Genomic DNA, 230,686 nt, shown 5'->3' on the forward strand with positions numbered 1-230,686 from the left:
GTAAAAGAAGGTGGCGTCTTGCAACAAGCGCTACATGAGATTACCGTTACCGGTACACCTGGCAATATCCCGCAATCAATTGATGTGGATATTTCTAAATTAGAGATAAACGATGTGGTCACTATTGAAGATTTAAAAGGTGCCTCCTCGTATGAAATTGAACATGATGCCGAAGAGACGATTCTTTCTATCCTCCCTCCTCGTGTGGAAGAAGAACCTCAAGAAGAGGAAGTTGTGGAAGAGCCGGAAGTTATAAACGAAAAAGAATAATACCAAACTAAGGTGGGGACTGACCAGAGCACCAACGGGTCAGTCCTTATTTGAGGTAAGGGGGAAAGTGCTTAGTGAAACTATTTGTAGGGTTAGGTAATCCAGGTAAGCCCTATGATCGTACAAGACATAATATTGGATTTGATGTGATCGATGAATTATCTAAAAAGTGGGACATTCCACTTGATCAATCAAAGTTTAAAGGATTGTATGGTGCTGGATTTGTAAAAGGAGAAAAAGTTTTTTTATTAAAACCACTTACATATATGAATTTATCAGGTGAATCCATTAGACCACTGATGGATTATTTTCAAATTGAGATAGAGGATATTGTAGTTATTTATGATGATTTAGATTTACCGGTTGGAAAGATTCGCTTGCGACAAAAAGGAAGTGCTGGTGGACATAACGGGATTAAATCAACGATTGCTCATATCGGTACGCAAGAATTCAACCGCATCCGAGTGGGGATAGATCGACCGCCTCAAGGAATGAAAGTCCCTGATTATGTACTTGGTAAGTTTACTGAAGAAGAAATGAACGAAATGAAAGCCGTCATTAATAAATGTACTGATGCGTGTCAAGAATGGTTAAATATACCTTTCCTTCAAGTCATGAATGTATATAATCAATCATGATATAATGATTTGTGCATATCCTTCCAACAAACCGTCAATAATAATGACAATTGATGGATAAAGGGAAGTGTTATTGTTGGCTATTCATTACTCATGCCGCCATTGCGGGGTATCTTTAGGGACTGTTGATAAACAAACGGTTCAAGCAGAGCAATTAGGCTTTCATAAATTAAATGAAGAAGAAAGACATGAAATGATCCAGTATGATAATTCGGGAAACGTTTACGTGAAGGCGATTTGTGAGGATTGCCATGAATCACTAGAGCGTAATCCCGACTACTATCAGCAAGACTTTCTTATTCATTAAAGCTTTGGAGTACTTTCCAAAGCATTTTTCTGTTTCTTTATACTTCTTTTCGATAGATAGGAAAAAAGTTTAGTACGATAATAGAGGGACTTTACTTATAAAAATCGAATAATATATAAAGTTAACAACCATTGTTTGAAAAAACACGCATGATTTATATGCTTTGTGAGTATAAACATGTAAGTAAGAAAAAAATTTGGCTTCCTAACCTATACGAGGTTTAGGGAGCTTAAAGTGCTTTAAAAATGTATTTAAAAAGAAGAGCAAATAGGGGAGTAGTAGCTTTCTCAGGTTGAGGGAGAGATGTTGCTTTTTGTAATAGGAGGATTACTGCATGTTAGGGCTTAAAAAAGTATTTTCACAACAGGATGAGGTCTTGTCTGTATTATCAGGCATAGATGAAGGGTTAAATGAACAAATGGTGGCAGGTTTAACGGGTTCAGCTAGAACGCTTTTTCTGGCGGCAGTATATGAACAGTCTAAACGTCCCTTACTTGTGACAACCCACAATTTATTGCAAGCGCAAAAATTATATGATGATTTAACACAACTTCTCGGAGAAGAGCAAGTATTCTTGTATCCTGCAAATGAGTTAATTGCAGCCGAATTAAGTATATCTAGCCCAGAATTAAAAGGGCAAAGAATTGAAACACTCAACCATATGATGTCAGCAAATGATGGTGTCATGATTGTACCTATGGCAGGGTTAAAGAAGGTCCTTCCACCTAAAGAGTTGTGGAGTAAACTTCAGTTGACGTTAAAAGTTGGCGATGAGCTAACCGAACAACAATTAAATCAGTTTATTCAAATGGGCTACAGTCGAGTGGAGATGGTGTCCTCTCCTGGTGAATTTAGTGTTCGTGGTGGTATTATTGATATTTATCCGTTAACAGAGTCAGACCCTATTAGAATTGAATTATTCGATACAGAGGTTGATTCTATCCGGTTCTTTTCTTTAGAAGATCAGCGCTCAAAGTCAAAGGTTGAGCGTGTGTTAATTGGGCCAGCTACGGAAACACCAATGGAAGGTGAACATTTTGAGCGGCTTATTCATACTTTAGAGTCAGGATTGGGTAAAAGCTTAAAAAAATTAAAAAATGACCAAGCCAAACAAAGCCTTACACAAAATATCAGTTATGAATTAGAACAATTAAAGACTGGTACTAAACCAGAGCAATTATATAAATATTTATCCCTTGCTTATGAGGGAGGCAGTAGTTTAATAGACTATCTTCCTGCGAATGGATTGATTTTTGTAGACGAAGTCAGTCGCGTACAAGAAATGAATGATTCCCTTGATAAAGAAGAAGCAGAATGGTACACGAACCTACTTGAAGAAGGACAAATTATTCACGACGTTGTGACTTCCCATTCTTTAAAAGAATTAATGTATAGTAAGAAAAATCCGATTGTTTATATGTCCTTATTTTTACGACATGTACCGAATACAAATCCGCAAAATATTATTAATATCTCCTGTAAGCCGATGCAAAATTTTCATGGTCAAATGCATGTGCTTAAAACAGAGGTTGATCGCTGGAAAAAAGGAAATTATGCTATTGTTTTTCTTGCTGTAGATGAAGAGCGGGTTCACAAATTGCAAAATGTGTTAGAGGATTATGATATTGAATCCGCTATCATCAAGCAGGACTCTCTCCTTGCACAAGGAAGAATTCAGATTTTAGAAGGGGCCATTCAAACAGGTTTTGAGCTAAATAATCAACGGATTGCCGTGATTACAGAAGAAGAGCTATTTAATCATAAAACAAGAAAGAAACAGAGGAGACAAAAACTTTCCAATGCAGAAAGAATTAAGAGCTATTCGGAATTAAAGATTGGTGATTACGTTGTTCATGTCAACCATGGTATTGGGAAGTATTTAGGGATTGAAACTTTAGAGATTAATGGTGTCCATAAAGATTATTTGAATATTCGTTATCAAGGTAGTGATCAACTTTATGTTCCTGTTGAACAAATTGACCTTGTACAAAAATATGTAGGGTCTGAATCAAAAGAACCGAAGATTTATAAACTTGGCGGTAACGATTGGAAGAAGGTAAAGAAAAAAGTCCAATCCTCTGTTGAAGATATCGCCGATGACCTTATTAAATTATATGCCGAAAGAGAAGCATCGAAAGGATACGCTTTTAACCCTGATAGTGATATGCAGCGAGAGTTTGAATCTGCTTTCCCATATCAAGAAACAGAAGATCAAATTCGTTCCATTAATGAGATTAAAAAAGATATGGAAAGAGAAAGACCAATGGACCGTTTGCTTTGTGGAGACGTGGGTTATGGAAAAACAGAAGTGGCTATACGAGCGATATTCAAAGCAGTGGCAGATGGTAAACAAGTTGCATTTCTTGTGCCAACAACGATCCTTGCACAACAGCATTATGAAACGATGCTTGAGCGGTTCCAAGACTATCCTGTAAAAATCGGTATGTTGAGTCGATTCCGTACGAAGAAACAACAAACTGAAACAATTAAAGGATTAAAAGCGGGGACGGTTGATGTTGTCGTTGGTACACACCGTATCCTTTCTAAAGATTTGACTTATCGAGATCTCGGTTTGTTGATTATAGACGAAGAACAAAGGTTTGGTGTTACTCATAAAGAGAAAATCAAGAAATTAAAAACCAATGTCGATGTTTTAACATTAACAGCGACACCAATTCCGCGTACATTGCATATGTCCATGCTGGGCGTTCGGGATTTATCCGTTATTGAGACACCACCTGAAAATCGTTTTCCAGTACAAACATATGTGATGGAATATAACGGTGTATTGGTGAGGGAAGCAATCGAGCGAGAATTAGCACGTGGTGGTCAGGTCTATTTCCTGTATAATCGCGTGGAGGATATTGAGCGTAAAGCAGAGGAAATCTCTATGATTGTTCCTGATGCAAGGGTCGCTTATGCACATGGTCAGATGACGGAGAATGAATTAGAGAGCGTCATGCTTGGTTTCTATGACGGTGAATATGATGTCTTAGTAAGTACAACGATAATTGAGACTGGTGTAGATATACCAAATGTAAATACATTAATTGTTCATGATGCTGATCGCATGGGCTTATCTCAGTTGTATCAATTGCGAGGAAGGGTAGGTAGGTCTAACCGTGTGGCTTATGCGTACTTTACCTATCGTAAAGATAAAGTCCTTACAGAAGTGGCAGAGAAACGTTTGCAGGCGATTAAAGAATTTACGGAGCTTGGCTCTGGATTTAAAATTGCCATGCGTGATTTAACGATTCGAGGTGCAGGTAATTTACTTGGAGCGGAGCAACATGGCTTTATTGATTCTGTTGGGTTTGATCTATATTCACAAATGCTAAAAGAAGCAATTGAAGAGAGGAAAGAATCCATGGGCGGTGAGCCGAGAAAAGAGCCAATGGAAATTGATTTAGAAATTGATGCTTATATTCCAGATGCATTTATTTCTGATGGACATCAGAAAATTGAAATGTATAAACGCTTCCGTGGGATTACGAGCCTAGAGGATATTGATGAATTGAAAGATGAGATGGTTGACCGCTTTGGTGATTATCCGGAAGAAGTCGCGTATTTATTTAAAATTGCTGAAATGAAAGTATATGGAGAAGTGGCTGGAGTCGAACTAGTGAAGCAATCAAAAGATGAAGTGCTTGTCCTATTATCTGAGCAAGGTAGTGTGGAAGCTGATGGGCAAAAAGTATTCAAGCTCAGCAATCAATTTGGTCGCATGATTGGGCTTGGTATGGATGGAAAAAAACTGAAAGCAGTTCTCCATATAAAAGGAATTGCCACGAAAGAATGGTTAGAAAATGCGTTTACCTTTATGAAGGGATTACAAGATACAAAGAAGGTTCCTGAAAAAACAGCCAAGTAACTGTTGAAAAATATTGGTAATTTCATTGTAAGAATTGCAATGTTTGATTGAGAAAGGACAAGGGTATTTCAAGGATAGAGCACATAAATGGAATGTTTATCCCTTTCTGGAATGAATCACACCTAAAAGAAAAAATAGTTGGACGTGTATATAACTTTCCTTATGAAAGATACTAAGTTCAAACATGGCGATGCATTCATGATATCTTCCTTATGAATCATAGCTATTTTGAAAAGTAAAAGCTGTAGTTTAAGTTAGATTTAACCGAAAATCATCTGTAAAGGGAAATATTTATCATTAGCGAAGGAATAAATGGGAAGAATTCTCGTTGTATCGTCCTAATGGCCATGGATCGGTTAGAGTTAAGCGGCTTTTTCTTTTCAGTAATTTAATCATCAGATGAAAGTGAGGCAACGTTGAATGAAAGCAACAGGTATTGTTCGTCGTATTGATGATTTGGGTCGTGTCGTCATTCCTAAAGAAATCCGGAGAACTTTAAGAATCCGTGAAGGAGATCCACTTGAGATTTTTGTAGACCGCGATGGAGAGGTAATTTTAAAGAAATACTCACCTATCTCTGAGCTTAGTGACTTCGCAAAAGAATATGCAGAAGCATTATATGATAGCTTAGGAAATCCGGTCTTAATTTGCGATAGAGATACATATATCGCTGTTGCAGGAGGCTCTAAGAAGGATTACTTAAATAAGAGTATTAGTGATCTAGTAGAGAAGACAATGGAGGATCGTAGCTCTGTTCTTGTGACCCAATCAAGCGAAATTTCAATTGTAGATAATCATACAGAATCCGTCGCATCTTACACAATAGGACCCATAGTAGCCAATGGCGATCCAATTGGCGCAGTCGTAATCATTGCGAAAGATGACACCATTGGTGCAGTTGAACAAAAATCCGTCGAAACCGCAGCTGGATTTTTAGCGAGACAAATGGAATCATAGTATATAGGTAATATGAGCTGGAACTTTTCTAGCGTCATCTAGTGCGAACAATCATATTCTTAATGATGATTGTTCGCTTTATTTTTGTGTAGACATTGACTTTCGGGAGCTGAATGCTGCTAAAGTTAGATGAAAATGATCTGGCGTAAGATGCCATTAGAAACGAATCAGCCCCTTAACTGAAGTCGACAGGAAATGCTTAATCGGGTAAAAAAGTGCCGCGTTCTGAAAAGACAGATTAAGATGGTAACGAGTCTAAAAACCAGCATCTCAATGAAATTTTCGGTAAGAAGCACTCAAGGGAATTTGTCTGGAAAAGATGGGAGATGTAAATCAAAGAAACCCAAGCGTGAAGAAATCATAATTAGGCCAGAGCTAATATCAAATAATCGCTTCAAAAATTGATAGTTTCAAGTAGGATTTACTTAAACATAAGGAGAAATCATAGCTAAGCATCCTTTTACCGAAAAACTACAAATGCCTCCCTCAGGCAAGGAGCGAGAGACAAATATCAATAAATGAATATGCTATAATACATTTCGAAGTTCATAGTTAAGCGGTATCGTCGTGCTTATAGGGGGAGATATCTTCTGGATACCAATCAAACTTCTACGAGTATAATGAAAGGTGCGGTTATTTTGACTGCGGCAGGAATCATTGTCAAATTGTTGAGCGCGGTTTATCGCATTCCTTTCCAAAACATAGTAGGAGATATCGGGTTTTATATTTATCAACAAGTGTACCCTTTTTATGGGATCTTTCTTGTATTAGCCACAACAGGTTTTCCTGTTGTGATTTCAAAACTATATATTGAGCAAAGAACGAGGAATGGTGAGGAAGGTGGACGGCGATTATTAAAAGTTGCCGGATTATTGTTATCAATGATTGCTGTTTTATGTTGTTTAACGATGTATTTTAGTGCCGATGCCTTAGCTTACTATATGAACGATCCTCAATTGGCTGATTCCTTGCGCATTGTTGCTATTAGTTTTTTAATATTACCACTTGTATCAGTGTTAAGAGGTTTTTTTCAAGGAAAAGGAAATATGATGCCAACAGCTGTTTCCCAAGTGAGTGAACAACTTATACGAGTGCTGTTTATCTTGCTTTATGCTTATATACTAACTAAAATGGGTGCTTCCATTTATTCTGTTAGCGGTGGAGTCTACTATGGTGTCATTTTAGCCTCTTTGGCAGCTTTTGCAATCTTGCTATTCTATTTTATAAAAGAAATGAAAAGTGCACCAAGAATAAGGCAGAAGCACAGGGGTGTTAGCTCGTATTTACAACTGTCTAAAGAGATTATTGTCCAAAGCTTTGCTATTTGTGTGAGTAGTTTATTACTCATTTTTATCCAGTTAGCAGATGCCCTCAATCTTTATGCATTATTGACGACATCGGGTTTTTCTGAGATTGAAGCAAAGACATTAAAGGGTGTATATGACAGAGGCCAGCCACTTATTCAATTAGGTTCTATTGTTGCCACTTCGATGAGTTTATCACTCGTACCAATTCTTACATACGTAAAAATAAAGCAACCTCATCTACTCAATGAAAAAATCCAATTGGTCATAAGAGTGAGCCTTCTATTTGGCGTTGGCGCTTCAGTGGGGCTTTGGGCGATAGTGAGACAAACAAATGTCATGCTATTCGAAAATGATAAAGGTTCAGCCGTTCTAGGTCTAATGTCTATTGTTATTTTACTAAGCTCTCTTGTGATTACTTTGGCAGCCGTACACCAAGGCCTAGGAAATAGCTTTTTTCCAGCGTGGACGATTTTAATCGGAGTGGGCATTAAGTACTTTCTGAATACCTCATTTGTACCGCATTATGGAATATATGGGGCTGTGTACGCCACATACATTGCGTTAGCGTTGATGGTAATTGCTTTGCTGTTTCGGTTAAAATGGAACCAAAGTGTCACACTTGTTTCAGTACGTGTGTTATTGACAATTCTTAGTTCTGCTATTCTGATGACGATTTTTTTAAATTTGTATCTCTCTGTTACTGCACTTTCATTCATGAGTGGACGAGTACTTGCTACCTTTCAATCGTTAACCGGCGCCGCTCTTGGTGCGATTCTTTATTTATTTCTTACGATTCGCAGCAACATATTTACAGAAGCAGAGCTACGTCAGTTACCTTTTGGAGAAAAGCTTCTCCATTTTATGAAAAGAAGATAAAAACAAACCGACACAAAAAGTAAAATAAAGGAGAATTATTTATAATGAAGGTAACAGTTATTGGCCTTGGGGCAGGAGATCTTAATCAACTGCCACTAGGAGTATATAAGCTATTAACCAGTGTTAATAAAGTCTATTTAAGAACAAAAGAACACCCTGTGGTATCAGCCTTAACCGCCGAAGGAGTGCTATTTGAATCCTTTGACACAATCTATGAATCACATGATCAATTTGCAGAGGTGTACGAAGAAATAAGCACCCTTTTGTTAGAAAAAGGAAAAGTAGAAAACATTGTTTATGCTGTGCCGGGTCACCCGCTTGTAGCAGAAAAAACGGTACAATTACTCATTGAAAGGGCTGATGAGTATGGAGTTAATTTAGACTTTAAGGGTGGCCAAAGTTTTCTAGATAGCATGTTCCAAGCGTTAAGGGTTGATCCAGTTGAAGGTTTTACACTATTAGATGGTACGGACTTAAAGGGAAGTGAACTTGTTCTTACACAACATATGATTATCGGACAAGTGTATGATGCATTTATTGCATCTGAAGTAAAGTTGACGTTAATGGACTATTTACCGGATGATTATTTAGTAAAGATTGTAACAGCAGCCGGAAGTAGTGAAGAAGTGATTAAGGAAGTTCCGCTTTATGAACTAGATCATGATTTAGCTTTAACTAATTTAACATCTGTATATGTCCCTCCCGTTATGAATGAAGAGATTCTTTACCCAACGTTCCCTAAACTGAAAGAAATCATTGCTACCTTAAGAGGTCCAAATGGATGTCCGTGGGATAAGAAACAAACACATCAATCTTTGAAGAAGTATTTAATCGAGGAAGCGTATGAATTAATCGAAGCGATTGAAGAAGATGATATTGTTCATATAATTGAAGAGCTAGGGGATGTGTTGTTACAAGTTATGCTTCATGCCCAGATAGGAGAAGATGAAGGGTACTTCTCTATTCATGATGTAATAGAAGGTCTTTCTAAAAAAATGGTTTTTAGACATCCGCATGTGTTTGGAGAGAGAGCAGCAGAAGATGTAAATGAAGCGTTACGTAACTGGGATGAAATGAAAAAACAAGAAAAAGGCGAAAAAACATCGTCACTATTGGATGGTGTTCCAAAATCATATCCAGCCATGTTGCGTGCAGAAGAGTTACAAAAACGTGCTGCAAAGGTCGGTTTCGATTGGGAAAACATCCAACCAATGTGGGATAAGGTGTTTGAAGAAATTAAAGAATTTCAATTGGAAGCCGAGAATAATAATGACAATCGCATAATAGAATTTGGTGATATATTATTTGCATTTATCAATATTGCTCGGTATTATCAAATCAACCCAGAAGAAGCATTACATCGAACCAATACGAAATTTACGAATCGGTTTTCATATATAGAGAAAAAACTAGATAAGAATCTAGAAGAGGCGAGCCTGGAGGAAATGGATCGTTTTTGGGAAGAAGCGAAGAAAAAAGGTTACTAAATGAACTTTTTAGGGTAAAGGGGAGTGAAAGTATGCGCTTAGATAAATTTCTAAAGGTATCTCGATTAATAAAAAGACGTACATTGGCAAAGGAAGTCTCTGACCAAGGGCGTATTGCTATTAATGGATTAGAAGCGAAGGCAAGTACCAATGTAAAAGTTGGTGATGAATTATCGATTCGATTTGGGCAGAAAGTGACAAAGGTGCGAATAGATAAAATACAGGAAACAACAAGAAAAGATGATGCAGCGGAAATGTACACGATAGTAAGTGAAGAAAGAATGAATCAAGAATAAATAAATAGCGCTTGTTCTAATCCCTGAGCAATCTTCATACATATGTATTAAAGGATTGTACTATGGATTGTGAGGGATAAAGATGAGCCAATACCATGAGAACTCGAGTAAACAAACTGCTCCTGATCATGATGTGATCATGCGTGGCAGAAGGCTGCTAGATATTACGGGAGTGAAGCAGGTAGAAAGCTTTGATAATGAAGAGTTTTTATTAGAAACTGTCATGGGTTTTTTAGCTATCAAAGGGCAAAATCTACAAATGAAGAATTTAGATGTGGACAAAGGAATTGTCTCCATAAAAGGGAAAATTTTCGACCTTGTTTATTTAGATGATCAACATGGAGAAAAAGCTAAAGGGCTCTTTAGCAAGTTATTCCGATGACGTTATCGGTCCAATTTTTGACGATGCTCTCTATGATAGGGATGGGTTCCCTTTTTGGAGCGAGCTTAGATACGTATCAGCGCTTTCTCAAACGGCCACTAAGAAAGAGTTGGGTTGTCTTTATAAATGACATCCTTTTTTGGCTATTACAAGGACTAGCTATTTTTTATATTTTGTTCCTTGTCAATGAAGGAGAGTTAAGATTCTACATCTTTTTAGCTTTACTTTGCGGTTTTGCAGCCTATCAAGCGTTAATGAAGAATATTTACCTAAAGCTATTAGAGATAGTTATTTCTACGATTATTTCTATTTATTATTTTATTGTGAAGGTCATTCGCCTATTAATTATTCGACCTGTTCAGTTTTTTTTCACTACCTTAATAGGGCTATTGGTATTAGTGGGCAAACTTCTTCTACTACTGATAAAATGGACAAGTAATGTGCTAATGTTCATCTTAAAAGTACTATTATCACCAGTAAGATGGATATTTCGACTTCTTATTCGTATATTACCAGACCCTTTTAAAAAATCAGTCGATAAGTTCTATGATAAATTAAAAGGATATTTCCAAAAAGGGAAAGAATATGTTAAAAAACTGGCGAAAAAGTGGAAGAAGAAAGAATAACTTAGAAGGGAGAGATAGTTGTATGAGTACCAACAAGAATAAAAATGTAGCCAAGATCCATTCAAGCTATATCGAACAACAGGAAGCCAATAAAATCAGTTCTCAACGGAGAAAGAAGCTTCTCTATCGTAGACTGACTGTCTTTTTTGTATTTGTTGCTGTGGTTTCAGTATTTATGATTACGACTATCGTATCCCAATCTGCTGCCCTAGGTGAAAAGAAAGAAGAAAAGGTAAAACTTGCTCATCAATTGAAAGAACTAGAACAGTCAGAAAAGGCCTTGAATGAAGAGATTGTTAGGTTACATGATGAAGAGTATTTAGAGAAACTTGCTAGAAGGGATTATTATCTTTCTGAACAAGGTGAAATCATCTTCAAAATGCCGGATGAAACCGATGAAAAGGAAAAAAAAGAAAATGAGTCAGCTCAATGAGAAGTTGACACCTATTTTTATCTTTCGGTATAATATAGTATAAGTATGAATACATTTGGGTTTACTTTATATCTTTAAGGAGGAAATATCTTTTTATGTCAATCGAAGTAGGCAGCAAGTTACAAGGAAAGGTTACAGGCATCACTAATTTCGGAGCGTTTGTAGAGCTGCCGGAAGGATCAACAGGCCTTGTGCATATTAGTGAAGTTGCAGACAATTATGTGAAGGACATTAATGATCACCTCAAAGTAGGCGATACTGTTGAAGTGAAAGTTATTAATGTGGAGAAAGACGGTAAAATTGGTTTATCAATTAAGAAAGCTGTTGATCGTCCTGAGAGAACGGAAAGGCCTGAAAGAAGAGAGTCTAGAGGCTATTCTGGGCGCCCACGTCAAGGTAGAACAAACGATAATCACCGTCCTTCAAAGGAGACATTCGAATCTAAAATGGCTCGCTTTTTGAAAGACAGTGAAGACCGTTTATCTTCTCTTAAGAGAAATACAGAATCAAAACGTGGTGGCAGAGGAGCTAAACGAGGTTAACTTGCTGCTGAATTAATATATACGAGCAAGGGAATCACGACGATTCCTGCAAAAGCAATCCTTATTGGGATTGCTTTTTTATTATTCTTCCGCATCTTTTGTGATGAATGGCGATGATTGTAACTTATAACGGTTAGGTGTGGTGTTAGGTAGGTATAAGAGACTTTGGGTATAAGCCTGGAAAAGAATTGTGCATATGTGCGGATAGGGTGCGGAAGATTGATTGAAGGATTAGGCGAGGAACGGATCAGAAATTAGGCCAGAGAGAAAAGTTTGATAGGATTAGACGAGAAACGGATCAGAAATTAGGCCAGAGAGAAAAGTTTGATTGGATTAGGTGAGAAACGGATCAGAAATTAGGCCAGAGAGAAAAGTTTGATTGGATTAGGCAAGAAGCGAATCAGAAATTAGGCCAGAGAGAAAAATTTGATTGGATTAGGCAAGAAGCGAATCAGAAATTAGGCCAGAGAGAAAAATTTGATAGGATTAGGCAAGAAACGGGTCAAAAATAAGACCAGAGAGAAAAATTTGATAGGATTAGACGAGAAACGAATCAGAAATCAGGTCAGAGTGAAAATCTTGGTTAAATTAGGCGAAAACAAACCAGAAATCAAACAAAAAGGAAATACATGCTGGGTCTGCTGTTATTATAATTAAAAATGAGTAAAAAACAAACCTGAACAGTTGAAGCTGCCCAGGTTTGTTTTTTAGCTAATATAAGTGATGACCCGTACGGGATTCGAACCCGTGTTACCGCCGTGAAAGGGCGGTGTCTTAACCGCTTGACCAACGGGCCACTATAAAAAATGGTAGCGGCGGAGGGGATCGAACCCCCGACCTCACGGGTATGAACCGTACGCTCTAGCCAGCTGAGCTACACCGCCATTTGAAGTGGCTTTCTTTTAAAAGCACAAGATATATAATACAAAGATTCTACAAGTCTGTCAATATTATTTCCCCGGAAAATTTTTGTCGGAATAGTTGATGAGGTTTCGTCATTTTTTGGAAGCATGTGATGTCTAGTTTTTTAGACAACAGGAGAACGTATGGTCCAATTCCAATCCTTTAATTGTTGCTGCTTTTGTACTCTTTTTGCACTTTATAAAGAAATCAGTCGAACGAAAAAGAGGTATTTGTCCATTATTTTGACAAACTTTTAAGACATAGCCCTTTATAATAGCGAAAAAGAAACAAATAGGGAGTGGGAATGATGGAAAAACTCGAACGAACAATTGCAGAACCGATAGGGGAAGTGGATCTTCGTCGTCCCAAGATGGAGCTCTCAAAAATAGGTGGGAAAATACAGACGGGCTTAGAAACTTTCTTTATTAAGAAGGGGTACTTGTTTTTAATTATTGGTTTTTTACTTGGACGAGCCCTTATATTGTCCCAGTTAACACCATTCACTCTGCCCTTTTTTGCTGCGATGTATTTAGTAAGAAAGGATAAAGCACCGCTTGCTTTAATTGGATTGATTGGAGGAGCTTCGACTTTATCATTTACTCATGGTGTGACCACGTTTTTAACATCTTTCTTTTTTCTGTTTGTTTTTCGGATAAGTAAAAAGTGGGTTACCAATGAATTAAAAGTAATGCCTATATATGTGGCTGTGACATTATTAATCAGTTCGATTATCCAATCTTATATTATAACGGGACATGTGGCGATGTATGATTTCATGATGGCTGGTGTAGAGGCTAGTTTAGGATTTATCCTATGTTTAATATTCCTACAGAGCCTGCCGTTACTATTTTTTAATCGGAGGAGGCAATCATTAAAAACAGAGGAAATCGTCTGCCTCATTATTATGCTAGCCTCAGTAATGACAGGAACAATCGGATGGACAGTGTATGACCTATCAGTCGAACATGTGATGTCTCGTTATTTGGTGCTTGTGTTTTCATTTGTCGCAGGTGCCACGGTAGGCTCAACGGTTGGTGTCGTGACAGGGCTAATATTTAGTTTGGCTAATATTTCAAGCTTTTTCCATATGAGTTTATTAGCATTCTCTGGTTTGTTAGGTGGGTTATTAAAAGAAGGGAAGAAAATAGGTGTGGCATTTGGTTTGCTTATTGCTACCCTACTCATGGGAATGTATGGTGACAATCAGTCAAACTTATTAATTGGTTTATACGAAACTGGAGTAGCAATATTTCTATTTCTATTAACGCCTCAAAGTTTTACGTCAAAGCTAGCGAAACATATCCCTGGGACTGCGGAATATGCGGCAGAGCAACAGCAGTATATGAGAAAAATGCGGGATGTAACTGCGCACAGAGTTTCTCAGTTTTCTAATGTTTTTCAAGCGTTATCGCAAAGCTTTGCCATGCAACATCAAGCTCCTGTGGTGGAAAATGATGAGACAGATCGAGAATTGGATTATTTCCTAAGTAATGTCACAGAGAAGACATGCCAAACTTGCTTTAAAAAGGATCACTGCTGGGCTAGGAACTTTGATACAACATATGATTATATGAAAAATATTATGCATGATTTAGATGAAAAAGATGGACAAATTTCTTCACGACTAGAAAGGGAGTGGGAAAAACACTGTACAAGATCGAAGAAAACAACAGAAGTGATTCAACAGGAGCTTACTTTTTATAAAGCAAATCAACGGTTGAAAAAACAAGTGCAAGAAAGTAGGAAGCTTGTGGCAGATCAATTATTAGGTGTATCTGCAGTGATGGGGGATTTTGCTAAAGAAATTCAAAGAGAGCGAGAGAATCATCATAAACAGGAAGAACTGATATTAGAGGCCATCCAAGAATTTGGGGTAGAGGTAGAACAGGTAGAAATTTATAGCTTGGAGCAAGGTGATGTTGATATAGAGATGACGATCCCATACTGTAATGGACACGGGGAATGTGAGAAATTAATTGCGCCAATGCTTTCAGATATATTAGGAGAAACAATCTTAGTTAAATCTGAGGAATGTGCGAGTTATGCCAACGATTATTGCCATGTTACTTTTCGCTCAGCAAAGGCATATGTCATTGATACGGCAGTGGCACATGCGGCTAAGGACGGTGGCTTAATATCAGGAGATAGTTATTCAACAATTGAATTAGGTAGCGGTAAGTATGCAATTGCCATTAGTGATGGGATGGGAAATGGAGAACGAGCACATATAGAAAGCAAAGAAACGTTAGAATTACTACAGAAAATATTGCAATCAGGTATAGAAGAGCAAGTGGCCATAAAATCGGTCAATTCTGTTCTGTCATTAAGGACAACAGATGAAATTTTCTCCACATTAGATTTGGCGATGATTGATTTACAAAATGCTGATGCTAAATTTTTGAAAATAGGCTCTACACCGAGTTTTATTAAAAGAGGGAGCCAAGTGATGAAAGTGCAGGCAAGTAATTTACCCATAGGCATGATTGAAGAATTCGATGTCGATGTTGTTAGTAAGCAATTAAAAGCAGAGGATTTACTCATTATGATGAGCGATGGTGTATTTGAAGGGCCGAAACATGTGGAGAACTTTGATCTTTGGATGAAGAGGAAAATAACCGAGTTAAAAACGAACGACCCACAAGAAGTGGCAGATTTAATTATGGAAGAGGTGATTCGATCAAGAGCTGGACGTATTGATGATGATATGACGGTGATGGTGGCAAAAGTAAAGCACAATATCCCGAAATGGTCGAGTATACCGTTCCATAAACAAGCGAATTAATGTTAAATAGAATAGAATCTCCAATAGATGTCATTTTTATGTATATTTCCTTTCTAATCCGTTGAAAATGGTTAGTAATCACTAAGTAACTTCTATCAGATTAGGAGGGAAAAAGATGAAAACAGGTACCCTAAAACAAATTTTACTTATTACAGACGGGTGTTCAAACGTTGGAGAAGACCCTATAGCGATGTCGGCTCTAGCAAAAGAGCAGGGAGTTTCCGTAAATGTGATAGGTGTAATGGAGAATGACGTTATTGATGAGAAGGGAATGCAGGAAATTGAGAGTATTGCCCTTTCCGGGGGTGGGGTAAGTCAAGTCGTATATGCTAGACAGCTATCACATACTGTACAGATGGTAACAAGGCAGGCGATGACACAAACATTACAAGGAGTAGTCAATCGTGAACTCACGCAAATCTTAGGAAATAAACAAACGATTGAGGATTTGCCTCCAGAACAAAGAGGCGAGGTAATGGAGGTTGTGGATGAGCTAGGGGAAACGGTTGAAATGGAAGTGTTGATTCTTGTCGATACGAGTGCAAGTATGAAACATAAGCTACCTACAGTCAAAGAAGCCTTATTTGATCTATCTTTAAGCTTAAATGCACGCACGGGAAAAAATAAATTTTCTCTGTTTGTATTTCCCGGGAAAAAGAATGATGTCGAAAAATTGCTAGATTGGACACCTAAGCTCGAATCGTTAACTTCTGTGTTCGCTAAACTCTCAACAGGTGGTATTACACCCACTGGACCAGCTTTAAGAGAGGCGATTACCTATTTTGAGAAGAAACGATCATTACGCAATTTAATTTCTAGAAATGACGATGAGTACTATGAAGAGTCAATTTAATCTACAAAAAGGTGCGATTATTAACGGGAAATGGCATCACAAGCAATACCGTATCGAAAAAGAACTAGGTGCAGGGGCTAATGGTGTAGTTTATCTCGCCACATACCTTGGGCAACTCGTTGCTTTAAAAATAAGTGAAAATGGGTATACAGTAACTTCTGAAGTGAATGTGCTAAAATCCTTTACGAAGGTCCAAGGGTCTACCCTAGGACCTTCTTTGCTTGATGTTGATGATTGGCAATTTTCCTCATCCACTATGTATTCTTTTTATGTGATGGAATATATCCATGGTCCTGATCTCCACTCTTTTATTAAACAGAAAGGAGAGGCGTGGATACCTGTGCTCATGCTGCAATTACTTTCTGATCTAGAGGAGCTGCACAAAGCGGGATGGGTATTTGGAGATTTAAAACCAGAGAATCTGATTGTCACAGGAAGAGCTCCGCGCATTCGGTGTATAGATGTAGGAGGAACAACATTAAAAGGTAGAGCCATTAAGGAGTTTACAGAGTTTTACGACCGAGGATATTGGGGGCTTGGTAGTAGAAAAGCTGAACCTACTTATGATTTATTCTCAACAGCTATGGTTTTTATTCACTGTGCCTATCCAAGCCGTTTCTCTAAAGACGGAAGGGGTTTAGAACAATTAATGGATAGGGTAAAGAAACATAAAATCTTAAAAACTTATGAAGGAGTTGTCATACCAGCACTTCAAGGCAGGTTTAAAACTGCTGAAGATATGAGACAAGCCTTGCTTGCCTGTTCATATAAGCAAACTCATGTGTCCCCACCAGCTAGGCAAACATCCCGAAAGACTAAAGGAAAGCCCAATGGAAAAACTGGAGCGTTCGTTTTAATCTTGTTTATTGGTTGTATTTACTTTTTCTATTTATATAGTCAAATGGTGTGAGAGGGTTTAGGCATAAATAATCGTTTCTTTGGAAATAAACATTAAAAAAGTGATATCCTTTTAGTAGAAGTAATAGTTTAACATAAGGGAAGAATGTTATGTTTTATGCAAAGGTAAAAGCATTTTTATCACAAAAGGGCATTGAATTGGAGAATAAGCGTGTGGGAATTGCTGTCTCAGGAGGACCTGACTCCTTAAGCTTACTTCACTTTATGCAGCAATTAAGTAAACAAGAGTGTTTTCAATTAGTAGTAATCCATGTGGATCATATGTTTAGGGGCGAAGAATCTTTTGAAGACGCTAAGTTTGTAGAACGCTATTGTCAGAAGTCAGGCATTCCTTTTCATATGCAACGAATGGATGTTTCTGCACATATGAAGGAAACGGGGAAAAGCTCGCAAATTGCTGCAAGGGACTGTCGCTATCGTTTCTTTGAGCAAGTGATGCAAAGAGAAGCGCTTGATTACATTGCATTAGGTCATCATGGTGATGATCAAATTGAAACAATGTTAATGAGAATGACAAGAGGGAGTAGTGGTCTTGCTAGAGCGGGTATGCCAGTTATACGACCTTTTAGTAGAGGGGCAATTATACGGCCGTTCCTTTGCTTAAGTCGAAATGAAATTGATTCCTATGTAGAGACTCATCATTTAGAACCTAGAATAGATCCTAGTAATGTAAAGGAAATCTATAGCAGAAATCGTTTTAGGAAAAATATCTTGCCTTTTTTAAAAAGGGAAAATCCTCAAGTGCATAACCATTTCCAACGCCTTAGTGAGGATTTGAGCGAAGATGAGGTATTTATGCAGGAATTAGCAGAAGCACAATTGAATAGTGTAACAGAGAGGAAAAGTGCTAGTGAAATTCTTCTTTATATTGACAGATTTACAGATGTCGCAAAACCTTTACAAAGAAGAGTGATTCAACTAATATTAAATTATCTATATCAGGAAAGGCCATCTTCTTTATCCGCTACACATATTGAAAATGTTTTTTCCTTAATTTCTCATCCTCATCCGTCTGGAACCTTACATTTCCCAAATGGTTTAACAGTTGTACGTTCATATGATTGTTGTTTCTTCTCCACTAGTAAAAAAACAACCGTACAGCCGTATTTATTTCAAATACAAGAGCCAGGAAACTATGTTATTCCTGAAGTAGGCGAGATCAGCATGCATTATGTCGGTCACCCATTACAGGAATATCAACAAATGGATTATCTTTTGGTTAAAGCGGATATCGCCTTTCCATTAACGATCCGTACAAGGAAAAATGGAGATAGGATGAAGTTAAAAGGAATAAATGGTAGCAAAAAGTTAAAGGATATCTTTATCGATCAGAAAATTCCGCGGCAAAAACGGGATTTATGGCCTGTTGTTACGGATGCAAATGGTAACATTATATGGCTACCAGGATTAAAAAAGTCTGATCAAGCAGCTGAATATTCACCTGATACAAGCTATATTTTTCTGAAATACATAAAGCAATGATCTTCTAGGGGGCACAGGAATAAGATGCGAAACGAAATTGAAAAAATCTTAATTACTGAAGAAGAGCTTCAGCAAAAAGTGAGAGAGTTGGGCGGCTTATTAACAGAGGAGTATGATGGACGTTTTCCTCTTGTTATAGGTGTCTTAAAAGGCGCAATGCCATTTATGAGCGATCTAATTAAACGAATTGATACTCATCTTGAAATGGATTTCATGGATGTATCCAGTTATGGGAATTCCATGGTCTCTTCAGGAGAGGTAAAGATTTTGAAAGATCTTGATACTTCTGTTGAGGGACGTGATGTCCTCATCATAGAAGATATCATAGATAGTGGATTAACTTTGAGCTATTTAGTAGAGTTATTCCGTTATCGTAAAGCGAAATCGATAAAAATTGTTACTCTGCTTGATAAACCAACTGGCAGAAAAGCAGCAATTAAAGCGGATATCGTAGGATTTAATGTACCAGATGAGTTTGTTGTAGGATATGGATTAGATTATGCTGAGAAATACCGAAACTTACCATATATTGGTATCTTAAAACCTGAGGTGTATAGCAATAATAATTAAGTGAAATGCGATGTGTGAAATACTTTACAAAACCCAGTCTGACCAAGTGTAATTCCTTGTATATGCACAATTTTGTATGATACGATACTATGTAGTTTGTTTACCGTGGGAGGAGGTAAGGGATGAATCGGATTTTCCGTAACACCATCTTTTATTTATTAATATTTTTAGTCATTATAGGGGTTGTCAGTTTCTTTAATGGCAATAACGAACCGACAGAGGCAATGACTTATGACCAATTTGTTGAGAATTTAGAGTCTGGTCAAGTTGAAAGCCTTAGTTTACAGCCTGTAAGGGGCGTTTATGAAGTACGTGGTCAATTAGAAGGCTATGAAGAAGGTAAATATTTTATCACATATATTGCTAATAGTGACTCTGTAATAGACCGAGTGGAAGAGTTAGCAAGTGATTCGAAATTAGAGATCCTACCAGCAGAAGAAGCAAATGGCTGGGTAACGTTCTTTACAACGATGATTCCATTCATCATCATTTTCATTTTATTCTTCTTCTTATTGAACCAAGCTCAAGGCGGCGGTGGCCGTGTAATGAACTTCGGTAAAAGTAAGGCGAAGTTGTATGATGAAAGCAAGAAGAAGGTCCGTTTTAAAGATGTAGCAGGTGCGGACGAAGAGAAGCAAGAATTAGTGGAAGTTGTTGAATTCTTGAAGGACCCACGAAAATTCTCAGAACTTGGTGCGAGAATCCCTAAAGGTGTTCTATTAGTGGGACCTCCAGGTACTGGTAAAACGTTATTAGCGAGAGCAGCTGCGGGAGAAGCAGGCGTACCTTTCTTCTCTATTAGTGGTTCTGACTTTGTTGAGATGTTTGTCGGTGTTGGTGCTTCTCGTGTACGTGACTTATTCGAGAATGCGAAGAAAAACGCACCATGTATCATCTTTATTGATGAAATTGATGCGGTTGGTCGTCAGCGTGGCGCCGGTGTCGGTGGTGGGCATGATGAACGTGAACAAACACTTAACCAATTGCTTGTAGAAATGGATGGCTTCGGTGCAAATGAAGGAATTATTATCATTGCTGCAACAAACCGTCCAGATATCCTTGACCCTGCGTTATTACGTCCAGGTCGTTTTGACCGTCAAATTACAGTTGATCGTCCGGATGTAACAGGTCGTGAAGCGGTATTAAAAGTTCATGCAAAAAATAAACCGTTAGATGAGTCGGTAAACTTAAAAACGATTGCTCAACGTACACCAGGGTTCTCTGGTGCAGACCTTGAAAACTTATTGAATGAAGCAGCACTTGTTGCCGCTCGTCAGAATAAGAAGAAGGTGGATATGACCGATGTGGATGAAGCGACTGACCGTGTAATTGCAGGGCCTTCTAAGAAGAGTCGTGTTATATCTGAAAAAGAAAGAAATATTGTGGCCTTCCATGAGGCAGGTCATACTGTAATCGGCTTAATCTTAGATGAAGCTGATATGGTTCATAAAGTAACAATTGTACCTCGTGGGCAAGCAGGCGGATATGCTGTTATGCTGCCGAGAGAAGATCGTTACTTCCAAACGAAGCCAGAATTACTTGATAAAATTGTTGGTTTACTTGGAGGACGTGTAGCAGAGGAAATCGTGTTTGGTGAGGTTTCTACTGGTGCCCATAATGACTTCCAACGTGCAACAGGTATTGCACGCCGAATGGTAACTGAATTTGGAATGAGTGACAAACTCGGACCTCTACAATTTGGTCAATCACAAGGTGGTCAAGTATTCTTAGGTAGAGATTTTAATAACGAGCGTAATTACTCAGATGCGATTGCATATGAGATTGATCTAGAAATTCAAAGCATGATTAAAGAATGTTACCAACGCTGTAAGCAAATCCTTACAGAGAACCGTGACAAACTAGATATCATTGCAAAAACACTTTTAGAAGTGGAAACGCTAGATGCAGAGCAAATTAAACATCTATCTGATCATGGTACACTACCTGAACGCCCAGCTTCTAAAACAAGTGAAACAATAGAAGATTCAAATATTAAGGTTAATATTCGAAAAGATGACGATCGTAAAGATAATGAAGGTGAAATCACTGAAACAAGGGAAAAACAATCCCCTGCTGAAGAAGAAGAGCCTCCAGCAATTGATGAAGATCGTAAATCTTAATCAAAAAAGAAAAAGCGCCTCACTATTGAGGGGCTTTTTTTCTGTCTATAAGTGGGGGTTGAAACGTATAACAGGAAATTTCTTCGTGCAATAAGAGGAAACTTATAGAAGATATTGGAATAAAATGGTTTTGCGCGTGTAACAAGAGGAAATTCATCAAAGGTAGCAGAACAAATGTTGGTATACCAAGTCAGGTTTATACAATTATACAACCACCTATGGTTAATTATTAACGGAGCAAGAACTACATAACTTGACCGATTTTATTTCTTTTTAATGAAGTAAGGGGAAAGCTACTATTGATTAGAGATATGCACTAAAGGAAATTATTTAGTAAGTTGTCCTATTAAATAGAAATGATGAATCTTCATTCATTCAGCGTTGAGGCAATAGGGTTGGAGTTTTATAATTTGGATAATCTGAACAGAGGTGTGATATGATGTTCTCAGTATTAAAGTGTAATTATTTTATGGTAAGTGTGGTGAGGGTGCTTGATCTTTGTTTTTGATGTAGGGAATTCGAATATGATGATGGGTGTTTATCAACGAGATGAGTTAAAGTATCATTGGCGAATAGAGACTGATCGTCATAAGACAGAGGACGAATATGCAATGATTGTGAAATCGTTGTTTGAGCATGAGCAATTATCTTTTGCTGATATAGATGGTATTATTATTTCCTCCGTTGTTCCTCCGATTATGTTTGCTTTGGAGCGAATGTGTGAAAAATACTTTCATATCAAACCATTAATTGTGGGTCCAGGGGTCAAAACAGGTTTGAATATTAAGTATGATAATCCAAAAGAAGTGGGAGCCGACAGAATTGTTAATGCGGTGGCAGGTATTCATGAATATGGCGGTCCGCTCGTAATTGTTGATTTTGGCACAGCAACTACGTATTGTTATATTAATGAGCATAAACAGTATATGGGTGGTGCGATTGCACCTGGTATTGGTATCTCTACTGAAGCGCTTTACTCTAGGGCAGCGAAATTACCGCGAATAGAGATTGTCAGGCCTGATGGGATTATTGGAAAGAATACCGTCTCAGCTATGCAATCAGGCATTCTCTTTGGCTATGTTGGCCAAGTAGAGGGGATTGTAAGTAGGATGAAGTTACAAGCAAAAGAGGAACCGCTTGTTATAGGTACAGGTGGGTTGGCCTCATTGATCGCAAAAGAATCAAAGGTTATAGATATTATTGATCCATTTTTAACTTTAAAAGGTTTACAGCTTATTTATAAACGGAATATGGACACGATAAAAAAGTAGAATAACGTCTGTATTCGTTATGGAAGGAGTATTAAAATGAGTGATTATTTAGTAAAAGCTTTAGCTTATGAAGGACAAGTGAGGGCATTTGCCGTTCGTTCAACAGAAACAGTAGGAGAAGCGCAAAGAAGGCATCATACATGGCCAGTTGCTTCAGCAGCACTCGGGAGAGCAATGTCCGCTGGTGTAATGATGGGGGCGATGGTAAAGGGAGAAGACAAAATCACTATTAAAATCGAAGGTAATGGCCCACTTGGCCCACTCCTGGTTGATAGTAATGCAAAAGGGGAAGTGCGTGGTTATGTGACTCATCCTCAAGTGCATTTTGAATCCAATGCACAAGGCAAACTTGATGTCCGTCGTGGGGTTGGAACAGAAGGTACTTTGACAGTGGTAAAAGACATTGGAATGAGAGAAAACTTTTCTGGACAAGTACCGATTGTATCAGGAGAGCTAGGGGAAGATTTTACTTACTACTTTGTCACATCTGAACAAACACCTTCATCCGTTGGTGTGGGTGTATTAGTCAATGATGACAATAGTATATTAGCTGCAGGTGGTTTTATTATCCAGTTAATGCCTGGAACCGATGAAGAAACAATTGCAGCAATTGAAGAGAGGCTATCACATATTGAACCTGTTTCAACAATGATTGAAAAGGGGCTAACACCAGAAGAAATCTTACAAAGTGTTCTTGGTAAAGATCAAGTGAATTTCTTAGAAAAGATGGATGTTAGTTTTACTTGTACATGTTCAAAAGAACGGTTTGGGAATGCGATTATTAGTTTAGGAAAAGAGGAAATTGCAGATATGATAGAGAAAGAAGGTAGTGCAGAGGCACAATGTCATTTCTGTAATGAAGCTTATCACTATAATAAAGAAGAACTTGAAGCATTTAAACAAGAAGCAAAATAAATGTGAGGGCTTGGGCGTATCTTGATTCTTAAGAACAATAGGGAATAGAAGGTGCGCCTAAGCCTTTTTTTATACAGAAATATATGAAAAGTAGTAGGGGGAGGAGCTTTGAAAAGACAACATTTATGGTTAATCATATTAATACTCATTGTGATTAACTTTATGAGCGTTGCTTATTTTCTTGGGAAGGGCGAACCGAGTCAATCTGAAGTTGTGGCACAGATTGGAAAAGATGAAATTACAAGGCAAGATTGGTTAAATGAAATGGAGGGTCGCTACGGGAAAGAAGTGTTAGACGAAATGATTGATGGGAAGGTCATCGAGGCTGCTGGAGATAAATACGATGTTGAAATAGATAAAGAAGAAATTGACCGTGAAATCAAAATGTTAAAATCAGCGTATGGCACGTCTGCCGCTGCTTTATCAATCAATGAAGAACAATGGAGAAAGCAAATTAAAGATAGTTTAATGCTTGAGGAGCTTTTAACAAAAGAAGTCAGTATTTCTGAGGAAAAACTGCAACAATACTTCGAAGATAACCAAGCTCAATATGAAATTAAGGATACATATCATCTATCACAAATTGTACTGGCAAATAAAGAAGAAGCAGAACAAACAGTGAAAGAATTAGACAATGGCTCAAGCTTTACAGCTATGGCATTGGAAAAATCAACAGATACTTTAACAGCTGCCCAGGGTGGCGACCTTGGTTATGTGACAGTTGATGACGAAAATTATGAAACCATCATTAAAGCGGCGCAAGATTTAAAAGCTGGAGAATGGTCTGACCCAGTAAAGACCGATGAGGGGTATGCTATAGTTCTGTTACAAGAGTTTGTTGAGGGAGAAACCTATTCCTTTAAGGATGTTAAATCCCAAATACGGAGACAAATGGCTTTAGAACAAATGGATCTTCCTGTTTCTACTGAACCTTTTAAGGATGAAGTGGACATTGAAACTTTTTATGATGGTGCATTGTAGTTTTTTGTTATTTATAGGTATCATATAGCATAAGCTAACATAAATTGTTCAGGTATAAAGTTTTAAATTTTCTAATAATTAAAGGGCTTTATGCCTGCATATTCGTTGACAATTGGTTGTGTGATTGATAAATTAAAATAAAACCAATAATAATACTCGGAATAAGGAGTGGAGAAGATGGTACGTATTGCAAATTCAATTACTGAACTCATCGGACAAACACCAATAGTGAAGCTTAATCGTATTGTAGAAGATGGAAGTGCGGATATTTATTTGAAGTTGGAGTATATGAATCCTGGAAGCAGTGTAAAAGATCGTATTGCCAATGCAATGATAGAAGCCGCAGAAAAAAGTGGTGATTTAAAAGAAGGCGACACAATTATTGAACCAACTAGTGGGAATACCGGTATTGGTCTGGCTATGGTTGCTGCAGCAAAAGGGTATCAAACGATTTTAGTGATGCCTGAGACCATGAGTATGGAGAGAAGAAATCTTCTTCGTGCATATGGAGCAGAATTAGTGTTAACGCCAGGACCAGATGGTATGGGTGGAGCAATAAGAAAAGCGCAAGAATTGGCGAAAGAGCATGGATACTTCATGCCGCAACAATTCGAAAACTTATCAAATCCTGAAGTACATCGTGAGACAACAGGAAAAGAGATTGTTGAGCAAATGGGCGATCAATTAGATGCATTTATTGCTGGTATTGGTACAGGTGGCACGATTACAGGTGCTGGTCAAGTACTGAAGGAAAAATACAAGGATATTAAGATTTATGCAGTTGAGCCTGCTGATTCTCCTGTTCTTTCAGGTGGAAAGCCTGGACCGCATAAAATTCAAGGTATTGGCGCAGGATTTGTACCTGAGATATTAGATACAAAGGTATATGATGAAATTATCGCTGTTGCCAATGAAGATGCGTTTGCTCAAGCCCGTCGAGCGGCTAAAGAGGAAGGGATTCTAGGTGGTATCTCTTCAGGTGCAGCTATTCACGCGGCTTTAAAGGTAGCCAAAGAGCTTGGAGAAGGCAAAAAAGTATTGGCGATTATTCCAAGTAATGGAGAACGTTACTTAAGTACACCACTTTATCAATTTGATTAAAACGATAAAGAAAACGGCAGTGATGAGCACTGCTGTTTTTTTATTCAAAAATGAAGGCTGGCGCCATCGTACTTGGTGACTAGCCTTCTTTTTTGATTAACAATTATTACAATGAGAAAATGACTAGTAATTTGTAAGCATTTCGGTATGATGAGTATGAGGTGAGATTCAATGAAAAAGATGATACATACAAAAAAGTTAAGCTATTCGAAGGAATGGTTTTTTCCATTATACAAAAAGATAGCTAAGGACTATGATATACATATTTTATTAGAGAGCGGTAGAAGTGGCCGTTATAGTATGGCTGGCTTTTGTCCAGTCGTAGAGTTTACGGGGAAAGATAATAAGTTATACATAAAAACAAGTGAAGGGGTGCAAGTGGCACATGGCAACCCATTACATGAAATGAAAAAGTGGTTAAAGCAATATGAAATCGAAGAGCCTTTAGGGAGTTTACCAGATTTTCATGGAGGTGTATTGGGATTTGTAAGTTATGATTACGGACGTTATATTGAAAACCTACCAGACATGACTGAAGATGATTTGGAAATGCCTGATACGCACTTCTTCTTATTTGAAGAATGGTTCGTTTTTGATCATGATACAGAAGAATTATGGTTGATATTTGCCCATGATAAAGAAGAGGGTGTCACCTCGAGGGAAACAGCATGGGTGAATCGTTGGACAGAGGAAGTGGAACAAGGAGAGGTACAATTAGCTGGAGAAAAGGAACCTACTTTAAAAGACGTTTCCATCAGTGAAGAAACGTTTGTTCAAGCAGTGGAAAAAGTACAATCATATATTGCGAGTGGTGATGTGTTCCAAGTCAACCTTTCTGTAAGAGGAAGCCAAAAGTTGAACGTTCCTCCCATCGAAGTGTACAGTCAATTACGTGAACTGAATCCATCTCCTTATATGGGTTATTTAAATACCCCTGATTACCAGCTTGTCAGTGGTTCGCCAGAATTATTAGTAAAGAAAAAAGGCGATGAAGTGAGTACAAGGCCAATTGCGGGTACTCGTTCACGTGGTAAGGATGAAAGAGAGGATCTTAAATTAGCCAATGAATTGATTGAAAATGAAAAGGAACGGGCTGAGCATGTCATGCTTGTTGATTTAGAACGGAATGACTTAGGACGTGTGTGCCAATATGGAACGGTTGAAGTTAATGAGTTTATGGTGATTGAAAAATACTCCCACGTCATGCATATTGTGTCGAATGTAAGGGGGCAAATAGCTAACGGTAGAGATGGGTACGATTTAATCGATGCCTCATTTCCAGGCGGCACAATCACAGGTGCACCGAAAATTAGAACGATGGAAATAATTGATGAGTTAGAACCAGTAAGAAGAGGTATTTATACAGGGTCGCTTGGTTGGATCGGCTTTAATGGTGATTTAGAGTTGAATATTATGATTCGAACAATGCTAGTCAAAGAGGAAGTGGCATATGTACAAGCAGGAGCGGGGATCGTTATTGATTCTGAAGCGCATTTAGAATATAAAGAATCGTTAAAGAAGGCCAAGGCGTTATGGCGTGCAAAGGAGTTAGCTGAAGAGAAGGGGGATTGGAAAAAGTGATATTAATGATTGATAACTTTGATTCTTTTACGTTTAATTTGGTGCAATATTTAGGGGAATTAGGTGCAGATGTGTTAATTAAGCGTAATGATGAAATCACAATCGCTGATATAGAAGCACTTTCCCCCTCGTGCTTAATGATTTCACCAGGACCCTGTAGTCCGGATGAAGCGGGTATTAGCTTAGCGGCGATAGAAGCTTTTGCTGGGAAACTCCCTATCTTCGGTGTATGTTTAGGGCATCAATCAATTGCACAAGTATTTGGAGGCAAGGTTGTGCGAGCAGATAGATTGATGCATGGGAAAACTTCACCCGTTTTTCATAACCAACAAACGATCTATAGGGGAATTGAAGTGCCGTTTTTAGCTACACGCTATCATTCTTTAATTGTGGAGAGAGAGACCCTTCCAGATTGCTTCGAAGTCTCTTCGTGGACGGAGGAAGGTGAAATTATGGGTATTAAACATCGCCTTTTACCAATAGAAGGAGTGCAGTTTCACCCTGAATCCATTATGACTTCAGCAGGAAAAGGTTTGCTCTTAAACTTCCTTAATCAGCATGACCTCATTCAACAAGGGGGCAAACACTTTGTATATTAGTGTCAATGGCAAGCTGGTGCGAAAAGAAGAAGCGAGTATTTCTCCATTTGATCATGGGTATTTATATGGTTTAGGCTTATTTGAAACCTTTCGTATATACAATGGACATCCGTTTTTATTGGATGACCATTTAGCGCGGTTGAAACAAGGGTTAGATGCTGTATGTATTCGTAGTCCATTTAATGGGCGAGAAGAGTTACAATTTCGTTTAGCTGAATTATTAGAAATGAATCAGTTAAGAAATGCTAGAATAAGAGTAAATGTTTCTGCGGGAATAGGTGAAGTAGGTTTAAGGGCTGACCATTATATAGAACCTACCGTTATTATTTTTGCCAATGAATTACCTGAAGCCCCCCTACCGGTTGAAAAAAACGGAAAAATCCTTTCAATTAGAAGAAATACACCAGAAGGGGTTGAACGTTTAAAATCACACCACTTTTTAAACAATATTTTAGCCAAACAGGAATTAGGTGCAGATAATACGTTAGAGGGAATTTTTTTAACAAAGGAAGGTTTTTTGGCTGAAGGCATTTCTTCTAATGTTTTTTGGACTAAAGGAAATGTGTTATACACACCAGCGATTGATACAGGTATTTTAAACGGTATTACGAGGCAATTTATTATAAAGATAGCTAAAAAGTTAAGGTTGGAGATTGAAGAAGGTGTGTTCCACCGTGCTGAAATCGTTGATGCAGATGAGATATTTATTACCAACTCTATTCAGGAAATTGTTCCGCTTAAAACAATGGAAGGTCGAAAGCTCCCTGGTCTAAATGGACCGATAGTAACCTTGTTGCAGGGGGTATACAAACAACAAAGAGAGAATTTATGGAGTAGAGATTCATTTTAGGAGGAATAGCATGACAAACAGTGTATTACATTGTGGTTCTTATACCTTAGATTATAGTAGGAAGACATTAATTATGGGCATACTTAATATCACGCCTGATTCTTTCTCTGATGGTGGTAAATACAACCAATTAGAGAATGTGGTAAAGAGAGCGAAGGAATTAGTGGAGGCTGGAGCAGATATTATCGATATTGGTGGCGAATCTACGAGGCCAGGATATGAAGAGATTTCTGTTGAGGAAGAAATTGCACGAGTTGTTCCCGCGATAGAAGCGATTGTAAAGGAAGTTCGAATTCCTCTTTCTATTGATACTTATAAAGCAGAAGTGGCGAAGCACGCCCTAGAAGCAGGTGCGCACATTATTAATGATATATGGGGTGCGAAGAGAGATAAAGAAATGGCATCATTAGCCGCTGAAAAAGATGTCCCCATTATCTTAATGCATAATAGAGATAATGAAAAATATGGTTCATTCTTTAGAGATTGTATGAATGACTTATATGAAAGTATCGCAATTGTTAAGGCAGCGGGGGTTAGGGATGACAATATCATCTTAGATCCAGGTATAGGATTTGCGAAAAGCCATGAAGATAACATAGAAATGATGCGTCATCTTGATCAGCTTGTGGCGTTTGGTTATCCAGTATTGCTAGGTACATCAAAGAAACGAATGATAGCCAATGTGCTTAACCTACCTGTTGATGACAGAATGGAAGGGACAGGGGCGACAGTCTGTTATGGTATTCAAAAGGGCTGTCAGATTATGCGTGTACATGATGTAAAGGAAATGAGCCGTATGGCTAAAATGATGGATGCGCTTATTGGGAAGGATGTTAATCTTGGATAAAATCTATTTAAATCGCATGGCGTTTTATGGATATCACGGGGTATTTACTGAAGAGAATCGCCTAGGACAACGTTTTTATGTAGATTTAACAATTGAGTTAGATTTAAGTGAAGCGGGGAAAAGTGATGATTTAAATCACACGATAAATTATGCAGATCTATATGAGTTGTGTAAGACAATAGTAGAGGGCAAACCATTCAAGTTAGTAGAGGCATTAACAGAGAAAATTGCCTCAGAAGCATTAGCCACCTTTAAACAAATATCTCAAATAACTGTAAAAGTAGTGAAGCCGGATCCCCCTATTCCGGGTCATTATGATTCTGTAGCGATAGAAATGACAAGGAGTAGGAAATAGTGACAAATATAGCTTTTATCGGCTTGGGCTCAAATATGCCAGATCGAGAAGTAAACTTATATGAAGCAATAAGTGAGCTAGCAAAGAGTAAAGATATAGAAATAGTAAATTATTCCTCCATATATGAGACGGACCCTGTTGGATTTGAAGACCAAGCTCAATTTTTGAACATGGTTATACAAGTTAGCACGACATTATCTTCTTCGCAACTATTAAAAGCTTTATTAAGAGTTGAGCAAGATCTTGGTAGAAAAAGGGTTATTCGTTGGGGGCCAAGAAATATAGACCTTGACATTTTACTGTATAATCAAGAAAATATTGAGACAGAGACGTTAATCGTTCCACACCCACGTATGCATGAGAGAGCTTTCGTGCTCATTCCACTTCTAGAGATTCAACCAACCATTTGCTTACCGGATGAGGAACAGCCTTTACATGAGAAATTAGAGGCGATCCCAGACAAAAAAGGAGTTCGGATATGGAAGCGGAAAAATGGGGGAGACGTATTCGCGCTTTTCGAAAGCTCAAAGGATACACCCAAGAAGGTTTTGCGAAAAAGTTAGGTATATCAGTTTCTATTATTGGTGAGATTGAAAGAGGTAATCGTATGCCTACGGAACAATTACTAGAAAAAATTACAACATTACTACATGTGACAATGGAGGATTTAGCTCCACCTGAAGAGCAGGAAATTCATAAATAGAAGGAGGTCTCTCGGATATGTTTCAAATTGGTGATGTTAACATCAAGAACCGAGTGGTCCTTGCACCGATGGCTGGTGTGTGTAACTCTGCATTCCGATTAACAGTAAAAGAATTCGGAGCAGGACTTGTATGTGCCGAAATGGTGAGCGATAAGGGCATTATTTTAAAAAATGAAAGAACAATGAATATGCTGTATATAGATGAGCGTGAAAAGCCGTTAAGTCTACAAATTTTCGGTGGGGAAAAAGAAACCTTGGTTGAGGCAGCGAAATTTGTTGACCAAAATACCAATGCAGATATTATCGATATTAATATGGGATGCCCTGTGCCGAAAATCACCAAATGTGATGCGGGTGCCAAATGGCTTTTAGACCCAAATAAAATCTACGAAATGGTTTCAGCGGTTGTGTCGGAGGTAGAAAAGCCCGTAACAGTCAAAATGCGTATGGGTTGGGATGAAGACCATATATACGCCGTGGAAAACGCCCAAGCAGTAGAACGTGCTGGAGGTAAAGCGGTCTCGTTGCACGGTCGTACGAGAGTGCAAATGTATGAAGGTACAGCTAACTGGGACATCATTCGAGAAGTAAAACAAAACATTCAAATCCCGTTAATCGGTAATGGAGATGTACAGACTCCCCAAGATGCCCAAAGAATGTTAGATGAAACAGGTGTCGATGGGGTGATGATTGGACGCGCAGCTTTAGGGAACCCGTGGATGATCTATCGGACTGTCAAATATCTAGAAACTGGAGAGCTCATGGGAGAACCGTCCGTTCGTGAGAAAATGGATGTCTGTACATTGCATATGGATCGATTGATTGAACTGAAAAATGAACATATTGCTGTGCGGGAAATGCGTAAACATGCGGCTTGGTATTTAAAAGGAATCAAAGGAAATGCAAAAGCTCGTGCAGCTATTAATGAATGTAATACTAGAGAAGATGTTGTAAACGTCCTTTCTGAGTTAGTAGTGGAAATGGAAGAAAAAGAAAGACAAGCTTCAAAAGCAGTCTAATTAACTACAACTAGTGGCAACTAGCGTTTAATAGCGGGTTTGACATCATTTTTATATTTAACTATAATATTTCTGTGAAACAATGAACGACTGCCAGTCACTTGCTGGCAGTTTTTATTCTATTTCTTTACTTAATAGATGTCTGTCGTTGTTGTATTGTGTACAATAATAGAGATATAAAATACTAAATCTTCGTAAACCGCCCTTAGGCGTCTACATAAAAGATTTAAGATGGAGATGGTATCTGTGAGTCAAAATCATGAAGAATTAAATGACCAATTAGTGGTTAGACGTGAAAAGATGAACAGTCTTCGTGAACAAGGCGTAGATCCTTTCGGAAAAAGATTTGATCGCACACATCAATCACAGCAATTGGTTGAGGAATACTCTCAATTTGAAAAAGAAGAATTAGAGGAAAAAGAAATTCCTGTAACCATTGCAGGTAGAATTATGACAAAACGCGGTAAAGGTAAAGCGGGTTTTGCTCATATTCAAGATTTATCTGGACAAATCCAATTATACGTTCGTAAGGATGCTGTTGGTGAAGAAGCATATGAAGTTTTTACATCTGCTGATTTAGGTGATATTGTCGGTGTTTCGGGTGTTCTTTTCAAAACAAAAGTAGGGGAACTTTCTGTTAAAGCAAAACAATTTGAATTATTAACAAAAGCCCTACGTCCTTTACCTGATAAATTCCATGGTTTAAAAGATGTGGAGCAAAGATATCGCCAGCGTTACCTAGATTTGATTATGAGCGAAGAAAGTAAACATACCTTCATTACTCGTAGTCGTATTATACAATCTATGAGACGTTATCTAGATGATCAAGGTTATCTTGAAGTAGAAACACCAATGATGCATGCTATTGCTGGTGGGGCTTCAGCAAAACCTTTTATTACACATCATAATGCGTTGGATATGGAATTATATATGCGTATTGCCATTGAACTACACTTAAAACGCCTGATTGTTGGTGGGATGGAGAAAGTGTATGAAATCGGCCGTGTATTCCGTAATGAGGGAGTGTCTACAAGACATAATCCTGAGTTTACGATGATTGAACTATATGAGGCTTATGCTGATTATCGTGATATTATGAGTTTGACAGAGAACCTTATTGCGCATATTGCAGAAGAAGTTCTAGGTTCAACGACTGTTCAGTATGGTGAATACGAAATTAATCTGAAACCAGAGTGGAAAAGACTTCATATGGTAGATGCGGTTAAAGAATATACTGGTGTAGACTTCTGGAAAGAAACATCAGTTGATGAAGCGCGTGCGCTTGCAAAAGAGCATGGTGTGGAAATTACCGAGCATATGCAATATGGTCACATCGTCAATGAATTCTTTGAACAAAAAGTAGAAGAGAAGCTGATTCAACCTACCTTTATTTTCGGACACCCGGTAGAAATCTCTCCACTTGCGAAAAAGAATGAAAACGATCCACGTTTTACTGACCGTTTTGAGTTATTTATAGTCGCTAGAGAACACGCTAATGCATTCACGGAACTTAATGATCCAATTGATCAAAAAGAACGCTTTGAAGCGCAGTTAAAAGAGCGTGAGCAAGGAAACGATGAAGCACATATGATGGATAACGACTTTATTGAGGCGTTAGAATACGGAATGCCGCCAACTGGTGGACTAGGTATTGGTGTGGACCGTTTAGTTATGTTACTAACAAACGCAGCTTCTATTAGAGATGTGTTATTGTTCCCGCATATGCGTCAAAAATAAATATTAATGGATGAAAAAAGCCAGTAGAAGTTTACAAAAGTAAACTTCTATTGGCTTTAATTGTATTTAAACAAATGAAGCGGTGTACTATGATTAGTAAAAATTGATAATTTATTAGAAGCTATACTATTTTAAATTAGTTAGTTTTTTAGTTATGTTACTTTAAACTTTACTGCTTCACTTTGACTATTTGCTAATTGCCATGGGTTTATTAATTGTGTTCCTTGCTTTCAATTGAATTGTTAGAGAAGGAGAGTGATCCATATAGGAAAAGGTAAAGGTGGGTGCATCAGTATTAAATCCATTATCAAACAATTGATATTCAAGTCTTTTTTTCACTATACGTAGAGCTGGCAACCGTTTGTTCTAATGAAAACGAAGCTAATAAGGTAGAAAAGCAATTTATTAATCACTTTGGTCAGGCTGTCGTTCGTTCTAGAAATAGGTGGTTTTTGACGCAGCAGTGTTAAGAGGAAAAACAGAAAGGTTTAAGTGCTATTTGTTGTTTGCGTTTCTGCTTGGATGTAGATTATGTGACGAGTAAAGGTACAAAGGTATATTTTCCTGTAAGTATTCAATTTAGAAGATAAAAGAAAAGCTGTTTAATGATAAAGATTCTACTTGTTTAATTAAAGTAATAGTACAATAGAAAAAACTTATTAAAAGATTAGTTGGGAAGTTGAAATTACAGATTTGAAGTTTGTTTTCAAAAAAAAGAAGTTTCTTAATAAAAACTTTAAAAATTATATTGCAAACACTTTTTAATCGTGATATAGTAGTTTTTGTTCCCAAGAGAGAGCAAGTTTACTCAACTAATCATCAAAAATTATTTTAAAAAAATAGTTGACATGGTGTTGGTGGGATGATAAGATTATAAAGTCGCTTCTGAAGCGAACGAGATTGTTCTTTGAAAACTGAACGAACGTAAAACGTCAAGCGTAATTCTAAAAAAGCTGATTTATCAGCAACAAAGCACCATAGGTGCAAATGAGCTAATCAAACACTTTATTGGAGAGTTTGATCCTGGCTCAGGACGAACGCTGGCGGCGTGCCTAATACATGCAAGTCGAGCGAATCTGAGGGAGCTTGCTCCCAAAGATTAGCGGCGGACGGGTGAGTAACACGTGGGCAACCTGCCTGTAAGACTGGGATAACTCCGGGAAACCGGGGCTAATACCGGATAATATCTATTTATACATATAATTAGATTGAAAGATGGTTCTGCTATCACTTACAGATGGGCCCGCGGCGCATTAGCTAGTTGGTGAGGTAACGGCTCACCAAGGCGACGATGCGTAGCCGACCTGAGAGGGTGATCGGCCACACTGGGACTGAGACACGGCCCAGACTCCTACGGGAGGCAGCAGTAGGGAATCTTCCGCAATGGACGAAAGTCTGACGGAGCAACGCCGCGTGAGTGATGAAGGTTTTCGGATCGTAAAACTCTGTTGTTAGGGAAGAACAAGTATCGGAGTAACTGCCGGTACCTTGACGGTACCTAACCAGAAAGCCACGGCTAACTACGTGCCAGCAGCCGCGGTAATACGTAGGTGGCAAGCGTTGTCCGGAATTATTGGGCGTAAAGCGCGCGCAGGCGGTTCCTTAAGTCTGATGTGAAAGCCCACGGCTCAACCGTGGAGGGTCATTGGAAACTGGGGAACTTGAGTGCAGAAGAGGAAAGTGGAATTCCAAGTGTAGCGGTGAAATGCGTAGAGATTTGGAGGAACACCAGTGGCGAAGGCGACTTTCTGGTCTGTAACTGACGCTGAGGCGCGAAAGCGTGGGGAGCAAACAGGATTAGATACCCTGGTAGTCCACGCCGTAAACGATGAGTGCTAAGTGTTAGAGGGTTTCCGCCCTTTAGTGCTGCAGCAAACGCATTAAGCACTCCGCCTGGGGAGTACGACCGCAAGGTTGAAACTCAAAGGAATTGACGGGGGCCCGCACAAGCGGTGGAGCATGTGGTTTAATTCGAAGCAACGCGAAGAACCTTACCAGGTCTTGACATCCTCTGACAATCCTAGAGATAGGACTTTCCCCTTCGGGGGACAGAGTGACAGGTGGTGCATGGTTGTCGTCAGCTCGTGTCGTGAGATGTTGGGTTAAGTCCCGCAACGAGCGCAACCCTTGATCTTAGTTGCCAGCATTTAGTTGGGCACTCTAAGGTGACTGCCGGTGACAAACCGGAGGAAGGTGGGGATGACGTCAAATCATCATGCCCCTTATGACCTGGGCTACACACGTGCTACAATGGATGGTACAAAGGGCTGCAAGACCGCGAGGTTTAGCCAATCCCATAAAACCATTCTCAGTTCGGATTGTAGGCTGCAACTCGCCTACATGAAGCCGGAATCGCTAGTAATCGCGGATCAGCATGCCGCGGTGAATACGTTCCCGGGCCTTGTACACACCGCCCGTCACACCACGAGAGTTTGTAACACCCGAAGTCGGTGGGGTAACCTTTTGGAGCCAGCCGCCTAAGGTGGGACAGATGATTGGGGTGAAGTCGTAACAAGGTAGCCGTATCGGAAGGTGCGGCTGGATCACCTCCTTTCTAAGGAATATACGGAATTGACTTGATGTTAGACTGTTCGTTCAGTTTTGAGAGTATAATCTCTCATTTCAATCGTTCTTTGAAAACTAGATAATGTAATGAAGAAGATTACCGAGTAATCGCCACCTTAGTTATTTTTTCTCTCTCTATATATTATAGATTGATTTAAGATACTAAACTTTTTTTAATAAACACAACCGAGAGGGTTGTGAGAAGCAAGCAGTTCAAGGAAGCGAGCGAGGAAACACCGGAGTGTGCGTCTTGTGCACATGAGGATGTTGACGAGTGAGCTGACGCCGAAATGCGTAGCTTATCGCAAGCCGAACAATGGTTAAGTTAATAAGGGCGCACGGTGAATGCCTTGGCACTAGGAGCCGATGAAGGACGGGACTAACACCGATATGCTTCGGGGAGCTGTAAGTAAGCTTTGATCCGGAGATTTCCGAATGGGGAAACCCCCTATCCGTTATGGGATAGGATCCATACCTGAATACATAGGGTATGGAAGGCAGACCCGGGGAACTGAAACATCTAAGTACCCGGAGGAAGAGAAAGCAAACGCGATTCCCTGAGTAGCGGCGAGCGAAACGGGATTAGCCCAAACCAAGAGGCTTGCCTCTTGGGGTTGTAGGACATTCTATACGGAGTTACAAAGGAACGAGATAGACGAAGAGGTCTGGAAAGGCCCGCCATAGGAGGTAAAAGCCCTGTAGTTGAAACTTCGTTCCCTCCAGAGTGGATCCTGAGTACGGCGGGACACGAGAAATCCCGTCGGAAGCAGGGAGGACCATCTCCCAAGGCTAAATACTCCCTAGTGACCGATAGTGAACCAGTACCGTGAGGGAAAGGTGAAAAGCACCCCGGAAGGGGAGTGAAAGAGATCCTGAAACCGTGTGCCTACAAGTAGTTAGAGCCCGTTAATGGGTGATAGCGTGCCTTTTGTAGAATGAACCGGCGAGTTACGATTACATGCGAGGTTAAGTTGGACAGACGGAGCCGTAGCGAAAGCGAGTCTGAATAGGGCGAATGAGTATGTGGTCGTAGACCCGAAACCAGGTGATCTACCCATGTCCAGGGTGAAGTCCAGGTAACACTGGATGGAGGCCCGAACCCACGTACGTTGAAAAGTGCGGGGATGAGGTGTGGGTAGCGGAGAAATTCCAATCGAACTTGGAGATAGCTGGTTCTCTCCGAAATAGCTTTAGGGCTAGCCTCATGCGTAAGAATCTTGGAGGTAGAGCACTGTTTGGACTAGGGGCCCTCATCGGGTTACCGAATTCAGACAAACTCCGAATGCCAAAGATTTATCCATGGGAGTCAGACTGCGAGTGATAAGATCCGTAGTCAAGAGGGAAACAGCCCAGACCACCAGCTAAGGTCCCAAAGTATACGTTAAGTGGAAAAGGATGTGGAGTTGCTTAGACAACCAGGATGTTGGCTTAGAAGCAGCCACCATTTAAAGAGTGCGTAATAGCTCACTGGTCGAGTGACTCCGCGCCGAAAATGTACCGGGGCTAAACGTATCACCGAAGCTGTGGATTGAACATCGTTGATGTTCAGTGGTAGGAGAGCGTTCTAAGGGCGTTGAAGCTAGACCGTAAGGACTGGTGGAGCGCTTAGAAGTGAGAATGCCGGTATGAGTAGCGAAAGATGGGTGAGAATCCCATCCACCGAATGCCTAAGGTTTCCTGAGGAAGGCTCGTCCGCTCAGGGTTAGTCGGGACCTAAGCCGAGGCTGAAAAGCGTAGGCGATGGACAACAGGTTGATATTCCTGTACCACCGTATTCTGTTTGAGTGATGGGGGGACGCAGGAGGATAGGGTAAGCGCACTATTGGATGTGCGTCTAAGCAGTTAGAGGGACCATGAGGCAAATCCCATGGTCATATACCTTGAGCTGTGATAGCGAGGGAAATTTAGTACCGAAGTTCTTGATTCCACACTGCCAAGAAAAGCCTCTAGCGAGGAATAAGGTGCCCGTACCGCAAACCGACACAGGTAGGCGAGGAGAGAATCCTAAGGTGAGCGAGAGAACTCTCGTTAAGGAACTCGGCAAAATGACCCCGTAACTTCGGGAGAAGGGGTGCTCATTAGGGTGTTAAAGCCTTGATGAGCCGCAGTGAATAGGCCCAGGCGACTGTTTAGCAAAAACACAGGTCTCTGCGAAGCCGCAAGGCGAAGTATAGGGGCTGACGCCTGCCCGGTGCTGGAAGGTTAAGAGGAGAGGTTAGCTCACGCGAAGCTTTGAATCGAAGCCCCAGTAAACGGCGGCCGTAACTATAACGGTCCTAAGGTAGCGAAATTCCTTGTCGGGTAAGTTCCGACCCGCACGAAAGGCGTAACGATCTGGGCACTGTCTCAACGAGAGACTCGGTGAAATTATAGTACCTGTGAAGATGCAGGTTACCCGCGACAGGACGGAAAGACCCCGTGGAGCTTTACTGTAGCCTGATATTGAATTTTGGTACAGCTTGTACAGGATAGGTAGGAGCCTTAGAAGCCGGAGCGCTAGCTTCGGTGGAGGCGTCGGTGGGATACTACCCTGGCTGTATTGAAATTCTAACCCACATCCCTTATCGGGATGGGAGACAGTGTCAGGTGGGCAGTTTGACTGGGGCGGTCGCCTCCTAAAGAGTAACGGAGGCGCCCAAAGGTTCCCTCAGAATGGTTGGAAATCATTCGTAGAGTGTAAAGGCACAAGGGAGCTTGACTGCGAGACCTACAAGTCGAGCAGGGACGAAAGTCGGGCTTAGTGATCCGGTGGTTCCGCATGGAAGGGCCATCGCTCAACGGATAAAAGCTACCCCGGGGATAACAGGCTTATCTCCCCCAAGAGTCCACATCGACGGGGAGGTTTGGCACCTCGATGTCGGCTCATCGCATCCTGGGGCTGTAGTCGGTCCCAAGGGTTGGGCTGTTCGCCCATTAAAGCGGTACGCGAGCTGGGTTCAGAACGTCGTGAGACAGTTCGGTCCCTATCCGTCGTGGGCGCAGGAAATTTGAGAGGAGCTGTCCTTAGTACGAGAGGACCGGGATGGACGCACCGCTGGTGTACCAGTTGTCTTGCCAAAGGCATCGCTGGGTAGCTATGTGCGGAAGGGATAAGTGCTGAAAGCATCTAAGCATGAAGCCCCCCTCGAGATGAGATTTCCCATAGCGCAAGCTAGTAAGATCCCTGAAAGATGATCAGGTTGATAGGTTAGAGGTGGAAGTGTGGCGACACATGTAGCTGACTAATACTAATCGATCGAGGACTTAACCAATTCGAAATGCGGAGGCGCCTTGCCCAGGTGCGACAAGCATAAGACGAATTTGACAGGAGGTTGTTCTTTAACCTCATGACAAATTTGGCTTATGACCTCGAGCACCTAGGCGCCGCAGCTAGACAGCACTACGTAAGTAGTCGCGTCAGCAACGCATAGGCGATTACTCAATAAATATCTTCTTCAACATTACCTAGTTTTGAGGGAACGATTCCCTTACAATTTCATAGTCCGGTGGCGATAGCGAGAAGGTCACACCCGTTCCCATACCGAACACGGAAGTTAAGCTTCTCAGCGCCGATGGTAGTTAGGGGCTGTCCCCTTGTGAGAGTAGGACGTTGCCGGGCATACATATTGGAGGATTAGCTCAGCTGGGAGAGCATCTGCCTTACAAGCAGAGGGTCGGCGGTTCGATCCCGTCATCCTCCACCATTTTTTTGTGTTTATTTGCCGGCCTAGCTCAATTGGTAGAGCAACTGACTTGTAATCAGTAGGTTGGGGGTTCAAGTCCTCTGGCCGGCACCACTTGTACGAGCCATTAGCTCAGTTGGTAGAGCATCTGACTTTTAATCAGAGGGTCGAAGGTTCGAGTCCTTCATGGCTCACCATTTATATATGCGGGTGTGGCGGAATTGGCAGACGCACCAGACTTAGGATCTGGCGCCGCAAGGCGTGGGGGTTCGACTCCCTTCACCCGCACCATTTTTATTTTGAATATTTGCGGAAGTAGTTCAGTGGTAGAACATCACCTTGCCAAGGTGAGGGTCGCGGGTTCGAATCCCGTCTTCCGCTCCAATAAGTGCCGGGGTGGCGGAACTGGCAGACGCACAGGACTTAAAATCCTGCGGTAGGTGACTACCGTACCGGTTCGATTCCGGTCCTCGGCACCACTTATTGATGCGCCCGTAGCTCAATTGGATAGAGCGTTTGACTACGGATCAAAAGGTTAGGGGTTCGACTCCTCTCGGGCGCGCCATAAACGGGAAGTAGCTCAGCTTGGTAGAGCACTTGGTTTGGGACCAAGGGGTCGCAGGTTCGAATCCTGTCTTCCCGACCATTTTTATTACTCTTTTTGGGGCCTTAGCTCAGCTGGGAGAGCGCCTGCTTTGCACGCAGGAGGTCAGCGGTTCGATCCCGCTAGGCTCCACCAAAAACATTTTAAAAAAGTTATTGACATAACAAGTTAAGATGTTGTATGATTATAAAGTCGCTTCTGAAGCGAATGAGATTGTTCTTTGAAAACTGAACGAACGTAAAACGTCAAGCGTAATTCTAAAAAAGCTGATTTATCAGCAACAAAGCACCATAGGTGCAAATGAGCTAATCAAACACTTTATTGGAGAGTTTGATCCTGGCTCAGGACGAACGCTGGCGGCGTGCCTAATACATGCAAGTCGAGCGAATCTGAGGGAGCTTGCTCCCAAAGATTAGCGGCGGACGGGTGAGTAACACGTGGGCAACCTGCCTGTAAGACTGGGATAACTCCGGGAAACCGGGGCTAATACCGGATAATATCTATTTATACATATAATTAGATTGAAAGATGGTTCTGCTATCACTTACAGATGGGCCCGCGGCGCATTAGCTAGTTGGTGAGGTAACGGCTCACCAAGGCGACGATGCGTAGCCGACCTGAGAGGGTGATCGGCCACACTGGGACTGAGACACGGCCCAGACTCCTACGGGAGGCAGCAGTAGGGAATCTTCCGCAATGGACGAAAGTCTGACGGAGCAACGCCGCGTGAGTGATGAAGGTTTTCGGATCGTAAAACTCTGTTGTTAGGGAAGAACAAGTATCGGAGTAACTGCCGGTACCTTGACGGTACCTAACCAGAAAGCCACGGCTAACTACGTGCCAGCAGCCGCGGTAATACGTAGGTGGCAAGCGTTGTCCGGAATTATTGGGCGTAAAGCGCGCGCAGGCGGTTCCTTAAGTCTGATGTGAAAGCCCACGGCTCAACCGTGGAGGGTCATTGGAAACTGGGGAACTTGAGTGCAGAAGAGGAAAGTGGAATTCCAAGTGTAGCGGTGAAATGCGTAGAGATTTGGAGGAACACCAGTGGCGAAGGCGACTTTCTGGTCTGTAACTGACGCTGAGGCGCGAAAGCGTGGGGAGCAAACAGGATTAGATACCCTGGTAGTCCACGCCGTAAACGATGAGTGCTAAGTGTTAGAGGGTTTCCGCCCTTTAGTGCTGCAGCAAACGCATTAAGCACTCCGCCTGGGGAGTACGACCGCAAGGTTGAAACTCAAAGGAATTGACGGGGGCCCGCACAAGCGGTGGAGCATGTGGTTTAATTCGAAGCAACGCGAAGAACCTTACCAGGTCTTGACATCCTCTGACAATCCTAGAGATAGGACTTTCCCCTTCGGGGGACAGAGTGACAGGTGGTGCATGGTTGTCGTCAGCTCGTGTCGTGAGATGTTGGGTTAAGTCCCGCAACGAGCGCAACCCTTGATCTTAGTTGCCAGCATTTAGTTGGGCACTCTAAGGTGACTGCCGGTGACAAACCGGAGGAAGGTGGGGATGACGTCAAATCATCATGCCCCTTATGACCTGGGCTACACACGTGCTACAATGGATGGTACAAAGGGCTGCAAGACCGCGAGGTTTAGCCAATCCCATAAAACCATTCTCAGTTCGGATTGTAGGCTGCAACTCGCCTACATGAAGCCGGAATCGCTAGTAATCGCGGATCAGCATGCCGCGGTGAATACGTTCCCGGGCCTTGTACACACCGCCCGTCACACCACGAGAGTTTGTAACACCCGAAGTCGGTGGGGTAACCTTTTGGAGCCAGCCGCCTAAGGTGGGACAGATGATTGGGGTGAAGTCGTAACAAGGTAGCCGTATCGGAAGGTGCGGCTGGATCACCTCCTTTCTAAGGAATATACGGAATTGACTTGATGTTAGACTGTTCGTTCAGTTTTGAGAGTGCAATCTCTTTGATATGATTAAATACTTTACCGTGAAGTTATGTGGGCCTATAGCTCAGCTGGTTAGAGCGCACGCCTGATAAGCGTGAGGTCGATGGTTCGAGTCCATTTAGGCCCACCATTTTAACTTTAATACGGGGCCTTAGCTCAGCTGGGAGAGCGCCTGCTTTGCACGCAGGAGGTCAGCGGTTCGATCCCGCTAGGCTCCACCAACAAATCGTTCTTTGAAAACTAGATAATGTAATGAAGAAGATTACCGAGTAATCGCCACCTTAGTTATTTTTTCTCTCTCTATATATTATAGATTGATTTAAGATACTAAACTTTTTTAATAAACACAACCGAGAGGGTTGTGAGAAGCAAGCAGTTCAAGGAAGCGAGCGAGGAAACACCGGAGTGTGCGTCTTGTGCACATGAGGATGTTGACGAGTGAGCTGACGCCGAAATGCGTAGCTTATCGCAAGCCGAACAATGGTTAAGTTAATAAGGGCGCACGGTGAATGCCTTGGCACTAGGAGCCGATGAAGGACGGGACTAACACCGATATGCTTCGGGGAGCTGTAAGTAAGCTTTGATCCGGAGATTTCCGAATGGGGAAACCCCCTATCCGTTATGGGATAGGATCCATACCTGAATACATAGGGTATGGAAGGCAGACCCGGGGAACTGAAACATCTAAGTACCCGGAGGAAGAGAAAGCAAACGCGATTCCCTGAGTAGCGGCGAGCGAAACGGGATTAGCCCAAACCAAGAGGCTTGCCTCTTGGGGTTGTAGGACATTCTATACGGAGTTACAAAGGAACGAGATAGACGAAGAGGTCTGGAAAGGCCCGCCATAGGAGGTAAAAGCCCTGTAGTTGAAACTTCGTTCCCTCCAGAGTGGATCCTGAGTACGGCGGGACACGAGAAATCCCGTCGGAAGCAGGGAGGACCATCTCCCAAGGCTAAATACTCCCTAGTGACCGATAGTGAACCAGTACCGTGAGGGAAAGGTGAAAAGCACCCCGGAAGGGGAGTGAAAGAGATCCTGAAACCGTGTGCCTACAAGTAGTTAGAGCCCGTTAATGGGTGATAGCGTGCCTTTTGTAGAATGAACCGGCGAGTTACGATTACATGCGAGGTTAAGTTGGACAGACGGAGCCGTAGCGAAAGCGAGTCTGAATAGGGCGAATGAGTATGTGGTCGTAGACCCGAAACCAGGTGATCTACCCATGTCCAGGGTGAAGTCCAGGTAACACTGGATGGAGGCCCGAACCCACGTACGTTGAAAAGTGCGGGGATGAGGTGTGGGTAGCGGAGAAATTCCAATCGAACTTGGAGATAGCTGGTTCTCTCCGAAATAGCTTTAGGGCTAGCCTCATGCGTAAGAATCTTGGAGGTAGAGCACTGTTTGGACTAGGGGCCCTCATCGGGTTACCGAATTCAGACAAACTCCGAATGCCAAAGATTTATCCATGGGAGTCAGACTGCGAGTGATAAGATCCGTAGTCAAGAGGGAAACAGCCCAGACCACCAGCTAAGGTCCCAAAGTATACGTTAAGTGGAAAAGGATGTGGAGTTGCTTAGACAACCAGGATGTTGGCTTAGAAGCAGCCACCATTTAAAGAGTGCGTAATAGCTCACTGGTCGAGTGACTCCGCGCCGAAAATGTACCGGGGCTAAACGTATCACCGAAGCTGTGGATTGAACATCGTTGATGTTCAGTGGTAGGAGAGCGTTCTAAGGGCGTTGAAGCTAGACCGTAAGGACTGGTGGAGCGCTTAGAAGTGAGAATGCCGGTATGAGTAGCGAAAGATGGGTGAGAATCCCATCCACCGAATGCCTAAGGTTTCCTGAGGAAGGCTCGTCCGCTCAGGGTTAGTCGGGACCTAAGCCGAGGCTGAAAAGCGTAGGCGATGGACAACAGGTTGATATTCCTGTACCACCGTATTCTGTTTGAGTGATGGGGGGACGCAGGAGGATAGGGTAAGCGCACTATTGGATGTGCGTCTAAGCAGTTAGAGGGACCATGAGGCAAATCCCATGGTCATATACCTTGAGCTGTGATAGCGAGGGAAATTTAGTACCGAAGTTCTTGATTCCACACTGCCAAGAAAAGCCTCTAGCGAGGAATAAGGTGCCCGTACCGCAAACCGACACAGGTAGGCGAGGAGAGAATCCTAAGGTGAGCGAGAGAACTCTCGTTAAGGAACTCGGCAAAATGACCCCGTAACTTCGGGAGAAGGGGTGCTCATTAGGGTGTTAAAGCCTTGATGAGCCGCAGTGAATAGGCCCAGGCGACTGTTTAGCAAAAACACAGGTCTCTGCGAAGCCGCAAGGCGAAGTATAGGGGCTGACGCCTGCCCGGTGCTGGAAGGTTAAGAGGAGAGGTTAGCTCACGCGAAGCTTTGAATCGAAGCCCCAGTAAACGGCGGCCGTAACTATAACGGTCCTAAGGTAGCGAAATTCCTTGTCGGGTAAGTTCCGACCCGCACGAAAGGCGTAACGATCTGGGCACTGTCTCAACGAGAGACTCGGTGAAATTATAGTACCTGTGAAGATGCAGGTTACCCGCGACAGGACGGAAAGACCCCGTGGAGCTTTACTGTAGCCTGATATTGAATTTTGGTACAGCTTGTACAGGATAGGTAGGAGCCTTAGAAGCCGGAGCGCTAGCTTCGGTGGAGGCGTCGGTGGGATACTACCCTGGCTGTATTGAAATTCTAACCCACATCCCTTATCGGGATGGGAGACAGTGTCAGGTGGGCAGTTTGACTGGGGCGGTCGCCTCCTAAAGAGTAACGGAGGCGCCCAAAGGTTCCCTCAGAATGGTTGGAAATCATTCGTAGAGTGTAAAGGCACAAGGGAGCTTGACTGCGAGACCTACAAGTCGAGCAGGGACGAAAGTCGGGCTTAGTGATCCGGTGGTTCCGCATGGAAGGGCCATCGCTCAACGGATAAAAGCTACCCCGGGGATAACAGGCTTATCTCCCCCAAGAGTCCACATCGACGGGGAGGTTTGGCACCTCGATGTCGGCTCATCGCATCCTGGGGCTGTAGTCGGTCCCAAGGGTTGGGCTGTTCGCCCATTAAAGCGGTACGCGAGCTGGGTTCAGAACGTCGTGAGACAGTTCGGTCCCTATCCGTCGTGGGCGCAGGAAATTTGAGAGGAGCTGTCCTTAGTACGAGAGGACCGGGATGGACGCACCGCTGGTGTACCAGTTGTCTTGCCAAAGGCATCGCTGGGTAGCTATGTGCGGAAGGGATAAGTGCTGAAAGCATCTAAGCATGAAGCCCCCCTCGAGATGAGATTTCCCATAGCGCAAGCTAGTAAGATCCCTGAAAGATGATCAGGTTGATAGGTTAGAGGTGGAAGTGTGGCGACACATGTAGCTGACTAATACTAATCGATCGAGGACTTAACCAATTCGAAATGCGGAGGCGCCTTGCCCAGGTGCGACAAGCATAAGACGAATTTGACAGGAGGTTGTTCTTTAACCTCATGACAAATTTGGCTTATGACCTCGAGCACCTAGGCGCCGCAGCTAGACAGCACTACGTAAGTAGTCGCGTCAGCAACGCATAGGCGATTACTCAATAAATATCTTCTTCAACATTACCTAGTTTTGAGGGAACGATTCCCTTACAATTTCATAGTCCGGTGGCGATAGCGAGAAGGTCACACCCGTTCCCATACCGAACACGGAAGTTAAGCTTCTCAGCGCCGATGGTAGTTAGGGGCTGTCCCCTTGTGAGAGTAGGACGTTGCCGGGCAAGATAAAAGAGCACATCATTTGTATGTGCTCTTTTTTGTCGTGCTATAATGAATTCGTTTATTTAAATGGACAAATAACATCTACACAATCTAAACATATTATAAATTTAATGAATGAACCTATATTTCATACGTTTGAGATTTAGAAAAAAAGGGGAAAATTAATAATACTACTTCGTTGCAACATTTCACACAAATCATGTATAATTTATGTCAAATATAGTCAAAGTCAGATAGGGGGAGGCCGGGTGAAAAATATATCAGATATTATTGAAAAATATCTTAAAGAAGTCTTGGAACTTAGCGAAAGGGAAATTGTTGAAATTAAGCGGAGCGAGATCGCTGATAAATTTCAATGTGTCCCATCTCAAATAAATTACGTCATAAATACTCGGTTTACAGTTGAAAAAGGCTATGCTGTCGAAAGTAAACGTGGCGGTGGTGGTTATATAAGAATCACCAAAGTGCAAGCTTATGATTATGTTGATTTAATTAATCAATTGATTAGGATTGTACGTGATCGTATTTCACAAAATAGTGCTGAAAATATTATAAACAGATTAGTTGAAGAAGAGATTATTACTACTCGAGAAGCGAAGATTATGTTAAGTGTCATTGACCGTTCAGTTCTTTACTTAGAGTTACCCTATAGGGATGAGTTAAGAGCAAGGATGCTTGTTGCGATGCTAAATACATTGAAATATAAGTAGGCTGTAAAGTATGGAGGGGTGAAACAGATGATATGCCAAGAATGTAATCAGAGACCTGCGACTCTACATTTTACAAAAATTATGAATGGCGAAAAGACTGAGTTCCATTTATGTGAAAAATGTGCCCAAGAACATGGGGATATGTTTATGTTAAATAATGGATCTGGATTTTCTATTAATAATCTATTGAGCGGATTATTTAATATAGATACAAGTTATGCAAATAACCAAGCTCAGTTAAATAAACAAGCGCAGGTAGTACAGTGTGAGCAATGCTCGATGACCTTTCCTCAATTTGTTAAAGTCGGGAAATTCGGATGTGCCCACTGTTATGAATCTTTCCGAGCACAGTTAAAGCCAATTATTAAAAGGCTTCATAGTGGTAATTGGAATCATAATGGAAAAATCCCTACAAGAATGGGTGGAGATATCCATTTGAAAAAGCAAATTGAGGATTTAAAAATAAACTTGAAAGAACTTATAACTAAAGAGGAATTTGAGAAAGCAGCAGAGACAAGAGATGCAATACGTCAATTGGAAAAAGAAATGAAAAACCATCTAGAGGGAGGGGAATGAACTTGTCTTTAGAAAGGTTTATCAATCAGGCTGTCAGCTCTTGGATGAGTGCAGAAGGTCCTGATTCTGATATCGTACTTAGTTCTAGAATTCGTTTAGCTCGCAATATTAAACAGGTTAATTTTCCAACAATCTTTTCCCATGATGAAGCTAAACGTGTGATAGAGATCATTAAAGCAAGAATGGAAAAATCGACTTTTGATACTTATGGTGACTTTTCGTTATTGCAAATGGATGATTTACAACCATTGCAAAAAAGGGTGCTGATGGAAAAACATTTGATTAGTCCTCATTTAGCAGAAAACGCTAGTCATGGTGCCTGCCTACTTACTGAAAATGAAGAGGTTAGCATTATGTTGAATGAAGAAGATCATATACGTATACAGTGTTTATTTCCAGGCTTCCAATTATCAGAAGCATTAGAAGTTGCAAACCAAATTGATGATTGGTTAGAAACTGAGATTGATTATGCATATGATGAACAGGTAGGGTATTTAACTAGTTGCCCAACGAATGTCGGTACAGGTCTCAGAGCATCTGTCATGATGCATTTACCAGGATTAGTATTAACTCATCAAATGAATAGAATCATTCCAGCAATTAACCAACTTGGATTAGTTGTTAGAGGAATTTATGGAGAAGGTAGCGAAGCATTAGGTAATATCTTTCAAGTTTCTAACCAAATCACATTAGGGAAATCAGAAGAAGATATTGCTGAGGATTTAAAAAGTGTTGTGGAGCAATTAATTTCGCAGGAAAGGTCAGCAAGAGAAGCATTAGCGAAAACCTCTAACATACAATTAGAAGATAGAGTCTTCAGATCCTATGGTATTTTATCTAATAGCCGAATCATTGAATCAAAAGAAGCGGCTAGATGTTTATCGGATGTTCGCCTTGGAATAGACATGGACTATATACAAGGCATATCAAAAAATATATTAAATGAATTAATGGTTTTAACGCAACCAGGATTTTTACAGCAATATGCTGGAGGCCCATTACGACCGTTTGAACGGGATATTCGTAGAGCTTCTCTTATTCGAGAAAGATTAAAAATGGAAGATCAAGAGTTGGGAGGATGATGATAGATGATGTTTGGACGTTTTACTGAGAGAGCACAAAAAGTATTAGCATTAGCACAGGAAGAAGCCATTCGCTTAGGACATAACAATATTGGGACTGAGCATATACTTCTAGGGTTAGTAAGTGAAGGTGAAGGAATTGCCGCTAAAGCACTTTATGCCTTAGGTCTAGGTTCAGAAAAAATTCAAACGGAAGTTGAAAATCTAATAGGTAGAGGGCAAGAGGCCTCCCAAACACCGCATTATACACCAAGAGCAAAAAAAGTAATTGAATTATCAATGGATGAAGCAAGAAAATTGGGCCATTCCTATGTGGGAACTGAGCACATTTTACTTGGTTTAATTAGAGAAGGTGAGGGTGTAGCTGCAAGAGTACTTAATAACCTTGGCGTAAGTTTAAATAAGGCAAGACAGCAAGTACTACAATTACTTGGTAGTAGCGAGTCTAACGGGCATCAAGGCAGCTCTTCAGCCAATGCAAATACACCAACACTAGATGGTTTAGCGAGAGATTTAACTGCCATTGCACGTGAAGGAAGCTTAGATCCAGTTATTGGACGTAGTAAAGAGATTCAACGTGTAATTGAAGTATTAAGCAGAAGAACAAAAAATAACCCCGTATTAATTGGAGAACCTGGTGTGGGTAAGACTGCGATAGCAGAAGGCCTAGCTCAACAGATCATAAATAATGAAGTGCCGGAGACGCTACGTGATAAACGTGTAATGACTTTAGATATGGGTACGGTAGTTGCAGGTACTAAATACCGTGGTGAATTTGAGGATCGCTTGAAGAAAGTGATGGACGAAATTCGTCAGGCGGGCAACATTATTTTGTTCATCGATGAATTGCATACATTAATTGGTGCTGGTGGAGCAGAAGGTGCGATTGATGCATCAAATATTCTAAAGCCATCACTTGCGCGTGGAGAGCTACAGTGTATTGGAGCGACGACGCTAGATGAGTATCGCAAATATATTGAGAAGGATGCAGCGCTTGAGCGTAGGTTCCAACCAATTACGGTTGATGAGCCGACTGCAGATGAGTCCGTACAAATTTTAAAAGGACTACGTGACCGTTATGAAGCCCATCACCGTGTGACAATTACGGATCAAGCCATCGATGCGGCAGTTAAATTATCAGATCGTTATATCTCTGATCGTTTCTTACCAGATAAAGCGATTGATTTAATTGATGAAGCAGGCTCAAAAGTTCGCCTACGTTCTTATACAACGCCTCCGAATCTCAAGGAGTTAGAAGTTAAATTAGAAGATGTAAGAAAAGAAAAGGATGCAGCTGTTCAAAGTCAAGAGTTTGAGAAAGCAGCATCTTTAAGAGACAATGAACAAAGATTAAGAGAAAAGTTAGAAGAAACTAAGAAAACATGGAAAGAAAAGCAAGGGAAAGAAAATAGTGAAGTGACGGTAGAGGATATTGCCAATGTCGTTTCTAACTGGACAGGAATTCCAGTTACTAAATTGGCACAAACTGAGACCGACAAACTATTGAATTTAGAAGAAATCTTACATTCGCGCGTAATTGGCCAAGAGGAAGCAGTAAAGGCGATCTCTAAAGCAGTTAGACGGGCAAGAGCCGGTCTTAAAGATCCGAAGAGACCAATTGGTTCTTTCGTTTTCCTAGGGCCAACAGGTGTGGGTAAGACAGAACTTGCTCGTGCCTTAGCTGAAGCGATGTTCGGTGATGAGGAAGCGATGATTCGCATCGATATGTCTGAGTATATGGAGAAACACTCCACATCTAGATTAGTTGGTTCACCTCCAGGTTATGTTGGATTTGAAGAAGGAGGCCAATTAACTGAGAAAGTACGTAGAAAACCGTATTCAGTTGTTTTATTAGATGAAATTGAGAAAGCCCATCCGGATGTATTTAACATTCTTCTGCAAGTCTTGGAAGATGGACGGTTAACAGATTCTAAAGGACGTACAGTCGATTTCCGAAACACGGTGCTTATCATGACGTCAAATGTTGGTGCCGAAGCACTTAAGCGTAATAAATATGTAGGCTTCAATATTCAAGATGATGAGCATGATTACAAAGATATGAAAGGTAAGGTTATGGAGGAATTGAAAAAGGCCTTCAGACCTGAATTCTTAAACCGTATCGATGAGATTATTGTCTTCCATGCATTAGAAAGAAAGCATCTGCAAGAGATTGTTACACTCATGTCCGATGCCTTAACGAACCGTTTAAAAGAACAGGATATTACATTATCCCTATCTGAATCTGCTAAGGTAAAAATCTCAGAAGAAGGCTACGATCCAGAGTATGGTGCAAGACCGCTTAGAAGAGCGATCCAAAAGCATATTGAAGATCGCTTATCTGAGGAATTATTAAGAGGAAAAGTGCTTACTGGTCAAGAAGTAGTAATCGATGTTGAGGAAGGCGAATTTGTCGTAAAAACAGCCGAACCAACTGGCACTGCCCAAAAATAATGAAATGTTAGAGAGAAGGTACACGCTAATCAATAGTGTGTACCTTTTTTGATAACAACAAATTTTCTTCCAATTATATGTTAACCTTTGAATACAAACGATTCCATTGATATAGTAAGAAATATAAATGTGTTGTACGAAAGAGAAGGAGAATGAAGATTGGCGAAAAGAAAATCAAAATTCATATGTCAAGAATGTGGTTATGAATCGGCAAAGTGGATGGGGAAATGTCCCGGATGCGGTGTATGGAATAAAATGACGGAAGAGATAGAGAAACCTGCTAACTCGAGAAGAGGGGCTTTTGCACATACACAAGAGACAACGATTAGAGCAAAAGCGACTCCGATTCCAAAAATTGAAACAGTCAATGAGCCACGTATTTATACGGAAATGAAAGAGTTAAATCGAGTCCTTGGTGGTGGGGTTGTTAGAGGATCTCTCGTTTTAATAGGTGGAGATCCTGGGATTGGAAAATCAACACTACTGTTGCAAGTTTCTTCACAATTATCTAATAAACAGCATTCTGTACTTTATATTTCTGGAGAAGAGTCGATAAGACAAACGAAGCTACGAGCTGACAGATTAAATATTTCATCAGAACATCTACTTGTTTATGCAGAGACAAGCTTAGAAGAGATTAGTCAAACGATTGATGAGGTGAAGCCGGAGTTTGTTATTATTGACTCCATTCAAACTATTTATCACCCGGAAGTGACCTCGGCCCCTGGTAGTGTTTCACAGGTAAGAGAGTGTACGGCTGAGCTTATGAGAATCGGGAAAACGAAAGGGATTGCGATCTTTATTGTTGGACATGTAACGAAAGAAGGATCGATCGCCGGTCCTAGGTTGCTGGAACATATGGTGGATACGGTGCTTTATTTTGAAGGGGAAAGGCATCACACGTATCGAATTTTAAGAGCAGTCAAAAACCGATTTGGTTCTACGAATGAAATGGGTATATTTGAAATGAAAGAATTAGGTTTAGAAGAAGTGGCAAACCCTTCAGAGATTTTTTTAGAAGAACGATCACAAGGAGCAGCGGGTTCAACTGTTGTGGCTTCAATGGAAGGAACTCGGCCCGTTCTTGTAGAAATACAAGCATTAATATCCCCTACGAGTTTTGGTAACCCAAGAAGGATGGCAACAGGGATTGATCATAACCGTGTGCCGCTATTAATGGCGGTATTAGAGAAACGGGTCGGTATGTTGTTACAAAATCAAGATGCGTATTTGAAGGTTGCTGGAGGGGTAAAACTAGATGAGCCAGCAATTGATTTGGCGGTTGCAGTTAGTATCGCATCAAGCTTTCGAGATAAGCCAACAAGAGCAACAGATTGCATTATCGGTGAGGTGGGCCTCACTGGAGAAATAAGAAGAGTTTCAAGAATTGAACAGCGAGTCCAGGAGGCTGCGAAACTAGGATTTGAGCGTATTATTTTACCAGCGAATAATTTGAGCGGCTGGACAGGTCCTAAAAATGTTCAATTGATTGGCGTTCACTCGGTTAGTGAAGCACTTGAAGCTGCATTAGGAGGGTAAGCATATGGATTCAAAGAAACAAAGTGAAATTACAATCAGCGAATTATTGAAATTTTTAGCACCAGGGACACCCCTACGTGCAGGTATAGATAATGTATTAAGAGCAAACACGGGTGGGCTAATTGTTCTTTGTTCTAAGGAGCAGATTGCCAGTTTAGTGGATGGGGGCTTCCAAATTAATTGCCCTTTTTCGCCAAACTATTTATATGAGCTAGCGAAGATGGATGGGGCGATTATTCTCAATCAAGAAGGAAATAAAATCCTTATTGCCAACGCCCAACTCGCACCAGATTCGAGTATTCCTTCCTCTGAGACAGGGATGCGACATCGGACAGCAGAACGGGTGGCGAAACAAACAGGTGCGCTTGTTATTGCTGTTTCACAACGCCGTAATGTCATTACTTTATATAAAGGGGCTTCTCGTTATTCACTAAAGGATATTGGCGTTATATTAACAAAGGCTAATGTGGCAGTCACAACATTAGAGAAATATAAAGTTGTTCTTGAGCAAAGTATATCGAATTTAGGTATTCTCGAATTTGAAGAACAGGTGACCTATAATGATGTGTTAAATGTTATGCATAATATAGAAATGCTGTTAAGAATTAAAAATGAGTTACTAACTTATTTAAGCGAGTTAGGGACAGAAGGACGTCTCATTCGTTTACAAATGAATGAGTTATTGATTGAAATGGAAAGAGAATCAGAATTCGTTATTATGGATTATGCTAATGATCGTGATATTAGGGCAAAGGAAGCGCTTCAAAAGCTTCAAGAGTTATCAAAAGGTGAGACTTTAGAAGACTCAGTTATCATGAAATTACTAGGCTTTCATGGCTATATTCATACCGAAGAAGTCATTCATCCTAGAGGGATTCGGGTGCTGCATAAGGTGCCGCGATTACCACCTATTATTATTGATAACCTCGTTGATCGCTTTGAGGAACTGAGGTATATAGCGGCAGCTTCTATTGAAGAATTAGATGAGGTAGAAGGTATAGGAGAGGTACGGGCTAGGAAGATTGACGAAGGCCTCAAGCTTATACAAGACCAATTTTTTTCTGACCGACATTTATAAATACCATTGAACTACTATTCACCTCATGATAGAATAGGTAGTTTATCATTTGACATTCCCTTACTTACGGTGCTAGTCTAAGAGTATTCATAACCGTTTGATCTATCCTTTTATTTAGTTTACTGCAATAATTTTTTGTTTATAATATAAAATTTTCCAATATTGTGCGTTTTTTATTTTTGGAATTTGTTAATAATGAATAAAAGGAGGTGAGGGAATGTTAAAGAGAATTGTACAAGTCTGTTTCCTTATATTTGGGATCACATTAGGAATCTTTGTGATACCAGAATTACTAATTTTAGTCAGTTTAGATGACATTCCATTATTAAATAATCCTTATGTTTCCGCCATTTTAGGAGCTATTATTTTCTATCTTTTAACATTTTGGGCGGTTGACCATGTTGTCAATTTCATTAAATGGACAGAAGAATCGATTGTAAAGGTGCCAATTACCGATATTATATTTGGTAGTGTTGGACTGGTGTTTGGTCTTGTTGTCGCGTTTTTACTTGGTTATGGATTGTCGACACTCGAGATACCGGTATTAAATACTGTTGCTCCTATCGTCTTAACACTGTTATTTGGATATTTAGGTTTTCAAGTTGGATTTAAAAAACGAGATGAATTACTCAATCTTTTTACAAACAAAAAGAAAAAGTTAACTGAAGAAGAAGATAGTCAATCTGATGTGAATAAGCTTAAAATATTGGATACAAGTGTTATTATCGATGGTCGAGTAGCTGATATTTGTCAAACAGGGTTTTTAGAAGGAACAATTGTTATTCCTCGTTTTGTCTTAGAAGAATTACAGCATATTGCCGATTCTTCTGATGTGTTAAAAAGAAATCGGGGCCGCCGCGGTTTAGACATTCTCAACCGTATTCAAAGTGAGCTATCTATAAAGGTAGAAATTTACGAAGGTAATTTTGAAGAAATACAAGAAGTGGATAGTAAGCTAGTGAAATTAGCGAAATTAACTAACGGTGTGGTTGTAACCAATGATTTCAACCTGAATAAGGTATGCGAGCTACAGAAAGTCGCAGTTCTAAATATTAATGATCTGGCGAATGCTGTGAAGCCGGTTGTGCTTCCGGGAGAAGAAATGAAAGTTCAGGTCATTAAGGACGGAAAAGAACAAAATCAAGGGATTGCCTACTTAGACGATGGCACAATGATTGTCGTAGAAGAAGGTAGAAATTATATTGGCAAGCATATTGATGTAGTAGTGACAAGTGTATTGCAAACATCTGCGGGTAGAATGATTTTCGCTAAACCAAAACTTTTAGAAAAAGCATTATAATTATAGTATAGAAGAAGCAGAAGAGGGGGCCGTAAATTGGCTCTTTTCTTCCGCTTTTTATGCTGATTAAGGGAGTTAAAAGAAAATATGGGGTATAGAGTCGTCATCCCTGCAGCGGGGCAAGGGAAGAGAATGGGTGCTTCAAAAAATAAACTGTTGCTAGAACTAAGAGGGATACCTATTTTTATACATACATTGCGCGTTTTCCAACGAGACTCCGCGTGTGAAGGGATTTATTTAGCTATTAATCCTGCTGAGGAAAAAGAGATACGTGCGTTAATTGCTAAGCATGGGGTGGATAAGGTAAGGGCGTATATCGGTGGTGGACAGGAAAGGCAGCATAGCATTAGTCATGTGATTCGTGCGTTAACAGGTGAAGGGATTGTGTTGGTACATGATGCCGCTCGACCTTTTGTTGAACAAGAGCATATCGATCAACTTGTATCTCAAGCTCAGTTCAATGATGGCGCCATTTTAGCCGTTCCCGTGAAAGATACGATAAAAAAGGGACGTGATGGATTAGTCGAGGGAACAATTGATCGAACGAGTCTATGGTCTGTGCAAACCCCTCAAGCTTTTAAGCTTAGTATTTTACAAGCGGCATATGAGAAAGCGCAAAAGGACCAATTTGTAGGGACTGATGATGCAAGCTTGGTGGAGAGAGTACATAATAAGATTGCTTTTGTACAAGGGAATTACGATAATATAAAACTAACAACGCCTGAGGACCTATATTTTGCTGAGGCGATTTTAAATAAAAGAGATGACTTTATCTAAAGGAGAAGATAATATGTTTCGCATTGGTCAAGGATTTGATGTACATCAATTAGTTGAAGGACGACCACTGATTATGGGTGGGGTTACGATTCCATATGAATTAGGATTACTTGGACATTCAGATGCGGATGTTTTATTACATACAGTGTCAGATGCCTGTTTAGGTGCAATTGGTGAAGGTGATATTGGTAAGCACTTCCCTGATACAGACCCAGACTTTAAAGATGCGGATTCAGCTAAACTGATGCAACATGTGTGGCAATTGGTAAAAGAAAAGGGTTATGAACTTGTGAATGCTGACTGTACTATTATTGCTCAAAAACCAAAAATGGCTCCTTATATTCCTGCTATAAGAGAAAGAATAGCGGAATTGTTAGAATCAGAAGTAGAGAACATTAACGTGAAAGCCACGACAACGGAAAAACTAGGATTTACAGGCAGAGGCGAAGGAATTGCTGCTCAAGTGGTTGTGTTGTTGAAGAAAAGTGCCTAGTCGGTTATTTCCGGACTTTGACAACTTACAGTAGGATGATAAAATAAAGGGTGCTATTCATATTCAATTTTTGATAAAAAAGATGGATCGTCAGGTGGCTTATATAGCAATCAGCGGTTTTTCGAAATAGAACTGATTTTGAAGGAGGATCATCATGTCAAGTGATATTCGTGTACGCTATGCACCAAGTCCAACGGGACATTTACATATTGGTAATGCGCGTACAGCTTTGTTTAATTATTTATTTGCTCGTAGTAAAAATGGTAAATTCATCATTCGTATAGAAGATACAGATAAAAAACGTAATATTGAGGGCGGAGAAGAGAGTCAATTAAAATACTTACAATGGCTTGGCATAGACTGGGATGAAAGTATCGATAAAGATGGTGGATACGGCCCGTACCGTCAATCAGAAAGAAACGAAATTTACAAAAAGTATTATCAACAGTTACTTGATAGCGGACAAGCTTATAAGTGTTATTGTACGGAAGAAGAGTTAGAAGCTGAACGTGAGGCGCAAATGGCTAAAGGTGAAATGCCGATATACTCAGGAAAGTGCAGACATTTATCAGATGATGATCGCCAACAACTCGAAGCTGAAGGAAGAAAACCAAGTATTCGTTTTCTTGTCCCACAAGGAAAAGTGTATGCATTCAATGATATGGTTAAAGGAGAAGTGTCATTTGAGTCAGATGGCATTGGTGATCATGTAATTGTTAAAAAAGACGGGACACCGACATATAATTTTGCTGTAGCCATAGATGATTATTTAATGAAAATCTCTCATGTATTACGTGGAGATGATCATATTTCAAATACACCTAAACAAATTATGATTTATGAGGCACTTGGCTTCCAAGTACCTGTATTTGGTCATATGACGCTAATAGTGAATGAAAGTCGTAAAAAATTAAGTAAACGTGATGAGTCAATCATTCAATTCATTGAACAATACGAAGAGCTAGGTTACTTGCCTGAAGCCTTGTTTAACTTTATCGCTTTACTTGGTTGGTCTCCGAGTGGAGAGGAAGAATTATTCTCCAAAGAAGAGCTAATTGAAATCTTTGATGAGTCAAGGTTATCTAAGTCACCTGCTTTATTTGATATGCAGAAGCTTGCTCATATTAATGCGCAGTACATGAAAAAGTTAGATGGTGACCAGTTACTTGATTTAACGTTACCTCATTTTAAAAAAGCAGGCAAAGTAGGAGATAATCCTTCTGGCGATGAGTTACAATGGTTAAAGAAATTAGTGTTGTTGCTACAAGAGAAAATGAGTTATGGTGCGCAAGTAATTGAACTAAGTGAATTATTCTTTGTTCAGGATATCGAAGTTGAACCAGAAGCAAGCGAAGTTTTAGCTGAAGAGCAAGTACCGGAAGTGTTGACTGCTTTCTTACATGAAGTAGAGGCGCTTGAGGTATTTGAAGCTGATCAAATAAAGGCGGCAATGAAGTCAGTACAGAAAGCGACAGGACATAAAGGGAAAAAATTATTTATGCCGATTCGCTCAGCAACAACGGGGCAGACACATGGCCCAGACCTACCGAAAGCAATGGAGTTATTAGGTAGGGAAACTGTAAAAATTCGCCTACAGCGTATTTTAGGTTAACATATCGGTAAAAATATAATATAGTATAGAATATTAACGTATAAATCTTTAGAAAATCATTATAGATGCTAAATCATTGAAGAGGAAAAGTAAGAGTAATGACTGTTTATTAGAGAGAACCATCATCGGCTGAAAGTGGTTTAAACCTCTCATTCTCTGAAGTGCCCCTCTGAGTCCTGTTTCGAACCTTTATAGTAGAAATAGGCGGTTACCTTCCCGTTAACGAGGCAGAGTTGGAGCTTTTATTATATGAAAGCTTAAACAGAGTGGAACCGCGTGTAAACGTCTCTGTCTATTTTAGACAGGGGCGTTTTTTATTTATAGATATGTTATTTGTTTTCTGGTGATAAGGACCCACCCAAAGAGAGAGTGTAATCACTGTTACTTTTGTTGTTTTTATTATACGAGAAAAATGCTATTTAAAGACTGGAGGGAGAGAGCATGTTTAAAAGAATGAAGGAAGATATAGATGTTGTGTTTGAACAGGATCCTGCCGCAAGAAGTGTTTTTGAAGTAGTGTTAACCTACTCAGGATTACATGCGATTTGGAATCATCGCATTGCACACAGTCTTTATAAAAATAAATTTTTCTTCCTTGCAAGGTTGGTTTCACAAATTAGTCGTTTTTTTACTGGGATAGAAATACACCCTGGGGCGAAAATAGGCCGTCGATTTTTTATTGATCACGGGATGGGTGTTGTTATTGGCGAGACATGCGAGATTGGAGATAATGTTACTGTCTATCAAGGTGTAACACTTGGGGGGACAGGGAAAGAAAAAGGCAAGAGACATCCAACGATTAAGGATAATGCTCTTATTGCTACAGGGGCAAAAGTGCTTGGATCCATTACAATTGGGGAAAACTCAAAAATAGGTGCCGGCTCAGTTGTTTTACATGAAGTGCCACCTAATTCAACGGTTGTTGGTATACCTGGTAAGGTAAAAATCCAAGATGGCGTCAAAGTAACGAAAGATTTAAATCATACAGACTTACCAGATCCCATTTCTGATCGCTTTAAAGAGCTAGAAAATGAGTTAGAGCGTGTGAAAAAAGAGTTTGAACAACTGAAAGCTGAAAGGAGCCACTCATAAATGGCGATTCAATTATATAATACGTTAACAAGAAAAAAAGAGCCGTTTATCCCGTTAGAAGAGGGTAAAGTAAAGATGTATGTTTGCGGACCTACTGTATACAATTATATTCATATAGGAAATGCTCGCCCTGCAATTGTGTTCGATACAGTGAGGAGATATTTGGAGTATCGCGGATATGATGTGAATTTTGTGTCAAATTTCACAGATGTCGATGATAAATTAATCCGCACGGCCAAAGAACTAGGTGAAGACGTGCCGGAAATTGCGGAGAGATTTATTGAAGCGTATTTTGAAGATGTATCGGCATTAGGTTGCAAAAAAGCAGACACACACCCGAGAGTAACGGAAAATATGGATACGATTATTGATTTTATCCAAGCGCTGATTGATAAAGGTTTTGCCTATGAATCAGAAGGAGATGTGTACTACCATACACGAAAGTTTGAAGAGTATGGAAAGCTTTCTCATCAATCGATTGATGAGTTAAAGTTAGGCAATCGAATTGCTGTTGGTGAGAAGAAGAAAGACGCACTTGATTTCGTCCTTTGGAAAGCGGCGAAGGAAGGTGAGATTAAATGGGATAGTCCTTGGGGGGCAGGTCGCCCAGGGTGGCATATTGAATGCTCCGCTATGGCTCGTAAATATCTAGGTGACACGATTGATATTCATGCTGGAGGACAAGATTTATCATTTCCTCACCATGAGAATGAAATAGCACAGTCAGAGGCAGTGACAGGTAAAACTTTCGCTCGTTACTGGATGCATAATGGCTATATTAATATTGATAACGAAAAAATGTCTAAATCACTCGGTAATTTCGTCTTGGTACACGATATTATTAAGAAGCACAATCCGCAAGTGTTAAGGTTCTTCATGTTAGCAGTGCATTATCGTAATCAAATTAACTATAATGAAGGATTGCTGGAAAATACAAAAGCGGGTTATGAGCGTATTAAAGCATCGTATGAGAATTTAAAGCATCGTAAAGAGGCGAGTAGTGAGTTAACAGAAAATAACCAAGAATGGTTAGAGAAAATTGGTGATTTACAAAAGCAATTCATCACAGATATGGATGATGATTTTAACACGGCGAATGCCATCTCTGTTGTATTTGAATTATCAAAACAAGCGAATTATTATTTGATGGAAAAGAATACGTCCACTGCTGTAATCGATGCATTTATGACTCAATTCGAGGATTTCTTCGGTGTGCTTGGACTATCATTAGAGGATGAGCTACAGCTGTTAGATGAGGAAGTGGATCAATTGATAGCCGATCGGATTCAAGCAAGAAAAGATCGCAATTTCCAATTAGCTGATCAAATTCGTGATCAATTAAAAGAAATGAATATTATTCTTGAGGATACAGCTCAAGGAACAAGATGGAAAAGAGGATAAGAGTGATGCTTTCATACGAAGAAAATCTTAATCCTAAACAATTAAACAGTCTCGCCCTTGCTTATATGGGCGATGCTGTTTATGAACAATACGTACGTCAGGACTTATTACAAAAAGGTAATATAAGGCCACATCAGTTGCATAAGGCAGCAACGAAATATGTATCTGCTAAAGCACAATCAAAAGTGATTCATGCATTTTTGGACGAGGGCGTTTTATCAGAAGAAGAAGAGGCGGTAGTAAGACGGGGGAGAAATGCTAAATCTGGCACCATTCCGAAAAACACCGATGTACAAACTTATCGTTATAGTACTGCATTCGAAGCATTGATAGGTTTCTTATATTTATCTAAACGAGTAGAGCGGTTAGAAGAGTTAGTAGTAAAAGCATTTAAGTGGACTGAGGATAGGAAGGAGGAGAGCAAGAAATGAGTCATGATTTCATTATTGGTAAAAACGCTGTAATCGAGGCACTTAAGTCAGAGCGTGATATGAATAAAATTATGGTTGCGGAAGGCTCTCAAAAAGGGCAAATGCAGCAAGTGGTTGGAATGGCGAAGGAAGCGGGTGTGCTGGTTCAATTTGTTCCGAAAAAGAAATTGGATCAAATGGAGCTAGGGAATCATCAAGGTGTGGTTGCTCAAGTGGCTGCCTATCAATATGCCGAGTTAGATGACCTATTTAAAAAAGCAGAAAACAGTGGACAAGCTCCATTCTTTCTTCTATTGGACGAGATTGAAGATCCTCATAATCTAGGCTCGATTATGAGAACAGCTGATGCTGTAGGTGCGCATGGGATTATTATTCCAAAGAGGCGTGCGGTTGGTTTAACAGCAACAGTTGCTAAAGCTTCAACGGGAGCGATTGAACATATCCCTGTTGCTCGTGTAACGAACTTAGCAAGAACGATTGATGAATTAAAAGAACGAGGCGTTTGGATTGCGGGTACAGATGCAAGCGGTAAACAGGATTATCGCCAATTGGATGGAGTGATGCCCATCGGATTAGTCATTGGTAGTGAAGGGAAAGGAATGGGAAGACTGATTAGAGATAAATGTGATTTTCTTATCAGCTTACCAATGGCTGGAAAAGTAACATCTTTAAATGCTTCAGTCGCTGCTGCTTTGTTGATGTATGAAGTCTACCGCAAACGCTCTCCGATTGAGCGATAATGATGAATATCCTTCTTGTTGACGGATACAATATCATCGGTGCCTGGCCAGAGCTTCAGCTTCTAAAAAATAAGGATTTAGAAGCAGCCAGGGACCTGCTGGTAGAAAAGATGGCTGAATATCAAGGGTATTCCGGTTACCGAGTCATAGTTGTCTTTGATGCCCATTACGTAAAAGGGACAGAAAGAAAATTTAAGAATTATAATGTTGAAGTTATTTTTACACGTACAAACGAAACCGCAGATGAACGTATTGAAAAGCTAGCGATTGCGTTAAATAATATTAAAACACAAATCTATGTAGCTACTTCAGATTTTACAGAGCAGAGAGTCATCTTTGCTCAAGGTGCGTTAAGAAAGTCAGCCCGAGAATTACACAATGAAATGAATCATATTGAAAAACAAATTAACAAAAAAGTAAAGAAAAGCCAGGAAAATAAGCCAGTGTCTAAAATCCCATTAAGTGATGAAATCGTTGAAATTTTCGAAAAATGGCGCAGAGAACGTTAAATGATTGGTTGACGCTGGAAAATACCCTACTGTATAATATTTCTAACCATGCTTGTACGGTCGGAGGGATCAGGATGAGTATCGACTTCAGGACAAAAGCTGAAAAGCATTCTTTATACGTGCAACTCGAAGATGAAGAAGTAATTGAATTAGTGCATAAAGGTGAAAGTGAAGCGCTAGATTATTTGATCCATAAGTATCGAAACTTCGTGCGTGCAAAGGCGAGGTCTTATTTCCTCATTGGTGCCGACAAGGAAGATATTGTGCAGGAGGGAATGATTGGTCTTTATAAGGCCATTCGAGATTTTAAGGAGGACAAGTTGTCTTCCTTCAAAGCATTTGCAGAATTATGTATCACAAGACAAATTATCACTGCAATTAAAACAGCAACAAGACAGAAGCATATCCCGTTGAATTCTTATGTATCGCTTGATAAGCCTATTTATGATGAGGAGTCAGATCGTACGTTAATGGATGTCATTTCTGGAGCGAAAGTGATGAACCCAGAAGAGTTAATTATTAATCAGGAAGAGTTTGACCACATCGAAGTAAAAATGTCTGAACTTTTGAGCGATTTGGAAAGAAAGGTGCTTGCCCTTTATTTAGATGGGCAATCATATCAAGAAATATCAGAAGAATTGAATCGACATGTGAAGTCAATTGATAATGCTTTGCAAAGAGTGAAAAGAAAACTAGAGAGATATTTAGAAATAAGAGAATTCTCTTTATAACTACTATATGTTAATATATTATTTATGGGCATATGAGAACCATTTTCGATTGATAACAGTGGAGGTTTTCCTATTTTTGCTGTTATTGACATGGATTATTGGCCATGGTAGAGTTTTAATGGCATAAATGTCGAAGAGGTGTGAAAAATGCCGAAAAAAGTGATACTAGCTTGTGCCGATTGTGGGACAAGAAATTACACTACCAATAGTAACAAAGGTAATGAGAGATTGGAATTAAAGAAATTTTGCAGTAAATGCAGTGCACATACAGTTCATCGCGAAACAAAATAATAGAGTAAAGAAGAGACAAAAAAGTAATAGAATGGCATTCAGGGGGATGTATTCTTAATCAACGCTTTTTTGTTAAAGGATATATCTCTTTAAAAGTTGGGGGTTAAGAAATGGGACGCATCGTGAAGTTTTTCCGTGAAGTTGGACGTGAGATGAAAAAGGTTAGCTGGCCTACAAAGAAAGAGCTAACGAAATATACGATCACAGTTATTGTCGTTGTTTTATTCTTTACGTTATTCTTTACTGTTGTTGATTTAGGTATTTCTGAATTGATTCGTTTAATTCTTGAATAACCCCTGAGCTTCCATGGTATAATGGATGATAACACAGGAACATTTGCAGGAGCCCGGTAACGGGTTTTTTCATTTGGTCAAGAAAGGCCTAGTCCATTTGCTTAGGATTCGATTGGTTTCGTAATCCGTCACTTTAGACAAACAAGAGATGTCAGTCTTTCAAAAATAAAAATAGATTGCAGGGAGGGAAGGACGTTAAGTCCCCTTTGATATGGAAAAGAATTGGTATGTAGTACATACGTACTCAGGGTATGAGAATAAAGTAAAAGCAAACCTTGAAAAACGTGTGGAATCGATGGGCATGCAGGATAAAATTTTTAGAGTGGTTGTCCCTGAAGAAGAAGAAACAGATATTAAGAATGGTAAGAAGAAAGTTGTAAAACGAAAGGTGTTCCCAGGTTATGTGTTGGTGGAGATTGTTATGACAGATGACTCTTGGTATGTAGTGCGTAACACACCTGGTGTAACGGGATTTGTTGGTTCAGCGGGTTCTGGCTCAAAACCGACTCCATTGTTGCCTGAAGAAGTGCAGGTCATTCTTAAACGTATGGGTGTTGAAGAAAAACGAATGGATGTAAACTTCGAAGTTGGGGAAACGGTTCAAGTAAACGAAGGTCCATTTGCTAACTTTACTGGATCTATTGAAGAAATCGATAAAGATAAAGCGAAAATCAAGGTGCTTGTAAATATGTTTGGAAGAGATACGCCAGTTGAATTAGATTTTTCGCAAATCGAAAAAATTTAACGGTCTTTCTCCCTTATATTTAACTAGAGAAAGTTGATTTTTGTATGATTTCGCCGTATCTAGCCATTGTCTTTCGCTTATGAGCTCTCCTATATTTTTGAAAAGAACTTGAAATCGTCTTTGAAAAATGATAATATTTCATAGGTCAGTATGTCTCAGAAGACGAGACCGGACATTGGACATTATTCTTTATGTTAATATAAAGAATTAACAGTTGAGTGGGAGGGGGAAAACCCCTATTACCACATCACGGACTTTAAGGAGGTGTGTCTCGTGGCTAAAAAAGTAATCAAACTTGTTAAATTGCAAATTCCTGCAGGTAAAGCAAATCCAGCACCACCAGTTGGTCCTGCACTAGGTCAAGCCGGTGTTAATATCATGGGATTCTGTAAGGAATTTAATGCACGCACAGCTGAACAAGCTGGTCTAATTATTCCTGTTGAAATCACGGTATTTGAGGACCGTTCATTTACATTTATTACGAAAACTCCACCTGCTGCTGTATTGCTTAAGAAAGCGGCTGGTATTGAGTCTGGTTCTGGTGAACCAAACCGTAATAAAGTAGCAACAGTCAAGCGTGACAAGGTACGCGAGATTGCTGAAACAAAAATGCCTGATCTAAACGCTGCTAGTGTAGAAGCTGCTATGCGTATGGTTGAAGGTACTGCACGCAGCATGGGTATTGTCATCGAAGACTAATACTATTTGCTATGTATGTATGATGATTGTTTCTAAAAAGGTTGCGATGCTGAATTAGTTTCACTCGCAACCTTTATAATGTTCGGACCTTGAGAAATTCTCGAGGGACCGACGTTTTTGAGATGAGAGGCAAACGTGCTTTTCGTCGGTGGGAGGTTATTCCGCTAAAACCACATTCAAGGAGGAAATTAAAATGGCTAAAAAAGGTAAGAAGTATGTAGAAGCTGCTAAACTTGTAGATAGCACAAAAGCTTACCCAGTTGCAGAAGCAATTGCTCTTGCGAAGAAAACAAACTTTGCTAAATTTGATGCAACAGTTGAAGTAGCTTTTCGTTTAGGTGTAGATCCTAAGAAAGCTGACCAACAAATTCGTGGAGCTGTCGTGCTTCCGAACGGTACTGGTAAAACTCAACGCGTGCTTGTATTTGCAAAAGGTGAAAAAGCGAAAGAAGCAGAAGCTGCGGGTGCAGACTATGTTGGAGATGCAGAATTCATCAACAAAATCAACCAAGGTTGGTTTGAGTTTGACGTAATCGTTGCTACTCCAGACATGATGGGTGAAGTTGGTAAACTTGGTCGTGTACTTGGACCAAAAGGTTTAATGCCAAACCCTAAAACAGGTACAGTTACATTTGATGTAGAAAAAGCTGTTAATGAAATCAAAGCAGGTAAAGTTGAATACCGTGTAGAAAAAGCTGGTAACATTCACGTGCCTATCGGAAAAGTATCATTTGAAGATGACGAGCTTGTTGAAAACTTCAACACAATCTTCGATACAATGATGAAAGCAAAACCTGCTGCAGCAAAAGGTACTTACATGAAAAACGTTTCTGTAACTACTACTATGGGACCTGGTGTGAAAATCGACCCTTCTACAGCGGCAACAAAATAATTAACCATTATTTGGTTTTTAAATAAAGTTGACATAGCAAAGTCCATTCTGTAGAATGAATCTTGTTATTATCATAACTTAATCATTTATACCGTAGACAGCAGGAGCCGATTGGGGCTTAATAACCTGCCGAGGTAATACGATAGATTTTAATTGCTTGAACGAGCTATTGTATACTTCCTCCATGTCTACCTTTGATATGGAGGTTTTTTAATGAGATGGTGAGCCTCACCTATCTGATTGAACGGTATGAATGCATAATTCAATAGGAGGTGTAAAGATGAGCAGCATTATCGAACAAAAGAAACAAATCGTAGAAGAAATTGCAGACAAATTCAAATCAGCTCAAACAGCAGTTGTTGTTGATTACCGCGGATTAACTGTTGCAGAAGTAACAGAACTTCGTAAACAACTACGTGAAGCGAATGTTGAATTCAAAGTTTACAAAAACTCTATGAGTCGTCGTGCAGCAGAAGCTGCTGAACTTGCAGGCTTAAACGAACATCTTACTGGTCCTAATGCAATTGCATTCAGTACAGAGGATGTTGTCGCACCAGCGAAAATTTTAAACGAGTTTGCTAAAAAGCATGAAGCTCTTGAAATTAAAGCGGGTGTAATTGAAGGTAATATCGCTTCACAAGAAGAAGTGAAAGCTCTTGCTGAACTTCCATCTCGCGAAGGTTTACTTTCTATGCTACTCAGCGTACTTCAAGCTCCAGTTCGCAACCTTGCTCTTGCAACAAAAGCTGTTGCAGATCAAAAAGAAGAACAAGGCGCTTAATTATCGGTTTTAACCAATATAATCTAACAAAAATTAAGGAGGAAATTATATCATGACTAAAGAACAAATCATTGAAGCAGTTAAAAGTATGACTGTTTTAGAACTTAACGATCTAGTAAAAGCAATTGAAGAAGAATTCGGAGTAACTGCTGCAGCTCCTGTAGCTGTTGCTGGTGGCGCTGCTGGTGGAGACGCTGCTGCTGAGAAAACAGAATTTGACGTAATTCTTAATTCTGCTGGCGATCAAAAAATTAAAGTTATCAAAGTTGTTCGTGAAATCACAGGTCTTGGCCTTAAAGAAGCGAAAGAAGTTGTTGATAACACTCCTAAAGCTATTAAAGAAGGCGCTTCTAAAGAAGAAGCTGAAGAAATCAAAGCTAAACTTGAAGAAGTTGGAGCTGGCGTAGAAGTTAAGTAATATAGTTTGTTTAAAAGCCCGCTTGTATGAGCGGGCTTTTTTAATATCAGTTATGTGGACTGTTTAGGTAAGTGAATTTAAGGAGAACGTTACAGCAACTAACGAAGCGTTTGCTTAATTTTACCCTCTACCAAAAAAATCCTCGCACATGCAGCTCTAATATCTGGAGGTGACCACTATGTCAGACCATTATTATTCTAAAACGCCTAATGTCGAAAGTAATCCACGTGTTTGGAGTTACAAACTAAGAGACAAAACATTTCAATTTAAAACCGATCATGGTGTATTTTCAAAAAGTGAAGTTGACTTTGGATCAAGGTTATTAATAGAGACGTTTATCCCTCCTGAAATATCTGGTGATGTATTAGATGTTGGTTGTGGGTACGGCCCAATTGGTTTATCAATGGCGTCGATTATGCAAGATCGTCAAGTCGTCATGCTCGACGTGAACGAAAGAGCGCTTGAACTGGCACAAACGAACGGCGAGCTAAATGGTATCAACAATATCACTGTAAAAGAAAGTGACAAGTTGGCAGTTGTTAAAGACCAACAATTTGCAGCTATTTTAACGAATCCACCAATAAGAGCTGGGAAACAAACTGTTCATAGTATTTTTGAAGAGAGTTTTGAATGTTTATTGCCTGGTGGAGAACTATGGGTAGTCATTCAAAAGAAGCAAGGTGCACCATCTGCAATTGAAAAGCTCTCGGAATTATTTGCTGAAGTAGATACTGTTGTGAAGAAAAAAGGCTATTTTATATTAAGAGCAAAAAAAGATTGACTTGACATTTTCGCTATGTTAGTATTGTAAAATGCCAACATAATATACTACCAATAGGGATAAAAATTTATGCGTTATTGTATAAATTTATCCAGATGTGGGAAGTAATGAAAAGAATAGTCTAATGATGGAATTGTGGTTTTTGCTTGAAAAACCCTTTTTCTTTTTGTCTGATTGAGTTTATGTTTACGGAGGAAACTCGTGCTTTGGGGCTTCCGACGCTCTAGTTTTGGCAAAAATAGAGCGAAATGTGACTCGAGTTTAAGATATGTCAAGCTACCTGGATAATATTTCTCATGTAAAGAGTTTATCTCACTTGTGGGCTGGAATCCACAGGTAAAAAGATAGATTCTATTATTTACATGTGAGATTCACAGGTTGCTTTTCAAATAATAACGCTTGATTTGAGGGGTGAATCAGTTGACAGGTCAACTAGTTCAGTATGGACGACACCGCCAACGTAGAAGTTACGCACGAATCAGTGAAGTTTTAGAATTACCAAATCTAATCGAAATCCAAACCTCTTCTTATCAATGGTTTCTTGATGAGGGTTTAAGAGAGATGTTTCACGACATTTCTCCGATTGAAGACTTTACTGGTAATTTATCGCTTGAATTTATTGATTACAGCCTTGGCGATCCAAAATATTCGGTTGAGGAATCGAAGGAACGAGATGTTACATATTCTGCACCTTTGCGTGTGAAAGTGCGTCTTGTGAACAAAGAAACAGGCGAAGTCAAAGATCAGGATGTCTTTATGGGTGACTTCCCGCTTATGACAGAAACAGGAACATTTGTAATTAATGGCGCAGAACGTGTCATTGTTTCGCAATTGGTGCGTTCTCCGAGCGTATACTTTAGCGGAAAACTCGATAAAAACGGGAAAAAAGGCTTTACTGCCACTGTTATCCCGAACCGCGGCGCTTGGCTTGAGTATGAAACTGATGCCAAAGATGTCGTATACGTTAGAATAGATCGTACGAGGAAACTACCCGTTACGGTTCTTTTGCGTGCACTAGGGTTCGGATCTGATCAAGAAATCATCGAATTAATTGGTGACAATGAATATATCCGTAATACGCTTGAAAAAGATAACACAGAAGGTACGGACAAAGCATTGCTCGAAATCTATGAGCGTCTTCGTCCTGGTGAACCACCGACTGTTGAGAATGCAAAAAGCTTACTTGTATCAAGATTCTTTGATCCAAAACGCTATGATTTAGCAAATGTTGGACGTTACAAGATTAATAAAAAGCTTCATATAAAAAATAGATTATTTGGCCAAAGATTAGCTGAGAATTTGGTTGATCCTGAAACAGGGGAAATCATTGCTGAAAAAGGTGTTGTACTTGATCGTAGAACGCTTGATCGAATTCTTCCTTATCTTGAGAAGAATGTTGGCTTTAAGAAAGTGGACCTTGTCGGTGGCGTTATAGATGAAGAAGTCGATGTTCAATCGATTAAAATTTATGCACCGAATGAAGATGGCGAGAAAGTCATCAATGTAATCGGTAATGCGTATGTAGAAGAAGCTGTGAAGAATATTTCACCGGCTGATATTATTGCTTCTATTAGCTATTTCTTTGATTTATTACATGGTGTCGGCGATACAGATGATATTGACCACCTTGGTAATAGAAGATTACGTTCTGTTGGTGAGCTATTGCAAAACCAATTCCGTATCGGTTTATCAAGAATGGAGCGTGTAGTTCGTGAGAGAATGTCCATTCAAGATACGAACACAATTACGCCACAACAATTAATCAACATTCGTCCTGTTATTGCATCTATTAAAGAATTCTTTGGTAGCTCTCAATTGTCTCAGTTCATGGACCAAACAAATCCATTAGCTGAGTTAACACATAAGCGACGTCTGTCAGCCTTAGGACCTGGTGGATTAACACGTGAGCGTGCAGGCTTTGAAGTGCGTGACGTTCACTATTCCCACTATGGTCGTATGTGTCCAATTGAAACGCCAGAGGGACCGAATATCGGATTAATTAACTCTTTATCATCCTTTGCGAAAGTGAATCGTTTCGGATTTATTGAAACACCTTATCGTCGTATTGATCACGAAACAGGTACAGTATCTTCAAGAATCGATTACTTAACAGCTGATGAGGAAGATAATTATGTTGTAGCCCAAGCGAATGCAAGACTAGGTGAAGATGGTTCATTTATTGACGAGGAAGTTGTTGCTCGTTTTAGAGGGGAAAATACTGTTGTTAAACGTGACCGTGTTGATTACATGGATGTATCACCTAAGCAGGTTGTATCTGCTGCGACTGCATGTATCCCGTTCTTAGAGAATGATGACTCTAACCGTGCCTTAATGGGTGCCAACATGCAACGACAAGCTGTGCCTCTTATGCAGCCTGAAGCACCACGCGTTGGAACAGGAATGGAATATGTTTCTGGTAAAGATTCTGGTGCTGCGGTGATTTGTAAGCACGAAGGTATTGTTGAGCATGTTGAAGCGAAAGAAGTTTGGGTAAGACGTGTGAAAGAAGTAGATGGCCAAGAAGTAAAAGGCGATCTTGATAAATATAGAATGCTTAAGTTCATTCGTTCCAACCAAGGTACTTGTTACAACCAAAGACCAATTGTTGCAGTTGGTAACCGTGTAACGAAAGGTGAAATCCTTGCTGACGGACCATCAATGGAACTTGGTGAACTTGCGCTTGGACGTAATGTTCTCGTTGCTTTCATGACATGGGACGGTTATAACTACGAGGATGCGATCATCATGAGTGAGCGCCTTGTAAAAGATGATGTATACACTTCGATTCATATTGAAGAGTATGAGTCAGAGTCTCGTGATACGAAGCTTGGACCTGAAGAAATTACTCGTGACATCCCGAATGTAGGGGAAGATGCCCTACGTAATTTAGATGAGCGCGGTATTATTCGCACAGGTGCTGAAGTGAAAGATGGGGACTTGTTAGTTGGTAAAGTAACGCCTAAAGGTGTAACAGAACTAACTGCAGAGGAAAGACTACTTCATGCTATCTTCGGTGAAAAAGCACGTGAAGTACGTGATACATCCTTGCGTGTACCACATGGTGGAGGCGGTATCGTACTAGATGTCAAAGTCTTCAACCGTGAAGATGGCGATGAACTACCTCCAGGTGTAAACCAACTTGTACGTGTTTATATTGTTCAAAAGCGTAAGATTTCTGAAGGGGACAAAATGGCCGGCCGACATGGTAACAAAGGGGTTATCTCTCGTATTCTACCGGAAGAAGATATGCCGTATTTACCAGATGGCACACCGGTTGATATCATGTTGAACCCATTAGGGGTACCTTCTCGTATGAACATCGGTCAGGTACTTGAACTACACCTTGGAATGGCGGCAAGATCACTAGGCATTCATGTTGCTTCACCAGTATTTGATGGTGCAAACGAGGAAGATGTTTGGGAAACAATCGAAGAAGCTGGTATGGCTCGTGATGCGAAAACAGTTCTTTATGATGGACGTTCAGGAGAGCCGTTTGATAACCGTGTATCTGTTGGTGTCATGTATATGATCAAACTAGCACACATGGTTGATGATAAACTTCACGCTCGTTCTACTGGACCTTACTCACTTGTTACGCAACAACCGCTTGGTGGTAAAGCACAATTCGGTGGACAGCGTTTTGGTGAGATGGAGGTTTGGGCACTTGAAGCCTATGGTGCTGCTTATACACTTCAAGAGATCTTAACAGTTAAATCGGATGATGTCGTTGGACGTGTGAAAACATATGAATCCATCGTTAAGGGTGAAAATGTACCGGAACCTGGTGTCCCTGAATCATTCAAAGTATTAATTAAAGAACTTCAAAGCTTAGGTATGGATGTAAAAATCCTTTCAGGCGATGAAAAAGAGATAGAAATGCGTGATACGGATGATGATGAGGATATGCAACAGGCTGAATCCTTAACAATCGCTCCAGATACGCAAGAAACAGAAGTAGCAGAAACAGTAGCAACAAAAGAATAAATTTGAACAAGGAGGGCGATCACTGCCCTCCATTCGAGCTAAGTGGAATAGATGACTGGGACCCAAACTTATTGATAAGTTAATGGGAAAAACCTGTAGATCGAAAGGGAGGTAGGCCCCTTGCTAGATGTTAATAATTTCGAGTATATGAAAATAGGTCTCGCTTCACCAGATAAAATCCGCTCATGGTCTCATGGTGAAGTAAAGAAACCTGAAACAATCAATTATCGTACATTAAAACCTGAAAAAGATGGTTTGTTTTGTGAACGTATTTTCGGTCCAACAAAGGACTGGGAGTGTCATTGCGGTAAATACAAACGCGTTCGTTATAAAGGTGTTGTTTGTGATCGTTGTGGTGTTGAAGTTACACGTGCTAAAGTTCGTCGTGAAAGAATGGGGCATATTGAGCTAGCAGCGCCAGTATCACATATTTGGTACTTTAAAGGTATTCCAAGCCGTATGGGTCTTGTTCTTGATATGTCTCCTCGTGCATTGGAAGAAGTAATTTATTTTGCATCTTATGTTGTAACCGAATCCGGAGATACAGCATTAGAGAAAAAACAATTGCTCTCTGAAAAAGAATACCGTGCTTACCGTGAAAAATACGGTAATAAGTTCCAAGCGTCTATGGGTGCGGAGTCAATTAGAAAATTACTTTCAGATATTGACCTTGATAAAGAAGTAGATACTTTAAAAGAAGAATTAAAAACTGCACAAGGACAACGCCGTACACGTGCAATTAAACGATTAGAAGTGCTTGAAGCATTCCGTGGTTCAGGAAATGAACCGAGCTGGATGATTCTTGATGTGCTACCAGTTATTCCTCCAGAGCTTCGTCCAATGGTTCAACTAGACGGTGGTCGCTTTGCTACATCAGATTTGAATGACCTTTATCGCCGTGTAATTAACCGTAATAACCGTTTGAAACGTTTATTAGACCTTGGTGCTCCAAGCATCATCGTTCAAAATGAAAAGCGTATGCTTCAAGAAGCTGTTGACGCTTTAATTGATAACGGTCGTCGTGGACGTCCTGTTACAGGTCCTGGTAATAGACCACTTAAATCACTATCTCATATGTTAAAAGGTAAACAAGGACGTTTCCGTCAAAACTTGCTCGGTAAACGTGTTGACTACTCTGGGCGTTCTGTAATTGTCGTTGGTCCAAACTTGAAAATGTATCAATGTGGACTACCTAAAGAAATGGCATTGGAGTTATTTAAACCATTTGTCATGAAAGAGTTAGTTGAAAAGGGCCTAGCACATAACATTAAATCAGCTAAACGTAAAATCGAAAAAGTTCACCCTGAAGTTTGGGATGTACTTGAGAGTGTCATTAAGGAGCATCCGGTATTATTAAACCGTGCCCCTACACTTCATAGATTAGGGATTCAAGCATTTGAACCTACGTTGGTTGAAGGACGTGCCATTCGCCTGCATCCACTTGTTTGTACAGCATATAATGCTGACTTTGATGGTGACCAAATGGCGGTTCACGTACCTTTATCAGCAGAAGCGCAAGCTGAAGCTAGATTGCTTATGTTGGCAGCACAAAACATCCTGAATCCTAAGGATGGTAAACCAGTTGTTACGCCTTCACAAGATATGGTGTTAGGTAACTATTACTTAACTTTAGAAAGAGAAAATGCTGTTGGTGAAGGAATGGTCTTTAACGACACAAGCGAGGCGTTACTTGCTTACCAAAACGGATATGTTCACTTGCACACAAGAGTAGCTGTCCATGCTGGTTCGTTAAAAAATGAAACTTTCACTGAAGAACAAAACAAGCAACTATTAATGACAACAGTTGGTAAATTGGTATTCAATGAAATTTTACCGAAAACATTCCCGTATATTAACGAACCAACAAAAGAGAATCTTGAAATTGAAACACCGAAGAAATACTTTATTGATAAAGCTATTGATATTCCTGAAGCGATTCGTACAATGCCGATTGTCGATCCGTTTAAGAAGAAAATTCTTGGAAATATCATTGCTGAAGTATTTAAACGCTTCAAGATTACTGAAACATCAAAAATGCTAGACCGCATGAAGAATTTAGGTTTCAAATATTCAACTAAGGCTGGTATTACCGTTGGTGTGGCAGACATCGTTGTATTAGGTGAAAAAGAAGAAATTCTTCATGAAGCTCAAAATAAAGTTGATAATGTATTAAAACAATTTAGACGTGGTCTTATTACTGAAGAGGAACGTTATGACAGAGTTATCTCTATCTGGAGTGCGGCGAAAGATAATATCCAATCGAAACTAATGAAATCATTGGATAAATCCAACCCAATCTTCATGATGAGTGATTCAGGTGCTCGTGGTAACGCATCTAACTTTACGCAGTTAGCTGGTATGCGTGGTCTAATGGCCAACCCGGCTGGTCGTATTATTGAATTACCGATTAAATCAAGTTTCCGTGAAGGATTAACTGTATTAGAGTACTTTATCTCTACTCACGGTGCGCGTAAAGGTCTTGCTGATACAGCCCTTAAAACAGCTGACTCTGGTTACCTTACTCGTCGTCTTGTTGATGTTGCACAGGACGTAATTGTACGTGAAGATGATTGCGGTACAGATCGTGGCTTATTGATTTCTTCCTTGAAGGAAGGAACAGAAGTGATCGAAAGCTTAGAGGAACGTTTAATCGGTCGTCATGTAAGAAAAGCGATTAGACATCCGGAAACAAATGAAATCATTGCACGTGAAAATGAACTGATTACTGAAGATTTATCTGCAGAAATCATCGCTGCAGGCGTTGAAGAAGCATGGATTCGCTCTGCGTTCACATGTAATACTCGCCACGGTGTATGTAAAAAATGTTACGGACGTAACTTGGCTACTGGTCAAGAAGTTGAAGTCGGTGAAGCAGTTGGTATTATTGCCGCTCAATCAATTGGTGAACCTGGTACACAGTTAACGATGCGTACATTCCATACTGGTGGGGTTGCAGGAGACGATATTACACAAGGTCTTCCTCGTATCCAAGAGATTTTTGAAGCACGTAACCCTAAAGGTCAAGCGGTTATTTCAGAAATCAAAGGTACAGTGGTTGGCATTAATGAAGGTCGCGATCGTCAACATGAAATCGTTATTCAAGGTGAAGTTGAATCACGCACTTATACTGCACCGTATACTGCGCGCTTAAAAGTAGCAATTAACGATGAAGTGGAACGCGGCCAAGAGCTAACAGAAGGTTCTATCGATCCGAAAGAATTAATTAAGGTGAGAGATGTTACAGCTGTTCAAGAATACTTGCTACGAGAAGTACAAAAAGTTTATCGTATGCAAGGGGTTGAAATCGGTGATAAACACGTCGAAGTAATGGTACGTCAAATGCTTCGTAAAGTACGTGTTATCGATGCAGCTGAGACAGATGTACTTCCAGGCACATTGCTTGATATCCATCAATTTACTGATGCGAATAGAAAAGCACTGATGGAAGGTAAAATGCCAGCTACTGGACGTCCGGTATTACTTGGTATTACAAAAGCATCTCTTGAAACTGATTCCTTCTTATCCGCTGCCTCATTCCAAGAAACAACTAGAGTTCTTACAGATGCAGCGATTAAAGGAAAACGTGATGAGTTACTCGGCTTGAAAGAAAATGTTATCATTGGTAAACTTGTTCCAGCTGGTACAGGTATGCAACGTTATCGTCAAGCAGAGCCTTATACAAAAGAGACAGTTGAAGAAACAATCACGGTAGAATAATGATAGAAGTAAGGGTGTCGTTCTTTTTAAGAACGGCACCGACCTTCTATATTAAAAAAATATGAATGATTGTTGACATCATTTTCAAATGGTGGTAATATAGCAAAGGTGCTCCTATTACTGGATACTTTGGAGGATGAATTTATGTCTTATGAAAAAGTATTGCAGGCGAAAGAAATTATAGTAGGAACTAAACAAACAGTGAAAGCTCTTAAATCTGGAATTGTATCTGAAGTAGTCATCGCTAGCGATACAAATTTTCAAGTCAAATCTATGATAGAAGAAGCTGCTAAAGATCATAACGTTCCAATCACATATGTTGATTCGATGAAAAAGCTTGGTAAAGCATGTGGGATAGATGTAGGTGCTGCAGCTGTTGCATTAACTATTTAAAAACTGTTTTTGTAGATAGAAATCTGCAAGGACTTTGTTTTTGCCTTTAAATGAACCACCTGGATGTGTGGGCTTACATGAAAAGATGAAGGGAGGAAAAATACATGCCTACTATTAATCAATTAGTACGCAAGCCTCGTAAAACAAAGGAAGAGAAATCAACTTCTCCTGCGTTGAACAAAGGTTATAACAGCTTCAAAAAAGTACAAACGAACATATCTTCACCACAAAAACGCGGTGTATGTACTCGTGTTGGTACAATGACTCCAAAAAAACCAAACTCAGCGTTGCGTAAATATGCACGTGTACGTTTAACTAACGGAATCGAAGTAAATGCTTATATTCCTGGTATTGGTCATAACCTACAAGAGCACAGTGTGGTACTTATCCGTGGCGGTCGTGTAAAAGACTTACCGGGTGTACGTTACCATATCGTTCGTGGTGCACTTGATACTGCTGGTGTTAACAACCGTATGCAAGGTCGTTCTAAATACGGTGCTAAACGTCCTAAAGCAGCTAAGAAATAATTCACAAATAAAAATAACCCTTTCTTGAAAGGAGGAAAAATTACATGCCACGTAAAGGTCCTGTAGCAAAAAGAGACGTATTGCCTGATCCGATTTACAACTCAAAGCTTGTTAGCCGTCTAATCAATAAAATGATGGTAGATGGTAAGAGAGGTAAATCTCAAGCAATTCTATATAATTCATTTGATATCATTAGTGAGCGTACTGGCAAAGAGCCAATGGAAGTATTCGATCAAGCGCTTAAAAACATCATGCCTGTACTTGAAGTAAGAGCACGCCGTGTAGGTGGAGCTAACTACCAAGTACCAGTTGAGGTGCGCCCTGATCGCCGTACAACTCTTGGTCTTCGTTGGTTAGTAAACTACGCTCGCCTTCGCGGTGAGAAAACAATGGAAGAGCGTCTTGCAAACGAAATTCTTGATGCAGCTAACAACACTGGTGCATCAGTGAAGAAACGTGAAGACACTCATAAAATGGCTGAAGCAAACAAAGCATTTGCTCACTATCGTTGGTAAGATTCATTTTTATAATATAAAAATAATTCCCATACTAGGAAGGAGAAAGACACAATGGCAAGAGAGTTCTCCTTAGATAATACGCGTAATATTGGTATCATGGCTCACATTGATGCTGGTAAAACAACAACAACTGAGCGTGTTCTTTATTACACTGGTCGTATCCATAAAATTGGTGAAACACATGAAGGTGCTTCACAAATGGACTGGATGGAGCAAGAGCAAGAACGTGGTATTACAATCACTTCTGCCGCTACTACAGCTCAATGGAAAGGCCACCGTGTTAATATCATTGACACGCCAGGACACGTAGACTTCACAGTTGAAGTTGAGCGTTCATTGCGTGTACTTGATGGAGCAGTTGCTGTACTAGATGCTCAATCTGGTGTTGAACCACAGACTGAGACTGTATGGCGTCAAGCGACAACTTACGGCGTACCACGTGTGGTATTCGTAAACAAAATGGATAAAATCGGTGCAGACTTCTTGTACTCTTTAGGTACAATTCATGATCGTCTGCAAGCAAATGCAGCAGCTATCCAATTACCAATTGGTGCTGAAGACGAATTCGAAGGTATCATTGACCTTATCGAAATGAAAGCTACTTTCTACGGTAACGATCTTGGTACTGATATCGAAACTCGTGAAATTCCTGAAGAATATATGGATCAAGCCCAAGAGTATCGTGAAAAATTAATCGAAGCTCTTGCTGAACTTGATGAAGAATTAATGGAGAAATATCTTGGTGGAGAAGAAATCTCTAATGAAGAGATTAAAGCTGCAATCCGTCAAGGTACAGTAAACGTTGAGTTCTATCCAGTTATTTGTGGATCTGCATTCAAAAACAAAGGTGTTCAAAAAATGCTTGATGCAGTAATCGACTATCTTCCATCTCCATTGGATGTACATGCCATTAAAGGTATTAATCCAGACACAGAAGAAGAAGTTACTCGTCCATCAAGTGATGAAGAGCCTTTCTCTGCATTAGCATTTAAAGTTATGACTGACCCTTATGTTGGTAAATTAACTTTCTTCCGCGTTTACTCTGGTACGTTAGATTCAGGTTCTTATGTTAAGAACTCTACAAAAGATAAACGTGAACGTGTAGGTCGTATCCTACAAATGCATGCAAACTCTCGTGAAGAGATCTCTACAGTTTATGCAGGGGATATTGCTGCTGCTGTTGGTTTGAAAGATACTTCTACTGGAGATACACTATGTGATGAAAAGAGTCTTGTAATTCTTGAATCTATGGAGTTCCCAGAGCCAGTTATCTCTCTTTCTATCGAACCGAAGTCTAAAGCAGACCAAGATAAGATGACTACAGCACTTCAAAAACTTCAAGAAGAAGATCCAACATTCCGCGCGCATACTGACCAAGAAACTGGTCAAGTAATCATCGCTGGTATGGGTGAGCTTCACCTTGATATCCTTGTAGACCGTATGAAACGTGAATTTAAAGTAGAAGCAAATGTTGGTGCACCACAAGTTGCTTATCGTGAAACTTTCCGTGCATCTGCAAACATCGAAGGTAAATTCGCGCGTCAATCCGGTGGTCGTGGTCAATTTGGTCACGTTTGGATTGAGTTCTCTCCAAATGAAGAAGGTGCAGGATTTGAATTCGTAAACGGCATCGTTGGTGGTGTTGTTCCACGTGAATATATCCCTGCAGTACAATCTGGTCTTGAAGATGCTATGGAGCGTGGTGTATTAGCCGGCTATCCAATGGTTGATATTAAAGCTAGATTATTTGATGGATCATACCATGATGTTGACTCATCTGAAATGGCGTTTAAAATTGCCGCTTCTATGGCACTGAAAAACGCTGCATCAAAATGTAACCCAGTTATCCTTGAACCGGTAATGAAAGTTGAAGTAGTTATTCCGGAAGAGTATATGGGAGACATTATGGGTGATGTTACTTCTCGTCGTGGACGTGTTGAAGGTATGGAAGCACGCGGTAACGCACAAGTAGTTCGTGCTATGGTTCCACTTTCTGAAATGTTTGGTTATGCTACTTCATTGCGTTCTAATACGCAAGGTCGCGGTACATTCTCAATGCACTTTGATCATTATGAAGAAGTTCCAAAATCAATTTCTGAAGAAATCATCAAAAAAAATAAAGGTGAATAATTGATTTTACCTTTTTAATCAAGTATAACTATCATTGTAAGTAACCTGACATTGGAAGGTAGCCACCGACCAATGTCAATCAAATACTTAATTTATTTAAAATTAAAGGAGGATTTTCCTAATGGCTAAAGAAAAATTTGACCGTTCAAAACCCCATGTTAACATCGGAACTATCGGACACGTTGACCATGGTAAAACTACATTAACAGCAGCAATCACAACTGTACTTGCGAAAGCAGGCGGCGGTGAAGCTCGTGGATATGACCAAATCGATGCTGCTCCAGAAGAAAGAGAGCGTGGTATCACAATCTCTACTGCACACGTTGAGTACGAAACTGAAAACCGTCACTATGCACACGTTGACTGCCCAGGTCACGCTGACTATGTTAAAAACATGATCACTGGTGCTGCACAAATGGACGGCGGTATCCTAGTAGTATCTGCTGCTGATGGCCCAATGCCACAAACTCGTGAGCACATCCTTCTTTCTCGTCAAGTAGGTGTACCTTACCTTGTTGTATTCATGAACAAATGTGACATGGTAGACGACGAAGAATTACTTGAATTAGTAGAAATGGAAGTTCGTGACCTTCTTTCTGAATATGAATTCCCTGGTGACGATATTCCTGTAATCAAAGGTTCTGCGCTTAAAGCTCTTGAAGGAGATGCTGCGTGGGAAGAAAAAATCATTGAATTAATGGCTGCAGTTGATGAGTATATCCCAACTCCAACTCGTGACACTGAAAAACCATTCATGATGCCAGTTGAGGATGTATTCTCAATCACTGGTCGTGGTACTGTTGCTACAGGTCGTGTTGAGCGTGGACAAGTTAAAGTCGGTGATACTATTGAAATCATCGGTCTTGCTGAAGAACCAAAATCAACTACTGTAACAGGTGTTGAAATGTTCCGTAAGCTTCTTGATTATGCTGAAGCAGGAGATAACATTGGTGCTCTTCTTCGTGGTGTTGCACGTGAAGATATCCAACGTGGTCAAGTATTAGCTAAACCAGCTTCAATTACTCCACACGTAAAATTCAAAGCTGAAGTTTACGTTTTATCTAAAGAAGAAGGTGGACGTCACACTCCATTCTTCACAAACTACCGTCCTCAGTTCTACTTCCGTACAACTGATGTAACTGGTATTTGTAACCTTCCTGAAGGTGTAGAAATGGTTATGCCTGGAGATAACATCGAAATGAACGTTGAACTTATCTCTCCAATCGCTATCGAAGAAGGTACTAAATTCTCTATCCGTGAGGGTGGACGTACTGTAGGCGCTGGCGTAGTTGCTACAATCGTTGAGTAATAAATTTTGATTTACGATATTTGAAGGGGACGCCTTTCATAGAAAAAGCAGTCGGGACGCCGGCTGCTTTTTCTTTATGCTTTTTTACATTAATTATGAAGAAGAGTGTACATTAAAGTATCTTGCTTCGGGATGTGAAAACACCATAGCCGTAACAGAAGCTTCAGGTTCCATCATATAACCTTCTGTTAATTCGATATCAATATCCTCTGGTTGGATAAGACGAAATAACTTTGCTTGATCTTCTAAATTTGGACAGGCTGGGTAACCGAACGAAAATCGTTGTCCTTGATATTTAGCCGCAAAACGCTCATCCATCGTCATTGTTGGGTGATCTGGGAATCCCCATTTATCCCTAATCTGTCTATGAATATACTCAGCCAGACCTTCAGCTGTTTCTAACGCAATTGCTTGCAATGCGTGACTTTCTAGAAATCTGCCTTCCTCTTTTAATTGTGTAGCTGCCTTTCGTATTCCCTTTCCAGCTGTTACAGCAAAAAAACATACGTAGTCTGTTTGCTTTTCTCTTAGATAATCAGCAAGACAAAGGTTTTTTCCTTTTTCTTGTCTAGGGAATGCAAACTCTTCAATAGGAAGTTCGTCTTTATTCATTATTATGACATCATTTCCATTGGCCTTTGCTTTGAAGAATTGGTAAGTAGCCTTTGGTTGTATCCAGTTATTTTTAATTATTTCATGGATCAGTGAGTCTAATAGGTTATTCACCTTATCCAGTTTTTCATTAGTGAGCTCCCTTTTTTGATTTTTAACCCCAAGATGATATAGCAGCATTTTACGGTTAATATATGGTTCAATATGGTGAAAAGAGAGATTTGTAATTAAATGTCTCTTTAAATCTTGCGTTTGAAAAATAGGAGCTTGTTGAACGGTTTTCACGTCAACGGCTGGTTCGGAATATTTTTTTATCAATTGGGTTTCTTCTTTGGTAGTTTGTGCTGTTCTCGAGATTTGTGCTTGAAATAATTCACTATAGCGACTTGGTTCTCGGATTTCATTTGCTAAACTCAGACCGGTCATTGCATCTTTTGCATATAAGACGAGTCCTTTGTAGTTAGGGGCGATTTTATTATTCGTAAATTTTCGAGATAAGGCAGCTCCCCCCACCATAATGGGGGTTTGTATATGGGCATCCTGTAAGTCCTTTGCTGTTAATGCCATTTGTTGTGCTGACTTTACGAGTAAGCCAGAGAGTCCAATGATGTCGGGTTTTTCCTCTCTAATGGCTGCGATAAGTTCAGCAGAAGAGACTTTAATTCCAAGATCAATGGTTTCAAATCCATTGTTAGAGAGAATAATATCGACAAGATTCTTACCGATATCATGGACATCACCTTTGACGGTTGCGAGTAAAACTTTCCCCTTACTTGTAGATGTTTGTTTATCATTCTCCATATAAGGTTCTAAAAACGCGACTGATGCTTTCATCACTTCTGCACTTTGTAAGACTTCTGCAACAATTAATTGATTATCATTAAATAATCTACCTACTTCTGCCATACCATTCATTAATGGTCCGTTGATAATATCTAATGGATTTGGGTATTTCGCTAATGCTCTTTCTAAATCTGGGAGAAGGCCTTCTTTTGTTCCTTCTATTATATAGCTTGATAAACGTTCTTCTAATGATAGTAAATGGGTTTCTATCCTTTTTTCCTTCTTCTTATCACGATAAAAGTCAGTAAAATCAGCTAAAATGCTATCGCTGGTTTGAAAAAGAAGCTTTTCTGCTAATTCGACTTCATTTTTAGGGATGCTTGGGAAACGCTCTAGCTTTTCTGTATTGACGATTGCATAGTCTAGCCCGGCTTTCGTGCAATGAAAGAGGAAGACGGAATTTAAAATTTCTCTCCCCACACTCGGAAGACCAAAGGACACATTACTAATGCCTAAAATCGTTTTCGCCTCCGGTAGAGCTTCTTTAATAAGTTTAATACCAAGTACAGTTTCTTTAGCAGAACCAATATATTGTTCATCTCCAGTGCCGACAGGAAAAACCAGGGGGTCGAAGATAATATCCTCTGGAGGTACTTGATACTGCTCAACGAGGATGTGATAGGCCCGTTTAGCTATAGCTAGCTTGTTTTCAGCTGTGATGGCCATGCCTTCCTCATCAATGGTACCGACAACAATGGCTGCTCCGTACTGATGGATAAGCTTTGCAGCAAAGGCGAATCGATCCTCACCATCTTCTAAGTTAATCGAATTGATTATAGCTTTGCCTTGAGAGTAGGTAAGAGCTTTGGCGATTACTTCATCATCAGTTGAATCAATGACTAGGGGAACTTTGATTTTTTTCGTTACTTCAGCTAAAAAATGGTCCATATCTTCTATCTCATTACGATCAGGGTCAGCAAGGCATATATCAATGACGCTTGCTCCTTTTTTAACTTGGGCTCTAGCAATTTCGGATGCTTCCTCATACTTTCCTTCATTAATCAACCGTTTGAATTTTTTTGAGCCAATGACATTTGTTCGCTCACCAACCATAATCGGTCTAATAGATTCATCATAGGTAAGGGGTTCAATACCCGATAGTTTATGCTGTCTCTTTTTAGTAATGGGACGGGGTGGTACATGGGCTAATGCTTGACTGATTGCTGTGATGTGCGCTGGTGTGGTACCGCAACAACCACCAACGATATTCACCCAGCCCTGTGTGGCAAAATCCAAAAGCTTTGTAGATAGAGATTCTGCTGTTTCGTGATAACAACCGTCTTCATCTGGTAAGCCTGCATTAGGATAACAGCTAACCCCAGTTGAAGAGAGTTGTGCTAGAGAGCGAATATGCTCTTGCATAAATTCCGGTCCAGTTGCGCAGTTGAGTCCAACAGCTATTGGTTTCATGTGCTCTATTGAAATGTAAAACGCTTCGATGTTTTGCCCTGCCAAAGTGGTGCCCATCGGTTCTATTGTCCCTGATACCATAATAGGGAGTTCTTTCTTTGTATGATGAAAGGCTTCTTTAATCCCTAGGAAAGCAGCTTTTACATTAAGGAGATCTTGGCTTGTTTCTATTAATAATAAATCTACACCACCGTCAATGAGTCCTATGGCTTGTGTACGATAATCCATGACTAATTGTTTAAAAGTTGTTCCACCGGTAACGCTTAATGTCTTAGTAGTTGGTCCCATAGATCCTGCTACATATCGCGGATGATTAGGCTTGTTGTATTTATGCGCTGCTTTTATAGCGATTTCAGCCGCTCTGCGGTTTAATAATTCACTTAAATGCCCAATATTATATTCTTCTAAAACGATACGCGTCGCTCCGAATGTATTTGTTTCAATTATATCTGCCCCTGCCAAAAGATAAGCTTCATGAATTGATTGAATCAATTCAGGTCGCGTAAGTGTGAGGTGCTCATTACAACCTTCTAAGTCCTCACCACCAAAGTCATCTGCAGTTAGGTGGGCTTCTTGTAGCATGGTACCCATTGCTCCATCCATGATTAAAATCTTTTCCGTCATTTGTTTAGTGATGGCTACTTTTGACATAATGATGCTCCTTCATCTGTTGATCTTTTCTTCTAATATGATTGGTCAGCTCGGTTGTGAGTTGATATCTAAGGAAGGGGGTAACAAGGTAGATGCCTTGAAAGAGTTCTAAGGCTGCATCGATCAACTCTTTTGTAATTAATAAGCCTTCTTTCTCAGCTAGAACAGGGTTAACCGCTTTAGCCATTCTGTCGCGGGTCGTTTGAGTAATCTTGATACCAGGCACTTCGTTATGAAGATACTCTGCATTTTTGCTGCTAATCAGTGGCATCATTCCGATGAAAATAGGTGCGGACAGATGCTTTGTTGCCTCATGAATCTCTAATAGTTGTGTTACTGAAAACACTGGCTGTGACACGAAATAATCAGCGCCTGCTTTTATCTTCCTTTCAAGTCGGGCAACAGCTTTGTCTAAGGATTTGACATGAGGATTAAATGCTGCCCCGACCGAAAAGACGGCATTTTCACCAAGTTCAGAACCTGAAGGGGAAATTCCTTCATTAAATTGTTTAATCATTTCTATTAATTCAAAGGAAGATAAATCAAATACAGATGAAGCGCCTGGGAAATTACCAACTCTTGCCGGATCCCCTGTAATGGCTAAAATATCATGCAACCCCAATGTATGAAGACCCATGAGATGTGATTGTAAGCCGATTAAGTTTCGATCTCTACAGGAGAGATGGACAAGTGGTCGAACGTTTGTATCCCTTTGGATGATATGTGCTAGGGCTTCATTTGCGATTCGTGGTGTCGCAAGAGAGTTATCTGCGAGTGTGATTGCATCAACCCCAGCATCTTTTAAGGCTCTGGCGCCTTCAAAAAATTTAGCAGTTGATAGCTTCTTAGGTGGGTCTAGTTCGACGATGATGGTGCGTTTTTCTTGTACAAGTGTCTCTAACGGGGTATTGGTGCGTTCGATTATAATTCTCTCTATTTTAGGTTTCCTTTTATTTGTTACTTGTTTTTCAATAATCGGTACAGCATGCCTAACTTCGTCTGCAAATGCTTTAATATGGCCAGGTGTCGTTCCGCAGCAACCACCAAGCAGTCGAACACCTTGCTTAAGGAAGGACTTCGCTGATTTTCTAAAATAGTCTTCACCCTCCTTATATTGAATCGTACCATCGATATAGGCCGGTAGACTCGCGTTAGGATATGCAGATAGAAACGCGTGCTGAGGTAATTCAACGGAGGAGAGTGTCTCTAACATATGATGTGGACCTAAACGGCAGTTTACCCCGACAACATCTGCCCTTTTAGCTTCTAACCTTTTTAAGGCGTCATTAATTAACGTCCCATTTTGTAATATAGCGATTTCTTGTAAAGACACTTGGGCAATTATAGGTATATCCGTTTCTTTCCGGGCAATAGAGAGAACCGTTTCTAATTCTTCTAAATCATAATACGTTTCAAGAAGGAGCCCATCTACGCCTTCTATCAATAAGCAGTATAGCTGTTCACGAAAGTTACGTTTAATTTCATCTAGAGGAATAGAGAGGGGGTTTAATCCTCGTACACCTCCAATTGTGCCAAGCACATATGCCTGGTGCTGTTGAATACTAGATCGTGCCAGTTTTACAGCCGCACTATTAATCTCTTTGACTGAATCCTCTAGGCCATACCGTTTCAATTTTAAATCATTCGCAGCATAGGAATTTGTTTGAATTAAATCAGCACCTGCATGGAGATAGGCTTGATGAATGTGCTGAATTTGTTCCGGTGCTGAGAGGTTCAACTCTTCAAAACATGTATCCGTACCATAAGAATAAAGAAGTGTTCCTATCGCACCGTCAGCAATTAATACTTGGTTCTTCATTTTTTCAAGGAAGTTCAAAGGTCTCACTCCTTCAATTCATATTTTGTTGAATTCAATGGATGAGAAGCCAAAGAGAAAATAAAAAAGGCCCTCAAGAAGAAGGCCTATTATTATCATAGTCATCTTCTCATCTTTCAAGCGTATAGCTTGTAGGAATTAGCACCTTTTCAATAGTGTTCACTATTGATGGTTGCTGAGGTGTCATCGGGCCTATCCCTCAACCTCTCATGATAAGAAATAAAAAATATTTTATTGACTAAAATTTACATGAATGAGTCTATGTTTGTCAAATAAAAATTTAGAAAATTTAAAAATAAGTAATTAAATAAGCGTTTTTTTAGAAAATGATGTAAAGAGGAGGATATACTTGAAAACACTATTAACAGCAGTTATAATGTTAAAAGTGTGCAGAACAGAGAGAAACGCAATCAATAGTTGCATTTGTTATGTCTTTTCTGTATAATAGACAATGTTGGTCTTTGACTGCGATGAAGTGAAAGGTTGCTGACACACCCGGCCGCTTTGCCATGGCGAGTGTGTGGGAAATTTTCACGGAGAATGTCTATATGAAAATAGGCGAAAAGGAGGGAAAATAATGGCAAAACAAAAAATTCGTATTCGTTTAAAAGCTTATGATCACAGAATTCTTGATCAATCTGCTGAAAAAATCGTTGAAACTGCAAAACGCTCTGGTGCGGCTGTATCTGGTCCAATCCCATTGCCAACTGAAAAGTCAGTTTACACAATTCTTCGTGCGGTGCATAAATATAAAGATTCTCGTGAGCAATTCGAAATGCGTACACACAAACGTTTAATCGACATCATTAATCCAACACCACAAACAGTCGATTCATTAATGCGTTTAGACTTACCATCTGGTGTTGATATCGAAATTAAACTTTAATTAATACATTAAAACAATCTAGGAGGTGTGACTGAAATGACCAAAGGAATCTTAGGAAGAAAGATTGGTATGACTCAAGTATTTGCTGAAAACGGTGATCTTATCCCGGTAACAGTGGTTGAAGCTACTCCAAACGTTGTTCTTCAAAAGAAATCAGTTGATACTGATGGATACGAAGCAATCCAAATCGGTTTTGAAGATAAACGCGAAAAGCTTTCAAACAAACCGGAAAAAGGACACGCTGCTAAAGCTGATACTACTCCTAAGCGCTTCGTTCGCGAATTACGCGGAGCTGACTTAGCTGAGTATGAAGTTGGTCAGGAAGTCAAAGTTGATATTTTCGCTGAAGGTGAAAAAATTGATGTAACAGGAATTTCAAAAGGTAAAGGTTTCCAAGGTGCAATTAAACGCCACGGACAATCTCGCGGACCAATGGCACACGGTTCACGTTACCACCGTCGCCCAGGTTCAATGGGTCCTGTTGCTCCAAACCGCGTATTCAAAGGTAAATTATTACCTGGTCGCATGGGCGGAGAACAAATCACAGTACAAAACCTTGAAATCGTAAAAGTAGATGCAGAACGCAATCTTCTATTAGTAAAAGGTAATGTACCTGGCTCTAAAAAAGCGCTTCTAAAACTAGTAAGTGCGGTTAAAGCAAAGTAATAACCCGGAAAGGAGGAAGTAAGAATGCCTAAAGTTGCATTATTAAACCAAAGTGGTTCACAAGTTGGCGATATTGAGCTGAACGACTCAATCTTTGGTATCGAGCCAAACAACCACGTGATGTTTGAAGCTGTTATTATGCAAAGAGCTTCTCTACGTCAAGGAACTCATAAAACTAAAATTCGTTCTGAAGTAGCTGGCGGAGGACGTAAACCATGGCGTCAAAAAGGCACAGGTCGTGCTCGTCAAGGTTCAATCCGTTCACCACAATGGCGCGGAGGCGGTACTGTATTTGGTCCTGTACCACGCAGCTATAGCTACAAATTACCTAAAAAAGTTCGTCGCTTAGCTATCAAATCAGCGTTATCTACTAAAGTTGCGGAAGAGAACATTCTAGTATTAGAAACTCTATCTTTCGAAGCTCCAAAAACAAAAGACTTTAAAGGTGTACTTAAAGGTCTTTCTGTAGATTCTAAAGCATTAATCGTAACTGCAGACATCGATGAAAACGTAGCATTATCTGCTCGTAACATCCCTGGAGTAACAGTTGTTACTGCTAACGGAATCAGCGTATTAGACGTTTTAAATCATGATAAATTGATCATGACGAAGCAAGCGGTCGAAAAAGTAGAGGAGGTGCTTGCATAATGGATGCACGCGATATCATTAAGCGCCCCGTTATCACTGAACGTTCTACTGACATCATGGCTGACAAAAAATATACTTTTGAAGTTGATGTAAGAGCTAATAAAACTCAAGTTAAAGATGCTGTTCAAGAAATCTTTGATGTAAAAGTTGAAAAAGTGAACATCATGAACTACAAAGGTAAATTCAAGCGCATGGGTAAATTCGGTGGTTATACAAACAAACGCCGTAAAGCGATTGTTAAACTAACTGCTGACAGCAAAGAAATCGAAATCTTTGAAGCTTAATTTCTAACAAGAAGAGGAGGGAAATGAAATGGCGATTAAAAAATACAAACCTACCTCTAATGGTCGTCGCGGCATGACGGTATCTGATTTCGCAGAAATCACTACAGACAAACCAGAAAAATCTTTGCTTGCTCCAGTAAAGCGCAAAGGTGGCCGTAACAACCAAGGTAAGTTGACAGTTCGTCATCAAGGCGGCGGTCATAAACGTCAATATCGTATCATCGACTTTAAACGTGACAAAGATGGAATACCAGGTCGCGTTGCTACAGTCGAGTATGATCCAAACCGCTCAGCTAACATTGCACTAATTAATTATGTAGATGGAGAAAAGCGTTACATCCTAGCTCCTAAGACTCTTAAAGTAGGCGCAGAAGTAATGTCTGGTCCTGAAGCAGATATCAAAGTAGGTAATGCATTACCACTTACAAACATTCCTGTGGGTACTGTAATCCACAACATCGAACTTAAACCTGGTAAAGGTGGACAGTTAGTACGTTCTGCTGGAACAAGTGCACAAGTACTTGGTAAAGAAGGTAAATACGTATTAGTACGCTTAAACTCTGGCGAAGTTCGTATGATTCTTGCTACTTGCCGCGCTACTGTAGGTCAAGTTGGTAACGAACAACACGAATTGATTAACATCGGTAAAGCCGGTCGTTCTCGTTGGTTAGGTAAACGCCCAACTGTACGTGGATCTGTTATGAACCCTAACGATCACCCACACGGTGGTGGTGAAGGTAAAGCTCCTATCGGTCGTAAATCACCTATGTCTCCTTGGGGTAAACCAACTCTTGGATACAAAACACGTAAGAAAAACAATCAATCTGATAAATTTATCGTACGTCGTCGTAAAAAATAACGGGATTGAACTACGGTTCCAAAGACGGGCCGTAGAACAATCACGAAGGGAGGTTCAATCATGGGTCGCAGCTTAAAAAAAGGACCTTTTGTTGACGAACATTTAATGACAAAGATCGAAAAGTTAAATGAAACTGATGGCAAGCAAGTAGTGAAGACTTGGTCTCGCCGTTCTACGATCTTCCCACAATTCATCGGACACACTATCGCAGTGTATGATGGTCGCAAACATGTGCCTGTTTATGTTACTGAAGATATGGTAGGCCACAAGCTTGGAGAATTTGCTCCAACACGTGCATACAAAGGCCATGGTAATGATGATAAGAAAACAAGACGTTAATGAGAGGAGGGCATTATAATGCAAGCTAAAGCTGTTGCAAGAACAGTTCGTATTGCTCCTCGTAAAGCTCGTTTAGTCGTAGATTTAATTCGAGGTAAGCAAGTAGGTGAAGCGGTAGCGATTTTAAATTTAACTCCAAAAGCTGCTTCTCCAATCGTAGAAAAAGTATTAAAATCTGCACTAGCTAACGCAGAGCACAACTACGAAATGGATGTTAATAATTTAGTAGTTGAGCAAGCATTTGTTGACGAAGGACCAACTTTAAAACGTTTCCGTCCACGCGCACAAGGTCGTGCTAGCGCAATCAACAAACGCACAAGTCACATCACAATCGTTGTATCAGAAAAGAAGGAGGGATAATCTGTGGGTCAAAAAGTAAATCCAGTCGGTTTGCGTATCGGTGTCATCCGTGATTGGGAGTCAAAATGGTACGCAGGTAAAGACTACGCTGATCTTTTACACGAAGACCTGAAAGTTCGTGAGTACATCACAAAACGCTTAAGCGATGCATCTGTTTCTAAAGTAGAAATCGAACGTGCAGCTAATCGCTTAAATATCACAGTCCATACTGCAAAACCAGGAATGGTTATCGGTAAAGGTGGTACTGAGGTAGAGGCGTTGCGTAAAGCACTTAACGCACTTACTGGCAAACGTGTTCACATCAATATTCTTGAAATCAAAAAAGCTGACATCGACGCGAAATTAGTAGCGGAAAACATTGCTCGTCAATTGGAAAACCGTGTATCATTCCGTCGTGCTCAAAAACAAACTATTCAACGTGCTATGCGCGCAGGAGCTAAAGGTATCAAAACAATGGTATCTGGACGTCTTGGCGGTGCTGATATCGCTCGTTCTGAATCTTATAGCGAAGGAACTGTACCACTTCATACTCTTCGTGCTGACATTGATTATGCTACAGCAGAAGCAGATACGACTTACGGTAAGTTAGGCGTAAAAGTATGGATCTATCGTGGAGAGGTGCTTCCTACAAAGAAGAATAATGGGGAAGGAGGCAAATAATATGCTATTGCCAAAACGCGTAAAATATCGTCGTGTACACCGTGGAAAAATGCGCGGTCAAGCAAAAGGTGGTACTGAAGTAACATTCGGTGAATATGGTCTACAAGCTCAAGATGCTTCTTGGATCACTAACCGTCAAATCGAATCTGCCCGTATTGCAATGACTCGTTACATGAAACGTGGCGGTAAAGTTTGGATTAAAATATTCCCGCATAAGCCATACACTGCTAAGCCTCTTGAAGTCCGAATGGGTTCTGGTAAGGGTGCTCCTGAAGGATGGGTTGCAGTTGTTAAGCCTGGTAAAGTAATGTTCGAAATTGCAGGTGTATCTGAAGAGATCGCTCGTGAAGCTCTACGTCTTGCAGCACACAAACTTCCAGTTAAATGTAAGTTTGTAAAACGAGAAGAAATTGGTGGTGAATCAAATGAAAGCTAATGAAATTCGTGACCTTACCACTGCCGAAATAGAACAAAAAGTTAAATCATTAAAAGAAGAGCTTTTTAATCTACGCTTTCAATTGGCGACTGGACAACTGGAAAACACAGCTCGCATCCGTGAAGTGCGTAAAGCAATTGCTCGTATGAAAACTGTTATCCGTGAAAGAGAAATTGGTTTTAGCAAGTGATATTGAGAGGAGGTTCGCACAATGAGTGAACGTAACCAACGCAAAGTATACTCTGGACGCGTTGTTTCAGACAAAATGGATAAAACTGTTACTGTTTTAGTCGAAACATACAAAAAGCATCCATTATACGGCAAACGCGTAAAGTACTCTAAAAAGTTTAAAGCTCATGATGAGCAAAATGAAGCAAAAATCGGCGATATCGTTCGTATCATGGAAACTCGCCCATTATCTGCGACTAAACGCTTCCGTCTAGTTGAAGTTGTTGAGAAAGCAGTTATTATCTAATTGTTCGGAAATATGTTTGATCCCGAAGGGAGGTTACACAGATGATTCAACAAGAATCACGTTTAAAAGTTGCTGATAACTCTGGTGCTCGTGAAGTACTTACAATTAAAGTTTTAGGTGGTTCAGGCCGTAAAACTGCCAACATCGGTGATGTAATTGTTTGCACAGTGAAACAAGCAACACCAGGTGGCGTTGTTAAAAAAGGTGATGTTGTTAAAGCTGTTGTCGTTCGTACAAAGAGCGGCGTTCGTCGTAAAGATGGCACATACATCCGTTTTGATGAAAACGCATGTGTAATTATTCGTGACGATAAAGGTCCTCGTGGTACACGTATCTTTGGACCAGTTGCTCGTGAACTACGCGAGAACAACTTCATGAAAATCGTATCATTAGCTCCAGAAGTACTATAAAAATTAAACAAAATGCCTTTAAGGAGGTGCACACAGATGCATGTAAAAAAAGGTGATAAAGTAATGGTCATCTCTGGTAAGGATAAAGGCAAATCAGGCGTTATTCTTGCTGCTTACCCAAAACAAGAACGCGTTCTTGTAGAAGGTGTTAATATCGTAAAGAAACACGCTAAACCATCTAACTTGAATCCTCAAGGTGGAATCCTTAGCCAAGAAGCACCTATTCATGTATCAAACGTTATGCCGGTTGACCCTAAATCTGGTGAACCAACTCGCGTAGGCTATCAAACGGTTGATGGGAAAAAAGTGCGTGTAGCAAAAAAATCAGGTGAATCTTTAGATAAATAGATCAATGAAGAAGGGAGGTACAATCGATGAACCGCCTAAAAGAAAAACATGTAAAAGAAATTACTCCTGCTCTTGTGAGCAAGTTTAACTATAAATCAGTAATGCAAGTACCAAAACTTGAAAAAATCGTTATCAACATGGGTGTGGGTGATGCTGTGCAAAACTCTAAAGCATTAGATAATGCTGTTGAGGAATTAACACAAATCGCAGGTCAAAAACCTGTTATCACTCGCGCGAAAAAATCAATCGCTGGCTTCCGTTTACGTGAAGGTATGCCAATCGGAGCGAAAGTTACTTTACGTGGAGAACGCATGTACGAATTCTTCGATAAATTAGTATCTGTTTCTCTTCCACGTGTACGTGACTTCCGTGGTATTTCTAAAAAGTCTTTCGACGGACGCGGAAACTACACACTTGGTATTAAAGAGCAATTGATCTTCCCTGAGATCGATTACGATAAAGTAAGCAAAGTTCGTGGTATGGATATCGTTATCGTAACAACTGCCAATACTGATGAAGAAGCTCGTGAACTTTTAACACAATTTGGAATGCCATTCCAAAAGTAATCGTTAATTAGAGGGAGGCGAAAACGTGGCTAAAAAGTCAATGATTGCGAAACAAAAACGCACGCCTAAATACAAGGTACAAGAATATACACGTTGCGAACGTTGTGGACGTCCACATTCTGTATACCGTAAATTTAAGCTTTGCCGTATTTGTTTCCGTGAATTAGCATATAAAGGACAAATTCCTGGCGTTAAAAAAGCTAGCTGGTAAACCCAAAGTTAGGGAAGGAGGTAAAAACAATGGTCATGACAGATCCAATTGCAGATTTGCTAACTCGCATCCGTAATGCGAACATGGTTCGTCACGAAAAATTAGAAGTTCCTGCTTCTAATATTAAAAAAGAAGTTGCTGAAATCCTTAAGCGTGAAGGCTTCGTACGTGATGTAGAGTTTATCGAAGATAACAAGCAAGGCATTATCCGCATTTTCTTAAAATACGGTGCAAAAAATGAACGTGTAATCACAGGCTTAAAACGTATCAGTAAACCTGGTCTTCGTGTTTATGCTAAAGCTGATGAGGTACCACGCGTTCTTAACGGTCTTGGTATCGCACTCGTTTCTACTTCTCAAGGCGTTCTTACAGACAAAGAAGCTCGCGCGAAACAAGTAGGCGGAGAAGTACTAGCGTACGTTTGGTAATATAGTTTCAGAAAGAATGGAGGTGCAATAAATGTCCCGTATAGGTAAAAAACCAATTGAAATCCCTAGTGGAGTAACAGTAACGCTTGATGAAAATCATCACGTTATCGTAAAGGGTCCTAAAGGTGAGCTTTCTCACACTTTTAATAAAGATATCGCAATTAACATCGAAGAGAACGTAATCAACATCGTGCGTCCTTCTGATCAAAAAGAGCACCGTGCGCTTCATGGTACAACTCGTGCATTGATCGCTAACATGGTTGAAGGTGTATCTAAAGGCTTCGAAAAAGGCTTAGAACTTATCGGTGTCGGTTACCGTGCCCAAAAACAAGGTAAAAAGCTTGTATTGAACGTTGGATACTCTCACCCAGTTGAAATCGAACCTGAAGAAGGTATCGAAATCGAAGTACCAGCTAATACGAAAGTAGTAGTAAAAGGTGCAAGTAAAGAACGTGTAGGCGCTTTAGCGGCTAACATTCGTGACGTTCGTCCTCCAGAACCTTACAAAGGAAAAGGTATTAGGTATGAAGGAGAATATGTTCGTCGTAAAGAAGGTAAAACAGGTAAGTAATGCTGCATAGCTAAACGAAAGGAGTGACCGAAATGATTACGAAGGCTGATAAAAATGCAGTGCGTAAGAAAAGACACGCTCGCGTAAGATCTAAACTTTCTGGCACTGCGGCTCGTCCTCGTCTAAATGTGTATCGCTCAAATAAACACATTTATGCACAATTAATTGACGATGTGAACGGAGTAACTCTTGCTAGCGCGTCTACACAAGACAAAGAAGCTAGTATTGAAGCTACAGGCAACGTTGATGCGGCTGTTAAAGTCGGCGAATTAATCGCTAAACGTGCGGAAGCAAAAGGATTGAAATCAATCGTATTTGACCGTGGAGGATACTTATATCATGGTCGTGTTAAAGCGTTAGCAGATGCTGCTCGCGAAAACGGGTTAGAATTTTAATAGACAAAGGAGGGACATATAGAATGCGTCGTATTGATCCAAACAAACTTGAACTTGAAGAGCGCGTAGTTACGGTAAACCGTGTAGCTAAGGTTGTTAAAGGTGGACGTCGTTTCAGATTCTCTGCTCTTGTAGTAGTTGGAGATAAAAACGGTAACGTTGGCTTTGGTACAGGTAAAGCTCAAGAGGTACCAGAAGCTATTCGCAAAGCAATTGAAGATGCGAAGAAAAACTTAATTGAAGTTCCTATGGTTGGAACAACAATTCCTCACGAAGTAATCGGTCACTTCGGAGCTGGCGAAATTCTTCTAAAACCTGCATATGAAGGTACAGGAGTTATCGCTGGTGGACCAGTTCGTGCGGTACTAGAGTTAGCGGGTGTAGGCGATATCCTTTCTAAATCATTGGGTACAAACACACCAATTAACATGGTTCGCGCAACACTAGATGGTCTACAACAATTAAAACGTGCTGAAGACGTAGCTAAGTTACGTGGTTTATCAGTAGAAGAACTGTTAGGATAAGGAGGGAAATCAAATGGCGAATAAACTAGAAGTTACCCTCACTCGCAGTGTGATTGGTCGCCCTGAGGACCAACGCCAAACAGTAACAGCTCTTGGATTACGCAAAATGCACCAAACAGTTGAGCACCAAGACAATCCTGCCATCCGTGGTATGATTAATAAAGTTGCTCATCTTGTAACGGTAACTGAAAAATAATTTTCGATCTTCTACAAAATAAGGAGGTGCCAACATGAAACTTCATGAATTAAAACCTGCAGAAGGTTCACGTCAAGAACGTAAACGCAAAGGTCGCGGTATTGGTTCAGGTAACGGTAAAACTGCTGGTAAGGGACATAAAGGTCAAAATGCTCGTTCTGGCGGCGGCGTACGTCCTGGATTCGAAGGTGGTCAAACACCTTTATTCAGACGCTTACCAAAACGCGGATTCACTAACATTAACCGTAAAGAATATGCGGTAGTTAATCTTGACGCACTTAATCGTTTTGAAGATGGAGCGGAAGTTACTCCAGAGCTTCTTATTGAAACGGGTGTTGTAAGTAACGAAAAAGCAGGAATTAAAGTTCTTGCTAAAGGCAACGTAGAGAAAAAGCTTACAGTTAAAGCTCATAAATTCTCTGCTGCGGCTAAAGAAGCAATCGAAGCTGCCGGCGGTAAAGCCGAGGTGATCTAATGCTTCAGACAATCTCCAATTTTATGCGCGTGGGTGACATAAGAAGAAAGATCATTTTCACCCTATTAATGTTAATTGTATTTCGCATCGGCACATTTATCCCCGTTCCAGGGGTGAATGCACAAATTTTACAATCACAGGATCAAATGAGTGTATTTGGTGTCTTGAATGTATTTGGTGGCGGTGCGTTATTAAACTTCTCAATTCTTGCGATGGGAATCATGCCGTATATTACAGCATCAATCATTGTTCAGTTACTACAAATGGACGTTGTGCCGAAATTTACGGAATGGGCTAAGCAAGGTGAGGCAGGTCGTCGTAAACTAGCTCAGTTTACACGATACTTTACTATCGTGCTTGGTTTTATCCAAGCTCTTGGTATGTCTTATGGGTTTAATAATCTTGCTGGTGGCATGTTAATTGAAAATACGGGTATTGGCTCTTATTTATTAATTGCTACAGTATTAACTGCAGGAACTGCTTTTTTAATGTGGTTAGGGGAGCAAATTACGGAAAAAGGTGTTGGTAATGGTATTTCTATTATTATCTTCGCTGGAATCGTTGCCGGTATTCCTTCCATCGCTAACCAAATTTATGCGCAGCAAATTGAAGGTGCTGGAGATCAATTATTCCTACGTATCGTAACCCTTGTACTTATCGTGCTTGCGGTTATTGCTATTGTAGTTGGAACAATCTTTATCCAACAGGCATTAAGAAAAATTCCAGTACAATATGCAAAACGTGCATCAGCAGGTAAGACGCCAGTAGGTGTTCAAAACACTCATTTACCTTTAAAAGTAAATGCTGCAGGTGTTATCCCTGTTATCTTTGCGATTTCATTTATCATTACACCACGAACGATTGCAGGCTTTTTTGAATCGAATAGTGTAACGAGTTGGATCCAGAAGATATTTGATTATACTGAGCCAATTGGTATGGTCATCTATGCTGCATTAATAATTGCTTTCACATATTTCTATGCATTCATTCAAGTAAACCCAGAGAAAGTCTCTGAGAACTTTAAGAATCAAGGTGGTTATGTACCGGGCATCCGTCCTGGTAAAAACACGCAGGAATATTTAACTAAAGTCTTATATCGTTTAACTTTTGTTGGTGCTCTTTTCTTAACAGCGATTGCAATCATTCCAATGTTCTTCATTAATGTTGCAGGGCTACCAGAAACTGCTCAAATCGGTGGAACGAGCTTACTAATCGTGATTGGTGTTGCTCTTGATACTTACAAACAGTTAGAGTCTCAGCTAGTTAAACGTCATTATAAAGGTTTTATCAAATAGAAAGGTTTAAGGGGACGATTGTTCCCTCAAACCTAATAGAATAGGGGGGAATTCACTTGAATCTTGTATTAATGGGGCTCCCTGGTGCCGGTAAAGGTACACAAGCAGAAAGAATTGTTGAAAAGTACGGTATTCCGCATATCTCTACTGGAGACATGTTCCGTGCAGCGATCAAAGAAGAAACTGCTCTAGGTTTAGAAGCAAAGTCTTTTATGGATAAAGGTGAACTTGTGCCAGACGAAGTAACAATTGGTATTGTTAGAGAACGTCTTGGTAAACCCGATTGCGAAAAAGGTTTTCTTTTAGATGGTTTCCCTAGAACCGTTGCTCAAGCGGATGCTTTAGAAAATATTCTTTCTGATCTATCAAGAAAAATTGATTACGTTATTAACATTGATGTAGATCAAGAGATTTTGATGGAAAGGCTAACTGGCCGCAGAATATGTAAATCTTGTGGGGCAACATATCATCTTGTATTTAATCCTCCAACTAAAGAGGGCGAATGTGACCGTTGTGGTGGAGAATTATATCAACGTGAAGATGATAATGAAGCAACTGTTAAAAATAGACTTGACGTAAACATTAAGCAAACAAAACCTTTGCTTGATTTCTATGAAAATAAAGGCTATTTACGTAACATTAACGGTCAACAAGAAATTGGTAAAGTATTTACTGATCTAGATAGTCTTTTAAGAGGCTTACAATAATGATCATAAGCAAAACTCAACGTGAAATCGATATTATGCGAGAAGCTGGTAGAATTGTCGCTTTAACACATGAGGAATTACAAAAGCATATCACTCCGGGAATAACGACAAGAGAATTAGATCGTCTTGCTGAGGCTTTTATTCTCAAATGTGGGGCCGTCCCATCTTTTAAAGGATATAACGGTTTTCCAGGTAGTATATGTACATCTGTGAACGAAAAGCTAGTTCACGGGATTCCTGATGATAACAGCTTAAACGATGGTGATATCATCAGTATTGATATAGGTGCAAAATATAACGGTTATCACGGTGATTCTGCCTGGACCTACGCAGTAGGGGCAATTGATGAACAATCAAAAGCATTGCTTGAAGTTACTGAGCAGTCATTATATGAAGGCTTAAAACAAGCAAAGCCAGGTGTACGCTTATCGAACATCTCTCATGCAATCCAAACATATGCGGAAAGCAAAGGTTTTTCCATTGTACGAGAATATGTCGGACATGGGGTAGGGCAAGACTTACATGAGGAACCACAGATTCCACATTTTGGTCCCCCGAATAAAGGGCCTCTATTAAAACCAGGTATGGTATTAGCTATCGAACCGATGGTAAATATCGGTAGTAGATATGTATCAACGCTATCCGATCAATGGACAGTCGTAACAGTCGATGGTAAGCGTTGTGCCCATTTCGAACATACAATAGCCATTACTGAAACTGGTTATGAAATACTTACTGTAAAATAACAGTAGGCTTTTCTAAAATACTCCGTTTCTAACTCATTTTTCTTTTTACTATAAGGAGACGTCAAACTCTTTTTATGTTATAATCAGAAGGTTGTTGTGTATATGTTTAAAATCATTTGTTTTGAGTAAGATGATTATTAGCTCATAAAGCTTGCATTGATTACGCGACCTATGAGATTATGTATCGGAATGTCCGAATGTGTTATTCTGCGAACCTTTTAGCAAAGAATATCTACATGCTTGGGAAAGCATTTGATATATTTCGTATATGATTTTATGGAAGGGAGACTTGTTTAGTGGCGAAAGATGATGTAATTGAAGTAGAAGGCACAGTCATAGACACTTTGCCAAATGCAATGTTTAAGGTAGAATTAGAAAACGGTCATACAGTTTTAGCTCATGTTTCCGGTAAAATCCGCATGCACTTCATTCGTATTTTACCAGGGGATAAAGTAACAGTTGAGCTTTCTCCTTATGACTTAACTCGCGGAAGAATCACTTATCGTTTTAAATAATCATTGCACTCCGTACTACTAAGGAGGTTAGGATAATGAAAGTAAGACCATCAGTTAAACCGATCTGCGAAAAGTGCAAAGTCATCCGCAGAAAAGGTAAAGTAATGGTTATCTGTGAAAACCCTAAACATAAACAAAAACAAGGCTAATTTGAAGGAGGTGCGCATATAGTGGCACGTATTGCAGGTGTAGATGTACCACGTGAAAAACGTGTAGTAATCTCATTAACTTATATCTATGGTATTGGTAAAACAACTGCTCAAAAAGTTCTAGCAGAAGCTGGTGTAAACGAGAATACTCGTGTACGCGATCTTACTGAAGATGAATTAAACAAAATTCGTGAGCAAATCGATTCATTAAAAGTTGAAGGTGACCTTCGTCGTGAAGTATCACTTAACATCAAACGTCTAATGGAAATCGGATCCTACCGCGGTCTTCGTCACCGTCGTGGCTTACCTGTTCGCGGACAAAATACTAAAAACAATGCTCGTACACGTAAAGGTCCTCGTAAGACTGTAGCGAACAAAAAGAAATAATCGGTAAAGGAGGGTTCTTAAAATGGCTCGTAAAACTAATACACGTAAACGTCGTGTCAAAAAGAATATTGAAAGCGGAATTGCACATATTCGTTCAACATTCAATAATACAATCGTAACTATCACTGATTCTCATGGTAATGCTCTTTCTTGGTCAAGTGCTGGTGCGCTAGGATTCAGAGGTTCTCGTAAATCGACTCCTTTCGCTGCGCAAATGGCTGCTGAAACAGCTGCGAAAGCATCTATGGAACATGGTATGAAAACTTTAGAAGTAACAGTTAAAGGACCTGGTGCAGGTCGTGAAGCTGCTATTCGTGCATTACAAGCTGCTGGTCTAGAAGTTACTGCTATCAGAGACGTTACTCCAGTACCACATAACGGATGTCGTCCACCAAAACGCCGCCGTGTATAATTAATCTGTATAAACTTTTGAATCCCTGTCTATAATGGGATATGATACAAAGTAAATGAATTATACAGTATTTATTATTCCAGTTGTTGTGCACAAAACGGGAACGTATACATGGGGGAATTTCGGTTAATAAACCGGGGTTTCGACGTTTTGAAGGAGGGTGTATTTTGATGATCGAAATAGAAAAACCAAAAATCGAAACGGTTGAGATCAGCGATGATGCTAAGTATGGTAAGTTCGTCGTAGAACCACTTGAGCGTGGATATGGAACAACTTTGGGTAACTCCTTACGTCGTATCCTATTATCCTCACTCCCAGGTGCCGCTGTCACTTCGATCCAAATTGATGGGGTACTTCATGAGTTCTCAACAATTGAAGGCGTCGTAGAAGATGTAACATCTATCATTTTAAACATTAAAAAGCTCGCATTGAAAATCTATTCTGATGAAGAAAAAACATTAGAAATTGACGTTCAAAGCGAAGGTGTAGTTACTGCTGCAGATGTAACACATGATAGTGATGTAGAGATTCTTAATCCGGATCTTCATATTGCTACTCTTGGTTCAAATGGTCATTTGCATATGCGTCTAACTGCTAAACGTGGTCGTGGTTATACACCAGCTGTTCAAAACAAAAAAGAAGATCAACCAATCGGTGTAATTCCTATTGATTCTATTTATACGCCAGTTTCACGCGTACAATATCAAGTTGAGAATACTCGTGTTGGTCAATTGAGTAATTTTGATAAATTGACTTTTGATGTTTGGACTGACGGAAGTACTGGCCCTCAAGATGCAGTTGCACTTGGAGCGAAGATCTTAACTGAGCATTTGAATATCTTTGTTGGTTTAACTGATGAAGCTCAAAATGCTGAAATTATGGTTGAAAAAGAAGAAGACCAAAAAGAAAAAGTCCTTGAAATGACAATTGAAGAACTAGATTTATCTGTTCGTTCATACAACTGCTTAAAACGTGCAGGCATTAACACTGTTCAGGAGTTAGCTAATAAAACTGAAGAGGATATGATGAAAGTACGTAACTTAGGTAGGAAGTCTCTAGAGGAAGTAAAACATAAACTAGAAGAGCTTGGATTAGGTTTGCGTAAAGACGACTGATTGTCTTTTGAAATCTAGCCTTTAATGACTTCAACAAAGGAGGGAAACTTTCATGGGATACAGAAAGTTAGGACGCACTAGCGCTCAACGTAAAGCGATGCTACGTGACTTATCAACAGATTTAATCATCAATGAGCGTATTGAAACAACTGAAGCTCGTGCTAAAGAACTTCGTTCAGTAGTTGAAAAATTGATCACTCTTGGTAAACGTGGAGATCTTCACGCTCGTCGCCAAGCAGCTGCATATGTTCGTCATGAAGTAGCTGATGCTGAGAAAAACCAAGATGCTGTTCAAAAATTGTTCAGTGATATTGCTCCTCGTTATGAAGAGCGTCAAGGTGGTTACACTCGTATTATGAAAATCGGTCCTCGTCGTGGCGACGCAGCACCAATGGTAATCATCGAATTAGTATAATAAACGTATCTTCTTAGATTAGGATAACCTAACCTTTGGGATTCATGTGCAGATTGAGGGCGCCTGAATGGTTTCATTGGAACTTATTCAATGCCCTCTTTCTTTAAATAGGGATACCCCTAAAGCCAATGAGCAAAACCATTTTGAGTGTTACGATGGACATCCGTAATATTGAGGTGTTACGTCTAGCTCTTTGCATCTTCATCCATTTGCTTTACTCGTCCATACAGGAATGCCTGTATTACTAGGATGAGGATGCAGGCTTTTTTAAAAACAACCATTGCCAAGGCAATTATTATCGAGCCTTTGTTATGGAGATAGTTGCAGATAGGATAGAACTCCATATACATAGTAGCTCGCCATCAATAGTGGCGGCTTTTTTATTATATAAAGAGAAATGTTTGTTTCGCCCCTAAGTTTTAGTTAATAGAATTTTTGTAACTCCTTATTCAATAGCATAATTAGTGGCAGAGTACGTGGGTATGTATTGTCGGTGCATCATACAGGTTAGGGAAAAAAGAAGAATTACTTATATACGTGAAGACGCGTAAAAGATATGGGGTAAAGTGAAGAACTGCATGCAAAGGTTGAAAGCGCGTAAAAGGTAGGAAAGAAAGGCAAAGTATTGAGCGTAAAAGGTGGAATCGCGCAAAAGGTAGCAAAGAAAACAAAAGAATTGCGGGTAAAGGGTGAAAGCGCGCAAAAAGTAGTAAAGAAAGCTAAGGAATTGCGCGTAAAGGGTGGAATCACGCAAAAAGTAGTAAAGAAAGACAAAGAACTGCGCGCAAAAGGTGGAAACGCGCAAAAGGTAGTAAAGAAAACAAAAGAATTGCGCGTAAAGGGTGAAAGCGCGCAAAAAGTAGTAAAGAAAGACAAAGAACTGCGCGTAAACGATGGAAACGCGCAAAAAGTAGTAAAGAAAGCTAAGGAATTGCGCGTAAAGGGTGAAAGCGCGCAAAAAGTAGTAAAGAAAGCTAAGGAATTGCGCGTAAACGATGGAAACGCGCAAAAGGTAGTAAAGAAAACAAAAGAATTGCGCGTAAATGATGGAAACGCGCAAAAGGTAGTAAAGAAAACCAAGGAATTGCGCGTAAAGGGTGAAAGCGCGCAAAAGGTAGGAAAGAAAGCTAAGGAATTGCGCGTAAACGATGGAAGCGCGCAAAAAGTAGGAAAGAAAGCTAAGGAACTGCGCGTAAACGATGGAAACGCGCAGAAGGTAGTAAAGAAAGCTAAAGAATTGCGCGTAAATGATGGAATCACGCAAAAGGTAGTAAAGAAAACCAAGGGATTGCGCGTAAAGGGTGGAATCGCGCAAAAGGTAGCAAAGAAAATCAACGAATTGCGTGTAAACATTGGAATTGCGTTAAAACTAGTAAAGAAGCAAGACTTGTGCATAAAGAATCATTAAACGCATGAACCATTCTGAATGCAAGCCAGTGATATTAGTACGATTAAGAATTGGTTTTCTATCACTTCAGAGCCGTGACCTATTGATAGCATTAAAGAATAGCGATGAAGTGAGTCAGAAGAAAGAGTGAAGTATAAGAGCAATTAAGACTCTGTCATCGTCTTAACGGGCTTGCCAATTGCTCAGGTTTCAATCACTTCAGAGCAATTATCTTTTGACAAGCAGAGAAGAATAATAGCTATGAGGCCTGTCAAAAGAAAGAACGAAGTATAAGAGCAACTAGGTCTCTGTCGTCGCCTTAAAGGCTTGCCAATCGCACAGTTTTCTAATAAAATTTAGACGTTAGATTTTTAGGTTTGTTTTTAGTAGAGTTGAGAGCAGCAGAGGTTGGAGAGGAGTAGATGAGTATGAAGAATTCCCTCGTACAGATAAGGAATCTTTCTTTTAAATATGATGAGAATGCGGATTATGCGTTGAAAGATGTGACGTTTGATATATATGAAGGGGAATGGTTGGCGATTGTTGGTCATAATGGATCAGGCAAGTCAACGATGGCTAAGCTTTTAAATGGCTTAAATTTCCCAAAGGAAGGCAGTATTACGGTAGATGGTTTGCTGCTATCAGAAGAAACGGTTTGGGACATACGAGATAAAATTGGGATGGTTTTTCAAAATCCCGATAACCAGTTTGTTGGTACGACTGTACAGGATGATGTGGCTTTTGGTTTAGAAAATCACGGCATCGAGAGAGAGGAAATGATTAAGCGTGTCCATGACGCGCTGGAGAGTGTGAAAATGGAACAGTTTCTTGATCAAGAGCCGCACCATTTATCAGGTGGCCAAAAGCAGCGTGTGGCCATTGCAGGGGTTCTAGCGCTTAGGCCAAATATCATTGTCTTGGACGAAGCGACCTCTATGTTAGACCCGCGTGGTCGTGAAGAGGTGTTAGAGACGATTAGGCAGTTAAAAGCATCGCAAGAAATGACTGTTATTTCCATCACACATGATTTAGAAGAAGCAGCAAAGGCTGATCGCATGATTGTGATGAATAAAGGACAGCTTTATCGGGAAGGTAGTCCGGAAGATATTTTCCAATTAGATGAAGAGTTGATTTCGTTAGGACTCGATATTCCATTCCCTGTGAAAATGAGCAAAATGTTAAAAGGCTTAAATATCCCAGTATCTAAGCATCATTTATCTGAAGAAGAATTGGTGGAAGAATTATGGACATCTCACTCAAAAATGTAGAATATCGCTATCAGGTCAATACGCCGTTTGAAAGATTAGCGATTCAAGATGTGTCTATAGATATTCCGTCTGGCACATTTCTCGCTTTAATAGGACATACTGGTTCTGGGAAATCGACCGTCCTACAACATTTAAATGCATTACTGAAACCTACAGCGGGCGAAGTTGTTATTGGTGAGAGAACGATTACTTCTGAAAAGAAACAGAAAGGCTTAAAAGCGATACGCCAAAAAGTAGCGATTGTGTTTCAATTTCCTGAGCATCAACTATTTGAAGAAACTGTAGAGAAGGATATTTGTTTTGGTCCGATGAATTTCGGTGTGAATGAAGAAGAAGCAAAAAGGCGAGCGCATGAAGCAATTAAACAAGTGGGCCTAGATGAGTCGATTTTACAAAAATCGCCGTTCGATCTTTCTGGTGGACAAATGCGCCGAGTTGCCATTGCTGGTGTATTAGCGATGCATCCTGATGTCATTGTGCTTGATGAACCAACAGCTGGCTTAGATCCTCGTGGGCGCAAAGAAATTATGGATATGTTTTATCAGCTTCATAAAGAGCGGAATTTATCTACGATTCTTGTAACGCATAGTATGGAGGATGCCTCACGCTATGCGGATAAGATTGCTATTATGCATAAAGGTGAAGTCTATAAAGTGGGCACACCACTCGAGATTTTCTCTGACCCGGAGCAATTGATAAAAATGGGCTTAGACGTACCAGAGGTTGTGAAGTTCCAGCAAAAGCTAGAGAAAACATTCGGCTATAAGTTTGCTAAAACATGCTTAACAATAGAGGAAATCAGTCAAGAAATGCCTCGCTTTTTAAAGAGAGGTGAAGCCTAATGATGGAAAAAATGATTTTTGGACGCTATGTTCCAGCTGATTCAGTGATTCACCGAATGGACCCGCGTTCCAAACTCATTATCGTTCTTTTATTCGTATGTGTTGTTTTTATCGCTAATAATGCGATTACGTATGGTGCCCTTGTTGTCTATACCTTATTAATGCTAGCGATGTCGAAAGTGCCGATGCGCTTTGTATTTGGCGGCTTAAAACTCGTCTTCATTTTGATTATTTTTACGTTCTTGATGCATATCTTTTTAACAAGAGAAGGACCGATTATTTTTGAATTAGGATGGTTTAAAGTTTACGAGGAAGGCTTGAGACAAGGGATATTTATCTCTTTACGCTTTTTCCTATTAATCTTAATCACATCGATACTAACGTTAACAACAGCCCCTATTGCGATTACAGACGGTTTAGAGAGTTTGTTAGGCCCACTTAAGAAGTTGAAGTTTCCGGTGCATGAGCTCGCTCTAATGATGTCTATCGCCTTAAGGTTTATTCCGACGCTCATGGAGGAAACAGATAAGATTATGAAGGCACAATCAGCAAGAGGCGTGGAGTTCTCTTCAGGCCCTGTAAAAGACCGTGTGATGGCGATTATTCCACTACTGATTCCGCTGTTTGTGAGTTCATTTAAACGAGCAGAGGAGCTTGCCACAGCAATGGAGGCTCGTGGTTATCGTGGAGGCGATGGACGGACAAGGTATCGTAAGCTTGTGTGGAGCGGTATTGATACCTTGATGTTGTTATTGCTTTTGGCTTTAACGATATTGTTAATTATATTTAGAACATAAAGAGGGCATATCATGAGAATCAAATGTATTATCGCTTACGATGGCACAGGCTTTGCGGGCTATCAAGTACAACCGAATAAACGGACTGTCCAGAGGGAGCTAGAATCAGCACTTACGAAGCTGCATAAGGGCAGTGAAGTGAAAGTTGTTGCTTCTGGCCGCACGGACGCTGGTGTTCATGCGGTGGGTCAAGTAATTCATTTCGATAGTCCTTTGCAGTTGCCTGAGGAGCGGTGGCCAGCTGCTTTGAATTCTATTCTGCCGAATGATGTTGTAGTAGAGGAAGCGGCCTATGTAGCAGAGGACTTCCATGCGCGATATCATGCTATAGGTAAGGAGTATCGCTACCGATTAATACGTACGAAGAAAAGCAACCCTTTTTTGCGACATTATGCTTATCAGTATTCCTTTCCAATAGATGTGGAGCGTATGCGCGAAGCCATCCCGTATTTATTAGGAGAACATGACTTTACGAGCTTTTGTTCAGCAAGGTCTGAAGTGGAAGATCGCGTGCGGAACATCTATGGGATTTATATTGAGGAACATGATGATGAGCTACTGTTCCGTTTTGTTGGTAACGGGTTTCTTTATAATATGATTCGCATTTTAATGGGAACCTTACTAGAGGTTGGTAAGGGCGAGCGAGAGCCACATGAAATAGAGAAGATTTTAGCGAAGAAAAACCGTATCTATGCTGGGAAAACAGCACCTGGTCATGGCCTGTATTTATGGCAAGTCTATTACGAAGAAAATATTGCTAATGATAAGTAAAGAGCGTCATTTGCTGGATTTGCGAGAAAAAATTCTTAAAACAACTAATCCAGGTGTAACATCGACTTGACAATCAGCTGGTAAAGTTATATTATAGCATATGGTATTATTATTAAAACCACGATAAGCCCCGGAATCTTATTGTGTAAGAATATATGAAACCAAAAATGATTATGATGGATTTAATTTAGGAGGGAAAACCGATGCGTACAACGTTTATGGCGAATGCAAACAATATCGAACGTAAATGGTACGTAGTTGATGCTGAAGGCAAAACTCTTGGACGTCTTGCTAGTGAAGTAGCATCAATTCTACGTGGTAAACATAAACCAACTTATACACCACATGTGGATACTGGTGATCATGTAATTATCTTGAACGCTTCTAAGATCGAATTAACTGGTAAGAAGCTTACTGATAAAATTTACTACCGCCACAGCATGCACCCTGGTGGTTTAAAAACTAGAACTGCTAATGAAATGCGTACAAACTACCCTGAGAGCATGTTAGAGCTTGCTATTAAAGGCATGCTTCCAAAGAACTCTCTTGGTCGTCAAATGTTTAAAAAATTACATGTTTACGCTGGTAGCGAACATGCGCACCAAGCACAACAACCAGAAGTTTACGAACTTCGTGGATAATTAATTAGGGGAGGTTATTAACTTGGCACAGGTTCAATATACTGGTACTGGTCGCCGTAAGAGCTCAGTAGCTCGCGTACGTTTAGTCCCTGGCGACGGTAAAATCGTTATCAATGGTCGTGAAATCAATGAATATATCCCGTTTGCAGCTTTACGTGAAGTTGTTAAACAACCACTAGTAGCTACTGAAACAGTAGGAAGCTACGACATTCTTGTAAATGTTAAAGGTGGTGGATACACTGGTCAAGCTGGCGCAATCCGCCACGGTATCGCTCGTGCGTTACTTCTAGCTGATCCAGAATACCGTCCAACACTAAAACGCGCTGGACTATTAACACGTGACGCTCGTATGAAAGAACGTAAAAAATACGGTCTTAAAGGCGCTCGTCGTGCACCTCAGTTCTCAAAACGTTAATAAACCTTATATACCAAGGTTTTGCCCTCTATGCTCTTATGAGCAGGGAGGGCTTTTTTATGTCCAAATTTGGAGTTGAATACGAATATCCCAAGCTAAAATTTCATGTACCTTTGGAACATCTCGGCTATTTTCTCCTTCGCTTCATCGGTCACATGAGTGTATATATCCATCGTGGTTTGAATATGGTGTATGAACGAATGAAAGAGGTCAGTCATATTGTAGGACTTGATTTACTTGATTACCTTATTGTCACCCACAAAAGTGAATATCGGAGTCTGAGAGAAATAGGAGACTTAGAACGTAGAACGATATTGAATAAATGAGGCTCAGTTAGGGGTACTCTCAGGATTAGTTTAAGAAAGACAGGTGATTGTTTATATCGGAGAGAATTTATAAAGAAATAAATAACTCAAGGTGGTTAGAAAATGGGAATGTCGGATTATTATAAAAAAATACGAGAAAAAGTCGGTAATGAACTTATTTTTATGCCTAGTGTAGCAGGGATTGTTCGAAACGATTTGGGAGAAATATTATTACAAAACAAAGGAAATGGCGAGAAGTGGAGTCTACCTGCTGGTGCAATTGAACTCGGAGAAGCACCAGCCGAAGCAGTTGTTCGTGAAGTATGGGAAGAGACAAGTTTATATGTTGTGCCCAAAAAGTTATTAGGTGTATTTGGTGGGAAAGACTTTCGTTATCAATATCCTAATGGTCATCAAGTGGAGTATAACGTCTTTATATTTGATTGCGTTATTCAAGGTGGTGAACTAAGTCCCATAGATAACGAAACGTTTAAACTTCAATATTATAGTCCAAGTAATATGCCTGAACTTGCTTTACCTTACCCTAAAGATTTATTTTTACATAATGAAAATAGTGAATTATATTTTCAGTGGAATGATCAGTGGTTAAAAAATCTTTCTCAAAAATAATTTTTGCTTGTTTAACAAACGGGGAAGGTTAGTTTAACATTGCATGGGATTTAAAGGGGGATAATATTGAAAAGGTTAGTTGTTATTACAGTAGGCAAAACGCATAGTGGCAAAAGTACATTTGCAAGAGATCTAGAAAAACAACTAGAAAATTCTTTCGTTTTAGATCAGGATAATCACGCTGAATTTATTAATACGTATTACCAAAAGTTACAACCGAAAACTGGAAATAATACTCTTAAACATTCTATCTCTAAGTTAATTGCTAATTATGCAATAGAAAACACAGATCTTCATATCATTGCTAGTAGTGCGAATCGAACTAAAAAGGGTAGAAAGTATTTGCTTGAAGAATTCTATGATAAAGATAAATTTACCCGTATCTTGGTTCATTTTGATATTCCAGATGAAATTCTAAAAGAACGGGTTACCAATAGTACACGTAATACCAATATATTTAGGGGTGCTTATTCTAATTTTGAGCAAGTGCTTATTCGTCAACAAGCTGAATCTTTACATAAGGATGTAGTAGACCCAGAAGAAGGGGAAGCAGACTATTTGATTGTAATTAAAGATAACAAAGATGTTAGTTCTGCCATCGAAGAAATTGTTAGTATATCTAAATGTAAATGATTATCTTTTGGTTTTAACTTAAAGACCTTTATGGTGCTAAAGGGTGCTTTAATGAAGTAAGAGAGATCTTTCTATAGTTCGTTATTTATGGGGGGAATTAAATTTATGCAATTTGCAATAATTGCTGATATTCATGGTAATGCACCAGCATTAAGAGCCGTTCTATCAGAAATAGACAATCTAAACAATATTGATCACATATATTGCTTAGGAGATATGATTGGTATAGGTCCCGAATCAAATGAAGTGTTGCAAATGTTATTCTCAAGATCCGATACTTCAATGATTACAGGGAATCATGATGAAGCTATATTAGCTTTAGCAAAAGGTCAAGAGTATCCTAAAAGTCATTCTCATGTTAAAAAACATCATCAATGGTTATTAGATAGAATGGATAAATATTTTATACAAAAATTAGACCAATTACCTCGAACTATAAAGCGAAACATAGAAGGTTGTTCAATCCTATTTATTCATTACCAAATTGAATACAACAAAATAAATGAACATATTAGTAAAGACCCGTTTAGTTCAATAGTTAATCCAAGTATAGAAAACTTAGAATCACTATATAACGACAAAAATGAAGATTTGATTTGTTTCGGTCATCATCATCCATTACATTATTTCATAGGTCATAACACTATTTATTTAAACCCTGGTTCACTTGGCTGTAATGATAAGCCAACAGCACCCTATGCAATCGTGACAATAAAGAATAACAAAATAAAAGTAAATATCAAAGAAGTACCATATGATAACTCTTCTTTCTTAAAGTCTTATCATAAGTTAAGGGTACCAGAACGTGATTTCATCCTAAAAGTTTTTCACGGTAATCAAATCTAATATTTATATTTGTTACTCAACTAACGGAGGCTTAGTTGAATAAGAATAACTAAAAAAGTCGATTCCTTGAGATGGAAATCGGCTTTTTTAATGGGTGACTTTTCCTTAGCGTTGTAAATCCGCATTTTCCTGAATCTACCCCTTAATGGACTATTTCGGGATGAATCATCCATTCAAGTTAGTTTCGGTTTTGTGGAGGCAAAACTTCACCATTAAACTCCAGATCAAGATTAAATAGAATTTTATCGGCCTTATGAAGTTTGTTAAGGTCTTGTTCCAAAATAGCATCCTGTATTAGCTGATTAGATAGGTTTAGTCTATCTTTAATAGACTGTGTTGCATTTCGTTTTTCAGCAAGTTCAATTGCTCCGTTCATATACGTTTCTATATTTTCAATTCCTTTTACGTCTGAAAAACTTGAAGTGTTTTCAAGAGAAGCATTTAGGATCATAGAAGTATTACGTATTCCATCTGAAATCGTTCCATTGTCTTCAAGATTTTCATCTAGTGCTGTGGCAACAACATCTTCGTTATTTTTTACATTGGTGGATTCAAGCGCTTTGGTATTATTTCCACTAAATCCAAACCAAGCAGTCGCAATAACCACAGAAGCAATACTAGTTAGTATAATTCCTCTCATTTTAAAAACACCTCCGTATTTCATAATAACAACGCCTACCATTTTTTTCAATAAAGATAGGAGTTGTAAAAAATAAAATATTAAAAATATTCATATATATGGTAATATTTATATATACAATGCAAAGATAAAAGGGGAGGGGATAATTGAGAGAATTGACTAAAACTACTATGAACAACCTCTATGAGAATATCAGATAGATATCAATTAATTTTAAGAGGATGTGAGAAGAATGAGTGTTATAAAAAAAGCTACTGGTGTCTTATTGTTATTGTTAGTCTTCTATTCGGGTCAAGTTTTTGCTGACGAATCAGCATCTACAGAAAAAACTGATAGCAATACTCCAGTCTCCTTCGATGGAGAAACTGAAAAGATAGAAGAACATATTTCTTCAAAGAGGTCTGAATCCAGTGAAAGTGTTTCACCTTCTTATCAGGGGACTGGCGAAGTGCTAACAGATGAAGAAAAAATAGACATTCCGGAAGAAATCAAAGACCTAATCGATAAAGAAAATGAAAGCATAAACTCGCCCTTCATAGAACCATTTTCTATCATTGGGGCTGATAATAGAACAAAAATAAGCAATACAACCTCCTATCCGAATCGAGCAATTGTAAAAATAAATGCCTTATTTCCTAATGACTTGACTACTGTCTATGGCTGTACTGGATTTATGGTTAGTCCAGATACTGTTGTTACAGCTGGTCATTGTATATACAGCCATGATGACGGTGGCTGGGCTGAAATAGTAAACGTAGCTCCGGGAAGAAATGGTAATTCGTACCCGTATGGCACTCATACTATGGAGACATTATATTCTGTAACTGGTTGGACTAGAGACGAGAACGCATCTTACGATTATGGTGCGATTAAATTAAGCAGTAATGTTGGGAACAATACAGGTTGGTTAGGTTTTAGGTCTTATACTTCTGTTGTTGGATTAAACGCTTCTGTAACTGGCTACCCATGTGATAAGCCAACAGGAACAATGTGGACACATGCCGGTCCGATAGAATTCCAACAAAGTTATCAAATAAGGTATAATATGGATACATATGGTTGTCAGAGCGGATCTCCAGTATATCGAAACTATACAGATACTGGTCAAACGGCCGTGGGTATTCATGCGTATGGCACCAGTCCTTCAGCTAATATGAACAAAGGCACTAGAATTACTCAGGCTGTGTTTGATAATATTAATGATTGGAAAGATAGATGAAGAAAATACTAGCTGTAGTTTTAATATTTTTACTTGTAGGTTGTCAACAGGAATCAGAAATTAAAACCAATGTTACAATAACTGTTGTGGATACTAGTAACAAACCGGTTCAGAATATAGAAGTTTCACTTTTAGATAAAAGTAGCGACTCTGAGCAAGGAATACAATTAGGGTCAACAGACTCGGAAGGAACTATTACTGGAAAGTTAAAGGTAGGAGTGACTTACGAAGCGGCACTTATTATAAACGATGAAACAACTCAATATGAAGAATTTATAGTATCAGAAAAGGATTCAGAAAATCAGTTTACATTTAAACTAAGCAAGTAACAGGCGATTCAGAGTTACTAGTTTAATAAATGGTTTGTTAATAGTTTATGTATACAATAACTATTGTAATCAATGAGCTAATGATGTACATCATTAGCTCATTTCTTTTTCGATTCCTTTATATTCGATATTAATAAAATTTCTCCTCATCACACTCAATCTTCCTCATATAAACTATCAAGGCGATTACCAACTTCCTGCAAGTTTGGCGTTGTATAAATCATCGTCGTCTTCGGGTCATCATGCCCGGCCAGCTGCGTGAGTGTCGTTAGTGGTACATGCTCGGCCGTTTGGTAAAGAAATGTATGTCTGAGCACATGCGGATGAAGCGTTCCTTTTTTAAAACCGTAGCAATCATTTAATCTTGCTAGAATGTCCTGCACATTACGTACACTAATACGGCCACCTCGATTAGAGATAAAAACTGCGGGGTGGTTGTCTTCACGTTCACTCAGGTATTCTGTTAATTTTCTTCTGAGCTCTTTCGGTGCGAGCTTTGTTTCCTTTTCCCGACACTTGAATCGTGCCGGTTCTTTCACGTATATCTATGTGACTTTTGATCAAGTTCACGAGTTCTGACACTCGAAGCCCTGTGTAGATAAGTGTATAAATAAGAGCGACACGCATTTTTCCTCCTTTTTTCCATTCTCCATTAAGTTTACGATTCATCTTTTCAATTTCTCTTTTAATTTTGGCGATATCGACACTATCGACTGATTTCCTTTCCATACTGACAATTTTTTCTTCTGGGTACTCATTCCCGTTCATTCGATCCTGCCAATTGTGATATTTAAGAAAACTTGAAATAATCGAATATTCCTTTTGTCTGGTTGCGATTTTTTTATCTTCCCTTTTCTGGAAATAATAACGGATGTCATATTCTGTTAATCGATTTATGTCTCCGCTACCATCTTCCACAATATTTAGAAAGTTGTGAAGCGTGTATTGAAATGTACGAAATGTCGCTTGACAGTCAAATTTTTTATTTTCCATAAATTGTATAATAATAGGATTCACATTTTTTACCACCTTATGTATAATTCAGAGATTAGATTCCACGCAGTTATTTTTCTTCGTTACGAAACAGTCGAATGCGACCTCGTAAAATCGGCAAAATCGATTAACTACGTGGAATCTAACATTCTACGCAGTTTTTATTTTGAGCTTAAATGCACGGATTTAGATTGTAATTTTGTTTTTCTCTTCATTTTTTGAATTTCGAATAAAAACTCTCGTTGAGTTTTCAAATTTAAAAAATAAGATACTCTCCATCAGTATAAATCAAATCATCATGTGACTAGGTTGCCTCTATTGATATAATTCACTGCTCTTCAGAAGCTCCGGAAGTTCAGAATGGAATGGGATTCGAAACCTTTGGACCAATGATCTGAGCTCAATTCGGCTAAAAAAGATAAGGAAATTCAAAAAAGAATAAGGGTTCTGAAATATTTCTTAATAAAAGTATGAGTCACATTTAGAAGTCTGTTTAAATATGGACTTAGTAGAGCACTTAGTCTAATAGATTCTTATACTTCAACTAATCTAGGCGTTAGTCGAAAAAAGTTCTAAAAAGCCTGTATTAATGATTACTTGGTAATCTGCCACACAGGCTTTAGCTATACGCAAATGATTAATCTGCTATTTCAGAATTTTTAACTCATACATTTATAATTCTAGATACATCATCTTAATTGAAAAATGATGGGGGCGAATGGGCATGTAGAATTACATATAAAAGAATAGGAAAGAAGAGGTTATTTCAAACTTTTTATCCTTCATCAATTGTTGGAGCAATTTTTAGCCCATCCACCATCTTTTGAAAACAAATATCACATAAATCGAACGAATATGTATTACCATCTCTTTTGCTGCCGTATCCGAAGGTGATTGAGAAGGAGGCAAATTCTTCTTCCTGTTCATTTCGATCAAATTCAGTTCCAGTATGATTAATAGTGTCTCCGCATTTATTGCAAATTGTTTTTTCCACTACTTCTTTTTCTATCGTTTCTTTTATTATCTTAAATTTTTTCATGTTTTTATTCTCCCTTCTTTTGTTTTTCACCTTACATTCTACTTTGTATATTAACATAGGCAGTGGTGAAGTATGCTAGAAGCATGGTTATGAATCATAGAAGATAAGTAATTACTGTCCGTCCTTCCAGACAGGTGTACGTACAGATTTTCTTTTCATGTATGTTCGACAAAGCTGTTAGTGCTTGGCTGGAATGCATAGCGGGCGAAGCCCATTGGTCTTCCCGAAATGAAGCAGCAATCCGAATGGATTTCTGCTGGAATGAAGGAGGGGTCTTCGAGTAAGTTGGAATCTCTGAATGGAGATTCCAAATGAGCACCCGCAGGGCAAGAACAGGGATGCGCAAGCATTCATGTTCGCAGTAAGGGGGACGGTCAGCTATGCTGACTGACAAATGAGCGTAGCGAGGCTTGTCATACGTCCCCCTTATACTCTTTCCCCGATTCCGCACCGTATAGACCCACAGCTATTTCAAAACACCCGCAAAGCGTTGGTGCGTATACCGGGGCGTTACTTCTAAGCGGATTCAGACCCGGCGACCCCGATGGCCCTCGGTTTCAGCAAACCCGCGCCATTACAAATTTCCGCATGACCCTCGGGTCGCATTTCGGGGCGTTGCCGTATGACAAGTTCCTCGGCGTCCATCAGCCCCATTTTTCGCCCAGTTATCATCAAATCAGGACCACTTCTGGGCGAGCTCACCGCGGGATATCGTCACGGAATACGCCCAGAGATTCCACTCCAGAGCTGTCCGATTCACAAAGGGGAAGCTATCAAAAAAGCTGGTAGAGAGACTGACCGCCAGGGAGGGCGAACATCAAGAAAAGAACCTCAATTAATATTCTTTTATTCAAGCAGCGTGGACGAAGTGGAGGCGGTTATATGCCTAAAAATAAAGCCCTTGTACGCACACGGTGCGAGCTAAAAAAGTCAGGAAAAACCACCGAAACGAAGGAAGGCTCCGCGCTGATTGAATAAAGATTTACGTGACTTTTGTGTGGGAAGCCCCGAGTGGTTATACGAGCGTAAGCGAGAGAGTTAAGAAAGACCACCGAGGGGCGCGGGACCCGCGCAAGAAGGCACGAGCTGCACTCAGTAACTCACTGCCAATAAAGCGGTCTAATGGCGCTCTGGTATTCCTAAATATAAGCTCTGCTGACCAAAAAAAGGACGGTTATCCACTCAGAGATAACGGTCCGGTATTTCGCTCTCAATCACTGAAAAACGCTCTTTTATGTTTGTATGACATGTATGATTTATCGTCGTCCAAAAGCTCTCTTGTACTTACAAAAATCACCGATCTGCTGACTAAAAAAAAAGAACCAACAAGCCTCAAAAAGGCTGTCAGTTCTCAGGTTAAGCCGGTATAGATTCTTTAGTATTAACCGAGCGTAAAATCGTCTCACGAGCATCGCCAAAGCGCTCAGATTCACTACTTTCACGCACTTTGACACTCCATAAGTCACGCCCAAAAAGTTGTTGTAATACGGGATACAGCGCTTTGTAGATAAACGTTTGGATTTTGTCTTGATCTTTAGCTACGGCAGGAATATAGAGCTTTAATAACAACTGATCGTTTATCATTTTGCTCTCTATATTTACGCCTCGATATCCTTCAGGTGTATCAATCGGTAGCTCCGATTCATCGGGGTAACAAACGGATTCATTCTATAAAAACTCGAATAACACTGGGTCTACAAGGGTTTCGTATTCATCTAAAGACCGTGGCGTAATTTCAGTTTGAAGGCTCACCAGTGCCGTTGCCAAGAATTTTAGTTTCTCTATGATGGTTTCACTCATAGGTAAATAGCTAACCAGTCCAATATATTTATAACTGCCATAAAAAATCGCCCCTTATCTCAAAAAATTAGATTCTTTACTTTTTCATGTGACTTATCGGGTTGCGATTAGGCAACCGTCTTCTTGATTGCGCACACCATGCCACACACCATGTCGCACAGGATGCGCATTTCATCTCACATCTTATACGCACACGATAAACCAGTACGAATCACAAATCTTTATGCGCACGTCATCTCATACGGTATGTCGCACACCATGCCATACGGTGTTTCACATACCATACGCATAGCCCTCATGCGCACGTCATGTCACATGGTATATCACACACCATGTGCAATCTCATACGCACTTTTATATGCTCACGACATGCCGCATGGTATTTCACATACCATTTCATATGAGATACGTACTCCATGCGACATACCGTAAACACATATCCTAAATCCCTTGCCCTGCGCATGACATGTCACACAGTGTTCGGCACGTTATGTTGCACGGTATGTTGTACGTCATACGGTACGGTATGTGACACGATATACGACACTTTATACCACATGTTATGTCGCACGGTATTTCACATACCATTTCACACGAGATACGCATAGCGTGCTTCACAAAAAAAAGACCCACACTGAGTTATCAGCATGGGCATGAAATAAATAAAAAGAGGAGTTGGAGTCAATGAGTTTCAAGCCTTTAATCGGTCAGCGAATCGCTGACTTTTATGGGTTTTTTGGTTTTACTATTCGATGACATCAAATTGAATTCGAGGTTCATATCGGAATAAATTAGTTTGATTTCCGAATGTATCTTCTAAGTAAATAGCAAATACTTCATAGGTTCCTGTTGGTGCATCAATAGGGAGGGGGCGTTTAAAATCAAACGTTGTGCCGTTAAATGTAGCAAAGGCGTTGTATTGCACACCTGTACCGATATGTCTTACATATAAATAAACGGATTCAACGCCACTCTCGTCTTCGGCATCAATTTCGATATGAACGGTCTCCCCAGCTTTATACTCGGTTTTTTCAATCGAGATATTTTTCAGAGTTGGTGCAGCGATGTCTGTGATACCACCTACAACTTCAAATGTAATACCCGGATTAAAAACGTTTGTTTCATTCCCAGCATTATCACGTAGCGTAAGATATTGAATCTTGTATTCACCACTTAGAGAGTTATCAGGCAATGAAATGCGGATCTCGTGTTTTCCGTTTATTTCAGATGAGAATCCCCATAATCGATATTCTTGTGAAATCCCATGAATGATAGAGGCATAGACAAATTCCATTCCAGATTGGTCATCCGTTGCATCTACGGTTAATACAATTTCATCTCCAGGTTGGTATTGTGCTTTATCAAAAGACGCCTGATGATAGATGGGCTTATCCGTATCAACTGGCTCTCCGATTAATTGGAACGTGGCATTAAGTCCACCAGGGTAAAACGTATCGGTCCTTACACCAGCCGTATCTAAAATGGATATAGCCTGAATGACATAATCACCGGGTGGTGCTGCTACAGGAAGCGTAATCGCTACATCTGTTCCGTTGTCTGTATACGGTATGTTTTGGCTATAAAATAATCGTTTCGTCTCTTTATGTTCAATTTGAACCCATACATAATCAATTGGATTGGTTCCAACTTCGCTATATACGGTTAATTCTATTGGATCACCAGCGTCAAAGGTTTTCTGTGTGAATTCAACACTCAGAAATTTCGGGGCGACAAACGATTCGGCGTTTGCTCCAGTAGGAATCATTAGGAGCATGAAAGCAACAAGGGTTACAGCAGATACTAATAGTTTTCGTGTAATCAAGAATAAAACCTCCTATAATATGTATTCAAGTATACGTATCGGGCTATCTCGCATCATTTTGAAGCATTCACCTGTGAAAAGGCTAAGCGAAAAAAGAACCCATACTGAACGAGGAACAGTATGGGCTAAGTGTAATTGGAGTAGGAGCCAATTGGTTGATCGGTCAGCGAGTAGCTGACTTTTTGAGGGTGTAAGAGTTGAGGAATTCAATTAACTCAGTAAATGTTAATCGTTGTCGTAATGGTTACATCAATAGGAGCAGAAATTTCGATAAGGTTGCCGATTAGACTGCCGATGTTGATGTCAAAATGAAAGATGGTTACAGCGATGCTCACTGTGATCGCTATGGATACAAAAATCGCAATTTTCTTGAAGTTTTTCATCGTATCACGTCCTTTCTGATGAAAAGAGGGGGGGTGAATTACCCTTCAGCCCGTTTATCGGGCGTGACTTGTTCACGCTACCACCTATACTAATAAAGAAGACTTGAGTTCATAACTACATCTGTTATCAAAAAGGTTCTAGTTCTGTTAACAAGAAAAAACCGATAGCTTTACCAGCTATCGGGGCGTCATTACATATTTCCTTCAGGTTCGCATTCATGTTCAGTTAAGCAGATGGCATTGCAAGCTGTCCCTCCGCAATCTGAATAAACAACTATATCGTCAATCGGCTTATCGTTACAGCAATTACAACATGAACCTGTCATTCTATCACTACTGTCATATGGTAGATCATAAAAATCACTACTTGGAATCATAACAATTCGCTCTTTATTAATTCCGCATTCTAGTAGACTGTCAAGCATACGTTTTTCATCTACTGGGCTGTGGTAGTATACCTTCCAGTTTGCTTTCTCTGAAGTTTTAAGATCTATTTCTTTAAAATACGGAATATCTACACCGGACAGTGAATGACCGATAACAATAATTTCATCGACATCTACTCCCTGCAATCGTCTGAGATTATGCATATATTTTCGTATATCTTTATAGGTTTCTCTTAAGTAATTTTCCATTGCCCCATGAATGCTCATTGCCTTTTCATTCTGTTGAACTTCTGCTTCAAGTCGCCCCACTTTCATCGAATCTATTATTTCTAGATTACCATGGCCTAAAACGGGATCTAAATCTTCTTCTCGTATAGATCCATGTATATGAATGACTTTAGATGGGTCGATCTGGTAGAGGTTTTCCAGTACTTCGGTATAGTTAAAGCTAATATAAAGAGCTTCATTGTTGGGACTTATCTTAGTAGTTCTAGGTCTAGTGTGTTCAAGGCTAATAGTTTTTACCCAATCGTCTAGATAAACAGCTAATTGCTCAATGTATTGATATTTACGCGCGTGATGTGCATCTAATGTATCAATAATGCCATCTTCATTCTCCAATCCCAAGTCCATGTGAATAGCATTATCAATAATATAATCTAGTTCAATATTGGCTAGGTTGGTTTCCAATTCATACCAGAGTAAATCGTTTCTGCTTTGAATAAATGCGTCCACCGAATAGTAGGGGTCAGAAAAGTCAGGTTGGTATATAGAATAGGTTTCTTCAAAGGACATTAAAAATTCCCAATTCGTATCGTCAAGAAATGTTCGGAAATCCAAATATCTAGTAGGTAAACAATGCCCTCGATCAAAACCATTTCCGATAATAAAAAGCTTCAAGTTTAAATACCTCCATTATTAATTATCATAGAATAGCAGTGCATCTAAGCGAAGTTCTCCAAGTGAATAAGGGTGCGTTGTAGGCCACTTTTCCAGGCTAGAATAGTAGCTGTTATGCCCTTGTATTGCATATCGATAATCATCGACGCTCACCTCAAGTATAAACTTCATGTTTTTAAACTGTATCTCATTTTTCTACAATTTTACTATTTTCTTTCATAAAAAGAGGCATTTTGGATTCCCAAGTCCGTTTAGTCAGACGGACCAAATAAATGGCAGCTAATAAGCAGGAAAAAGCATCAATCAGGTAGAATTGAAATGGCGTTCAACACCGCATGCAACGTCTCATGAGAATATGATTAGATATTTATGGTATGTCACACGGTATGCAGCATCGTTTACTACCTTGTGTTTTCGTAAGGTCTCCTCAGTTTTTCGTTTAGTAATGTGCTATAATATGAGTATAATTGGAATTATTTCACATAGCTATAGGGGGATTTTATATGATTATACTCTTCCAGCGATCACAGATGATGAGATCCCTTTCGATATACCTAATAGCTGGAGATGGGTGAGACTTATTGATATTTTATTCGATAAACCTACAAACGGTTATTCCCCAAAAGGGGTTAGCTATCAAACAAAAAAATTTAACTTTAACCGCAACCACATCTGGTATATTTAATAAAGATGCATATAAATATGTTGATATCGAAATAGATAGTAATTCATCTTATTGGTTAAGAAAGAATGATTTGCTAGTTCAACGTAGTAATTCAAGGGAATATGTAGGTGCAAGCTGTATTTATGACGGTGGAGAAAATGAATTCATATATCCTGATTTGATGATGAAAATGAGGGTGTATCCATTAGTATCGTTAAAATATATTGATTATGCCCTTAAAGCTCCTTTTAATCGGAAGTACTTTAAAGAGAATGCTTCTGGGACCTCAGAAAGTATGCCAAAAATTAATCAAGGTATAGTAAGCAATACATTAATTCCACTCCCACCTTTAGAAGAACAAAAAAGAATCGTAGCAAAGATCGAAGAAATGCTACCGTATTGTAAACATCTTATTAAACAAAATGTAATAGGTACCTTAAAGACGAGTTTACTCCTGTGATATTGCATAAAGCCAAAGTAGCTGTTTTAACCATAATGTTAAAAGGCTATATGGCTTTTTTGCTTTTAGATTAGTGATCGCATTTGTTGTTAAGGTCATTAAAGTAAGGTGTGTATTTGGATTAAATGGTTTTATTGATTTTAATTTTTGGTAGTGTATCAACGCATGTATAATTAAATGTTATTTATTGTTTTAAGTGAATTTTACTAAAACTAGAATTATATAAAAGGGGTGACGGTAAATTTATGAAAGATATTATAAAATTAGCTTATTTTGATGAACAGGCAGCAGTCGATTTTCTTGAAATAAAAGAATCAGGGAGCTCTTCAGAAATAATGAAGGTAGTATCTGAAAAAAATAAAGAACTTGGTTTTAATGGGGAAGTAGGGAAGAGTCTTTTTAGCTATTTTAAATTTGGTTTATCAGGGAATATGAGTAAAAAAAACAATAGTATAATCGAAACGCAAGTTACGAGAACTATTTATAATAAATTTATTGAACACAGTATAGATTCTGAAGAAATAAAAAAGTACAAGCAAATAAACCTTAAAATCGTAAAGGATTCAGCAACCTATTTTAGGAATCTTATGCCGTTTATAAAGATGATTGATGACAGTGGAGAATTTGAAAATGCAGAAGATTTAAAAGGACTTAATCATCAAGAATTGGATACAATCTTTGACGATGCTAGAGGATATTATGAGTATTTAGGGGAAATAGTACACGAGGATGAAGAATCTGAAACTGTAATAATACGTTTCAATATCAATGGTATGAGAAATAATTATAGTTTGTATGATTTAACTAAAATGAACTTGAGTATATATGGTATTGAAGTTGGTGAAACAAAGAGCATAGATTTGAATTTTATTAATGAGATGAACGAAATGTTGCAAGAGAAAACTGAGGAAAACATGGATCGAGAACTATTAAGTTATGAAGAAATAAAAAGAAAAAGGGCGCATCAAAATGATCAGGTGCCAGACAAAGTGTCTAATGAAAAGCGATATAAAATAATTGATGTTATAGTGGCGGGGATATAAGTGAAGATAACAGTGTTTTTTGAACCTGAAAATGAATTTAATGAAAGAATAAATTGCTTTGAGAACGTTCTTTATTTAGGAGATTATGTAAGGGCTATTGGTAATGAGCAAAAGGACACTATAAATTTGGAAGAGAGTTATGATTTATTTGTTATTGCTTCTAATGATTTGTCTGGTATTAATAATCACGTTATGGAGGGGATAAGAAGGATAATTAATCTTGTTGAGGATAATTATGGCGTTAGCGATGTTTATCTAAATAATCCAACAAAATTAACTCTAGAAACACTAAAAAATAATTTAGTGTTAGAAATAAATGAGCCCTATGTATTACAAAGCGTTTCTGAAGAAAAAATAGTTGAGGTTGAAAGTGAATTTGATAATTTTATAATAGGTCAAGAAACTGCAAAAAAGATAATTATAAGAAATCTTTTGAAATTATTAATTAGAACAAATAATAAACCACTTGTACTAATGTTATATGGAAATCCTGGAATTGGAAAAACCGAGACAGCGAAATTTTTGGCAAAACAATTAAATGGAGGGGAGATAGTTAGAGAGCAGATGTCCATGGTGCAAGGTGAAGAAGGTTTAAAATACTTTAAATATACTCACCACTCAGAACACTCATTCTCGAAAAAGTTACAAAATAGAACATCTAATATAATCTTGTTAGATGAATTTGCTCGTGCACCATTTTATATACAAGATAGCTTTTTTCAGATGTTTGATGAAGGTGTATATGAAGATAATAATTATAAGGTAGATATGAGAAAGTCTATTATCATTTGTACTTCTAATTTTTTGACTGAAGAACAAATGAGAAACAATATTGATAATGCTTTATTAAGCCGTTTCGACGCATTAATAAAGTATGAAGACTTTAATGATGGCGAAAAGGAACTAATTATAAAGCAATCTATCGATTCGATTGAGAATTCAATATTAGAAAAATATGATTCAATGGTTGATTGGAACAAAGTACATGAGATACTTATTGATAATATAAAAGGTTTAACAAATATGAGACATATAAAAGGGATAATAGAAGAAGTTGTTGCAGATGAAATTCTGCAGGAATTGAAAAATAAGTTTAAATAGTAATCTTTGTTTCATATTAGTATACTTTGACAAGAATTGAATAAATCGGAATATCTAACAAGCAAGAAGCATCTTGTATATAGCCTGCCAGCGTATGTATTTTAAATAACGATTTGAATACCCTTTAACTAAAACGGGCTTACACACCACGGAACTCAAATGAGGAAAACCCTAATATAAAGCGGATTTTTAATTTCCGTAAAATGTAAATTAATTCTACTTCTGAAAGAACGTAAAAAATACGGTCTTAAAGGCGCTCGTCGTGCACCTCAGTTCTCAAAACGTTAATAAACCTTATATACCAAGGTTTTGCCCTCTATGCTCTTATGAGCAGGGAGGGCTTTTTTATGTCCAAATTTGGAGTTGAATACGAATACCCCAAGCTAAAATTTCATGTACTTTTGGAACATCTCGGCTGTTTTCTCCTTCACTTCATCGGTCACATAGTGTACATATCCATGTTAGAGTGTTATCGCGGGGTGTGGGTAATAATTATTGTCCAGGGATTAATTAATGCGCACCCACAGCATATTATTATATTTTTTTTAAATGAAATGAAAAAGCGTATGATATAATCGGAAAAGACCTTAACATTTTATATGAAAAAAAGAGTCTTAATAGACTCTTTCAGCTTGTAGACAAAGTCTAAGAATTAGACCAAGTCTACAAGCTTTTTTTGTATAATAGAATGGAATCGATTTTTTGTGGGGGATATAAAATGTTATCAAAACACGTTGAAGATGGAAGAAATCAAATTGAAATGGTTGCGTTGGATCAACTTGTTCCAGATGATCATCTGGTCAGGAAGGTTGAACAATCGATTGACTTTGAATTCATTTATGATCTGGTAAAAGATAAGTATTGCTTAGACAATGGTCGACCGAGTGTTGATCCCGTTGTTCTAATTAAAATGGTCTTCATACAATACCTTTTCGGCATACGCTCAATGCGTCAAACCATAAAGGAAATCGAAACCAACGTGGCTTATCGATGGTTTATTGGCTATGGGTTCACCGAGAAGATTCCTCATTTTTCAACCTTCGGTAAAAACTACGCACGACGCTTTCACGATACAGATCTATTTGAACAAATTTTCTATCGCATTCTAAAAGAAGCGATGACCAAGGGATTGGTCGATCCATCCATTGCTTTTATTGATTCTACTCATGTAAAAGCGAACGCTAATAAGAAGAAATTTGAAAAAAAAATAGCCCGAGTCGAAACGAGATCATATCAGAATCAGTTAGATGAAGAGATTAATATCGATCGTGAGAAACACGGAAAAAAGCCCTTCCCCCCGCAGAATAAAGAAGAGTCAAAAGAAATAAAAGTTAGCACGACAGATCCTGAAAGTGGTTATTACGTAAAAGATGAACGCGAAAAACTATTTGCGTATTCGTTTCATACGGCGAGCGACTCCCGTGGGTTTATCTTAGGGTCACTGGTCACCGGAGGGAATGTTCACGATAGTCGGATGTTGGACAAACTCGTCACTCAAGTCACAGATAAAGTCGGTAAGCCCCATTCTATCGCTGTTGATGCAGGATATAAAACACCACACATCGCTAAATTCTTAATGGACCAAGACATCAGACCTGTTATGCCTTATACACGTCCAAAAACGAAAGACGGATATCTTAGAAAATACGAATACGTTTACGATGAATATTTTGACGCCTATCTATGTCCCGAAGGACAAATTCTATCTTACCGTACGACGACAAGAGACGGGTACAAACAATACGCTTCAAATCCTTTGGAATGTAAAGACTGTCCTCTGTTAGAACGTTGTACGCAAAGTAAGAATCATACCAAAATGATTCATAGACATGTATGGCAGGAGTACATAGAGGAAGTAGATCATTTGAGACATACCGAACGTAATAAAACTCTATATGCGAAACGTAAAGAAACGATCGAACGAGTCTTTGCGGACGCAAAAGAAAAGCATGGCATGCGTTGGACGACCTTAAGAGGTATTAAAAAAGTTTCAATGCAGGCGATGCTTACGTTCGCTGCCATGAATCTTAAGAAATTGGCAAACTGGACATGGCGAGGGTCATGTCCAACCTAAAAAAGAAGAAAAATCTTTGACAACAATAGAAAACCCCACCTTCGCTTAATGCAAAGTTGGGGTTTGTCTACGGTCTGAAAGAGTCTTAATAGACTCTTTTTAATTAAGTTTTATTTTCTTATAGATTCAATTTGATCTAACTCAAATTGATATTTACTTAGCTGCAATTCGTTAGTTAATAGTTCAAAGAACTTTCGGGTATTTCTAAGAATATCATCAATTAAAACATCACTATTAACGACTATAGACTTTTCATGAACACTAAACTTAGCTTTGGTCCCTTCCTTCTTCAGTTCGACCTTCATAGGCTGACTAGGAAAATAAAAGAATGCTTGACCATTTTCCTTGAACTCTTCAACTAAATTGAGCATATAAGACAATAATGTTGGCAAATCATCCCAAAAGGAGAAATCAGTTAGTGGCTTATAATTATACTCAATTATAACTCCACCATCTAAATTTAGAATACCGTCATCAATACTATCACTATTAATAATGTCTTTTATTGAATTAAGATTCTCATTTAAAACCAAACAATACTCATCTGTATTATTTTTCAATTTCTCTAAGTCAGTAACTTTCTTTTTAAGTATAAAAACATCAAATTTTAAATTTCCCATTACTCATCTTCCTTATTTAGGGTATAGTTGTTTGATATGCCCTTTAGTAATTCCCATAACATATTCAACTCCATTTACTTTACCTTCAACCTGGAATGTTGAATTTGTTCCTTTTTTAGACAAGGTAGATTTTTTGTTTTTAGCAATTGTATGCGCAATGTTTTTCACATCATTAACACTTAAATCAGGGTTATAGAATGTTTGATCTTTTTTAACAGAACCGTCCCAATATTTTGGGTGATGTCTCTCAAGCATATGTTTCATATCTGTTTTAGTCAACTTAAAAGTATGACTACCCGTTTTATATGATAGTGTTTTATAGTTTGCTAGTGCATCAGCTTTGGGAATGCCGTTAGGTTCACTAATAGGAGGGTTTCTAGGTGAAACATTCACACCAGCACTTGCTGTTATGATCTGTAGTATTTCTATGATAATTTTTAGCGTTTACTGGTTAAGTAGTTCTGTGTTACGTAAATTACCTAAGATTGATAGTGTAAATCTTTTCAAAGATAAAATTGAGGCCTAAGTTTAAAAGGGTTCTGGTCATCGAAAAACGATGCTCGGGATCCTTTTTTACAAGTTTCCTTTTTTAAAACTTTGCTTGAGATTCGGTCATGAAAAGTAATATAACAAAAAAGTCTCGCAACGTGTACCTTTAAAAACTATGTTTGATCCAAAAGGGGAAACTATGCCTAAGCTAATGAAGTCAATAATTGATTCCTTTGGCAAAATCTATGGTCATAACAATTACTAATAGTTGGCTAAATGTTTTTTGTAATTCTTTATTTTAAAAATGAACGATTTCTCCCAGTTAATCGTATTACATATAGATTATTATTGTATGGAGTAGATCTCATGGATGAAAAGGATTTAATTCAAAAGGCGAAAAAAGGAGATACATTGGCGCTTTCGAAACTGCTACAACAGAATTATTCGTTTCTCGTAAAGTATTTAATGAAAGTTACCCTTCATCCACAAGTCGCAGAAGATTTAACGCAAGAGACGATGGTGAAGTGTATTGAAAAAATCCAACTGTATAATGGTGAATCCAAGTTTTCCTCATGGCTCATCACGATCGCAACGAACCTTTTCATCGATCAACAGCGGAGAAAGAAGCTGGAGAAAAACTGGCTAGAGCATGAACAAGCGCTCCGAAAAATGAAATGGAATGTAGCAAATATGAATGAAGAATGGGCAGATGTACTTGATATACTTGCCCAAATTGATGAAGAAATACGTATGCCAATCGTATTAAAGCATTATTACGGATATTCATATGGGGAAATTGGGAAAATGATGGGTCTAGCAGAAGGAACAGTAAAATCTCGAGTGTCAAATGGTCTAAAAAATGTACGAAAGGAGTTGGCTGATCTTGAAGGAGAATGATTCTAAAAATAGTAATTCTATGTTGGATGATGAAGATGAATTAACGGTTAAGCAATTAACAGATGGTTTAGAAAAACTGGACCAATGGAATCCAGTATCTACTCCAAACTTACAATGGTTTCAACAGAATGTTGAATTAGAGAAAAAAAGAATACGAAAAAAACAATGGAAAGACCTTCTCACGTTTATCTCTGTTGCAGTATTAGTGCTTTCAGTTGTGATTGCTGTCGTTTATCGCCAGCCAATTCTTTTTCTTTATTTTCAGCTTGTGGGGATTATCTTACTGCCCGTCGCTCTTAACAAAACTAGAAAGAAGGTCAGTAATGAATGAACTCAAATGAACTAAGTAGCATATCGCTTTGGTTATGGCTCGTGATTGCGTTCATTCTGATTTGCCAGAGCTCGTGGATGTTTTGGGACGCGCGAAAGAGAGGACACAATGCTTGGCTATGGGGCTTCTTAGGTCTTATTCAATTTCCAACGTATCTTATTATCTATCTTATTTTTGCAAGGAAAATATTTAAAAGAAAGGTCTCAGGATCAAATTCCTGAGATTTTTTTTTCGTGAGTGAACGAATAGGCAAACGTAATCGTATTAAGGATAAATAAACAGTTTGGAGGAGAAAAAATGAATGAACTGTTAAATGGAATCCCATGGGGAGCGATTGCGCCAATTATTGTCTTACAATTAATTCTTATGATTATCGCATTAGTTTCTTGTATTAAAGAAGAAAAAACGAACGGACCAAAATGGTTGTGGATTCTTGTTATTCTCTTTATCGGCATAATAGGGCCAGTGCTTTATTTCGTTGTTGGAAGGAGAAATGATTAATGGAATTATTAAAGGCAAGCGATTTAGTAAAAAGTTTTGGAAATACGAATGCTGTTAAAGGAATCAATTTTCATATTGAAGAAGGCAGGTGCGTTTCATTACTTGGACCAAATGGAGCAGGAAAAACAACAACATTAAAAATGCTATCCGGATTGTTGGCACCGACTTCAGGTAGTATTGATTTTAAAGGGGAAAAACCAAAGGATTTAAGGCCGTATATTGGGTATTTACCTCAATATCCTGCTTTCTATAATTGGATGAGCGGAAAGGAGTTTCTTGTTTTCGCAGGACAATTGGCAAAAATGAATCGTAAGGAAGCAGAAAAACGGAGTGAGGAATTACTTGAACGAGTGGGTCTAACGAATGCAAAGAAAAGGAAAATAGGGGGTTATTCTGGTGGAATGAAGCAGCGCCTCGGATTGGCACAGGCACTCATTCATCGTCCGAAATTACTTATTTTAGATGAGCCTGTTTCTGCACTCGACCCACTTGGGAGACGGGAAGTGTTGGACATGATGAGAGAGATTAAAGAGGAAACAACCATTCTTTTCTCAACTCATGTCCTTCACGATGCAGAAGAAATAAGTAATGACATTCTTATCATGCATGCTGGGGAAATTGCGATATCAGGTAGCCTGGGAAGGGTAATGGAGGAATATCGGCAACCTATTTTACAAATCGAATTCGAATCACCGGCTGTTGATTGGCTAAAGAGCATAGCGAGTTATAGCTTTGTATCTGAAGTAGACATTCAAGGTAATAAAACCAGCATCGTATTAAAAGATATGGTAAATGGAAAGCAAACATTATTAAAAGATATCGTGGATAGAAAACTTCCGATTCGTAAGTTCGAGATTTCTCAAACAACATTAGAAGATTTATTTGTCAAGGTGGTGAAGGCATGACGCAATGGACTGTTCTTTATCAAAAAGAAATAACGGAAATGGTGCGGAATTATAAAATTTTATGGATTCCAATTGTGTTTATTTTGCTAGGTGTTATGCAGCCGGTTAGTTCGTATTATATGCCGGAGATTTTGGACACTTTTGGGGGTCTTCCAGAAGGTACAATCCTTGAAATGCCTACTCCAACAGGGGCAGAAGTATTAATGAATGTTCTATCTAATTATGGGATGCTCGGTGTACTTATTCTTGTTTTGAGTGCAATGGGTATCGTTTCCGAAGAAAAACAAAGTGGAGTAGCAGCTATGGTCATGATTAAACCAGTTTCTTATTCCTCATATATATTATCTAAATGGGCTGGGTTACTTACAATTACATTCGTTTCATTGCTTATTGGATATGTAGCTTCTTGGTATTATACGAGTTTACTCATTGAAACAGTCGCTTTTGAGCGCGTTTTTCAAAGTGTAGTGATCTATAGCATATGGTTAGTTTTTGTTGTTACATTGACGCTTTTTTTTAGTACGATAATGAAAGGAAATGGAGGAGTTGCTTTTGTTACAATATTTGTGGTCTTTGCCATTTCGACAGTTACATCCCTTCTAGGAAAGTATATGAAATGGAGTCCGGCCACGATGACTGAGCACACAGGACAGGTCTTGCTGTTAGGAAAACTAGATTCTAGTTTCTTGTTAGCTTTTATTACAACTATTGCTATTATTATCGTCGTACTCATCGCATCTGTACAAATATTTAAGCGAAAAGACTTATTGGAATAAAAAATCCTTTTTCATACATTTTTATCCATATAATACTTCGCAAAATGGTATAAACTTGTTTTATCAATGTTAACCCTCTTTGTTCTTAATGAGCAAGGAGTTTTTTAAAGTCTAATTAAGGATTTGAAGGGCTCTAGAATCAAGGATAAATAATTATATTGTGCAATCTTGCAAGAGCATGTAACAACAGGGGAGGAGCAAGGAGGGTATTAATGTCATTTTTAAATCATCCAATCTAAGTACAATTCATTTACCTAATATTAAATTTCCTCTTGTATCTCACGTAACGTGAGTTGTTAATATTAATTCACAATCTATCAAGGAGGATAAATTATGGAAATTGGATTTTGGCTTATTTTAATTACCTTATTGCTTTATGATCCGATTGTTGGATACTTAGACTTTCAGAAATTTAAAAAGGATGTACGGATAAAAGAGCATGCAAGATTAAAGTACTACTACAAAATAATATATGGATTATGGATACCCATCATTTTCATGCTTGGCCTGGTTTTACTGACAGAACTGTCTTTAGGGCAAATAGGATTCACATCACTGAAACTTAATACTTCTGTTTTAGGTACTGTTTTCAGTTACATCATTTTAACCTTAGGAGTATTTTATCTTTGTTTAGTTTTGTACTATATAATTGGTTATTATTTAAGTTCTAAGATTAGGCGTGAACTATCCATAAAAAAAGCGGGGGAAATGGAGAATTATGAGTTTACTCCGATATTGCCAGTTAATGATAAAGAGAAAAAAGTGTGGAATTTTGTATCATTGAGTGCGGGGATAACGGAAGAAGTTCTTTATAGAGGTTTCTTAATTTTTGCACTATCCTATTTATTTCCTGATTTATCAATATGGGGAGTCATTATTGCCGCATCTTTTATATTTGGATTAGCACATACCTATCAAGGGGTTTGGGTAGGAGTTGTAAGAACTACTATTATAGGTTTTTTATTTTCTTGCCTATATATTGTTTTAGGATCAATTATTCCACTAATTATTTTACACTTCTTAATTGATTATCTTGCTAAATTAGGTGATCAAGGTCATGCTGTTGCGAAATGAGTGAGGGATGTTACCCCTAATTACTGTTATGGCAGCTTGTAACTGCTTGTAACTAAAAAATTTGGAGTAGATGTTAGATGAAACAAAGGGGAAACGTAACAGGATTCAATATTCATTTTCTCGCTTGAATGATAAAAGGAATCGCCCTATGTTTCCTTTTTTTAATGTCAAGTTAGTTTTAGGAGGAAAAATATATTAAATGCCGAACTAATTATATTAAATAATACACAAAAAGGAGAAGAGTCATGAAAGAAGGTCAATTGGTACTTTTTAATCAGCTAGAAGCTTATCGACAAGATTTATTGGATAGTATAAGTGGGGTAAGTGCAGAGGCAGCTGAGATTATACCCAACCATTTTAATAATAATATTAGATGGAATATGGGACACGTATATCTAGATCAGTATTTATGGATTGAGACTTTAACAAAGGAGAAAACGGAGGCTCCAGAATCTTTCCGAAAATGGTTTGGATATGGTACAACACCGGATCATTTTTCTATGGAGACACCTTCTTATATCGAACTAAAAAAATTGTTGGAGGAACAACCTAAGAGGTTGAAGGAGAGCTATGGACATCGTTTAGAAGAATTATTTTCTCCCACTGAAATGGGGATGCGAACGATTGAACAAGTGTTAATTCGGACCATCTTTCACGAGGGAATACATTTGCAAGCTATAAATGACATAAAAAAATGTTTATATTTGCATGAAGCGATATAAACCCTTAAAGGAAACTGGTGTAGAAGGAAAGGCTCTTCCTAAGAAAGTCGGCATCAAGTGAAACAAAGAGGTAGCTTATGCAGCCCCTTTGTTTTTTTGTGGAAAATAAACGCTGTAAAAAATGTAGTAAAGCCAAAGGTTGTTTCATGCTTGGTGAGATAAACTTTTTCCTTCACAAACGGGGTTGAGCAATTCAGTCAGACAAAAGAGGCTCTATGAAGTTACTATTAGTTCATAGAGAAAATTACAAACATGACGATAGGACCTTCTTTAACAAACGCATTTCTCATCAAGAAGTGTAATTACCTTAGATATCCACCATTATTTATATCGAAAGTTGCCCCCGTATAATGCTTTGCTCTATCTGATAATAAGAAGACAACAGTATCAGCCACATCTTCAGGGAGGACAGGTGTATGAATGAGTTGCTGTTTTAGATAATTCTCTTTTCTCCAATCAGGAATCGTATCCATCATTGGAGTAGTAACCATAGTAGGAGCAACAGCATTTACTCGGATATATGGTGAGAAATTTAATGCACAGCTTTTAGTTAAACCTAATATAGCAGCTTTTGATAACCCATAAATTGCATCTGAACTGCCTTCCATTCCAGATACGGAAGACATATTAACAATAACTCCCGGGCGCTTGCTTTGAAGCAACTTTTTACCGAACATTTGTGAGAAATAAATAAACCCTTTAACGTTTATATCCAAGACTTTATCCATTTCATCTACTTGATAATCCAGTATGTTTTTCGCCAAATACACCCCTGCATTATTTACTAATCCATCTACATCTGTATGTGCTTCTTCAGCATGTTCAAAGAATTTAGCGACCTCTTCATAGTTACTTACATCTAACTGATATGTATGTAGAACATAGTGATTAGCCATGGATTCTTTTAATTCATATAAAGAATGTTCATTAATATCGCATGCAATTACTGAAACTCCCTCATGTAAGCATTGTTTAACAATTTCTTTCCCTATTCCAGAAGCCGCTCCTGTTACGATTACTTTCTTAGTTTTAAGCACTTATTATAGCCCCTCTCTTTACATGGTTACTCTAGACAGTATTATTGATCCAAATAACTATTTCCTTCTTTTTAGGTCAATTTATTGGTATCTATTAGTGGCTTTGTCGTATTGATTATATTGGGTCTTATTCAACATATGAGAAATAATAAAAAATACAAGTAGTCCTTCAAGTGCATTGTCATAATGAAAAGAGTCGAATGAACGTTGTTGTTCATTCGACCCTTTTTTAGATTCAATACTTATCAGTTGATTAGAAAAACCTTTCCTTTACGATTTCGATAAGACTCTACAAAATTGACTGCTTCTTTTACTTTTATCAAGTCGAATTGAGCATCTGCATTCTGGAGTTTTAACTTTTTATTAGTGATTAAGGCTATCAGGTGATTAAATGTTTCTTGCCAAGTACTTATCGAAACTCTATTATTCCAATGTCGTAAATGAAATATTTTGGCGTTTACTTTTGCCTTATTTATGATTTGTGCCCAGTCTACTTGAATTCCTGATAATAGTCCTATAGTTAAAAAGGTTCCAGTTGGGTGAACGCTAAATGCTAAATTAGTGCCTGCAGGACCTCCTATTGAATCAATGGCTGCTTTGGCCCCGAGTCCATTGGTTAATTCCATCACTGTTTCATGCAATGGGCTGACAGAGGTGTTTATAACATAAGAAGCACCGAGTCTTAGTAAATCTTTTGAGTATTTCTCATTTCTTGTTACAGCTATTAATCGGAAGCCTATTACTTTAGATAATTGAGCAAAAATATGCCCAATCGAAGAACCACATGCGTTTACCAATAAGACATCATTTGGCCTTAATTTTAATTCTTCCACACATATCACCCAGGCTGTTATTGGGTTTATATACATCTGAGCAGCTGTAAAGCCATCAATAGAATCCGGTATCGGCACGGTAAAGTCTGCTGTTGTTTTCACAAACTCTTGCCAAGTACCTTCACCTCGTAAAGGTAAGACACGCTTACCAATAAGGTTTTGAGATACTAATGGACCAACCTCTTCTACAATACCTACGCCCTCATAACCAGGAATATTAGGTAACGGAATACGGTGAGAATATGCACCTTTAATGGGAATTAAATCAGAAGGGTTCATTGGTCTTGCTATCATACGTACAAGCACTTCATTATCCTTAGGAGTGTGGATACTTTTATATTCAATTTTTAGTACGTCTTCGGGATTACCAAATTCATAGAACTTAATACACTTTGCTTCCAAAACAGTAATTCTCCTTTTCCATAATCTCAACATTGCTATGGCGCTAATAATCATTCAGACCCTTTTATTATCATGGTGTATTTGAAAATAAAAGACACCAGAAACCCCAAAATTGTAGGACGCGTTTCTAGTGTCTTCATACTTCCCTATTCCTTCCCTTCAGGTTTCTCATTCAATATCGAACGCAGTTCTTTGATGTCTTTGTCTGATAATTTATCGTCTTGGATAAAGTGGACGAGCATGGATTTGAGTGTGCCGCCGTAGATGCGTTGGATGAATGATTGTGTTTCTGCCTTTTGGCACTCTTCTTGGGAGTAGAGTGGGGAAAAGGTGTACACTTTCTGGCTCTTGTCGACAGCTACGACTGACTTTTGGACGAGACGGTCGAGCAATGTTCTGATGGTCTTTGGTTTCCAATCAGTATTTTTTTGTAAAGATTGGATGATATCGTTAGCTGTTCGTGGTGAGTGATCCCAAAGGACATTCATGATGGCCCATTCGGATTCTGAGATATTCGGTAATGTTTCCCCCATTTATTGTGCCTCCTTGCTTTCGTAAATCCCTAATTCTTTCAAAATATCTCTCGTGATTTGTATTGCCTTTTGCCCATCTGGTTGTCCTTCGTCTTGAATATTTGTGGCAAAGAAGTAGGTAGTTTGCTTTGTTTCGACGTAACCTATAAACCAACCGTTTTTGTTTATACCATTAATGGTTCCTGTGCCTGTTTTTCCATATAAGCGGTAACCTGTGTGGCTTTCAATTAATAGTGCATCTTGCACCTTGGCTGTGTGCTCCTTTTTAAATCCTAATTGATGATGATAAAAAGATTGCAAGAGCTCGACTTGTTCAACTGGTGAAATCTTCAAGGATGATTCATTCCAAAAGTCTTTTACGCCTCCTGAAGTATCGGTGTTGCCATAATGTATACGTTGAAGATTTGTTTGTAACGCTTCCTCACCAGCCATCGTATCTAAGCGTTGGAAATACCAATTAACTGAGTTTTGTAGAGCAGAAGTTAAGTTGTGATCTTGATTCCAAGCCGCAAAAGGTTGGTTTCTGCCATCCCATGAAAGGGTGGAAGCTTCCTCCGTAATGTACCCTGCATCTAATGCAAATAAAGCACTATAGATTTTATAAGTAGAATCAGGTGAGATCCGCTTCATACTTTTCTCGCGGTTATGAAGGACGTATTGATTTTTCGCTTCATCATAAAGGACGAAACTTCCTTCAAACCCTTGAAAGAAAGGTGAGAGATTTCGCTCAATGATGCTCTCGTTTTGAAAGTCATATGTCTCTTCTGCTCCGATTTCGAGTGCAGATACGAAAGGTAGTTGAGCAATTAAGATAAAAAGAGTTAAAGCATAGAAGCATACTGTTTTTTTAATTGAGTATGCTTTTTTTGTACGAAAAGCAGCAATACGCTCGATTCGTTCTTTCATTTGTCGTTTGCCACTCGTGAATTCTGCGATTAGTGGCAGCTTCCTTTGTATTGTAGATGCGAAATTAATCATTGTATGCCCATAACCAACGACAGCTTTGTCATGATAGAGTAACTGTAAAACTGCCTCATCACAAGCCATTTCTCTATCGGCTTTCATTCTTTTTGAGGCAATCCAGATGAGCGGGTTGAACCAGTATATGACCTGGAAGAAAATCATCACATAGTTTGTAAGTAAATCTTTATTTTTATAATGACTTAACTCATGTAGGAAGATATTTTCATAGTCCGTCATGGTTAACCAGCTTTGCTCTTTTTTGGGGATGACAACGACACTATGAAAAAGGCCAAAAATGAGTGGTGAGTGAGTCTCGGTTGAATAGCGGACATCGATAGTCCTTTTAATCCCTAGCCTTTTTTTGCATGATAGAAAAAGAGCTTCAATATTTGGGTCTCCAACTGGTTGTGTTTGAGCCTTTAACCTTTTAAGTGCGAAAAAGCTAATCAAAAGTAAAGATAGTAACACAAACACGCCAAGTAGCCATAGGATCATGAGCGGTACATTTAAGAAAGAAAAATCAATCCTTTGAACCGAAACAGAGAAATCTTTAATAAATTCGTTTGTCATTACACCTTGGTTTTCTTCAATTGCCACTGTTGTACCTTCCTTTTGTAATTCCGGAATTTGCGGTTGTGCGGAAAACAAAGAAGGTAATGGTATAGGGCATAAAGGAATGAGCAGTGTTAGGAAAAGCAATATCCACAAGTGGTTAAGTGATTGTGCTTTTATTTGGTTTTTCATCCAATTACGTATAAGTAGGATGGTAAGGATTGAAAAAGTGGAAATGATCAACCCGTTGAGAAAGAAACTTATAAAGATCTCGCCCACCTCCTTTTTTAAAAAAATTTGACAATTAGGATTACATATGTAATATTGTACTACAGATGTAATCAGACTACAAATGTAATCTGGTATTAAATTTTAGGGAGTGGTTTTTGGATGAAAAAAATGATTGTTGGTTTATTTGTTGCTATGTTATTACTCGTCGGTTGTTCTAAAGAAAATGAAGTGAATGGTGGGGAAGTGAAGGCAGAGGATGTGTCGTCTGGCAAGTTTGCTCAGTTAGAAGAAAAGTATGGTGCTAAATTAGGTGTATATGCTATTGATACGGGTAATGAAGAAACGGTTGCCTATCAAGAAGACGAACGGTTTGCGTATGCCTCGACATTTAAGGCGTTAGCGGGGGCAGTTTTATTAAAGGAAAACCCGATATCAATCTTAGATGAAAAAAGAATGTACACAAAAGAAGACCTTGTTACCTATTCACCGATTACAGAAAAATATGTCGATGAAGGAATGACATTAAGGGAGATTGCGAAAGCAGCTATGCAGTATAGCGATAATACAGCGGGAAATTTATTGTTTGCAGAATTAGGTGGACCAGATCAGCTTGAGGAAGCACTAAGAGCGATCGGTGATGATGTGACAGAGATGGACCGGTTGGAGACAGAATTAAATGAAGCCACTCCTGGGGATACGAGAGATACTAGTACACCTAAAGCATTGGCAACAAATTTAAGAATACTTGGATTAACGGATGAATTATCGGAAGAAAAAAGAGAAATTTTTCAGGAGTGGTTCAAAGGAAATACAACTGGCGATACCTTAATTAAATCAGGAGTACCAACAGATTGGATCGTTGGTGATAAAAGTGGTGCCGCATCTTATGGTACAAGAAATGATATCGCGATTGTATGGCCGCCTAATGATGAACCAATTGTGATTGTCATATTGTCGAATAAGCAGGAAAAAGAAGCCGAATATGATGATCAATTGATTGGAGAAGCAACCGAGATTGTGCTTGAAACATTGACTCAAGTGAATTGAGATCAAAAAGTGTTATTGGGAATAAACTACCTAGATAAAATTGATTGTTCATAGCTGTTTTACAGTAGAAAATATGTCATTTCTGTCCCTGCATCATCATAAAAAAACCCATTCTGACCATAAGTCAAAATGGGTTTCTTACTTTATTTATAATTATTGTGCTGTGTATCCACCATCAATAATTAGGCTGTTACCAGTCATGAAAGAAGAATCATCGCTAGCCATAAATAATACTGCTTTTGCCATTTCTTCTGGTTTACCTAAACGATTCATTGGTGTAGCAGCAGTTAAACCTTGTCTATCTGCTTCTCCAAGAATTGGTGTATCGATAAATCCTGGGCAAAGCGCATTTACACGGATATTGCGTGCTGCATACTCTAAGCCAAGCGAACGAGTTAAGTTCACGACACCTGCTTTGGCAGCGTTATATGCAGCACTTCCAGGTGAGCCAACCCAACCATACATAGAAGCTGTATTGACAATAACACCGCTTCCTGTTTTTAAGAATTCTTTAATAGCAGCTTGTGCAACTAAGAATACCCCATCTAAGTCCACTTCTACTGTTTTTCTCCACTCTGCATAGCTTAGCTCTTCAGTTGGTTTTACTGCGCCAATTCCCGCATTATTAAATAAAATATCTACTTTACCGAAAGTATCTAATGCTGTAGTAAAGATATTTTTAACTTCTACTTCACTTGTTACATCAGCTTTAAGGAAAACCGCTTCTGCACCTTGTGATTTTAATTCAGCTTCAAAACTAGCACCTTTTTCTTCGTTCATATCAACAAGGACTAATTTTGCCCCTTCTGAAGCAAATAATTTTGCAGTTGCAGCACCAATACCAGATACTCCCCCAGTAATAACAGCTACTTTATCTTGTAGTTTGCTCATGTTTCTTCCCCCTATTATAATGAATGTGTCAATACACTTAATTGAAAGTGTTTACAAATAAATTATAATACGATGATAGATAGGTTCAATCAGCAATAAAATTGTAATTGTGTATTCATTAGACATATTAGGTATAATTGTCTATAAACCAGCAAAATTTTGTTGCATAAGGAGAAGGAGCGAATGCAAAACAATTGGTCTACCCCAAGAAGAGATCGGACGAAGATGCACCTTCAACAGGCTCTGATTGCCTTAACGAAAGAAAAGGGCTTCCATTCTGTTTCTGTCAAAGATATCGTGCAGTATGCAAAGTATAATCGAAGTACGTTCTATGTTCACTATAAAGATAAATTTGAATTAGCCGATGACCTCTTGTCCACCAATCTAGCGGCGTTAGAAGAATCTTTTGAAAGGCCGTTTAAACTTAAGAGAGAGGTTAGTACAAACCTATTGGATAATAGGTATTTTCATATTATCTCATCCATTTATAACAATCGGGAATTTTATGATTTAATCAATTATGTCGACACCATTCCCGAACTGCATACGAGGTTTCCACAAACAATACTTACGATATATCAGGAGAAGTTTGAATTTAAAACAATTAATGATCTCCCGGTTAATATGGATTACTTTAAGCGCTACACAGCATATGGATTTTACGGTTTATTAGCCAATTGGATTAATACAGGCTTCCAGATATCAAAAGAAGAATTGATTAAAGAAATTATCATACTATCTCAGGCGCATATGGCTTCGGTCAAATATTTAGATAAACATTAAAAGTGGCAAAAAAGTAGGCTCCGCTATTACAAGCTTGTTCGGACTATTTTCCTCATGGACCACTTTTTAATTCTTCATCATGTTCAATGATTCACAATCGGGTTATAGTTCTAGTATAACCGCTTGTGCACATTTTCACAAACTAATTTTAATTGATATTCGTTTGGAAACAATCTATGGAGTTAAGTCATCCATTAGCCCATTTAATTATGTTAAAATGAAAAGATAAAATTCAGTTGATTGATCCATGGTTTGCATAATGAATTAAGGGAGAATCCATTTTTGAATAAAAAAGATATAGCTGACTTTAAAAAACAATTTAAGATGAATAATGATTTATTAAAGATTAAAGATATTTTTAATGTTTATATAATGAAAGAATCTAGTGAAGTTTATCACCATCAAAGCACGCCATTTGAAATGCTTGAACAAGAACAGCAGGAACTTTTCTTAACCAACTTCAAAAAAGTACTGACAGGCCAGTTGGATCAGAAGTTGTTTGAATTGAAATTCCAGCGAAATATAGAGAATAGTAGCCAACTGATACTTCATCAAGCGATACTTACGAATGATACGGATGAATGGAAAGGGCATATGTTGGATCTTGTGGAAAAGATGTTGAAGGATAAACAGTACGAAATGGATATTGTCGTTACGTTTATACATGGTGAATATTTAAAGCCTACGAAACGGAGTAACGAAGAGACCGAAGAAAGCAGCCGAGATGCGGTTTATGCCAATCCTTTTATCTTATGCAGTATCAACAAGACGATAGATCCCAAAAAAGAGCTACTGTTTGACTATGTGGAGAAAGAATTCAAGTATCACTTTGTCGTTGATCCTGTTATCAATTTGAAAGTACCAGTTGGCGGATTTCTATTTCCTAGCTTTACTGATCATGCTGCAGATGTGAATCATGTACTCTATTCAGCAGGAAAGGCATATGAGCTGGATTATCATTTCATTGAAGAAGTATTAAATGCTGAAGAAGCTATGACAGCACAAGACGATAAGATTGTGTTTGAGGAAATTGTAAAGGATGTTGCAGGCAACCAGATTAATACGTCGATACTTGCCAATGTATTCGATGAAATCCAACGAGTGGTGGAAGAGAATGAAGAGCCTGATGCCCCGAAACTGGACTATCGCGATGTGGAGAAGGTTCTAACAACTAGCGGTGTGCAGGATGTCGATCGCCAAAAGGTAGAATCAGCTTTCAAAAAGGTAATTGACGATGAAAATTATGAGCTGAAAGCAACCAGTATTGTGCCAAAGTATACGTCTAAGTCAATTAAAATCAAAACAAAAGTAGCAGATATTTCTGTTTGTCCGCAGGATTTGCGCTATGTCCGTCAAATGCATGTGGATGGTAAGCTTTGTCTAATGATTGAAGTGGAAGAGAACACAGTGATTGAAGGCTTTGAAATGATTCCAGAAGCAATATTTAATAAAGTAAAAGATGAAGAATAAAGAAAGATTTATCCCAATAAGTATTTAATAAGAATGGGATATAAAAATTAGCCGCCTTAGCCCAAATATAAGGCGGTTAAGCGTGATTTACCGGTAAATTGACACGAGATATGACCTATCCACCCTCCTCATTTTAAATAGATTCCCCAAAATGCCTGTATTACATTGGCATACTTTTCGAATATGCGATTAGATAGATATAGTCCATTCAGTTCCACTTTTACTTTATTCCTTGAATATATTTTTTAAAATATGAGCCGAAGGATTCCGTGGCTTAACAGAGTCCAAAGCAAGTGATGTTTATAGGGCAAGGGTACGACTTGTGTATATTTTACTGCTCAACATGCAACATTGGATAATATCTACTTATTAATAGGGTTCATTCCACTATTCTTTTAAAATGAGTATAAAAACCATATAAAATAATCCAAACTAATAGAAGGTAAAGAACCCTAATCATTCGGATGCATCTGATATCATTATCCCAACCACTGATTGATGTGACATTTACAAAAAGGAACCCAACTCTCTATTTTTAAATCCAATTTGAATCGTATCATTAACTTGTTAGGAGCTTTATTTAAACCTAACAGTAAATGATGTGGTTTCTTAAATGCCATATGCTTTCATCTGGCGTTGATAAAAAGTCTTTATATGCTTTTAAAATGTTTACAATGTACCAATTATTGCCCCTTTTTAAAGCGACGTCTTCTCGATAAGCAACCATTAATTTGTAATTTAAAATTTCCAGTGACTTTTAAATGGAAACTTCCAAAAGGATGTTGTATTCTTATAGGTATTGAATTGGGGTTTTCTGTTATTAGAAGGCCCATCATGAATAAGGAAGGTGGAAGATTGAAGCAGATTTTCAGCATTGTCAGGCAGGATTTTAGGAATTTACGCAGGGTACCGTTAGTTGCGTTACTACTAATCGGTTTAGCCTTTTTGCCGTCATTGTATGCATGGTTTAATATTGCTGCATCGTGGGATCCATATAGCGAGACGAGTCAAATTAAGGTAGCAATTGTCAATGAAGATAGTGGCACAGAGCTTGAAGGGAAAGAAATGAATATAGGGCAAGAGCTCGTTGATCAATTAAAAGATAATGATCAAATGGGTTGGACCTTTGTGAATAGGCAGGTAGCTGAAGAAGGAGTAAGAGATGGAGATTATTATGCTGCGGTCTATATTGACGAGGATTTTTCGAAACAATTAACAAGTGTGGTGGATGGTGAACCAGAGGCACCGGAAGTCAGGTATGAGGTAAATGAAAAATTAAATGCGATTGCACCAAAGATGACATCTGCAGGCGCTTCCGCATTAGTTGAACAGATTAGTGAGAATTTCTTAGCCGAAGCATCAAAAGCCCTATTCACGGAATTTAACAATATCGGTATTAAGTTAGAGGAAGAACTACCGACCATTCTTAAAGTGGAGAATAATATATTTGCATTAGAAGAACGTTTTCCGGAGTTAAATGAACTAGGTGAAAAGATTGTCACGTTAAATGAAGACTGGCCAGAGATGAAGGAAACAATCACAAAAGTAATTGCCCTGGAAGAGAAATTTCCTGAATTAAATCAAGGAGCACAGCACATACTCACATTAGAAGAAAAGCTTCCGCTCATCAATCAATTAGGTGATCAAGTATTGACATTAGAAGAGCGGTTACCAGAAATTGAAGAGGCAGCAGAGCGATTAACAGAAGCAAGTCAGCAGTTTGGAGAAGTATCAGATCAGTTAAATCGAGCGTTAAAAGGTGTTCAAACAGCGCAAGAGGTGATTGATCGTGTGCAGGAAGCTTTACCGAAAGCCAATCAAATGGCAGCTGATGCTGAAGAATATGTTAAAAGTCTAAATAGCTTTTTATCAGCAAATGAAGGGGCAATTGAGCCCATATTAGATGTTATTACTCAAAATGCAGTTATCATTGAAAATACGGCCAATTCCATTGACCAAGTACTTAAACAACTCGAAAATGACCAAATGAACAATTCGGTCAATCAATCGATTAAAGATTTACAGCAACAATTGCAAACAAATATTACATCAGTTAATCATGCGATTGATATGTTTACGGCGTTAAATCAAAACGGTCAATTTACAACGGTGATTGATTCATTAACACAATTATCACAGCAGTTAACAGCACTTAATGATTCCCTAGCGCAAGCGGGCTCAGGTGAGTTATCAAAAGAGCAAATCCAAGTACTTAGGAAACAGGCTCAAGATACCGCTGCTCAAGCGGGAAGACTTGTTGGTTTTATGAACAATGGTGGAAAGCAAGAGATCTTAAATGCCATGCAACAATTGAATGATACAGCACAAAAAGCTGCGGGCGATTTAGAGAAAATTCAACAAGAAATGCCTAATATAGAAGAAGTGCTAACAAATGCAGAAGGAATTGCTGAGACAGGTGAAGCACAGCTCAATCAAATCATTGCTGACTTACCGGCAATCGAGGAGAGCATAGGTGAGATTGTTGCCAAGATTGAGACGGATTTACCGAAAGCAGTTGATGCCGTTCATAAGGCAAGCGACTTTATACGAAATGACCTTCCAGGTGTGGAAGAAAAAGTTCATCAAGCAAGTAACTTTGTCCGTAATGACCTCCCTAAAATTGAGTCAGAATTCTCGCGAATAGCGGGCTTAGTGAATGAAAACCTTCCTGAGGTGGAAAAAGGACTTTCTGAAGTTACCGCGTTCATTCAAGGGAATCTTCCTGCGCTTGAAGATTCGGTCCATAAAGCAGCCGATGATATTCGAGATTTTAAGGCAAATAATGATTTGGGAGAAATCATTGCGTTATTAAAAAATGATATTCAAAAAGAAAGTGAATTCTTTAAAGAGCCGGTAAAGCTTGTTGAGGATCAATTATATCCAATCCCAAATTACGGTTCAGCGAATACACCCTTTTATACTGTGTTATGTTTATGGGTAGGTGCACTGTTATTAGCGAACTTATTAAAAACAGATGTCCACCCAAAAGATATGAAAGAGGAGTATTCTATTCGTCATGTTTACCTTGGCAGGCTTGTCCTATTTTTAATCGTTGGCTTTCTACAAGGGTTAATTGTTAGTGTTGGTGATCTTCTGATTCTTGGAACTTACGCAGCAAATCCGGTTTGGTTTGTGATATTTACTGTCATTATTGCGATGATGTTTATGACAATGGTCTATACGATTGTCTCAATCTTTGGCAATATTGGTAAGGCGTTAGCGATTATACTCATGGTATTGCAGTTATCAGGTGCAGGCGGTACTTTCCCGATTCAAGTTGCACCAGCATTTTTCCAAGCGATTAATCCATTCTTACCATTTACACATGCGATTAATATTCTGAGAGAAGCAGTTGGAGGCATTGTCCCTCATGTCGTCTGGATGAGTTTTCTATACTTATTTCTCTTTTTCGTAGCCTCTTTAATCTTAGGGCTTGTACTAAAAAAACCATTAACGCCTTGGTTAAAGAAGACAGCGGAGAAATCTCGTTCTAGTCGATTAGTTGATTAATATAGAGCTTTTTGTCACTTATCGTGGCGAAAAGCTTTTTTTGATGATGTACATCAAATTTTTTCGGTGATTTAATTTACAGAACAGTGATTGTTGGTGGCGATAATTTAAAGGGAGTGGGGGCAGATCTTTTTACGAGGTTGGTAATTAGGCAAGTCGCTCTGTTTGAAAATGTGAAGTGGTACATAGTTACAAGGGAAAGCAAAGGGATAAGTAGCGCAAAACAGATTTGTGACGTTCCTTAGTGGAAGCGTAAATGTTTAGCAGTTCTTTTCGGTTGATGTGGCTCATACCTATCATCGTCATAAAATCTGAATAGTTCTCCTCATCCGTTTTACTTCGTCTTTTCCATTATTTGTTGCTTTGTGTCCCAGAATAAAAGAATAATTTAACATGAAGCTACTATTGAAGTATGTGCAGATGGTTGTCCTTACTTTACAACAAAGATGAAAACACGATATTCAAGATTGAGCCTGCATACAGACCGTTGAGCGAGGTTAGAGGACATCAGGAATTGAATGGTAACGCTTTCTTTCACTATCTCGCTCATATGCTTATGACTTAATCGTTAACCCTTGATTCTAAATAGTGACATGTTAAGATAGATAACGTTGAAAAAGGTACGGAAACGAAGACACAACTTTTAAGGAGTGTTTGTGTAAATGTTAGAGAATAAGACAGTAGCTTTTTTTGGTGCAGGTTCAATGGCGGAATCAATGATTTCAGGAATGATTCATGCGGAGAAGGTACCAGCACAGCAAATTTATGTAACGAATAAATTCAATGGGGATCGGTTGACAGAAATAAAGGATAGATACGGTGTTCATACGATGCTACAAAAGGATCTACCGTATGAAGAAGTTGATTATTTTATTATGGCAATGAAACCTTATGGCGCAGAAGAAGCCCTTGCTTTCTTAAAAGATAAAATCAGACCTGATCAAGTGGTTGTTTCTGTATTAGCAGGTATTTCTACTTCATATATGGAAGAGAAGCTAAATGATGAGCAGCAAGTTATTCGGGTGATGCCAAATACATCTAGCATGATTCAAGAATCGGCTACAGCGATGTCTCTCGGTTCTTATACACAGAAGCGACATGAGAGAGATGTGAAAGATTTACTTGCTTGTATGGGAGAAGTATTTATCATTGAAGAAGAGCAGATGGATGTTTTCACAGGTCTTGCAGGAAGTGGCCCTGCCTACTTCTACTATCTAATGGAAGAGATGGAGAAGGTGGGTGTAGAACAAGGATTAGAGGCCAAAAAAGCACGGAAAATTATTGCTCAAACGATATATGGAGCAGCAAAAATGGTTTTAGAAAAAGGCGAAGCACCGATTGTTTTACGTGAGAGAGTGACCTCACCTAATGGTACAACTCATTCGGGTGTCGAAGCACTAAAAGCTCATCACGGCGGAGAAGCTATTTCCGAAGCTGTTCAACAAGCTGCTGCACGTTCGAAGGAAATTAGAGAAGAGTTAGAAAAAGTAGCACATTAATATAGTGGAAAAATTGGCAGCGGAAATCACCGCTGCTTTTTGTATGCCTCTATACAGGAAGTTAAAGAATAGAGATAGAGGTGAAAACAAGTGACACTTATTACTACATTTGAAGATAAGCGGCGAGAGAAGCAGTTAAAATATGAAAAATCAGTGCTAAAGGAGATCTCAGTAAAGGATCTGAAAGAACAAGTCAAGCACTTATTCGGTTCATCTCGTTTATTAACAGGTTTAATGAACCATGCGGGAATAGAGGAAGCTTGCTATGATATGGCAATCGAAGCGTATCTTTTAGGCGCACATTATAGTCATTTTGGTACTAGCGGTGAGACGGCTACTACTGTTCAACATAGATGTAAAGGGGAACTTACGCATTTTACGAATACTCTGTATCATTTTTTCTTATATTGGGCGCAAAATGAAGAAGGGGTTTATAGTGAATCCCTATTCTACAGTTGTGAACAGTATATCTATAGTTGGTGGATGGAAGGGTTTGAAAATGGTCGAAAAAGGCATAAATTAAGACTGCATTAAATCGTTCTAATCATTCTCCTTGTCCCATATATATATTTTGAGGACGAGCGGGGAGTGGTAATCGGTGAAGAAGAAATTAAAAGTAATTGGTTTTATAACTGGACTGGCTATTTTATTCTTTATTTTGCAATATGACTTTTCTGAAGATGATTCCTGGAACGCTTGGAATCTTCCTTTATCCGGAAAGGTTATCCTTCTTGACCCTGGTCATGGCGGTCCGGATGGTGGAGCAGATAATGGAAATGTGTTAGAGAAAGATATTGCCCTAGAAGTTTCTTTGAAGCTGCGTGATTACCTTCAAGAACAAGGAGCCGTGGTGATGATGACACGCGAAGATGATAAGGACTTAGCTGCAGAAGATACTAAAGGCTATAGTAGGCGAAAAGTAGAGGATTTGAAAAAGCGCTTAAATATGATTAACCATAGTGATGCTGATTTTTACGTGAGTGTACATTTGAATTCAATCCCTTCTCCTAAATGGAGAGGAGCACAAACCTTTTTTGCTTCTCATATAGATGGAAATGCACGAGCGGCTAAATTTATCCAAGATGAACTCATCGCTAACTTAGAAAATACGACAAGACGGGCGAAGGAATTAGAAAATGTCTATATTCTTGATCATTCAAAAAAACCAGGTGTCCTTGTAGAAGTAGGCTTCCTATCTAATCAGAACGAGCGGACCTTACTACAAAGCGACGATTATCAAAATAAAATAGCAGCCTCCATTTACAATGGCATAATGCGCCATTACTCTAATGAGAAAGAGATTGTGATTGAAGATTAAACGCGGACAAAAGATTTGTTCGTGTTTTTATTTTCTAAAAATCCCTTCGTGGAAAATATAAACATTTATACAAATAGATCTTTAAGATTTTTAGGCATTGTATAAAGACTGATATTCTAATATGTGTTAGAATGACAATTAGAGTTATTCTAATGAAGAAACGATTTTAAAGGGGTGTAGGATAGATGATTAATGAACAAAAAGTAAGAGAAGCCATTGAGGGCTTACAAGAACCTTTTTTACATAAAACACTCGGGGAACTTCAAGCGATTGAAGAGATTAAAGTAAAAGAGGAGAAGGCTCATGTCAGTGTAAAAATATTGATCGCCAAGACTGCAACAGCTGAACAATTGCAATTGCAAACTGAGATTGTGAATCGAATTAAAGCAGCTGGTGCAGAATCCGTGGGTATCCGTTTTAATGAACTACCGGCTGAAACACTAGAAAAACATAGACAAGCAATGCCTGAAGAAGATAAGGGTCTACTATCACCGAATAGTAAAACGAAATTTATTGCTATTGCTAGTGGTAAAGGTGGCGTTGGGAAATCAACAGTATCTGTCAATATGGCTGTCGCTCTTGCTAGGCAAGGAAAGAAAGTCGGTCTAGTAGATGCAGATATTTATGGGTTCAGTGTCCCTGATATGATGGGTATTATGAAGCGTCCTGTAGTAAGAGGTGAGCGCATAATTCCTGTAGAACGTTTTGGTGTTAAGGTTATTTCTATGGGCTTCTTTGTAGAAGATAATGCACCAATTATTTGGAGAGGTCCAATGCTTGGTAAAATGCTCAATAGCTTCTTTAATGAAGTAGAGTGGGGAGATCTTGATTATCTTCTATTAGATTTACCACCAGGAACAGGTGATGTGGCGCTAGATGTTCATACAATGCTTCCATCATGTAAGGAAATCATCGTAACTACTCCTCACCCTACGGCAGCTTTTGTTGCTGCACGTGCTGGTGCGATGGCTATTCGTACTGAACATGAAATCTTAGGCGTAATTGAAAACATGGCTTTCTTTGAAAGTAAAGTTACAGGTGAAAAAGAGTATGTCTTCGGTCATGGTGGCGGAGAAAAACTTGCAGAAGAACTAAGAACAGAGGTAATTGGTCAATTACCACTGCAGCAGCCTGATTGGAGCGAAGAAGATTTCGCACCATCTATTTACGACGCAGATCATCGTTTAGGAAAAATCTATACAGAAATTGCACAACAAGTAATTAAAAAAGCATAATAAGAAAGCATTTGGATGTTAAATCCAAATGCTCAGCTTGTAGACAAAGTCTAAGAATTAGACCAAGTCTACAAGCTTTTTTTGTATAATAGAATGGAATCGATTTTTTGTGGGGGATATAAAATGTTATCAAAACACGTTGAAGATGGAAGAAATCAAATTGAAATGGTTGCGTTGGATCAACTTGTTCCAGATGATCATCTGGTCAGGAAGGTTGAACAATCGATTGACTTTGAATTCATTTATGATCTGGTAAAAGATAAGTATTGCTTAGACAATGGTCGACCGAGTGTTGATCCCGTTGTTCTAATTAAAATGGTCTTCATACAATACCTTTTCGGCATACGCTCAATGCGTCAAACCATAAAGGAAATCGAAACCAACGTGGCTTATCGATGGTTTATTGGCTATGGGTTCACCGAGAAGATTCCTCATTTTTCAACCTTCGGTAAAAACTACGCACGACGCTTTCACGATACAGATCTATTTGAACAAATTTTCTATCGCATTCTAAAAGAAGCGATGACCAAGGGATTGGTCGATCCATCCATTGCTTTTATTGATTCTACTCATGTAAAAGCGAACGCTAATAAGAAGAAATTTGAAAAAAAAATAGCCCGAGTCGAAACGAGATCATATCAGAATCAGTTAGATGAAGAGATTAATATCGATCGTGAGAAACACGGAAAAAAGCCCTTCCCCCCGCAGAATAAAGAAGAGTCAAAAGAAATAAAAGTTAGCACGACAGATCCTGAAAGTGGTTATTACGTAAAAGATGAACGCGAAAAACTATTTGCGTATTCGTTTCATACGGCGAGCGACTCCCGTGGGTTTATCTTAGGGTCACTGGTCACCGGAGGGAATGTTCACGATAGTCGGATGTTGGACAAACTCGTCACTCAAGTCACAGATAAAGTCGGTAAGCCCCATTCTATCGCTGTTGATGCAGGATATAAAACACCACACATCGCTAAATTCTTAATGGACCAAGACATCAGACCTGTTATGCCTTATACACGTCCAAAAACGAAAGACGGATATCTTAGAAAATACGAATACGTTTACGATGAATATTTTGACGCCTATCTATGTCCCGAAGGACAAATTCTATCTTACCGTACGACGACAAGAGACGGGTACAAACAATACGCTTCAAATCCTTTGGAATGTAAAGACTGTCCTCTGTTAGAACGTTGTACGCAAAGTAAGAATCATACCAAAATGATTCATAGACATGTATGGCAGGAGTACATAGAGGAAGTAGATCATTTGAGACATACCGAACGTAATAAAACTCTATATGCGAAACGTAAAGAAACGATCGAACGAGTCTTTGCGGACGCAAAAGAAAAGCATGGCATGCGTTGGACGACCTTAAGAGGTATTAAAAAAGTTTCAATGCAGGCGATGCTTACGTTCGCTGCCATGAATCTTAAGAAATTGGCAAACTGGACATGGCGAGGGTCATGTCCAACCTAAAAAAGAAGAAAAATCTTTGACAACAATAGAAAACCCCACCTTCGCTTAATGCAAAGTTGGGGTTTGTCTACGGTCTGAGCATTTGGATGTTAAATCCAAATGCTTTTTTTATATTTTTATTCTTCTCCAGAACCTTCTTGGCCGCTTCCTCCTTCACCGCCACCTTCACCACCTTGTTCACCGCCACCACCTTCGCTACTACTGCCGCCACCTTCTTTACCTTCTTTGCCTTCTTTACCTGATTGTGATTCTTCGGCCGCTTTCATAAGAACGTCCTGTAATTTTGCCTTAAAGAGCGGGCTTTCAAAGGTTTCAGTAATGACTGTTTGCAAATGCGCCCTAAATTCTTGACTTTTCATCACTTCTGTTAATTTTTTCTCCATTTCAGGATCCTTTAGAATGTCCATCATCATTTTTTGATAATCTGGATCCTTCATTAAGTCCTTGAGTAACTCCTCATTCTCTGACTTCATGCTTTTAGCCATTGTTTCAGCAAACGCTGGGTCTTCAAATGACTTTTTCCAAAACTCTGTGCCTTTTTCAGATGTCAGTGTACTCTCGATTGTTTCTGTCACCATATTTTGGTCCATTACTAGTTGTTGTTTTATTTTTTCATCAGCCATTAAGTCTTGTAATGCTTGTTTTCCGTCATCCGTTTTTAGTATATCTACAATCATTTTCTTTGTTTGATCATAGTCCATGTGCTCACTACCTGATTGCGAACATGCTGTTAAGGTTAGAATGAGGAGCAATGGAATAATAAAAAGGCTTTTTTTCATGTTAAACTGCCTCCTAAAATAAATATCCCGTACTAATAGAATGAAGAAAATCTGTCAATATTATGCGTAAATTGCGGATTGCCTAGATTTTTCAAGTAAAGATTTGGTACAATCATTAAGTGATAATAACGTTATGGGGGAAAAGGAATTGACTAGCCGTGCTTGGATCAAATTTTTTATAACCACATTACTTGTCGGTGGCGTTGCAACAGGGGTTATTGGTTTTGTCGTGCGTTGGGATGAATTTTCTCATTTATTTACCAATTTTGATGCGTTGGAAATACTATCTGTTCTTTTTTGGTTATTCGGTGTCGGTTTAATTTTTAGTATTATTAGTCAAATGGGATTTTTCGCATATTTAACAGTGCATCGTTTTGGGTTGGGTATTTTTAAGTCTCATCAATTATGGAATGCTGTGCAAATTGTGTTGGTTTTATTTGTGCTATTTGATTTAGTGTACTTCCGTTATAAAGCTTTTGCGGATGCAGGAGATAGTATTCTTCCTTATTTAGGACTTGCAGGTTTTGTTTTAATAGCCGGTGTAGTAATTGCGGCCTTGAAAGTATCCACTACGAATAAACATGCTTTTGTACCAGCGTTGTTTTTTATGGTGGTCGTGACAACGATTGAATGGGTGCCGGTATTAAGAGTAAACGAAGAAAGTTGGTTATGGTTAATGGTTCTACCTTTAATCATTTGTAATGCTTATCAATTACTCGTGTTACCAAAATATAATGCAGAATCTGCCCGTCAAAGAGAAAGATTGGAAGCAAAAAAGTCGTCTGTTTAAACAGGCGACTTTTTGTTGTTTAATTAATTTCTTCTGCCGTTGCATTGGCATTGGCCATCATTTCTGAAATAGTAACTAACTCAAGCTGTTCCTTTTTGAACCCATTTATGATAGAAGGCAATGCTTTGGATGTTTGTTTCACTGAATCAGATGCATGCATCAATACGATTTCTCCATTTTCAGCTTCGAGTACTTTTTGAATAATTTTATCTGTACCTGGATTTGTCCAGTCTTTAGAATCTAAACTCCAATGCACAACTGTATAGCCTAATTGTTTTGCTGCTGCTAAGGTCTTTTTGTCAAAGTGACCAGTAGGTGGTCTAACATATTTAATATCCTTAATATTTAACTTAGCAAACGCGGTTTGTGCTCTAGCTAAATCTTGTCTGATTTTATCTTCTTCTAGCTCTGTATAGTCTTCGTAATTATAACCCAGTATACCGATTTCATATCCAGATTTAGCAATACGTTCGACAATATCAGGGTGGCTCTCAGCCCATGAACCTGATAAGAAAAATGTAGCAGAAGTGACTTTTTCTTTCTTTAATAAATCTAAAATAGGCTCCGCCTTTTCATCTCCCCAACCAATATTAAAAGTGAGAGCTACTCCTTTCTCCCCTTTATATAATGCCTTCGGTGCGTCTTTTGTAGAAAAAACAGGTAAATGAATCGTTGTTTCCATAAACATAAACATTGCTGTAAAAAATGCAGCTACCAAAATTAAAGTCATTTGTTTTAATCTCTTTGCATGAAATACATAAAAGAATTTCATTCTTATTCACCTCGTCCCAAATACATCCTTGTCCTATATCTATGCAAAAAAATTAAAAACATGATGAATTTATCATTATAAAATGAGTGGGGATGGGTAATATAGTGATAGCTTGTCAAAGAGAGGGTGGAACAATCGTTGATCGGGTTATTACTAAATGGAAAAGAGCAACAAGAAATTGAATACTTATTAAAGAGAGAGATGGATGAAATATTGTTCGATTTAGAAGATGAGCGAATTGCAGATGTTGTTAAAGTTGCAATGAAAGAGAAGTATGAGATACTTTTAAGCTTATTCAAAAGGGTTGTTCCAGCAGATGAATATGCTCATTATAAATTAAATGAAAAAAAGAATAAAAAAATAAAAAAAAGTCATTGACGTTTTAAAAGATATGGTGTTATTATATTAAAGCAGTCGTTAGTGACATCAACTATTAAAAAAGTTTTTAATAAAAAAACAAAAAAGTTGTTGACAAAAACGAGCTTAAATGTTAAATTAATAAAGTCGCTTCTGAAGCGAACGAGATTGTTCTTTGAAAACTGAACGAACGTAAAACGTCAAGCGTAATTCTAAAAAAAGCTGATTTATCAGCAACAAAGCACCATAGGTGCAAATGAGCTAATCAAACACTTTATTGGAGAGTTTGATCCTGGCTCAGGACGAACGCTGGCGGCGTGCCTAATACATGCAAGTCGAGCGAATCTGAGGGAGCTTGCTCCCAAAGATTAGCGGCGGACGGGTGAGTAACACGTGGGCAACCTGCCTGTAAGACTGGGATAACTCCGGGAAACCGGGGCTAATACCGGATAATATCTATTTATACATATAATTAGATTGAAAGATGGTTCTGCTATCACTTACAGATGGGCCCGCGGCGCATTAGCTAGTTGGTGAGGTAACGGCTCACCAAGGCGACGATGCGTAGCCGACCTGAGAGGGTGATCGGCCACACTGGGACTGAGACACGGCCCAGACTCCTACGGGAGGCAGCAGTAGGGAATCTTCCGCAATGGACGAAAGTCTGACGGAGCAACGCCGCGTGAGTGATGAAGGTTTTCGGATCGTAAAACTCTGTTGTTAGGGAAGAACAAGTATCGGAGTAACTGCCGGTACCTTGACGGTACCTAACCAGAAAGCCACGGCTAACTACGTGCCAGCAGCCGCGGTAATACGTAGGTGGCAAGCGTTGTCCGGAATTATTGGGCGTAAAGCGCGCGCAGGCGGTTCCTTAAGTCTGATGTGAAAGCCCACGGCTCAACCGTGGAGGGTCATTGGAAACTGGGGAACTTGAGTGCAGAAGAGGAAAGTGGAATTCCAAGTGTAGCGGTGAAATGCGTAGAGATTTGGAGGAACACCAGTGGCGAAGGCGACTTTCTGGTCTGTAACTGACGCTGAGGCGCGAAAGCGTGGGGAGCAAACAGGATTAGATACCCTGGTAGTCCACGCCGTAAACGATGAGTGCTAAGTGTTAGAGGGTTTCCGCCCTTTAGTGCTGCAGCAAACGCATTAAGCACTCCGCCTGGGGAGTACGACCGCAAGGTTGAAACTCAAAGGAATTGACGGGGGCCCGCACAAGCGGTGGAGCATGTGGTTTAATTCGAAGCAACGCGAAGAACCTTACCAGGTCTTGACATCCTCTGACAATCCTAGAGATAGGACTTTCCCCTTCGGGGGACAGAGTGACAGGTGGTGCATGGTTGTCGTCAGCTCGTGTCGTGAGATGTTGGGTTAAGTCCCGCAACGAGCGCAACCCTTGATCTTAGTTGCCAGCATTTAGTTGGGCACTCTAAGGTGACTGCCGGTGACAAACCGGAGGAAGGTGGGGATGACGTCAAATCATCATGCCCCTTATGACCTGGGCTACACACGTGCTACAATGGATGGTACAAAGGGCTGCAAGACCGCGAGGTTTAGCCAATCCCATAAAACCATTCTCAGTTCGGATTGTAGGCTGCAACTCGCCTACATGAAGCCGGAATCGCTAGTAATCGCGGATCAGCATGCCGCGGTGAATACGTTCCCGGGCCTTGTACACACCGCCCGTCACACCACGAGAGTTTGTAACACCCGAAGTCGGTGGGGTAACCTTTTGGAGCCAGCCGCCTAAGGTGGGACAGATGATTGGGGTGAAGTCGTAACAAGGTAGCCGTATCGGAAGGTGCGGCTGGATCACCTCCTTTCTAAGGAATATACGGAATTAACTTGATGTTAGACTGTTCGTTCAGTTTTGAGAGTATAATCTCTCATTTCAATCGTTCTTTGAAAACTAGATAATGTAATGAAGAAGATTACCGAGTAATCGCCACCTTAGTTATTTTTCTCTCTATATATTATAGATTGATTTAAAATACTAAACTTTTTTTAATAAACACAACCGAGAGGGTTGTGAGAAGCAAGCAGTTCAAGGAAGCGAGCGAGGAAACACCGGAGTGTGCGTCTTGTGCACATGAGGATGTTGACGAGTGAGCTGACGCCGAAATGCGTAGCTTATCGCAAGCCGAACAATGGTTAAGTTAATAAGGGCGCACGGTGAATGCCTTGGCACTAGGAGCCGATGAAGGACGGGACTAACACCGATATGCTTCGGGGAGCTGTAAGTAAGCTTTGATCCGGAGATTTCCGAATGGGGAAACCCCCTATCCGTTATGGGATAGGATCCATACCTGAATACATAGGGTATGGAAGGCAGACCCGGGGAACTGAAACATCTAAGTACCCGGAGGAAGAGAAAGCAAACGCGATTCCCTGAGTAGCGGCGAGCGAAACGGGATTAGCCCAAACCAAGAGGCTTGCCTCTTGGGGTTGTAGGACATTCTATACGGAGTTACAAAGGAACGAGATAGACGAAGAGGTCTGGAAAGGCCCGCCATAGGAGGTAAAAGCCCTGTAGTTGAAACTTCGTTCCCTCCAGAGTGGATCCTGAGTACGGCGGGACACGAGAAATCCCGTCGGAAGCAGGGAGGACCATCTCCCAAGGCTAAATACTCCCTAGTGACCGATAGTGAACCAGTACCGTGAGGGAAAGGTGAAAAGCACCCCGGAAGGGGAGTGAAAGAGATCCTGAAACCGTGTGCCTACAAGTAGTTAGAGCCCGTTAATGGGTGATAGCGTGCCTTTTGTAGAATGAACCGGCGAGTTACGATTACATGCGAGGTTAAGTTGGACAGACGGAGCCGTAGCGAAAGCGAGTCTGAATAGGGCGAATGAGTATGTGGTCGTAGACCCGAAACCAGGTGATCTACCCATGTCCAGGGTGAAGTCCAGGTAACACTGGATGGAGGCCCGAACCCACGTACGTTGAAAAGTGCGGGGATGAGGTGTGGGTAGCGGAGAAATTCCAATCGAACTTGGAGATAGCTGGTTCTCTCCGAAATAGCTTTAGGGCTAGCCTCATGCGTAAGAATCTTGGAGGTAGAGCACTGTTTGGACTAGGGGCCCTCATCGGGTTACCGAATTCAGACAAACTCCGAATGCCAAAGATTTATCCATGGGAGTCAGACTGCGAGTGATAAGATCCGTAGTCAAGAGGGAAACAGCCCAGACCACCAGCTAAGGTCCCAAAGTATACGTTAAGTGGAAAAGGATGTGGAGTTGCTTAGACAACCAGGATGTTGGCTTAGAAGCAGCCACCATTTAAAGAGTGCGTAATAGCTCACTGGTCGAGTGACTCCGCGCCGAAAATGTACCGGGGCTAAACGTATCACCGAAGCTGTGGATTGAACATCGTTGATGTTCAGTGGTAGGAGAGCGTTCTAAGGGCGTTGAAGCTAGACCGTAAGGACTGGTGGAGCGCTTAGAAGTGAGAATGCCGGTATGAGTAGCGAAAGATGGGTGAGAATCCCATCCACCGAATGCCTAAGGTTTCCTGAGGAAGGCTCGTCCGCTCAGGGTTAGTCGGGACCTAAGCCGAGGCTGAAAAGCGTAGGCGATGGACAACAGGTTGATATTCCTGTACCACCGTATTCTGTTTGAGTGATGGGGGGACGCAGGAGGATAGGGTAAGCGCACTATTGGATGTGCGTCTAAGCAGTTAGAGGGACCATGAGGCAAATCCCATGGTCATATACCTTGAGCTGTGATAGCGAGGGAAATTTAGTACCGAAGTTCTTGATTCCACACTGCCAAGAAAAGCCTCTAGCGAGGAATAAGGTGCCCGTACCGCAAACCGACACAGGTAGGCGAGGAGAGAATCCTAAGGTGAGCGAGAGAACTCTCGTTAAGGAACTCGGCAAAATGACCCCGTAACTTCGGGAGAAGGGGTGCTCATTAGGGTGTTAAAGCCTTGATGAGCCGCAGTGAATAGGCCCAGGCGACTGTTTAGCAAAAACACAGGTCTCTGCGAAGCCGCAAGGCGAAGTATAGGGGCTGACGCCTGCCCGGTGCTGGAAGGTTAAGAGGAGAGGTTAGCTCACGCGAAGCTTTGAATCGAAGCCCCAGTAAACGGCGGCCGTAACTATAACGGTCCTAAGGTAGCGAAATTCCTTGTCGGGTAAGTTCCGACCCGCACGAAAGGCGTAACGATCTGGGCACTGTCTCAACGAGAGACTCGGTGAAATTATAGTACCTGTGAAGATGCAGGTTACCCGCGACAGGACGGAAAGACCCCGTGGAGCTTTACTGTAGCCTGATATTGAATTTTGGTACAGCTTGTACAGGATAGGTAGGAGCCTTAGAAGCCGGAGCGCTAGCTTCGGTGGAGGCGTCGGTGGGATACTACCCTGGCTGTATTGAAATTCTAACCCACATCCCTTATCGGGATGGGAGACAGTGTCAGGTGGGCAGTTTGACTGGGGCGGTCGCCTCCTAAAGAGTAACGGAGGCGCCCAAAGGTTCCCTCAGAATGGTTGGAAATCATTCGTAGAGTGTAAAGGCACAAGGGAGCTTGACTGCGAGACCTACAAGTCGAGCAGGGACGAAAGTCGGGCTTAGTGATCCGGTGGTTCCGCATGGAAGGGCCATCGCTCAACGGATAAAAGCTACCCCGGGGATAACAGGCTTATCTCCCCCAAGAGTCCACATCGACGGGGAGGTTTGGCACCTCGATGTCGGCTCATCGCATCCTGGGGCTGTAGTCGGTCCCAAGGGTTGGGCTGTTCGCCCATTAAAGCGGTACGCGAGCTGGGTTCAGAACGTCGTGAGACAGTTCGGTCCCTATCCGTCGTGGGCGCAGGAAATTTGAGAGGAGCTGTCCTTAGTACGAGAGGACCGGGATGGACGCACCGCTGGTGTACCAGTTGTCTTGCCAAAGGCATCGCTGGGTAGCTATGTGCGGAAGGGATAAGTGCTGAAAGCATCTAAGCATGAAGCCCCCCTCGAGATGAGATTTCCCATAGCGCAAGCTAGTAAGATCCCTGAAAGATGATCAGGTTGATAGGTTAGAGGTGGAAGTGTGGCGACACATGTAGCTGACTAATACTAATCGATCGAGGACTTAACCAAAAACGAAAAGCGAAAGCGCCTTGTTCAGGCGCCGCAGCTAGACAGCACTACGTAAGTAGTCGCGTCAGCAACGCATAGGCGATTACTCAAAACAATCTTCTTCAACATTACCTAGTTTTCAGAGAATGATTTAAAATTTCTCTTGAAATTTTCATAAAAGACGTTATAATAATAAATGTCTTTAAAAAGTCCGGTGGCGATAGCGAGAAGGTCACACCCGTTCCCATACCGAACACGGAAGTTAAGCTTCTCAGCGCCGATGGTAGTTAGGGGCTGTCCCCTTGTGAGAGTAGGACGTTGCCGGGCATACATATTAACATATTATTCCGCAGTAGCTCAGTGGTAGAGCATTCGGCTGTTAACCGAACGGTCGTAGGTTCGAATCCTACCTGCGGAGCCATTTTAAACAAAATCAAAGATATTTAGCTGATGCTTCCATAGCTCAGCAGGTAGAGCACTTCCATGGTAAGGAAGAGGTCACCGGTTCGAGCCCGGTTGGAAGCTCTGGTAAGAACTTTAAATATTTTTGGCCCCTTGGTCAAGCGGTTAAGACACCGCCCTTTCACGGCGGTAACACGGGTTCGAATCCCGTAGGGGTCACCATTTTGGAGGATTAGCTCAGCTGGGAGAGCATCTGCCTTACAAGCAGAGGGTCGGCGGTTCGATCCCGTCATCCTCCACCATTTCAATTTACTATAGATGGGCCGGCCTAGCTCAATTGGTAGAGCAACTGACTTGTAATCAGTAGGTTGGGGGTTCAAGTCCTCTGGCCGGCACCATTTTAATATATTTATGTCGGAGGGGTAGCGAAGTGGCTAAACGCGGCGGACTGTAAATCCGCTCCTTCGGGTTCGGCAGTTCGAATCTGCCCCCCTCCACCATTTCAATTTTATTTGAATGAAAATCCAAAAAGCGGACATAATATAATTAGTCCTTTTTATTTTGTTTTTTTACATACGATGGGCTATAGCCAAGCGGTAAGGCAACGGATTTTGATTCCGTCATTCGCAGGTTCGATCCCTGCTAGCCCAGCCATTTTCGAGCCATTAGCTCAGTTGGTAGAGCATCTGACTTTTAATCAGAGGGTCGAAGGTTCGAGTCCTTCATGGCTCACTTAATCCTTAAACATTTTATGTTTAAGGATTTTTATTTGTTATCTTGTATTTTTCCCATGAGATTAAACATAAGGAAATTACCCACATACTTCTTGTATGAGATATCACAGGGCCTTTCTTTGTACAATCCTTTAAGCTGACTTAACTAAGTAAGCAGAGGAAGCGCATCTATTTTTGGTGATTTGTAATTCAATCTGTGTTTAGAAATATATCATTTTCCGTTTGTGTTCTGCTATCCTGCCCACAGTAATTGACCCAGAGCAATAATAAATGCCCTTTTTTTGTATAGATATACAAAATTTTGCACAGTTGAACCATTAGAATGTAACCGTTTACAATAGAGAGAGAATTCATTCTTTAGTAGGGGGAGCAACTAAATGAAAAACATTTCAATTATTGGTATGCCGATGGACTTGGGACAATTACGAAGAGGGGTAGACATGGGGCCAAGTGCCATCCGATATGCGGGCATTGAAAATAGATTACAAGAACTTAATCACCAAGTTGATGATTTAGGTGATATTGAAATAGGTAGGTCGACTGAACAAATAGATAAGGAAACAGGTTTAAGAAACTTGGACTTAATTGCAGAAAAGACTAAAATCTTAGCAGATCAAGTTAATGGGGTAGTAAAAAAAGGAGCATTTCCTCTTGTTTTAGGAGGGGATCATAGTATCGCTATTGGTACGTTAGCTGGTTTATTACAGCATTATCATAACTTAGGTGTGATTTGGTACGATGCACACGGGGACTTAAATACAGCAGAAACTTCGCCATCCGGTAATATTCATGGGATGTCCTTAGCAGTCGCTCTAGGATATGGGCATCCATTGTTATTAGAGGTAGGAGGAGTCCATAAGAAGTTGAAGCCTGAAAATGTTGTGATTATAGGAGCAAGGTCTTTAGACCAAGGCGAAAGGGATTTGATTAAAGCCAAGGGAATAAAAGTCTTTACGATGCATGAAATTGATCGCTTAGGGATGCCGAGGGTAATGGAAGAGACGATTAGTTATTTACAAGACCGAACAGATGGTGTTCACCTTTCGTTAGATTTAGATGGTCTTGATCCATCTGATGCACCTGGTGTGGGTACACCAGTTATGGGGGGGATAAGTTATCGAGAGAGCCACCTTGCTATGGAAATACTGGCAGAATCCCAAATGATTACTTCGGCCGAATTTGTTGAGGTTAATCCAATATTAGATGAAAGAAATAAAACAGCTGATGCAGCGGTGGCCTTAATGGGCTCGCTATTCGGTGAAAAATTACTATAAAGTGAAAGAAGCTTGAGTCGATGCTCAAGCTTCTTTTTTTAATGTTAATGTATAGTATCTATTAATTAGGTTGTCCAATTCAATGCTCGCTTTAAGAACTTGGTGGTTTGAAAATGAAGAAATAGAAGCAAGTTCAACCATTTTAGCTCTGTGTATTTCAATATCTTTTAATAGTTCCTCCGTATACATGAGATCATTGTCCTTTCCATTTGAAAATTTTATTCCAGCACGTAGACAATTTTTAAATGTATGGTCTCTTGTTCGTTGGAGCAAAAATATTGAAGGGAAGGTCTTTTTTCCTTCGTCAACACACTGGTTTTAAATCCTTTATACCCAGTATGAAAATTAATTAAACTACTTTAGTTAAAATTTGTTAAAATATTATGTGATAACTCTTATATAACCAAAGTACTTATGGAGGAAAAGGAACCTAATAAAAAATATGTGAAACCTTTTTGCTATCGATTCGTAAATGATTATCGATAAGCCGCATAGAGCGGGGGTAAATAGATGGAATTGTTGGTGAAGAAAAGAATTAAACAAGTATTAAAAGGAGATCAAGATGCTTACGCTGAAATAGTAGAAATATACAAAGACAGAGTATATCATATCTGTTATCGAATGTTGGGTAATCAACATGAGTCTGAAGATATTGCACAAGAAGCTTTCTTACGAGCATATGTAAATATACAAAGCTTCAATACGAACTTAAAGTTCTCAACATGGTTATATCGCATTGCAACAAACCTATGTATTGACCGGATCAGGAAGAAAAAGCCCGACTATTATTTGGACGCGGAAGTAGCAGGAACAGACGGTTTAAATATGTACTCACAAATTCCCGCGAGTACGAAACTACCTGAAGAAGATGTAGAAAAAATGGAGTTGCAGGAAACCATACAAATGGAAATTTCGAAGCTACCGGAAAAATATCGATCGGTCATCGTGCTTAAGTACATTGAAGAACTATCCTTGAATGAAATCAGTGAGACCTTAGATCTACCATTAGGCACTGTGAAAACGAGGATTCATAGGGGAAGAGAAGCTTTAAGAAAGCAATTACGCTACGTATAAGAAGGTGATTTCAGTGAAATGTAATGAAGAAATTATTGAATATATGCATGAATATTTAGATGAAGAAATAACAGATGAGCATAAACAATTACTCAAAACACATATAGAGCAATGTGAAGAATGCCGCATGCATTTTCATGAACTAAAGCGAGCGATTGCCTTTGTCCAGAGTACGTCACATTTCCAAGCGCCTGCAGGTTTTACTGAGAATGTGATGGCGAGACTGCCTAAAGAAAAGAAAAAAGTAGGTGCACAAAGGTGGCTCAGGAAGCACCCAATGCTTGCTGCAGCATCACTCTTTCTTATCTTAATGTCTGGAAGTGTTCTATCTGCCTGGAATCAAGAAAGTGCATTGTCTGTTTCCAAGCAATCTAATCTAGTGATTGAGAACGATACGGTCATTGTCCCAGAAGGAGAAGTGGTCAAGGGAGATGTTGTTGTTAAGAATGGAAACTTGCAAATAAATGGTGAAGTCGAAGGGGATGCAACGGTCATTAATGGTGAGCAATATTTAGCCTCGGCTGGTAACGTCACAGGAGAAATAAAAGAAGTAGACCAGCTTTTTGAATGGTTATGGTATCACATTAAAAATACAAGTAAAAGTTTAATCTCGACTGTTACACAAGAGGATGAAAAAGAGTAAGAGAATATAGGTCACTGCTATAATGCGGTGGCTTTTTCCTTTGTTCAAAGAAGTGTAAATATGTAATTATTTGTTAATAAATCGCTTAATCTTTGCATATGTAGTAATAAAAATGTAGGATATATTTTAATAACGTTCACGATTGTATACATAACTAGAAAATTGGATTTCATTAGAAATATGGTATAATAAGTAGGTTAAACGACTATTTTAATGGTGGAAATAAATACTTGGAGGAAGGAAAATGTCGCTTTTAGATTTATCTTTCACAGATTTACCTTTATTAAGGCTTTTAGCGAATACAGTAGACATTCTCCTTGTCTGGTTCGTTATATATAAATTAATTATGATTGTTAAAGGGACGAAAGCCGTCCAATTAGTCAAAGGGATATTTATTATTCTGATTGTAAAGGTTTTAAGTGATATCCTTCATTTGCAAACTTTAGGATGGATGATGGAACAAGTTCTCTTATGGGGGGTACTAGCCATTATTATTATCTTCCAACCAGAGTTGCGTCGTGCACTAGAGCAGCTTGGTAGGGGTAAATTCTTCGTTAGAAGTGGTAACCAAGAAGAGATGGATCAAGATCAATTAGTTACTGCAATTGTAAAGTCTGTTGATTACATGGCTAAGCGGAGAATTGGTGCGCTAATTTCGATTGAACGTGAAACTGGTATGGGTGACTATATTGAAACTGGTATTCCATTGCATTCCAAAATATCATCAGAATTACTTATTAATATCTTTATTCCCAATACACCATTACATGATGGCGCCGTTATTATACAGAAAAGTCAAATTGCAGCTGCTGCATGTTACTTGCCTTTATCAGAAAGTCCTTTTATCTCTAAAGAGTTAGGTACTAGACATAGAGCAGCGATGGGAATTAGTGAAGTAACAGATAGTATCACCATTATTGTGTCTGAAGAGACAGGTGGAATATCTGTAGCGAAAAATGGTGAACTTACACGCGATTTGAAACTCGATCAGCTCAAAGAACTATTAAATGAGAAGCTTATTCACTCAGCTAAATCAAAACAATCTTCTTCCACTCTTTGGAACTGGAGGGGAAAGAAAAATGGATAAATATATTGATAAGCTCATTGATACCAGATGGTTTATGAAGGTAGTGGCTTTATTAATTGCTCTGCTCCTGTTTGATTCGGTTTATGATACGAATAACGATAATAGAAGTATCAATGTACCTGGAGATGATGGCTCAGCTGTCATTGAAAATGTTCCGCTCACAGCTTACTATGATACAGATAATCTTGTCGTTTCCGGACTTCCAGAAACAGTGGCTGTTACTTTAGATGGCCCAAGGAGCCATTTGGAAAATGCGAAGGCACAGCGGAACTTTGAAGTGTTTGTGGACTTATCAGATGCAGAAATTGGTCGACAAGAAGTAGAGGTAGGGATTAAAGATCTATCCGATAAGCTTGAATATATAATTGACCCTTCTACTGTAGATGTAACAATTGATGAAAAAGTAACTGAAGAGTTCAATGTGGAAGCAGAATTTAACAATAGTTTACTTGAAGAAGGTTACAAGGCCGAAGCAGCACTTGCTGAACCTAGTACAGTCAAAATAACAGGTGCCAAAAATGTGATTGAATCGATTGCTTATGTCAAAGCAACTGTTAATACAAAAGGTTCTATAACGGAATCATTTACAGAAACAGCCGCGATTAATGTGCTCGATCGTAATATGAATAAATTAGATGTAGATGTAAATCCAGGTGAGGTGGAGGTTTCGGTCGATGTGAAGCGTTTAAGTAAGACGGTGCCCATCGATATTGTTGAAACCGGGAGCCTTCCTTCGGGAGTTGAGTTAGACTCTCTTAAACTCAGCCAAACAGAAGCAACCATTTTTGCTCCAGAAAATGTTCTAAATGATGTAAAAACGGTTAGGGTAGAGGTCGATTTAAGCAAACTCGATAAAGATCAGGAAATAAAATTACCTGTGATCATCTCAGACGGAATTACTAGTGTTGATCCTAAAGAAGTGACGGTTAATGCCAATGTGACTGTTAAGGAACAAGAAGCACCAGAAGATAGCAGCAGTGAGGAAGAAGAATCACAAGTACAAGAACAAGAGCAGGAACAAGCCGCAAATGAACAAACAGTGAATCGAACCTATTCAGGCATGCCGATAACAATCACAGGATTAGACGACCAATATGATGTGACATTTCAAAGCCCTGATGAAGGTGAGACAAGCTTGAAGGTTTCTGGTAATGAAAAGGATATGAATAGTTTAAGTAAAGGTGATTTTATCCTATCTATAGATGTATCTGGCCTTGATCCTGGAGAACATGAGGTGAATATTCAATTAGACGCACCTCTTGGTGTTGAGTCCCAACTTGAGAGTGAGACGGCAACAATCAATATTACAGAAAAAGAATAGATGGAACAGCAGAGGAAAGTGAAGGAGCGATTAATAATGGGAAAATATTTTGGTACGGATGGCGTTCGCGGAGTGGCAAATAGTGAGTTAACGCCAGAGTTAGCCTTTAAACTAGGTAGATTTGGTGGATATGTATTAACAAAAGATCAAGAACGCCCAAAAGTTTTAATTGGGAGAGATACAAGAATCTCAGGACATATGCTTGAGAATGCACTGGTAGCAGGCCTTCTTTCTATCGGCGCAGAAGTGATGCGACTCGGCGTTATTTCTACTCCAGGTGTTGCCTATTTAACGAAAGCATTAGATGCAGAGGCGGGCGTAATGATATCTGCTTCCCATAATCCTGTTGCGGATAATGGAATTAAGTTTTTTGGTCCAGATGGCTTCAAGCTTTCAGATGCACAGGAAAATGAAATCGAAGAACTAATGGACAAGGAGAATGATTCCCTTCCACGACCAGTTGGTGGTGATCTTGGACAAGTGAATGATTACTTCGAAGGCGGACAGAAATATCTGCAATACTTAAAGCAATCTGTTGATGATGATTTTTCTGGCATTCATATCGCTTTAGATTGTGCACATGGAGCGACTTCATTCTTAGCAAATCATTTATTTGCTGACTTGGATGCCGATTTATCGATGATGGGTGCTTCACCCAATGGGTTAAATATTAATGAGGAAGTGGGCTCTACACATCCAGAAGCCTTAGCTGCTTTTGTGAAAGAAAGAGGAGCGGATGTAGGGCTTGCCTTTGATGGTGATGGCGATCGGTTGATAGCTATCGATGAAAAAGGGCAAGTGGTAAATGGTGACCAAATCATGTTCATTTGTGCGAAGTACTTGAAAGAACAAGGTAGACTTAAAGAGGATACCGTTGTTTCTACAGTAATGAGCAACCTTGGTTTCTATAAGGGATTAGAAGCAAATGAGATGAAAAGTGTGCAAACGGCAGTCGGTGACCGCTATGTTGTAGAGGAAATGAAGAAGAGTGGTTATAGTTTAGGTGGCGAACAATCTGGCCATATTATCTTCCTTGATCATATCACGACAGGTGACGGGCTCCTTTCTGGTTTACAACTAGTGAACATTATGAAGGTGACAAACAAATCACTTTCAGAGCTTGCGAAAGAAATGCAAAAGTTCCCACAAAAGCTCGTTAATATTAAAGTAACGGATAAACACCATGTAACAGATAATGAAAAGGTTAAAGCTGTTATTAGTGAAGTTGAAAAAGAAATGAATGGTGATGGACGTATTCTTGTCCGTCCTTCAGGAACTGAACCGCTTGTTCGCGTCATGGCAGAAGCAGCTACAGAAGAGGCTTGTGAAGCATATGTAAACCGTATTGCTGCTGTTGTAGAAGAAGAAATGGGTCTGAAATAAGCGTGTAATAATGATGCATAAGGGAACGCTTCTGTTTTCTTATGCATATTTTATTTATGTATGAAAAAAGCATGGAGAACTTCCGCTTATAGTAAAAAATACCTATTAATTGATGGTTATTCGTTGACTTTCATAAGCGTATCGGTTATGCTTATCATGTTTTTGTATATAAAAAAAGAAAGGTGGTTTAGAAGCAAAATTTCATAATTAAAGCGCCCGGGCTAATCTTTGAACGGATATGGAAGGTTAGTTGACGAGGAGGAGGTTTATCGAAGCATCGGCGGGTACCTCCCGGTTGAAAAGCACAACCGTAATCATGTCTTTAAATCATTAGGGTAACCTAATGGACAAAGAGAGATGAATGCCATAAATATAGAACGTAAAGGCATCTATGTCATGCCTTGCTTTCACATTGAAATAATACGGAGATAAGGGGCAAGTACGCCCTTAAAGGCTTCTTGCCCCTTCTACATTAGGAGGAAGAAGTATGTGCGGTATTGTTGGATATATTGGTAACCAAGATTCAAAGGAAATTTTATTAAAAGGCTTAGAAAAGCTAGAATATAGAGGCTATGATTCTGCAGGTATTGCGGTAGTCAATGAAGCTGGCGTGCAAGTTTTTAAAGAAAAAGGCAGAATTGCTGACCTTCGTGCGATTGTAGACGAAAAGGTTTTAGCGTATACAGGAATCGGTCATACACGTTGGGCAACACATGGTGTACCAAGTCAAGAAAATGCACACCCTCATCAAAGTAATTCAGGTCGTTACACACTTGTTCATAACGGTGTGATTGAAAACTATGAACAGATGAAACGTGAATTCTTACAAGGTGTGGAGCTGAAAAGTGAAACAGACACCGAAGTTATCGTACAAATGATTGATCAATTTGCTAAAGAGCTTAGCACTGAAGAAGCTTTTCGCAAAACTTTGCAACAGCTTAAAGGCTCTTACGCTCTTGCGCTTGTAGATAATGAAGACAAGAGTACAATCTATGTCGCGAAGAACAAAAGTCCATTATTAGTTGGTTTAGGAGAAGCATTCAATGTCGTGGCTTCTGATGCGATGGCAATGATTCAAATCACAGATCAATATGTAGAACTCATGGATAAAGAAATGGTAATGGTGACAAAAGATGGTGTAACAATTAAAAACCTTAAAGGGGAAACAATTGAACGTTCACCTTATACAGCAGAACTTGATGCAAGCGATATTGAAAAAGGAACATACCCTCACTACATGCTAAAAGAAATCGATGAGCAACCACTTGTTCTTCGTAAGATCATTCAGAAATATCAGAATGACCAAGGAGAGCTAGCGATTGATGGAGAGATTCTGGATGCAATGAATAGTGCGGATCGTATCTACATTATCGCTGCCGGTACGTCTTACCATGCTGGATTAGTCGGTAAGCAATATATTGAAAAAGTAGCGAAAGTCCCTGTTGAAGTGCATATCTCAAGTGAATTTGTTTATAACACACCGTTGCTATCAGAAAAACCGTTATTCATCTTTATTTCACAAAGTGGTGAAACAGCTGATAGCCGTGCAGTATTAGTTAGTGTGAAAGAAATGGGACACCCAGCATTAACGATTACAAATGTCCCTGGCTCAACCTTATCCCGTGAAGCAGACTACACGCTCTTGTTACATGCTGGACCAGAAATTGCTGTCGCTTCTACAAAGGCATACACTGCCCAAGTAGCGGTATTAGCAATCTTAGCAGAGGTCACAGCGATTGCTAAAGGACGTGAATTAGAATTTAACCTTGTACAAGAATTAGGTATTGTTGCAAATGCGATGGAAACACTATGTGATTCAAAAGAAACTTTCGAAGACATCTCACGTAGCTTCCTATCAACAACAAGAAATGCCTTCTTCATCGGTCGAAGTATTGACTACTACGTAGGACTTGAAGGCGCATTAAAACTAAAAGAAATCTCTTATATCCAAGCAGAAGGTTTTGCTGGAGGAGAACTCAAACATGGTACAATTGCTCTGATTGAAGACGGTACACCAATCATCGCCCTGGCAACACAAGAAGGCGTTAACCTAAGCATCCGCGGCAACGTTAAAGAAGTCGTCGCACGTGGAGCTAACCCATGCATCATCTCAATGAAAGGCCTAGACCAAGACGGTGACACATTCGTCCTACCAGAAGTACACGAAATGCTCTCACCACTTGTTTCGGTTATTCCATTGCAGTTGATTTCTTATTACGCTGCTCTGCACCGTGACTGTGATGTAGATAAACCAAGGAACTTGGCTAAGTCGGTTACTGTTGAATAAGGGGATTTTGTTGGATTTTAGAATTTATGTAGCTGTCTTATTCTTCTTCTCCATGCTAAAAAGTCGGTAGCTACTGTTAAATAGTTGGTATCTAGAGCGGAAGGAAGAGTGAGGAAAAAAGAGCAGGCGAACAATATGTACTCAATCATTTTTCAATCGTAAAATCAATTATATTTCAGGCTGGATCCAATAGTGGTCCAGTCTTTTTGTTTTGTCCAATATCTCCTCAATCCCTTGTCCAGTAGGGGTTCAATCATCCTTGCTCATTCTTTTCTCTCTTCTAATATGTTGTTTTCCTCACTGCATAAACCCGTAGGGTTTCAGTTCTTTTTCGTGTATTTCTCAACGTGTTTTTTCAATCTTTTCTCTTGATTCTTCCCTCCATTATGGAAGAACTTTTTAACATTGTCTGAATATTCGATACGACCCAGAACGGAAAAAAGAGGGCGAAAATGGGGGTTTTGGGGAAGAACAATAAAGCAGAAGAAAGAGTGGGGGAGAGAAGAGGAAAGAGGGATGGGACTTAGAGCCGCAAGGATTTGAGGGGAGTGAGAGGGAGAGGAGGGGCGGGGAAGGACAAAAAGACAGGGGAATATAGTAGAAAGAAGAAAAAGGAGAGAAAAGAAAGAGTTCATTTTTATCACCTAAGTTTCTGAAAAAAAATTCCACTTTTCCTGTGCCAAAAGAAAAATAACGTTTCTAAAAATTATGTTTCTAATCCGAAGGTTCTTTCCTGTTTTGTCTTGTCAGCCTTCGTGATAAAATTGCAGAGTATGAAAGAAAAACTCCAGAACAAATGACTAAAAAGGCGTTGTCTAGTTATACAAGTTCTGAATCTTTGAATTATGAAACGAATACCATAAATATTAAAACGTCGCTAATATGAGAGAGGGTTAATAGCATGGCTAATAATGGAGAGTCTACAAATGTCGAATTGATTATAGCAAACGCATTAAAGATGCCAGGTGTTAAAGTAAATAGAAAAGAATTTTTGGTAAAAACATTCGGTGATAAATTAAGCTCGGATATGATCCCTATCTTGATTGATAAAGGACCACAAGAAGTAGGAATCGCTGCTGACAAAATTAACAGAATGGCAAAATCCCTCGTAAATAAAAGAACGTTACAAAGTTCTGGTACATCGTTTGCGGCTGGTCTACCTGGTGGGTGGGCTATGGCTGCCACAATTCCTGCTGACACTCTTCAGTTTTTCGGAGTAGCTTTACGTTTATCACAAGAACTAGCTTATATGTTTGGATACAGGGACTTTTGGGATGATGATGAACTAGACTTGGAGCGAGTGAGAAGTGAATTAATTCTATTCCTTGGTGTTATGTTTGGTGTAGGGGGTGCTGCTTCGACCTTAAAAGTGATTTCTTCCAAAATGGCACAACAGGCATTAAAAAGGCTACCTCAAAAGGCATTAACTAAAACATTCTACTATCCTATTGTTAAGAAAATTGCAGCTCTTATTGGAGTTAAGATGACAAAAGATACATTTGCAAAAGGGGTTTCTAAAGTAATTCCTGTTATTGGAGGAGTAGTTTCTGGTGGTCTAACTTATTCATCTATGACTAAAATGGGAAACCGTTTAAGAAATACAATGTATGATTCTTTAAACTACTCAACAAAAGAATTTCAAAAGGACATGGATGAAATCAAGAGAGAAATGCCAGACATCATTGACATAGAATTTGAAGAGATAGATGAGCAGATTATAGACCATTCAGATAAAGATAACGATCAAGATAAAGATCAACACGAATAACATCAACTATCTAAGTATCCCAATAAAAAGTTTCGGTTCCTCAGATATAATAATCGGTCTCTAAATAAAATTATGTTCCCAATCCGAAGGTTTTTTCCGGTATTTTTCCCGGCAGTCCTTCGGTTTTTTTATGCGATATTCTGTGTGTATCCAATCGTAACCCAATCCCACTTTTCAATCAAATTCAATCCATATCCAGTCGCCTTTTAAATTCTTTATTCCTCCAATCCTTTGTCCAGTAAGGGTTCAGTCTGACTCCAGTTCTTTTTCAGTTGGTTTCCTCACGCTATTGAATCAGTATTCTTTCCAGTGCTTTCCCTCAAATCTTAGTCAATAAAACTCTTGCCATTTCCTATAGTCAAAATTATTAGTATTGCCATAGGATAAAAATTCTATTCAGTATATAGGTATAAAAATTATTTGAATTGTCCAATTTGATAACAGGGTTTCATTGCAATTTTAGTAATCATTCCAAGTTGTACTTTTTTAGGAAAGTAATGGAGGGAGTAAATAAGATGAGGAAGAATCTTAATGAGTTATTGGATGAAACAACAAAGAAATTATTAATTGGGGAGGGGATGTTTTTAGCTGGTTTTTCTTTGAGGGCAATTGAGAGACATTTGAAGATAAACAGAAAAGTGCTCGCTAGTTATCTAAAAAAAGAAGGGTATGGTATAGAAGCTAAAACAGGAAATTCCGGTTATGATAAGTATGAAAAGTATGAAAAAGCAGTCCCTGAGTTTCTTGAAGGAAAAAGTATTCGGGAATTAGCTAAGAAGTATGGATTTAGTAGACAGGGGTTTTCTCTGCATTTAAAAGATCAAGGAATACAAGTAAATGCTACCAAGCCATCAAATGGCTCTGAAGAAACATCAAGAAAAATCAAGCAGGCGAAGGAATTATACAACGAAGGTAAAAGTATACAGGAAATAAAAAAAGAGGTAAAGCTGGATGGAGCAATCTTGGCACATGAATTTAAAAAAATGGGGATTGATACAATTGAAGAAGCTAGAAAGTATAAGGTAAATGAAGATATTTTTAAAACCATAGATACGGGAGAAAAGGCATATTGGCTTGGGTTTTTATATGCAGATGGATCTGTAACATTTGAGAATGGAAGATATGTACTAGAACTTGGGTTAAAAGCCGAAGATGTCAACCATCTTGAGAAGTTTAAAAGATTTATTGATACAGATGCCAAAATTGATGATAAATTAGTAAAGTTAAAAGGAAAAAAGTATATGGCAAAGAGAATTGCTATTCATAATAAAAAGTTTGTGCAAAATTTAATTAAAAATGGCTGTACACCTAGAAAGTCTCTTAATCTTTCCTTTCCAGACGAAACCATTCTACCAAAAGAATTTGTAAATGATTTTATAAGGGGATATTTAGATGGAGATGGTAACATCAAGAAGTTTGATAGAAATACATACAATCCTCAAGTATATGTTTCATTTACTGGTACGGAAGAATTCCTAACAAGTTTATGTAAATGGTTAGATGTTAATCCAAATAAATTCGATAATGAAGGAAATGCCTTTCGCCAAAGATTCGGAGGTAATAATAAGGCATTTAATATCTTGTATTGTCTTTATGATAGGGGTACTGTTTTCCTCGATAGAAAAAAAGAAATATTTGATGAGTGGAACAAATATTTAAGTCAAAGGAAGTCTCTTTTCAAATGATGATAAAACACTCATTTATCTTTGAACACAACAAACAACTCACAACTCTTTCATTACTTACGTATATTGAATTTTTGTGTTACCATACATTCAATAAAGTTGAAGGAAGGGATCGCAATGAGTAAATCCGACTATTACCCTCTTAGTCAACACTTAAACATGCTGGTGGAAAAAGGTGTTACACAGACAACATTCACTTTTAGGGAGATTGAACATATATTAAAAAGGGATTTACCACCAACTGCTAGAAAGAATCCAACATGGTGGTCAAATTCACGTACGGAAAAATATAGACAGTGTGCTTCTTGGCTTGATTATGGTTGGGAGAAAAAGAAAGTGGATTTAAAAGGTGAAAAGATAGAGTTCCAATATATGGCTAAATAAAAAATTACAGAATTAACCGGTTCTTCAATATTCTCCAACCCTTGTTTCAAGGGGATAGTAAGATTTAAAAGGTTCTATTCTATATAGTGAGGAAACAAACTAAATAGAGAAATGGCAATTCATATTTTTCTAAGAAAAATGTGTTAACACTCAACAATTATTTAAAAGTAAAATTAATTAGGCAATGATAACATTTACTTTCTATGAACCTTTGTTATATCAATGTTTATTTTAGGAAGTGTTAACACTTTTTTATCCTCTGAAAAGTGTTGAGTATGCTGTAGCATCGCAAAGCCAATCAGTATTTAGCTCTGGGTGGCTTACTTAGTAATAATGGAAAATAGGATGAATTGAACTTCCTCTGGACTAACAATTTATTTAATCCTCAATTTCTACTTACCAATCCTCAATATAGTCCGAACCAAGTAGTTTTTTAATTTCTTCCTCTGTTGCATCTGATTCTCTTTTAGATTTAAGGTAATCAAACTCCTCTTTTGGTACTAAGTATTCTCCTTCCATTTGCTTTCCAGAAAGGTACCCTTGTTTAATCCAACTTATCACTTTTTCTAATGTAACCTTATAATAATCAGCCACTATTTTTGCATGAATAAAAGGTATAACAGTTTCATCCCTTCCTCCATAATTTTTTCTATCAATATGCATTAGGAATTTCTCCGCTTTTTCATCCTGTTTTTTTGTGGTGATGAAATTATATTCCGGAATCAGCCAATCACCATTTTCAGTTTGATAAGCATCCTGGAACATTCCTTTTTCACACATGTTTTGTACTGTTTGACTATCTAACCCTAGTTTCTTGCATACTTCAGTAAATGAATACATATTTTCACCTTTTTTCTTAGTAATGTAAAGTTTATCCAAATACTTACCTTGATTATCGCATTAATCTTATTTATAATACAATTTAATAAAATGAAAAGCAGGGAAAACTATGATTGAAAAAACTTCGTTTAAAATAAAATTCAATATATTAAATGGCTCGTATTCCAGTTAAGGGGGAATACGGGCTTTTTTATTTTCCTTTGACTTTAGTCATTGGTAAAGAGTTGGAAGAGATTCACCTATGAGGAGGATGAAGAATGGGAATTTATATTGGCCTGGACATAATCCCGAATCATATTAACCAGGAAGATTGGCAAAAGGTTTTTGAAGAGACGTTACAGTTGATACAAGCGTACCCATTTGCAACGTTAAACGTGGATAGTGTTAATGGATTTATGCGATTCGTATTAGACCGAACAGAACGACAAAATGTCGAAGGCTATGGTTCCGAGGCAGAATATTGGAAAATAAATGGAGACTTAGAAAGCAAAGAAACTGGAGAGAGTTTTACCTTGTTTTCTAGTTTAGATAGATATAGTAGATTGAAAGAAGAAAGAGCGAAAGAAGATATTTTATTAAACTTTTTAAATAAGAACGAGCGAGGAGCAAGAGAAGTTTTTTATTCAAAAACCCAAGGTAAGGATTATCATATTTATCTCCTTGCCATCGCTGCGTTAATCGAAAGTAGGTTTCCGAAGTTTGCATGTGTCTATGGTGATATTTCCAAAGACCAGGCACAAAATGCAGTAAATTGGGCTAATTCTATTTTAGAAAAGCCAATAGATTTACCTGTCCGAGTTAACCCTTCCAAGCTCTTAGAGCGTTTGGAGGTAATTGGTATAGAAGAAAAGCAGCTTGAGGCTTTATACGACCTTTCCATTGGTGCTAGTGAGGAAGTGGATGGCCTTGTTGGAAAACATTTTAACATGAATACGATACGAAATTATTTCTCTAAAGAACTTCAAGATTTCAAAAGTCCTGTACAACTAGGAGCTGAGCTTGTCATTATAAGATTTCTAAACGCTGGTCTCCCATTAGAAATACTAACTGACATATGTTGTTTTGATAACAATGGTCCGAAGTTTGAACCTATTGAGTTTACAAAGGCAATTTGCTCAACATGGGTAATGATTGAACCAGATACAAGAGCAAATATAGGAATTGCAAATGAAGTACCTGAGACAGTCGAGTCACAATTCGGAAACATGTTTTTAGACATGGGATATATGGGAAGACGGACAAGGAGATATGTTCCAAAAGAAAAGGTAATAAGTGTTCTTAAAGGGAAATTGGGCGACAATAACCAGTTTGTCCAGACAATAGAAGCGAAATATCAAGATATTGTAAAAATGCTAAAGGAAAAAGGAAGGAAACTGAAGGAAATAGAAGACGATTCCTATGTTAAGTTGGAGCGGGATGTTATCTATGCCTTTGATGAGTTGTTGTATTGGAATGATCAGTACGAGATAAGCGAAAGTATCATGAACATTATCACGACCGTAAAAGAAGCTGTTGAAGATAGTCTTAGTAAGAGGAGCGATTTAATGCAGTTAATTGGGGAGGTAGAAGAACAAGGCCAATTAATCAAAGTGTTGAGTCAAATAATCCAAGAACATCAAAATCTAGTATTAACAAGAGCATCATGGGATTGGATTGAAAATGAAGCCACTAATGTCATAAAACAAATGGTGGTTATGCTTTTGACTTTTGAGAATTACAGTGAGCTGCGGAAACTCTTTAGAGCATATTTCGAAAATAAAGGTTTGTTTAATAAATATATGAAATGAAGTAACGAAGATGTAGGTACTTAACCAAGGAATTAATGAAATTTATATAAAGGGGAGGAGTTATTGTGTGGTTATTAATTGTTTCCACTGTTGCTATTCTGATTATTATTTTATTAGGTGCAGTTGCTACAACGATTATTTGGAAGTCGAGAAGGAGGAAGTAAAGTTTAAGTAGGAGTGATAGATAGTGAAAATATACGGAGGAAGAGCTGGATATAATTCTGTTAGTTTTACTGGGGATAAGTATCAGGCTTTATCCCGACTCAAGGATAGGAAAATCACAACAGAAACGAGACTGAAAAAGGGAGATAAGAAAATAACGATTATTTTTTCTAAGGTCCCCTTCGTTCGCTCTTTTTCAATGGTATTTGAACTAATAATTGAAAATTGGAGACGGTTTTTATTTGCGGCAATAGTCTCGTTATTAATAGAGCTTATATTCATTGGAAAATCAAATTTTCATTTATTATATACTATCCCAATTAACACCTTAGAGATGTTGTTTTTCTTTCTAGTTATAGCTGGCCTAGTGATAAAAATAAGCCCGATAGGTAAGTACCATGCGGCTGAACACATGATTGCAAATGCTTATGAGAGTAATCAGAATTTGACGTTAGAAAGAGTAAAAAAGCAACCAAGGACACATAGAGACTGTGGGACAAATTTAGCGGTTTCTATTTTCATCTGTTTTTTTATACTATCTATGGTATTTGGTGATGGAGTTTGGGTGTTTCTAGTCTCTTGGAGTATTGGATATGAGTTATGGAAGACTGAACCAAAAGTAATTTGGAGTTCTGTATTGATGATTGGCAAGGTTGTACAATATATTCTTTTTACTGCAAAGCCTGAAGATAAACATTTAAAGGTGGCAATAGAGGCAATGACAAGATTACAAGAGAAAGAATTAGCAAATGAAAATTAAATTCTTAAACAAGGGAAAACATTTTAGGGTAAATCAGTGGAAAAAGAGCCTAACAATTAGAATAGGGGGGAATAAAGGGATGAATGAAGAGAAGAGAGACCCTGGGAGAATAAAAAGGCTTTTGTATTTGCTTCAAGAAATATGGGAGTCAAACCCGGACATGCGTTTCTTTCAGTTAATAGATTTACTAAAACATGAATACTCATCCGAAAATGATGGATTTGGCAAGAGAGAAGGTTTTGAAATAGATTCGAAGGGATATAAAATGCCGATTTCTAATATAGACTTATTTTACCTTGAAGATAAAGAATTTGAAGAATTTCTACAGGCTTATATTAATCAATTTGGAAATAGGGAGTAAAGCTAAATGAACAATGAAAAGGACCGTGAAGGACCTCCTCTTTTGTATATATACTCTCAAAACGAGCCTCACCAAGATGTCTTAATTGTATCGAATAAAGCTGCTTTATTACGATTGAAGGAAAGCATTGAGCATGCACTAAAAAGTGGAGAAGGAGATTGCACGGGTGTTTTCTCTGACTTTGAGACATATGGTATTAAGATAATCCTAAATGATGAGCAATATGATTCAGAGTTCTGGCAAAGGTTACAATTGCCCTTTTTTGAGGTCGATGATAGTCATGGGGGAGAAGTATTATCAGTTGAAGACATGATCGGTTTCGGTTTAAAAAGTTCCGAGGATATAAGAAAGGCCCAACCGGAAATGAATGAGTATAGGAAATATAATAAAGAGATGACTGAAAAGATGAAGCGAATTGCAAAAAGGAACACGCCTAGGGATTCCCAATTGGACTATATAAAGATACTAAATTCAAATAATTTTAAGAAACTAGATGAATACTTGAATAATCATGAAGTTAATGAAAAAGTAAATGGCGAAAGCCTAATTTACTGGGCGGTGTTTAATAACAAGCTACCTTTTGTAAAAAGATTACTTGAATTGGGAGCTGATCCTAATCAATTGGATACTCTTGGCAGATCACTGCTAGAAATCGCTTCCTATTTTGGATACTTTGAGGTTTGTAAGGCTGTCCTTGAAAAGGGGGCAAACGTTAATGAGAATTGCCTGCAACGGAGTCGATATAGTTGGAACAGTCAATCACAGAATGAAATCATCGAATTGTTAAATGAATGGAATGGAAATAAAAAAACTATATAACAGTCCCCCTAGAAATCATAATCTAGGGGTCTTGTCCTTATTTCTCTCACAAAATTCATAAATGCACTGTGATAAGACATCACGTAATCTTAAATGGCCGAACTTTTTCGAGCACAAATCAGAGAATTCACTGTATACCTTGGAATTAATTTGCACTGTCTTTGTTACAGTTTCGATATTTGCGTCATAGACGATTGGATTCAAGACCAACTGACTAGAATGTACCTCCAATAGAACTTTGAGTTCATCAAAGTGATCTTTGATAAACTGAACAACATCATTTGCATCTCCACTTTTGTTTATATATTTCTCAACCTCCTTATACTCTTCTATAGAGAATGTCTTCTCATATTGCTTCCTTGACTGGTTAAATGAATACCCACCTTTTCGCATCTCTTTGCAAAAGGAGCTATAGTTCAATTGAAGTTTCTCCGCCACTTTTCTAAGGGGTTCCTCTTTTTCCTTTGCTAACAAACTATTCACATATTCTGCACGTTCAATTAGGTCCATCTTTTGAAATTCCTCTTGCTGCATTACACATCACTCTCCTGTTTTTCTAGTAGTTTGTAATTCCTTTTATACTATTGATCTGATGAATATTTAATAACTTATTATGGTTCGATTAGGGAGTTATATTTCGCCATTATCTTCAGTAGTATACAGGGCAGCAACAAAAATGGGACTGGTGATTGCCAGTAAGATAGACTGGAGGATATGTGGTATGAATAATGATGAAGCAATAGAGATGGCATTAAATGACTTTGGGGCATATGTTAGAAGATCACGGCAACAGTACGGCATGAGTTTGAAGGATTTGGCAGACAAAACCGATTTATCCGAAGCCTTCATTTATAGAATAGAGGTAGGTCAAAGAAACGCTCTTTTAAATACAAGGTTAGTCTTACTTCTTTGTGGTTTCAATTGGGACAATTATAGCCTTATGGCATATTTGGAAAGAATTATAAAGGACATTAAGGAGTTTAAAAGGATAAAAAATTAGAAGAAATGCTGTTGAATAACAGGGAATATACCAGTTATTCAATGGCGTTTTTTTAATTCAAAATGTCATTGGAACTCGATTGGGGACGTTTCGGGTACACTATAAAATGATCATGGAAGTTATGATTGATATAATGTACTCAATCAGGCTCCAATAAAGACTTTATAAGCAAATACACAAACTGTGGGTTTGAATAAATTCATTAAGAACAACAATCAGTTAAGTTTTAGGGAGACGGACCTTATGGTTGGTCTCTTTTGACGTTATATAATGATAAACCAAACTACAACCGAACTTATTGTATTATGTTTAACACAATAGAACAAAAATTAGCTTACCCTTTACATTGAGTTCCAAATTAAATAAGACTAAAATAAGAGGTAAGTAAGAAAATTGCAAGAGGTGAATCCTGTGGAACTGAAAATGTTTTACCGTACACAGAGAGATTTGGCTGTTGATTTGAACAAGCTAGTCGATTCTTATTGGCAGGAAGAGATAAAAGAGAATGAGCTAATAGATGGGATAAAGAATTTATATGAACATAATCAAGAGAAACTAATTAAGGATAATCAGTTTACAAAAGTAGTCCAGCAGCAATGTGGTAAAAGGCGTTTGGCTGTGGTGGGAAAAGTATTGGAAATAAAATAGGAAAATAGTCTTGTCTGAAAGGTTTGATTGCATGACAATAGAATTAGAATATTCTTCAAGTTTAAATGGAGCATCTTTTTTACTTTTTGAATTAAAACAGGTTATAAAGTTGAAACAACAGGGCTTAGCCAAAGATGAAATAAGAAAAAAAGTAAAGGAAGAAAATCTGTTTCAATTTAATAATCAAGGGAGAATCAATAGAGCACTACCTTCCGTTATGAAAAGGGCAGAAGTTATTGACGAAACTCTGGCGGCTTTAATGCTAGAAGGTTCCATTGAAACGGGAAAGACCCTTAACCTGTATGCCATTATGAAGACTGATTTGCTGTTTTTTGAATTCATGGATGAGGTAATAGGGGAAAAGCTACATAATAATGACTACCTAATAGAAAAGAAGGACATTAATCTCTTCTTCACCTCTAAGGCTGAACAAAGTGAAAAGGTAGCCAGTTGGAGCGATATTAATATTGAAAAGTTACAAAGAGCTTACATGCAAGTGCTGTATGAAAGCAGAATGTTAAGAACCAGAAAAGGTAAAGAGTTAGACAGGCTAATCATTGATGAACAGATAAAGAATCATCTCACTCAAATTGGTGATGCTCGTTATATACGTGCAATGGGTGAATAGGGGGTAAATATGTGGCAAATTTGAATGCAAGACTGGATCAGATAATACCGAAAATTAAAGAGGATAAGTTCATAGAGGGACGTGGCCTTGGCAATGAAATTAGCTTTTACGTATTTGACTACGAGCCGCAAGAAGAACTTGTGGTAAGGGATTATATTAAGCATATTAAGAAAGAATTTGGTTATGAAGGATCGAACCGTAGAATTATTGAGTTTGATTTGTATAAGATGCTGTTAGAAATTACAAAGGATAAAAGGATCTTTGACCGAATCTTTGAAATGGAAGAACGACAAGGGAAAGATCAATTGTTTAAAGCAATGACGACATTTGCTAAGCCAGAAGTGTTTCTAGGAAAGATTAAAGAACAAATGGATGATTATAATGTGGTGTTCCTCACTGGAATAGGTAAGGTTTATCCATTTGTTCGTTCCCACAATATTTTAAATAACTTACAAGAAGTGTTGGACAATGTTCCCGTTATCATGTTTTTCCCTGGAAAATATGATGGGCAATCATTACAATTGTTTGGAAAATTTAAGGATGATAATTATTACCGGGCATTTCGATTAGTCGATTAAAAGGATAGGGGGAATTTAGATGATTATTAAAGATATGTTTCAAAAAGACATTGAACGTGATATTCGTGGAGTCATTAAAGTAGCTCAACAAGATGAAGATAATATTTATCAGGAATTGGACGAGTATGTCGTTACCCGTGAGCTGCAAAAACACCTTTCTAAGTTTTATGAGAACTATCAAAAAGGGATTAATGGAGTAACTGATAAGATGGGGGTTTGGATTTCAGGATTTTTTGGTTCCGGTAAATCACACTTTCTGAAGATACTTGCTTACTTACTTGAAAACAAGAAGGTAAAAGGTAAACAAGCGATTGATTTCTTCCAAGATAAAGTACAAGACCCTCTTGTATATGCGAATATGCAAAGAACGGCTGATGTGGAAACAGAGGTTATTCTGTTCAACATAGATTCGAAAGGTTCACTCGATAACAAATCAAAAGAAGATGCAATTCTCCGTGTCTTCATGAAGGTATTTTATGAGCATCGTGGCTATTACGGAGATATACCCGGTGTGGCCGAAATGGAGAAGTACCTGGATAAACAGGGAGTCTATGAGGCGTTTAAAGCGGAATTTAAGTCATTAGCTGGTGAAGCGTGGGAAGAACGTCGTAATAGTTTTTACTTTGATGCGGACTTTGTTATTGGTGCCCTAACGAAAGTAACCGATATGACGGAAGAATCTGCTCGAAATTGGTTTGAAAATGGTGTAAATAATTTCGAAATCAGTATTGAAAAGTTTGCGAAAGACGTAAATGAGTACATCAATAATAAGGGGAAAAACTTCCACCTTATTTTCCTCGTGGATGAGATCGGCCAATACATTGGTGATAACCGTAGTTTAATGTTGAACTTGCAGACAGTGGCTGAAGATCTTGGAACCCATTGTAAAGGTAAGGTTTGGATTATGGTTACTTCTCAAGAGAGTATTGATAGCATTATCAAAGTTAAAGGGGACGACTTCTCCCGTATTCAAGGGCGATTCGATACAAGACTCTCTCTATCATCCATCTCGGTTGATGAAGTTATCAAAAAGCGTATCCTATTGAAAAAGGACTTTGCTAATGACAAATTGAAGGTTCTTTATCCTGAAAAAAGTGCTATTTTAAAGAACTTAATTAGTTTCCGAGAAAGCACAGCGGATTTACGTGGATTTGACAATGAACAGGAATTTGCAGATGTGTATCCATTCATGCCTTATCAATTTAAGTTGTTACAAAACGTTTTTGAGCAAGTAAGAAAACATGGCTCTTCTGGTAAGCATTTATCTGAAGGGGAACGCTCAATGTTATCAGCATTTAAAGAAGCTGGTCTTCAATATAAGAATGCTGAAGAAGGTACGCTTATACCTTTTTATGCCTTCTATGACACGATAAAGGAATTTTTGAATCCATCCATTTCAAGAGTTATCGAAGGTGCCTATGAAAATCCAGCCCTAAAAGATGATGATTTTAACATTGATCTATTAAAGGTTCTATTCATGATTAAATATGTAAAAGAACTGCCAGCAAATCTTGATAATATTGCTACTCTAATGGTTACACATATTGATGAGGATAAGTTGCAGCTTAAAGAGAAAATTAAGGTTTCCTTGCGTAAGCTAATTTCCCAAACGTTGGTACAGAAAAATGGGGATAATTTTATCTTTTTAACAGATGACGAACAAGACATTAATAGGGAAATCAAGTCCCTAAATATTGATGAGGACATTGTTAAGCGGGAGTTAGCACACTATATTTTCCAAGACCTATATGATGAAAAGCGTTTCCGTTACAACAGTGAATACTCATTTACCTACAATCAGAAAATGGATGAGAAAAACTATGGAAATCAGACATCCAATATAGGTATGCAAATACTCTCTCCATTATCAGATCATTACCAGAAGTCTGAACAAGAATTAATGATGATGACTTCGGGTAACGGGGAAATGATCATCAAACTTGGTGGTAATGAGGCTTATATCGAGGAAATCGGAGAAGCATTGCGTATTGAGGAATTCCGTAAGAAAACGAATATTACGCAACTTCCTGAAAACATCCAAAATATCCTAAATAATAAACAAGCGGAAGTTCGTGAACGTAGAAGAAGGGTTCGTGAGCTTTTGGAGGATGCAATTAAAGATAGTGCATTCTTTATCAATGGGGATAAAGTAGAAATTAAAGGAGCAACTGTTCGTGAGAAGATAAATGCTGCCTTTACGATGTTAGTCGATAATGTTTACACAAAACTTAGTTATGTAAAGGAACACTTAGATAATGAACGTACTTTAATTTCAATCCTTGCTTCAAACGATGAACAATTGTCATTTGAAGAAACTTTGAAAGTAAATCCAAATGACTTGGCAAAGCGGGAAGTGTCTGATTTTATCAGTTTACAAGACGATTTGAAAAAACAGGTGCGTATTAAGATTCTATTTGATCGTTTTGGAGACAAGCCATATGGTTGGAAAATGCTTGATATAGCAGGAATGATTGCACATTTATTAAAAGAACAACGTATCCGGATTCGTTATAATGCAGAATACTTGGAGCCTGAAGACAATGTAAATACTCTTGTAACGATTTTTACAAAGACACAGGAAGCCGACAAAGCCATTGTGTTGAAGAGGGTAAAGGTTGATGAAAAACTAATTAAAACAGCTAAAAGTATTTGTAAGGATGTTTTCAATAAAACAGATTTAGCTGATGATGAAGATGGACTATTGAAGGACATTCGACTACTTGTTGAAAAACAGATAGACGAAATCAAGGGGTACAAAGCCCGTTATGAGGGTAGAAAGTATCCTGGTATGAGCTTACTTGACAAAGGATTAGAATACTTTGAGCAGTTCCATAATGGCTTAGACAATGTATCTTTTTTCAATAAGTTAAAGGAACTAGAAGATGATTTACTTGATTGGGAAGAGGATATTGTCTATGTCAAAAGTTTCTTCGGTACTGATCAGAAGAAAATCTTTGATGATGGATTGGCAGCTATACGAAAATATGATGAAAGTAAATCCTATTTGACGGGTGTAGAGGTAGAAGGAGTTATTAATAAGCTCCAGTCCATTCTTCAGGATCCCATACCTTACAAAAAGATAAAGGACATTCCAGAGCTTATTCATGCAATGGATGAACAAATCAATAATGTTTTAAATGAGAAAAGGGAAAATGCTCATAAAAGGTTAAAAGACGATAGTGATTACTTATCGTTATTGACATCACAATACGGTGTATCCAATGAAACGAAAGAACGAGTAAATCGTTACTATCAAGAACTAAATGCTAATGTAGATACATATACAGATATTTATAAAGTTGATGCAACAGTTTCTCAAAGCACCAGCTTCAAGGAAAAAATGGAAGGGCATATCGAGCGGGAAATTGAGGAATGGAAACGTAAAAAGGAAGAAGAACAAAGAAAACGTCCTGATGGTGAAGTAGTTGATCCTCCTGTATCACCTGTTGAGCCGACCATTCAAAAGCAACCAGTAAAGGTAACAAAGCTGGTTAATGTTAAAACATTAACTACAGAAGATGATGTCGATAAGTACATCAATGCTTTATCCAATAAGTTAAAACAGATTATTAAAGAAAATAAACAAATTGAGTTTGTTGAGTAATCGGGGTGAAATGGATGAATAAAACTGCACTCAAGACTTTTGCTACGAATGCACGAAGAGAGCTGTTGAAAAAGGTCGAAGCAAGAGCAATGAAGATAGGAATTACAGAAGATAACATAAAAAAAGTAGACATTGAAAGCTCAGATGCCATCTTTATTGATGGCAGACAGCTTTCAAAGGAAGAAAAGATTCAAAGAGATAAGTTGATTGATCGCATTGGTCAAATTGGGTTCAAGCGAGTAATGGAGGAAGTTGCTTATACTTGGTTTAACCGTTTCACTGCCTTACGCTTTATGGAGGTAAATGACTACTTACCAACGAAAGTAAGGGTACTTTCTTCTACCAATGTTGATAGTACCGAGCCAGATATGATGAAAGAAGCACTATCGTTAGAATTAGATTTGGACAAGGAATATATCTATGAGCTAAAAATAAATAATAACTCAGAGGAGCTATTCAAATATCTTATTATCAAGCATTGCAATGACTTGAACCGATACATGCCTTTCATGTTTGAAACAATTGATGACTATACAGAAATTCTATTTCCAGAAGGTTTGCTTGCAACCGATTCTTTCGTTAGGCAGATGACGAATACAGAAATTATACCGGAAGATAATTGGTCCAAGGTTGAAGTCATTGGTTGGTTGTATCAATATTATATCGCAGAGGAGAAAGATAGGGTAATTAAGGCGAAGAAGAAATATAAAACCGAGGAAATACCTTTTGCAACCCAGCTTTTTACACCTAACTGGATAGTACGTTATATGGTTCAAAATTCATTAGGTCGTTATTGGATTGAATCTCACCCTGAACATAGGGATCTGTTAGAGAATTGGGAATTCTATCTGGAAAACGCTAATCCAGGACTAGATGTTGATGATAACTTGGCTCCTTTCATCAATAAAGAATTAAAAGTAGAAGAAATCAAATGTTTTGATCCATCCATGGGGAGTGGCCATATTCTTGTATACATGTTTGATGTATTTTATGAAATATACAGTAAAAGTGGATATATTGAAAGAGAAATACCGAGGTTAATTATTGAGAATAATCTATATGGATTGGATATAGATGATAGGGCTTATCAACTTGCCTGTTTTTCTGTTGTAATGAAAGCATTGCAATATAATAGACGATTTTTAAGAAGTATTGAAAGAGATGGTTTAATACTAAATTTGGCTTCAATTCAAGAAACCAATATTTTAACGAATGAAGACATTGCTTATATTGCTGGAGAAAATATTGGAAAGAAATATGATGATACCAAAGAATTTATTAAACAGTTTATAGATGGTAAAACGATTGGTTCCTTAGTAAATGTAGACCATTTTCCGCAAGACTTTCTATACGAAAGGTTAACATTTATTCAAAACAATCCAGCAAGTGATCTCTTTGAAGAAGGAATGAGAGAAAAAGCATTATTATTGTTACCAAATTTGATAAAGCAAGCGAAATTGTTATATCAAAAATATTCTTGTACCATTACAAATCCGCCTTACATTGGATATAAATTCCTTAATGAAAAATTGAAGAAATTTATTGATGAAAATTACCCTAATTATGGAACAGATTTGTTCAGTGTCTTTATTAAATTTGTTCAAAGTTGTACTGAAGATTATGGTCAAATTGGATTAGTTACTCCTTATGCTTGGATGTTTATAAAAAACTATGAAATATTAAGAACTGACTTGATTAGAGATAGAACCATTAGTTCATTGATTCAATTAGAACCAAATGCCTTTGAGACTGCTGCAGTTCCAGTTTGTACTTTTACCCTAAGAAATTATAGTGTGAATGTGCCTGGGGAATATATAAGATTACATGATTTTAAAGGCATAAATATTCAAGAAATTAAGGTGAAGGAAGCTATTCAAAATTCCAATGTAAGCTATAGATATACTGTTAGCGACAAGGTATTTGTGGAGATTCCCGGAAAAAGGTTTGCTTATTGGATTTCAAAAAGATTTAGAAGACTATTTATTGAAAGTGAAATATTGGATAATGTGATTGAAATTTCGGGTTCCCAGAACATAACTGGAAATAACAAAAAGTATTTAAGGAACTTTTGGGAAGTGGAGCTCCAAAAAATAAAGGAAAAAAGATGGAGTTTATATTCAAAAGGTGGAGATTACAGAAAGTGGTTTGGAAATATAGAACTTGTAGTGGATTGGTCAGAAGCTGGTAGAGCATTTTATAAAAATAATCCAACTTCAAATTTATTAGATAAACAATACTGGCATAGGGAAGGCATTACGTATAATGGTGTATCATTGAGAGGTTTTACTGTCAGGTGGGTTAGTAATGTTATTTATGATAAAGGTGGACCTACCCTACATGTAAATGATGAGGAATTGCAATATTATATTCTGGCACTATTGAATACGAAAATAGCTTCAACTGTTATTAGTATTTTTAACCCTACTCCTAATACGCAAGTTAACGACATAAAATATATTCCTTTTATTCCTACAGAGGACAAGGATCTTAAAAGTAGAATAGTTAGCTTGGCAAAGAATTCAATCAAAATAGCCAAAAAGGATTGGGATGAATTTGAAAACTCTATCGACTTTGAGGTCTCACCTTTGCTTAAATATAAAACTGAAACAGGATTAATAAAGGATTCTTTTGATGAATGGAAAGCTGTCAAAAAACAAGATTTTCTCCAATTGAAGGAAAATGAGGAATCGTTGAATAAGCTATTTATTGATATTTATAATTTAAGTGAGGATTTCACTCCAGATGTGGATGATGAGGACATAATTCTTCATACGCCCGATTTGGAAAGGGATATTAGAAATTTCATATCGTATGCTGTAGGTTGTATTTTAGGCCGTTATTCAATTGATATTCCTGGAGTAGTGTATGCTGGTGGACAGTTTGATCTTAGTAAATATAAAAGTTTCCCTGTAAGCAATGATGGAATTGTGCCGGTATTCCAAGATAATCATTTTGACAATGATATAGTTACACGTTTTGTGGAATTTGTTAGGGTTACTTTTGGTGAAAGTAATCTAAATGAAAACTTAGATTTTATTACAAACGCTTTAGGAAGAACGGAAAGGGAAACACCTAAAGAGAGACTTGGGAAGTATTTTACTACAGAGTTCTATAATGACCATATAGGCATATTCAATACAAGAGGAAGAAGAACCCCGATATACTGGCTTTTTTCTTCAGGAAAACAGAAAGCATTTAACAGTTTAGTCTATATTCACCGTTATGATAAAACAACTCTATCAAGAATGAGAACTGATTATCTGCATGAATACCAGATAAGACTGGAAGCTGAAAGAAAAAACCATATAAATGTGATTGAAGGAGACTCGACTGCAAAAGAAATTAGTAATGCTAAAAAAGAGTTAAAGCTATTGGATAAGAAGATTGAGGAGTTAAAAGAATATGATGAAAAATTACATCATATGGCAGATATGCAGATAGAAATGGATTTAGATGATGGAGTTATAGCGAATTATGAAATATTTAAAGGTCTCGTCGCAAAAATTTAATTAACTCTAACGGAGATACATCGGTGTTTTGCTGATGTATCTTTGCACTATAATAATAATAGAAGGTAGGTGAAGGGAATGAACATAAATCAAATTGAGGCTGCGTTATCAGATATATTCAATGAACCATTAAAAGATGGGGAACAACGGAAAATTGTGTTCTGGGTGGATAAAGATAATGAGTTTGCTGAGGATATTGAACATCTTACAGTTGATAAAGTAAAAGTTCATACGCTAACGGATTCTAACCAGTTTCAGACGAAATATTTGCTCGAAGAAGAAGATCCTACATCTCCTTACCTGATTTATACAAATATGGAGTTAGGTGTGGAAGACAACTGGTTAGCAGATACTGTTTTTTATTCGAAAACATTCTATGCAGATCGAATTTCACTTATATTAAGTGAATTGAATATAGACCCATCACTTCGTGCAGTAATCAAAAAGTATGAACGTTTCTTTAATAATAAGGACCGTTTTAGAAAGTTTTCAGCATTAAATATAGAAACCTATTCAGAGCAAATCATTGAACTTTCTATTATGAGTGTCTTATGCAACGTTAAAACTCCAGATTTTGAAGAAGTTTTAAAGGCTGTATTAATGGACACTCTGGAGGACAATGAGAATAAATACTTATCCCTTATGGAAAAGTTTTTTGATATTGGTGTGTTTTGGAATTACGTTTCTAATCACTACGGTTATGAACGGGAGAAGAAGAGTCTAAAAACTTTGTTCATCCATCTAGCAATAACTGCATTCAGTCAATCGGTTGGAGAAGAAAATCTAAATGAACTTAGTGATTTTATATCCAATCGAAATAAAACAAATGCTGTTGTGTTTATTGACCATTGGATGCACCATAAGACTGACTATATGGTATTCGATGAATATGCTGAAATGGCTGAGCAGGAAATCCACCTTTCGAACATAATCAATAATTTGCCAATTGAAGTATTCAAACAGGCGGATACTTTCCCATATCTCGATCGAGCAATCATTATTTACATAGCGAATGGATTGGTTACACAGCTTGAGGATTATGAAGAATACACGAAACTCATTAAATTGAGAAGAGCTAAGCATTACTATGAAAAATTTGCTTCCGTGTATGAGGCACTTTATTATACTGTTAAAATTCATGAGTTTTATAAAGAACATCGCCAAGGGATACCGCAGGGACGGGCTATTGATTTGTATCAGGCATATGTAAATGACTATCATTTAATGGATACATACTACCGAAAGTTTTATGTGGCTTATGATGAGGAAAGTAATCATGATTTATTGAAAAAGTTAAAAATGCTGGTAGAAAATCTATATACGAACTGGTATATGGGTGAGTTGAGTTCCCATTGGTCCCAAGCGGTGGAGTCTGAAATGACACAGGACTGGTCATTACCCGGTATCAAAAATCAGCAAGACTTTTATTCTTCATTCATTGACTCTAAAGTTAGAAATGGGGAACGAGTTTTTGTTATTGTTTCAGATGCGATGCGATATGAAATAGGTGTTGAGCTGGCCGATCGTCTTAATACCGAGACAATGGGTGTTTGTGATGTGGAAACATTACTTGGAGTAGTGCCTTCTATTACAAAACTAGGGATGCCTTCACTCCTACCACACAAAGAAATAGACATAGATACAAATGCAAGGGTATTTGTTGATGGAAAAGATTCCTCTGGTTTGGAAAATCGGAAAAAGATTCTTGAATCTAAAGTGGCTGAAAGCATTGCTGTTCATTTTCAAGATGTACTAGCGATGAATAAAGCGGGGCGAAGAGAAACCTTTAAGGGTAAAAAGCTCATATACATCTATCACGATACGATTGATGCAATGGGAGATAAGGCATCAACAGAAGTCTATACATTTAATGCAGTAGAAACTTCATTAAATCAATTGTATGACTTAGTTAAAATAATTCGGGATGATTTAAGCGGAACGAATGTGTATATTACGGCTGATCACGGTTTCTTATACCAAAGGGATGAATTAGAAGAAAGTGATAAGATTGGACAAGATGCAGGTAGTAGTATTGAAGTTAAACGTCGCTATATACTGTCAAATGAGCAGCGTGAACTATCAGGACAATTGGCTATCAATCTGTCATCTGTTATAAAAAATGAGCATCAATTAATAGCGTATTTTCCAAAGGCAACTCTCAGATACAAGATGCAAGGATCAGGTATTAATTTTGTTCATGGTGGTGCAAGTCTACAAGAGATTGTCGTCCCACTATTAACTTTTAAAAACAAACGTACTGGGCAAAAAGGTGCTAAGGCCATTAAAAAAGTAGATATTAAACTTACGAATACTACTCGTAAGATAACCAATAGCATTTTTAATCTTGAGTTTTTCCAAAACGAAAAGGTGGAGGACAAAACAACTCCTCGAACTGTAGTCATCTATATGGCTGATGAGGAAGGAAGCGTAATATCTAACGAGGAAACAATTATAGGAGATCGCCCATTTGATAATCCTGCTGATCGTACTTTCAAAATAAGGTTTGTATTGAAGAACATTCCTTATGATCGAAATAAAACGTATTACCTAACTATTAGGGATACAGAGACAAGTGTTGTAGTGGAGAAAATACCGTTTAACATCAACCTGGGTATTATCAGTGATTTCGACTTTTAAGAGGGAGGGGGACCGTGAGTGGAAGAAAATATGAATGAAGGATTAACTGTTGATTTAGATAAAAAACTGAATGACGTTTTTGCCGGAAGAGTTGTACGCAAAGATTTAACCAATCTTATTAAAGAAGGAGCGAACGTCCCTATTTACGTACTCGAGTATTTACTCGGAATGTATGCTGCAACTGATGATGAGGACAGTATTCGTGAAGGGCTAGAGCGAGTGAAGAAGATTCTTTCCGAAAATTTCGTTCGTCCTGATGAGGCAGAGAAGATTAAATCACGTATACGAGAATATGGTCAATACTCTGTTATAGATAAGGTAACAGTGGCGTTAAATCCGAAGATTGATACTTACGAAGCTGAGTTCTCCAACCTTGGATTAAAAGGTGTTCCCATTTCATCCATGTATGTAAAAGAGTTTGATAAGCTCCTTGTTGGCGGCATTTGGTGCATGGTCAAAATTGATTATTTTTATGACGAAGAGGTACGTAATTCTAATCCTTTTAATGTTAGTAGCTTACAGCCGATTCAAATGCCAAATATGGACATAGATGAGGTATTTGAAGGGAGAAAGGGCTTTACAAAAGACGAATGGATTGATGTATTAATACGCTCTATAGGAATGGAACCCACACAATTAGAAGAGCGGGTGAAGTGGCATTTGTTGCTACGTTTGGTTCCCCTTGTAGAAAACAACTACAATATGTGTGAACTCGGCCCACGTGGTACCGGGAAATCGCATGTCTATAAGGAACTATCACCGAATTCGATTCTCGTTTCGGGTGGACAAACAACCGTAGCAAATCTTTTCTATAATATGTCTACGAGAAAAGTAGGACTTGTAGGGATGTGGGACTGTGTTACTTTTGACGAGGTAGCTGGTATTCGCTTTAAAGATAAAGATGGCATTCAAATCATGAAGGACTACATGGCATCGGGTTCTTTTGCTAGAGGCAAAGAAGAGAAGAATGCCTCTGCTGCTATGGTATTTGTTGGTAATATCAATCAAAGTGTGGACACTTTAATTAAAACATCACACTTGTTTGCACCATTCCCAGAAGAGATGGCAAATGATTCGGCATTCTTTGATCGGATGCACTATTATCTGCCTGGTTGGGAAATTCCAAAGATGCGTCCAGATCTTATTACCGAAAAATATGGCTTTATAGTGGATTACATTGCAGAGTTTTTCCGTGAAATGCGGAAGCGGACGTTCAGTGATGCGATTGATCGCTATTTCAAACTTGGAAACAATCTAAACCAACGTGATACAAATGCAATCCGAAAAACGGTTTCTGGTATGTTAAAGCTCCTTTATCCTCACGGCAAATTTACAAAGGAAGAAGTCAGCGAGGTATTGGAATACGCTCTTGAAGGTCGCCGCAGGGTTAAAGAACAGTTGAAGAAAATTGGCGGTATGGAGTTTTATGACGTAATGTTCTCTTATATTGATAAGGAAACACTTGAAGAACATTATGTGTCAGTTCCAGAGCAAGGTGGAGGCAAATTAATACCAGAAGGTATGGGTAAGCCGGGGCATGTTTATGTTGCTGGACATGGTCATTCTGGCATGATTGGTATATATAAGCTCGAAAATCAAGTTGTTAGTGGAACAGGTAAATTTGATAAATCAGGTGTTGGTTCTAACCGTGAAGCAAAAGAAAGCCTAGACACAGCTTTTCGTTTCTTTACGGCTAATAGCAAAAGCATTAGTAATACCATTAGCACCAAAACAAAAGACTATCTCATGCACATAAGTGATCTGCAAGGAATTGGCCTAACGGATGAGTTAGCGATTGCTGAATTAATCGGCCTTTGCTCAGGTGCATTAGGAAAGCCAACACAGGAAAGTTTGGTCGTCATAGGCAATATGACTGTCGGTGGCACTATTTCCAAAGTGGAGGAATTCGCAAACACTTTACAAGTATGCGTAGATGCAGGTGCCAAAAAAGTATTAATACCTGCAGCGTCAGTTATGGACTTGCAGACAGTCCCGCCAGATCTATTAGTAAAAGTGCAACCAGTGTTTTATTCTGATCCAATAGATGCTGTGTTTAAGGCTTTAGGAGTTAGCTGAATAGAGTAATTATATAAGAAGGAGTCGGTCATCCCGATTCCTTTTTGTGCATTTACAATCATTCTTAATGAGCATGTCTAATGGATAGTTCTTAGATGGCTCTAGAATGGTTGCATTTTTTGTATATCTAGGTAGCAATTATCAACCTTGAGAAAAAGATCGCCCTTGACGGTAAAAACAAAATTATTTACTCAAAGAGGGCTTTGCTTGCATTAACTGAAATGCTTCATTCAACTGCCTTTTTAGATGGTGCGAGTGAAACGAGTGCATTTGACTCATTATATTTTTACTAAAATACGTGATCTCTCTTTGTGTGTTTTCCTTTTGTATCCTTTTATTAAACCCTGAATGGAGTTTTTTACTAATTAGGTAATCAATCTTACGTGAAAAGGGAAAAAGACCCCCTTGATGTCAAAAACACGATATTCACATAGTTGGGTGATAGCTTATTTATCCAAAGAACTTTTTAACAGATTAATTTAAAAGGGTAGACACTTTCTTTGTACGAGTGAAACGAGCATATAAAGGCAATTCCTTTTTATTCTTATATCATGCAAACCTTAATGGGTTTAAGGCTATTTATTGCTTTAGTGAACAGAAAAGAATCTAAATCAACTATGATTGCTTCTTATATATGGAAATCTTTATTGTATGAAGCATTTATCAAATAAACGAGTATAACGAGTAAAGATTTATAAAAGTAATAACATATTCTTAGATAAGTGTACATTACTCAAGTGAATTTATATCATTATTAGAATGTATAAATGTAAATAGATTAATTGCACTCGTTTTACTCGTAAGATATATAAACCTTAAATCATGGATTAATAATTTATTAATATATCAATTATTGTAGCTACTCATGATGAATGAACAAATTACATATTAAAGTGCACTATAAGTATAAAACTAAAATGAACATATACACTCGTTTCACTCGTATAAGGTAAGAAGAGCTTCATTCAATGCAAATGAGTCATGGGAAAAGGGTATCTTAATCACAGTCAAGGGTACATGTTTTAGAATGTGAATGAAGGTTTTTAAATAATTTTAATAGATAAGGTGAATTAATCTACTCGTTTCACTCGTTTATGATTTAAAATGTACCCAATATAGTAGTTAGACAGTGTTAATTAACATAGATTAAGCGACTTTATGTCATCTAGGCAAGAAAAAGAACAGGGATAGAACATTAAAAATTTTGTTATGTAGCAAATCGGTAGTAAAATAAGGTTATGGCTCATTAAAAGCATTCGATGGAACCTTTCTTCAATGTAGCATACCAAAACCTATTCAAATAAAAAGGATGTTATCATGGTGCAGTAGGAAAGCATAGTAATAAGTCCCTCCATCAGTGTTAGATAAAAAAGCCCCTTGTTTACCATGATTAATGGGTCAGAAAAAAATAAAATCTACTCGAACATTAAATATATTGACATTATGCAATATTTTAGTATAATGGAATCATAGACAGGCAATAAAGTTCTAAGGAGGTGAATAATTGGAAGAAAACAAAGTACCTGGATTTGGACAACTTATTCTTAAGAAAAGGAAATCTAAGGACTGGTCCCTAGCAACGTTAGCTAATGAGTCAGAAAAGTATGGACATCGCCTCAGCGAAAGTTACCTCAATAGGTTGGAGCGTGGTGAACGGACAGAGCCAAGTATTAACATAGTCATGGTTCTCATACAGGCGTTGGGGCTTTCTTTAAAGGAAGTTTTTGAAAGCCTTGAAATGGGATACATATACGACAAGGCAATACATGGTGATACGGATACGGCATTTGTTCTCCCTCATGATCTGAACAAACTCAATCTTGTGGTTGCAACGGAAAAGGATGATATTTCTATGTCCGATGAACAAAAGCAGTTAATTGGCAAGATGATCGTCGATTTATATGAAATCACACTTCATGGCGAACCAAGTTATTTTGAAAACAAGGCAGCAGGATACGTACTAAGTTTAGGTGGACTTTTGGAAAAAGAGCTATACTTAATTGAACTAGAGGATCAAGGATTCAAGCTATTCTTCGATGTCAGAGTAATGGTTAGCAAGTATAACCTCCTAAAAGGTGATATTAAATCATCACTGGAAAACATCAATATAAAAGCATTGCATAATACCGAAATGTCTATTCCTTTGCCAATTATAGGTGAATATTGGGCTACAACAAGGGAAAATGACAGAATAATAATAGTAGACAAAGTATCAGAAACGTTGAAACCTTATATAAAACCTTAGTAATGGGGGATACCCCATTATAATTTCATCATTATATTGCCTAATGGCAATAGATTTTGTGATGAACTACACAATATAAGGAGGAATACCATTATGCTTAAAGAAGAAAAGAAATTGAATCATGGACTAATAAAGGAATTAAGAGAGGCTCCAATTTTTGTTTGCACAAAAACGGAGCAGATAGGGAAGGAGTATGTAACTACTGCTTGGGATCCAACAACTGATGAACCGGTAGATGCAAATGATCCATCTAACTGGATGGATTACCAGAATGCACTTGAACTGAAGGAAAATGCTCCGAAATACGCAAATGCAGGAATTGGCCTTGTTTTAAAAAAGGAGTATCCCTACATTTCAATAGAGATTCAAAATGCAATGTCTGCTGGAGAATTAAGTGAAGTAGCAAGGGAAGCCGTTGACACGCTTGATGGTGAGTTCTACGGGGAAATTGTTGGAACGTCTTTGACCATGATAGTAAAAGGGATCTCTATAGGAAATCAGCATTTCAAAAATATCAAGGTAAACTACTTTGATAGAGATCATATTGTTCCATTAAAAGGAACAGCAACTTGGAAACCTAAATCTCCATGGACTGAATCAAAAGGCTTGGAAAGAATCGGAGAATATCATTTCAAAAAGAACTGTCAGGTAGATGAGAATTCAAAACAACTTCCAGATCATTATATAAAAACAAATAGTGGTTTAAGGTTGCTCCCTAATGTTCTAGTTTCAACACTATTGAGTCAAAAGGATTTGCTCATGTGTAATTCGAATGTTTACGCTAGGGAAAAGGGCAAAGGTATTTTTGAAAAGGTTGGAATTGATGAACTTGAACTTGTAATCCTAGATTACATGTCGCCAAGATATCTAACAAATAAGGATATTGAGGATACAAAGAAACTTCTCTTGAAAAGAATACCAAAAGATAATGGGCTGACAAACTCGGATCGAATGAAAGACAAGGTAAATTTCAAAAACGGTGTTTATGACATAAAGTCAAATACGTTTGGACCTTACGCTCAAAACTACAAAACTGCCTTTCAATTAAATGTTGAGTACCAGATTGGTGCACAGTGTCCAAGATTTAAAGAATATATAGCAGCTTCATTAACGGAAGATGATGCTAAAACAGTCCAGGAAATGATTGGCTATTTGCTAACAACAGAAATGAAGGCACAGAAAGCCTTTATATTGTATGGGCCTGGGAATACGGGAAAATCAACATTAATTGAAATTATTGAGAGAATTATTGGTAAGGATTATGTGTCCAATGTTCCTTTTCAAGAATTAGGAGCAAAATACCGGACAGTAAAGTTATTCGGAAAATTACTGAATACTTATGCTGACCTTCCTCAAGGAAACATTAAAGACACAGCCGTATTTAAAGCATTAGTCTCTGGAGATAGCATGCACGCAGACGATAAGTATGAAAAAGGATTTGACTTTAACAATACTGCCCGCCTTCTCTTTGCCGCAAACAAATTACCCTCGAACTATGTTGATCACACCTCTGGGTTCTACAGAAGATTAGCTCTAATCCCCTTCCAAAATATTGTTTCCAGTGAAAATATTGACCGAAATTTAAAAGAAGAATTGCTTAAAGAACGTGAAGGCATTGTTCAGTGGGCTTTAATTGGATTGAAACGGTTAATTGAAAATAATTATGAGTTCACTGAAAGCGAAGAAGCAAAGAACTTGATGAAGGAATACAAGAAAGGAAATAACAGTGTTCTTTGGTTTTCCGATGAATATTGCACGATATCTCCAATGTCGAATGAATCAGGAAAAAGACTTTATGATGAATATAAAAAAGAATGTTTAGATGCCAAGGTATCACCAGTTCCCCAACGTGAATTTTATTCACAATTGGTAAGTCTATTTGCTGATGAAGGTGTTGCGAAACGTCAAGGATCACAAACAAGAGCCGTTGAGTTTGTCGGAATCAAGTTAAAGTAAAAAAATAGAGAATCGTGTCCCTTAGTGGGGGGCAACAACCTTTCAAGCAAAGAATTTAAGTAAGGTAATTGGAGAGATTCATAATATTTCTCTCCTCCTGTTACCTTAGATAACAACTAAAAAACAAAAAAAAGGAGTAGATCTATAATGACAATTTCAAGAGAATTCCATCCATATCGTTCTGCATTTATCCAAGAAAGAATGATGGCAAAAAATGAGTTGAGTAAAGGTGAAAAGGCCTCAAAATGGCGGAAGACGATGTACGATGCTTCAACTACTTTTGTGAACCTAAAGAATCATGATGAATTTGAGAGTGCAGCAGTAGAAAATAATGTCTTTTCAATGGTTTTTCCAAATTTAAAAGTTATAAAGGAAGAAACACTTTTTCCTTGTGAAATATTCGATGGAAACGAAGCGTGGATTGGTAAGGATACTACAGGGAAATACAAATACTTCACAGGTCAACCTTATGATGAAGCAGTTGCTTATTCGATTTTTGATTTGCTACTTTGCTTTCCAAAAGTAGAAGGAAAAGGATATACACAGCAACGTCAGTTTGTAAGAGATGAGCTGATCAATTTATTGAATGTGTCTTATGATAATGTCGATTGGGAGCGAGAGGAGAAGGAGAAATACATTGAAAATGAGCGTATTCTTGCCTTGTATAAAAATCAAGATTTTCAAGGAAAGTATCCCAATCTATTTAAAAAAATTTAGTCCTTTGTAGATGTACTGGAAAACATGTTAATTCATGGTCAAAAGTTCATTGACTTAGAGAAAAGAAATGATGAAAACAGCTCTATCTTCGCTATGTATGCTAGTCAAAGTAAAGTATCTTCCGCAAGATTCAGTAGTGCTGTAAAGAGATTTAGGGAGTTAGGATTACTTTTTGCTGAAAAAAGAAAAGTTACCTATTTTGATAAGAATACTCGATCAAAATGCCTGACCGAAACAACATTATACTCCTTTCCACATTACTCGGAGTCATTCTTCAAGGAATTAGAAGAAAGTTTAAAGAGGAACAAGGCAGTTAAAAAATAAAATGCTACTCCTTTCCACTCGCACTATCCACACTTAGGCTCAACTCAAGAAGCTGAGAACCTCACCTTAACTTAGAACCCAGAAGTCAAACAAAGTAGAATAAAGAGAGGTAATTGTATCTGCTGAAATATAATAGGATAAGTTAGATATTTCGCTTTTGCCTCTCTTATCTATCATAGAAAAATTGGAGTTGATGATAATTGAATGAGATAGTAGGACAAATCCAGGAATCATATCGGGCAGAGAGAATAAGAGTTTCCTATTGTGTCTTTGACATTGGAGCTTATTTGAAGAACCTAGCAGAGAAAGGGTTTATCTGGATTCTAAAAGAAATGAAGGACCTTTCTGATGCTGAAAAAATACTGATTGATCATTATTTGATTGAGTACAGAGCCAATCAGATTTACGACAACCTCGACGATTGCCTCAATATGCAAACCCATAAGAATAATTCCGCAGCAACCTCCGATAAATCCACACAATCGACAACACCAACAAAAGAAAAACAAGCCAAAAAACAACAGCACCTTGAAGTAAGAGATGTAAAGCAATTCATTGGTTACAAAAAGGCTAAGGAGCTAGAGACAAATATAATTGAACTGTGTAAGAACTTTCCCTCATACGAAGTTGATCACATTGTAAACCAGATTGAAAGAAGTGCCGGTTCAATTAAAGAAAGAATTGAAATGGGTGAGCAAATTTATGTAGGGGAGAAGTTTAACCAATACAGCATTGCAATAGGATCAGCAAAAGAAACATCGGCATGGCTCCAAGTTTCATTGGGACAGAAATATATAACCCAAGTTCAATTCAATGAGCTAGATAACTTAACAACTCAAGTGGTAAGCATTCTAACAAAAAACCTGTCCAATATAAAAGAGAAAGAGGGGAAGGGAATGGATTTACCAAATCCATTTACACCAAACGTTAAAAACTTTGGTGCCTATACTAATGCCCTGCAATTGGTTGACAAGATTTATGAGATTACAGATAGACGTGAATTTCGGAAGGAAAAAGACCTTGTGAAGATAATCAGGAAACGGGCGACATCAAGCGTTGCCAACCTTGCCGAGGCACATCAATTGTATATTCCTAAAAAGTTTCGTTTCTTTAATGATTCATTGAAGGCATTGGATGGCCTTCATAGTTTGTTGGAAACATCCTTAATCAAAGGGATTATTCCAGAGAAGGAGCTAAAAGAGATTAATGAGTTGAGGATTTCTATACGGAATGTTCTTTCAATGAAGATGAAAAACATTAGTGATGAGAAAGCGAGTTAACATTTGAAAGAAAAGGATAAAGAGATATTTTGCTCTTTATCCTATCTTGCCTACTTACTTCTAGTTTAAAGTTGTTTCTAGTTTGTTACCTTTTTTAAAATCGTCATCCCAAGTGATAATGATTTCATAAGGAGGTGCTGTATTACCAGCAATAGACAATAGGATATTTACTGTCTGTCCTGCATTTATTTTTGACGGAATTCTATCTATTAATGGGTTAATTTTACGTTTTTCGCCTTTATTAAAACGGTCATAATTGTAGAATTCAACCTTGAGTTCTCTAGCTTCTGCTTGTCCGATATTGTGTAATAAAAGCCTATCTTGCATTTGTTTTGACCCCATTTGTTTGGTTCGTTCAACTTGGAATGATGCCTTTTTCTTTGCTTCAAGACGTTCCTTTTCTATTCTTTTTGTAATAGTTGTTCTTTGTTGATTTAAAACCAACGCCCAAATTCCTGTTATTGAACCGAGAATCGCCAATCCTAATGAAATCCATTGTGTCCAAACGGGCAATATTTCCACCTACATTCTATTAAATAGACAAAAGTAGTTAGCTTCCTTTGTCTTCCATTATATCAAAAGGTTCTGAAGGAATGTATCGGAATGATTAACCTGGGACGAATCGTTTTCCGCAGTGTACAATTTAATTTTCAAAAAGTAGTTTACACAACCCTGTTGTGTAAACAAGGAAATCCTATAAAATCGGCATTTTTATTTTTGGATTTTGCCTCTAGGCTGTTGAATCTTACTCAAATAGAGATTTACAATGAATATGTAAGATTCATACAGGAGGTGAACTAAAGTGAAAGTTGTTCATCCGATTCGAGATTTAAAACAACTTGAAGCGGTGAAAGGATACCTTCGAGGGAAAAATAAAAGAGACTATTTGCTTTTTATGGTCGGTATTTCATCAGCTCTAAGAATTTCTGACATTTTGATGTTAAAGGTGAATCAAGTGTGGGACGGTAGGAAGCCAACAGAGTTTATCGAAGTGAATGAAAAGAAGACTGGTAAATATAAGCGGTTCCCGATTACGCCAAATTTAGCGAAAAGTATTAAAGAATTTAATAGAGAGTTTCCTGATAAGAAACAGGAGGACTTCCTTTTTACCAGTAGAAAGGGAACCAATCAACCTATCACCAGGCAATATGCTGCATCAATGTTGAATGAAGCCTGTGATATGGTAGGGATAACAGAGAAATTCTCAACGCACGGAATGAGAAAAACTTGGGGCTATTGGGCTTTTAAGAAAGGCATATCACTTGATTACATATGTATAGCCCTTAATCATAGGTCCGTTGCGGAAACTAAAAGGTATCTTGGAATATTACAAGAAGATCTTGATGAATTGTACTTACAAGTTAATTTATAAAATAGAGGCATTTGTTGCTGACTTTGTTATACGGAGAAAAAAAACAATCCGTTTTGACAAAAGTCAACGCAACAAATGCTTTTTTATATTTAAGGGGGCTTACTAAACGATGGACAAAATTAATGCTGTCATTCAATACATTGATGAGCATTATCATGATGAGATTTGCAATAAACATGTAGAAGAATTGGCGGGTTGTTCTTATGTTGATTTTGTTTCTGAATTCCAAAAAGTAACAGGGTCACAGTTCTTACGTTATTTAATCCGTAGGCAATTAACACTGATAAAAGAAGAATTATGTCGTATTAATGATTCACAGGATAAAAATTACTCTCCATTTAATGGTTGGGATGAATATTCTAATCTTTTTAAATGTGAATTCAAAACAACTGTTGATTCAGCAATTGATAATGAACACATTATTCTTCAAGAAAGAGGGAGTAGGGGGATACCGAATGATTAGAGAATGGAATGAAACAACTATTAAAAGGTTCCTAATGGAAAAACGAGGTCAAGGAACAGGAAAAGACTATAAACCATGGCTGCAAGTTCAAGACATAGCATCGAAAGGAAGATCTACTCGTATTTTTGGTCATACCACTCAAAGGGTCTACCATCTATTAAGCGATATGCAGTTATATTACTTCTACTTATTGGAATTTGACGACCATGTTACTGACATAAGGGAGCAGTACCCTTTACTAGATTTCCATGACATGAATATCCAAGTGGATGAGGAGCTTACAAAGAAACTATTTGATACGAAGACACAAGTACCACATATCTTTACGGTTTCTTTTTTTGTAACAAGGAAGGGGGAAAATGGAGAACCTTATTATCAAGCAAGAATAATTAAGCAATCACAGGAGTTAGAGAAAAATGCAACCTTGCAAAGATTGGAACTACAAAGAAGGTATTTTGAAAAGAAAGGGATTGATTTTGGAATTGTGACAGAAAAAGAAATCAATAAACAATTGGCACGAAATATTGGCTGGGCATTGAACTCCTATGACATTCAAGATTATCCATTGCTTACTTTGAATTTGCCCCACTTAAAAAGAGATATAGTTCAGTATTTGTCTAATAAATCGGATACGTTTCAAGGCATTTTTTCCCGATTGGAAAGAGAATATAGCTTGGATGAAGGATTGGGTCTAATCTTATTTAAACATTTGATAGCCCATAAAGAAGTAAGCATGGATTTAAGCAGGAAAATCTATTTGACTAATAAAATTGAAAATTATCATATTGAATTTACTGGTGAAAATGGTGGTGATGTAAGGTATGCAGTTGGTAATTAATGATTTATTACAAAGCACTGAAAATCCTGAATTTATTCAAAGGGTAGTTTGGGTCGATAATGAGCATCAACTTTGTTTTCTAGTTAATGTCCGTGAACCATCATTTCCTTACAGTGAGGAAATACACAGTATAGAATCCTCTTTGATCAAAGGTGAGATTACAAAGGTTGCAACTGAACCGTGGGCGTTCAGCGTGAAAGAAGAAGATTTATCTGGGATAGAAATTGAAAAACGTGATAAAGCATGGATAGTAATAAATCAAATCTATTTAATTCCTGACATTTTTATTCCAAAGAGGAGATCAGAGCTAATAAAAATGGCCAGTAAGGATTTTTTCCTTAGCACAAAGACCATTCGACAATATTTAAAACGATATTGGTCGAGAGGGATGGTAAAGAATGCTCTCTTACCCGACTTTAATAAGTGTGGGAAACAGCAAGGAAAGGAACGTAAATATATCAAAAAGGCAGGAAGACCCTTCGCTTACTCTTCCTCTATTCAAAGGGCAGCAATAACCGATGAATGGAAGAAAATCATTAGAATTAGCCTAGAAAAATACTACTTTATTCGTTCTAAACCCTCATTAAAATATGCTTATCAGCAAATGGTAAAGGAGTATTTCTCCAAAGAGGATGAAAAGTCAGGCTATAAAGTATTAGATTTAGATAAGCCAATTATTTCATATGACCAATTCTATTATTGGTATCGCAAGTGGTACAAACCGGAAGATGCCATTCATAAAAGAGAGGGCAGAAGGGAATTTTTACAAAACTATCGTGCTATAACCGGTTCAGCCACAGAAGATTCTATGGGGATAGGTACATATGCCATTGATGCAACCATTGGTGATGTTTATTTAGTTTCAAGTTTTGATAGGAATATAGTGATTGGCCGTCCTGTCATTTATTTAACTGTGGATATTTTTTCCAGGTGTATTGTTTCTGTATATGCAGGAATTCAAAATATGTCAAAAGAATCGTTGAGGTTGGCTCTTGCAAATGCCTTTGAAGATAAAAAGGAATTTTGCAAGCGGACCCTCGATATGGATATTGATGAAAATGATTGGCCTATTCATTATCTTCCGCATACTATTTTGGCGGATCGGGGTAGTGAGTTGATTTCCAATGAATTAACACAAATCACGGCGGATTTAAACATTAAGATCCAAAATTTAGGTCCGTACAGACCTGAGCTAAAGGCCGTATGCGAAAAATACTTTGACATTCTTCAGGACCACATCTCTCCATTCCTCCCTGGGGCGGTCCAAAAAGATTTTATGAAGCGTGGAGGAAAGGATTACAGGAAGAAAGCAGTGTTAAACCTAAACGAGTACGTCCAAATTTTAGTCAGAACGGTTCTATATTATAACAATCATAATTATTTATCGGACTACCCGTTAACGCAAAGTATGATAGCAGAAAAGGTCCCACCAATACCGATAGAAATATTTAAGTGGGGTTTGCGTAAAGGAACAGGATTACTGAGAACTATGCCTTTAGATGCGATCAGAAGTAGTGTTTTACCTAAAGCTAGTGCAAAAATCACCCCGAAAGGAATCAACTTTGGAGGTCTCTATTATACTTGTGCGAAAGCATTGAAAGAACGGTGGTTTTCTAAGGCTCGAATAAAAGGCAGTTGGAGTATGGGGGTGCATTATGATCCTCAAGACGTATCTAATATTTATATTCGTATAGATAGGTTGAACTATGAAGTTTGTTCATTAATCGAACAATACGAAATGTATCGTGGTGTAAAGATGGAAGAAGTTGTGAGTTTAAAAACTGAAAGAAAGCAACAAGAGGCAGAATATGAGGAAAGCAGTTTAAATGGAGCAATTCAATTAGCTCAGGACATAGAGGAGATTGTTAAAATGGCGAAAAAAGAGGCTAACAATCAAATCTTAAATGGTGAGGTTCCTAAAGATATAAAGAATATTAGAGAAAATCGAGAAAAAGAGAGAGAAATATTTAAAAGGGAAAAACAAACCGTGGTGGATCAAAATAACATTGGAAAGCAATCGAACGAAGTAAATCATGATACTGAACCGGTAAAAGTGTTGGATATTTTCCGAAAGAAACAAAAGGAAGTGCTTTATGATGGAGATAATTGAATTACATAATGGAACTGAGGCACAAATTGCAGAATATAGGGAACAAGAGATATTGGAATATCAAGGCAATCCTCTTATAGAGGCGTTGCCGCCAATCTATTCTCAGGAGGAAGTCATTGACCGTCTAAGCATGTATCCTCCATATAATAAGGAAGAAAGATATTTGAATGACCATCAGAGAGTTCATCTAATTTCTAGGTTGCTGCATTATTTTCAAGCTATCCCGATCCATCTAAGAATTGAGTCATCAATATCTAGGTTAATTAGAACTGGTTATACCTATCGCAATCCAGTAAGTTCTACTTATGCACAAACTTTTGTGGATAACTGGAATAATATACAAAATAAGTCTTTTGATAAGTCTATTATCCAGACAGGACAAACATTGAGTATTTTGGGGGTCTCAGGTGTAGGAAAAACACGTACATTACAGCGAGTCTTGCAAACCATTCCACAGGTCATTTCTCATGTTTCATATAAAGGGCAAGCCTTAAATCACTATCAAGTAACCTATTTAAAAATTGAAACCCCTTTTGATGGTTCCGTAAAAACCATTATTTACGATTTTATGTATCAAGTAGATCTACTTCTAGGCTCCAACTATTTTAATAGATACGTAAACAGTCATTTGTCAACAAGTCAGCTAATGCCCATTATGGCTCAGATTGCTAAAAGTATAAACCTTGGCATGCTATTCCTGGACGAGTTACAACATTTAAAGGGTATAAAAAGCTCTAGCTCAGCACAGATATTAAACTTTTTTACAGCGTTAATCAATACGATAAATATCCCTCTCATTATGGTTGGAACCCCAAAGGCAATGGATGTCTTACAATCACAGTTTAGACAAGCAAGAAGAAGCACTAATATGGGGAACATCATGTGGGATAGATTTGAAAAAGATGCTATTTGGGATTTATTTGTTCAGGGTATGTGGAAATATCAGTGGACAAAAGAGGAATCACCGATTACAGAACAAATTTCTTCAACCCTATATAATGAGTCTCAAGGAATTGCAGACATCGCAATTAAGCTCTATATGATGGTGCAGCTACGTGCTATTAGTAGTGGTAATGAAAAGATTACCACTGCGTTAATTAAACAAGTGGCTCAAGAAGAATTAAAAATGGTTCAGCCTATGCTAAATACATTAAAGAGCAAGGACTATAGCAAGCTAGTAAAATATGACGACATAATGCTACCAAATATTGAGGACTTTATTGAACAAGAACGGATTATTGTTGATCAAAATCAGGTACTGAACTCACTCCAAGAAGGAGCCGAACGGAAAAATGAGCAAGTACAATTAATTGATGATACTGTTTTCCGTTTAGGGATGCTAGGTTTTAATAATGATGTTGCTGTTAAGGCAGCACAAAAAGTTGTTTCTGAGAACAATCAAATAAGGGATGTATCACAAGTCGTAAAAGATGTTTTTCTTCTATTAAACAATAATGAAAAAAGTACGGATAAAGTAATAAGTAACGACCTAAGAACCATTATAAAAAAAGGGAAAGAACAACAAATAATTGCGTATCAAGCACTACTAGATGCTGGAGTAATTAAGCAGGATTACCCTGAGCGTGATGTTTCATGATTATACAATTCCCAACCCCATATCCTGATGAACTTTTATATAGTATTATTGCTCGGTATCACATCCGATCAGGAAATGTTTTTTGGAAACACACATTGGAAGATTTATTCGGTAAGAGGACGATAAGTGCTTCGGTATTTTTGCCATCTGGAATTGCCTCTCTAGTTCAGCATTTGCCTAAAAACACGACATTGAACGAACAGATGCTTATAGAGAAACATACAATGTATCCTTTTTATACAGTGTTCTTGCCAACAGAAAAGGCTCAATCAATTTATGAGTCTATGACAAGTGATGACGGAAAGAAGATTTATATGCAATCGGGTATTATGGCAAGTTCGATACCACAAAACAGGTATTTAAAATATTGTTCAGCCTGTGCTGAAGAAGATATAGCTACGTATCGAGAATTGTACTGGCATCGCCTTCATCAGTTACCTGGAAATCTCATTTGTGCTAAGCATGAGTTGTGGTTAGAGGATAGCGATGTATTGATAACTCATTCTAATAAACATGCTTTTATCTTACCAACCACCAGCAACTGTGATTTGAAAAGAAAGAGAAAAATAACTGAGAACAACCTAATACATCTCAAGGATATTGTTTTACGAGCAGAGCATTTATTGAATAGGAAATATCAAAATCAATGCTTTTCCCATTTCACAAAGTTTTATCGCTATCATTTAATGGAAAAAGGTTACGCTAGTTATAGAGGACAGGTTTATCAGAAAAAGTTGTATGATGATTTTCATACATATTTTTCACAGCAAGTTTTGGAAAATCTGCATGTGAAAATACGGCAATCCGATTCTTGGATAGCCAATATATCCCGTAAACATCGAAAGTCATTTCATCCTTATTATCACATTCTAATGCTAACCTTTCTTGGATTAGATACTAACTCAATATTTAAGGGCAATTCTTTTGAAAGTTATCCTTTCGGAAAGCCTAAATGGCCTTGCCTTAATGTCGTTTGTCCCAAGTATCATAAGAAGGTTATTGATGAAGTAACTGTAAGAATATGTGAGAAAACAAAGAAACCTATTGGGAGATTTACTTGTCCTGTATGTGGATTTTCTTATACAAGAAAAGGACAGGACCCAGAAAAAACAGGACAGTACCGCTATACACGGATTATGGATTTTGGTCCTATATGGAACAAGGTATTAAAAACTTTGTTAGAAGAAAAACTCAGTTATCGGGAGATTGCTCGAAGATTAAATGTTGATCCCGGAACTGTGATTAAATATAAATCAGAAAAAGAGGGGATAGAGAAATCAACAAAAGAAGTTTTGAAGCAGGATGAGAGTGGAACTATCGAAAGATATCGACAAGTTTGGATGCAGCTGCAAGGCGAGAATCCACGGCTATCTAAGACTCAACTAAGAAATATTAATCCAGCAACTTATGCCTATCTATATAGAAATGATAATGAGTGGCTTCAAAATAATTCACCTAATTTGAAAAAGAGAAGAAACGATAATAAGAGAGTGGATTGGCAGAAAAGAGACCAAGAGATATTAGCTAGTGTACAAAAGTCTATGGATGAAATTAGATATTACAACGATAAGCCTAAAAGGGTTACAGTTAAGAGGATTGGTGATGTAATTGGAGAAAGAGCGTTATTGGAGCAACATTTAGATAAGATGCCAAAAACCAAAGCATTGGTAGATGATGTTTGTGAGTCAGAAAAGGATTTTCGTGTACGAAGAATAGGTTATGTAATTGGTTTAATGAATAATGACGAAGATGAAATAAAGGTATGGAAGGTGCTTAGGAATGCCGGGATTAATAAAAAGTTCTACGAAGAGGTAAGTGAGTACATACGACAAATTACTAATTTCAGTATTTAATAGTATCCCGGTGCAAGTGATTACATAGTGTTTTGAAAAGTGTCTACTATTCTATAGTAAAAAAGAGGGGTTTTCAGTATAATAAATTTAGGAAATTATTACTAATTTTAATTTAAGGGGTATAGATATGGGGAAAGCGACAGCAGTATATATGGATTATGATAATTTATACCGTTCTATTAATGAATCATATTCCCAGTTTAAAACAAGTGAAGTAGTAAAAAAAATACTAGAACATTTAGCATTAGGAGAGGAAAATTCAGTCCAACTTATTAAAGCGTTTTGTGACTTTAAGACAGCAAATAATGAAATAAGTGATCTACAGGAGAATTTAGTAGAGTTACGGCATATTAATTCCATTGGAGATGGAAAAACCAATGCGTCTGATTTAGCTTTGGCGATTGATGTAATTAAATCGCTATATAATACTCGTAAGTTCGAACACTATGTAATTGTTTCCTCGGATTCTGATATGCTTCCTCTAATTTTAGAGCTTAGTTATCAAGATAAAGAAATAACTCTTTTATACTTAGAATCTAAAGTAAAAAAAAGATACGTAGAAAGCCTAAAAACTAGGATTAATGTAAAGAAGATTGAGGATATTTTAGGTGTGGAAACATACAGACCTTTTGATATAGAAGATATAGAATCAAGTGATGAGGAAAAGTTAAAATACTTAAATTGTATTAATAAAGGAATGAATAGACTATTTGTTAAATACGGTTCTAAACCTCTGACAGTAATTTATCAAAAAAATATTTTAGAATTTTTGAATGATGAGTCAAGTTTTAATTTGCAACCATCTGATTCCTCTGCAATACTGGATTATTTTAAAAATGAAAAATTAATTATTATTAAAGAGGTAGAAGTTAATATAGAGGATAAGGAAACAACAAGAAAAGCTAATTTTATAAACCCCGAAAAGCTGAATGAGCTAGGATTAACCTTGGACGAGGAAATAAATGTTAAATATGAAACAAGAGAAGAATCCTTAGTATAAGTGTCAAATTAATTAATTTATGTTAGATGTTTTAGCTAAACAAACACTGGTATCTCCTTCTCAAAGAATCAAAAAATCTTTAGAGTTAAAAAAAATTTAAAGAAAGTGTTGTATTTTTCTCTAAAAATGAATATAATGATGATGAAGATTCAAAAAGAACGATTAAAAAGAACGATTTATAAATGAACGAATTAAAGAACGAATTAAAAGAACGCTTTGAGGAGATCCTTCTAAAAATTGAAGGATCTTTTCTCATTTGGTGAACCTTCAAAATAAATGAATTTATGCCCTATAGGATTGGAAAATAGGTAAATAAGAAGGTAAAAAAGTGATTCCATAACAATCATAAATAATCAAATCAGTTAGTTATGCCTCAACAGAGTGTAAATGGAATGGAAAAGGAAATTACATAGGTAGACAACGAAAAGAATCCAATCGTGATTTCATCCTTTTTGCACAATATCCTTTCAATCTTTTGAATAATAGTTGACAAAGTCAATTGTTGTATATATCATTTACTGTGAGGTGAATGAAAAAATGAGTTTTAAAGAAGCAATTGAGATCAGAGAAATTCTTCAACAATTGGTTCGTGATTTTGGTTTATTACAGCGTGAAGGTTCAGAATGTTGCGGAATAACAGTCCTGCAAAGTCACATTATATATGAACTGGATAAAAATCCCCGTATTTCCTTAATTGATCTGGCTGAGAAATTATCCATGGATACCGGAATGCTAAGTAGGCAAATCAATAAAGTGGTGGAATTAGGGTATGTTTCTCGAACCCCAGATCCAAACGATAGACGTTATGTTGTTTTATTACTTACTGAAGAAGGGCAAGTAAAAGCAAACGAAATCTCCGGTCAAATGAATCAATACATTGGGCAGATTTTAGGATTCATTCCAGATGATAAAAAGGATCAGGTTATAGATAGTTTACAGGTCTTACTGAGTGCCATGAGGATGAATGATGGATCTGGTTCTGGTTGTTGTACCACTAAATAAATAGTGGTTTCCTTTTGGGTGATATTTGACTTTATCAAGTGTTGATTTTAGCAATTAAAGGAGGGGTGATTAATGATCATTAGGGAGGTCGAAGTAAAAGACTTGATGAAAGTTCTTCAGATTTATAATCAAGGAATAGAGGATCGGATTGCCACACTTGAAACTAGAACGAAAGATCAAGATTATATCCATTCCTGGTTTCTTCATCGTCAGGGGAGATACGTTGGGTTGGTCGCAGAGGATGAAGAAAGAAACATTGTCGGATGGGCAGCCATAAGTCCTTATAATCCTAGAGATGCCTATAGGGGAGTAGGGGAAATCTCGGTCTATATCCATCGTGATTTTAGAGGGAAAGGGATTGGGCAAAGGTTGCTAAAACAACTTGAAATAGAAGCATCGAATCATGACTTTTATAAATTAGTTTTATTTACTTTCCCATTTAACTCTATAGGTCAAGGCTTATATAACAAATTGAAGTATCGCCAAGTTGGGATATTTAAGAATCAAGGAATTCTTGATGGTGAATTTGTAGATGTAATGGCGATGGAAAAAATACTAGGTGCAAATTGTTAATCTAAGCATCTGGATTTTACATACAGCAAATATCTCAGTTACAAAGTCGAAGTAGTCTTCTTTAAAAAACATAATGAGAGGAAAGATGAAAATGGAATGGATAGAAATCAAACCGACCTGTTGTCAAGCTGAAGAGGAATTGAAAGAAACTAATAAAGATGAAAACAAACATTTACCCGTTGCAATTATTGGGGCGGGCCCTGTAGGTCTTGCAGCAGCAGCCCATTTAGCAAGATATGATCAACCATTTATTCTTTTAGAATCTGGAGCTCAAGTAGGGGCGAATATCCTAACATGGGGTCATGTTCGAGTATTTTCACCTTGGAGATATAACATTGATGAGACGGCATCTAAACTTCTTAAAGAACAAGGTTGGACTGAGCCAGACCTAAATGAATTACCTACTGGGAAAGAATTAGTTGATCAATATTTAAAGCCGTTGGCAAATACTCCCGAAATTAAAAAATCTTTGTTTGCTAATACAAAGGTTTTTTCAATTAGCCGAAAAAATATGGATAAAATGAAAACTGCTAATCGAGAAAAACAACCATTTGTCATTTATGCAGAGCAAAATGGCGAATTTAAAAAGTTTGAGGCGAGAGCAGTTATTGATGCAACAGGCACCTGGGGTAATCCTAATCCTGCAAATTCAAATGGCATTTGGTTAAAAGAAGAGGAAGCCATAAAAAATCAAATTTTCTATGGCATCCCAGATATTCTAGGAGCAGGTAAAAGCCGTTATCTAAATAAACGTGTTGCTGTTATTGGAAGTGGCCATTCTGCAATCAATTCATTATTAGAGTTAGCAAAATTAAGAGAAGAATATCCCGCAACAGAAATTGTATGGGTTTTGAGAAAAGTGCGAGTTGAAGAGGCTTATGGAGGAGAGGAACTGGATGCACTCGAGGCGAGAGGTGATTTAGGAAGTCGCATACACAAATTAGTGGATTCGTGCGTAGTTCAAGTTATTACTCCTTTTAGGATTCAAAACATTAAAGGGGAAAATGGGAAAATAGAGCTAGTAGGGGAGACTAAAGATGACTTAAAAACCTATTCAGATATAGATGAAATGATTGTCAATACAGGGAATCGTCCAGACTTTTCAATCCTTCGGGAAGTGAGGACCAGCATTGATACAGCAACGGAATGTGTCAAAGCTCTCGCTCCATTGATTGATCCTAATATTCATAGTTGTGGAACGGTACGTCCTCATGGGGAAAAAGAATTACGGCAACCTGAAAAAGATTTTTATATCGTTGGAGCAAAAAGCTATGGTCGAGCACCAACATTTTTAATGGCGACAGGATATGAGCAGGTTCGCTCCGTTGTAGCATACATATCAGGGGACTACGAAGCCTCAGAGAAGGTTGAGTTGGAATTACCTGAAACGGGTGTATGTAGTACGAATCTAAATGTTACAAAAGCATCCTGTAGTTCAAATTCATGCTGCTAAAATTGTGAAATTAGAAAGGGGGAGTCGAATATACTCTCCTTTTTTTGGAGGTAATGATGATGGTCATTAATAAAGGTGGTAATTTAAGTAAAGAATACTTTATTGCATATCTTAAATTAATTATGAATAGTAGACAATGCACCTTAGAAAAGGCAAAGGAAATCACGTTTGAGCGTCTATTTCAGAAAGATAAGGAAACACTTGGGAGCATTTCTTTTGAACGTTTTACAAATGCGTATGAGGATTTAAAAGAGGAAGGAAAGTGAGTTTAAAACCTTTTTACCATAGACAAATAGTTAGAGGGGAAAGTGCTGTGAAAAACCATTGAAGAAAAAACTTGAAACACATATATAAGTGGATTATTATATAAGTAAATACTTATTTAAAGTGAAAAAGTGAGGTGTAAAATTGAAAACGACTATTGAAATAGAACAAGTTGCTGTAATACTTAAACTATTAGGAGATAAAACTAGGCTAACCATGATGAAAATTCTTGATGGTGGAGCATGTTGTGTATGTGAATTTGTTGAGATATTTCAAATGACACAACCAGCTATAAGCCAACATCTAAGAAGGTTGAAAGATATGGGATTGGTTCAAGAGGAGAAAAAGGGACAGTGGGTTTTTTATTCAATTAATGAGAACAATATCTACTATCCATTTGTTACTCAGATTCTTAACCAATTACCTAGCCAAAAGGATAAGTTAGAGGATTTAGAAAAACAAGGGAAACGGATTTCTTGTTGTTAATATTGGGGGTTTTACATTTTGTCAGGAACACTTATTTTAGCTCTTATTATCTTTATTGCAACATTGATTTTAGTTATTTGGCAACCTAAAGGGTTAAATATTGGCTGGTCAGCTTGCGGAGGGGCTGTAATAGCTTTATTAGCAGGAGTAGTGGGATTTAGTGATGTTCTTGAAGTAATTGACATTACATGGAATGCAACGTTATCTTTCGTTGCAATTATCCTCATTTCATTAATATTAGATGAGATTGGATTATTTGAATGGGCAGCATTACACATGGCACGGGTAGCAAAAGGTCATGGAATAAAGATGTTTGTATACATCAGTATTCTAGGTGCTATTGTAGCGGCCTTATTTGCAAATGATGGTGCGGCATTAATTCTAACACCCATTGTACTTGCTATGGTACGAAATTTAAAGTTTAAAGAACAAATGATATTTCCCTTCATTATGGCAAGTGGATTTATTGCTGATACAACTTCACTTCCGTTTATTGTAAGTAACCTAGTAAATATAGTCTCTGCAGACTTTTTTGGTATCGGATTTGTGGAATATGCCTCACGAATGATAATTCCAAACTTATTTTCACTGATTGCGACGATTTTTGTATTGTTAATTTACTTTAGAAAAAGTATCCCTAGAAATTACGATTTATCAAAATTAAAGGAACCAAAAGAGGCTATTAAAGACTTAAAAATGTTTCGCTTATCATGGTATGTTCTTAGTTTATTAGTAATTGGATACTTTACTAGCGATTTCATCAACGTACCTGTTTCTATAATTGCAGGAACCATTGCTATTTTCTTTTTCATAATGGCAAGACGTAGTGCTTCTGTTAATACTAAGGAAGTTATTAAAAGTGCACCTTGGAATATTGTATTTTTCTCTATTGGAATGTATGTGGTGGTATATGGATTAGGAAATGCGGGACTTACATCTGCACTGGCAAGTGTCATTCAAACAGTAGCTGATCAAGGTTTATTTGTTGGAACTGTTGCAATGGGATTTTTAGCTGCTCTCCTCTCATCCATCATGAATAATATGCCAACCGTTATGATTGATGCTTTAGCCATTGCTGAAACAGATACATCTGGTGTGTTAAGGGAAGCACTTATTTATGCTAATGTAGTTGGCTCCGATTTAGGTCCAAAAATCACACCAATTGGTTCTTTAGCAACATTAGTATGGCTTCATGTATTGTCACAAAAAGGTGTTAAAATTTCATGGGGAACTTATTTTAAAACGGGTATTATTTTAACAATTCCAATTCTATTTATTACATTATTAGGTCTTTACCTAACACTTACTCTATTTTAAAAAGGAGAATTATTATGTCTAAAAAAACAATCTATTTTTTATGTACTGGAAATTCTTGCAGAAGCCAAATGGCTGAAGGCTGGGGGAAGAAGTATTTAGGTGATGAGTGGGAAGTTAAGAGTGCAGGTATCGAGGCACATGGCTTAAATCCCAATGCAGTGAAAGCAATGAATGAAGTAGAAATTGATATTTCAAATCAAACATCTGACATTATTGACCCAGAGATCCTAAACAATGCTGAATTTGTCGTTACTTTATGTGGAGATGCTGCTGATAAGTGTCCAATGACACCACCACATGTAAAACGTGATCATTGGGGATTTGATGACCCTGCAAAAGCTCAAGGAAGTGAAGAGGAAAAATGGGCTGTATTCCAACGAGTTCGTGACCAAATAGGTGAAAGAATCAAGCGTTTTGCTGAAACTGGAGAATAAAACAGCCTTATACCAAGAGATCCATCTCTTGGTTTTCTTTAAAGACTAATATAAGTATATGCTTATTTAATATTAATCGGAGGGTTTTAGATGAAAAAAGTCGAGATATTTGATCCAGCAATGTGTTGTTCAACAGGAGTATGTGGTCCATCAGTTGATCCAGAACTAACCAGAGTAGCATCTGCGGTATATTCTTTGGAGAAAAAAGGATTTGATGTGAAACGGTATCAATTAACAAATGACCCTGATAAATTTGGTAAAACACAGTCAGTGAATAGTGTTTTACATGAAAAGGGACCGGATGCGTTACCTGTAGTTTTAGTAGATGAACAAGTTGTTAAAGTTGGAACCTATCCAACAAATGAAGAACTTGCAGAATGGCTAGGGGTAAAAGCTGAAGAGCTTACTGAAAAACCGAAAGTCCGACTTTCATTAAACATAAAAAAACAGTGAAAAGAAAGAAGTGAAAAACATGTTTCAATCTTTCAAACCTCAAAATGTTGTGCAGACACAGTTTTTATTTTTAACTGGAAAAGGCGGAGTTGGAAAAACATCAACTGCATGTGCAACAGCCGTAGCTTTAGCGGAAAGTGGAAAAAAAGTTTTACTAATTAGTACAGACCCAGCATCTAATTTACAGGATGTTTTTGATTTTGAATTAACAAACTCGCCTAAAGCAGTTCCAACGGTAGAAAATTTATTTGCCAGTAATTTAGATCCCGAGGCATCAGCAAGTGCATATCGTGAAAAAGTAGTCGGTCCATACCGTGGAATATTACCAGATTCCGTTGTAGCTACAATGGAAGAGCAACTATCAGGAGCATGTACAGTCGAGATTGCCGCATTTGATGAATTTACAACTTTACTTACAAACACAGAAATTATAAACCAATATGACCATATCATTTTTGATACAGCACCAACGGGCCATACGTTACGTCTATTACAACTACCAACAGACTGGAACGGATTCTTAGAGGAAAGTACGCATGGTGCTTCTTGTTTAGGTCCTTTATCAGGACTTGCTGATAAGAAAAATTTATATTCGGAAACTGTTGATGTTCTTTCGGATTCAAAAAAAACAACACTTATATTAGTAACAAGACCTGATATATCATCTCTAATAGAAGCAGACCGGGCATCAATAGAACTCAAAGAGATTGGAATAAAAAATCAAATACTTATTGTTAACGGTCTGCTTCTGAACTATATGAAAGACGATGAAGTTTCATCAGCTTTTTATCAAAGGCAAAGGAATGCTTTAAAGCAGATACCAGCTAATCTAAAACAGACAGTAAGCTATTCATTACCGTTTGTTTCATATTCTCTAACTGGGGTTGAAAATTTACGTTATTTATTTAAAGAATACGTTATTCCAGTATCAGAGGAAAACAGTGAGAACGAGATAGTAAGACTACCAAATCTAAACGATGTCATTAGTGATTTCTCATCAACTAATACAAGAATAATTTTTACTATGGGTAAAGGGGGCGTTGGAAAAACAACGGTCGCTTCAGCCATTGCAGTTGGTTTGGTGGAACAGGGCCATCGAGTTCATTTGACGACAACTGATCCTGCAGCTCACTTGCAGTATCAATTTCAAAGCGACCAATTAAATCAAAATCTAACTATTAGCAGCATTAATCCTAAAGATGAAGTAGAAAAATATAAAACCGAAGTGTTGGCGACTGCTGGTAAGGATTTAGATGAGGAAGGTCTGGCTTATTTACAGGAAGATTTAAACTCACCTTGTACAGAGGAAATTGCAGTCTTTCGTGCATTTGCCGAAGTAGTTGCCAAATCTGAAAATGAGATTGTCGTCATTGACACAGCTCCTACAGGTCATACATTACTCTTATTAGATGCAGCACAGTCATATAGCAAGGAAATTGCTAGGTCTACTGGCGAAGTGCCAGAAAGTGTAACAAAACTACTTCCAAAGATTAGAGATTCCAAGGAAACATCTGTCGTAATCGTTACCTTAGCTGAAGCTACACCTGTATTTGAAGCCTCCCGATTACAAGATGATTTAAGAAGAGCAAATATTAGCCCAAAATGGTGGGTTATTAATCAAAGTCTATTTGCCACTGATACCAAAGACCCTGTGTTAAGAGGGAAAGCAATTTCTGAAAAAGAGTGGATTCGTGAGGTCAATAATCATTTAGCCGATAGTTGTGCGATTATACCTTGGTTGCATGAAGAAAAGATTGGGTATGAGAAACTAAAAGACTATATAAATTAATGATGTAGAAAAATGATGGAGGTACTACAATGACAACAAAGAATTATCATGAATTAATCAAGGATAGAATTTACATCGGTGGTGCAGACGATGTAAATGATTTATTAGGGAATGAGAAAATAGATGTTGTATTTGATTTAAGAGCTGAGGCTCCGATAGAAGATGTAGTTTATAACCGTATTCATAGCCCTATTGTTGATGATGCAGCAGACCAAGAAGAATCTATTAAGAAATCTATTGATCATGTAATAAAAGCATATAACGAGGGTAAGAATATTTACTTCCATTGCCAAGGAGGAAGTAATCGCACTGGTACTGTTGCAATCGGAACATTATTAGCCTTAGAAAAAGCAAGTACAATTGCTGAAGCAGAAGAAATTGCTAAGGCAGCAAGACCAAAAATTAATGTGAAGCCAGAAATGAAAGAGGCTTTAAAAAGAATTTATCCAAATGGATAGGGGAGAAACCTTAATGAAAATTACAGATGCTGCGAAACACTTATTAGAAAATGTATTAACGGAAAATGGTGCAGAAGGTATACGCCTTTATTCAGTTGCTGGATGCTGCGGACCACAATTTGCGTTATCTTTAGATGCACCACTTGAAACTGATATAATTGAAACTATTAATGGTATTAAAGTAGCAATTGATTCACAGGTTGCTACAACTGAGGAGCTAACTTTAGACAAAGAAGAAAATCAGAACGGTGAAGGTTTAGTATTATTAGGTGCAAGTGGTTGTTGTTAGGAAAAGGTAAAAAGGAGTAGTTAGCTCATTCATGAGTTGATTACTCCTTTTTATTTTAGATTTTGCTAAGTATCCTTAGAGACACTTGCTGAGGAGATTCGGAATCAATTTGACACCGGTCCAATATAGTGAGGAAGCTCAATAAGGTAAGGTTTGTAGCTGTGCAACTGCATAAATAACGAAAAATATAACAGAGGTTATCCGGATATTTTGTGATAACCTTTTATTTTGTATTAAAAAAATTGTTATTAGAATCGGATACCATAATTCAATTTTACATTCATTCAAATAACCACTTGAATGTTAGCGAGTAAAAGGAGTATACTATATTCAAATAAACACTTGAATGAGAATGGAGTGAAAAAATGAATAAAAAAGATACCTGTGAGATTTATTGTTATGATGAAGAAAAGGTAAATCGAATACAAGGGGATTTACAATCAATTGACATTGTTAGTGTATCCCAAATGCTAAAAGCTATTGCAGATGAAAATAGAGCAAAAATTACCTACGCTTTGTGCCAAGATGAAGAACTATGTGTGTGCGATATAGCAAATATTGTAGGTGTTACTGTAGCGAATGCTTCTCATCATTTACGTACCCTCCACAAGCAAGGGATTGTTAAGTTCAGAAAAGAGGGAAAACTAGCATTTTATTCATTAGATGATGACCACATCAAACAGATAATGATGATTGCGTTAGCACATAAAAACGAGGTGAAAACCAATGTCTGATCAAACAGCAAAACTAAATGAACAAGAATTGAAAGCCTATCGTGTTCAAGGATTTACTTGTGCCAACTGTGCTGCCATTTTTGAAGATAATGTAAAAGATCTTCCTGGTGTTCAGAATGCGAAAGTAAACTTTGGAGCATCTAAAGTTTATGTTCAAGGGAATACAACGATTGAGGAATTGGAAAAAGCAGGGGCGTTTGAAAATTTAAAGATTCGGGATGAAAAAGAACAAAAAGTAGAGCGTGAACCATTCTGGAAACAGAAAGAAAACATTAAGGTATATATATCTGCCATTTTGCTTGTAGTCAGTTGGTTCTTAGGTGAGCAATATGGTGAGGAGCATATACTACCTTCGATTGGTTATGCAGCGTCTATTTTAATTGGGGGGTATTCGCTATTCATTAAAGGACTTAAAAATCTAAGCAGATTACTCTTTGATATGAATACGCTAATGACCATTGCGATTATAGGAGCTGCCCTTATTGGTGAGTGGGGTGAAGGAGCAACCGTTGTCATCTTATTTGCGATCAGTGAAGCGTTAGAGCGTTATTCAATGGATAAAGCTCGTCAATCAATTGAATCATTAATGGATATTGCTCCAAAAGAAGCATTGATTCGCCGTGGAAATGAAGAAATGATGATTCATGTTGATGAAATTCAAGTTGGAGACATCATGATTGTAAAGCCTGGCCAAAAATTAGCAATGGATGGAATCGTTATAAAAGGAACGTCCACGTTAAATCAGGCTGCTATTACTGGTGAAAGTGTTCCGGTAACGAAAACGATAGATGAAGAAGTTTTTGCGGGAACCTTAAATGAAGAAGGGTTACTTGAAGTTAAAGTGACAAAACGAGTAGAAGATACCACTCTTTCAAAAATCATTCACTTGGTAGAAGAAGCTCAAGCAGAACGGGCACCTTCTCAAGCGTTCGTCGATAAATTTGCGAAATACTATACACCAGTTATTGTGATCTTGGCTCTTTTAATTGCGGTTATTCCACCGTTATTTGGGGGAGATTGGAGCGAATGGGTTTATCAAGGTTTAGCTGTATTAGTAGTTGGTTGTCCATGTGCCTTGGTTGTTTCTACTCCAGTTGCGGTTGTAACTGCAATAGGAAATGCAGCAAAAAATGGAGTGTTAATTAAAGGTGGCATCCATTTAGAAGAAGCAGGGCATTTGAAGGCTATTGCTTTTGATAAAACAGGTACATTAACTAAAGGGATTCCTGCTGTAACAGACATTATGATATATGGTGGAAATGAAAATGAACAGTTAACCATTACAGCAGCGATTGAAAAAGGATCCCAACATCCATTAGCTTCAGCTATTATGCGGAAAGCAGAAGAAAAGGGATTAGACTTTAATGATGTAATAGTTGAAGACTTCCAATCTATTACAGGTAAAGGTGTAAAAGCCAAGGTAAATAACGAAATGTATTATGTTGGAAGTCCAGCACTTTTTGAAGAATTACACGGAAGCATTGAAAGTGATAGAAAACAAAAGATTACTGAAATGCAAACCCAAGGAAAAACCGTGATGGTACTAGGAACGGAGAAAGCGATTCTTTCGTTAATCGCCGTAGCCGATGAAATTAGGGAAACATCAAAAGAAGTCATTGGTAAATTGAATAATATTGGAATTGAAACGGTAATGTTGACAGGGGATAACAAAAGAACTGCATCAGCAATTGGGAAACAAGTTGGAGTTACTGATATAAAAGCTGATTTGCTACCAGAGGATAAGTTGAATTTTATTAAAGAACTTCGAGGAAAACATCAAAGTGTAGCAATGGTTGGGGATGGTGTGAATGATGCACCAGCACTTGCAGCTTCCACTGTTGGTGTAGCGATGGGTGGTGCTGGAACAGATACAGCATTAGAAACGGCTGATATTGCCTTAATGTCTGATGATTTAAGCAAATTGCCATATACAATAAAGTTAAGTCGTAAGGCTTTAGTAATCATCAAGCAAAATATTACCTTCTCTTTAGCGATTAAATTAGTGGCATTATTGTTAGTTATGCCTGGTTGGTTAACGCTATGGATAGCGATATTTGCAGATATGGGTGCAACATTACTTGTGACATTAAACAGTTTGCGATTGCTAAAAGTTAAAGAATAGAATCATATGTAAAAGGGATAGCAAGACGTTAACGGGCAGAATACTTGAAGAAAAGAATTTTAATATTATACTTGACCGTGTACCTTAGTACACGGTTTATTATGTTTATAGGGGTGAATAATTTGAGTTACCGAATTAGTGTGTTTGCCGAAAAATCCGGTGTAAATAAAGAGACAATTAGGTATTACGAAAAAAAATCATTATTAAAAGATCCTTCCCGAACGAATGAAGGTTATCGGATATATTCAGATGATGATGTTAAGCGTGTAAAATTTATTAAAAGACTGCAAAATCTTGGCTTTTCATTGAGTGAAATATATATATTACTTGGAGTTGTCGATAATGATGAAGTTCGCTGCAAAAATATATTTGAATTTGTATCAAAAAAAGAATTAGAAATTCAAGAACAAATTGCAGATTTAAAGCGTATTGAGTCAATGTTAAAGGACTTAAAAAGTCGATGTCCAGATCAAAAGGCAATACATCAATGTCCTATTGTTGAATCTTTGATTTTTGATTGATTTTTAAATAGAGGAGGAAGAAAAGGTGAAAAAATATCGGATTAAAATCAACGGAATGACCTGTACAGGCTGTGAACAACATATTTATGCTGCTTTAACCAACATAGGTGCTTTAAATATCGAAACCAGTTTTAGACGTGGTGAATCGGTATTTGAAATACCAGATGATGTTAATGCTGAAAATGTAAGACAAGCAATTAAACAAGCAAAATATCAACCAGAAGACATAGAAGATATTTCAACACAGAAGCTAAAAGATATAGAGTTAGATATTAAAAGTGATTACGATTTACTTATCATTGGTTCAGGCGGGGCAGCTTTTTCTGCTGCCATTAAATCAATTGAATATGGGGCAAAAGTGGGGATGATTGAACGTGGAACTGTTGGTGGAACTTGCGTGAATGTTGGTTGTGTTCCATCAAAAACACTTCTTAGAGCAGGAGAAATCAATCATATAGCAAAAGCAAATCCATTTATAGGGTTACAAACATCTGTTGGAGAAGTCGATTTAGCCTCTTTGGTGAAGCAAAAGGATGAATTAGTTAGCGAACTTCGAAATCAAAAATATATAGACTTAATTGATGAATATGGTATTGATTTAATAAAGGGTGAAGCAAAATTTATTGATGAAAATACAGTTGAAGTAAATGGGGAGAAACATTCTGCTAAACGCTTTTTAATTGCAACAGGTGCTTCACCATCAATACCAACAATTTCAGGACTTGAAGAAGTAGATTATATTACAAGTACAACACTACTTGAATTAAAAAAGATGCCTAAGCGATTAACAGTAATGGGTTCAGGCTATATCGGGTTGGAACTTGGGCAACTGTTTCATAATTTAGGTTCAGAAGTAACTCTTATCCAAAGAAGTGATTGTCTTTTAAAAGAATATGATCCAGAGATTTCAGAAGCTGTAGAAAAGGTTTTGACAGAACAAGGTATAAACCTTTTGAAAGGGGCAACTTATGAGCGTGTAGAGCAAGTTGGAGCGGTAAAAAAGGTTTATGTAACGGTAGATGGCAAGAAAAAAGTTGTGGAATCAGAACAACTACTTGTTGCAACAGGAAGAAAACCAAATACGGATTCTTTAAATTTAAGTGCAGCAGGGGTTGAAGTCGGAAAACGAAATGAAATACTGATAAATGATTATGCCAGAACAAGTAATCAGAAGATTTATGCAGCAGGAGATGTAACATTAGGGCCGCAATTTGTATATGTAGCAGCCTATGAAGGTGGGGTTGTTGCTGATAATGCGATTGGTGGGTTAAATAAAAAATTAGATTTATCAGTTTTTCCTGCTGTCACATTTATAAATCCATCCATTGCAACAGTTGGTTTAACAGAGAAAAAGGCAAAAGAACAAGGCTATGAAGTAAAAACATCTGTACTATCTTTAGATTCCGTTCCAAGAGCATTAGTAAACCGTGAAACGACAGGTGTATTTAAGGTTGTTGCTGATGCTAAAACATTAAAAATTCTTGGAGTTCATATTGTATCTGAAAATGCAGGTGATGTGATTTATGCAGCGACATTAGCAGTTAAGTTTGGTTTAACCGTGGAGGATTTAAAAGATAGCCTTGCACCATATTTAACAATGGCAGAAGGACTAAGACTAACTGCTCTTACATTTGATAAAGATGTTTCGAAGCTATCTTGTTGTGCAGGGTAAATGTAAATAAATTAATATCATCGGAGGTATGTATGGATTATGTGAAAATATGAGACAAATGATTGGGAATTCTTCACTAATTATTGTTCGGCCAAGTGTAGCTATTGTTAATCATTACGGAGAAATATTATTAAGTAGATATTCAGGAGCAACTTGGGGGATTCCGGGTGGAATTTTGCAGTTAAATGAGTCAGTTGAGGATTATATTACACGAAAAGTCTTTCAAGAAATAGGCTTAAAGATAAAAGAGTTAAAATTATTTGGTGTCTATTCAGGAAAGGAATTAATAAATCGTGTCGAGGAAAGTGGAGACGAGTATCAAACGGTTGCAATTGGTTATTTATGTACCAAGTACGAAGGAGAAATAACACCTGAAAGCAACCAAGGAATAGAGGCACAATTTTTTGGATTAGATCATTTACCTGACGAGATTGACCCTTTTATTAAAGACAAGTTAGTTGGGGTAAAAGGTCAACTTGAAAAATAAAACTCTCTTATTAAGCCAAGGGGCGAATGCTTTACTTTATAATAGCATTGCCTTTTTTTGTTTACGTAGAATATTGTGAAGTATCACACCTTAAAGTAATGGGGCGAGATAGCTTATCCTTTTTATATTTATTTCATCTTGTTTCTTTATTCTTTTTTCTATTATATGTAGCTGTCTTATTCTTCTTCTCCATGCTAAAAAGTCGGTAGCTACTGTTAAATAGTTGGTATCTAGAGCGGAAGGAAGAGTGAGGAAAAAAGAGCAGGCGAACAATATGTACTCAATCATTTTTCAATCGTAAAATCAATTATATTTCAGGCTGGATCCAATAGTGGTCCAGTCTTTTTGTTTTGTCCAATATCTCCTCAATCCCTTGTCCAGTAGGGGTTCAATCATCCTTGCTCATTCTTTTCTCTCTTCTAATATGTTGTTTTCCTCACTGCATAAACCCGTAGGGTTTCAGTTCTTTTTCGTGTATTTCTCAACGTGTTTTTTCAATCTTTTCTCTTGATTCTTCCCTCCATTATGGAAGAACTTTTTAACATTGTCTGAATATTCGATACGACCCAGAACGGAAAAAAGAGGGCGAAAATGGGGGTTTTGGGGAAGAACAATAAAGCAGAAGAAAGAGTGGGGGAGAGAAGAGGAAAGAGGGATGGGACTTAGAGCCGCAAGGATTTGAGGGGAGTGAGAGGGAGAGGAGGGGCGGGGAAGGACAAAAAGACAGGGGAATAATAGAAGAATAAGAGTGTTGGGAAAGGTATTTTTTATTCTCATTGCTTATGTCTATTTCTGTCTCCATTCAGAGGGACATCTATTTTATATTGTCAAAATATTATATACAATACAGAACGTAAAAAGAGGTCGATAGTGGGCTTTTGGGGAATAGCTTAATAACATTGCCTTCAGGCGTAAATGAGCGGGTGGACCGTTGGGGGAGAAAGGATAGAGGGGATTTGATGAGAAACCAAGAAAGTCACAAAGGTATAGCAATCAATTCAGGTTGGTGTAGGATTTTTTTAAATCGGGTATTGTAATTATAGACATCATGGAAATAGTTATTTTCAATCTCAACTTACATTGCAAAATTTTTAAAAGGAGATGAGTTTTTGACTTTAAATAATAATGGTTTTACTCTAAATGATGGTACAGAACTTCCTTTTGTGGGATTAGGCACGATTGGTATTAATGGGGATCAGGGTACGTTTGAAATTTTAAACGCCTTGAATATAGGATATCGCTTAATCGATACGTCAACAAACTACGACAATGAAGGGATTGTCGGTGAAGCTGTGCGTCGGTCCGCACTGCCCAGAGAGGAAATTTTGATTAGTACGAAATTACCCGGTGCTTACCATGAATATGACAAGGCATTTATCTTTATCCAAGAATCTCTACGCCGCACTGGATTAAAATATTTTGACAAGTATTTAATTCATTGGCCGAACCCTAAGGACGGGAAGTATGTAGAAGCTTGGAAGGCTTTAGTGGATGCTCAAAAACAAGGGTTAATCAGAAACATTGGCGTTTCAAATTTTGAACCAGAACATCTGGACGACATTATCGAAGCAACAGGTGTGACACCTGCTACAAATCAGGTGGAGCGTCATCCGTATTTTAATAATAACCGTATGGTAGAAGAAAATAAAAAACGGGGCATTCTTACTGAATCCTGGAGCCCTTTTGGTAGAGGTTATCTGAATGACGTGCTAAAAAATACCACAATTAAAGAAATTGCGGATAAGTACGATAAAAGCCCGGCGCAGATTATTTTAAATTGGAATTATCAAGCAGACGTATTTTCTATACCAAAATCAAGTAATCCCGTGCATCAAAAAGATAATTTCAATAGTACCAACTTTGAATTAGCACCTGAGGATATTGAAACAATTGATTCATTGGATAAAGGAGAAGCTGGCCGTGTAGAAGGGCAGGACCCAAATGAATATCACGAATATGTATAGGCAGGACAATATATAAACATCGTATAGTATTCGTTCATAAAATAAATATCGTTTTTGACACGATATTCGATTGGAAACTCTGAATTAGATATTTTTTGAACAATAGATAAAAGGAGGGTCTGTTTTAAGCAGATCCTCTTTTGGTTTTTTACAATATATTCCCGAATTTTCTTTATGAAAATTAGTATAGTAAACTATAAAGTCTTTTCAGGATATTTTGATATATCTAGAATGTCGAAACCTATAAATCCTCTGTGATTTTCTTCTGAAAAACAGAATTCTAATCCTAAATAAGAATATCTCGAAGCTACTTCATTATCATTTAGTCGTAACGAATACATATTATCTCTTTTAAGGTAAAAGTTATCTTTAGAAGATGCATTTTTAAGGGCATTAGCTTCATCTCTAAATATCTCTAAGCCTATAATTCTATTATCCTTATCTAAGTCTAAATTTATATAAGGATTAACTTTTAATTCATCAGTTTCATGAACCATACCAGCTTTTATTTCTTTGATAACTTGAATATAACCTATTTTTACTTCTTTGTTAAACTCAATTCTCTTAATCATTTTAATACACCGCCTTTACTTTTTTTTCATCTCGATTTAGGTTTAGCTTGATTATAAACTGTTGTTAAAATATTACCTTCTCTAGCTACAGCTATACCCTTGTAGTGATATACCGTTGCATTTGGATAATCTGGATCGCTATATTTCGTACTTTTTGTATATGCATCATAAATTTGTTTCGGTGAAATATTACGCTGAATCATTTATGTGGCTTTGTGAGATACTTTTGATCAAACTTTACTCCAAGGCTACAAGTAATTGTATAGAATTTAAATAAAAGTGATACCGTTTTTAAAATTCTGATATACACACACTCCAATTGTTAGACATGATCTAACAATTGGAGGCGGTTTTTTTATGGTTAAGTTCTCTAAAATTTTAAATAGTAATAGAAAAAATCTTATCATCGTTGGATTATACATTTACAATATCAAGGAGAAGAAACATTCAAAAAATCTATAGATTTACTGAATTACATGAACAAATAAGGTATATCAATTCGAGTGTTTTGTATGAAATCGCGACGTCTTAAAAAGTCGCGAAGATTTTCCCTTTGATGAGTATTATTGAGGTTGTCAAAAAAATTGAGTAATCCATAAGTTGATAAACTTAGCTTCAGGAATTTTAAATTTTAAAGGCGTCGGATCGATTAGATGCAACTTAAACCTAAAAGAATTCACGACACTGGTCATATCTCTTCATATCTTGCTGCCAATAACGACTTAGCATTTTCTTAATCCTCTAAGATAGGGGATGGGGCAAAAAGTTTATGAATGGATTGCAAATAGACAAACTATGAGCGGGTCATGTACTGAAGAGGCATGTGATACTTAATTAAGAAGTTATATATGAGCATAGTTAATTTCTCAAAGTGTTGTAATGTATTATTTAAATACGTTTAACTACAGCTAAATATATTGAAGAAACAATGCTTTGAATAAAAAAAACAATCATAACGTAATAAATAAAATATTCTTTTTGGATTACATCTAAGATTGCTACTAATGCCACCCCAAGAAGTATCCCCCCAGATAATATTGAATAAGAGAGCGACTTAATCTTAAAAAGTAATAGCTCACCTCTTTCATCCATTGATTCTTTTTTACTTTCAAATTTTGCTTTATATACTTCTGAAACTATAACCAGTATTGCTAAACCTATAATCAATGATGTAGTTAACGTGATCATACAACTTCCTCCTTAAATTTAAATACTTCTGTAATTTCTTTCCCTAATGAATTAGAAATTTTAAATGCTAATATCAATGAAGGGTTATATTTGTTTTTTTCCAATGCTGCAATCGTTTGACGACTAACACCTACGTCATCGGCTAAGTGTTGTTGAGTCCATTTTTTCTCAGCCCTACCAACTGATATAAAGTTTTCCAGCATATGAAACCTCTTTTCTATATGATTTCTTATAAGTTAAATGTAATATATTTTTTACAAAATGTAAAGTATTTACGACAATTAAATTTTTTTATAATTAGATTATTTCCTTTAATGGTTTAATCCCCTCTAATAATTCAAGTACACTAAATTGTTTGTTAGGTTAAAACCTTAATATTTTTCTGGTAATGAAATAATAGATTGATAATACGTATGGGGCATATTACCAAGTGAATGTGATAAAGTGGAATGAAAGATTAATAAAACAAAACTCCTCTAAGTGTGGGAGTTTTTTGTCTAAGTCTCTTTTCTAAAATATCTCCTCATAATGACTATGACCCATCCAATTTGTCTCTGTTGTGGGATTTAGTCTACCGTTTTACAATATTCGTGTTTAAGGAAATTTCTGAAAAATGGTCAAAATTGCTCCTGCCTAGGGCGGAATATAACCTGGTATTTTTTAGGTCCATCATTGCTCTTTAGTTATGCAGGTTATCTGCAGTAAATTAAGGGAAAATATGTTATTTTTTCGGTGGTCTACGTTCTTTAGAAAATTTCAATTGTATAGTAATCAAGAAGAGCGAAATTGTTTAAAATTAATAGAAGTAAATGATAAAAATTGTACAGTGTTTAACAAGAAATTACTTCGAGTTGCTCGAACTTTTTTTCAATCCAACAAAATGTATTGATTTCAAATAAAGTGCGAAGTTTCACCTTCTTGGAATATGCATTGTCCTAGGGGGTTTTTTAGGGTGAAAATAAGATAACATGATGTTTCTCCAAACTACCAACCGTAGCTTCTAACATTAGACTTGTTTTTTTAAAAGGACTTTTACAACGGGTACACCTTAGGAATAGATTATTCGATTATCAATACCAAAAAATTCTGCAGAAAGTAAAAACTTAAGACTTTTTGTTTCTTTGTTATGTCTAATAACTAGAAAGAGAAAAGGGGGAAGCGCGCTTGGAAGTGAAAAACCTAGTCAATAGAGCAAGAAAGGGAGATGATGATGCTTTCTACGAATTAATCCAAATCCATAAAAGTAGACTATTAAAAATAGCCTTGGGTTACTTACATAATGAGGAGGAGGCCTTAGAAGCATTGCAGGAAGTAACTTTTAGGGCTTATCTTTCATTGAATAAATTGAAACATGCAGAATACTTCTCAACATGGGTTATCCGGATTATGCTTAATTACTGCCATGATCAAATTCGTAAAAGAAAAAGAATCGCAGATCCTAAGTATATTGATAATCTAATAGTAACGAAGAATGACAACCAGACGTTAGAAATAGAGGAAGCATTACTAAAAATAGATGCACGTTTTCGAGAAGTCATTATTTTAAAGTATTATAACGATTTAAAGATAAAAGATATTGCCGAAATTCTCGAAAGGTCGGAGAGCACCATTAAAACCTGGCTATACAAAGGCCTAAAAGCACTTCAGGTTCAATTAAATAAGGGGGGTGGGCTAAATGTTTGAAAGAGAAGAAAGTGAGTTGGCTGAATCCAAAAAAATAATGAAGGATCTATCCATTTCTGACGATCGCTCTGACCAGGCAATTCTAAGGGGAATACAGCAAGCAAAAGCAGAGAAAAAGAAAAAGAAAAAGAGAATGCAGCTGCCCATTAAGACATTCACTGCTGCATGTATTTTAGGACTTACGTTTATTACATCTGTTAATGTATCCGAACCCGTTGCATATTACATGTCAAATGTACCTGGTATGGGGAAAATTGTTGATTTTGTCCGATATGACAAAGGGCTACTTGCAGCTGTTGAAAATAATTACATACAAAAAGTGGATTCAAGTGTGAATAACAAAGGTATAGAGTTTACTTTGAATTCAATTATTCATGATGAAAAATCACTGATCATTTTTTATGAATATCAATCAGATGAAGAAGACGTAGTTATTACTCTAGGGAGCTTTCAATTGCTTAATGAAAAAGGAGAGGTATTGCCATATCATATAGTTGGTGAATATCGGAATGATAATCCGGATTCTTTGCTGGAAATCAGGGTTCCTTTAAAAGAAGGGGATAATCTGCCAAATGAACTAATTCTTTCAACTCAGTTTTCTAAAGATAAGAAACTTTTAGACGGGGTTTGGGAAATTCCCTTTACTTTAGATAAAGGTAAAATTGTTGGAAAGAAAGTGTATAATGTGGATAAAACATTAGAAATTGAAGGACAGCAATTAACAATCAAGGACGTAACAATGTATCCTTCTCAAACAGCTGTACATGTATATTATCATTCGCAAAATAGTAAAAAGATATTTGGTATTAATGACTTGCATCTAATAGATGAAAAAGGAGAAACATGGAATACAAGTGTAATAGAGACTACACAAATCAATGAGAACGAAACAATCATTTATTTGCAGAGCAACTACTTTACTAATCCTAAAGAATTATATTTGCGTTTCAATTCAATTCGTGCGCTTGATAAGGAAGAGCTCAATGTTGAAGTAGACCCGATAAAAAAGAAAATACTTAAGGCACCGAAAGACGGAAAATTAACAGATGTAGAGATAGAGCAAGGCGAGATGTCCATTAAATTAGATACGAATCCGAATCAATTCAAATCAGCAATTTTTACGCATGCAATAGATGCAGATGGAAATGTAATAAGTAAGGATGAACCATATGGTATCTCCTATTCTTATGTCGACGACTATGTATTGTATTCCGTTCCTTTCCCATCTGAGGCAACTGACTTAGGACCTGTTAAACTTGAATTGCTTGATTATCCAGCCTCTATCAGTGCAGAGGCTAATGTGAAAATAAAGTAATAGCCCAATGCAAATGTCATCAGGTACTCCGTTAAATAGAAGGTGAATTTTTCATAAAAAACCACTGTCTGTATGCGCATTTGCATTACTTTTGGGGAATTACCAAAGGGTTAAAGACCTCTTAATAATAATCCCGACTGAATCTAATAGAATTGATTTTTATCGTTTTTCATTAAGGTAATATGTACTTATGTTTAGAAAAAGCTCCGTAAAATTTTCCGGGTCTTTTCTAACTTTGATCCTAAAGAATCCACATTAATTTCTAACTATTCTTTTGGCAGCTGTTCCTACGGTTCATAAATGAATTAGATAACAAAAAGTGAAGACCAGATGATGAAAATCCCGACCATGAGTAGGTAGGGATTTTTATCAATTTAGACAACACATTTATGTTAGTAATTATTAACTAAGGGTTATATTTATTTTAGTTAAAAGTGTGAGATAGTTATACTTTTACACCTAGAAAACAGCTAGATGCCGGTTAATAAACTATTTTGTTGGTTTCGTACAAGAACCGTTTGAAGCATATTCGTTATATTTAATTTTGATCAAACTTACTCCAAATCAGCATAAATTGCGATGTTTATACCCTTTGGATATGATGGTCAAGAGGAGGTTTTTTATCGGAAATTTTATTTCGCAAACGGGCATAGTTTAAGATGAAGCTTTTTGTTAATCTTAATAATGAATAAAAATGTAAAGGAGAATAAGATGACTAAATTCGGAAAGTTATATGAAGTGAATGGTCGTTATGTTTTGCAATTTGAACGTTTGTTTACCCATAAACCAGAGAGTGTTTTCCGCTACGTAACAGATCCTGATTACTTTACCAGGTGGTATCCGTTTGCAACTGGAGAGATGGATCTTATTGAAGGTGGCAAAATAGCTTTTGATGATGGCGAGGGGACGAAGTACGAAGGCATAATTACTGAATACCAACCACCTGTCGTCTTTGCCTTTCATGAAGGCGCTGATATGCTAAGAATCGAGTTGCAAAATACCGATGACGGGTGCCGAATGAATTTTCAGCATACGTTTGATGACCGGTCTTGGGCAGCGGCAACAGCAGCAGGATGGCATCGCTGTCTTGATGCATTGGTTATGTTGGCTAACGAACAGCTGCCCGAATGGCCGGATAACGGAGCGGAGTTAAGGGAGTTTTATCGGGAAGCATTTGATTCGAATTAAGTGGAGAATATAGCACTCATCATTAGAAGTATAGACATCTTAAAAAGTAAGTTGAAAAAAGCAAATCTAGTGACGGGGGGAGATTAATGGATAAGTTAATACAAGACATCCTAAATTGGATTACAATAACGGATAAAAAGCTTATTATTGCTATTTCCGGACATGGTGCTGCTGGAAAAACAACGTTTGCCAATAAGCTTATAAACGTATTAAATCAAGATGGAGTGAATTATATAAATACAGACCCGTATATTGTTAGCTCGAATATACGAAACCATGCAATGATTGACTATACATATCAAAACGAAAATCATCGTTATAAAATGACAGCTTGCCACCCATCAGCGCATCATTTGTTATCTTTAGAAAGAGATGTTCAGATGATTAGAGATGGTTTAGATTTATACACAATGCATACACATTATATGAAAAGCGAATTAATTTCCTCGAGGAATAAAGTAACGATTGTTGAGGGAATGAGTGTAGCATTTATTCATCCTGATTTATTTGACTTAAAAATTTATTTCTATACAGATGGTGAAACTGAATTATTAAGGAGGTCGAATCGGGACATCGTTGAAAGGGGAGCAGATCTCAATTATTTAAGGCAATCCCATGAAGAACGAAGGATACAGTACGAAGTGTTTATGCATCCATACAGCCAGGATTTTGATATCATTATAAATACGTCTGCAGCAGCGATATGTATAGAGAAAAATACATTTGAAGTGAAAGAATAAACTACTTTTAAAAAAAGAAATCTTACCTTTTAAGCCTTCTCCCTTGCATCTTGACAGAAGGCTTTCGCATTTTACATATGAAATGATAATTCCAAGGATATTACATTAAATCAAGAAAAATATAAATGGCTGTACCCCAGATAAAGATAGCAGAGAATTTATTAAATAATTGCAATACATTTCTTTTGCCATCTAACTTTTTCACAAATGCTCCTGCAATCATTAGCCCAAAGAACCAAATCCAAGATACTGTAATACAAGTAATAGTAAAAAGAAATTGTTCTTTTCCAGCATATTTTATTGCACTTACCCCAATAACACCGACTATATCTAAGATGGCGTGAGGGTTTAAAAAAGAAACAGATAAAGCAAAGATAATTTGTTGACGAATAGGTAAAGCCTTATTCGTTTTTTTTGTCGTTTCGGATTTCCAAATGACAGATCCCATATACAATAAAAATAAGATACCGGTAATCATTAAAATTACTCGTAACCATTCAAATTGAAGGACAATCATTGATAAACCAAATACAGATAATAAGATTAAAAGTGTATCAGAGATTGCAGCTGTTATCGTGGCTGGAAGTGCCTGAGCCAATCTAAGTTGGGTTGCTCCTTGAGAAAATACAAAGACATTCTGTACCCCTAAAGGTAAAATAAGTCCGAATGCCAAAATTAATCCATGCAGAATGGGTTCCATTCAAATCAACTCTCTTTCAATTACTATCGTACTATGATAAAACTGAAAGAAAACAACCAATTGGATGGTTTTTTATCCACCCAATTTAAGGGGGATTATCTTGAAATGGAAACCGAGTAGTGATTCTCATTTAACTTTTCACGAACAAATTGTAGATTGGATGAAATTTCGTATAGAAAGTGGAGATTGGGCGGTTGGAACAAAAATCCCCACACAGCGTCAACTAGCGATACAATTTAATGTCAATAGAAGTACAGTTCAACTTGCTCTTGATGAACTGAAGGCAGATGGTTTACTTCAATCAAAATTAGGATCAGGTGTATTTGTAACTAATATTTCTTGGAATGTACTTTTAAATAAAACTCAACCGAATTGGAAAAAGCATATTGATTCAAGTATCCATAGAGCAAATGACCATACCATTCAACTTATCAATGAATACGAGCAATATAATCATATCATTCGCCTTGGAACAGGTGAATTATCACCGGAACTACTCCCAACAAAACAACTTGAACAGTCCTTAAAAGAAATCACCCTTGATGCAAAATCTATCGGTTATTCATCACCAAAAGGAAATGAAAGACTTAGAAGAGTATTATGTGACTATCTGAAAATAAGAGGTATTCAATCGGAACCAGAGAACATTCTAATTGTTTCTGGAGCACTTCAGGCGCTTCAACTAATTGCCATTGGATTATTAGAAGAAGGCTCTGTGATTTTCCATGAAGAACCATCTTATTTAAGTTCTATTCATCCTTTTCAATCTGCTGGAATGCGTATGCATACGGTAATGCGTAATCATCCGAAATTAGCTGAGAACTTAAAAGTTTTTAAGAGGAAAAAACAATCTATATTTTATTGTGTTCCGACATTAAATAATCCTACTGGAGTTAATTGGTTGTTGGAGGAAAAGAAAAATCTATACAATATATGCAAAGAGTTACAGATTCCTATTATTGAAGACGATGTTTATCATGAATTACTATTTGATCATACTTTACCTACCTTAAAGTCTTTAGACAAGTCAGGACAAGTACTTTATCTTGGTAGTGTATCGAAAACATTAAGTCCTGGGTTACGTATTGGATGGATTGTAGCACCTTCACCTGTGGTTGAACGGCTAGCGGATATAAAAATGCAAACGGATTATGGTTCAAGTGCTCTTTCTCAAGAGATCGTCGCACATTGGATTTCAACTGGTTTATATGAAAATCACTTAAAAAATCTTCGTGAACAACTAAAGAACAGAGCGGCATTTATTGAAAATATACTAGAAAACCAATTTAGAAAGATTGCTACGTGGAATAAGTCAGAAGGTGGCTTTTATATTTGGTTAAGGTTTAATAAACCTATCGTAAACAAAGCACTATTTCTAAACCTTCTCAATCAAAATATTTTAATCAACCCAGGTTATATCTATCATTCAGGTGATTTTCATCATATAAGACTGTCGTATGCGTATGCTTCACTAGCAGAAATAAAAGAAGGTCTGCATGCTTTATTATTACTCTGTAATCATGAATGAATACTACTAAATAATAGAAAGTGATGAGAAGTCTACATGAAGTCAATTAACCAAGAAATACAAGAGTTATCCGTAAAATCCTTAGAGTCTACATTTAGTAAACTTTCAAATGCTTATAAAAGCATGACTGAAAAGGGGTCTAATACTACTCTAGTAAGAAAGAGACGAGATGCTATAAAAGTCGGTTTAGATAGCTTAAGGAATATTTGGAACGGTGAAGACTTCTCATATGAAGAAGAAGTTATTCTAACATCTAAAGATATTTTGCAAAGTACTATTCCACCTATTGAAAAACAGATAGCAAAAGCAAAAGATGGTAGTCCTCAAAAAACAGTAAATGAGCGACGATTAATTGCGCTTCAACTGGCGATTGAATCATTGGAGAA

Annotated in this window: 208 protein-coding genes, 21 tRNA genes, 9 rRNA genes, 2 pseudogenes, 1 riboswitch and 2 other annotated features (2 of these 243 only partly in view); of the genes and pseudogenes, 212 read left to right on the top strand and 28 right to left on the bottom strand. The window is 38.1% G+C overall.

Features of this window, described 5'->3' with window-relative positions:
• The 12 genes from MKX83_RS00290 to MKX83_RS00345 form a co-directional block, all read left to right on the top strand.
• Positions 1-270 carry the end of a 50S ribosomal protein L25/general stress protein Ctc gene (locus tag MKX83_RS00290; RefSeq protein ID WP_224939126.1) on the top strand. The gene continues 339 nt to the left of window position 1, outside the view, so the window shows 270 of its 609 coding nt (coding positions 340-609); its start codon lies beyond the left edge, outside the window; the stop codon is at positions 268-270.
• Positions 271-344: 74 nt separating this feature from the next.
• Positions 345-908, top strand: a complete 564-nt coding sequence (gene pth, locus MKX83_RS00295) for an aminoacyl-tRNA hydrolase (RefSeq protein WP_281203202.1) — start codon at positions 345-347, stop codon at positions 906-908.
• A gap of 76 nt (positions 909-984) precedes the next feature.
• Entirely contained in the window at positions 985-1,215 is a 231-nt protein-coding gene (locus MKX83_RS00300) for an anti-sigma-F factor Fin family protein (RefSeq protein ID WP_095371280.1), read from the top strand.
• A gap of 334 nt (positions 1,216-1,549) precedes the next feature.
• Positions 1,550-5,086: a transcription-repair coupling factor gene (gene mfd, locus MKX83_RS00305; RefSeq protein WP_341053517.1), complete on the top strand. Its 3,537-nt coding sequence runs from the start codon at positions 1,550-1,552 to the stop codon at positions 5,084-5,086.
• Positions 5,087-5,506: 420 nt separating this feature from the next.
• On the top strand, positions 5,507-6,043 hold the full coding sequence (gene spoVT / locus MKX83_RS00310; protein ID WP_095371279.1) for a stage V sporulation protein T: 537 nt from the start codon (positions 5,507-5,509) through the stop codon (positions 6,041-6,043).
• Between the two features lie 620 nt (positions 6,044-6,663).
• Positions 6,664-8,226, top strand: a complete 1,563-nt coding sequence (locus MKX83_RS00315; RefSeq protein WP_289432546.1) for a putative polysaccharide biosynthesis protein — start codon at positions 6,664-6,666, stop codon at positions 8,224-8,226.
• Positions 8,227-8,270: 44 nt separating this feature from the next.
• On the top strand, positions 8,271-9,713 hold the full coding sequence (gene mazG, locus MKX83_RS00320) for a nucleoside triphosphate pyrophosphohydrolase (protein ID WP_341053524.1): 1,443 nt from the start codon (positions 8,271-8,273) through the stop codon (positions 9,711-9,713).
• 32 nt (positions 9,714-9,745) lie between these two features.
• Positions 9,746-10,009 carry an RNA-binding S4 domain-containing protein gene (locus MKX83_RS00325; RefSeq protein ID WP_224939131.1) on the top strand — a complete coding sequence of 88 codons (264 nt, stop codon included), beginning with the start codon at positions 9,746-9,748 and terminating at the stop codon, positions 10,007-10,009.
• Positions 10,010-10,091: 82 nt separating this feature from the next.
• Positions 10,092-10,391, top strand: coding sequence for a sporulation protein YabP (gene yabP / locus MKX83_RS00330; RefSeq protein ID WP_095371276.1), 300 nt, complete (start codon positions 10,092-10,094; stop codon positions 10,389-10,391).
• Positions 10,388-11,017 (top strand): spore cortex biosynthesis protein YabQ, encoded by a 630-nt coding sequence (gene yabQ / locus MKX83_RS00335; RefSeq protein WP_289432547.1) that lies wholly within the window; start codon positions 10,388-10,390, stop codon positions 11,015-11,017. The genes yabP and yabQ overlap by 4 nt, the downstream gene beginning before the upstream one ends.
• Before the next feature lie 22 nt (positions 11,018-11,039).
• Positions 11,040-11,450, top strand: coding sequence for an FtsB family cell division protein (locus MKX83_RS00340; RefSeq protein ID WP_095371274.1), 411 nt, complete (start codon positions 11,040-11,042; stop codon positions 11,448-11,450).
• Positions 11,451-11,545: 95 nt separating this feature from the next.
• Positions 11,546-11,992: a S1 domain-containing RNA-binding protein gene (locus tag MKX83_RS00345; protein ID WP_095371273.1), complete on the top strand. Its 447-nt coding sequence runs from the start codon at positions 11,546-11,548 to the stop codon at positions 11,990-11,992.
• A gap of 724 nt (positions 11,993-12,716) precedes the next feature.
• Here MKX83_RS00345 and MKX83_RS00350 read toward each other — a convergent pair.
• Together MKX83_RS00350 and MKX83_RS00355 are read right to left on the bottom strand one after the other, a co-directional pair.
• Positions 12,717-12,788 (bottom strand) — tRNA-Glu (locus MKX83_RS00350).
• Positions 12,789-12,799: 11 nt separating this feature from the next.
• Positions 12,800-12,876 (bottom strand) — tRNA-Met (locus MKX83_RS00355).
• A gap of 326 nt (positions 12,877-13,202) precedes the next feature.
• Here MKX83_RS00355 and spoIIE point away from each other — a divergent pair.
• The 67 genes from spoIIE to tuf all read left to right on the top strand — a co-directional run bounded on the left by spoIIE (position 13,203) and on the right by tuf (position 80,086).
• Positions 13,203-15,677 (top strand): stage II sporulation protein E, encoded by a 2,475-nt coding sequence (gene spoIIE / locus MKX83_RS00360; RefSeq protein ID WP_095371272.1) that lies wholly within the window; start codon positions 13,203-13,205, stop codon positions 15,675-15,677.
• A 115-nt stretch (positions 15,678-15,792) separates the two neighbouring features.
• On the top strand, positions 15,793-16,530 hold the full coding sequence (locus tag MKX83_RS00365; protein ID WP_095371271.1) for a VWA domain-containing protein: 738 nt from the start codon (positions 15,793-15,795) through the stop codon (positions 16,528-16,530).
• A complete protein-coding gene (locus MKX83_RS00370; protein ID WP_341053531.1) occupies positions 16,499-17,440 on the top strand; it encodes a serine/threonine protein kinase in 942 nt (313 codons plus the stop codon). Before MKX83_RS00365 ends, MKX83_RS00370 begins: the two co-directional genes overlap by 32 nt.
• Positions 17,441-17,538: 98 nt before the next feature.
• Positions 17,539-18,930: a tRNA lysidine(34) synthetase TilS gene (gene tilS / locus MKX83_RS00375; protein ID WP_341053534.1), complete on the top strand. Its 1,392-nt coding sequence runs from the start codon at positions 17,539-17,541 to the stop codon at positions 18,928-18,930.
• Between the two features lie 24 nt (positions 18,931-18,954).
• On the top strand, positions 18,955-19,500 hold the full coding sequence (hpt, locus tag MKX83_RS00380) for a hypoxanthine phosphoribosyltransferase (protein ID WP_095371268.1): 546 nt from the start codon (positions 18,955-18,957) through the stop codon (positions 19,498-19,500).
• 122 nt (positions 19,501-19,622) lie between these two features.
• Positions 19,623-21,620 (top strand): ATP-dependent zinc metalloprotease FtsH, encoded by a 1,998-nt coding sequence (ftsH, locus tag MKX83_RS00385; RefSeq protein WP_095371267.1) that lies wholly within the window; start codon positions 19,623-19,625, stop codon positions 21,618-21,620.
• A gap of 491 nt (positions 21,621-22,111) precedes the next feature.
• Positions 22,112-22,891, top strand: coding sequence for a type III pantothenate kinase (locus MKX83_RS00390; protein WP_322910613.1), 780 nt, complete (start codon positions 22,112-22,114; stop codon positions 22,889-22,891).
• A 36-nt stretch (positions 22,892-22,927) separates the two neighbouring features.
• Complete coding sequence (gene hslO, locus MKX83_RS00395) at positions 22,928-23,806, top strand: Hsp33 family molecular chaperone HslO (protein ID WP_095371265.1); 879 nt, start codon at positions 22,928-22,930, stop codon at positions 23,804-23,806.
• Between the two features lie 108 nt (positions 23,807-23,914).
• On the top strand, positions 23,915-24,787 hold the full coding sequence (locus MKX83_RS00400) for a peptidyl-prolyl cis-trans isomerase (protein ID WP_341053537.1): 873 nt from the start codon (positions 23,915-23,917) through the stop codon (positions 24,785-24,787).
• Positions 24,788-24,964: 177 nt separating this feature from the next.
• Positions 24,965-25,888, top strand: a complete 924-nt coding sequence (gene cysK / locus MKX83_RS00405; protein WP_095371263.1) for a cysteine synthase A — start codon at positions 24,965-24,967, stop codon at positions 25,886-25,888.
• A gap of 171 nt (positions 25,889-26,059) precedes the next feature.
• A complete protein-coding gene (locus MKX83_RS00410) occupies positions 26,060-27,469 on the top strand; it encodes an anthranilate synthase component I family protein (RefSeq protein ID WP_341053541.1) in 1,410 nt (469 codons plus the stop codon).
• On the top strand, positions 27,466-28,068 hold the full coding sequence (pabA, locus tag MKX83_RS00415) for an aminodeoxychorismate/anthranilate synthase component II (RefSeq protein WP_307319474.1): 603 nt from the start codon (positions 27,466-27,468) through the stop codon (positions 28,066-28,068). Before MKX83_RS00410 ends, pabA begins: the two co-directional genes overlap by 4 nt.
• Positions 28,058-28,918 carry an aminodeoxychorismate lyase gene (gene pabC / locus MKX83_RS00420; protein ID WP_341053544.1) on the top strand — a complete coding sequence of 287 codons (861 nt, stop codon included), beginning with the start codon at positions 28,058-28,060 and terminating at the stop codon, positions 28,916-28,918. Before pabA ends, pabC begins: the two co-directional genes overlap by 11 nt.
• 10 nt (positions 28,919-28,928) lie before the next feature.
• On the top strand, positions 28,929-29,765 hold the full coding sequence (gene folP, locus MKX83_RS00425; protein WP_341053546.1) for a dihydropteroate synthase: 837 nt from the start codon (positions 28,929-28,931) through the stop codon (positions 29,763-29,765).
• Positions 29,758-30,120, top strand: a complete 363-nt coding sequence (gene folB, locus MKX83_RS00430) for a dihydroneopterin aldolase (RefSeq protein ID WP_095371258.1) — start codon at positions 29,758-29,760, stop codon at positions 30,118-30,120. The genes folP and folB overlap by 8 nt, the downstream gene beginning before the upstream one ends.
• Complete coding sequence (gene folK / locus MKX83_RS00435) at positions 30,120-30,683, top strand: 2-amino-4-hydroxy-6-hydroxymethyldihydropteridine diphosphokinase (RefSeq protein ID WP_095371257.1); 564 nt, start codon at positions 30,120-30,122, stop codon at positions 30,681-30,683. Before folB ends, folK begins: the two co-directional genes overlap by 1 nt.
• Positions 30,599-30,823, top strand: coding sequence for a helix-turn-helix domain-containing protein (locus MKX83_RS00440; protein ID WP_095371256.1), 225 nt, complete (start codon positions 30,599-30,601; stop codon positions 30,821-30,823). The genes folK and MKX83_RS00440 overlap by 85 nt, the downstream gene beginning before the upstream one ends.
• Before the next feature lie 17 nt (positions 30,824-30,840).
• Positions 30,841-31,842 (top strand): tRNA dihydrouridine synthase DusB, encoded by a 1,002-nt coding sequence (gene dusB / locus MKX83_RS00445; protein WP_340977143.1) that lies wholly within the window; start codon positions 30,841-30,843, stop codon positions 31,840-31,842.
• A gap of 237 nt (positions 31,843-32,079) precedes the next feature.
• Positions 32,080-33,579 carry a lysine--tRNA ligase gene (gene lysS, locus MKX83_RS00450; protein WP_328200258.1) on the top strand — a complete coding sequence of 500 codons (1,500 nt, stop codon included), beginning with the start codon at positions 32,080-32,082 and terminating at the stop codon, positions 33,577-33,579.
• A 1,005-nt stretch (positions 33,580-34,584) separates the two neighbouring features.
• Positions 34,585-36,133: ribosomal RNA gene (locus MKX83_RS00455) — 16S ribosomal RNA — on the top strand.
• Positions 36,134-36,462: 329 nt separating this feature from the next.
• A 23S ribosomal RNA gene (locus MKX83_RS00460) occupies positions 36,463-39,395 on the top strand.
• Between the two features lie 230 nt (positions 39,396-39,625).
• A 5S ribosomal RNA gene (gene rrf, locus MKX83_RS00465) occupies positions 39,626-39,742 on the top strand.
• A 9-nt stretch (positions 39,743-39,751) separates the two neighbouring features.
• Positions 39,752-39,827 (top strand) — tRNA-Val (locus tag MKX83_RS00470).
• Positions 39,828-39,844: 17 nt separating this feature from the next.
• Positions 39,845-39,920, top strand: a tRNA-Thr gene (locus tag MKX83_RS00475).
• Between the two features lie 7 nt (positions 39,921-39,927).
• Positions 39,928-40,003 (top strand) — tRNA-Lys (locus MKX83_RS00480).
• 9 nt (positions 40,004-40,012) lie between these two features.
• Positions 40,013-40,097 (top strand) — tRNA-Leu (locus MKX83_RS00485).
• Positions 40,098-40,115: 18 nt separating this feature from the next.
• A tRNA-Gly gene (locus tag MKX83_RS00490) sits at positions 40,116-40,190 on the top strand.
• Positions 40,191-40,196: 6 nt separating this feature from the next.
• Positions 40,197-40,285, top strand: a tRNA-Leu gene (locus MKX83_RS00495).
• 9 nt (positions 40,286-40,294) lie between these two features.
• Positions 40,295-40,371, top strand: a tRNA-Arg gene (locus MKX83_RS00500).
• Between the two features lie 4 nt (positions 40,372-40,375).
• Positions 40,376-40,452: transfer RNA gene (locus MKX83_RS00505), tRNA-Pro, on the top strand.
• A gap of 17 nt (positions 40,453-40,469) precedes the next feature.
• Positions 40,470-40,545: transfer RNA gene (locus MKX83_RS00510), tRNA-Ala, on the top strand.
• A gap of 183 nt (positions 40,546-40,728) precedes the next feature.
• Positions 40,729-42,277 (top strand): 16S ribosomal RNA (locus tag MKX83_RS00515).
• Between the two features lie 99 nt (positions 42,278-42,376).
• Positions 42,377-42,453, top strand: a tRNA-Ile gene (locus tag MKX83_RS00520).
• Between the two features lie 15 nt (positions 42,454-42,468).
• Positions 42,469-42,544: transfer RNA gene (locus tag MKX83_RS00525), tRNA-Ala, on the top strand.
• A gap of 261 nt (positions 42,545-42,805) precedes the next feature.
• A 23S ribosomal RNA gene (locus MKX83_RS00530) occupies positions 42,806-45,738 on the top strand.
• A 230-nt stretch (positions 45,739-45,968) separates the two neighbouring features.
• Positions 45,969-46,085 (top strand): 5S ribosomal RNA (rrf, locus tag MKX83_RS00535).
• The 16S, 23S and 5S rRNA genes sit together here with 11 tRNA genes alongside, the layout of an rRNA operon.
• Positions 46,086-46,334: 249 nt before the next feature.
• The gene (locus MKX83_RS00540; protein WP_095371254.1) at positions 46,335-46,796 is read left to right on the top strand and encodes a CtsR family transcriptional regulator; all 462 of its coding nucleotides are present in this window, start codon (positions 46,335-46,337) and stop codon (positions 46,794-46,796) included.
• Between the two features lie 27 nt (positions 46,797-46,823).
• Positions 46,824-47,372 carry a hypothetical protein gene (locus MKX83_RS00545; protein ID WP_341053549.1) on the top strand — a complete coding sequence of 183 codons (549 nt, stop codon included), beginning with the start codon at positions 46,824-46,826 and terminating at the stop codon, positions 47,370-47,372.
• Positions 47,373-47,374: 2 nt separating this feature from the next.
• On the top strand, positions 47,375-48,454 hold the full coding sequence (locus MKX83_RS00550; protein WP_095371252.1) for a protein arginine kinase: 1,080 nt from the start codon (positions 47,375-47,377) through the stop codon (positions 48,452-48,454).
• Positions 48,455-48,460: 6 nt separating this feature from the next.
• A complete protein-coding gene (gene clpC, locus MKX83_RS00555; protein ID WP_328200188.1) occupies positions 48,461-50,905 on the top strand; it encodes an ATP-dependent protease ATP-binding subunit ClpC in 2,445 nt (814 codons plus the stop codon).
• Between the two features lie 159 nt (positions 50,906-51,064).
• Positions 51,065-52,444 carry a DNA repair protein RadA gene (gene radA, locus MKX83_RS00560; protein ID WP_095371250.1) on the top strand — a complete coding sequence of 460 codons (1,380 nt, stop codon included), beginning with the start codon at positions 51,065-51,067 and terminating at the stop codon, positions 52,442-52,444.
• Positions 52,445-52,448: 4 nt separating this feature from the next.
• Positions 52,449-53,522: a DNA integrity scanning diadenylate cyclase DisA gene (gene disA / locus MKX83_RS00565; RefSeq protein ID WP_095371249.1), complete on the top strand. Its 1,074-nt coding sequence runs from the start codon at positions 52,449-52,451 to the stop codon at positions 53,520-53,522.
• Positions 53,523-53,739: 217 nt separating this feature from the next.
• Positions 53,740-54,822, top strand: a complete 1,083-nt coding sequence (locus tag MKX83_RS00570) for a PIN/TRAM domain-containing protein (protein ID WP_095371248.1) — start codon at positions 53,740-53,742, stop codon at positions 54,820-54,822.
• 87 nt (positions 54,823-54,909) lie between these two features.
• Positions 54,910-55,599 (top strand): 2-C-methyl-D-erythritol 4-phosphate cytidylyltransferase, encoded by a 690-nt coding sequence (gene ispD, locus MKX83_RS00575; protein ID WP_341053552.1) that lies wholly within the window; start codon positions 54,910-54,912, stop codon positions 55,597-55,599.
• Between the two features lie 13 nt (positions 55,600-55,612).
• Positions 55,613-56,092: a 2-C-methyl-D-erythritol 2,4-cyclodiphosphate synthase gene (gene ispF, locus MKX83_RS00580; RefSeq protein ID WP_095371246.1), complete on the top strand. Its 480-nt coding sequence runs from the start codon at positions 55,613-55,615 to the stop codon at positions 56,090-56,092.
• Positions 56,093-56,246: 154 nt separating this feature from the next.
• Positions 56,247-57,704, top strand: a complete 1,458-nt coding sequence (gene gltX / locus MKX83_RS00585) for a glutamate--tRNA ligase (RefSeq protein ID WP_095371245.1) — start codon at positions 56,247-56,249, stop codon at positions 57,702-57,704.
• Between the two features lie 67 nt (positions 57,705-57,771).
• Positions 57,772-57,997: a binding site (T-box leader), on the top strand.
• A gap of 148 nt (positions 57,998-58,145) precedes the next feature.
• On the top strand, positions 58,146-58,796 hold the full coding sequence (gene cysE, locus MKX83_RS00590) for a serine O-acetyltransferase (protein WP_095371244.1): 651 nt from the start codon (positions 58,146-58,148) through the stop codon (positions 58,794-58,796).
• Positions 58,797-60,197 (top strand): cysteine--tRNA ligase, encoded by a 1,401-nt coding sequence (gene cysS, locus MKX83_RS00595; RefSeq protein ID WP_341053554.1) that lies wholly within the window; start codon positions 58,797-58,799, stop codon positions 60,195-60,197.
• A 5-nt stretch (positions 60,198-60,202) separates the two neighbouring features.
• Positions 60,203-60,628: a Mini-ribonuclease 3 gene (locus tag MKX83_RS00600; protein WP_095373563.1), complete on the top strand. Its 426-nt coding sequence runs from the start codon at positions 60,203-60,205 to the stop codon at positions 60,626-60,628.
• Entirely contained in the window at positions 60,625-61,368 is a 744-nt protein-coding gene (gene rlmB / locus MKX83_RS00605) for a 23S rRNA (guanosine(2251)-2'-O)-methyltransferase RlmB (protein ID WP_095371242.1), read from the top strand. Before MKX83_RS00600 ends, rlmB begins: the two co-directional genes overlap by 4 nt.
• A 2-nt stretch (positions 61,369-61,370) precedes the next feature.
• A complete protein-coding gene (locus MKX83_RS00610) occupies positions 61,371-61,877 on the top strand; it encodes an NYN domain-containing protein (protein WP_095371241.1) in 507 nt (168 codons plus the stop codon).
• Positions 61,878-61,885: 8 nt separating this feature from the next.
• The gene (gene sigH, locus MKX83_RS00615) at positions 61,886-62,608 is read left to right on the top strand and encodes an RNA polymerase sporulation sigma factor SigH (protein WP_180317053.1); all 723 of its coding nucleotides are present in this window, start codon (positions 61,886-61,888) and stop codon (positions 62,606-62,608) included.
• Between the two features lie 147 nt (positions 62,609-62,755).
• Positions 62,756-62,899, top strand: coding sequence for a 50S ribosomal protein L33 (gene rpmG, locus MKX83_RS00620; protein WP_191816903.1), 144 nt, complete (start codon positions 62,756-62,758; stop codon positions 62,897-62,899).
• Positions 62,900-63,009: 110 nt separating this feature from the next.
• The gene (secE, locus tag MKX83_RS00625) at positions 63,010-63,192 is read left to right on the top strand and encodes a preprotein translocase subunit SecE (RefSeq protein WP_095371238.1); all 183 of its coding nucleotides are present in this window, start codon (positions 63,010-63,012) and stop codon (positions 63,190-63,192) included.
• Between the two features lie 211 nt (positions 63,193-63,403).
• The gene (nusG, locus tag MKX83_RS00630) at positions 63,404-63,937 is read left to right on the top strand and encodes a transcription termination/antitermination protein NusG (RefSeq protein WP_095371237.1); all 534 of its coding nucleotides are present in this window, start codon (positions 63,404-63,406) and stop codon (positions 63,935-63,937) included.
• A 273-nt stretch (positions 63,938-64,210) separates the two neighbouring features.
• Positions 64,211-64,636, top strand: a complete 426-nt coding sequence (gene rplK, locus MKX83_RS00635) for a 50S ribosomal protein L11 (protein ID WP_009336545.1) — start codon at positions 64,211-64,213, stop codon at positions 64,634-64,636.
• A 193-nt stretch (positions 64,637-64,829) separates the two neighbouring features.
• Complete coding sequence (rplA, locus tag MKX83_RS00640) at positions 64,830-65,528, top strand: 50S ribosomal protein L1 (protein WP_341053556.1); 699 nt, start codon at positions 64,830-64,832, stop codon at positions 65,526-65,528.
• A gap of 73 nt (positions 65,529-65,601) precedes the next feature.
• Positions 65,602-65,749 (top strand) — a sequence feature (ribosomal protein L10 leader region).
• A 59-nt stretch (positions 65,750-65,808) separates the two neighbouring features.
• Complete coding sequence (gene rplJ / locus MKX83_RS00645) at positions 65,809-66,309, top strand: 50S ribosomal protein L10 (RefSeq protein WP_095371235.1); 501 nt, start codon at positions 65,809-65,811, stop codon at positions 66,307-66,309.
• A gap of 52 nt (positions 66,310-66,361) precedes the next feature.
• Positions 66,362-66,727: a 50S ribosomal protein L7/L12 gene (gene rplL, locus MKX83_RS00650; protein WP_095371234.1), complete on the top strand. Its 366-nt coding sequence runs from the start codon at positions 66,362-66,364 to the stop codon at positions 66,725-66,727.
• Positions 66,728-66,905: 178 nt separating this feature from the next.
• Positions 66,906-67,508, top strand: coding sequence for a class I SAM-dependent methyltransferase (locus tag MKX83_RS00655; RefSeq protein ID WP_095371233.1), 603 nt, complete (start codon positions 66,906-66,908; stop codon positions 67,506-67,508).
• A gap of 420 nt (positions 67,509-67,928) precedes the next feature.
• Positions 67,929-71,492 (top strand): DNA-directed RNA polymerase subunit beta, encoded by a 3,564-nt coding sequence (gene rpoB / locus MKX83_RS00660; protein ID WP_340977158.1) that lies wholly within the window; start codon positions 67,929-67,931, stop codon positions 71,490-71,492.
• Between the two features lie 120 nt (positions 71,493-71,612).
• On the top strand, positions 71,613-75,209 hold the full coding sequence (rpoC, locus tag MKX83_RS00665; protein WP_341053560.1) for a DNA-directed RNA polymerase subunit beta': 3,597 nt from the start codon (positions 71,613-71,615) through the stop codon (positions 75,207-75,209).
• Between the two features lie 144 nt (positions 75,210-75,353).
• Positions 75,354-75,602, top strand: coding sequence for a 50S ribosomal protein L7ae-like protein (locus tag MKX83_RS00670; RefSeq protein WP_095371230.1), 249 nt, complete (start codon positions 75,354-75,356; stop codon positions 75,600-75,602).
• Between the two features lie 104 nt (positions 75,603-75,706).
• Positions 75,707-76,129, top strand: coding sequence for a 30S ribosomal protein S12 (rpsL, locus tag MKX83_RS00675; protein ID WP_095371229.1), 423 nt, complete (start codon positions 75,707-75,709; stop codon positions 76,127-76,129).
• 44 nt (positions 76,130-76,173) lie between these two features.
• Positions 76,174-76,644 carry a 30S ribosomal protein S7 gene (rpsG, locus tag MKX83_RS00680; protein WP_224938669.1) on the top strand — a complete coding sequence of 157 codons (471 nt, stop codon included), beginning with the start codon at positions 76,174-76,176 and terminating at the stop codon, positions 76,642-76,644.
• 54 nt (positions 76,645-76,698) lie between these two features.
• A complete protein-coding gene (gene fusA / locus MKX83_RS00685) occupies positions 76,699-78,777 on the top strand; it encodes an elongation factor G (protein WP_095371227.1) in 2,079 nt (692 codons plus the stop codon).
• A gap of 121 nt (positions 78,778-78,898) precedes the next feature.
• The gene (gene tuf, locus MKX83_RS00690) at positions 78,899-80,086 is read left to right on the top strand and encodes an elongation factor Tu (RefSeq protein ID WP_095371226.1); all 1,188 of its coding nucleotides are present in this window, start codon (positions 78,899-78,901) and stop codon (positions 80,084-80,086) included.
• A gap of 93 nt (positions 80,087-80,179) precedes the next feature.
• Here tuf and metH read toward each other — a convergent pair whose 3' ends face one another.
• Positions 80,180-83,602: a methionine synthase gene (gene metH, locus MKX83_RS00695; RefSeq protein WP_341053565.1), complete on the bottom strand. Its 3,423-nt coding sequence runs from the start codon at positions 83,600-83,602 to the stop codon at positions 80,180-80,182.
• Positions 83,580-85,439 carry a bifunctional homocysteine S-methyltransferase/methylenetetrahydrofolate reductase gene (locus MKX83_RS00700; RefSeq protein WP_341053567.1) on the bottom strand — a complete coding sequence of 620 codons (1,860 nt, stop codon included), beginning with the start codon at positions 85,437-85,439 and terminating at the stop codon, positions 83,580-83,582. The genes metH and MKX83_RS00700 overlap by 23 nt, the downstream gene beginning before the upstream one ends.
• A 106-nt stretch (positions 85,440-85,545) precedes the next feature.
• Positions 85,546-85,658: riboswitch (SAM riboswitch) on the bottom strand.
• Between the two features lie 358 nt (positions 85,659-86,016).
• Here MKX83_RS00700 and rpsJ point away from each other — a divergent pair.
• The 41 genes from rpsJ to MKX83_RS00905 all read left to right on the top strand — a co-directional run bounded on the left by rpsJ (position 86,017) and on the right by MKX83_RS00905 (position 109,452).
• Positions 86,017-86,325, top strand: coding sequence for a 30S ribosomal protein S10 (rpsJ, locus tag MKX83_RS00705; protein WP_003348621.1), 309 nt, complete (start codon positions 86,017-86,019; stop codon positions 86,323-86,325).
• 36 nt (positions 86,326-86,361) lie between these two features.
• Positions 86,362-86,991, top strand: coding sequence for a 50S ribosomal protein L3 (rplC, locus tag MKX83_RS00710; protein ID WP_095371223.1), 630 nt, complete (start codon positions 86,362-86,364; stop codon positions 86,989-86,991).
• Positions 86,992-87,015: 24 nt separating this feature from the next.
• Complete coding sequence (gene rplD, locus MKX83_RS00715; RefSeq protein WP_224938673.1) at positions 87,016-87,639, top strand: 50S ribosomal protein L4; 624 nt, start codon at positions 87,016-87,018, stop codon at positions 87,637-87,639.
• Positions 87,639-87,923 carry a 50S ribosomal protein L23 gene (gene rplW / locus MKX83_RS00720; protein ID WP_095371221.1) on the top strand — a complete coding sequence of 95 codons (285 nt, stop codon included), beginning with the start codon at positions 87,639-87,641 and terminating at the stop codon, positions 87,921-87,923. The genes rplD and rplW overlap by 1 nt, the downstream gene beginning before the upstream one ends.
• Before the next feature lie 28 nt (positions 87,924-87,951).
• Complete coding sequence (gene rplB / locus MKX83_RS00725) at positions 87,952-88,782, top strand: 50S ribosomal protein L2 (RefSeq protein ID WP_095371220.1); 831 nt, start codon at positions 87,952-87,954, stop codon at positions 88,780-88,782.
• 60 nt (positions 88,783-88,842) lie between these two features.
• Positions 88,843-89,121 carry a 30S ribosomal protein S19 gene (gene rpsS, locus MKX83_RS00730; protein WP_095371219.1) on the top strand — a complete coding sequence of 93 codons (279 nt, stop codon included), beginning with the start codon at positions 88,843-88,845 and terminating at the stop codon, positions 89,119-89,121.
• A gap of 18 nt (positions 89,122-89,139) precedes the next feature.
• Positions 89,140-89,481, top strand: coding sequence for a 50S ribosomal protein L22 (rplV, locus tag MKX83_RS00735; RefSeq protein WP_095371218.1), 342 nt, complete (start codon positions 89,140-89,142; stop codon positions 89,479-89,481).
• Between the two features lie 3 nt (positions 89,482-89,484).
• The gene (rpsC, locus tag MKX83_RS00740) at positions 89,485-90,141 is read left to right on the top strand and encodes a 30S ribosomal protein S3 (RefSeq protein ID WP_095371217.1); all 657 of its coding nucleotides are present in this window, start codon (positions 89,485-89,487) and stop codon (positions 90,139-90,141) included.
• Between the two features lies 1 nt (position 90,142).
• Positions 90,143-90,577, top strand: a complete 435-nt coding sequence (gene rplP, locus MKX83_RS00745) for a 50S ribosomal protein L16 (RefSeq protein WP_095371216.1) — start codon at positions 90,143-90,145, stop codon at positions 90,575-90,577.
• Positions 90,567-90,767 carry a 50S ribosomal protein L29 gene (rpmC, locus tag MKX83_RS00750; protein ID WP_009336588.1) on the top strand — a complete coding sequence of 67 codons (201 nt, stop codon included), beginning with the start codon at positions 90,567-90,569 and terminating at the stop codon, positions 90,765-90,767. The genes rplP and rpmC overlap by 11 nt, the downstream gene beginning before the upstream one ends.
• 21 nt (positions 90,768-90,788) lie before the next feature.
• Positions 90,789-91,052 carry a 30S ribosomal protein S17 gene (gene rpsQ / locus MKX83_RS00755; protein WP_095371215.1) on the top strand — a complete coding sequence of 88 codons (264 nt, stop codon included), beginning with the start codon at positions 90,789-90,791 and terminating at the stop codon, positions 91,050-91,052.
• Positions 91,053-91,093: 41 nt separating this feature from the next.
• Positions 91,094-91,462 (top strand): 50S ribosomal protein L14, encoded by a 369-nt coding sequence (rplN, locus tag MKX83_RS00760; protein ID WP_095371214.1) that lies wholly within the window; start codon positions 91,094-91,096, stop codon positions 91,460-91,462.
• 36 nt (positions 91,463-91,498) lie between these two features.
• Positions 91,499-91,810, top strand: a complete 312-nt coding sequence (gene rplX / locus MKX83_RS00765; RefSeq protein WP_095371213.1) for a 50S ribosomal protein L24 — start codon at positions 91,499-91,501, stop codon at positions 91,808-91,810.
• A gap of 26 nt (positions 91,811-91,836) precedes the next feature.
• The gene (rplE, locus tag MKX83_RS00770) at positions 91,837-92,376 is read left to right on the top strand and encodes a 50S ribosomal protein L5 (RefSeq protein ID WP_095371212.1); all 540 of its coding nucleotides are present in this window, start codon (positions 91,837-91,839) and stop codon (positions 92,374-92,376) included.
• Between the two features lie 25 nt (positions 92,377-92,401).
• Positions 92,402-92,587, top strand: a complete 186-nt coding sequence (rpsN, locus tag MKX83_RS00775; RefSeq protein ID WP_009499044.1) for a 30S ribosomal protein S14 — start codon at positions 92,402-92,404, stop codon at positions 92,585-92,587.
• Between the two features lie 29 nt (positions 92,588-92,616).
• Positions 92,617-93,015, top strand: coding sequence for a 30S ribosomal protein S8 (rpsH, locus tag MKX83_RS00780; RefSeq protein ID WP_095371211.1), 399 nt, complete (start codon positions 92,617-92,619; stop codon positions 93,013-93,015).
• 31 nt (positions 93,016-93,046) lie between these two features.
• Complete coding sequence (rplF, locus tag MKX83_RS00785) at positions 93,047-93,586, top strand: 50S ribosomal protein L6 (protein ID WP_095371210.1); 540 nt, start codon at positions 93,047-93,049, stop codon at positions 93,584-93,586.
• 32 nt (positions 93,587-93,618) lie between these two features.
• A complete protein-coding gene (gene rplR / locus MKX83_RS00790) occupies positions 93,619-93,981 on the top strand; it encodes a 50S ribosomal protein L18 (RefSeq protein WP_095371209.1) in 363 nt (120 codons plus the stop codon).
• Between the two features lie 23 nt (positions 93,982-94,004).
• A complete protein-coding gene (rpsE, locus tag MKX83_RS00795) occupies positions 94,005-94,505 on the top strand; it encodes a 30S ribosomal protein S5 (RefSeq protein WP_095371208.1) in 501 nt (166 codons plus the stop codon).
• Positions 94,506-94,518: 13 nt separating this feature from the next.
• A complete protein-coding gene (gene rpmD / locus MKX83_RS00800; protein ID WP_095371207.1) occupies positions 94,519-94,701 on the top strand; it encodes a 50S ribosomal protein L30 in 183 nt (60 codons plus the stop codon).
• Positions 94,702-94,735: 34 nt separating this feature from the next.
• Positions 94,736-95,176 (top strand): 50S ribosomal protein L15, encoded by a 441-nt coding sequence (gene rplO, locus MKX83_RS00805; RefSeq protein WP_095371206.1) that lies wholly within the window; start codon positions 94,736-94,738, stop codon positions 95,174-95,176.
• Positions 95,176-96,471: a preprotein translocase subunit SecY gene (gene secY / locus MKX83_RS00810; protein ID WP_341053572.1), complete on the top strand. Its 1,296-nt coding sequence runs from the start codon at positions 95,176-95,178 to the stop codon at positions 96,469-96,471. Before rplO ends, secY begins: the two co-directional genes overlap by 1 nt.
• A gap of 56 nt (positions 96,472-96,527) precedes the next feature.
• On the top strand, positions 96,528-97,178 hold the full coding sequence (locus tag MKX83_RS00815; RefSeq protein WP_095371204.1) for an adenylate kinase: 651 nt from the start codon (positions 96,528-96,530) through the stop codon (positions 97,176-97,178).
• A complete protein-coding gene (gene map / locus MKX83_RS00820; RefSeq protein ID WP_251163144.1) occupies positions 97,178-97,924 on the top strand; it encodes a type I methionyl aminopeptidase in 747 nt (248 codons plus the stop codon). The genes MKX83_RS00815 and map overlap by 1 nt, the downstream gene beginning before the upstream one ends.
• A 296-nt stretch (positions 97,925-98,220) precedes the next feature.
• Complete coding sequence (infA, locus tag MKX83_RS00825; protein WP_095371202.1) at positions 98,221-98,439, top strand: translation initiation factor IF-1; 219 nt, start codon at positions 98,221-98,223, stop codon at positions 98,437-98,439.
• A gap of 35 nt (positions 98,440-98,474) precedes the next feature.
• Complete coding sequence (rpmJ, locus tag MKX83_RS00830) at positions 98,475-98,588, top strand: 50S ribosomal protein L36 (RefSeq protein ID WP_003156543.1); 114 nt, start codon at positions 98,475-98,477, stop codon at positions 98,586-98,588.
• 21 nt (positions 98,589-98,609) lie between these two features.
• Positions 98,610-98,975, top strand: a complete 366-nt coding sequence (rpsM, locus tag MKX83_RS00835; protein WP_095371201.1) for a 30S ribosomal protein S13 — start codon at positions 98,610-98,612, stop codon at positions 98,973-98,975.
• 22 nt (positions 98,976-98,997) lie between these two features.
• Positions 98,998-99,387 carry a 30S ribosomal protein S11 gene (gene rpsK, locus MKX83_RS00840; RefSeq protein WP_095371200.1) on the top strand — a complete coding sequence of 130 codons (390 nt, stop codon included), beginning with the start codon at positions 98,998-99,000 and terminating at the stop codon, positions 99,385-99,387.
• Between the two features lie 170 nt (positions 99,388-99,557).
• Positions 99,558-100,502 (top strand): DNA-directed RNA polymerase subunit alpha, encoded by a 945-nt coding sequence (locus MKX83_RS00845; protein ID WP_095371199.1) that lies wholly within the window; start codon positions 99,558-99,560, stop codon positions 100,500-100,502.
• 52 nt (positions 100,503-100,554) lie between these two features.
• Positions 100,555-100,917 (top strand): 50S ribosomal protein L17, encoded by a 363-nt coding sequence (gene rplQ / locus MKX83_RS00850; RefSeq protein ID WP_095371198.1) that lies wholly within the window; start codon positions 100,555-100,557, stop codon positions 100,915-100,917.
• A gap of 625 nt (positions 100,918-101,542) precedes the next feature.
• Positions 101,543-102,325, top strand: a complete 783-nt coding sequence (locus tag MKX83_RS00855) for a hypothetical protein (RefSeq protein ID WP_341053575.1) — start codon at positions 101,543-101,545, stop codon at positions 102,323-102,325.
• A gap of 407 nt (positions 102,326-102,732) precedes the next feature.
• Positions 102,733-103,572 (top strand): energy-coupling factor ABC transporter ATP-binding protein, encoded by an 840-nt coding sequence (locus MKX83_RS00860; RefSeq protein ID WP_307317062.1) that lies wholly within the window; start codon positions 102,733-102,735, stop codon positions 103,570-103,572.
• On the top strand, positions 103,548-104,414 hold the full coding sequence (locus MKX83_RS00865) for an energy-coupling factor ABC transporter ATP-binding protein (protein ID WP_095371195.1): 867 nt from the start codon (positions 103,548-103,550) through the stop codon (positions 104,412-104,414). The genes MKX83_RS00860 and MKX83_RS00865 overlap by 25 nt, the downstream gene beginning before the upstream one ends.
• Positions 104,414-105,211, top strand: a complete 798-nt coding sequence (locus MKX83_RS00870) for an energy-coupling factor transporter transmembrane component T family protein (protein ID WP_095371194.1) — start codon at positions 104,414-104,416, stop codon at positions 105,209-105,211. The genes MKX83_RS00865 and MKX83_RS00870 overlap by 1 nt, the downstream gene beginning before the upstream one ends.
• A gap of 9 nt (positions 105,212-105,220) precedes the next feature.
• A complete protein-coding gene (truA, locus tag MKX83_RS00875; RefSeq protein ID WP_095371193.1) occupies positions 105,221-105,982 on the top strand; it encodes a tRNA pseudouridine(38-40) synthase TruA in 762 nt (253 codons plus the stop codon).
• Positions 105,983-106,185: 203 nt separating this feature from the next.
• Positions 106,186-106,623 carry a 50S ribosomal protein L13 gene (gene rplM, locus MKX83_RS00880; protein WP_095371192.1) on the top strand — a complete coding sequence of 146 codons (438 nt, stop codon included), beginning with the start codon at positions 106,186-106,188 and terminating at the stop codon, positions 106,621-106,623.
• A gap of 22 nt (positions 106,624-106,645) precedes the next feature.
• On the top strand, positions 106,646-107,038 hold the full coding sequence (gene rpsI / locus MKX83_RS00885) for a 30S ribosomal protein S9 (protein WP_095371191.1): 393 nt from the start codon (positions 106,646-106,648) through the stop codon (positions 107,036-107,038).
• A gap of 59 nt (positions 107,039-107,097) precedes the next feature.
• Positions 107,098-107,364: a hypothetical protein gene (locus MKX83_RS00890; protein ID WP_341053579.1), complete on the top strand. Its 267-nt coding sequence runs from the start codon at positions 107,098-107,100 to the stop codon at positions 107,362-107,364.
• A gap of 102 nt (positions 107,365-107,466) precedes the next feature.
• Positions 107,467-107,973 carry an NUDIX hydrolase gene (locus MKX83_RS00895; RefSeq protein ID WP_341053581.1) on the top strand — a complete coding sequence of 169 codons (507 nt, stop codon included), beginning with the start codon at positions 107,467-107,469 and terminating at the stop codon, positions 107,971-107,973.
• Positions 107,974-108,039: 66 nt separating this feature from the next.
• Positions 108,040-108,606 (top strand): AAA family ATPase, encoded by a 567-nt coding sequence (locus MKX83_RS00900; RefSeq protein ID WP_341053583.1) that lies wholly within the window; start codon positions 108,040-108,042, stop codon positions 108,604-108,606.
• A gap of 105 nt (positions 108,607-108,711) precedes the next feature.
• Complete coding sequence (locus tag MKX83_RS00905) at positions 108,712-109,452, top strand: metallophosphoesterase family protein (protein ID WP_341053584.1); 741 nt, start codon at positions 108,712-108,714, stop codon at positions 109,450-109,452.
• A gap of 178 nt (positions 109,453-109,630) precedes the next feature.
• Here MKX83_RS00905 and MKX83_RS00910 read toward each other — a convergent pair whose 3' ends face one another.
• A complete protein-coding gene (locus MKX83_RS00910; RefSeq protein WP_341053586.1) occupies positions 109,631-110,116 on the bottom strand; it encodes a hypothetical protein in 486 nt (161 codons plus the stop codon).
• A gap of 208 nt (positions 110,117-110,324) precedes the next feature.
• Here MKX83_RS00910 and MKX83_RS00915 point away from each other — a divergent pair, with 208 nt between their 5' ends.
• Both MKX83_RS00915 and MKX83_RS00920 read left to right on the top strand, forming a co-directional pair.
• The gene (locus MKX83_RS00915) at positions 110,325-111,311 is read left to right on the top strand and encodes a trypsin-like serine peptidase (RefSeq protein WP_341053589.1); all 987 of its coding nucleotides are present in this window, start codon (positions 110,325-110,327) and stop codon (positions 111,309-111,311) included.
• Entirely contained in the window at positions 111,308-111,640 is a 333-nt protein-coding gene (locus MKX83_RS00920; protein ID WP_307316920.1) for a DUF2606 family protein, read from the top strand. Before MKX83_RS00915 ends, MKX83_RS00920 begins: the two co-directional genes overlap by 4 nt.
• Positions 111,641-111,795: 155 nt before the next feature.
• Here the strand turns inward: MKX83_RS00920 and MKX83_RS24560 are convergent.
• The 6 genes and pseudogenes from MKX83_RS24560 to MKX83_RS00955 all read right to left on the bottom strand — a co-directional run bounded on the left by MKX83_RS24560 (position 111,796) and on the right by MKX83_RS00955 (position 118,963).
• Positions 111,796-112,633 (bottom strand): annotated as a pseudogene (locus tag MKX83_RS24560) (tyrosine-type recombinase/integrase).
• Between the two features lie 775 nt (positions 112,634-113,408).
• Positions 113,409-113,672: a hypothetical protein gene (locus MKX83_RS00935; protein WP_341053596.1), complete on the bottom strand. Its 264-nt coding sequence runs from the start codon at positions 113,670-113,672 to the stop codon at positions 113,409-113,411.
• Between the two features lie 1,356 nt (positions 113,673-115,028).
• Entirely contained in the window at positions 115,029-115,256 is a 228-nt protein-coding gene (locus MKX83_RS00940; protein WP_341053598.1) for a hypothetical protein, read from the bottom strand.
• A gap of 961 nt (positions 115,257-116,217) precedes the next feature.
• On the bottom strand, positions 116,218-117,294 hold the full coding sequence (locus MKX83_RS00945) for a hypothetical protein (protein WP_341053601.1): 1,077 nt from the start codon (positions 117,292-117,294) through the stop codon (positions 116,218-116,220).
• A 215-nt stretch (positions 117,295-117,509) separates the two neighbouring features.
• Complete coding sequence (locus MKX83_RS00950; RefSeq protein WP_341053604.1) at positions 117,510-117,677, bottom strand: hypothetical protein; 168 nt, start codon at positions 117,675-117,677, stop codon at positions 117,510-117,512.
• 191 nt (positions 117,678-117,868) lie between these two features.
• On the bottom strand, positions 117,869-118,963 hold the full coding sequence (locus MKX83_RS00955) for a bacteriophage abortive infection AbiH family protein (RefSeq protein ID WP_341053607.1): 1,095 nt from the start codon (positions 118,961-118,963) through the stop codon (positions 117,869-117,871).
• 581 nt (positions 118,964-119,544) lie between these two features.
• Between MKX83_RS00955 and MKX83_RS00960 the strand changes: the two genes are divergently transcribed.
• The 5 genes and pseudogenes from MKX83_RS00960 to MKX83_RS00980 all read left to right on the top strand — a co-directional run bounded on the left by MKX83_RS00960 (position 119,545) and on the right by MKX83_RS00980 (position 124,305).
• Positions 119,545-120,087 carry a restriction endonuclease subunit S gene (locus tag MKX83_RS00960; protein WP_341053610.1) on the top strand — a complete coding sequence of 181 codons (543 nt, stop codon included), beginning with the start codon at positions 119,545-119,547 and terminating at the stop codon, positions 120,085-120,087.
• Positions 120,088-120,332: 245 nt separating this feature from the next.
• A complete protein-coding gene (locus MKX83_RS00965; protein WP_341053612.1) occupies positions 120,333-121,130 on the top strand; it encodes a DUF6414 family protein in 798 nt (265 codons plus the stop codon).
• Positions 121,131-122,231, top strand: coding sequence for an AAA family ATPase (locus MKX83_RS00970; RefSeq protein WP_341053613.1), 1,101 nt, complete (start codon positions 121,131-121,133; stop codon positions 122,229-122,231).
• A gap of 222 nt (positions 122,232-122,453) precedes the next feature.
• Positions 122,454-122,519: pseudogene (gene rpsI / locus MKX83_RS00975) on the top strand (30S ribosomal protein S9); the annotation flags it as partial.
• Between the two features lie 430 nt (positions 122,520-122,949).
• A complete protein-coding gene (locus MKX83_RS00980; protein ID WP_191817413.1) occupies positions 122,950-124,305 on the top strand; it encodes an IS1182 family transposase in 1,356 nt (451 codons plus the stop codon).
• A gap of 110 nt (positions 124,306-124,415) precedes the next feature.
• Here the strand turns inward: MKX83_RS00980 and MKX83_RS00985 are convergent, their stop codons facing one another.
• A complete protein-coding gene (locus MKX83_RS00985; RefSeq protein ID WP_341053615.1) occupies positions 124,416-124,925 on the bottom strand; it encodes a hypothetical protein in 510 nt (169 codons plus the stop codon).
• A 12-nt stretch (positions 124,926-124,937) separates the two neighbouring features.
• Positions 124,938-125,318, bottom strand: coding sequence for a hypothetical protein (locus MKX83_RS00990; RefSeq protein WP_341053616.1), 381 nt, complete (start codon positions 125,316-125,318; stop codon positions 124,938-124,940).
• 462 nt (positions 125,319-125,780) lie between these two features.
• Between MKX83_RS00990 and sigY the strand changes: the two genes are divergently transcribed.
• The 7 genes from sigY (at position 125,781) to MKX83_RS01025 (ending at position 130,620) form a co-directional block, all read left to right on the top strand.
• Positions 125,781-126,311 (top strand): RNA polymerase sigma factor SigY, encoded by a 531-nt coding sequence (gene sigY, locus MKX83_RS00995; RefSeq protein ID WP_095371100.1) that lies wholly within the window; start codon positions 125,781-125,783, stop codon positions 126,309-126,311.
• Positions 126,298-126,642: a YxlC family protein gene (locus MKX83_RS01000; protein ID WP_322910593.1), complete on the top strand. Its 345-nt coding sequence runs from the start codon at positions 126,298-126,300 to the stop codon at positions 126,640-126,642. Before sigY ends, MKX83_RS01000 begins: the two co-directional genes overlap by 14 nt.
• A 297-nt stretch (positions 126,643-126,939) precedes the next feature.
• Positions 126,940-127,143: a PLD nuclease N-terminal domain-containing protein gene (locus tag MKX83_RS01005; protein WP_341053617.1), complete on the top strand. Its 204-nt coding sequence runs from the start codon at positions 126,940-126,942 to the stop codon at positions 127,141-127,143.
• Positions 127,143-128,048, top strand: a complete 906-nt coding sequence (locus MKX83_RS01010) for an ABC transporter ATP-binding protein (protein ID WP_341053619.1) — start codon at positions 127,143-127,145, stop codon at positions 128,046-128,048. Before MKX83_RS01005 ends, MKX83_RS01010 begins: the two co-directional genes overlap by 1 nt.
• On the top strand, positions 128,045-128,824 hold the full coding sequence (locus MKX83_RS01015; protein WP_341053621.1) for an ABC transporter permease: 780 nt from the start codon (positions 128,045-128,047) through the stop codon (positions 128,822-128,824). The genes MKX83_RS01010 and MKX83_RS01015 overlap by 4 nt, the downstream gene beginning before the upstream one ends.
• 333 nt (positions 128,825-129,157) lie before the next feature.
• Positions 129,158-129,898, top strand: coding sequence for a CPBP family intramembrane glutamic endopeptidase (locus MKX83_RS01020; protein ID WP_322910591.1), 741 nt, complete (start codon positions 129,158-129,160; stop codon positions 129,896-129,898).
• 245 nt (positions 129,899-130,143) lie between these two features.
• Positions 130,144-130,620, top strand: coding sequence for a DinB family protein (locus tag MKX83_RS01025; protein ID WP_341053622.1), 477 nt, complete (start codon positions 130,144-130,146; stop codon positions 130,618-130,620).
• Positions 130,621-130,922: 302 nt separating this feature from the next.
• On the opposite strand, the gene MKX83_RS01030 is transcribed toward MKX83_RS01025, so the two are convergent.
• From MKX83_RS01030 to MKX83_RS01045, 4 genes are all read right to left on the bottom strand, one after another.
• A complete protein-coding gene (locus tag MKX83_RS01030; RefSeq protein ID WP_341053624.1) occupies positions 130,923-131,657 on the bottom strand; it encodes an SDR family NAD(P)-dependent oxidoreductase in 735 nt (244 codons plus the stop codon).
• Between the two features lie 245 nt (positions 131,658-131,902).
• Entirely contained in the window at positions 131,903-132,925 is a 1,023-nt protein-coding gene (locus tag MKX83_RS01035; protein ID WP_445293173.1) for a zinc-dependent alcohol dehydrogenase family protein, read from the bottom strand.
• 113 nt (positions 132,926-133,038) lie between these two features.
• Positions 133,039-133,425, bottom strand: a complete 387-nt coding sequence (gene blaI / locus MKX83_RS01040; protein WP_095371090.1) for a penicillinase repressor BlaI — start codon at positions 133,423-133,425, stop codon at positions 133,039-133,041.
• Positions 133,426-135,219, bottom strand: a complete 1,794-nt coding sequence (locus MKX83_RS01045) for a BlaR1 family beta-lactam sensor/signal transducer (protein ID WP_341053628.1) — start codon at positions 135,217-135,219, stop codon at positions 133,426-133,428.
• A 111-nt stretch (positions 135,220-135,330) separates the two neighbouring features.
• On the opposite strand from MKX83_RS01045, the gene bla reads away from it, so the two are divergent.
• Positions 135,331-136,218 (top strand): class A beta-lactamase, encoded by an 888-nt coding sequence (gene bla / locus MKX83_RS01050; protein ID WP_341053630.1) that lies wholly within the window; start codon positions 135,331-135,333, stop codon positions 136,216-136,218.
• A gap of 153 nt (positions 136,219-136,371) precedes the next feature.
• Here bla and MKX83_RS01055 read toward each other — a convergent pair whose 3' ends face one another.
• Complete coding sequence (locus MKX83_RS01055; protein WP_095371087.1) at positions 136,372-137,109, bottom strand: SDR family NAD(P)-dependent oxidoreductase; 738 nt, start codon at positions 137,107-137,109, stop codon at positions 136,372-136,374.
• A 183-nt stretch (positions 137,110-137,292) separates the two neighbouring features.
• Between MKX83_RS01055 and MKX83_RS01060 the strand changes: the two genes are divergently transcribed.
• The 8 genes from MKX83_RS01060 (at position 137,293) to MKX83_RS01095 (ending at position 148,403) form a co-directional block, all read left to right on the top strand.
• Positions 137,293-137,892, top strand: coding sequence for a TetR/AcrR family transcriptional regulator (locus MKX83_RS01060; protein ID WP_307316861.1), 600 nt, complete (start codon positions 137,293-137,295; stop codon positions 137,890-137,892).
• 282 nt (positions 137,893-138,174) lie between these two features.
• On the top strand, positions 138,175-139,362 hold the full coding sequence (locus MKX83_RS01065; protein WP_095371085.1) for a DUF4317 domain-containing protein: 1,188 nt from the start codon (positions 138,175-138,177) through the stop codon (positions 139,360-139,362).
• Between the two features lie 834 nt (positions 139,363-140,196).
• Positions 140,197-142,872, top strand: coding sequence for a YhgE/Pip domain-containing protein (locus MKX83_RS01070; protein ID WP_341053632.1), 2,676 nt, complete (start codon positions 140,197-140,199; stop codon positions 142,870-142,872).
• 662 nt (positions 142,873-143,534) lie between these two features.
• Positions 143,535-144,371, top strand: a complete 837-nt coding sequence (gene proC / locus MKX83_RS01075) for a pyrroline-5-carboxylate reductase (RefSeq protein WP_322910586.1) — start codon at positions 143,535-143,537, stop codon at positions 144,369-144,371.
• A gap of 90 nt (positions 144,372-144,461) precedes the next feature.
• Positions 144,462-144,905 (top strand): DUF2521 family protein, encoded by a 444-nt coding sequence (locus tag MKX83_RS01080; RefSeq protein WP_322910585.1) that lies wholly within the window; start codon positions 144,462-144,464, stop codon positions 144,903-144,905.
• A gap of 64 nt (positions 144,906-144,969) precedes the next feature.
• Entirely contained in the window at positions 144,970-145,689 is a 720-nt protein-coding gene (gene cwlD / locus MKX83_RS01085; protein WP_095371080.1) for an N-acetylmuramoyl-L-alanine amidase CwlD, read from the top strand.
• 185 nt (positions 145,690-145,874) lie between these two features.
• On the top strand, positions 145,875-146,924 hold the full coding sequence (locus tag MKX83_RS01090) for an Mrp/NBP35 family ATP-binding protein (protein ID WP_095371079.1): 1,050 nt from the start codon (positions 145,875-145,877) through the stop codon (positions 146,922-146,924).
• Positions 146,925-147,047: 123 nt separating this feature from the next.
• On the top strand, positions 147,048-148,403 hold the full coding sequence (locus MKX83_RS01095; protein WP_191817413.1) for an IS1182 family transposase: 1,356 nt from the start codon (positions 147,048-147,050) through the stop codon (positions 148,401-148,403).
• A 116-nt stretch (positions 148,404-148,519) separates the two neighbouring features.
• On the opposite strand, the gene gerD is transcribed toward MKX83_RS01095, so the two are convergent.
• Complete coding sequence (gene gerD / locus MKX83_RS01100; RefSeq protein ID WP_341053635.1) at positions 148,520-149,182, bottom strand: spore germination lipoprotein GerD; 663 nt, start codon at positions 149,180-149,182, stop codon at positions 148,520-148,522.
• A 148-nt stretch (positions 149,183-149,330) separates the two neighbouring features.
• Here gerD and MKX83_RS01105 point away from each other — a divergent pair, with 148 nt between their 5' ends.
• On the top strand, positions 149,331-149,972 hold the full coding sequence (locus tag MKX83_RS01105; protein WP_095371077.1) for a KinB-signaling pathway activation protein: 642 nt from the start codon (positions 149,331-149,333) through the stop codon (positions 149,970-149,972).
• 19 nt (positions 149,973-149,991) lie between these two features.
• Here MKX83_RS01105 and pdaB read toward each other — a convergent pair whose 3' ends face one another.
• Positions 149,992-150,744, bottom strand: a complete 753-nt coding sequence (gene pdaB / locus MKX83_RS01110) for a polysaccharide deacetylase family sporulation protein PdaB (RefSeq protein WP_095371076.1) — start codon at positions 150,742-150,744, stop codon at positions 149,992-149,994.
• 138 nt (positions 150,745-150,882) lie between these two features.
• Here pdaB and MKX83_RS01115 point away from each other — a divergent pair, with 138 nt between their 5' ends.
• From MKX83_RS01115 to rocF, 13 genes are all read left to right on the top strand, one after another.
• Positions 150,883-151,122 (top strand): hypothetical protein, encoded by a 240-nt coding sequence (locus MKX83_RS01115; RefSeq protein ID WP_095371075.1) that lies wholly within the window; start codon positions 150,883-150,885, stop codon positions 151,120-151,122.
• Between the two features lie 253 nt (positions 151,123-151,375).
• Positions 151,376-152,924: ribosomal RNA gene (locus MKX83_RS01120) — 16S ribosomal RNA — on the top strand.
• A gap of 326 nt (positions 152,925-153,250) precedes the next feature.
• Positions 153,251-156,183: ribosomal RNA gene (locus MKX83_RS01125) — 23S ribosomal RNA — on the top strand.
• A gap of 189 nt (positions 156,184-156,372) precedes the next feature.
• Positions 156,373-156,489 (top strand): 5S ribosomal RNA (rrf, locus tag MKX83_RS01130).
• Positions 156,490-156,508: 19 nt separating this feature from the next.
• Positions 156,509-156,583: transfer RNA gene (locus MKX83_RS01135), tRNA-Asn, on the top strand.
• A gap of 31 nt (positions 156,584-156,614) precedes the next feature.
• Positions 156,615-156,687 (top strand) — tRNA-Thr (locus MKX83_RS01140).
• A 24-nt stretch (positions 156,688-156,711) separates the two neighbouring features.
• Positions 156,712-156,786, top strand: a tRNA-Glu gene (locus MKX83_RS01145).
• Between the two features lie 4 nt (positions 156,787-156,790).
• Positions 156,791-156,866: transfer RNA gene (locus tag MKX83_RS01150), tRNA-Val, on the top strand.
• Positions 156,867-156,886: 20 nt separating this feature from the next.
• Positions 156,887-156,962, top strand: a tRNA-Thr gene (locus tag MKX83_RS01155).
• An 18-nt stretch (positions 156,963-156,980) separates the two neighbouring features.
• Positions 156,981-157,064, top strand: a tRNA-Tyr gene (locus tag MKX83_RS01160).
• Positions 157,065-157,143: 79 nt separating this feature from the next.
• Positions 157,144-157,218: transfer RNA gene (locus MKX83_RS01165), tRNA-Gln, on the top strand.
• A 5-nt stretch (positions 157,219-157,223) separates the two neighbouring features.
• A tRNA-Lys gene (locus MKX83_RS01170) sits at positions 157,224-157,296 on the top strand.
• 379 nt (positions 157,297-157,675) lie between these two features.
• The gene (gene rocF, locus MKX83_RS01175) at positions 157,676-158,572 is read left to right on the top strand and encodes an arginase (RefSeq protein ID WP_095371074.1); all 897 of its coding nucleotides are present in this window, start codon (positions 157,676-157,678) and stop codon (positions 158,570-158,572) included.
• A gap of 24 nt (positions 158,573-158,596) precedes the next feature.
• On the opposite strand, the gene MKX83_RS01180 is transcribed toward rocF, so the two are convergent.
• On the bottom strand, positions 158,597-158,761 hold the full coding sequence (locus tag MKX83_RS01180) for an aspartyl-phosphate phosphatase Spo0E family protein (protein ID WP_095371073.1): 165 nt from the start codon (positions 158,759-158,761) through the stop codon (positions 158,597-158,599).
• Between the two features lie 321 nt (positions 158,762-159,082).
• Between MKX83_RS01180 and sigW the strand changes: the two genes are divergently transcribed.
• From sigW to MKX83_RS01225, 9 genes are all read left to right on the top strand, one after another.
• The gene (gene sigW / locus MKX83_RS01185; protein WP_095371072.1) at positions 159,083-159,646 is read left to right on the top strand and encodes an RNA polymerase sigma factor SigW; all 564 of its coding nucleotides are present in this window, start codon (positions 159,083-159,085) and stop codon (positions 159,644-159,646) included.
• Positions 159,647-159,659: 13 nt separating this feature from the next.
• Positions 159,660-160,289: an anti-sigma factor family protein gene (locus MKX83_RS01190; RefSeq protein WP_095371071.1), complete on the top strand. Its 630-nt coding sequence runs from the start codon at positions 159,660-159,662 to the stop codon at positions 160,287-160,289.
• A 244-nt stretch (positions 160,290-160,533) separates the two neighbouring features.
• Positions 160,534-161,376 (top strand): diadenylate cyclase CdaA, encoded by an 843-nt coding sequence (gene cdaA / locus MKX83_RS01195; protein WP_095371070.1) that lies wholly within the window; start codon positions 160,534-160,536, stop codon positions 161,374-161,376.
• Positions 161,369-162,697 (top strand): CdaR family protein, encoded by a 1,329-nt coding sequence (locus tag MKX83_RS01200; RefSeq protein WP_341049377.1) that lies wholly within the window; start codon positions 161,369-161,371, stop codon positions 162,695-162,697. The genes cdaA and MKX83_RS01200 overlap by 8 nt, the downstream gene beginning before the upstream one ends.
• Positions 162,698-162,733: 36 nt before the next feature.
• A complete protein-coding gene (gene glmM / locus MKX83_RS01205; RefSeq protein ID WP_341053638.1) occupies positions 162,734-164,080 on the top strand; it encodes a phosphoglucosamine mutase in 1,347 nt (448 codons plus the stop codon).
• Between the two features lie 487 nt (positions 164,081-164,567).
• Positions 164,568-166,367 (top strand): glutamine--fructose-6-phosphate transaminase (isomerizing), encoded by a 1,800-nt coding sequence (gene glmS / locus MKX83_RS01210; protein ID WP_341049380.1) that lies wholly within the window; start codon positions 164,568-164,570, stop codon positions 166,365-166,367.
• 901 nt (positions 166,368-167,268) lie between these two features.
• The gene (locus MKX83_RS01215) at positions 167,269-168,135 is read left to right on the top strand and encodes a bacteriochlorophyll 4-vinyl reductase (protein WP_191813968.1); all 867 of its coding nucleotides are present in this window, start codon (positions 167,269-167,271) and stop codon (positions 168,133-168,135) included.
• Positions 168,136-168,713: 578 nt separating this feature from the next.
• A complete protein-coding gene (locus MKX83_RS01220; protein ID WP_341053643.1) occupies positions 168,714-169,820 on the top strand; it encodes a hypothetical protein in 1,107 nt (368 codons plus the stop codon).
• Positions 169,821-169,937: 117 nt separating this feature from the next.
• Positions 169,938-170,204 (top strand): DUF7662 domain-containing protein, encoded by a 267-nt coding sequence (locus tag MKX83_RS01225; protein WP_191813964.1) that lies wholly within the window; start codon positions 169,938-169,940, stop codon positions 170,202-170,204.
• Positions 170,205-170,600: 396 nt separating this feature from the next.
• Here the strand turns inward: MKX83_RS01225 and MKX83_RS01230 are convergent, their stop codons facing one another.
• Complete coding sequence (locus MKX83_RS01230; protein ID WP_191813962.1) at positions 170,601-171,044, bottom strand: hypothetical protein; 444 nt, start codon at positions 171,042-171,044, stop codon at positions 170,601-170,603.
• Positions 171,045-171,301: 257 nt separating this feature from the next.
• Between MKX83_RS01230 and MKX83_RS01235 the strand changes: the two genes are divergently transcribed.
• From MKX83_RS01235 to MKX83_RS01250, 4 genes are all read left to right on the top strand, one after another.
• On the top strand, positions 171,302-172,831 hold the full coding sequence (locus MKX83_RS01235) for a hypothetical protein (RefSeq protein WP_191813960.1): 1,530 nt from the start codon (positions 171,302-171,304) through the stop codon (positions 172,829-172,831).
• Between the two features lie 187 nt (positions 172,832-173,018).
• Positions 173,019-173,753, top strand: a complete 735-nt coding sequence (locus MKX83_RS01240) for a DUF1385 domain-containing protein (RefSeq protein WP_191813958.1) — start codon at positions 173,019-173,021, stop codon at positions 173,751-173,753.
• Between the two features lie 79 nt (positions 173,754-173,832).
• A complete protein-coding gene (locus MKX83_RS01245) occupies positions 173,833-174,114 on the top strand; it encodes a hypothetical protein (RefSeq protein WP_225230577.1) in 282 nt (93 codons plus the stop codon).
• 6 nt (positions 174,115-174,120) lie between these two features.
• Complete coding sequence (locus MKX83_RS01250) at positions 174,121-174,933, top strand: ankyrin repeat domain-containing protein (RefSeq protein WP_341053653.1); 813 nt, start codon at positions 174,121-174,123, stop codon at positions 174,931-174,933.
• A 15-nt stretch (positions 174,934-174,948) separates the two neighbouring features.
• On the opposite strand, the gene MKX83_RS01255 is transcribed toward MKX83_RS01250, so the two are convergent.
• Positions 174,949-175,467 (bottom strand): hypothetical protein, encoded by a 519-nt coding sequence (locus tag MKX83_RS01255; protein WP_191813951.1) that lies wholly within the window; start codon positions 175,465-175,467, stop codon positions 174,949-174,951.
• Positions 175,468-175,654: 187 nt separating this feature from the next.
• Here MKX83_RS01255 and MKX83_RS01260 point away from each other — a divergent pair, with 187 nt between their 5' ends.
• The 12 genes from MKX83_RS01260 to MKX83_RS01315 all read left to right on the top strand — a co-directional run bounded on the left by MKX83_RS01260 (position 175,655) and on the right by MKX83_RS01315 (position 196,135).
• Positions 175,655-175,933, top strand: coding sequence for a helix-turn-helix domain-containing protein (locus tag MKX83_RS01260; RefSeq protein ID WP_191813948.1), 279 nt, complete (start codon positions 175,655-175,657; stop codon positions 175,931-175,933).
• A gap of 411 nt (positions 175,934-176,344) precedes the next feature.
• Entirely contained in the window at positions 176,345-176,581 is a 237-nt protein-coding gene (locus tag MKX83_RS01265) for a TIGR04540 family protein (RefSeq protein WP_318245473.1), read from the top strand.
• A 31-nt stretch (positions 176,582-176,612) separates the two neighbouring features.
• Positions 176,613-177,209, top strand: coding sequence for a DUF1819 family protein (locus tag MKX83_RS01270; RefSeq protein ID WP_191813946.1), 597 nt, complete (start codon positions 176,613-176,615; stop codon positions 177,207-177,209).
• 11 nt (positions 177,210-177,220) lie between these two features.
• Entirely contained in the window at positions 177,221-177,787 is a 567-nt protein-coding gene (locus MKX83_RS01275; RefSeq protein WP_191813944.1) for a DUF1788 domain-containing protein, read from the top strand.
• Between the two features lie 19 nt (positions 177,788-177,806).
• Complete coding sequence (gene brxC / locus MKX83_RS01280) at positions 177,807-181,391, top strand: BREX system P-loop protein BrxC (protein WP_191813942.1); 3,585 nt, start codon at positions 177,807-177,809, stop codon at positions 181,389-181,391.
• Positions 181,392-181,405: 14 nt separating this feature from the next.
• A complete protein-coding gene (gene pglX, locus MKX83_RS01285) occupies positions 181,406-184,900 on the top strand; it encodes a BREX-1 system adenine-specific DNA-methyltransferase PglX (RefSeq protein ID WP_191813940.1) in 3,495 nt (1,164 codons plus the stop codon).
• Between the two features lie 78 nt (positions 184,901-184,978).
• A complete protein-coding gene (gene pglZ / locus MKX83_RS01290) occupies positions 184,979-187,537 on the top strand; it encodes a BREX-1 system phosphatase PglZ type A (protein ID WP_191813938.1) in 2,559 nt (852 codons plus the stop codon).
• A gap of 30 nt (positions 187,538-187,567) precedes the next feature.
• Positions 187,568-189,613: a protease Lon-related BREX system protein BrxL gene (gene brxL, locus MKX83_RS01295; protein WP_341058530.1), complete on the top strand. Its 2,046-nt coding sequence runs from the start codon at positions 187,568-187,570 to the stop codon at positions 189,611-189,613.
• A 1,504-nt stretch (positions 189,614-191,117) separates the two neighbouring features.
• A complete protein-coding gene (locus tag MKX83_RS01300; RefSeq protein WP_191813936.1) occupies positions 191,118-191,858 on the top strand; it encodes a helix-turn-helix domain-containing protein in 741 nt (246 codons plus the stop codon).
• Between the two features lie 93 nt (positions 191,859-191,951).
• Positions 191,952-193,814, top strand: coding sequence for a phage/plasmid primase, P4 family (locus MKX83_RS01305; protein ID WP_341053679.1), 1,863 nt, complete (start codon positions 191,952-191,954; stop codon positions 193,812-193,814).
• 147 nt (positions 193,815-193,961) lie between these two features.
• Positions 193,962-194,531, top strand: coding sequence for a hypothetical protein (locus MKX83_RS01310; protein ID WP_341053682.1), 570 nt, complete (start codon positions 193,962-193,964; stop codon positions 194,529-194,531).
• 524 nt (positions 194,532-195,055) lie between these two features.
• The gene (locus MKX83_RS01315) at positions 195,056-196,135 is read left to right on the top strand and encodes a four helix bundle protein (protein WP_191813929.1); all 1,080 of its coding nucleotides are present in this window, start codon (positions 195,056-195,058) and stop codon (positions 196,133-196,135) included.
• Positions 196,136-196,195: 60 nt separating this feature from the next.
• Here the strand turns inward: MKX83_RS01315 and MKX83_RS01320 are convergent, their stop codons facing one another.
• On the bottom strand, positions 196,196-196,648 hold the full coding sequence (locus tag MKX83_RS01320) for a hypothetical protein (protein WP_191813926.1): 453 nt from the start codon (positions 196,646-196,648) through the stop codon (positions 196,196-196,198).
• A 289-nt stretch (positions 196,649-196,937) separates the two neighbouring features.
• Between MKX83_RS01320 and MKX83_RS01325 the strand changes: the two genes are divergently transcribed.
• From MKX83_RS01325 to MKX83_RS01440, 24 genes are all read left to right on the top strand, one after another.
• Positions 196,938-197,507, top strand: a complete 570-nt coding sequence (locus MKX83_RS01325; RefSeq protein ID WP_080848942.1) for a tyrosine-type recombinase/integrase — start codon at positions 196,938-196,940, stop codon at positions 197,505-197,507.
• Positions 197,508-197,616: 109 nt separating this feature from the next.
• The gene (locus MKX83_RS01330; protein ID WP_080848941.1) at positions 197,617-197,970 is read left to right on the top strand and encodes an AraC family transcriptional regulator; all 354 of its coding nucleotides are present in this window, start codon (positions 197,617-197,619) and stop codon (positions 197,968-197,970) included.
• Positions 197,963-198,808, top strand: a complete 846-nt coding sequence (locus MKX83_RS01335; protein WP_080848940.1) for a TnsA endonuclease C-terminal domain-containing protein — start codon at positions 197,963-197,965, stop codon at positions 198,806-198,808. The genes MKX83_RS01330 and MKX83_RS01335 overlap by 8 nt, the downstream gene beginning before the upstream one ends.
• The gene (locus tag MKX83_RS01340) at positions 198,792-200,918 is read left to right on the top strand and encodes an integrase catalytic domain-containing protein (protein ID WP_080848939.1); all 2,127 of its coding nucleotides are present in this window, start codon (positions 198,792-198,794) and stop codon (positions 200,916-200,918) included. Before MKX83_RS01335 ends, MKX83_RS01340 begins: the two co-directional genes overlap by 17 nt.
• Positions 200,902-202,515 (top strand): ATP-binding protein, encoded by a 1,614-nt coding sequence (locus tag MKX83_RS01345; protein WP_251685483.1) that lies wholly within the window; start codon positions 200,902-200,904, stop codon positions 202,513-202,515. The genes MKX83_RS01340 and MKX83_RS01345 overlap by 17 nt, the downstream gene beginning before the upstream one ends.
• On the top strand, positions 202,512-204,368 hold the full coding sequence (locus MKX83_RS01350; RefSeq protein WP_026682634.1) for a TnsD family Tn7-like transposition protein: 1,857 nt from the start codon (positions 202,512-202,514) through the stop codon (positions 204,366-204,368). Before MKX83_RS01345 ends, MKX83_RS01350 begins: the two co-directional genes overlap by 4 nt.
• Positions 204,369-204,495: 127 nt before the next feature.
• On the top strand, positions 204,496-205,368 hold the full coding sequence (locus MKX83_RS01355; protein ID WP_026682633.1) for an NYN domain-containing protein: 873 nt from the start codon (positions 204,496-204,498) through the stop codon (positions 205,366-205,368).
• 537 nt (positions 205,369-205,905) lie between these two features.
• A complete protein-coding gene (locus MKX83_RS01360) occupies positions 205,906-206,370 on the top strand; it encodes a MarR family winged helix-turn-helix transcriptional regulator (RefSeq protein WP_026682632.1) in 465 nt (154 codons plus the stop codon).
• Positions 206,371-206,442: 72 nt separating this feature from the next.
• A complete protein-coding gene (locus MKX83_RS01365) occupies positions 206,443-206,943 on the top strand; it encodes an arsinothricin resistance N-acetyltransferase ArsN1 family A (RefSeq protein WP_026682631.1) in 501 nt (166 codons plus the stop codon).
• 85 nt (positions 206,944-207,028) lie between these two features.
• Entirely contained in the window at positions 207,029-208,396 is a 1,368-nt protein-coding gene (locus MKX83_RS01370) for an NAD(P)-binding domain-containing protein (protein ID WP_026682630.1), read from the top strand.
• Between the two features lie 59 nt (positions 208,397-208,455).
• The gene (locus MKX83_RS01375; protein ID WP_026682629.1) at positions 208,456-208,662 is read left to right on the top strand and encodes a hypothetical protein; all 207 of its coding nucleotides are present in this window, start codon (positions 208,456-208,458) and stop codon (positions 208,660-208,662) included.
• Positions 208,663-208,804: 142 nt separating this feature from the next.
• Positions 208,805-209,146 (top strand): ArsR/SmtB family transcription factor, encoded by a 342-nt coding sequence (locus MKX83_RS01380; protein WP_026682628.1) that lies wholly within the window; start codon positions 208,805-208,807, stop codon positions 209,144-209,146.
• Positions 209,147-209,164: 18 nt separating this feature from the next.
• Positions 209,165-210,463, top strand: coding sequence for an arsenic transporter (locus tag MKX83_RS01385; protein ID WP_341053700.1), 1,299 nt, complete (start codon positions 209,165-209,167; stop codon positions 210,461-210,463).
• A 14-nt stretch (positions 210,464-210,477) separates the two neighbouring features.
• Positions 210,478-210,897: an arsenate reductase (thioredoxin) gene (arsC, locus tag MKX83_RS01390; RefSeq protein ID WP_026682626.1), complete on the top strand. Its 420-nt coding sequence runs from the start codon at positions 210,478-210,480 to the stop codon at positions 210,895-210,897.
• Positions 210,898-210,987: 90 nt separating this feature from the next.
• Positions 210,988-211,350, top strand: a complete 363-nt coding sequence (gene arsD / locus MKX83_RS01395; protein WP_019156609.1) for an arsenite efflux transporter metallochaperone ArsD — start codon at positions 210,988-210,990, stop codon at positions 211,348-211,350.
• 19 nt (positions 211,351-211,369) lie between these two features.
• Positions 211,370-213,139: an arsenical pump-driving ATPase gene (gene arsA / locus MKX83_RS01400; protein ID WP_229142629.1), complete on the top strand. Its 1,770-nt coding sequence runs from the start codon at positions 211,370-211,372 to the stop codon at positions 213,137-213,139.
• Between the two features lie 29 nt (positions 213,140-213,168).
• Complete coding sequence (locus MKX83_RS01405) at positions 213,169-213,597, top strand: protein-tyrosine phosphatase family protein (RefSeq protein ID WP_019156607.1); 429 nt, start codon at positions 213,169-213,171, stop codon at positions 213,595-213,597.
• Positions 213,598-213,610: 13 nt separating this feature from the next.
• Complete coding sequence (locus tag MKX83_RS01410) at positions 213,611-213,886, top strand: adhesin (protein ID WP_019156606.1); 276 nt, start codon at positions 213,611-213,613, stop codon at positions 213,884-213,886.
• A 365-nt stretch (positions 213,887-214,251) separates the two neighbouring features.
• On the top strand, positions 214,252-214,620 hold the full coding sequence (locus MKX83_RS01415; protein ID WP_019156605.1) for an ArsR/SmtB family transcription factor: 369 nt from the start codon (positions 214,252-214,254) through the stop codon (positions 214,618-214,620).
• Entirely contained in the window at positions 214,613-216,742 is a 2,130-nt protein-coding gene (locus tag MKX83_RS01420; RefSeq protein WP_019156604.1) for a heavy metal translocating P-type ATPase, read from the top strand. The genes MKX83_RS01415 and MKX83_RS01420 overlap by 8 nt, the downstream gene beginning before the upstream one ends.
• A 122-nt stretch (positions 216,743-216,864) precedes the next feature.
• On the top strand, positions 216,865-217,263 hold the full coding sequence (gene merR / locus MKX83_RS01425) for an Hg(II)-responsive transcriptional regulator (RefSeq protein WP_026682624.1): 399 nt from the start codon (positions 216,865-216,867) through the stop codon (positions 217,261-217,263).
• Positions 217,264-217,318: 55 nt separating this feature from the next.
• Positions 217,319-218,935: a mercury(II) reductase gene (gene merA, locus MKX83_RS01430; protein ID WP_225230588.1), complete on the top strand. Its 1,617-nt coding sequence runs from the start codon at positions 217,319-217,321 to the stop codon at positions 218,933-218,935.
• 28 nt (positions 218,936-218,963) lie between these two features.
• A complete protein-coding gene (locus MKX83_RS01435) occupies positions 218,964-219,422 on the top strand; it encodes an NUDIX domain-containing protein (RefSeq protein ID WP_341053712.1) in 459 nt (152 codons plus the stop codon).
• A 1,109-nt stretch (positions 219,423-220,531) separates the two neighbouring features.
• Positions 220,532-221,386, top strand: a complete 855-nt coding sequence (locus MKX83_RS01440; RefSeq protein ID WP_095371066.1) for an aldo/keto reductase — start codon at positions 220,532-220,534, stop codon at positions 221,384-221,386.
• A gap of 194 nt (positions 221,387-221,580) precedes the next feature.
• Here the strand turns inward: MKX83_RS01440 and MKX83_RS01445 are convergent, their stop codons facing one another.
• The 3 genes from MKX83_RS01445 to MKX83_RS01455 all read right to left on the bottom strand — a co-directional run bounded on the left by MKX83_RS01445 (position 221,581) and on the right by MKX83_RS01455 (position 223,349).
• Entirely contained in the window at positions 221,581-221,958 is a 378-nt protein-coding gene (locus MKX83_RS01445; RefSeq protein WP_095371065.1) for a DUF2283 domain-containing protein, read from the bottom strand.
• A gap of 888 nt (positions 221,959-222,846) precedes the next feature.
• Complete coding sequence (locus tag MKX83_RS01450) at positions 222,847-223,146, bottom strand: hypothetical protein (RefSeq protein WP_095371064.1); 300 nt, start codon at positions 223,144-223,146, stop codon at positions 222,847-222,849.
• Positions 223,143-223,349: a helix-turn-helix transcriptional regulator gene (locus tag MKX83_RS01455; RefSeq protein ID WP_095371063.1), complete on the bottom strand. Its 207-nt coding sequence runs from the start codon at positions 223,347-223,349 to the stop codon at positions 223,143-223,145. Before MKX83_RS01455 ends, MKX83_RS01450 begins: the two co-directional genes overlap by 4 nt.
• Before the next feature lie 967 nt (positions 223,350-224,316).
• On the opposite strand from MKX83_RS01455, the gene MKX83_RS01460 reads away from it, so the two are divergent.
• The 4 genes from MKX83_RS01460 (at position 224,317) to MKX83_RS01475 (ending at position 228,072) form a co-directional block, all read left to right on the top strand.
• Positions 224,317-224,829 carry a sigma-70 family RNA polymerase sigma factor gene (locus MKX83_RS01460; protein ID WP_322910326.1) on the top strand — a complete coding sequence of 171 codons (513 nt, stop codon included), beginning with the start codon at positions 224,317-224,319 and terminating at the stop codon, positions 224,827-224,829.
• Positions 224,822-226,144, top strand: coding sequence for a DUF4179 domain-containing protein (locus MKX83_RS01465; RefSeq protein WP_095371061.1), 1,323 nt, complete (start codon positions 224,822-224,824; stop codon positions 226,142-226,144). Before MKX83_RS01460 ends, MKX83_RS01465 begins: the two co-directional genes overlap by 8 nt.
• 669 nt (positions 226,145-226,813) lie before the next feature.
• Entirely contained in the window at positions 226,814-227,332 is a 519-nt protein-coding gene (locus tag MKX83_RS01470) for an SRPBCC family protein (protein ID WP_340977314.1), read from the top strand.
• A gap of 86 nt (positions 227,333-227,418) precedes the next feature.
• Complete coding sequence (locus MKX83_RS01475) at positions 227,419-228,072, top strand: uridine kinase family protein (protein ID WP_341053714.1); 654 nt, start codon at positions 227,419-227,421, stop codon at positions 228,070-228,072.
• A gap of 100 nt (positions 228,073-228,172) precedes the next feature.
• Here MKX83_RS01475 and MKX83_RS01480 read toward each other — a convergent pair whose 3' ends face one another.
• Entirely contained in the window at positions 228,173-228,772 is a 600-nt protein-coding gene (locus MKX83_RS01480) for a LysE/ArgO family amino acid transporter (RefSeq protein WP_095371058.1), read from the bottom strand.
• Positions 228,773-228,872: 100 nt separating this feature from the next.
• Here MKX83_RS01480 and MKX83_RS01485 point away from each other — a divergent pair, with 100 nt between their 5' ends.
• Positions 228,873-230,300: an aminotransferase-like domain-containing protein gene (locus tag MKX83_RS01485; protein WP_322910234.1), complete on the top strand. Its 1,428-nt coding sequence runs from the start codon at positions 228,873-228,875 to the stop codon at positions 230,298-230,300.
• 36 nt (positions 230,301-230,336) lie between these two features.
• A protein-coding gene (locus MKX83_RS01490; RefSeq protein WP_307315807.1) for a hypothetical protein crosses the window boundary here: on the top strand, positions 230,337-230,686 show its 5' portion. Its footprint extends 16 nt past the window's final position; 350 of the gene's 366 nt are visible here — the first part of the coding sequence; its start codon is at positions 230,337-230,339; its stop codon lies off the right edge, out of view.

Source organism: Cytobacillus sp. FSL M8-0252, assembly GCF_038007345.1.
Lineage (GTDB): Bacteria > Bacillota > Bacilli > Bacillales > Cytobacillaceae > Cytobacillus > Cytobacillus kochii.

Excerpts from the sequence above, each read along its gene's own strand:
- mfd (WP_341053517.1), top strand. The coding sequence starts at position 1,550 with ATGTTAGGGCTTAAAAAAGTATTTTCACAACAGGATGAGGTCTTGTCT.
- spoVT (WP_095371279.1), top strand. The coding sequence starts at position 5,507 with ATGAAAGCAACAGGTATTGTTCGTCGTATTGATGATTTGGGTCGTGTC.
- MKX83_RS00315 (WP_289432546.1), top strand. The coding sequence starts at position 6,664 with ATGAAAGGTGCGGTTATTTTGACTGCGGCAGGAATCATTGTCAAATTG.
- mazG (WP_341053524.1), top strand. The coding sequence starts at position 8,271 with ATGAAGGTAACAGTTATTGGCCTTGGGGCAGGAGATCTTAATCAACTG.
- MKX83_RS00325 (WP_224939131.1), top strand. The coding sequence starts at position 9,746 with ATGCGCTTAGATAAATTTCTAAAGGTATCTCGATTAATAAAAAGACGT.
- yabP (WP_095371276.1), top strand. The coding sequence starts at position 10,092 with ATGAGCCAATACCATGAGAACTCGAGTAAACAAACTGCTCCTGATCAT.
- yabQ (WP_289432547.1), top strand. The coding sequence starts at position 10,388 with ATGACGTTATCGGTCCAATTTTTGACGATGCTCTCTATGATAGGGATG.
- MKX83_RS00340 (WP_095371274.1), top strand. The coding sequence starts at position 11,040 with ATGAGTACCAACAAGAATAAAAATGTAGCCAAGATCCATTCAAGCTAT.
- MKX83_RS00345 (WP_095371273.1), top strand. The coding sequence starts at position 11,546 with ATGTCAATCGAAGTAGGCAGCAAGTTACAAGGAAAGGTTACAGGCATC.
- spoIIE (WP_095371272.1), top strand. The coding sequence starts at position 13,203 with ATGGAAAAACTCGAACGAACAATTGCAGAACCGATAGGGGAAGTGGAT.
- MKX83_RS00365 (WP_095371271.1), top strand. The coding sequence starts at position 15,793 with ATGAAAACAGGTACCCTAAAACAAATTTTACTTATTACAGACGGGTGT.
- MKX83_RS00370 (WP_341053531.1), top strand. The coding sequence starts at position 16,499 with ATGACGATGAGTACTATGAAGAGTCAATTTAATCTACAAAAAGGTGCG.
- tilS (WP_341053534.1), top strand. The coding sequence starts at position 17,539 with ATGTTTTATGCAAAGGTAAAAGCATTTTTATCACAAAAGGGCATTGAA.
- hpt (WP_095371268.1), top strand. The coding sequence starts at position 18,955 with ATGCGAAACGAAATTGAAAAAATCTTAATTACTGAAGAAGAGCTTCAG.
- ftsH (WP_095371267.1), top strand. The coding sequence starts at position 19,623 with ATGAATCGGATTTTCCGTAACACCATCTTTTATTTATTAATATTTTTA.
- hslO (WP_095371265.1), top strand. The coding sequence starts at position 22,928 with ATGAGTGATTATTTAGTAAAAGCTTTAGCTTATGAAGGACAAGTGAGG.
- cysK (WP_095371263.1), top strand. The coding sequence starts at position 24,965 with ATGGTACGTATTGCAAATTCAATTACTGAACTCATCGGACAAACACCA.
- MKX83_RS00410 (WP_341053541.1), top strand. The coding sequence starts at position 26,060 with ATGAAAAAGATGATACATACAAAAAAGTTAAGCTATTCGAAGGAATGG.
- folP (WP_341053546.1), top strand. The coding sequence starts at position 28,929 with ATGACAAACAGTGTATTACATTGTGGTTCTTATACCTTAGATTATAGT.
- MKX83_RS00440 (WP_095371256.1), top strand. The coding sequence starts at position 30,599 with ATGGAAGCGGAAAAATGGGGGAGACGTATTCGCGCTTTTCGAAAGCTC.
- dusB (WP_340977143.1), top strand. The coding sequence starts at position 30,841 with ATGTTTCAAATTGGTGATGTTAACATCAAGAACCGAGTGGTCCTTGCA.
- lysS (WP_328200258.1), top strand. The coding sequence starts at position 32,080 with ATGGTATCTGTGAGTCAAAATCATGAAGAATTAAATGACCAATTAGTG.
- MKX83_RS00545 (WP_341053549.1), top strand. The coding sequence starts at position 46,824 with ATGATATGCCAAGAATGTAATCAGAGACCTGCGACTCTACATTTTACA.
- clpC (WP_328200188.1), top strand. The coding sequence starts at position 48,461 with ATGATGTTTGGACGTTTTACTGAGAGAGCACAAAAAGTATTAGCATTA.
- disA (WP_095371249.1), top strand. The coding sequence starts at position 52,449 with ATGGATTCAAAGAAACAAAGTGAAATTACAATCAGCGAATTATTGAAA.
- MKX83_RS00570 (WP_095371248.1), top strand. The coding sequence starts at position 53,740 with ATGTTAAAGAGAATTGTACAAGTCTGTTTCCTTATATTTGGGATCACA.
- ispD (WP_341053552.1), top strand. The coding sequence starts at position 54,910 with ATGGGGTATAGAGTCGTCATCCCTGCAGCGGGGCAAGGGAAGAGAATG.
- ispF (WP_095371246.1), top strand. The coding sequence starts at position 55,613 with ATGTTTCGCATTGGTCAAGGATTTGATGTACATCAATTAGTTGAAGGA.
- gltX (WP_095371245.1), top strand. The coding sequence starts at position 56,247 with ATGTCAAGTGATATTCGTGTACGCTATGCACCAAGTCCAACGGGACAT.
- cysE (WP_095371244.1), top strand. The coding sequence starts at position 58,146 with ATGTTTAAAAGAATGAAGGAAGATATAGATGTTGTGTTTGAACAGGAT.
- cysS (WP_341053554.1), top strand. The coding sequence starts at position 58,797 with ATGGCGATTCAATTATATAATACGTTAACAAGAAAAAAAGAGCCGTTT.
- MKX83_RS00600 (WP_095373563.1), top strand. The coding sequence starts at position 60,203 with ATGCTTTCATACGAAGAAAATCTTAATCCTAAACAATTAAACAGTCTC.
- rlmB (WP_095371242.1), top strand. The coding sequence starts at position 60,625 with ATGAGTCATGATTTCATTATTGGTAAAAACGCTGTAATCGAGGCACTT.
- MKX83_RS00610 (WP_095371241.1), top strand. The coding sequence starts at position 61,371 with ATGAATATCCTTCTTGTTGACGGATACAATATCATCGGTGCCTGGCCA.
- rpmG (WP_191816903.1), top strand. The coding sequence starts at position 62,756 with ATGCCGAAAAAAGTGATACTAGCTTGTGCCGATTGTGGGACAAGAAAT.
- secE (WP_095371238.1), top strand. The coding sequence starts at position 63,010 with ATGGGACGCATCGTGAAGTTTTTCCGTGAAGTTGGACGTGAGATGAAA.
- nusG (WP_095371237.1), top strand. The coding sequence starts at position 63,404 with ATGGAAAAGAATTGGTATGTAGTACATACGTACTCAGGGTATGAGAAT.
- rplA (WP_341053556.1), top strand. The coding sequence starts at position 64,830 with ATGGCTAAAAAAGGTAAGAAGTATGTAGAAGCTGCTAAACTTGTAGAT.
- rplJ (WP_095371235.1), top strand. The coding sequence starts at position 65,809 with ATGAGCAGCATTATCGAACAAAAGAAACAAATCGTAGAAGAAATTGCA.
- rplL (WP_095371234.1), top strand. The coding sequence starts at position 66,362 with ATGACTAAAGAACAAATCATTGAAGCAGTTAAAAGTATGACTGTTTTA.
- MKX83_RS00655 (WP_095371233.1), top strand. The coding sequence starts at position 66,906 with ATGTCAGACCATTATTATTCTAAAACGCCTAATGTCGAAAGTAATCCA.
- MKX83_RS00670 (WP_095371230.1), top strand. The coding sequence starts at position 75,354 with ATGTCTTATGAAAAAGTATTGCAGGCGAAAGAAATTATAGTAGGAACT.
- rpsL (WP_095371229.1), top strand. The coding sequence starts at position 75,707 with ATGCCTACTATTAATCAATTAGTACGCAAGCCTCGTAAAACAAAGGAA.
- rpsG (WP_224938669.1), top strand. The coding sequence starts at position 76,174 with ATGCCACGTAAAGGTCCTGTAGCAAAAAGAGACGTATTGCCTGATCCG.
- fusA (WP_095371227.1), top strand. The coding sequence starts at position 76,699 with ATGGCAAGAGAGTTCTCCTTAGATAATACGCGTAATATTGGTATCATG.
- tuf (WP_095371226.1), top strand. The coding sequence starts at position 78,899 with ATGGCTAAAGAAAAATTTGACCGTTCAAAACCCCATGTTAACATCGGA.
- metH (WP_341053565.1), bottom strand. The coding sequence starts at position 83,602 with ATGTCAAAAGTAGCCATCACTAAACAAATGACGGAAAAGATTTTAATC.
- rpsJ (WP_003348621.1), top strand. The coding sequence starts at position 86,017 with ATGGCAAAACAAAAAATTCGTATTCGTTTAAAAGCTTATGATCACAGA.
- rplC (WP_095371223.1), top strand. The coding sequence starts at position 86,362 with ATGACCAAAGGAATCTTAGGAAGAAAGATTGGTATGACTCAAGTATTT.
- rplD (WP_224938673.1), top strand. The coding sequence starts at position 87,016 with ATGCCTAAAGTTGCATTATTAAACCAAAGTGGTTCACAAGTTGGCGAT.
- rplW (WP_095371221.1), top strand. The coding sequence starts at position 87,639 with ATGGATGCACGCGATATCATTAAGCGCCCCGTTATCACTGAACGTTCT.
- rplB (WP_095371220.1), top strand. The coding sequence starts at position 87,952 with ATGGCGATTAAAAAATACAAACCTACCTCTAATGGTCGTCGCGGCATG.
- rpsS (WP_095371219.1), top strand. The coding sequence starts at position 88,843 with ATGGGTCGCAGCTTAAAAAAAGGACCTTTTGTTGACGAACATTTAATG.
- rplV (WP_095371218.1), top strand. The coding sequence starts at position 89,140 with ATGCAAGCTAAAGCTGTTGCAAGAACAGTTCGTATTGCTCCTCGTAAA.
- rplP (WP_095371216.1), top strand. The coding sequence starts at position 90,143 with ATGCTATTGCCAAAACGCGTAAAATATCGTCGTGTACACCGTGGAAAA.
- rpmC (WP_009336588.1), top strand. The coding sequence starts at position 90,567 with ATGAAAGCTAATGAAATTCGTGACCTTACCACTGCCGAAATAGAACAA.
- rpsQ (WP_095371215.1), top strand. The coding sequence starts at position 90,789 with ATGAGTGAACGTAACCAACGCAAAGTATACTCTGGACGCGTTGTTTCA.
- rplN (WP_095371214.1), top strand. The coding sequence starts at position 91,094 with ATGATTCAACAAGAATCACGTTTAAAAGTTGCTGATAACTCTGGTGCT.
- rplX (WP_095371213.1), top strand. The coding sequence starts at position 91,499 with ATGCATGTAAAAAAAGGTGATAAAGTAATGGTCATCTCTGGTAAGGAT.
- rplE (WP_095371212.1), top strand. The coding sequence starts at position 91,837 with ATGAACCGCCTAAAAGAAAAACATGTAAAAGAAATTACTCCTGCTCTT.
- rpsH (WP_095371211.1), top strand. The coding sequence starts at position 92,617 with ATGGTCATGACAGATCCAATTGCAGATTTGCTAACTCGCATCCGTAAT.
- rplF (WP_095371210.1), top strand. The coding sequence starts at position 93,047 with ATGTCCCGTATAGGTAAAAAACCAATTGAAATCCCTAGTGGAGTAACA.
- rplR (WP_095371209.1), top strand. The coding sequence starts at position 93,619 with ATGATTACGAAGGCTGATAAAAATGCAGTGCGTAAGAAAAGACACGCT.
- rpsE (WP_095371208.1), top strand. The coding sequence starts at position 94,005 with ATGCGTCGTATTGATCCAAACAAACTTGAACTTGAAGAGCGCGTAGTT.
- rpmD (WP_095371207.1), top strand. The coding sequence starts at position 94,519 with ATGGCGAATAAACTAGAAGTTACCCTCACTCGCAGTGTGATTGGTCGC.
- rplO (WP_095371206.1), top strand. The coding sequence starts at position 94,736 with ATGAAACTTCATGAATTAAAACCTGCAGAAGGTTCACGTCAAGAACGT.
- secY (WP_341053572.1), top strand. The coding sequence starts at position 95,176 with ATGCTTCAGACAATCTCCAATTTTATGCGCGTGGGTGACATAAGAAGA.
- map (WP_251163144.1), top strand. The coding sequence starts at position 97,178 with ATGATCATAAGCAAAACTCAACGTGAAATCGATATTATGCGAGAAGCT.
- rpmJ (WP_003156543.1), top strand. The coding sequence starts at position 98,475 with ATGAAAGTAAGACCATCAGTTAAACCGATCTGCGAAAAGTGCAAAGTC.
- rpsK (WP_095371200.1), top strand. The coding sequence starts at position 98,998 with ATGGCTCGTAAAACTAATACACGTAAACGTCGTGTCAAAAAGAATATT.
- MKX83_RS00845 (WP_095371199.1), top strand. The coding sequence starts at position 99,558 with ATGATCGAAATAGAAAAACCAAAAATCGAAACGGTTGAGATCAGCGAT.
- rplQ (WP_095371198.1), top strand. The coding sequence starts at position 100,555 with ATGGGATACAGAAAGTTAGGACGCACTAGCGCTCAACGTAAAGCGATG.
- MKX83_RS00860 (WP_307317062.1), top strand. The coding sequence starts at position 102,733 with ATGAAGAATTCCCTCGTACAGATAAGGAATCTTTCTTTTAAATATGAT.
- MKX83_RS00865 (WP_095371195.1), top strand. The coding sequence starts at position 103,548 with ATGGACATCTCACTCAAAAATGTAGAATATCGCTATCAGGTCAATACG.
- MKX83_RS00870 (WP_095371194.1), top strand. The coding sequence starts at position 104,414 with ATGATGGAAAAAATGATTTTTGGACGCTATGTTCCAGCTGATTCAGTG.
- rplM (WP_095371192.1), top strand. The coding sequence starts at position 106,186 with ATGCGTACAACGTTTATGGCGAATGCAAACAATATCGAACGTAAATGG.
- MKX83_RS00890 (WP_341053579.1), top strand. The coding sequence starts at position 107,098 with ATGTCCAAATTTGGAGTTGAATACGAATATCCCAAGCTAAAATTTCAT.
- MKX83_RS00895 (WP_341053581.1), top strand. The coding sequence starts at position 107,467 with ATGGGAATGTCGGATTATTATAAAAAAATACGAGAAAAAGTCGGTAAT.
- MKX83_RS00905 (WP_341053584.1), top strand. The coding sequence starts at position 108,712 with ATGCAATTTGCAATAATTGCTGATATTCATGGTAATGCACCAGCATTA.
- MKX83_RS00910 (WP_341053586.1), bottom strand. The coding sequence starts at position 110,116 with ATGAAATACGGAGGTGTTTTTAAAATGAGAGGAATTATACTAACTAGT.
- MKX83_RS00915 (WP_341053589.1), top strand. The coding sequence starts at position 110,325 with ATGAGTGTTATAAAAAAAGCTACTGGTGTCTTATTGTTATTGTTAGTC.
- MKX83_RS00920 (WP_307316920.1), top strand. The coding sequence starts at position 111,308 with ATGAAGAAAATACTAGCTGTAGTTTTAATATTTTTACTTGTAGGTTGT.
- MKX83_RS00935 (WP_341053596.1), bottom strand. The coding sequence starts at position 113,672 with ATGAAAAAATTTAAGATAATAAAAGAAACGATAGAAAAAGAAGTAGTG.
- MKX83_RS00940 (WP_341053598.1), bottom strand. The coding sequence starts at position 115,256 with ATGATAAACGATCAGTTGTTATTAAAGCTCTATATTCCTGCCGTAGCT.
- MKX83_RS00950 (WP_341053604.1), bottom strand. The coding sequence starts at position 117,677 with ATGAAAAACTTCAAGAAAATTGCGATTTTTGTATCCATAGCGATCACA.
- MKX83_RS00965 (WP_341053612.1), top strand. The coding sequence starts at position 120,333 with ATGAAAGATATTATAAAATTAGCTTATTTTGATGAACAGGCAGCAGTC.
- MKX83_RS00980 (WP_191817413.1), top strand. The coding sequence starts at position 122,950 with ATGTTATCAAAACACGTTGAAGATGGAAGAAATCAAATTGAAATGGTT.
- MKX83_RS00985 (WP_341053615.1), bottom strand. The coding sequence starts at position 124,925 with ATGGGAAATTTAAAATTTGATGTTTTTATACTTAAAAAGAAAGTTACT.
- sigY (WP_095371100.1), top strand. The coding sequence starts at position 125,781 with ATGGATGAAAAGGATTTAATTCAAAAGGCGAAAAAAGGAGATACATTG.
- MKX83_RS01005 (WP_341053617.1), top strand. The coding sequence starts at position 126,940 with ATGAATGAACTGTTAAATGGAATCCCATGGGGAGCGATTGCGCCAATT.
- MKX83_RS01010 (WP_341053619.1), top strand. The coding sequence starts at position 127,143 with ATGGAATTATTAAAGGCAAGCGATTTAGTAAAAAGTTTTGGAAATACG.
- MKX83_RS01015 (WP_341053621.1), top strand. The coding sequence starts at position 128,045 with ATGACGCAATGGACTGTTCTTTATCAAAAAGAAATAACGGAAATGGTG.
- MKX83_RS01020 (WP_322910591.1), top strand. The coding sequence starts at position 129,158 with ATGGAAATTGGATTTTGGCTTATTTTAATTACCTTATTGCTTTATGAT.
- MKX83_RS01025 (WP_341053622.1), top strand. The coding sequence starts at position 130,144 with ATGAAAGAAGGTCAATTGGTACTTTTTAATCAGCTAGAAGCTTATCGA.
- MKX83_RS01035 (WP_445293173.1), bottom strand. The coding sequence starts at position 132,925 with ATGTTGAGATTATGGAAAAGGAGAATTACTGTTTTGGAAGCAAAGTGT.
- blaI (WP_095371090.1), bottom strand. The coding sequence starts at position 133,425 with ATGGGGGAAACATTACCGAATATCTCAGAATCCGAATGGGCCATCATG.
- bla (WP_341053630.1), top strand. The coding sequence starts at position 135,331 with ATGAAAAAAATGATTGTTGGTTTATTTGTTGCTATGTTATTACTCGTC.
- MKX83_RS01055 (WP_095371087.1), bottom strand. The coding sequence starts at position 137,109 with ATGAGCAAACTACAAGATAAAGTAGCTGTTATTACTGGGGGAGTATCT.
- MKX83_RS01060 (WP_307316861.1), top strand. The coding sequence starts at position 137,293 with ATGCAAAACAATTGGTCTACCCCAAGAAGAGATCGGACGAAGATGCAC.
- MKX83_RS01070 (WP_341053632.1), top strand. The coding sequence starts at position 140,197 with ATGAATAAGGAAGGTGGAAGATTGAAGCAGATTTTCAGCATTGTCAGG.
- proC (WP_322910586.1), top strand. The coding sequence starts at position 143,535 with ATGTTAGAGAATAAGACAGTAGCTTTTTTTGGTGCAGGTTCAATGGCG.
- MKX83_RS01090 (WP_095371079.1), top strand. The coding sequence starts at position 145,875 with ATGATTAATGAACAAAAAGTAAGAGAAGCCATTGAGGGCTTACAAGAA.
- MKX83_RS01095 (WP_191817413.1), top strand. The coding sequence starts at position 147,048 with ATGTTATCAAAACACGTTGAAGATGGAAGAAATCAAATTGAAATGGTT.
- gerD (WP_341053635.1), bottom strand. The coding sequence starts at position 149,182 with ATGAAAAAAAGCCTTTTTATTATTCCATTGCTCCTCATTCTAACCTTA.
- pdaB (WP_095371076.1), bottom strand. The coding sequence starts at position 150,744 with ATGAAATTCTTTTATGTATTTCATGCAAAGAGATTAAAACAAATGACT.
- rocF (WP_095371074.1), top strand. The coding sequence starts at position 157,676 with ATGAAAAACATTTCAATTATTGGTATGCCGATGGACTTGGGACAATTA.
- MKX83_RS01180 (WP_095371073.1), bottom strand. The coding sequence starts at position 158,761 with ATGTATACGGAGGAACTATTAAAAGATATTGAAATACACAGAGCTAAA.
- sigW (WP_095371072.1), top strand. The coding sequence starts at position 159,083 with ATGGAATTGTTGGTGAAGAAAAGAATTAAACAAGTATTAAAAGGAGAT.
- cdaA (WP_095371070.1), top strand. The coding sequence starts at position 160,534 with ATGTCGCTTTTAGATTTATCTTTCACAGATTTACCTTTATTAAGGCTT.
- MKX83_RS01200 (WP_341049377.1), top strand. The coding sequence starts at position 161,369 with ATGGATAAATATATTGATAAGCTCATTGATACCAGATGGTTTATGAAG.
- glmM (WP_341053638.1), top strand. The coding sequence starts at position 162,734 with ATGGGAAAATATTTTGGTACGGATGGCGTTCGCGGAGTGGCAAATAGT.
- glmS (WP_341049380.1), top strand. The coding sequence starts at position 164,568 with ATGTGCGGTATTGTTGGATATATTGGTAACCAAGATTCAAAGGAAATT.
- MKX83_RS01215 (WP_191813968.1), top strand. The coding sequence starts at position 167,269 with ATGGCTAATAATGGAGAGTCTACAAATGTCGAATTGATTATAGCAAAC.
- MKX83_RS01220 (WP_341053643.1), top strand. The coding sequence starts at position 168,714 with ATGTTTTTAGCTGGTTTTTCTTTGAGGGCAATTGAGAGACATTTGAAG.
- MKX83_RS01225 (WP_191813964.1), top strand. The coding sequence starts at position 169,938 with ATGAGTAAATCCGACTATTACCCTCTTAGTCAACACTTAAACATGCTG.
- MKX83_RS01230 (WP_191813962.1), bottom strand. The coding sequence starts at position 171,044 with ATGTATTCATTTACTGAAGTATGCAAGAAACTAGGGTTAGATAGTCAA.
- MKX83_RS01235 (WP_191813960.1), top strand. The coding sequence starts at position 171,302 with ATGGGAATTTATATTGGCCTGGACATAATCCCGAATCATATTAACCAG.
- MKX83_RS01245 (WP_225230577.1), top strand. The coding sequence starts at position 173,833 with ATGAATGAAGAGAAGAGAGACCCTGGGAGAATAAAAAGGCTTTTGTAT.
- MKX83_RS01250 (WP_341053653.1), top strand. The coding sequence starts at position 174,121 with ATGAACAATGAAAAGGACCGTGAAGGACCTCCTCTTTTGTATATATAC.
- MKX83_RS01255 (WP_191813951.1), bottom strand. The coding sequence starts at position 175,467 with ATGCAGCAAGAGGAATTTCAAAAGATGGACCTAATTGAACGTGCAGAA.
- MKX83_RS01260 (WP_191813948.1), top strand. The coding sequence starts at position 175,655 with ATGAATAATGATGAAGCAATAGAGATGGCATTAAATGACTTTGGGGCA.
- MKX83_RS01270 (WP_191813946.1), top strand. The coding sequence starts at position 176,613 with ATGACAATAGAATTAGAATATTCTTCAAGTTTAAATGGAGCATCTTTT.
- brxC (WP_191813942.1), top strand. The coding sequence starts at position 177,807 with ATGATTATTAAAGATATGTTTCAAAAAGACATTGAACGTGATATTCGT.
- pglX (WP_191813940.1), top strand. The coding sequence starts at position 181,406 with ATGAATAAAACTGCACTCAAGACTTTTGCTACGAATGCACGAAGAGAG.
- pglZ (WP_191813938.1), top strand. The coding sequence starts at position 184,979 with ATGAACATAAATCAAATTGAGGCTGCGTTATCAGATATATTCAATGAA.
- brxL (WP_341058530.1), top strand. The coding sequence starts at position 187,568 with ATGAATGAAGGATTAACTGTTGATTTAGATAAAAAACTGAATGACGTT.
- MKX83_RS01305 (WP_341053679.1), top strand. The coding sequence starts at position 191,952 with ATGCTTAAAGAAGAAAAGAAATTGAATCATGGACTAATAAAGGAATTA.
- MKX83_RS01310 (WP_341053682.1), top strand. The coding sequence starts at position 193,962 with ATGACAATTTCAAGAGAATTCCATCCATATCGTTCTGCATTTATCCAA.
- MKX83_RS01330 (WP_080848941.1), top strand. The coding sequence starts at position 197,617 with ATGGACAAAATTAATGCTGTCATTCAATACATTGATGAGCATTATCAT.
- MKX83_RS01335 (WP_080848940.1), top strand. The coding sequence starts at position 197,963 with ATGATTAGAGAATGGAATGAAACAACTATTAAAAGGTTCCTAATGGAA.
- MKX83_RS01340 (WP_080848939.1), top strand. The coding sequence starts at position 198,792 with ATGCAGTTGGTAATTAATGATTTATTACAAAGCACTGAAAATCCTGAA.
- MKX83_RS01345 (WP_251685483.1), top strand. The coding sequence starts at position 200,902 with ATGATGGAGATAATTGAATTACATAATGGAACTGAGGCACAAATTGCA.
- MKX83_RS01350 (WP_026682634.1), top strand. The coding sequence starts at position 202,512 with ATGATTATACAATTCCCAACCCCATATCCTGATGAACTTTTATATAGT.
- MKX83_RS01355 (WP_026682633.1), top strand. The coding sequence starts at position 204,496 with ATGGGGAAAGCGACAGCAGTATATATGGATTATGATAATTTATACCGT.
- MKX83_RS01360 (WP_026682632.1), top strand. The coding sequence starts at position 205,906 with ATGAGTTTTAAAGAAGCAATTGAGATCAGAGAAATTCTTCAACAATTG.
- MKX83_RS01365 (WP_026682631.1), top strand. The coding sequence starts at position 206,443 with ATGATCATTAGGGAGGTCGAAGTAAAAGACTTGATGAAAGTTCTTCAG.
- MKX83_RS01370 (WP_026682630.1), top strand. The coding sequence starts at position 207,029 with ATGAAAATGGAATGGATAGAAATCAAACCGACCTGTTGTCAAGCTGAA.
- MKX83_RS01375 (WP_026682629.1), top strand. The coding sequence starts at position 208,456 with ATGGTCATTAATAAAGGTGGTAATTTAAGTAAAGAATACTTTATTGCA.
- arsC (WP_026682626.1), top strand. The coding sequence starts at position 210,478 with ATGTCTAAAAAAACAATCTATTTTTTATGTACTGGAAATTCTTGCAGA.
- arsD (WP_019156609.1), top strand. The coding sequence starts at position 210,988 with ATGAAAAAAGTCGAGATATTTGATCCAGCAATGTGTTGTTCAACAGGA.
- arsA (WP_229142629.1), top strand. The coding sequence starts at position 211,370 with ATGTTTCAATCTTTCAAACCTCAAAATGTTGTGCAGACACAGTTTTTA.
- MKX83_RS01405 (WP_019156607.1), top strand. The coding sequence starts at position 213,169 with ATGACAACAAAGAATTATCATGAATTAATCAAGGATAGAATTTACATC.
- MKX83_RS01410 (WP_019156606.1), top strand. The coding sequence starts at position 213,611 with ATGAAAATTACAGATGCTGCGAAACACTTATTAGAAAATGTATTAACG.
- MKX83_RS01415 (WP_019156605.1), top strand. The coding sequence starts at position 214,252 with ATGAATAAAAAAGATACCTGTGAGATTTATTGTTATGATGAAGAAAAG.
- MKX83_RS01420 (WP_019156604.1), top strand. The coding sequence starts at position 214,613 with ATGTCTGATCAAACAGCAAAACTAAATGAACAAGAATTGAAAGCCTAT.
- merA (WP_225230588.1), top strand. The coding sequence starts at position 217,319 with ATGACCTGTACAGGCTGTGAACAACATATTTATGCTGCTTTAACCAAC.
- MKX83_RS01435 (WP_341053712.1), top strand. The coding sequence starts at position 218,964 with ATGTATGGATTATGTGAAAATATGAGACAAATGATTGGGAATTCTTCA.
- MKX83_RS01445 (WP_095371065.1), bottom strand. The coding sequence starts at position 221,958 with ATGATTAAGAGAATTGAGTTTAACAAAGAAGTAAAAATAGGTTATATT.
- MKX83_RS01450 (WP_095371064.1), bottom strand. The coding sequence starts at position 223,146 with ATGATCACGTTAACTACATCATTGATTATAGGTTTAGCAATACTGGTT.
- MKX83_RS01455 (WP_095371063.1), bottom strand. The coding sequence starts at position 223,349 with ATGCTGGAAAACTTTATATCAGTTGGTAGGGCTGAGAAAAAATGGACT.
- MKX83_RS01465 (WP_095371061.1), top strand. The coding sequence starts at position 224,822 with ATGTTTGAAAGAGAAGAAAGTGAGTTGGCTGAATCCAAAAAAATAATG.
- MKX83_RS01475 (WP_341053714.1), top strand. The coding sequence starts at position 227,419 with ATGGATAAGTTAATACAAGACATCCTAAATTGGATTACAATAACGGAT.
- MKX83_RS01480 (WP_095371058.1), bottom strand. The coding sequence starts at position 228,772 with ATGGAACCCATTCTGCATGGATTAATTTTGGCATTCGGACTTATTTTA.